Source organism: Streptomyces shenzhenensis, from assembly GCF_021462265.1.
In the GTDB taxonomy this organism is placed as follows: domain Bacteria; phylum Actinomycetota; class Actinomycetes; order Streptomycetales; family Streptomycetaceae; genus Streptomyces; species Streptomyces shenzhenensis.
The window spans coordinates 227,455-455,611 of record NZ_JAJONF010000002.1 but is presented as its reverse complement, the minus strand read 5'-3'; the positions used below and the strand labels follow the sequence as shown (position 1 = coordinate 455,611).

The 228,157-nt window shown below is 73.0% G+C and carries 198 protein-coding genes and 1 pseudogene (2 of these 199 running past the window's edge); 103 read left to right on the top strand and 96 right to left on the bottom strand.

Annotation, left to right across the window (positions count from 1 at the left end):
* Positions 1-171 carry the 3' portion of an SDR family NAD(P)-dependent oxidoreductase gene (locus LQ326_RS04525; protein ID WP_372496724.1) on the top strand. Its footprint begins 720 nt before the window's first position, so the window shows 171 of its 891 coding nt (coding positions 721-891); its start codon lies off the left edge, out of view; the stop codon is at positions 169-171.
* Positions 172-236: 65 nt separating this feature from the next.
* Positions 237-1,055 carry a polysaccharide deacetylase family protein gene (locus LQ326_RS04520; RefSeq protein ID WP_234532752.1) on the top strand — a complete coding sequence of 273 codons (819 nt, stop codon included), beginning with the start codon at positions 237-239 and terminating at the stop codon, positions 1,053-1,055.
* A 68-nt stretch (positions 1,056-1,123) separates the two neighbouring features.
* On the opposite strand, the gene LQ326_RS04515 is transcribed toward LQ326_RS04520, so the two are convergent.
* Complete coding sequence (locus LQ326_RS04515; RefSeq protein ID WP_268206673.1) at positions 1,124-2,182, bottom strand: MGDG synthase family glycosyltransferase; 1,059 nt, start codon at positions 2,180-2,182, stop codon at positions 1,124-1,126.
* Between the two features lie 330 nt (positions 2,183-2,512).
* On the opposite strand from LQ326_RS04515, the gene LQ326_RS04510 reads away from it, so the two are divergent.
* Both LQ326_RS04510 and LQ326_RS04505 read left to right on the top strand, forming a co-directional pair.
* The gene (locus tag LQ326_RS04510) at positions 2,513-3,427 is read left to right on the top strand and encodes a DMT family transporter (protein ID WP_234532749.1); all 915 of its coding nucleotides are present in this window, start codon (positions 2,513-2,515) and stop codon (positions 3,425-3,427) included.
* A gap of 1,003 nt (positions 3,428-4,430) precedes the next feature.
* Positions 4,431-5,006 carry a hypothetical protein gene (locus LQ326_RS04505; protein WP_234532863.1) on the top strand — a complete coding sequence of 192 codons (576 nt, stop codon included), beginning with the start codon at positions 4,431-4,433 and terminating at the stop codon, positions 5,004-5,006.
* A gap of 418 nt (positions 5,007-5,424) precedes the next feature.
* Here LQ326_RS04505 and LQ326_RS04500 read toward each other — a convergent pair whose 3' ends face one another.
* Complete coding sequence (locus LQ326_RS04500) at positions 5,425-5,853, bottom strand: organic hydroperoxide resistance protein (RefSeq protein WP_234532747.1); 429 nt, start codon at positions 5,851-5,853, stop codon at positions 5,425-5,427.
* Between the two features lie 514 nt (positions 5,854-6,367).
* Here LQ326_RS04500 and LQ326_RS04495 point away from each other — a divergent pair.
* Together LQ326_RS04495 and LQ326_RS04490 are read left to right on the top strand one after the other, a co-directional pair.
* Entirely contained in the window at positions 6,368-7,435 is a 1,068-nt protein-coding gene (locus tag LQ326_RS04495; protein ID WP_234532745.1) for an alpha/beta fold hydrolase, read from the top strand.
* 456 nt (positions 7,436-7,891) lie between these two features.
* Entirely contained in the window at positions 7,892-9,160 is a 1,269-nt protein-coding gene (locus LQ326_RS04490) for an MFS transporter (RefSeq protein WP_234532743.1), read from the top strand.
* A gap of 234 nt (positions 9,161-9,394) precedes the next feature.
* Here the strand turns inward: LQ326_RS04490 and LQ326_RS04485 are convergent, their stop codons facing one another.
* The 5 genes from LQ326_RS04485 to LQ326_RS04465 all read right to left on the bottom strand — a co-directional run bounded on the left by LQ326_RS04485 (position 9,395) and on the right by LQ326_RS04465 (position 15,511).
* Positions 9,395-11,155, bottom strand: coding sequence for an amylo-alpha-1,6-glucosidase (locus LQ326_RS04485; protein ID WP_234532740.1), 1,761 nt, complete (start codon positions 11,153-11,155; stop codon positions 9,395-9,397).
* A 71-nt stretch (positions 11,156-11,226) separates the two neighbouring features.
* Positions 11,227-12,051: a carbohydrate ABC transporter permease gene (locus LQ326_RS04480; protein ID WP_234532738.1), complete on the bottom strand. Its 825-nt coding sequence runs from the start codon at positions 12,049-12,051 to the stop codon at positions 11,227-11,229.
* The gene (locus LQ326_RS04475; RefSeq protein ID WP_234532736.1) at positions 12,048-12,998 is read right to left on the bottom strand and encodes a carbohydrate ABC transporter permease; all 951 of its coding nucleotides are present in this window, start codon (positions 12,996-12,998) and stop codon (positions 12,048-12,050) included. Before LQ326_RS04475 ends, LQ326_RS04480 begins: the two co-directional genes overlap by 4 nt.
* 19 nt (positions 12,999-13,017) lie before the next feature.
* Positions 13,018-14,265, bottom strand: a complete 1,248-nt coding sequence (locus LQ326_RS04470) for a sugar ABC transporter substrate-binding protein (protein ID WP_234532734.1) — start codon at positions 14,263-14,265, stop codon at positions 13,018-13,020.
* Positions 14,266-14,494: 229 nt separating this feature from the next.
* Positions 14,495-15,511 carry a LacI family DNA-binding transcriptional regulator gene (locus tag LQ326_RS04465; protein WP_234532732.1) on the bottom strand — a complete coding sequence of 339 codons (1,017 nt, stop codon included), beginning with the start codon at positions 15,509-15,511 and terminating at the stop codon, positions 14,495-14,497.
* A gap of 483 nt (positions 15,512-15,994) precedes the next feature.
* Here LQ326_RS04465 and LQ326_RS04460 point away from each other — a divergent pair.
* Positions 15,995-19,655 (top strand): annotated as a pseudogene (locus LQ326_RS04460) (LamG-like jellyroll fold domain-containing protein).
* Positions 19,656-19,730: 75 nt separating this feature from the next.
* On the opposite strand, the gene LQ326_RS04455 reads toward LQ326_RS04460, so the two are convergent.
* The 7 genes from LQ326_RS04455 to LQ326_RS04425 all read right to left on the bottom strand — a co-directional run bounded on the left by LQ326_RS04455 (position 19,731) and on the right by LQ326_RS04425 (position 26,949).
* A complete protein-coding gene (locus tag LQ326_RS04455; RefSeq protein ID WP_234532719.1) occupies positions 19,731-21,149 on the bottom strand; it encodes an NAD(P)(+) transhydrogenase (Re/Si-specific) subunit beta in 1,419 nt (472 codons plus the stop codon).
* A 5-nt stretch (positions 21,150-21,154) separates the two neighbouring features.
* The gene (locus LQ326_RS04450; RefSeq protein WP_234532717.1) at positions 21,155-21,475 is read right to left on the bottom strand and encodes an NAD(P) transhydrogenase subunit alpha part 2; all 321 of its coding nucleotides are present in this window, start codon (positions 21,473-21,475) and stop codon (positions 21,155-21,157) included.
* Positions 21,472-22,587 (bottom strand): NAD(P) transhydrogenase subunit alpha, encoded by a 1,116-nt coding sequence (locus LQ326_RS04445; protein ID WP_234532715.1) that lies wholly within the window; start codon positions 22,585-22,587, stop codon positions 21,472-21,474. Before LQ326_RS04445 ends, LQ326_RS04450 begins: the two co-directional genes overlap by 4 nt.
* A 51-nt stretch (positions 22,588-22,638) precedes the next feature.
* Complete coding sequence (locus LQ326_RS04440) at positions 22,639-23,652, bottom strand: zinc-dependent alcohol dehydrogenase (protein ID WP_234532713.1); 1,014 nt, start codon at positions 23,650-23,652, stop codon at positions 22,639-22,641.
* A gap of 10 nt (positions 23,653-23,662) precedes the next feature.
* Positions 23,663-24,040 carry a DUF779 domain-containing protein gene (locus LQ326_RS04435; RefSeq protein ID WP_234532711.1) on the bottom strand — a complete coding sequence of 126 codons (378 nt, stop codon included), beginning with the start codon at positions 24,038-24,040 and terminating at the stop codon, positions 23,663-23,665.
* A gap of 15 nt (positions 24,041-24,055) precedes the next feature.
* On the bottom strand, positions 24,056-25,576 hold the full coding sequence (locus LQ326_RS04430; RefSeq protein WP_234532708.1) for an aldehyde dehydrogenase family protein: 1,521 nt from the start codon (positions 25,574-25,576) through the stop codon (positions 24,056-24,058).
* 68 nt (positions 25,577-25,644) lie between these two features.
* Positions 25,645-26,949 carry a sigma-54-dependent transcriptional regulator family protein gene (locus tag LQ326_RS04425; protein ID WP_234532707.1) on the bottom strand — a complete coding sequence of 435 codons (1,305 nt, stop codon included), beginning with the start codon at positions 26,947-26,949 and terminating at the stop codon, positions 25,645-25,647.
* A 473-nt stretch (positions 26,950-27,422) separates the two neighbouring features.
* Here LQ326_RS04425 and LQ326_RS04420 point away from each other — a divergent pair, with 473 nt between their 5' ends.
* Complete coding sequence (locus tag LQ326_RS04420) at positions 27,423-27,710, top strand: DUF1876 domain-containing protein (protein ID WP_234532705.1); 288 nt, start codon at positions 27,423-27,425, stop codon at positions 27,708-27,710.
* 352 nt (positions 27,711-28,062) lie between these two features.
* Here the strand turns inward: LQ326_RS04420 and LQ326_RS04415 are convergent, their stop codons facing one another.
* Together LQ326_RS04415 and LQ326_RS04410 are read right to left on the bottom strand one after the other, a co-directional pair.
* Positions 28,063-29,793, bottom strand: coding sequence for a GAF domain-containing sensor histidine kinase (locus LQ326_RS04415; RefSeq protein WP_372496722.1), 1,731 nt, complete (start codon positions 29,791-29,793; stop codon positions 28,063-28,065).
* Between the two features lie 169 nt (positions 29,794-29,962).
* Positions 29,963-30,808, bottom strand: a complete 846-nt coding sequence (locus tag LQ326_RS04410; protein WP_234532701.1) for a CBS domain-containing protein — start codon at positions 30,806-30,808, stop codon at positions 29,963-29,965.
* 174 nt (positions 30,809-30,982) lie between these two features.
* Between LQ326_RS04410 and LQ326_RS04405 the strand changes: the two genes are divergently transcribed.
* The 16 genes from LQ326_RS04405 to LQ326_RS04330 all read left to right on the top strand — a co-directional run bounded on the left by LQ326_RS04405 (position 30,983) and on the right by LQ326_RS04330 (position 46,210).
* Entirely contained in the window at positions 30,983-31,492 is a 510-nt protein-coding gene (locus tag LQ326_RS04405) for a hypothetical protein (protein ID WP_234532691.1), read from the top strand.
* Entirely contained in the window at positions 31,489-32,412 is a 924-nt protein-coding gene (locus LQ326_RS04400) for a hypothetical protein (RefSeq protein ID WP_234532689.1), read from the top strand. The genes LQ326_RS04405 and LQ326_RS04400 overlap by 4 nt, the downstream gene beginning before the upstream one ends.
* The gene (locus tag LQ326_RS04395; RefSeq protein ID WP_234532688.1) at positions 32,399-33,841 is read left to right on the top strand and encodes a V-type ATPase 116kDa subunit family protein; all 1,443 of its coding nucleotides are present in this window, start codon (positions 32,399-32,401) and stop codon (positions 33,839-33,841) included. Before LQ326_RS04400 ends, LQ326_RS04395 begins: the two co-directional genes overlap by 14 nt.
* Positions 33,826-34,239, top strand: coding sequence for an ATP synthase subunit C (locus LQ326_RS04390; protein WP_234532686.1), 414 nt, complete (start codon positions 33,826-33,828; stop codon positions 34,237-34,239). Before LQ326_RS04395 ends, LQ326_RS04390 begins: the two co-directional genes overlap by 16 nt.
* A gap of 2 nt (positions 34,240-34,241) precedes the next feature.
* On the top strand, positions 34,242-34,463 hold the full coding sequence (locus tag LQ326_RS04385; RefSeq protein ID WP_234532684.1) for a hypothetical protein: 222 nt from the start codon (positions 34,242-34,244) through the stop codon (positions 34,461-34,463).
* Entirely contained in the window at positions 34,463-34,972 is a 510-nt protein-coding gene (locus LQ326_RS04380) for a V-type ATP synthase subunit E family protein (protein WP_234532681.1), read from the top strand. The genes LQ326_RS04385 and LQ326_RS04380 overlap by 1 nt, the downstream gene beginning before the upstream one ends.
* Positions 34,969-36,714 (top strand): V-type ATP synthase subunit A, encoded by a 1,746-nt coding sequence (locus tag LQ326_RS04375; RefSeq protein ID WP_234532679.1) that lies wholly within the window; start codon positions 34,969-34,971, stop codon positions 36,712-36,714. Before LQ326_RS04380 ends, LQ326_RS04375 begins: the two co-directional genes overlap by 4 nt.
* Positions 36,711-38,177, top strand: a complete 1,467-nt coding sequence (locus LQ326_RS04370) for a V-type ATP synthase subunit B (protein WP_234532677.1) — start codon at positions 36,711-36,713, stop codon at positions 38,175-38,177. The genes LQ326_RS04375 and LQ326_RS04370 overlap by 4 nt, the downstream gene beginning before the upstream one ends.
* Entirely contained in the window at positions 38,174-38,812 is a 639-nt protein-coding gene (locus LQ326_RS04365) for a V-type ATP synthase subunit D (RefSeq protein ID WP_234532675.1), read from the top strand. The genes LQ326_RS04370 and LQ326_RS04365 overlap by 4 nt, the downstream gene beginning before the upstream one ends.
* A 481-nt stretch (positions 38,813-39,293) precedes the next feature.
* Entirely contained in the window at positions 39,294-39,575 is a 282-nt protein-coding gene (locus LQ326_RS04360) for a DUF1918 domain-containing protein (RefSeq protein ID WP_234532673.1), read from the top strand.
* Complete coding sequence (locus LQ326_RS04355) at positions 39,559-40,440, top strand: universal stress protein (protein ID WP_234532671.1); 882 nt, start codon at positions 39,559-39,561, stop codon at positions 40,438-40,440. Before LQ326_RS04360 ends, LQ326_RS04355 begins: the two co-directional genes overlap by 17 nt.
* Positions 40,441-40,550: 110 nt before the next feature.
* A complete protein-coding gene (locus LQ326_RS04350; RefSeq protein WP_234532662.1) occupies positions 40,551-41,543 on the top strand; it encodes an Acg family FMN-binding oxidoreductase in 993 nt (330 codons plus the stop codon).
* A gap of 57 nt (positions 41,544-41,600) precedes the next feature.
* Complete coding sequence (locus LQ326_RS04345) at positions 41,601-42,062, top strand: CBS domain-containing protein (protein ID WP_234532660.1); 462 nt, start codon at positions 41,601-41,603, stop codon at positions 42,060-42,062.
* A complete protein-coding gene (locus tag LQ326_RS04340; protein WP_234532653.1) occupies positions 42,052-44,901 on the top strand; it encodes a cation-translocating P-type ATPase in 2,850 nt (949 codons plus the stop codon). The genes LQ326_RS04345 and LQ326_RS04340 overlap by 11 nt, the downstream gene beginning before the upstream one ends.
* On the top strand, positions 44,898-45,557 hold the full coding sequence (locus LQ326_RS04335) for a potassium channel family protein (RefSeq protein WP_234532651.1): 660 nt from the start codon (positions 44,898-44,900) through the stop codon (positions 45,555-45,557). The genes LQ326_RS04340 and LQ326_RS04335 overlap by 4 nt, the downstream gene beginning before the upstream one ends.
* Positions 45,554-46,210 carry a potassium channel family protein gene (locus LQ326_RS04330; protein WP_234532649.1) on the top strand — a complete coding sequence of 219 codons (657 nt, stop codon included), beginning with the start codon at positions 45,554-45,556 and terminating at the stop codon, positions 46,208-46,210. Before LQ326_RS04335 ends, LQ326_RS04330 begins: the two co-directional genes overlap by 4 nt.
* A 281-nt stretch (positions 46,211-46,491) precedes the next feature.
* Here LQ326_RS04330 and LQ326_RS04325 read toward each other — a convergent pair whose 3' ends face one another.
* The 3 genes from LQ326_RS04325 to LQ326_RS04315 form a co-directional block, all read right to left on the bottom strand.
* On the bottom strand, positions 46,492-46,971 hold the full coding sequence (locus tag LQ326_RS04325) for a universal stress protein (RefSeq protein ID WP_234532851.1): 480 nt from the start codon (positions 46,969-46,971) through the stop codon (positions 46,492-46,494).
* Positions 46,972-47,083: 112 nt separating this feature from the next.
* Positions 47,084-47,986, bottom strand: a complete 903-nt coding sequence (locus LQ326_RS04320) for a universal stress protein (protein ID WP_234532647.1) — start codon at positions 47,984-47,986, stop codon at positions 47,084-47,086.
* 174 nt (positions 47,987-48,160) lie between these two features.
* Positions 48,161-48,370, bottom strand: coding sequence for a hypothetical protein (locus LQ326_RS04315; RefSeq protein WP_234532645.1), 210 nt, complete (start codon positions 48,368-48,370; stop codon positions 48,161-48,163).
* Positions 48,371-48,725: 355 nt separating this feature from the next.
* On the opposite strand from LQ326_RS04315, the gene LQ326_RS04310 reads away from it, so the two are divergent.
* Positions 48,726-49,391 (top strand): CBS domain-containing protein, encoded by a 666-nt coding sequence (locus tag LQ326_RS04310; protein ID WP_234532642.1) that lies wholly within the window; start codon positions 48,726-48,728, stop codon positions 49,389-49,391.
* A 107-nt stretch (positions 49,392-49,498) separates the two neighbouring features.
* Here the strand turns inward: LQ326_RS04310 and LQ326_RS04305 are convergent, their stop codons facing one another.
* Positions 49,499-50,128, bottom strand: a complete 630-nt coding sequence (locus LQ326_RS04305) for an Rv1733c family protein (protein WP_234532640.1) — start codon at positions 50,126-50,128, stop codon at positions 49,499-49,501.
* Positions 50,125-50,283, bottom strand: a complete 159-nt coding sequence (locus LQ326_RS04300; RefSeq protein ID WP_234532638.1) for a hypothetical protein — start codon at positions 50,281-50,283, stop codon at positions 50,125-50,127. The genes LQ326_RS04305 and LQ326_RS04300 overlap by 4 nt, the downstream gene beginning before the upstream one ends.
* Before the next feature lie 415 nt (positions 50,284-50,698).
* Between LQ326_RS04300 and LQ326_RS04295 the strand changes: the two genes are divergently transcribed.
* Positions 50,699-51,154: a pyridoxamine 5'-phosphate oxidase family protein gene (locus tag LQ326_RS04295; RefSeq protein WP_234532636.1), complete on the top strand. Its 456-nt coding sequence runs from the start codon at positions 50,699-50,701 to the stop codon at positions 51,152-51,154.
* Between the two features lie 397 nt (positions 51,155-51,551).
* The gene (locus tag LQ326_RS04290) at positions 51,552-52,700 is read left to right on the top strand and encodes a site-2 protease family protein (protein WP_234532634.1); all 1,149 of its coding nucleotides are present in this window, start codon (positions 51,552-51,554) and stop codon (positions 52,698-52,700) included.
* Positions 52,701-52,913: 213 nt separating this feature from the next.
* Here the strand turns inward: LQ326_RS04290 and LQ326_RS04285 are convergent, their stop codons facing one another.
* Entirely contained in the window at positions 52,914-53,969 is a 1,056-nt protein-coding gene (locus LQ326_RS04285; RefSeq protein ID WP_234532632.1) for a lysylphosphatidylglycerol synthase transmembrane domain-containing protein, read from the bottom strand.
* 368 nt (positions 53,970-54,337) lie between these two features.
* Between LQ326_RS04285 and LQ326_RS04280 the strand changes: the two genes are divergently transcribed.
* Positions 54,338-54,805, top strand: a complete 468-nt coding sequence (locus tag LQ326_RS04280; protein WP_234532630.1) for an avidin/streptavidin family protein — start codon at positions 54,338-54,340, stop codon at positions 54,803-54,805.
* 85 nt (positions 54,806-54,890) lie between these two features.
* Here LQ326_RS04280 and LQ326_RS04275 read toward each other — a convergent pair whose 3' ends face one another.
* Complete coding sequence (locus LQ326_RS04275; protein ID WP_234532628.1) at positions 54,891-55,943, bottom strand: class I fructose-bisphosphate aldolase; 1,053 nt, start codon at positions 55,941-55,943, stop codon at positions 54,891-54,893.
* A gap of 269 nt (positions 55,944-56,212) precedes the next feature.
* On the opposite strand from LQ326_RS04275, the gene LQ326_RS04270 reads away from it, so the two are divergent.
* The gene (locus tag LQ326_RS04270; protein ID WP_234532626.1) at positions 56,213-57,088 is read left to right on the top strand and encodes a universal stress protein; all 876 of its coding nucleotides are present in this window, start codon (positions 56,213-56,215) and stop codon (positions 57,086-57,088) included.
* A 42-nt stretch (positions 57,089-57,130) separates the two neighbouring features.
* On the opposite strand, the gene LQ326_RS04265 is transcribed toward LQ326_RS04270, so the two are convergent.
* A complete protein-coding gene (locus LQ326_RS04265; protein ID WP_234532850.1) occupies positions 57,131-58,156 on the bottom strand; it encodes a 6-phosphofructokinase in 1,026 nt (341 codons plus the stop codon).
* A gap of 315 nt (positions 58,157-58,471) precedes the next feature.
* On the opposite strand from LQ326_RS04265, the gene LQ326_RS04260 reads away from it, so the two are divergent.
* The 15 genes from LQ326_RS04260 (at position 58,472) to hypE (ending at position 72,761) form a co-directional block, all read left to right on the top strand.
* Positions 58,472-59,692, top strand: coding sequence for a PAS domain S-box protein (locus LQ326_RS04260; protein WP_234532624.1), 1,221 nt, complete (start codon positions 58,472-58,474; stop codon positions 59,690-59,692).
* 20 nt (positions 59,693-59,712) lie between these two features.
* Positions 59,713-60,069: an STAS domain-containing protein gene (locus LQ326_RS04255; protein ID WP_234532848.1), complete on the top strand. Its 357-nt coding sequence runs from the start codon at positions 59,713-59,715 to the stop codon at positions 60,067-60,069.
* 2 nt (positions 60,070-60,071) lie between these two features.
* Entirely contained in the window at positions 60,072-60,500 is a 429-nt protein-coding gene (locus LQ326_RS04250) for an anti-sigma regulatory factor (RefSeq protein ID WP_234532623.1), read from the top strand.
* The gene (locus LQ326_RS04245; protein WP_234532621.1) at positions 60,488-61,501 is read left to right on the top strand and encodes a SpoIIE family protein phosphatase; all 1,014 of its coding nucleotides are present in this window, start codon (positions 60,488-60,490) and stop codon (positions 61,499-61,501) included. The genes LQ326_RS04250 and LQ326_RS04245 overlap by 13 nt, the downstream gene beginning before the upstream one ends.
* 41 nt (positions 61,502-61,542) lie before the next feature.
* A complete protein-coding gene (locus LQ326_RS04240; protein WP_234532619.1) occupies positions 61,543-62,718 on the top strand; it encodes a sensor histidine kinase in 1,176 nt (391 codons plus the stop codon).
* A gap of 123 nt (positions 62,719-62,841) precedes the next feature.
* Positions 62,842-63,363: a hydrogenase maturation protease gene (locus LQ326_RS04235; RefSeq protein WP_234532616.1), complete on the top strand. Its 522-nt coding sequence runs from the start codon at positions 62,842-62,844 to the stop codon at positions 63,361-63,363.
* A complete protein-coding gene (gene hypF / locus LQ326_RS04230) occupies positions 63,360-65,648 on the top strand; it encodes a carbamoyltransferase HypF (RefSeq protein WP_234532614.1) in 2,289 nt (762 codons plus the stop codon). The genes LQ326_RS04235 and hypF overlap by 4 nt, the downstream gene beginning before the upstream one ends.
* 6 nt (positions 65,649-65,654) lie before the next feature.
* Positions 65,655-65,921, top strand: coding sequence for a HypC/HybG/HupF family hydrogenase formation chaperone (locus LQ326_RS04225; protein ID WP_234532604.1), 267 nt, complete (start codon positions 65,655-65,657; stop codon positions 65,919-65,921).
* Between the two features lie 102 nt (positions 65,922-66,023).
* Positions 66,024-67,163, top strand: coding sequence for a 4Fe-4S dicluster domain-containing protein (locus LQ326_RS04220; RefSeq protein ID WP_234532602.1), 1,140 nt, complete (start codon positions 66,024-66,026; stop codon positions 67,161-67,163).
* A complete protein-coding gene (locus LQ326_RS04215; RefSeq protein WP_234532600.1) occupies positions 67,160-67,624 on the top strand; it encodes a Crp/Fnr family transcriptional regulator in 465 nt (154 codons plus the stop codon). The genes LQ326_RS04220 and LQ326_RS04215 overlap by 4 nt, the downstream gene beginning before the upstream one ends.
* Complete coding sequence (locus tag LQ326_RS04210; RefSeq protein ID WP_234532598.1) at positions 67,621-68,427, top strand: FAD/NAD(P)-binding protein; 807 nt, start codon at positions 67,621-67,623, stop codon at positions 68,425-68,427. Before LQ326_RS04215 ends, LQ326_RS04210 begins: the two co-directional genes overlap by 4 nt.
* Position 68,428: 1 nt before the next feature.
* Positions 68,429-69,229, top strand: coding sequence for an NADH-quinone oxidoreductase subunit B family protein (locus LQ326_RS04205; RefSeq protein WP_234532595.1), 801 nt, complete (start codon positions 68,429-68,431; stop codon positions 69,227-69,229).
* The gene (locus LQ326_RS04200; RefSeq protein ID WP_234532593.1) at positions 69,226-70,587 is read left to right on the top strand and encodes a Ni/Fe hydrogenase subunit alpha; all 1,362 of its coding nucleotides are present in this window, start codon (positions 69,226-69,228) and stop codon (positions 70,585-70,587) included. Before LQ326_RS04205 ends, LQ326_RS04200 begins: the two co-directional genes overlap by 4 nt.
* Before the next feature lie 45 nt (positions 70,588-70,632).
* Positions 70,633-71,730: a hydrogenase formation protein HypD gene (gene hypD, locus LQ326_RS04195; protein WP_234532592.1), complete on the top strand. Its 1,098-nt coding sequence runs from the start codon at positions 70,633-70,635 to the stop codon at positions 71,728-71,730.
* Positions 71,727-72,761: a hydrogenase expression/formation protein HypE gene (gene hypE, locus LQ326_RS04190; RefSeq protein ID WP_234532584.1), complete on the top strand. Its 1,035-nt coding sequence runs from the start codon at positions 71,727-71,729 to the stop codon at positions 72,759-72,761. The genes hypD and hypE overlap by 4 nt, the downstream gene beginning before the upstream one ends.
* A gap of 44 nt (positions 72,762-72,805) precedes the next feature.
* Here hypE and LQ326_RS04185 read toward each other — a convergent pair whose 3' ends face one another.
* The gene (locus LQ326_RS04185; protein WP_234532583.1) at positions 72,806-73,810 is read right to left on the bottom strand and encodes an Acg family FMN-binding oxidoreductase; all 1,005 of its coding nucleotides are present in this window, start codon (positions 73,808-73,810) and stop codon (positions 72,806-72,808) included.
* A gap of 154 nt (positions 73,811-73,964) precedes the next feature.
* Positions 73,965-74,696 carry a CBS domain-containing protein gene (locus LQ326_RS04180; protein ID WP_234532582.1) on the bottom strand — a complete coding sequence of 244 codons (732 nt, stop codon included), beginning with the start codon at positions 74,694-74,696 and terminating at the stop codon, positions 73,965-73,967.
* Positions 74,697-75,132: 436 nt separating this feature from the next.
* On the opposite strand from LQ326_RS04180, the gene LQ326_RS04175 reads away from it, so the two are divergent.
* The 3 genes from LQ326_RS04175 to LQ326_RS04165 all read left to right on the top strand — a co-directional run bounded on the left by LQ326_RS04175 (position 75,133) and on the right by LQ326_RS04165 (position 80,132).
* Positions 75,133-76,122 (top strand): Acg family FMN-binding oxidoreductase, encoded by a 990-nt coding sequence (locus tag LQ326_RS04175; RefSeq protein ID WP_234532581.1) that lies wholly within the window; start codon positions 75,133-75,135, stop codon positions 76,120-76,122.
* Between the two features lie 611 nt (positions 76,123-76,733).
* Positions 76,734-79,043: a heavy metal translocating P-type ATPase gene (locus LQ326_RS04170; protein WP_234532580.1), complete on the top strand. Its 2,310-nt coding sequence runs from the start codon at positions 76,734-76,736 to the stop codon at positions 79,041-79,043.
* A gap of 198 nt (positions 79,044-79,241) precedes the next feature.
* The gene (locus LQ326_RS04165; RefSeq protein WP_234532579.1) at positions 79,242-80,132 is read left to right on the top strand and encodes a universal stress protein; all 891 of its coding nucleotides are present in this window, start codon (positions 79,242-79,244) and stop codon (positions 80,130-80,132) included.
* Between the two features lie 318 nt (positions 80,133-80,450).
* On the opposite strand, the gene LQ326_RS04160 is transcribed toward LQ326_RS04165, so the two are convergent.
* The 4 genes from LQ326_RS04160 to LQ326_RS04145 form a co-directional block, all read right to left on the bottom strand.
* Positions 80,451-81,077, bottom strand: a complete 627-nt coding sequence (locus LQ326_RS04160; RefSeq protein ID WP_234532846.1) for a hypothetical protein — start codon at positions 81,075-81,077, stop codon at positions 80,451-80,453.
* 168 nt (positions 81,078-81,245) lie between these two features.
* On the bottom strand, positions 81,246-81,761 hold the full coding sequence (locus tag LQ326_RS04155; protein WP_234532571.1) for a DUF2231 domain-containing protein: 516 nt from the start codon (positions 81,759-81,761) through the stop codon (positions 81,246-81,248).
* A 97-nt stretch (positions 81,762-81,858) separates the two neighbouring features.
* Positions 81,859-84,237 carry a glycoside hydrolase family 65 protein gene (locus LQ326_RS04150; RefSeq protein WP_234532569.1) on the bottom strand — a complete coding sequence of 793 codons (2,379 nt, stop codon included), beginning with the start codon at positions 84,235-84,237 and terminating at the stop codon, positions 81,859-81,861.
* Between the two features lie 61 nt (positions 84,238-84,298).
* Positions 84,299-85,171 (bottom strand): universal stress protein, encoded by an 873-nt coding sequence (locus tag LQ326_RS04145; protein ID WP_234532567.1) that lies wholly within the window; start codon positions 85,169-85,171, stop codon positions 84,299-84,301.
* Between the two features lie 230 nt (positions 85,172-85,401).
* On the opposite strand from LQ326_RS04145, the gene LQ326_RS04140 reads away from it, so the two are divergent.
* Positions 85,402-86,112, top strand: coding sequence for a CBS domain-containing protein (locus tag LQ326_RS04140; protein ID WP_234532565.1), 711 nt, complete (start codon positions 85,402-85,404; stop codon positions 86,110-86,112).
* 373 nt (positions 86,113-86,485) lie between these two features.
* A complete protein-coding gene (locus LQ326_RS04135) occupies positions 86,486-87,151 on the top strand; it encodes a CBS domain-containing protein (RefSeq protein ID WP_234532554.1) in 666 nt (221 codons plus the stop codon).
* Between the two features lie 124 nt (positions 87,152-87,275).
* Here LQ326_RS04135 and LQ326_RS04130 read toward each other — a convergent pair whose 3' ends face one another.
* The 4 genes from LQ326_RS04130 to LQ326_RS04115 form a co-directional block, all read right to left on the bottom strand.
* Entirely contained in the window at positions 87,276-87,701 is a 426-nt protein-coding gene (locus LQ326_RS04130; RefSeq protein ID WP_234532552.1) for an Hsp20/alpha crystallin family protein, read from the bottom strand.
* A 244-nt stretch (positions 87,702-87,945) separates the two neighbouring features.
* On the bottom strand, positions 87,946-88,809 hold the full coding sequence (locus tag LQ326_RS04125; protein WP_234532541.1) for a universal stress protein: 864 nt from the start codon (positions 88,807-88,809) through the stop codon (positions 87,946-87,948).
* Between the two features lie 118 nt (positions 88,810-88,927).
* Positions 88,928-89,605 carry a helix-turn-helix domain-containing protein gene (locus LQ326_RS04120; protein WP_234532539.1) on the bottom strand — a complete coding sequence of 226 codons (678 nt, stop codon included), beginning with the start codon at positions 89,603-89,605 and terminating at the stop codon, positions 88,928-88,930.
* A 23-nt stretch (positions 89,606-89,628) separates the two neighbouring features.
* Positions 89,629-90,696 (bottom strand): zinc-dependent alcohol dehydrogenase family protein, encoded by a 1,068-nt coding sequence (locus LQ326_RS04115; protein WP_234532844.1) that lies wholly within the window; start codon positions 90,694-90,696, stop codon positions 89,629-89,631.
* Between the two features lie 274 nt (positions 90,697-90,970).
* Here LQ326_RS04115 and LQ326_RS04110 point away from each other — a divergent pair, with 274 nt between their 5' ends.
* From LQ326_RS04110 to LQ326_RS04100, 3 genes are all read left to right on the top strand, one after another.
* Entirely contained in the window at positions 90,971-91,363 is a 393-nt protein-coding gene (locus LQ326_RS04110; protein WP_234532536.1) for an STAS domain-containing protein, read from the top strand.
* 160 nt (positions 91,364-91,523) lie between these two features.
* Positions 91,524-92,105, top strand: a complete 582-nt coding sequence (locus tag LQ326_RS04105) for an Rv1733c family protein (RefSeq protein ID WP_234532534.1) — start codon at positions 91,524-91,526, stop codon at positions 92,103-92,105.
* A gap of 53 nt (positions 92,106-92,158) precedes the next feature.
* On the top strand, positions 92,159-92,842 hold the full coding sequence (locus tag LQ326_RS04100) for a universal stress protein (protein WP_234532532.1): 684 nt from the start codon (positions 92,159-92,161) through the stop codon (positions 92,840-92,842).
* Between the two features lie 14 nt (positions 92,843-92,856).
* On the opposite strand, the gene LQ326_RS04095 is transcribed toward LQ326_RS04100, so the two are convergent.
* The 16 genes from LQ326_RS04095 to LQ326_RS04020 all read right to left on the bottom strand — a co-directional run bounded on the left by LQ326_RS04095 (position 92,857) and on the right by LQ326_RS04020 (position 113,121).
* Complete coding sequence (locus LQ326_RS04095) at positions 92,857-93,762, bottom strand: universal stress protein (RefSeq protein WP_234532530.1); 906 nt, start codon at positions 93,760-93,762, stop codon at positions 92,857-92,859.
* Between the two features lie 242 nt (positions 93,763-94,004).
* Positions 94,005-94,499 carry a flavodoxin domain-containing protein gene (locus LQ326_RS04090; protein WP_234532527.1) on the bottom strand — a complete coding sequence of 165 codons (495 nt, stop codon included), beginning with the start codon at positions 94,497-94,499 and terminating at the stop codon, positions 94,005-94,007.
* A 15-nt stretch (positions 94,500-94,514) separates the two neighbouring features.
* A complete protein-coding gene (locus LQ326_RS04085; protein WP_234532524.1) occupies positions 94,515-95,243 on the bottom strand; it encodes a CBS domain-containing protein in 729 nt (242 codons plus the stop codon).
* A gap of 20 nt (positions 95,244-95,263) precedes the next feature.
* Positions 95,264-97,960 (bottom strand): bifunctional acetate--CoA ligase family protein/GNAT family N-acetyltransferase, encoded by a 2,697-nt coding sequence (locus LQ326_RS04080; RefSeq protein ID WP_234532522.1) that lies wholly within the window; start codon positions 97,958-97,960, stop codon positions 95,264-95,266.
* A gap of 207 nt (positions 97,961-98,167) precedes the next feature.
* On the bottom strand, positions 98,168-99,181 hold the full coding sequence (gene gap, locus LQ326_RS04075; RefSeq protein ID WP_234532521.1) for a type I glyceraldehyde-3-phosphate dehydrogenase: 1,014 nt from the start codon (positions 99,179-99,181) through the stop codon (positions 98,168-98,170).
* A gap of 31 nt (positions 99,182-99,212) precedes the next feature.
* Positions 99,213-101,597, bottom strand: a complete 2,385-nt coding sequence (locus tag LQ326_RS04070; protein WP_234532518.1) for a phosphoketolase family protein — start codon at positions 101,595-101,597, stop codon at positions 99,213-99,215.
* 75 nt (positions 101,598-101,672) lie between these two features.
* Positions 101,673-102,533, bottom strand: a complete 861-nt coding sequence (locus LQ326_RS04065; RefSeq protein ID WP_234532842.1) for a universal stress protein — start codon at positions 102,531-102,533, stop codon at positions 101,673-101,675.
* A gap of 5 nt (positions 102,534-102,538) precedes the next feature.
* Entirely contained in the window at positions 102,539-103,561 is a 1,023-nt protein-coding gene (locus LQ326_RS04060) for a zinc-dependent alcohol dehydrogenase (RefSeq protein ID WP_234532516.1), read from the bottom strand.
* A 24-nt stretch (positions 103,562-103,585) separates the two neighbouring features.
* On the bottom strand, positions 103,586-104,491 hold the full coding sequence (locus tag LQ326_RS04055) for a universal stress protein (protein WP_234532514.1): 906 nt from the start codon (positions 104,489-104,491) through the stop codon (positions 103,586-103,588).
* A gap of 136 nt (positions 104,492-104,627) precedes the next feature.
* A complete protein-coding gene (locus LQ326_RS04050; protein ID WP_234532512.1) occupies positions 104,628-105,254 on the bottom strand; it encodes a hypothetical protein in 627 nt (208 codons plus the stop codon).
* Positions 105,255-105,396: 142 nt separating this feature from the next.
* On the bottom strand, positions 105,397-106,134 hold the full coding sequence (gene pflA / locus LQ326_RS04045; RefSeq protein ID WP_372496720.1) for a pyruvate formate-lyase-activating protein: 738 nt from the start codon (positions 106,132-106,134) through the stop codon (positions 105,397-105,399).
* Complete coding sequence (pflB, locus tag LQ326_RS04040) at positions 106,131-108,389, bottom strand: formate C-acetyltransferase (protein WP_234532510.1); 2,259 nt, start codon at positions 108,387-108,389, stop codon at positions 106,131-106,133. The genes pflA and pflB overlap by 4 nt, the downstream gene beginning before the upstream one ends.
* Positions 108,390-108,539: 150 nt before the next feature.
* Entirely contained in the window at positions 108,540-109,463 is a 924-nt protein-coding gene (locus LQ326_RS04035) for a carbamate kinase (protein ID WP_234532508.1), read from the bottom strand.
* 14 nt (positions 109,464-109,477) lie between these two features.
* Positions 109,478-110,479 carry an ornithine carbamoyltransferase gene (argF, locus tag LQ326_RS04030; RefSeq protein WP_234532506.1) on the bottom strand — a complete coding sequence of 334 codons (1,002 nt, stop codon included), beginning with the start codon at positions 110,477-110,479 and terminating at the stop codon, positions 109,478-109,480.
* A 23-nt stretch (positions 110,480-110,502) separates the two neighbouring features.
* Positions 110,503-111,708, bottom strand: coding sequence for an arginine deiminase (locus LQ326_RS04025; protein ID WP_234532504.1), 1,206 nt, complete (start codon positions 111,706-111,708; stop codon positions 110,503-110,505).
* Between the two features lie 24 nt (positions 111,709-111,732).
* On the bottom strand, positions 111,733-113,121 hold the full coding sequence (locus tag LQ326_RS04020) for an APC family permease (protein ID WP_234532838.1): 1,389 nt from the start codon (positions 113,119-113,121) through the stop codon (positions 111,733-111,735).
* Positions 113,122-113,404: 283 nt separating this feature from the next.
* Between LQ326_RS04020 and LQ326_RS04015 the strand changes: the two genes are divergently transcribed.
* From LQ326_RS04015 to LQ326_RS03980, 8 genes are all read left to right on the top strand, one after another.
* Entirely contained in the window at positions 113,405-113,863 is a 459-nt protein-coding gene (locus tag LQ326_RS04015) for a Crp/Fnr family transcriptional regulator (protein ID WP_234532502.1), read from the top strand.
* Between the two features lie 39 nt (positions 113,864-113,902).
* Positions 113,903-114,589 carry a CBS domain-containing protein gene (locus LQ326_RS04010; RefSeq protein ID WP_234532500.1) on the top strand — a complete coding sequence of 229 codons (687 nt, stop codon included), beginning with the start codon at positions 113,903-113,905 and terminating at the stop codon, positions 114,587-114,589.
* Between the two features lie 86 nt (positions 114,590-114,675).
* Positions 114,676-115,377, top strand: coding sequence for a response regulator (locus LQ326_RS04005; protein WP_234532498.1), 702 nt, complete (start codon positions 114,676-114,678; stop codon positions 115,375-115,377).
* 929 nt (positions 115,378-116,306) lie between these two features.
* On the top strand, positions 116,307-117,878 hold the full coding sequence (locus LQ326_RS04000; RefSeq protein WP_234532495.1) for an oleate hydratase: 1,572 nt from the start codon (positions 116,307-116,309) through the stop codon (positions 117,876-117,878).
* Between the two features lie 411 nt (positions 117,879-118,289).
* Positions 118,290-120,974 (top strand): pyruvate, phosphate dikinase, encoded by a 2,685-nt coding sequence (ppdK, locus tag LQ326_RS03995; protein ID WP_234532493.1) that lies wholly within the window; start codon positions 118,290-118,292, stop codon positions 120,972-120,974.
* 326 nt (positions 120,975-121,300) lie between these two features.
* Entirely contained in the window at positions 121,301-123,964 is a 2,664-nt protein-coding gene (adhE, locus tag LQ326_RS03990; RefSeq protein WP_234532491.1) for a bifunctional acetaldehyde-CoA/alcohol dehydrogenase, read from the top strand.
* Between the two features lie 96 nt (positions 123,965-124,060).
* Positions 124,061-125,275: a globin domain-containing protein gene (locus LQ326_RS03985; protein WP_234532489.1), complete on the top strand. Its 1,215-nt coding sequence runs from the start codon at positions 124,061-124,063 to the stop codon at positions 125,273-125,275.
* Between the two features lie 20 nt (positions 125,276-125,295).
* Positions 125,296-125,718: a hypothetical protein gene (locus tag LQ326_RS03980; protein ID WP_234532487.1), complete on the top strand. Its 423-nt coding sequence runs from the start codon at positions 125,296-125,298 to the stop codon at positions 125,716-125,718.
* An 88-nt stretch (positions 125,719-125,806) separates the two neighbouring features.
* Here the strand turns inward: LQ326_RS03980 and LQ326_RS03975 are convergent, their stop codons facing one another.
* Complete coding sequence (locus LQ326_RS03975) at positions 125,807-126,637, bottom strand: universal stress protein (RefSeq protein ID WP_234532836.1); 831 nt, start codon at positions 126,635-126,637, stop codon at positions 125,807-125,809.
* Between the two features lie 322 nt (positions 126,638-126,959).
* Between LQ326_RS03975 and LQ326_RS03970 the strand changes: the two genes are divergently transcribed.
* From LQ326_RS03970 to LQ326_RS03960, 3 genes are all read left to right on the top strand, one after another.
* Complete coding sequence (locus LQ326_RS03970; RefSeq protein WP_234532485.1) at positions 126,960-127,541, top strand: Rv1733c family protein; 582 nt, start codon at positions 126,960-126,962, stop codon at positions 127,539-127,541.
* A 319-nt stretch (positions 127,542-127,860) separates the two neighbouring features.
* Complete coding sequence (locus LQ326_RS03965; protein ID WP_234532483.1) at positions 127,861-130,311, top strand: ATP-binding SpoIIE family protein phosphatase; 2,451 nt, start codon at positions 127,861-127,863, stop codon at positions 130,309-130,311.
* A 261-nt stretch (positions 130,312-130,572) separates the two neighbouring features.
* Positions 130,573-131,022: a pyridoxamine 5'-phosphate oxidase family protein gene (locus tag LQ326_RS03960; RefSeq protein WP_234532480.1), complete on the top strand. Its 450-nt coding sequence runs from the start codon at positions 130,573-130,575 to the stop codon at positions 131,020-131,022.
* A 56-nt stretch (positions 131,023-131,078) separates the two neighbouring features.
* Here LQ326_RS03960 and LQ326_RS03955 read toward each other — a convergent pair whose 3' ends face one another.
* The gene (locus LQ326_RS03955; protein WP_234532479.1) at positions 131,079-133,034 is read right to left on the bottom strand and encodes a PAS domain S-box protein; all 1,956 of its coding nucleotides are present in this window, start codon (positions 133,032-133,034) and stop codon (positions 131,079-131,081) included.
* Between the two features lie 268 nt (positions 133,035-133,302).
* Positions 133,303-134,319 carry a helix-turn-helix transcriptional regulator gene (locus tag LQ326_RS03950; protein ID WP_234532476.1) on the bottom strand — a complete coding sequence of 339 codons (1,017 nt, stop codon included), beginning with the start codon at positions 134,317-134,319 and terminating at the stop codon, positions 133,303-133,305.
* Between the two features lie 101 nt (positions 134,320-134,420).
* Here LQ326_RS03950 and LQ326_RS03945 point away from each other — a divergent pair, with 101 nt between their 5' ends.
* The gene (locus tag LQ326_RS03945; RefSeq protein ID WP_181809535.1) at positions 134,421-134,852 is read left to right on the top strand and encodes a VOC family protein; all 432 of its coding nucleotides are present in this window, start codon (positions 134,421-134,423) and stop codon (positions 134,850-134,852) included.
* A 245-nt stretch (positions 134,853-135,097) separates the two neighbouring features.
* Positions 135,098-135,865, top strand: a complete 768-nt coding sequence (locus tag LQ326_RS03940; protein WP_234532474.1) for a hypothetical protein — start codon at positions 135,098-135,100, stop codon at positions 135,863-135,865.
* Positions 135,866-136,337: 472 nt separating this feature from the next.
* Here the strand turns inward: LQ326_RS03940 and sbnA are convergent, their stop codons facing one another.
* From sbnA to LQ326_RS03900, 7 genes are all read right to left on the bottom strand, one after another.
* Entirely contained in the window at positions 136,338-137,426 is a 1,089-nt protein-coding gene (gene sbnA / locus LQ326_RS03930; RefSeq protein WP_234532472.1) for a 2,3-diaminopropionate biosynthesis protein SbnA, read from the bottom strand.
* A gap of 36 nt (positions 137,427-137,462) precedes the next feature.
* Positions 137,463-138,533, bottom strand: coding sequence for a 2,3-diaminopropionate biosynthesis protein SbnB (sbnB, locus tag LQ326_RS03925; protein WP_234532471.1), 1,071 nt, complete (start codon positions 138,531-138,533; stop codon positions 137,463-137,465).
* On the bottom strand, positions 138,530-139,534 hold the full coding sequence (locus tag LQ326_RS03920) for a TauD/TfdA family dioxygenase (protein ID WP_234532469.1): 1,005 nt from the start codon (positions 139,532-139,534) through the stop codon (positions 138,530-138,532). Before LQ326_RS03920 ends, sbnB begins: the two co-directional genes overlap by 4 nt.
* Before the next feature lie 37 nt (positions 139,535-139,571).
* Complete coding sequence (locus LQ326_RS03915) at positions 139,572-142,823, bottom strand: non-ribosomal peptide synthetase (protein WP_234532467.1); 3,252 nt, start codon at positions 142,821-142,823, stop codon at positions 139,572-139,574.
* 13 nt (positions 142,824-142,836) lie between these two features.
* A complete protein-coding gene (locus tag LQ326_RS03910) occupies positions 142,837-145,413 on the bottom strand; it encodes a Pls/PosA family non-ribosomal peptide synthetase (protein WP_234532465.1) in 2,577 nt (858 codons plus the stop codon).
* Positions 145,414-146,232: 819 nt separating this feature from the next.
* On the bottom strand, positions 146,233-146,511 hold the full coding sequence (locus tag LQ326_RS03905; RefSeq protein WP_234532463.1) for a hypothetical protein: 279 nt from the start codon (positions 146,509-146,511) through the stop codon (positions 146,233-146,235).
* A gap of 91 nt (positions 146,512-146,602) precedes the next feature.
* Entirely contained in the window at positions 146,603-147,043 is a 441-nt protein-coding gene (locus LQ326_RS03900) for an ATP-binding protein (RefSeq protein ID WP_234532461.1), read from the bottom strand.
* Positions 147,044-147,303: 260 nt separating this feature from the next.
* Between LQ326_RS03900 and LQ326_RS03895 the strand changes: the two genes are divergently transcribed.
* From LQ326_RS03895 to LQ326_RS03885, 3 genes are read left to right on the top strand one after another with little or no spacing between them, the layout of a single operon-like run.
* On the top strand, positions 147,304-148,179 hold the full coding sequence (locus LQ326_RS03895; RefSeq protein ID WP_234532459.1) for a Sco1979 family transcriptional regulator: 876 nt from the start codon (positions 147,304-147,306) through the stop codon (positions 148,177-148,179).
* The gene (locus LQ326_RS03890; RefSeq protein WP_234532457.1) at positions 148,176-148,463 is read left to right on the top strand and encodes a DUF397 domain-containing protein; all 288 of its coding nucleotides are present in this window, start codon (positions 148,176-148,178) and stop codon (positions 148,461-148,463) included. Before LQ326_RS03895 ends, LQ326_RS03890 begins: the two co-directional genes overlap by 4 nt.
* A 35-nt stretch (positions 148,464-148,498) precedes the next feature.
* Positions 148,499-149,305 (top strand): SAM-dependent methyltransferase, encoded by an 807-nt coding sequence (locus LQ326_RS03885; protein WP_234532455.1) that lies wholly within the window; start codon positions 148,499-148,501, stop codon positions 149,303-149,305.
* 73 nt (positions 149,306-149,378) lie between these two features.
* On the opposite strand, the gene LQ326_RS03880 is transcribed toward LQ326_RS03885, so the two are convergent.
* Complete coding sequence (locus LQ326_RS03880; RefSeq protein ID WP_234532454.1) at positions 149,379-150,242, bottom strand: chitosanase; 864 nt, start codon at positions 150,240-150,242, stop codon at positions 149,379-149,381.
* Positions 150,243-150,380: 138 nt separating this feature from the next.
* On the bottom strand, positions 150,381-150,596 hold the full coding sequence (locus LQ326_RS03875; protein WP_093508481.1) for a hypothetical protein: 216 nt from the start codon (positions 150,594-150,596) through the stop codon (positions 150,381-150,383).
* Between the two features lie 172 nt (positions 150,597-150,768).
* Between LQ326_RS03875 and LQ326_RS03870 the strand changes: the two genes are divergently transcribed.
* Positions 150,769-151,551 carry an Fpg/Nei family DNA glycosylase gene (locus LQ326_RS03870; RefSeq protein WP_234532452.1) on the top strand — a complete coding sequence of 261 codons (783 nt, stop codon included), beginning with the start codon at positions 150,769-150,771 and terminating at the stop codon, positions 151,549-151,551.
* Between the two features lie 147 nt (positions 151,552-151,698).
* Here LQ326_RS03870 and LQ326_RS03865 read toward each other — a convergent pair whose 3' ends face one another.
* Both LQ326_RS03865 and LQ326_RS03860 read right to left on the bottom strand, forming a co-directional pair.
* Positions 151,699-152,880, bottom strand: a complete 1,182-nt coding sequence (locus LQ326_RS03865; protein ID WP_234532450.1) for a cysteine desulfurase family protein — start codon at positions 152,878-152,880, stop codon at positions 151,699-151,701.
* Positions 152,877-153,554 carry an ArsR/SmtB family transcription factor gene (locus tag LQ326_RS03860; protein ID WP_234532448.1) on the bottom strand — a complete coding sequence of 226 codons (678 nt, stop codon included), beginning with the start codon at positions 153,552-153,554 and terminating at the stop codon, positions 152,877-152,879. The genes LQ326_RS03865 and LQ326_RS03860 overlap by 4 nt, the downstream gene beginning before the upstream one ends.
* An 86-nt stretch (positions 153,555-153,640) precedes the next feature.
* Between LQ326_RS03860 and LQ326_RS03855 the strand changes: the two genes are divergently transcribed.
* The 3 genes from LQ326_RS03855 (at position 153,641) to LQ326_RS03845 (ending at position 155,581) form a co-directional block, all read left to right on the top strand.
* On the top strand, positions 153,641-153,805 hold the full coding sequence (locus tag LQ326_RS03855; protein WP_234532437.1) for a hypothetical protein: 165 nt from the start codon (positions 153,641-153,643) through the stop codon (positions 153,803-153,805).
* Complete coding sequence (locus LQ326_RS03850; protein ID WP_234532435.1) at positions 153,802-155,094, top strand: MFS transporter; 1,293 nt, start codon at positions 153,802-153,804, stop codon at positions 155,092-155,094. Before LQ326_RS03855 ends, LQ326_RS03850 begins: the two co-directional genes overlap by 4 nt.
* 127 nt (positions 155,095-155,221) lie before the next feature.
* Positions 155,222-155,581 (top strand): tetratricopeptide repeat protein, encoded by a 360-nt coding sequence (locus LQ326_RS03845; protein ID WP_234532424.1) that lies wholly within the window; start codon positions 155,222-155,224, stop codon positions 155,579-155,581.
* A gap of 57 nt (positions 155,582-155,638) precedes the next feature.
* Here LQ326_RS03845 and LQ326_RS03840 read toward each other — a convergent pair whose 3' ends face one another.
* From LQ326_RS03840 to LQ326_RS03830, 3 genes are all read right to left on the bottom strand, one after another.
* Positions 155,639-156,559 carry a M56 family metallopeptidase gene (locus tag LQ326_RS03840; protein WP_234532422.1) on the bottom strand — a complete coding sequence of 307 codons (921 nt, stop codon included), beginning with the start codon at positions 156,557-156,559 and terminating at the stop codon, positions 155,639-155,641.
* Between the two features lie 6 nt (positions 156,560-156,565).
* Positions 156,566-156,982 (bottom strand): BlaI/MecI/CopY family transcriptional regulator, encoded by a 417-nt coding sequence (locus tag LQ326_RS03835; RefSeq protein ID WP_234532420.1) that lies wholly within the window; start codon positions 156,980-156,982, stop codon positions 156,566-156,568.
* Between the two features lie 106 nt (positions 156,983-157,088).
* On the bottom strand, positions 157,089-158,501 hold the full coding sequence (locus tag LQ326_RS03830; protein ID WP_234532419.1) for a PepSY-associated TM helix domain-containing protein: 1,413 nt from the start codon (positions 158,499-158,501) through the stop codon (positions 157,089-157,091).
* Positions 158,502-158,623: 122 nt separating this feature from the next.
* On the opposite strand from LQ326_RS03830, the gene LQ326_RS03825 reads away from it, so the two are divergent.
* Positions 158,624-159,268, top strand: a complete 645-nt coding sequence (locus LQ326_RS03825; RefSeq protein ID WP_234532417.1) for a peptide deformylase — start codon at positions 158,624-158,626, stop codon at positions 159,266-159,268.
* A 107-nt stretch (positions 159,269-159,375) separates the two neighbouring features.
* On the opposite strand, the gene LQ326_RS03820 is transcribed toward LQ326_RS03825, so the two are convergent.
* Positions 159,376-160,803 (bottom strand): dihydrolipoyl dehydrogenase family protein, encoded by a 1,428-nt coding sequence (locus LQ326_RS03820; RefSeq protein WP_234532415.1) that lies wholly within the window; start codon positions 160,801-160,803, stop codon positions 159,376-159,378.
* A gap of 132 nt (positions 160,804-160,935) precedes the next feature.
* Between LQ326_RS03820 and trxA the strand changes: the two genes are divergently transcribed.
* Positions 160,936-161,310: a thioredoxin gene (trxA, locus tag LQ326_RS03815; RefSeq protein WP_234532412.1), complete on the top strand. Its 375-nt coding sequence runs from the start codon at positions 160,936-160,938 to the stop codon at positions 161,308-161,310.
* Between the two features lie 34 nt (positions 161,311-161,344).
* Here the strand turns inward: trxA and LQ326_RS03810 are convergent, their stop codons facing one another.
* Both LQ326_RS03810 and LQ326_RS03805 read right to left on the bottom strand, forming a co-directional pair.
* Complete coding sequence (locus LQ326_RS03810) at positions 161,345-162,781, bottom strand: benzaldehyde dehydrogenase (RefSeq protein WP_234532410.1); 1,437 nt, start codon at positions 162,779-162,781, stop codon at positions 161,345-161,347.
* 123 nt (positions 162,782-162,904) lie between these two features.
* Positions 162,905-163,951: a LacI family DNA-binding transcriptional regulator gene (locus LQ326_RS03805; protein WP_234532408.1), complete on the bottom strand. Its 1,047-nt coding sequence runs from the start codon at positions 163,949-163,951 to the stop codon at positions 162,905-162,907.
* A gap of 159 nt (positions 163,952-164,110) precedes the next feature.
* On the opposite strand from LQ326_RS03805, the gene LQ326_RS03800 reads away from it, so the two are divergent.
* Both LQ326_RS03800 and LQ326_RS03795 read left to right on the top strand, forming a co-directional pair.
* Positions 164,111-164,782, top strand: coding sequence for a TetR/AcrR family transcriptional regulator (locus LQ326_RS03800; protein WP_234532406.1), 672 nt, complete (start codon positions 164,111-164,113; stop codon positions 164,780-164,782).
* A 9-nt stretch (positions 164,783-164,791) separates the two neighbouring features.
* Positions 164,792-165,973 (top strand): FAD-dependent oxidoreductase, encoded by a 1,182-nt coding sequence (locus LQ326_RS03795; RefSeq protein WP_234532405.1) that lies wholly within the window; start codon positions 164,792-164,794, stop codon positions 165,971-165,973.
* Here LQ326_RS03795 and LQ326_RS03790 read toward each other — a convergent pair.
* Positions 165,948-166,628: a TetR/AcrR family transcriptional regulator gene (locus LQ326_RS03790; protein ID WP_234532403.1), complete on the bottom strand. Its 681-nt coding sequence runs from the start codon at positions 166,626-166,628 to the stop codon at positions 165,948-165,950. The two genes, LQ326_RS03795 and LQ326_RS03790, sit on opposite strands and share 26 nt — an antisense overlap.
* A 101-nt stretch (positions 166,629-166,729) precedes the next feature.
* Here LQ326_RS03790 and LQ326_RS03785 point away from each other — a divergent pair, with 101 nt between their 5' ends.
* Positions 166,730-167,287 (top strand): NAD(P)H-dependent oxidoreductase, encoded by a 558-nt coding sequence (locus LQ326_RS03785; protein WP_234532401.1) that lies wholly within the window; start codon positions 166,730-166,732, stop codon positions 167,285-167,287.
* Positions 167,288-167,366: 79 nt separating this feature from the next.
* Here LQ326_RS03785 and LQ326_RS03780 read toward each other — a convergent pair whose 3' ends face one another.
* Positions 167,367-171,515: a bifunctional nitrate reductase/sulfite reductase flavoprotein subunit alpha gene (locus LQ326_RS03780; protein ID WP_268206604.1), complete on the bottom strand. Its 4,149-nt coding sequence runs from the start codon at positions 171,513-171,515 to the stop codon at positions 167,367-167,369.
* Between the two features lie 103 nt (positions 171,516-171,618).
* Here LQ326_RS03780 and LQ326_RS03775 point away from each other — a divergent pair, with 103 nt between their 5' ends.
* Both LQ326_RS03775 and LQ326_RS03770 read left to right on the top strand, forming a co-directional pair.
* Positions 171,619-172,083: a hypothetical protein gene (locus LQ326_RS03775; protein WP_234532392.1), complete on the top strand. Its 465-nt coding sequence runs from the start codon at positions 171,619-171,621 to the stop codon at positions 172,081-172,083.
* Positions 172,084-172,140: 57 nt separating this feature from the next.
* Positions 172,141-173,085, top strand: a complete 945-nt coding sequence (locus LQ326_RS03770) for a polyprenyl synthetase family protein (protein ID WP_234532389.1) — start codon at positions 172,141-172,143, stop codon at positions 173,083-173,085.
* Between the two features lie 86 nt (positions 173,086-173,171).
* On the opposite strand, the gene LQ326_RS03765 is transcribed toward LQ326_RS03770, so the two are convergent.
* The 4 genes from LQ326_RS03765 to LQ326_RS03750 all read right to left on the bottom strand — a co-directional run bounded on the left by LQ326_RS03765 (position 173,172) and on the right by LQ326_RS03750 (position 176,770).
* Positions 173,172-174,197 (bottom strand): alcohol dehydrogenase, encoded by a 1,026-nt coding sequence (locus tag LQ326_RS03765; protein WP_234532388.1) that lies wholly within the window; start codon positions 174,195-174,197, stop codon positions 173,172-173,174.
* 130 nt (positions 174,198-174,327) lie between these two features.
* Complete coding sequence (locus tag LQ326_RS03760; RefSeq protein ID WP_234532386.1) at positions 174,328-175,413, bottom strand: hypothetical protein; 1,086 nt, start codon at positions 175,411-175,413, stop codon at positions 174,328-174,330.
* A gap of 158 nt (positions 175,414-175,571) precedes the next feature.
* Complete coding sequence (locus LQ326_RS03755) at positions 175,572-175,754, bottom strand: hypothetical protein (RefSeq protein ID WP_234532384.1); 183 nt, start codon at positions 175,752-175,754, stop codon at positions 175,572-175,574.
* A gap of 272 nt (positions 175,755-176,026) precedes the next feature.
* A complete protein-coding gene (locus tag LQ326_RS03750) occupies positions 176,027-176,770 on the bottom strand; it encodes an anti-sigma factor antagonist (protein ID WP_234532383.1) in 744 nt (247 codons plus the stop codon).
* A gap of 130 nt (positions 176,771-176,900) precedes the next feature.
* Between LQ326_RS03750 and LQ326_RS03745 the strand changes: the two genes are divergently transcribed.
* Both LQ326_RS03745 and LQ326_RS03740 read left to right on the top strand, forming a co-directional pair.
* Entirely contained in the window at positions 176,901-177,248 is a 348-nt protein-coding gene (locus LQ326_RS03745) for a helix-turn-helix transcriptional regulator (RefSeq protein WP_234532381.1), read from the top strand.
* A gap of 421 nt (positions 177,249-177,669) precedes the next feature.
* On the top strand, positions 177,670-178,734 hold the full coding sequence (locus tag LQ326_RS03740; RefSeq protein ID WP_234532378.1) for a helix-turn-helix transcriptional regulator: 1,065 nt from the start codon (positions 177,670-177,672) through the stop codon (positions 178,732-178,734).
* Positions 178,735-178,838: 104 nt separating this feature from the next.
* On the opposite strand, the gene LQ326_RS03735 is transcribed toward LQ326_RS03740, so the two are convergent.
* The 9 genes from LQ326_RS03735 to LQ326_RS03695 form a co-directional block, all read right to left on the bottom strand.
* Positions 178,839-181,424 (bottom strand): carboxypeptidase regulatory-like domain-containing protein, encoded by a 2,586-nt coding sequence (locus LQ326_RS03735; protein WP_234532377.1) that lies wholly within the window; start codon positions 181,422-181,424, stop codon positions 178,839-178,841.
* A gap of 731 nt (positions 181,425-182,155) precedes the next feature.
* Positions 182,156-182,614 carry a hypothetical protein gene (locus tag LQ326_RS03730; protein WP_234532375.1) on the bottom strand — a complete coding sequence of 153 codons (459 nt, stop codon included), beginning with the start codon at positions 182,612-182,614 and terminating at the stop codon, positions 182,156-182,158.
* Position 182,615: 1 nt separating this feature from the next.
* Complete coding sequence (locus LQ326_RS03725; RefSeq protein ID WP_234532373.1) at positions 182,616-184,211, bottom strand: acyl-CoA synthetase; 1,596 nt, start codon at positions 184,209-184,211, stop codon at positions 182,616-182,618.
* A gap of 40 nt (positions 184,212-184,251) precedes the next feature.
* The gene (hcaB, locus tag LQ326_RS03720; protein ID WP_234532363.1) at positions 184,252-185,088 is read right to left on the bottom strand and encodes a 3-(cis-5,6-dihydroxycyclohexa-1,3-dien-1-yl)propanoate dehydrogenase; all 837 of its coding nucleotides are present in this window, start codon (positions 185,086-185,088) and stop codon (positions 184,252-184,254) included.
* A complete protein-coding gene (locus LQ326_RS03715) occupies positions 185,085-185,945 on the bottom strand; it encodes an alpha/beta fold hydrolase (RefSeq protein WP_234532361.1) in 861 nt (286 codons plus the stop codon). The genes hcaB and LQ326_RS03715 overlap by 4 nt, the downstream gene beginning before the upstream one ends.
* 25 nt (positions 185,946-185,970) lie before the next feature.
* Positions 185,971-186,546 (bottom strand): 3-phenylpropionate/cinnamic acid dioxygenase subunit beta, encoded by a 576-nt coding sequence (locus tag LQ326_RS03710; protein WP_234532359.1) that lies wholly within the window; start codon positions 186,544-186,546, stop codon positions 185,971-185,973.
* A 60-nt stretch (positions 186,547-186,606) separates the two neighbouring features.
* Positions 186,607-187,821 (bottom strand): NAD(P)/FAD-dependent oxidoreductase, encoded by a 1,215-nt coding sequence (locus LQ326_RS03705; RefSeq protein ID WP_234532357.1) that lies wholly within the window; start codon positions 187,819-187,821, stop codon positions 186,607-186,609.
* Entirely contained in the window at positions 187,818-188,153 is a 336-nt protein-coding gene (locus tag LQ326_RS03700; RefSeq protein ID WP_181808406.1) for a non-heme iron oxygenase ferredoxin subunit, read from the bottom strand. The genes LQ326_RS03705 and LQ326_RS03700 overlap by 4 nt, the downstream gene beginning before the upstream one ends.
* Positions 188,150-189,499 carry an aromatic ring-hydroxylating dioxygenase subunit alpha gene (locus tag LQ326_RS03695; protein ID WP_234532349.1) on the bottom strand — a complete coding sequence of 450 codons (1,350 nt, stop codon included), beginning with the start codon at positions 189,497-189,499 and terminating at the stop codon, positions 188,150-188,152. Before LQ326_RS03695 ends, LQ326_RS03700 begins: the two co-directional genes overlap by 4 nt.
* 101 nt (positions 189,500-189,600) lie before the next feature.
* Between LQ326_RS03695 and LQ326_RS03690 the strand changes: the two genes are divergently transcribed.
* The 6 genes from LQ326_RS03690 to LQ326_RS03665 all read left to right on the top strand — a co-directional run bounded on the left by LQ326_RS03690 (position 189,601) and on the right by LQ326_RS03665 (position 195,347).
* Positions 189,601-190,584: a zinc-binding dehydrogenase gene (locus tag LQ326_RS03690; protein ID WP_234532346.1), complete on the top strand. Its 984-nt coding sequence runs from the start codon at positions 189,601-189,603 to the stop codon at positions 190,582-190,584.
* Between the two features lie 11 nt (positions 190,585-190,595).
* Entirely contained in the window at positions 190,596-191,543 is a 948-nt protein-coding gene (locus tag LQ326_RS03685; RefSeq protein WP_234532336.1) for a 3-carboxyethylcatechol 2,3-dioxygenase, read from the top strand.
* The gene (locus tag LQ326_RS03680; protein WP_234532333.1) at positions 191,540-192,352 is read left to right on the top strand and encodes a 2-keto-4-pentenoate hydratase; all 813 of its coding nucleotides are present in this window, start codon (positions 191,540-191,542) and stop codon (positions 192,350-192,352) included. The genes LQ326_RS03685 and LQ326_RS03680 overlap by 4 nt, the downstream gene beginning before the upstream one ends.
* A complete protein-coding gene (locus LQ326_RS03675) occupies positions 192,349-193,293 on the top strand; it encodes an acetaldehyde dehydrogenase (acetylating) (protein ID WP_234532324.1) in 945 nt (314 codons plus the stop codon). The genes LQ326_RS03680 and LQ326_RS03675 overlap by 4 nt, the downstream gene beginning before the upstream one ends.
* Positions 193,290-194,312 carry a 4-hydroxy-2-oxovalerate aldolase gene (gene dmpG, locus LQ326_RS03670; RefSeq protein WP_234532313.1) on the top strand — a complete coding sequence of 341 codons (1,023 nt, stop codon included), beginning with the start codon at positions 193,290-193,292 and terminating at the stop codon, positions 194,310-194,312. The genes LQ326_RS03675 and dmpG overlap by 4 nt, the downstream gene beginning before the upstream one ends.
* A gap of 189 nt (positions 194,313-194,501) precedes the next feature.
* Positions 194,502-195,347 (top strand): IclR family transcriptional regulator, encoded by an 846-nt coding sequence (locus LQ326_RS03665; RefSeq protein ID WP_372496718.1) that lies wholly within the window; start codon positions 194,502-194,504, stop codon positions 195,345-195,347.
* Positions 195,348-195,360: 13 nt separating this feature from the next.
* On the opposite strand, the gene LQ326_RS03660 is transcribed toward LQ326_RS03665, so the two are convergent.
* From LQ326_RS03660 to LQ326_RS03630, 7 genes are all read right to left on the bottom strand, one after another.
* Positions 195,361-195,972: a helix-turn-helix domain-containing protein gene (locus LQ326_RS03660; protein WP_234532309.1), complete on the bottom strand. Its 612-nt coding sequence runs from the start codon at positions 195,970-195,972 to the stop codon at positions 195,361-195,363.
* Between the two features lie 172 nt (positions 195,973-196,144).
* Positions 196,145-197,647: an aldehyde dehydrogenase family protein gene (locus tag LQ326_RS03655; RefSeq protein WP_234532307.1), complete on the bottom strand. Its 1,503-nt coding sequence runs from the start codon at positions 197,645-197,647 to the stop codon at positions 196,145-196,147.
* 4 nt (positions 197,648-197,651) lie between these two features.
* Positions 197,652-198,701 (bottom strand): branched-chain amino acid ABC transporter permease, encoded by a 1,050-nt coding sequence (locus LQ326_RS03650; protein ID WP_234532305.1) that lies wholly within the window; start codon positions 198,699-198,701, stop codon positions 197,652-197,654.
* Complete coding sequence (locus LQ326_RS03645) at positions 198,698-199,576, bottom strand: branched-chain amino acid ABC transporter permease (protein WP_234532303.1); 879 nt, start codon at positions 199,574-199,576, stop codon at positions 198,698-198,700. Before LQ326_RS03645 ends, LQ326_RS03650 begins: the two co-directional genes overlap by 4 nt.
* The gene (locus LQ326_RS03640; RefSeq protein ID WP_234532301.1) at positions 199,573-200,340 is read right to left on the bottom strand and encodes an ABC transporter ATP-binding protein; all 768 of its coding nucleotides are present in this window, start codon (positions 200,338-200,340) and stop codon (positions 199,573-199,575) included. Before LQ326_RS03640 ends, LQ326_RS03645 begins: the two co-directional genes overlap by 4 nt.
* Positions 200,333-201,109 carry an ABC transporter ATP-binding protein gene (locus LQ326_RS03635; protein ID WP_234532299.1) on the bottom strand — a complete coding sequence of 259 codons (777 nt, stop codon included), beginning with the start codon at positions 201,107-201,109 and terminating at the stop codon, positions 200,333-200,335. The genes LQ326_RS03640 and LQ326_RS03635 overlap by 8 nt, the downstream gene beginning before the upstream one ends.
* The gene (locus LQ326_RS03630; protein WP_234532297.1) at positions 201,106-202,455 is read right to left on the bottom strand and encodes an ABC transporter substrate-binding protein; all 1,350 of its coding nucleotides are present in this window, start codon (positions 202,453-202,455) and stop codon (positions 201,106-201,108) included. The genes LQ326_RS03635 and LQ326_RS03630 overlap by 4 nt, the downstream gene beginning before the upstream one ends.
* Positions 202,456-202,559: 104 nt before the next feature.
* Between LQ326_RS03630 and LQ326_RS03625 the strand changes: the two genes are divergently transcribed.
* The 8 genes from LQ326_RS03625 to mgtA all read left to right on the top strand — a co-directional run bounded on the left by LQ326_RS03625 (position 202,560) and on the right by mgtA (position 216,116).
* Positions 202,560-203,453 (top strand): IclR family transcriptional regulator, encoded by an 894-nt coding sequence (locus LQ326_RS03625; RefSeq protein ID WP_234532295.1) that lies wholly within the window; start codon positions 202,560-202,562, stop codon positions 203,451-203,453.
* Between the two features lie 170 nt (positions 203,454-203,623).
* Positions 203,624-204,730 carry an NAD(P)-dependent alcohol dehydrogenase gene (locus tag LQ326_RS03620; protein WP_234532293.1) on the top strand — a complete coding sequence of 369 codons (1,107 nt, stop codon included), beginning with the start codon at positions 203,624-203,626 and terminating at the stop codon, positions 204,728-204,730.
* A 56-nt stretch (positions 204,731-204,786) separates the two neighbouring features.
* A complete protein-coding gene (locus LQ326_RS03615) occupies positions 204,787-206,247 on the top strand; it encodes an aldehyde dehydrogenase family protein (RefSeq protein WP_234532291.1) in 1,461 nt (486 codons plus the stop codon).
* A gap of 455 nt (positions 206,248-206,702) precedes the next feature.
* Positions 206,703-208,178, top strand: a complete 1,476-nt coding sequence (locus LQ326_RS03610) for a class I adenylate-forming enzyme family protein (RefSeq protein ID WP_234532289.1) — start codon at positions 206,703-206,705, stop codon at positions 208,176-208,178.
* A 76-nt stretch (positions 208,179-208,254) separates the two neighbouring features.
* Positions 208,255-210,018, top strand: a complete 1,764-nt coding sequence (locus LQ326_RS03605; RefSeq protein WP_234532287.1) for a DUF3556 domain-containing protein — start codon at positions 208,255-208,257, stop codon at positions 210,016-210,018.
* Entirely contained in the window at positions 210,015-211,433 is a 1,419-nt protein-coding gene (locus LQ326_RS03600) for a phytoene desaturase family protein (RefSeq protein WP_234532285.1), read from the top strand. Before LQ326_RS03605 ends, LQ326_RS03600 begins: the two co-directional genes overlap by 4 nt.
* A gap of 88 nt (positions 211,434-211,521) precedes the next feature.
* Positions 211,522-212,808: a PucR family transcriptional regulator gene (locus LQ326_RS03595; RefSeq protein WP_234532283.1), complete on the top strand. Its 1,287-nt coding sequence runs from the start codon at positions 211,522-211,524 to the stop codon at positions 212,806-212,808.
* A gap of 656 nt (positions 212,809-213,464) precedes the next feature.
* Positions 213,465-216,116, top strand: coding sequence for a magnesium-translocating P-type ATPase (mgtA, locus tag LQ326_RS03590; RefSeq protein WP_234532282.1), 2,652 nt, complete (start codon positions 213,465-213,467; stop codon positions 216,114-216,116).
* Positions 216,117-216,209: 93 nt separating this feature from the next.
* On the opposite strand, the gene LQ326_RS03585 is transcribed toward mgtA, so the two are convergent.
* On the bottom strand, positions 216,210-217,598 hold the full coding sequence (locus LQ326_RS03585; RefSeq protein WP_234532280.1) for a glycoside hydrolase family 43 protein: 1,389 nt from the start codon (positions 217,596-217,598) through the stop codon (positions 216,210-216,212).
* 465 nt (positions 217,599-218,063) lie between these two features.
* Between LQ326_RS03585 and LQ326_RS03580 the strand changes: the two genes are divergently transcribed.
* Positions 218,064-218,282, top strand: coding sequence for an NfeD C-terminal domain-containing protein (locus LQ326_RS03580; protein WP_206306337.1), 219 nt, complete (start codon positions 218,064-218,066; stop codon positions 218,280-218,282).
* Positions 218,283-218,416: 134 nt separating this feature from the next.
* Positions 218,417-219,910, top strand: coding sequence for a flotillin family protein (locus LQ326_RS03575; RefSeq protein ID WP_234532278.1), 1,494 nt, complete (start codon positions 218,417-218,419; stop codon positions 219,908-219,910).
* 97 nt (positions 219,911-220,007) lie between these two features.
* Here the strand turns inward: LQ326_RS03575 and LQ326_RS03570 are convergent, their stop codons facing one another.
* Positions 220,008-220,421 carry a MarR family winged helix-turn-helix transcriptional regulator gene (locus tag LQ326_RS03570; protein WP_234532276.1) on the bottom strand — a complete coding sequence of 138 codons (414 nt, stop codon included), beginning with the start codon at positions 220,419-220,421 and terminating at the stop codon, positions 220,008-220,010.
* 62 nt (positions 220,422-220,483) lie between these two features.
* On the opposite strand from LQ326_RS03570, the gene LQ326_RS03565 reads away from it, so the two are divergent.
* Together LQ326_RS03565 and LQ326_RS03560 are read left to right on the top strand one after the other, a co-directional pair.
* Positions 220,484-221,284: an alpha/beta fold hydrolase gene (locus tag LQ326_RS03565; protein WP_234532274.1), complete on the top strand. Its 801-nt coding sequence runs from the start codon at positions 220,484-220,486 to the stop codon at positions 221,282-221,284.
* A 19-nt stretch (positions 221,285-221,303) separates the two neighbouring features.
* The gene (locus LQ326_RS03560) at positions 221,304-221,753 is read left to right on the top strand and encodes a type II toxin-antitoxin system PemK/MazF family toxin (protein ID WP_234532272.1); all 450 of its coding nucleotides are present in this window, start codon (positions 221,304-221,306) and stop codon (positions 221,751-221,753) included.
* Here LQ326_RS03560 and LQ326_RS03555 read toward each other — a convergent pair.
* Complete coding sequence (locus LQ326_RS03555) at positions 221,707-222,579, bottom strand: TIGR02452 family protein (RefSeq protein ID WP_234532270.1); 873 nt, start codon at positions 222,577-222,579, stop codon at positions 221,707-221,709. The two genes, LQ326_RS03560 and LQ326_RS03555, sit on opposite strands and share 47 nt — an antisense overlap.
* 278 nt (positions 222,580-222,857) lie before the next feature.
* Between LQ326_RS03555 and egtA the strand changes: the two genes are divergently transcribed.
* From egtA to egtD, 4 genes are read left to right on the top strand one after another with little or no spacing between them, the layout of a single operon-like run.
* Positions 222,858-224,189 (top strand): ergothioneine biosynthesis glutamate--cysteine ligase EgtA, encoded by a 1,332-nt coding sequence (egtA, locus tag LQ326_RS03550; RefSeq protein ID WP_234532268.1) that lies wholly within the window; start codon positions 222,858-222,860, stop codon positions 224,187-224,189.
* A complete protein-coding gene (egtB, locus tag LQ326_RS03545) occupies positions 224,186-225,511 on the top strand; it encodes an ergothioneine biosynthesis protein EgtB (protein ID WP_234532257.1) in 1,326 nt (441 codons plus the stop codon). Before egtA ends, egtB begins: the two co-directional genes overlap by 4 nt.
* The gene (gene egtC / locus LQ326_RS03540; protein WP_234532256.1) at positions 225,511-226,362 is read left to right on the top strand and encodes an ergothioneine biosynthesis protein EgtC; all 852 of its coding nucleotides are present in this window, start codon (positions 225,511-225,513) and stop codon (positions 226,360-226,362) included. The genes egtB and egtC overlap by 1 nt, the downstream gene beginning before the upstream one ends.
* Complete coding sequence (egtD, locus tag LQ326_RS03535; protein WP_234532255.1) at positions 226,359-227,321, top strand: L-histidine N(alpha)-methyltransferase; 963 nt, start codon at positions 226,359-226,361, stop codon at positions 227,319-227,321. Before egtC ends, egtD begins: the two co-directional genes overlap by 4 nt.
* A gap of 150 nt (positions 227,322-227,471) precedes the next feature.
* Here egtD and LQ326_RS03530 read toward each other — a convergent pair whose 3' ends face one another.
* On the bottom strand, positions 227,472-228,157 hold the 3' portion of the coding sequence (locus tag LQ326_RS03530; RefSeq protein WP_234532254.1) for an extracellular solute-binding protein. It continues 577 nt past the right edge of the window; only the last 686 of its 1,263 coding nucleotides appear in the window; the start codon falls outside the window, past its right edge — the gene reads right to left on this strand; the stop codon is at positions 227,472-227,474.

Sequence of the window (228,157 nt, the reverse complement as noted above, 5' to 3'; positions counted from 1 at the left end):
TCGCGCACCCGTCCGCGGCCGATTCCGCCCGAACGGGTGGCCGCCGCGGTGGTCGAGGCCGTGGGCAGGGACCGCCCGGAGGTGTTCGTGCCCGGCTGGCTCCGCCTGCCGGCCGCGGTTCGTGCCCTCGCACCCGCGTCGTACCGTCGCCTGGCGGCCAGGTTCGGCTGAACGGTGTCCCGGTGTGGCAGGGCGAGATCGTGGGAGGAGCGGTTCCCGGATGAGAGGAGAAGGACGTGCGGGTCGGTGCCGGCCGAAGCCGGTTGTTCACCAAGGCCGTCGCCGCCGTCCCGGCACTCGTCGCCGCCGGCCACGTCGTGCCGGCCGGGACCTGGCTGGCCGGCCCGCGCCGCACCTGGCTGCCGTCCCTGGCCGGTGTCGGCGACACCGGCCATGTGGCCCTCACGTTCGACGACGGGCCCGATCCGCGATCCACCCCCGCTTTCCTGGACGCAGCCGACGAGATCGGGGTGCGTGTCACGTTCTTCGTGCTCGGAGAGCAGGTGATGTACCACCGGCGGCTGTGCCGCGACATCGTCCGACGCGGTCACGAACTCGCGGTCCACGGCTGGCGGCACAACCGCCCTTGGTGGCCGGCGCCGGCATTGGAGACGCGACAGCTGGCGCGCGCGGCGCAAGCGGTGGCCGACGTGTCCGGCACCGCCCCCACCTGGTACCGGCCCCCGTACGGCATCCTGACCGGCGACCGGCTGCTGGCCGCACGCCGCACCGGTCTGCGCCCGGTCCTCTGGACGGCCTGGGGCCGCGACTGGACCGCGCGGGCCAGCGCGGAGTCCGTGGCGGCGACGGTCCTCCGTGACCTTCGGGGCGGCGGCACGGTGGTACTGCACGACACCGACCGCCACTCCGCACCGGGCTGCTGGCGGGCCACGCTGGCCGCGCTGCCCACCGTGGTGAGCGCCTGCCGGACTGCGGGCCTGACCGTGGGCCCGCTCCGCGAGCACGATGTCGGGGGTGGGCCGGACTGCGACAGCAGCGCCGGGACGACCGGCGTCACCGGCACAGGTGCGGGCACCGGCGCCGCGCTCCGGTGATCCGGCAGCCGAAGGCAGGTCGGCAGCGATCGCTGCACATGGTGGAGATCGGTGGTCCGGCAGGGACGTCAGAGGCTTCCGGCCGCCAGCTGTTCGAGGGGACATACGACGTCGCCCTGGAAGAAGCGGCCGTCGGGGGCCACTCGACGAGCGGTTGTCTCTCCCACCGAGGTGAGACGGTCCAAAGACCGCACCAGCTCCCAGGGGTCAGCCGCGTGCTCGGCCAGGCCGAGCACGGCCATCCGCCGTACACCCTCCGCACCGTGACCGGGGATCGGACGGTACCCGACGACCGGGACGCCGACGGCGAGCGCCTGCAGGGCCATCTGCCCGGCGGCGTTGTCCACCAGTGCCCGGCCGGCCGCCAGCAGGCCCGGCATGTCGTCCACCCATCCCATGGCGAGCGTTCCCGGCACCTTCGACAGGAGGCGGCGCAGGCGCTCGTTCCGCCCGCACAGGACGACCGGCAGGTAGCCGGCCCCGTACAGCAGCCGGGCCGTCGCGCCGAGCCGGCTGCCTACCCCCCACGCGCCGGTGGACAGGACCACGACGGGGCGCCCGTGGCCCGCTGTGAGCCGCTGGCGCCAGGACGCCTCGCCGTCCGGGTGCGGGCGGAAACGGTCCGGCAACAGCGCACCGCAGGCCGTTGCGGGACGCCCCAGACGGTGCCGCACGTCCCGCGCGATCTCCGGGGTGAGGCACAGGTTCAGGTCGTTGCCCCGGTGCAGCCACTGCCGGTGGACGGCGAAGTCGGTGATCACCACCGCGCTCGGCACCGGCAGCCGTCCGTGGGCGCGCATGCGGCCGGTCAGCTGGGCCGCGAGGTGGAAGACCGAGACGACCGCATCGGCACGTTCGGCCGCCACCGCCGCCCGCAGCCGTCCCTCGGCGAGCGTGGCGAGCGGCGCGCTGCCCGGCCGCGCCCCGCCCCCGGCGCGGAAGAAGGCGGTGTAGATGCCGGCGTACACCAGGGGGGCGTGCCGGACCATCGAGCGGTAGAGACCACGCAGCGCGGTGCCCATGCGGGCCGGCAGCATCTCCAGCACATCCGCGACGACAGTCTCGTGCCCGGCCGCACTCAGTCGCCGGGCCAGTTCGCCGGCCACCGCGTCGTGGCCCGACCCCATGCTCGCGCTCAGTACCAGCAGACGGCTCACGTCAGACGCGCTCCGGCTCGACGCCACCGTATTCGAACGCGGGAACACGAGGGACAGAGCCGATGAACGGGACGCAAGCACGCATAAAGTTCATGATTGCGTTGTATCGGGCGGTGAGCAACAGGCGACCCCCACAGAGGTCGGCACCAGACACCCGCCCGTCATAGGTGGCGGATGAGAGGTTTTGTCCGTGCTCATGACGGACAAGCATGTGCGCGGCGGATCCTCACCGCCTGCCGCCGCCCGCCCGCCGGGGCTCGTCGGCTGTCGGCCGGATCCTTGTGAACGACGGGACTTCGCATGAACCTGCTCACCGTCGCCATGGCCCTGCTCTCCGCGCTGTCCAATGGGGCGGCGTCGGTCTTGCAGCGCCGGGCCGCCGTCGAGCCTGACGAGGTCTCCGGCTCTGGAGCCAGAGCGGTAGCGGCCCGGCTCGCGGGACTGCTCAGCCGTCCGTACTGGTGGGCCGGGGCGACGGCCATGATGCTGTCCGCCGTCTTCCAGGTCATCGCTCTGGACGCCGGACAGTTGTCGGTGGTGCAGCCCCTGCTCGCCAGCGAACTGCTGTTCACCCTGCTCATCGGGGCGGTCGTCTTCCGCCGCCGTCCCGACGGCCGGACGTGGTGGTCCTTCGTGATGCTCGCCGGCGGGCTGGCTGTCTTCCTGCTCAGTGCCTCCCCGTCGCCCGGGACGGTCGAGCGGGCCGGCGACTGGCGCTGGCTCGCCGTCGGAGGCGGCCTGGCCTGCGGCGTCGGCGTCCTGCTGGCGGCCGCGACTGCGGTACGCGGCCCCCGGCAGGCCGCGACGCTCGGCGCCGCGACCGCCGCCTGCTTCGCGGTCACCGCCGCACTCATCAAGGAGGTCACCGCACGTTTCCCGCAAGGCCCCGCCGCCGTCCTCACCACCTGGCACACCTACGCCGGTGCCGTCACCGGCCTGCTGAGTGTGCTGCTGCTCCAGTGGACGTTGCGGGCGGGCACCCTGGCCGCCTCTCAGCCCGCCCTGACTATCGGAGACGCCCTGATCAGCGTCGCCCTCGGCGGCCTGCTGTTCGGGGAGAGCATCGCGCTGGGCTGGCGTCTGCTGCCCGAGGCCGTCGGCGTCGGCCTGATGGCGACGGGCATCGTTGGCCTGACCCGGTCGCCCGTGGTGACCGACGGTGGTGGCTGGGACGAGGCGGAGCCGGAGCCACCAGGAGCCCGCCGTGACATGTGAGGCACGCGGGGGGGGCCAGGCAGCCGGCAGCACATCCGTGTGACAGACCGCTTCGGCCGCCCGCCCACGTCGGTGACGCGATCTGTCCGAAGGCCCCGACCACACCGCGGTCACGTCCGCTGGAGTGGTGTGTCGACGGCCACTCGGTGATGGCATCGCGCGCAACTAGTCGAATGCGTTGGACCGGGTGGGCCGCAGCGGCGGCGCCGCGCTCCATGGTGCTGCGGGCGACGCGTTCTGCGAGATGAAAGGGGGCTGTCACGAGGACGAAGTCCGAACGGCGGCCGAAAGTGAGTCGGGCATCGGCCGTCGCGGGCGCGGCATGCGCCGCCGAATCGGTCTGCCGGGAGGCACTCTGGGGCGGCTGCCTTGACCTCATGCCTCCGGGCACGGGCGTGCTCCCGCCCACCCGCCGCGCGCGCCGACCGCACATTCGCGGGTTGCATCACCTCTGTCCATACGCCTGCGGCGCAGACACACGTCACGATGCGGATCGGTCGATCACGGAACGGATCACAAGATATGTGGGTCAGGGGATCTCACGTGTTTCCTGCGTGCCTCGGAGACACATGACCCGGTGGCTGCGAAGTGCGAACATGTCACCGGCGCCGGGTGTGGTCACGCACGACCTGCCCGCAAGGTGTCCAGCAGGCGTCGCGAAGGCGGAGGCAACAGCACCTCCATGAGGCGCCGGAAGACACCGGCGAGGGGGTCCCTCCGCTCCGGCGGCCCGCACCACGTCCGCACACCACGGCCGACCGAGGTCGGCACGAGCGGTGGGACGACACACTTACCCGACAGTACGACCATCATGAATCCCGTGCGGACGGCACCGTCAGGAGCAGCCGGGAAGAGCGGGGTATCGCTCCGTGCGCAGGCATATCGGCGCTTATCGTGAAGAGCAGACATGCTCGGCGAAGCATCAGGCGTTGACACTTATCCGCACGGGCCCCTCGGCATGGGTACCATGCGCAACGTCATTCATATCGAGGGAGTAACGGTTGTGACCAGCCAGTCAGCCGACACACTCCGATCGCGGTATCTGGAACAAGCCGCGTCGGACCTGGAGGAGAATCATCGGCGCCAGCAGGAGTTGACGGAGCGGCTCTCGGCGTTGAAGCGGGAGGAAGCCCTCCTGGCGGACATCCTGAAGCTCGCCGAGCGATACGAGGGCTTGGCGGACGCCTCGCGTCTGCCCGAGCAGGTGCGGGACGAGCCTGCCGTCCCGCGCGAAAAGCGCACCCCCGCCAAAGCCACCGCGCGGCGCTCGACGTCCGCCAAGACCGCTCCGGCGAGCCAGACGGCGAAGGCCGGCACGAAGGGGAGGCCGCGCCGGCCTCTGCTCGCCGACCTCCTGGCGGATCTGCTCGGCGCACACGACGAGCCTCGTCCGGCGAAGGAACTGCGAGACGAGCTGTTGCAGAAGTATCCGGACCGCAACCCGACCCCCCAGGTGGTGCGCAACACCCTCGAGTCCCTGGTCGCCAAGGGCCGCATCCGGCGTCACAAGCAGCAGCGTTCCGTCATGTACACCGTCATCAAGTCCAGTCAACAGCAGAGCACGCCGACGGCCGACTGAACGCGACTGACGCTCGTCGTCCGCTCACGGTCACGGACGGTCAGGCCCACGGCGGCCGCCTCGAGCATGTACCGTCGGCCAGTTCACTCTTTACGATGACGGTGTTCAGGACCCCGGCCATAGAAACCGCCGGGCCGTACCCCGACAGCACCGCGCTCTCCGCCCGGTTCCATACCTGCGTACAGGTGGGGGTCACGGCTTACTGGGTTTCCCGAACCTCGGGACGGCCGTTTGGCCGTGCCGGCGGATGAACGGCGATGCCGACGGCACCTACGTGTGAGTGCGCCATGGAGGCCATGTCCCGCCCTTGTCTTCCGGTGTCTTCCGGTCGGCGCCGCGGGGGTGGAGGTGGGGGTTGGGGGGCGGGTCCCGCGCCGTGGCGTGGAAGGGGCACCGGACCCGCGGTCGAGGGGGCGGGTCAGGCCGCGGCAGCGACGTTGATGGTGACCGGGATGTTGTCGCGCGTGGCCTTGGAGTACGGGCAGATCTGGTGCGCGGCATGCGCGAGTTCCTCAGCGGTCGCCTGGTCGACACCGCCGAGAACGGGGTTGAGGACCGCGGAGAGGGAGAACTCGCCGTCGTCGCCGTGGGTGAGGGTGATCTCGGCCGTGATGGTCGTGCTGGTCAGCCGGATCCTGCGGGAGGTCGCGGCGCGCCGCAGGGCACCGAGGAAACAGGCGGCCCAGCCGGCGGCGAGAAGTTGCTCGGGGTTGGTCGCGGTGCCGGCGCCGCCGAGCTCCTTGGGCAGGGCGAGGTCGATCTCCAGCTGACCGTCGGAGGAACGGGCGTGTCCGCCGTTCCGTCCCTCTCCGTCGACGTCGACAACGGCGGTGTAGCTGACTGCCATGGCTGTGCTCCCCATCTGGGTTCGTTAGATCTTCAGAGGACTTCGATGCGCCCCGGTCGCCTGCCGACCAGGCAGCTTTACTGCGTCACTGGTTGAGGTGGTGACGAAATCACAGCATCCGTGCGCATCACCTGTCAAGACGGTGACTTGCGGCCGCCCCGCGATCCTCACCGCCGCCAATACCACGACAACTCACCAGAGTTGGCGATTCCGGGGAGTCGGACCGTCTGCCCGGGCAAGGCCGACAGCTCCTACACCGGTGCGCATGTACGTCATACGACTGCGCGACTACCGGACACCGCCAGGTGGCGGCACCCTCAGGCCGGGAGCGGCCAGGGCGCCACGCCGCACAGCGCGAGAGCCGGCGACACCTCTTCGTCACCGGCTTGACAGGTGACGAGCTGCGTGTCAGGGTCGTCTCGCCAAGTGGCACGGTGGTCTCGTACGCCCGATGCGAGGGTGGGCCTTCCCGGGCGCGGGCCGGTCACCGGAAACGCATGACGGAGGATTTCCCATGATCAACAGGCGCACTTTCAGCAAGGCCGTCGGCCTGGGCACCGGCGCGGCCGCGGTCTCGCTGGCCGGCCTGCAGGCCGGCGCGTCGGCCGCGACCGCCTCGTACAGGGCGGGCGGCGCTTCCGTCCCGACGGTGCCCGCCGTCACCCCGGGCACCCACACCGGGTTCAGCACGATCAAGCAGGTCACGGCGGGCCCGCTGGACATCGGTTACGCCGAGGCCGGCCCCGCTCACGGCCCGGTCGTCATCTGCCTGCACGGCTGGCCGTACGACATCCACAGCTTCGTCGACGTCGCCCCGCTGCTCGCCGACATGGGCTACCGCGTCCTCGTTCCCTACCTGCGCGGCCACGGCAGCACCCGCTTCCTGTCCCGGCACACCCCTCGCACCGCCGAGCAGTCTGCCGTCGCGCTCGACATCATCGCGTTCATGGACGCACTGAAGATCGAGAAGGCCGTCCTGGCCGGTTTCGACTGGGGCTCGCGCACCGCCGACATCATCTCCGCGCTGTGGCCCGAGCGCGTCAAGGCCCTTGTCTCCACCAGCGGTTACATCATCACCGAGGTCAGTGCGCAGCTCGAGCCGGCCCCGCCGGCCGTCGAGCACAACTGGTGGTACCAGTGGTACTTCGCCACCGAGCGCGGCAAGAAGACCATGGAAGACGTCGAAAAGCGCATCGCGCTGTGCCGCTACGTGTGGACGCTCGTCTCCCCCAACTGGAACTTCGACGAGGCCACCTTCCAGCGCACCGCCGAAGCGTTCAAGAACCCCGACTACGCCGCCATCGTCCTCTACAACTACCGCTGGCGCATCGGTCTCGTCGAGGGCGAACACCGCTACGACCGCTACGAGAAGCAGCTCGCCGCACAACCCCCGATCCACGTTCCCACGATCACCCTCGACCCGGCCCTCGATCCGTTCACCCCGGCCGGCAACGGCACGGGCTACCGCGACCACTTCACCGGCCCCTACGAGCACCGCACCATCGCGGACATCGGCCACAACCTGCCCCAGGAAGCACCCACCACCTTCGCCCAGGCCGTGGTCGACGCCGACCACCTCTAGGAACGACAGCCTCGCGGAGCCGGCCATCTTGCCGGCCCTGCTGACGGTCTCCCCACGAATTCTGTCCGTATTGAAGGAGCGATCACCGGTAACGGTCTGATACAAGCGCATATCAATCCCCAGGATCTTTCACGCCGGAGAAGGAAACGGCGCTTTCCGCCGGCGGACTCCTGCGCCGTGTCCGCCGCATCGCCGTGAGAGCGGTATAGTTCAGCCGTCAACTGCTGCTGCTTGCACGCCAGTTCCTTTTCCTACCTCAGAGCGGAGGCCAGGTTGCCCTTCGTGCGTCTCGTGATGAGCGCAGATGCGACTCGGGCCGCTACGGGACTGCCCTGACAACCCACACGAGAACCTGCCGCAGCCTGGTATGTCTCCGCACGTGCATTTCCCCCGCAGGTGACCGGTATCTCTCGTCCCCCTCCCCCGATACGTCTCATCGAAAGCCTCCCCTCTTTCGTGGCCATCACCGTGCACGAGGACCGGCCTGTCGGTCGGCATGCCGCCGTTCCGTCGGGCAGTCTCTTCCGGCGAATCTATGCTCCACGCGCGAGTGACGCGCTGGCGTTTTCCATGGCGACGTACGCCATGCCGCTCCTGGTCCTGACAATTACCGGTTCTTCGTCTTTGACAGGCCTGGCATTCGCGTTGGAGTGGACTCCGCGTATCGCGGCGTTCGTCCCCGCCGGCAACGCGGTGGACCGCCGGGGCGCGGCGATCGTCTGCTTCATCGCCTCTCTCTCCCGGGCCGCGGTGGTGGCGGTCTCGGCGGTCGCGCTGATCATGCTTCCATCGGGCACCGCCGAGACCGCGGTCGTACTGGTTCTGGCAGCCGTCACCGGCACTCTCTCCCAGTTCGGTTTCGTTGCCAACGAGGCCGTCGGGGCGGTCGTCACTCGGCGGGACCAGGCCCGGCCTCATGGGATACAGGCGGTCCTCGTCGGCATCGACCAGACCGCCACGGTCATCGGTCCGCTGCTCGCCGGCTTCCTTGTCCTGGCCGGACCGGAATGGATGCTCGGGTGCCTGAGCGCGGTTTCCCTGGTCGCCGCCGTGCTCGGTCTCCAGCTTCCGCCGACTCCGCTGCGCGCGGCACGTGCCGACGCCGCGGGAAACGACAGTGCGCTGCGCTTGGGCCTGCGCACTCTGCTGGCGCTTCCCGCCCTGGGCTGGCTGGTGGCCGGGCTGGCCTGTTCCAACCTCGCCCTCGGGCTGCTCCAGTCCGCCAGCCCGGTGATCGTGGTGAAGAGTCTCGGGCGCTCTTCCGCCGATGTCGGCGCCATGTGGTCCGCTGCCGCCGTGGCGACTCTGCTGGCGATAACGTGCTGTCGGCTCGCACTGACCCGCCTCGACCTGTGGGGGGTGGGCGTGGTGTCCGCGACGCTCGCTTCCGCCGCGGGACTGGCCATCACCCAGGCTCCGTCCTACGTCTCCTACACCGTCCTGATAGCGATGTTCATGGCGGGCGACGGTGGCCTCACGGTCGTGTTGCGCACGGTGCGTTCGCTGATCATCCCTCCGACAGCACTCGGTGCCACGCTCTCGCTGACCATGCTTCTCCTGCTGCTGCCCTTCCCCGCGGCGGGGATCCTGGTAGCGCTCACCCCGCCCCCGCACCTCGGCAACGTCATACTGGCCTGCGGTCTCGTCCAGGCCGCCGCTCTGGTCACCATCTTCATAAGGCTCCGCACCGAACCCACCCTGCGCATGGTCGCCGCCCGACGGTGAAGAGCGGCGCGTTCGCCCACCGGCCAGCCCCCTTCACGCGCGTCCGCGCCCCCGCCGCTCCGGAAGCCCCCTGCCGGGATCGCGCGGGAGACCGGAGACCGCCCGTTCCACCGTGGCATCCGCGGCCGCCGGGGGCGGCTCGCGGAACCGGCATCCACTGGTCGGGGACCGCGGGCTGGCTCTGCCCCGCGCGGGCCCCCGCGCCGGGCGTGTGGGCGGGTTGTCGCGGGCGGTTCAGAGGACGGTGGGGTTGTCGGTTCCGGCGTCCGCGCGCAGGTGGTGGTCACGGGCGAGGAGCAGATAGCTGCTGGCGGTCCACGTGTAGGCCCGGTCGCGCAGGCCGGTGCCGGTGAGGGCGTCGAAGTTCTCGGCGAAGCCATGGTTCTCGCACAGGGCCCGGAAACGGGCGCTGATGTCGTCCGCGAGCCGCTGGTGGCCGGCGCGGCGCAGGCCGTCCTCGATGAGGACGGTGGCGGGGGCCCAGATCGGACCGCGCCAGTAGCCGTCGGCGAGGTAATGCGGGGAGCTGGGAAGTTCGGTGGCGAGGCCGTACGGGGTCAGGTGGGCCTTGATGTGATCAGCCAGCACGCTGCCGACCTCGGCGGGCAGGTGCTCGCCCAGCACGATGGGCATCAGGTCGAGGAGGCTGGCGCTGCTCCAGGTCTCCCCGGTGCCTGCCGAGCGGGCGACGAACCTGTCTCCGGTCCAGAGCTGGTCGAGCAGTGCCGCCTGGATCTCCTCGGCCGTCCGCGTCCACCGGGTGACGGCGTCACGCTTGCCCAACTCGGCTGCCAGTCCCGCAAGTTGGCGAAGCTGGAGGACGAGGAGGGCGGCGAGGTCGGCGGTGACGACCACCCGTCGGGCGGCGAAGGTGGTGGCGTTGTCCCAGCCGCTGTCGTTGCCGTGCTGGTAGTAGGGCAGTGCGGCGCCGGGAACGCGCCGGGCGGTGAGCCAGAACCCGGTCCAGCGCGCAAGCCGTTCGTACACCTCGGTCAGTTCGGCCCGGTCGAGGGGGCTCGGAAGTCTGCGACGCAGGTGGCCGAAGGCCCAGCCGTGGACAGGCGGCTTGACGAAGTTGTAGAGGACCTCGGAATGGGTGACCGAGTCCGGCAGCGCGCCGCTCTCGTCCTGGTGGTCGAAGGGCAGGTGGTACTGGTCCCAGGCCAGCTCGGGCGAACCCTCGGCCAGGGCGAGGGCGTTGAAGCAGTGGTCCCAGCTCCAGACCTTGTCCATCCAGTGCTTGGACATCAGCACGCTCGGTCTGGTGACCTGGCCCTTCGCCGCCACGGTCGCCGACCAGAGGACGTAGGCGGCGAGTTCGGCGGCCGGGGTCGCGTCGGAACGCCAGGGCGCCACGGCGTCCACGAAGCCCGCGAAGGCATCCCGCGCGGCGGCCACGACGGCGTCGAAGGGCGCCACGGACACATAGGGCGGGCGGGCCGCGTCGAACTCCTCGATCGCGATCTCCCAGCAGGCGTCCGCCCGCGCGGTCACGGTGAGACCACGGTCACTGCCGGCCAGGGCCTGGGATCCGGCGGTGCCGGCGAGGACACCGGACAGCACGGTGACGCGGTACCGGCGGCCGGTCTCGTACGAGGTGAACACGTGCGCGTCCGCCGCCGGGTCGTGGAAGAAGTACGTGCCGCTGAACGGGGTCAGGGTCCGCGCGGCGGCGAGCACGGCGAAGTCCAGGCCGCCGCCGCGCAGGCGAACGGTGTCCGGCGACTCGTAGGCCAGCTCGACGCGCCCGTTCCCGCCGGTCCAGCCGAGCAGGCCCGGTGTCGCCTCGACGCGGGTCCCGGCCCGCTCGCCGCTCGCCGGGTCCAGGGGGACCAGACGCAGGACGCCGTGCATGCCGTTCTGGTGCGAGACGAGGTGGAGGTCCTCGGCGTATGTCTTCTCCGCCACCACGGGGGAGATGCCGAACCAGGATCCGTACGTGCTGAACGGGATGTCGTGGACGGAGAAGGCCGGACCGGATCGGGCGGCGGTCATCAGGCGTGACTCGTTTCTGGAGCAGGGGCGACGACCGGCCGGCGCCGGCTGTCGTGAGGGGCTGCGGGGACTCAGTCCTTGACGGCGCCGGTGGTCACACCGGCCGCCACGTAGCGCTGGGCGAGGACGAGGACGAGCGCGGCGGGCAGTGACGCCACGACGGCGGTGGCCATGATGGCGTTCCACTCCTGGTTGTTGTTGCCGATGTAGTGATAGATGCCGAGGGTGATCGGCTCATGGGCGCCGCCGTTGACCAGGGTGTTGGCGAAGACGAAGTCGGACCAGGACCAGAGGAAGGCGAACAGGGACACCGTGACGACGGCGTTGCGGCTCATCGGCAGGACGATCGACCAGAAGGTCCGCAGGGGGCCGGCTCCGTCCATGTGCGCGGCCTGGAGCAGTTCGCCGGGGATACCCGACATGAACGCGGTGAAGATCAGCACCGCGAAGGGGACGGCCAGCGTCGAGTCGGCGACGATCAGGCCGGGAACGGACTGGAGCAGGCCGAGTTGCAGGTAGATGGCGTAGAAGCCCATCGCCATGATGATGCCGGGGATCATCTGGGCGGCCAGCAGGACGAAGCTCAGGATGCCGCCGCCGCGTGGGCGCAGCTTGGCCAGGGCGTAGCCGGCGGGCGCGGCCAGGGCCGCGGTCAGCACGACGGTGCCGAGAGCGACCACGAGGCTGGTGCCGAGGTAGGGCAGTTGCTCGTGGAGGACGGTGCGGTAGCCGGCCAGGGTGCCGTGGGCCGGGAACAGGTCCGGCGGGCTCTTGCGCATGTCCTGGTCGCGGGTGAGGGACACGTTGACCATCCAGTAGACCGGGAAGAGCATGACCCCGGTCAGCAGCAGGCCGATGACGGTCTTCCCCCGTGCGCGAGCGGTGCCTCGGTTCATGACTGCGCCTGCTTTCGCTGAGCCCGGACGTAGACCAGGCCGAGGACCAGGGCGGCGACCACGAGCAGGTTGCCGACGGCGGCCCCGGGTCCGAAGGCGGGCAGGAGGTTGCCGAAGCCGAGCTGGTAGGACCAGGTGGCGAAGGTGGCCGACGAGTCCGCCGGGCCGCCCTTGGTCATGATCCAGATGATGTCGAAGACCTTGAGCGTGTAGACGAGGCCCAGCAGCAACGTGATCGCGGAGACCGGGCGCAGCAGCGGGAAGGTGACGCGCCAGAAACGCTGCCAGGCGTTCGCCCCGTCGAGGGCCGCCGCCTCGTACAGGCTCCTGGGGATGGACTGCAGGCCGCTGTGCAGCACCACCAGGTTGAACGGGACGCCGATCCAGATGTTCGCGATGATCACCGAGGTCAGCGACCAGGACGGTGAGGTCAGCCAGTTCACCGGTCCGATGCCGGCCGCGTGCAGTACGGCGTTGACGATGCCGGAGTCGCTGTTGAGCATCCATGACCAGGTGGAGGCCGAGACGATCAGCGGCAGCAGCCAGGGCACCAGGAACAGCGCCCGCAGGGTGACCGACAGCCGGAAGTGCTGGTTGAAGAAGACCGCGAGGGCCAGGCCGATGGCGTACTGGAAGACCAGGCACACGGCGGTGAACACCACGGTGTGCAGCAGGGCGGGCGCGAAGGCCGGGTCGTCGAAGATCTTCCGGTAGTTCTCCAGGCCCGAGAAGGGCGCGTCGCCCTGGACGAAGGAGCGGACGGTGTAGTCGCGCAGGCTGAGGTCGACATTGCGGTACAGCGGATAGGCGTAGAAGAGGCCGAGGTAGAGGCCGACCGGGGCGAGGAAGGCCCAGGCGGCCCACTGCCGGGAGGGCGGACGGCGCCGTTCTCGCGCGCCCGGCCGGGGCGCGGGCCGGCGGGGAGAGACCTGTCTCGTGTCGTTCATCTGCGGACCGCGTCCCTGACTACTTGACGGCCGACTGGGCCTTGGCCAGCGCGTCCTTCGGCGACTCGGCGCCACTGAGCGCGGACTGGACGGCCTTCCACATCTGCTCGGAGATCGTCGGGTACTTGGTGCCCAGGTCGTCGCTGGTGCGGCCCTTGGCCGCCCTGACCGCCGCGACCCACGGCTTCAGCTCTGCGTTCGCCGCCACCTGCTTGTCCTGGACCTTGCTGGTGGGAGCGACGTAGGACAGGGTGGTGTCGGTGTCGTAGAGGTTGGCGGTGCTGGTCAGGCAGGTGGCCAGCCGTTGGGAGACGGCGTAGCGGTCGGTGTCCCGCTGGACCGGTACGGTGACGAACTCGCCGCCGGTCGGGGCCGCGGCGGTGCCGCCGTTCGCGCCGGGTATGGGCAGCACCCCGTAGTCGAGGCCGGCCTTCTTGGCACCCGCGAGCTGCCAGGTGCCGTTCTCGCTGAACGCGTAGTCGCCGCTCGCGAACTCCTGCCAGCTGGTGGTCTGGGTGTTGTTGAGCACCGAGTTCGGGGCGTAGCCCTGCTTCAGCCAGTTCTTCCACAACGACAGGGCCGAGACGGCCTTCGGGCTGTCGAGTTCGGTCAGCTCGGCGCCCGAGCCCCAGAACCACGGCAGGAACTGGAAACTGCCCTCCTCCGTGCCGATCGCGGAGAACGTGATGCCCTTCTTGCCCGCCTTCTTCACCTTCGCCAGCGCCGCCGTCAGCGACGTCCAGTCCTTGACCGCGGCGATGTCGACGCCGGCCGCCTTCAGCACCTTCTTGTTGTAGTAGAGGGCGAGCGTGTTGGCGCCGATCGGTGTGCCGTAGGTCTTGCCACCCGACTGGCCGGCCGCGAGCAGGTTGGGGTCCGCCTCGGAGGTGTCGAGCTCGTTCTCCTCGGTCGTGGTGAGCACGCCCGCCTCGGCGAGGGTCGACACGACCGGGTTGTCGACGATGAGGACGTCCGGGGAGTTGCCCTGCTGAGCCGCGAGCAGCGTCTTGGTGCCCAGGTCGCTGGTGTCGTAGCCGGTCCGCTTGATCGTCACGCCCGCCTTGGTGCCGCACTGGTCCAGCAGCTTCGCCCAGGCCGAGGCCTTGTCGAACTGCGGGTACGGGTCCCAGACGGTGTACGTACCACCGCCGGCGCCCCTGGTGTCGGTGCCGCCCGGGCCGGAGGAGCAGGCGGTGGCGCTGACGGCGACGGCGAGGGCGGTCAGGGCCGCCGCGGTCAGACGGCGCTGTCTGATGGTGCTGTGCATGGCAGGTCCTTCGCTTTTCGGCAGGGGTGTGCCGTGAGAGGGGTGACGGAGAAAGAGCCGGGCATGCCCGGCGGCGCCGGCGCCGCCGCGGGATTCGGGTGCTCGGTGCGGTGCGACTCAGCCGCCCGCATGTCGTGGTCGGTGGTGTGCCCGCCGGTCGTGGCCGGGAATGCGCCCGTGGGGCGTGGTCGGGGGTGTGGCGGAGCAAGGAGGCCGGGGGGCCTCGGACTCAGGCGGTGCCGAAGACGGGCCCGGTGCTGGCCCGCAGGGAGATCGGCGGGGCGAGCAGGTGGTTCCGGGGGGGCGTGTCGGGGTTGTCCAGCCGTTCGACGAGGAGGTCGACGGCGAGACGGCCCATCTGCTCCGCCGGTACGTCGGCCGCGGTGAGCTGCGGAGTCACCGTCTCCGCCCACCGGCCGGCCACGACTCCCGTGACGGAGAAGTCGCGCGGCACATGGCGGCCCGCCTGCGCGAGCCCCCGGTAGAGACCTCCGAGCGCGGCCTCGTTGAGCGTGACCAGACCCGTGGTGGCCGGGTCGTCCCGCAGGATCCGCTCCAGGCACGCCTGCCCCGAGGCGGCGTCGTCTCCGCAGTTGTACGTCCGCACGGTCAGTCCACGCTCGGCCGCGGCCTTGGTGAAGCCGTCCAGGCCGCGGTGCGCGGACTCGTACCCGGCCCGCAGCAGCTGCTCGGGACGGTTGACGAAGGCGATCCTGCGGTGGCCGAGGTCCGCCAGGTGGTGGACGCACGCCTGCGCCAGAGCGGTGTGGTCGAGACCCACCCACCAGCCGCGCTCCGGGTGGGCGGTGCGGCCGATGGCGACGGAGGGGAAACCGAGGTCGGCCAGGTGGTCGACCCGGTCGTCCGCCAGCCGGATCTCCATGAGGATGGCGCCGTCGACCCGCCGCTCCCCCAGCAGCCGCTGGAAGGAGCGGTCGCTGTCCACGCCGCTCGGGGAGAGCAGGACGTCGTAGTCGTAGGCCGCGGCGGCCTCCACCACGCTGCCGATGAAATCCAGCTGCATCCCGGTGTAGTGGGTGCCCGCCGGCGGGAACACCAGACCGATCGTGCTGGTCCGGCCGTTGGCCAGGGCACGGGCGCTGGCGTTCGGACGGTAGCCAAGCTCGTCGATGACCTCCCGGATCTTGCGGCGGGTGGCGTCCGAGACGGGGCGCTTGCCGCTCAGCGCGTAGGACACGGTGCTCCGCGAGACACCGGCCCTGCGGGCGATCTCACCGATGTTCACCGAGAACTCCTTGCTCGAACCGGTTCGATACCCCGCGAGGCAGAGCGTCCGACCCGTAGGGATGCTGGGCGAAGAGACAGAACGGTCACCGGTCGTCGAACCGGTTCGCGTGAAGTGAACGTAGGAACAAGCGGGGCGGCTGTCAACACCCCAAACGGTTGCCGCAGGGAAATCGGGGCGTTCCATGAACGTCGCCGCGTCCGCTCGTACCAGAGGTATTGCTGCGGAATTTTCCCGGTGCTAGCTTCTGCGAACCGGTTCGACACGCCCTCCCGCGACCGATACCCCTTCCGCACAGCCCGTCGCGTGCGGTTCGCCACCACCACCTGGGTCAGCCGCCTCGCCTCCGCGGGGCCATCTGATCGAACCGATTCGGCATCGTGACACCTCGGACAGGCCTCGCGGCAACGGCATGCGGACGAGCAGCCGGGGCGGAGGCAGGCAGACCGGGACCCGTTACTCAAAGGATCGAGGACGCCATCCATGTCATCCGCTGACCGACCGGCCCGGCGCCGGGCCCCGGCCGCCGTGGCCGTGGCCCTCGGCGCGGGCGCGCTGGTAGCGCCGGCCGTCCCCGCACAGGCGGCCGAGGCCCCCCGGCCCGTCGTCCACTACACCTTCGACCAGGACGACCTCTCCTCCGGAACCATCGGCGACAGTTCCGGCAACGGTCTGACCGCGACCCTGGTGAACTCCTCCACCGCCCGGTCCGTCGCCGGCGCCGTCGGCGGCAGGGCGCTGGACCTGCCCGGCGGAGCGCCCGGCTCCGACGGCGCATACGTCCGGCTGCCCCGTGAAGTGCTGGGCGACGCGAGCGATCTGACGGTCTCGGCCCGGGTGAGATGGAGCGGCGACCAGCCGGCCTGGCAGCGGATCTTCGACCTGGGCACCGACACCGGCAAGTACCTGTTCACCACGCCCAGCAACGGCAGCGTGCTGCGCACCGCCGTGACCACCGGCGGCGGGGGCGCGGAGGCTCAGGTCTCCGGTTACGCACCGCTGCCCGCCGACGGCTGGCGGACCGTCACCGTCACCCTCGACAGCACCGCCCGCCGGGTCACCACCTATCTCGACGGCGTGGCGGTCTCCTCCGCCGCGACGATCGTCAACGCCAAGGACCTGCTGGACAGTTCGGCCACGTCGGCCGGCTGCATCGGCAGGTCCTTCTACCAGGACCCGCTGTTCAAGGGCGCGATCGACGACTTCGCGGTCTGGCACTCGGCACTCACCCCCGAGCAGGTCGCCGGCACGGTCGCGAACGCCCCGACGCCGCAGGAGCTCTCGAAGGTGTCCTTCGACGTCCGTACGACGACCGGTACCGCCCCGTCCCTGCCCGGCACGGTGCGCTCCTCCTACTCCGACGGCTACGACCGCGACACACCGATCACCTGGGACGCCGTACCGGCCGGGAAGTACGCCGGGCCGGGCACGTTCACCGTGGCGGGAACGGCGGCCGGGCGCACCGTGCGGGCGACCGTCACCGTCGTCCGCGAGGGAGAGCTCACCGTCGATCTCTCCTCGGACACCGGCGCCTTCCACGGCGGCGCCTCCGGCACGCTCTACGGCGTGTACGGGCCGGGCGTCCCCACCGACAACCTCATCGAGGGCATGGGCCTGCGTACGGTCGCGACCAAGGCGCAGGACGGCCCGCAGCACCCCGGCGCCGACGCGCTGGACGTGGTGAGGCCGCTGGCCGACTCCACCGACGGCGACGTGGTACGTCTACATGACCGACATCCACCGGGGCTTCCCGTACGAGTGGCCGGGCGACACCCCGGCCGCGAAGCTCGAGCAGTACGAGGAGAAGATCACCCAACAGGTCGACCAGGTCCTGCGACTCCCGGAGAAGTACCAGGACAACGTCGTCTTCGTGCCGTTCAACGAGCCCGAGGGCAACATGTTCGGCACCGGTGAGTGGAGTTACGACAAGGTCAGCTGGCTGGACGATCCCCGGGCCTACTTCGCCGCCTGGGACGAGGTCTACCGGCTCATCAAGGCCAGGATGCCGAACGCGCGCGTCGCGGGCCCCAACACCAGCGTCCTGTACGGCCAGGTGAAGGGCTTCCTCAGCCATGCCCTGGCCGCCGGCACGCTGCCGGACGTGATCACGTGGCATGAGCTGAGCCACCCGGAGGCGGTGCGCCAGAGCGTCACCACGTACCGGACGTGGGAGAAGGAGCTGTTCAAGGGCACCGACCGGGAGGGCACCCAGCTCCCCGTCAACATCGACGAGTACGCCTTCAACTACCACACCTCGGTGCCCGGCCAGCTGGTCCAGTGGGTGTCCGCGATCGAGGAGTCCAAGGTGGACGCCGACATCGCGTACTGGAACATCGACGGCAACCTGTCCGACTCCGCGGTGCAGGCCAACCGTGGCAACGGCCAGTGGTGGCTGCTGCACTCGTACGCCTCGATGAGCGGGCACACGGTGACGGTGACCCCGCCGTTCCCCGGCCAGAACTACACCCTGCAGGGGGTCGCCACGCTGGACGAGCACAAGAGACAGGCCCGGCTGGTCTTCGGCGGTTCCGACGGCAAGGGGCACATCACCTTCGCGGGTGTCCCGAGGCAGGTCTTCGGGGACCGTGTGCACGCCTGGGTGAAGGAGATCGAGTGGAGCGGGCAGGTCGGCGACAGCTCCGGGCCGAAGCTGCTCACGGAGACCGACCTGAAGGTCAGTGACGACGGCAAGGCCGTCGTCGACTTCGGCGACGGCGCTCTGCCGCCGCTGAAGGAGTCCTCGGCGTACGAGATCGTCCTCAGCCCGGCCGGGAAGGCGAGAGCCACACAGTCGTCACCCGTGCGCTGGCAAGGGTCGTACGAGGCGGAGGACGCCGCTCACACGGGCTCCGGCTACTCCAGGAACGGCCCGGAGGGGTCACCGGGCGACGTGTCGAAGTTCTACACCTCCGGCGGGTACGACGTGGGCGGCCTGCGTACCGGCTCCGACGTCGCCCTCGACTTCACCGTGGACGTGCCCGAGGACGGCACCTACGACCTGAGCGTCTTCGCCAACTCCCTCAACACCTACGACAAGGTCAGGGAACAGGGCCCCACCAACGTCTTCCTGCGCGTGGACGGCAAGGCCGCCGGCGAGCAGGAGCTGTACCTGCCGCTCGGCTACAAGTGGGTGGTGTGGGACCACACCGACACCAAGGTCCGCCTCACCCAGGGCAGGCACACCCTCACGCTGGCCGCGCAGAGCCTCGACGGCAAGCGCGCCACCAGGGGCGACGCCATCGTCGACCGGCTCACCCTGTCCCTGCCCGCGGCATCGGCGACCACTCGGACATACGAGGGCGAGCTGGCCTGGCTGGGCGGCGGCGCACGGCCCGTCTACGACCTGCCGAAGCACACCGCGGCCCCCGCCACCGGCGCGGGCGCGGTCCGGCTCGCGAAGAACCAGACCGCCACGTTCTGGGTGTACTCCCCCGCCGACCGCGAGGCCACCCTCGGGGTCGACGCCCTCGCCGGCGCGGACGCGCGGCTGTCCGTCAACGGGCACGAGGTCATGCACGTGACCAAGGCCAGGCACAAGGTGGCCGTCTCCCTGTCGGGCGGCATCAACAAGGTGACGCTGACGGGCGGTTCGGCCACCACCCTGGTCGACCGGCTGACGGTCACCCCGACCGACGGCACCCTCACCTCGCGTACGTACGAGGCGCGGGACGCCACGCTCACGGGCTCGGCCACGCTGACCCCGCTGTCCCTGGCGACCGACGGCACGGCCATCACCGGGATCGGCGGCGACCCCGGCAACCACAACACCGCGACGTTCACGGTCGCCGCGGACAGGACCGGTCTGTACGCGCTGCGCATCCGCTACGCCAACCCGGAGCAGTCGCAGGCCACCCACTACAACCCGGACCCGCTCGCCCGGCACGCCGACATCACCGTCAACGGCGGTGACCTCCAGCGCGTCGGCTTCCCGCACAGCTTCCACCAGAACAACTTCTGGGAACTGACCGTCCCGGTCCACCTGAGGAAGGGGGAGAACACCGTCACGTTCCGCGCCGAGGAACTGCCGGACTTCGACGGCACCACCTACGCCTCGGACACCTTCCCGGGGATCCTGCTCCGCTCCCGCTGGGCGCCGCTGATCGACCGGATCGTCGTCGCGCCGTACGCGAAGGAGGTGCGATGAGGTGAGGGGCGGCGGGCCGCCGCACACCACGGTGGGCCCCCGCCGTCCCCGGCGCGGGCCCACGGTGGTGTGCGGTCAGCCGACGAACTCGCCGACCGCCGCCTTGAGTTCGGCCAGTCCGCGCTTCGCGTCGGTGAAGAACATCCCGGTCCTGGGACCGGTGTAGAGCTCGTTGTCGATGCCCGCGTAGCCGTGGCCCATCGAGCGTTTGATGACGACGACGCTCTTCGCCTTGTCCACGTCGAGGATGGGCATCCCGGAGATCGCGTTGCCGGGCCTGCGGGCGGCGGGGTTGGTGACGTCGTTGGCGCCGATGACCAGGGCGACATCCGCCTGCGGGAACTCCGGGTTGACCTCGTCCATCTCCTTCAGCTGGGTGTAGGGCACGTTGGCCTCGGCCAGCAGCACGTTCATGTGCCCGGGCATCCGGCCGGCCACCGGGTGGACGGCGTAGCTGACGTCGACGCCGTGGTCGGTCAGCAGCTTGGCGAGGTCGCCGAGTTCGTGCTGGGCCTGGGCGGCGGCGAGACCGTAGCCGGGGACGAAGACGACCTTCCGCGCATACGCCAGCTGGATCGCCACGTCGTCCGCGGAGACCTGGCGGACCTGGGCCGGGGCTCCGCCCGGGCCGGTCGCCGTCGGCACGCCGTCACCCGTACCGAAGCCGCCGACGACGATGTTGACGACGGACCTGTTCATGGCGTTGGCCATCAGCTTGGTGAGGATGCCGCCCGAGGAGCTGACCAGCATGCCGGCGACGATCAGGGCGGTCTCGTTCAGGACGAAGCCGGCCATCGCGACCGCGGATCCGGTGAACGCGTTCAGCAGGGCGATGACCACGGGCATGTCGGCGCCGCCGATGGGCAGCACCATGGTCACGCCGAACAGCAGCGCGACGGCGGTCAGTCCGTACAGCGCGGTACGGGAGTCGGGGGCCAGCACCAGCCAGACCGTGCCGGCGACGAAGGAGGCCGGCAGCAGTACGTTGAGCAGCCGCGCTCCCGGGAACACCACCGGCGCCCCGGACACGACGCCCTGGAGCTTGCCCGCCGCGATGAGCGACCCGGAGAAGGTGACCGCGCCGATGACGATGTCCAGCGCGCCGGGAAGGGACACCCGGGCGCCGAGCGCGGCCGCGTCATCGGCCTGAAGCAGATCGTTGACCGCGATGAGCGCCGCCGCGCCGCCGCCGACGGCGTTGAAGACGCTGACCAGCTGGGGCATGGCGGTCATCCTGACCTCGCGGGCGGCGTACAGGCCCAGCGCGGCACCGATGAGGCCGCCTGAAGCGAGCACGAGCCAGCCGGTCGTGGTGATGGTGCCCTCGTGGATCACGAGCCAGACGGTGGCGGCGATCGCCACGGCCATCCCGCCCGCGGAGAGGGCGTTGCCGCGGCGGGCGGTGCGGGGATGGTTCATCAGGTGCAGGCCGAGGACGAAGCAGACGGCCGTGGCGAGGAAGACGTAGTGGACGGCGTTGGAGACGGTGTCCATGGTGGTCACACCTCGGCCTTCGGGTTCTTCGGGGTCTCGGGCGGCCTGGCCCGGAACATCTCCAGCATGCGGTCGGTGACGGCGTAGCCGCCGACCACGTTCATCCCGCCGAACACCATGGCCACGAAGGCGAGGAGGTAGCCGAGCCAGGTGTGCGACCCGGCGGCGATCAGCATGGCGCCGATGACGACGATGCCGTGCACCGAGTTGGAGCCGGACATCAGGGGCGTGTGCAGGGTGGCGGGCACCTTGCTGATCACCTCGACGCCGACGAGGACGCTCAGCACGAAGACGGTGATCGCGGTGAGGAGGTCGAGGTCGTTCATGAGGGTTCACCTCCGAGGAGGGCGCTGGTGATCTCGTCGTCCGGGTCGAGGACGAGCGCGCCGTCGCGTACGAGGTGACGCAGCAGGGCGACGAGGTTGCGGGCGTAGGCGGTGGAGGCGGCGGTGGCCATGGCGGACGGCAGATGCCCGGCGCCGACCAGGGTCACGCCGTTCGGCAGGATGTCGGTCTTGTCGGGTTCGGAGTCCTCGACGTTGCCGCCGAGTTCGCTCGCGGCCAGGTCGACGACGACCGAGCCGGGGTGCATGCGGTCCAGTACGGCGGAGGTGACCAGGAGCGGGGGTTTGCGGCCGGGCACCTGGGCGGTGGTGATGACGATGTCGGAGCGGGCGATGTGCGCGTCCAGCGCGGCACGCTGCGCCTGCTGCTCCTCGGACGTCAGTTCCCTTGCGTAGCCGCCCCGTCGAGCGTCCGGTTCCTCCTCAGCAGGGCTCTGGATGTCGAGGAACCGGGCGCCCAGTGACTCCACCTCCCCTCGTGACGCGGGGCGTACGTCGTACGCCGTGACGACGGCGCCGAGGCGGCGGGCCGTGGCGACGGCCTGCAGTCCCGCCACTCCGGCGCCGAGGACCAGGACCTGCGCTGGACGCATGGTGCCCGCCGCGGTGGTGAGCATCGGCAGGAAGCGGTCGTAGGTGTCGGCGGCCAGCAGGGCGGCCTTGTAGCCGGCGACGTTGGCCTGTGAGGTGAGCGCGTCCATGGACTGGGCGCGGCTGAGGGTGCGGGGCAGCAGATCGAGGCTCACCGTGCGCACGCCGCGCCGGTGCAGGCCGGCGACCAGGTCGGGGTGGCGCAGCGGTTCGAGCAGGCCGATCAGGGTCTGCCCGGAGCGCAGGGCCTCGGCGGTCTCCGGGTCGGGCGGTGCCACGCACAGGACGGCGTCGGCCCGGGCGTACAGCTCGTCCGGGGGTACGACGGTGGCGCCCGCGTCGGTGTAGTCGGCGTCGGTGAACCAGGCACCCGAACCCGCCCCGGTCTCGACCAGGACGTCGGCGCCGGCCCGGCGCAGAAGGGTGACGGCCTCGGGGACGAGCGCGACGCGGCGTTCGCCGGGTGCCCGCTCCCGTACGGCGCCCACGGTGACGGTGGCCATGATCTGCTGCCTCTCCCCGCGGCCCGGCGCATCCGCCGGGCCGCGGAACTCTCAGAACCGGAAGACGAGCCGGGCCTCGGCCCGTCCGCCGAGGACCTCGTCGAAGGCGTCGTTGACCTGGTCGAGGCGCCGGGGTTCGGCGATGACCTGGGTGCGTCCGACGGCGTGCAGCGCGAACACCTCGGCCAGGTCCTGGCGGGTGCCGACGATGGAGCCGATCACGGAGATGCCGCCGAGGACGGTCTCGAAGATCGGCACGGTGACCGCCGCGTTGTCGGCGGGCAGGGCGACCATCACGAGGCGTCCGCCGCGGTTGAGCGACCGGTAGGCCTGCTCGAAGGCCTTCGGCGCGGCGGCGAGCACCACGGCGACATCCGCGCCGCCGGCCTTCTTGATCTCCTCGACCGGGTCGTGGGTGCGGGCGTTGACGATCTGGTCGGCGCCGAGCCGGTGGGCCAGGCCCAGCTTGTCCGGCTCCAGGTCGACCGCGGTGACCAGTCCGCCGACCAGCCGCGCGTACTGCACGGCGAGGTGGCCGAGGCCGCCGACGCCGAAGACGGCGACCCGTTCGGCGGGCACCACCCGGGCGACCTTGATCGCCTTGTAGGTGGTGACGCCGGCGCAGGTCAGCGGGGCCGCGTCGAAGGACGTCACGCCGTCGGGGACCGGAACGGTCGCGCCCGCGTTCGCGACGGCGTACTCGGCGTAGCAACCGTCGACGGAGTAGCCGGAGTTGACCTGGGACTCGCACAGGGTCTCCCAGCCGGAGACGCAGTAGCGGCAGGTGCCGCAGGACGAGCCGAGCCACGGGACGGCGACCCGCCTGCCGAGGAGGTCCTCGGAAACGCCGGCGCCGACGGCCTCCACGGGGCCGATGCCCTCGTGGCCGGGGACGAACGGCGGGTGGGGCTTGACCGGCCAGTCGCCGTGGGCGGCGTGGATGTCGGTGTGGCACAGCCCGGAGGCCTCCATGCGGACGAGCACTTCGCCGGGGCCGGGGGTGGGGACGGGCAGGTCCTGGATTTCCAGGGGCTTGCCGAAGTCGGTGACGACCGCTGCCTTCATGATCTGCTCCTCAACTGGTGTGGCGTTCGGGCGCCTTGGTCCGGGTGACGAAGCGCAGTCCGTCCCCGGCCGCGAGGGAGAAGCCGCCCGGGGTGCCCGGTTCGACGTCCAGGACGAGGCGGGGGCGGCCGAGCGCCTCGTACTGGTCGGCGTTCATGTGGAAGGTGCAGCCGTGCACCACGCCGACGAGCATGTCGCCCTCCCCCAGCAGGAACTCGCCGTTGGGGAAGCACATGGGGTCGCTGCCGTCGCAGCAGCCGGCGGACTGGACGAACATCACCGGTCCGCCCTGGGCGGCGAGCAGGGTGTCGATCGCCCTGCGGGCCGCCCGGGTGACGGTGATGCGTCCGGCGGTGCCGTTCTCGACGATCGCCGAACTGACGGACATGTCACCGCGCTCCTTCTAGAACAGCCCCATCGGCTTGGTGCCGTAGCTGACCAGGAGGTTCTTGGTCTGGCTGTAGTGGTCGAGCATCATCTTGTGCGTCTCGCGGCCGATGCCGGAGACCTTGTAGCCACCGAACGCGGCACCCGCGGGGTACTGGTGGTAGCAGTTCGTCCAGACCCGGCCGGCCTTGATGGCGCGGCCCATCCGGTAGGCGAGCGCGCCGTCGCGGGTCCACACGCCGGCGCCGAGGCCGTAGAGCGTGTCGTTGGCGAGGGCGAGGGCCTCCGCCTCGTCCTTGAAGGTGGTGACGGCGAGGACGGGTCCGAAGATCTCCTCCTGGAAGACCCGCATCCTGTTGTGGCCCTTGAGCACGGTCGGCTCGTAGAAGTAGCCGTCCGCGAACTCCCCTCCGAGTGTGGTCCGGTGGCCGCCGGCGAGAAGTTCGGCGCCTTCCTTCACGCCGATCTCGACGTACGACGCGATCTTCTCGATCTGCTGCTTCGACACCTGGGGACCGATCATGGTCTCGGTGTCGAGCGGGTCGCCCTGCTTGATGGCGCGGATCCGCTCCAGGCAGCGGCCCATGAACTCCTCGTAGATGTCCTCCTGGATCAGGGCGCGCGAGGGGCAGGTGCAGACCTCGCCCTTGTTGAACGCGTACAGGACGAGTCCCTCGACGGCCTTGTCGAGGAAGTCGTCGTCCTTGGCGGCGACGTCGCCGAAGAAGATGTTCGGCGACTTGCCGCCCAGCTCCAGCGTGACGGGGATGATGTTCTGGGCCGCGTACTGCATGATCAGGCGGCCGGTGGTGGTCTCGCCGGTGAAGGCGACCTTGGCGATGCGCTTGTTGGCGGCGAGGGCCTTGCCGATCTCGGCGCCGGGTCCGTTGACGACGTTGAGCACGCCGGGCGGGACGATGTCGCCGACGACCTCCATGAGCTTGAGGATCGACCACGGGGTCGGCGAGGCGGGCTTGATGACGGTGGCGTTGCCGGCGGCGAGGGCCGGGGCCAGCTTCCACGCGGCCATCAGCAGCGGGAAGTTGAACGGGATGATCTGTCCGACCACGCCCAGCGGCTCGTGGAAGTGGTAGGCGATGGTGTCCTTGTCGATCTCGGTGATCTCGCTCTCCTCGGCGCGGATCGCGGCCGCGAAGTAGCGGAAGTGGTCGGCGGCCAGCGGGATGTCGGCGGCCAGGGTCTCGCGGACCGGCTTGCCGTTGTCCCAGCTCTCGGCGACGGCGAGTTCCTCGCGGTGGGCGTCGATGGCGTCGGCCATCTTGTTGAGGACCGCGGCGCGCTGGGCGGTGGAGGCCTCGCCCCACTTGTCCTTGGCCGAGTGCGCGGCGTCCAGGGCGAGTTCGATGTCCTCGGCCGCCGACTTCGGGATGTCGCAGATGGGCTTGGCGGTGGCCGGGCACAGGTTGGGCTTGTACTCGCCGGTGGTGGGTGCCTCCCACTTGCCGCCGATGAAGTTCTCGTAGCGTGGGGCGACGTCCACGACGCTGCCCGGGGTGCCCGGAGGCTGGTACTTCATGACCGTCCCCTTCTCTCTCCCTGTCTCGTCCCGTTTCGAGCACGACGAGTGGTGGTGCTCTCAGGACGCTAGGAGCGGAAACGCTGCAACACCGCTGCATCCGTGCGGAGCTGGGGGAACGCGGGCGTCGCGGGGGCCAGTGCGCGAGCGCGGGCGGCCGCGGCGGCGCGCTGCGGGGAGCCGCCGGGAAGGGTGTGGGCGAGCGCCGCCCAGGCGCCCGTGTCCTCGGCGCCCCAGGTCGCGCCGACCCAGCGGCGCAGCAGGCCGGCGTCCCCGGCGGCGAGTACGGCTGCGCGCAACTGCTGCTCCAGGCACCTGCGTTGCTCTACGACGACGGGTGCCTCGGAGCACGGCAGCAGCGGGCCGCGATAGCGGTCGAGCGCCTCGTGGACGCGGCCCGCGGCCAGCAGCCGGGACACGTCGTCGGCGTCGGTGCGTGCGGGGCGGAGCAGGGTGTACGGGCGGGACCCGAGCAGATCCGCACCCAGCACGGCACGCAGCCGGGTCATCTCGGCGCGCAGTGTGGAGGCCGGGATCTCGCGCTCCGAGAGGTCCACGGCGAGCTGCTCCCCGGTCATGCCGCGGCCGACGAGCGCGAGGGCCAGCACGATCTCGCTGTGCCGCGGGCTGAGTCGGACCACATGGTCCCCGTACTCCAGCACGGCGTGGTCCCGGCCCAGCGCCGAGAGCCGCATCTCACCCGGAGCCGCGTCAGGCCCCGGGAAGGGTACGGAGGCGGGTGAGCGGGCGAGTTGCGCCTCGGCCGCCAGCGCGGCGCCGCGTACGGCGGCCAGGGCCGGGGGTGTGGCGATGGTGGCGCCGCCAGACAGGTCGACCACGCCGACCACCCGTCCGGTGACGGGATCGCGCACCGGGGCGGCGGCGCAGGACCAGTCGTGCACGGCGGCGCTGTAGTGCTCGCCGGTGACGATCTGCACGGGGCGCCCCAGCCGCAGGGCGGTTCCGGGGGCGTTGGTGCCTGCGGTGCGTTCCGCCCAGCCGGCTCCCGCGACGAACCGCATCCGCTCGGCCCGCCTGATGGCCTGCGCGTCCCCCTCGACCCAGAGCAGGGTGCCGTCCGCGTCGCCGACCGCGAACACGTGCCCGTCGTCGGCGGCGCCGGGACCCAGGAGGTCACGGAAGAGGGGCAGTACGGCGGCGAGCGGATGCGTCAGGCGGCAGGCGTCCAGCTCGGCGGGGGGCCGGAGCAGCGGGGGCGGGTCGCCGCCGTCGGGTCGCATCCCGCCGGCCGCACAGCGCCGCCAGGAGTCGGCCACGAGGCCTCGTACCTCCGGCCCCCGGCCGGCCGAGGTCACGAACCGTTCGTGAGCGGCACGCAGCAAAGCGACCGCGCCGGCACCGGAAGCGTCCATGGCTCCACCCTCTGCACGTCCTGCTCGACGGCTCGTGTCAAGGCTGCTCCTTGCCGGGAGCCGGCCACAGAGGCCGAACGGCACCTGTACGAGGGCGATCGGCCCCTGGGCACGGTCCCGCGCCCTGTGGCTCCGCTCGGAGTGGTCTGCGCTGGGCACCCGCACTGACTCGGCCCGGGTCCCGTCAGAGAGCCGGGCACAGGGGTGCCGCTCCGGCTGCGGTCGCGGCGGCCGGTGCGGCGGGCAGGTGCCGCCCGGACCGGACGCCGGTCCCGCAGGGCCGTTCGGCCCTGTGACCGAGGGCCGCCCTGTCCGAGAGTGGAGAAGTGAGAGAAGTGAGAGGAGGGGGACCGAGGTGCGGCCTGCCGGAGGCCTGGCACCCGGCTTCGTCGGCCCGGGCCGCGTGACGTGGCAGCCAGGCGGACGAAGCTGCGGCCGGCATCCCACAGGCGCGTGGAGGCAAGGAGAGAGCGATGTCGCACACAGAGCAGTGGAAGGTCCGTCTCCACCTCTTCGAGGACGAGGACGGGACGACGAAGGCGCAGGTGGTGCTGGACACCGGTACCACCGAGCTCATCGGCCGCGGGACCGCGCACTGCAACCCCGCGGACACGAATGTGCCGGAGATCGGCGACGAACTGGCCGCGGGCCGGGCCATGGAGGATCTCGGCCACCAGTTGCTGCACATCGCCGAGAACGATGTCCAGGGCGTGGCCGGCCCCCGGACGACCACCGCGCAGAGCGCCGGCTGGCCCATGTAGTCCGCACGGGTCCGCGGACCGGCCTGGCACCCGGCGCCACGCCGGGTGCCAGGCGCGCCGTGGCCGACGTCCGGTTCCCCACGCCCGCCGAACCGGGGCACAGGTCACAGCGAGGCCCATGGCGCGCCGTGGCCGGCAACCGGTCCCCCGCGCCGGTCGAACCGGGGCACGCGTCACAGCAGGCCCGTCGGCACGCCCTGGCCGACAGCCGAGTCCCCGTACCTGCCGAACCGGGGCATGCGTCAGCCGGGCACGGGTCGCAGTGGGGCCGTGACCCCCCTTGCGCCGCCGAAGCCGTTCGCGGGCTGCCGAGCGGCCCTTCGCAGAGAGGGAACCGGCCGAGGCCTCCGGCTCAGTCTCCGGGCCCCTGCTCCGCAGGCAGCGGGACCCGCCACGTCAGTTCCGTGCCGCCGTCGTCGCGACGGGACGCACTCAGGTGGCCGCCCCGCCGTTCCGCCAGCTCGGCCATGGCGCGCAGACCGCCCGCGCCGGCTGCGTCCAGGGCGCCCGCGCCGTTGTCCGAGACCGTCAGCACCACTTCGCGGCCGTCTGTCGTGAGCACCACCTGCGCGCGGCTCGCGCGGGCGTGCCGGGCGATGCCGGTGAGGGACTCGGCGAGCACGGCCAGAATGTCGTCGGCGACCTCTCGCGGCACCTGGGTATCCAGCAGGCCCTCGATCCGCAGGACCGGGGTGAAGCCCAGCTCGGGAACGGCCTCGCCCACCGCGTCCACCACCCGGGCCCGCAGCCCGTCGGCGGTGGCGCCCTCGTGCCGGCGCAGCCCGAAGATGGCCGACCGGATGATCTTGATGGTCTCGTCGAGGTCGTCCACGGCCCGCTGGACCCGGTCGGTGGCCTCCGGATGCGCGATGAGGCGTCCCGTGCTCTGCAGTGTCATCCCGGTGGCGAACAGGCGCTGGATGGCCAGGTCGTGCAGGTCACGGGCGATCCGCTCGTGGTCCCGCAGCAGGGCGACCCGCTCGGCGTCCTGCCGGTGCTCGGCCAGTTCCAGCGCGAGGGACGCCTGCGCGGAGAACGCCTGCAGCAACTCGGTCTCCTTCCGCGTGAACACCGCCCGGCCGGCCTCGCGGGCCAGCAGGACCACGCCCCGGGTGCCGCCCTCGGGCGTACCGACAGGGACGGCGACCGCGGGGCCGAGCCCCTTGAAGCGCGGGGGCTCCGGGGAGATACGCGGGTCGTGGGCGATGTCGTCGCTGGCGACCGGGGCGGCGGCGGTGTACGCCAGCCCCATCAGACTCTCGTGCAGGGGCAGCACGAGCCCCCGGTGGTTCTCCGCGTCGAGTCCGACGGCGATCTCCACGGTGAGAGCCTTGGTCTCCGCCATCGGGACGGCGAGCGCGGCCAGTGCGGAGCCGGTGATCTCCCGGCCCCGTTCGGCGATCAGGCCGAGCGTCTCGGCGCGCGGGCTGCCGGACATCAGGCTGTGGGTGATGTCGGCGTTCGCCCGCAGCCAGCGTTCCCGCAGCCGCGAGTCCGCGTACAGCCGGGCGTGGTCGATGGCCATGCCGGCGGCCACGGCCAGGGCGGACACGATCGCCTCGTCCTCCTCGCCGAACCCGGCTCCGCCGCGCTTCTCGGTGAGGTAGAGGTTGCCGAAGACCTGGTCGCGGACGCGGATCGGGACGCCGAGGAAGCCGTTCACCGGCGGGTGGTGGGGCGGGAAGCCGTACGCGGCCTGATGGCCGCCGAGTCTCGTCAGCAGCAGCGGCCGCGGATCACGGGCCTCGCCGGGAATGCCGTGCCCCTGCGGGTAGGGGCCGATCGCGGCGATCTGCGTCTCGGTCAGACCGGCGGTGTGGAACGCCGAGAGGGTCCTGCCGTCGGGTCCGATGACGCCGAGGGCGGCGTATTCGGCGTCCACGAGTGCGGCGGCCGCGTCCACGACGGTGTGCAGCACGTGTTCCAGATCCAGCTCGCCGCCGACGGCGAGCACCGCTTCCAGCAGACCGTGCACCCGGTCACGGGTGTGGCGGGCCGCGTCGACCCGCGCCCGCAGCTCGTCCAGCAGTTCGTCGAGCCGTAGCTGCGGCAGTCGGACACGGGAACTCTCCGGACTGGTCACCACGCTCCTCCTGGACCCGTCGGTGCACCGGCGAGGAGACGTCGAATCACTACGCATCCACCGTAGACCCGCGGCGCGGGACGGTCACTCCGGCCGCGGACCCACGCGGGGGGGGCGCCCGGGCCGGAGCGCGGTGGCACGTGCCTCGCCGGTGGCCTGGGGCCCCGGATCAGTCGGCGGTGAGGAGGTTCTTCACCTCGACGACGTCCGTGATCGCCTCGATCTCGGCCACCAGCCGGTCCGCCGTCGCCGCCGGCACCCGTCCCGTCAGCTCCACGCTGCCGTCGTGCACGGTCACCGTCACGGCCTGCCGGTCGGCGGGCGGGCACAAGGAGGCGATCCGCCCCTCGACCTCCGCCCGGATGCCCGCGTCGTCCCTGATCAGCGCCTGCAGCAAGGCGTCCCGGCGGACGACGCCGACCAGGCGTCCGTCGCGGTCGGTGACCGGTATCCGCTTCAGACGGGACAGGGCGGCGAGCCAGGCGGCCTCGGCGACCGTCGCACCCGGCAGCACGGTGATCGCGGGGCTCGTCATCAGAGCGGCGGCCGTCTCGCCGTGCGCCTTGCCGTGCATCCGCCGCTCGCGCAGCCTGCCGACCGGTCCGGGCCGGTGCCCGGACGCGTCGAAGGCGACCTTCGCCAGCAGATCGGATTCCGAGACGACGCCGACCACATGGTCCTCCGCGTCCACGACCGGGACCGCGCTGGTCCCCTCGCGGACGAGGAGCCGGGCGATGTCGCGGTACGGCAGGTCGTCGTGGACGGACACGGCGGGCACGTCCATCACGTCCCGCACCAGGGGCAGCGCGGCCCCGGGAGTGGCGGACGCCGTCGGGCGTGCCTCGGCGGCGGAAGCCGGGGTCTCGGTACCGGTCTGTCTGGCCGCGGCCGTGGCGACGGCGCCCAGGTAGCGGACGAGCGTGTCCTGCCGCATCTGCTCACCGGGGCTCCACGGACGGGGGGGCACGGACCGCCGGGCGTCGCTCTCCGCGGAGAAGTTCTCGTGCGTGTTCACGATGGCCTCCGGAATCCGTCGAGTTGCCTACGGTCCCAGTCTTCCGTTGTCCGCGCGCCCGCCAAGAGCCGAACGGCCCTGGTGTGGCGGCTTGACGGCCCTACCCGGTGCGGGGCGGACCGGGAACGGTGAGACTGGAGAAGCCAGCCGAGCCGACCGTCAGGAGGCCGGACGATGGGTCTGCGGGACTTCCTGGAGCGATTCCGCCCGGTGGCCGCACCGGGTGCGTCGGCCGTCGGCGTGCCCGCCGATCGCAGGGCGGAACGCGCGGCCGAACTGGAGCCCGCCCTCGCGTCGTTGACGGATGTCCAGCGGGAGGCGGACAGCATCCGGGCCGCCGCCGCCGAGAGGGCCGACGCCGTCCGGCGTGCTGCCGCCCGGGAGGCGGCCCGGATCGTGGCGGCCGCCCGGGAGCGCGCCCCCGAAGTACGCCGACAGGCCGCGGAGCCGCTGCTGCGGACGGCCCGGCAGGAGGCGGAGGCGCTGCGGGCGGCCGGGAACCGTACGGCCGCCGCGGTCCGGGCACAGGCCGCGGTGCGGATGCCCGACCTGGTGCGGCAGGCGGTGGCCGAGGCGTTGCGGGCCGCCGAGGACGGAACGGCCCCCGCGGTCCGGGAACAGGCTTGGGCGCGGGCGCCCGGCCCGGTGGAGCGGGCCGTGGCCGGGCCGGACGGAGGGCCATGAAGGCCGGCTGGGTCGCCGGAACCGTGCGGGCCAAGGGCCTGGTCGGCCGGCACCCGGGAGCCGACGGGGCGCGGGAGATCGCCGCGGAGCCGACGCTCGACGACGGCCTGCGGCGCCTCGCCACGACGCCGTACGCGAGGTACGCGCGGCCCGCGACCGACCTGCCGGAGGCCCAGCGGGCGGTGTCCGCCACCCTGCTCTGGCACCTGCGGGTGCTGGCCGGGTGGCTGCCGCCGGGCGGTGCTCGTCTGCTCGTCCCGCTCGCGGCGGGCTTCGAGATCGCCAACGTCGTCGACGTCCTCTCCGACGGCCGCCGCACGGACGTACCCGCGCCGTACCGGCTCGGCGCGTTGGAGACCGCGTGGCGGACCCTGGCACGCGCGGACACCCCCGCACAGGTGCGGGCGGCGCTGGCCGCCTCGCCCTGGGGCGATCCCGGTGCCGACACACCGTGGGCGCTGGTCACCGGCATGCGCATGGCCGCCGCCCGCCGCACCGCCCTCACCGTGCCCCCCGCACGCCGCTGGGCACAGGGCCGGGCCGCGCTGCTGACGGCCCGTGAGCGGTTCGTCCAGGGGCGGTCGCTGCCGGATCCGGTACGGCGTGACGCGGCCCGGCTGCTCGGAACGCGGGCGCCGGCCGCCGCCACGTACGAGGAGTTCCACGGCCGCCTGCCCGCGGCGGCCCGCTGGGTCCTGTCGGGTGTCGAGGAGCCGGGCGGGCTGTGGCGGGCCGAGGCCCGCTGGTGGCGGACCGTGCTGCGGGACGGGACGGCGCTGCTCCGCGAGGGCCGGTACGGGCCGCGGGTGGTCGTGGGCGCGGTCGCCGTGCTGTCGGTGGACGCGTGGCGGGTGCGGGCCGCGCTGGAGTCGGCGGCGCGCGGCGGCCGGCCGGGCGAGGTGTTCGATGCCCTGGCCTGAGGCGATGACGCCGGTCCGGATGCGCCGTGTCGCACTGGTCGTGCCGCAGGCGGCCCTGCGCGACGCGCTGGTCCGGATCGCCCGGGAGGGCTGTGTGGAACTCGACCGCGCCGAGGAGGCCGCTCCGGGGCCCGCGGCGGTGCGCCTGCAACGGCTGCGCGGGCGGGGCGGGGCGGACGGGCCGCGGGGTGACACCACCGCCGTGCTGGCCGCCGTCGCGCCCGACCTCGACCTTCTCGAACAGCGGCGCGGTGCCGGACTGCTGGCGGGCGAGGCCCAGTTGGAGGAGCGCGCGGACGGCGCCGTACGGCGTGGGGAGGTGACCGCGCTGGCCGGGTGGTGCCCGGCCGGTGAGGTGGCGCGGGTGGCGGGCCGGCTGGCCGCCGCCGGTGGCGCGCTGCTGACGCTGCCGACGCCGCGCGGCACCGATCCGCCGACGCTGCTGCGGCCCCGCGGGCCGGTCTCCTTCACGCCGCTGGTCACGACGTACGGCACCCCGGCCTATGGGGACCTGGACCTCTCGTGGCCGGCCGGACTCGCCTACCTGGCGATGTTCGGGATCATGTTCGGCGACGTGGGGCACGGCGCGCTGCTGCTGCTCGGCGCGCTCGCCCTGCGGTTCGGGCGGCCCCGGCGGCTGGCCCGGTGGACCCGGCTGTGGCCGTTCATGGCGGGCGCCGGGCTCGCCGCCATGCTCGCGGGCGCCGCCTACGGCGAGTTCTTCGGTCCGACCGGACTGCTCCCGGTGCTGTGGCTGAGCCCGCTGGACAGCCCGGCCCGCCTGCTGGTCGCCGCCGTGCTCTTCGGGGCGGGTCTGCTGGCCCTCGCGCATGCCGCCGGGGCAGTCAACCGGGTCCGGGAGGCCGGTTGGGGCGTGGGGCTGTACGCGGCGTCCGGCTGCGCCGGGCTGCTGTTCTACGTGGGACTCGCGACGGCCGCGGCGGGCCTCCTCACGCACCGCCCGGCCGTGGCCGTGACCGGGGCCGCCCTGGCCGGCGCCGGGCTGGCCCTGGTGGCGTACGGGCTGTTCCGGGACACGGCGGGCGGCGGTGCGGGGCTCGCCGAGACGGCGGTCCGGCTGTTCGACGTGGTGGTCCGCACGGGCACCAACACGCTGTCCTTCGCCCGGCTCGCCGCCTTCGGCCTCACCCACGCGGCCCTGGCCGACGTGGTGTGGCGCGGCACCACCGGGCTGGCCGCACGCGGTGGTGCCGCCGTCGCGGGCGCCGTCCTGGTCTTCACGGTGGGTACGGCCGTCTCCTTCGGCCTGGAGGTCCTGGTGGCCGGTGTGCAGGCGCTGCGGCTGGAGTTCTACGAAGTGTTCTCCCGGCTCTTCGAGACGGAGGGCCGCCCGTTCCGTCCCTGGCACGTTCCCCCGGCGGAACCCGCCGACCGCGACACGAAGGTGGTCCCATGCTCACCTGGCTGATCGTCCTGCCGGTGCTGGCCGCGGCGCTCGGTGCCGTCCGGCTGCTGCGGCGGCGCCGCACCCGGCACGCCTTCCGCTGGCTGCTGGCCACGAACCTGGCCCTGCTGGGCGGCGCCGGTGCCGTCCTGGCCACGGCGCTCGCGGCCCCCGCACACGCGGCGGCCCAGGCCGCCGCGTCCGGCGGGAGCAACGGGACCGCGCTGATCGCGGCGGCCGTCGCGGTGGCCGGGGCGTCCATCGGGGCCGCGATCGCGGTCGCCTACACGGGGGCGGCGGCACTGGCCGCGCTGAGCGAACGGCCGGAGCTCTTCGGCCGGGCCATGGTGATCGTCGGCCTGGCGGAGGGCATCGCCGTGTACGGGCTGGTGGTCGCCGTCCTGCTCATCGGGAAGGCCTGACGATGGCGACCGTGGCCGCCATCGGCGCGCACGTCCGCGTGAGCGGTCTGGCGCTGGCCGGGGTCGACGTCCGCGTGGCGGAGGATCCGGACGCCGTCCGGCGGGCCTGGCGGACGCTTCCGGAGACGGTCGGGCTGGTGATCCTCACGGCGGAGGCGGCTCGGGCGCTGGGGAACGTGGGGGCCCCGGACCCGTCCCGGCCGCTGACGGTGGTGATGCCCTGATGGCCGCGCCCCCGGACGCGCTGGAACCGGTGCGCGCCGGACTCCTGCGGACGGCACGGGCCGAGGCGGCCGCCGTGCTGGACGGCGCGCGGGCCGAGGCGGAGGAGGTCCTGCGCGCGGCCCGCACCACGGCCGAGGAGTCCCTGGCGCGCGCCCGGGACCTCGGCACGGCCGACGGGGCCGCCGCCGCGCGCCGGGAGCGGACGCGGGCCGTACAGGACGCGTGGACGGCGGAGCTCGCGGCCCGCGCCGAGGTGTACGCCCGGCTGCGCGACCAGGTCCGCGCGGGCGTCCGCCGGGCGCTGGCCGAGGACACCGGCCGGCAGCGGCGGCTCACCCGGACCGCGCGGGCTCTGCTGGGCCCCGGGGCCCGGGTGGCGGAAGCGCCGGGTGGCGGGGTCACGGCGGAGGTGCCCGGCCGCCGCGCCGACCTGTCGGCGGACGCCCTCGCCGACCGTGCCCTGGACCGGCTGGGGGCGCGGGCCGAGACGCTGTGGGGGCCGCCGTGACCCGTGCCCCGGCGGCCGGCCCCGCGCCGGAGGCGGCCCGGGTGCTGCGGGTCGCCGGCCCTCTCGTGGAGATCTCCTGCCCGGCCCCGGTGGCCATGCACGACCTGGTGGAGCTGGGCGGGCACCGGCTGACCGGCGAGGTGGTCGCGATCCGCGGCGACACGGCCGCCGTCCAGGCGTACGAGTACACCGGCGGACTGGCCCCCGGGCACCCGGTCGAGCCACAGGGCCGGCCGCTGTCGGTACGGCTGGCCCCGGATCTGCTCGGGGGCGTGTACGACGGGCTGCTGCGTCCGCTGGCGGGCGCCGGGGACCTGCTCCTGGGCACCGCGCCGGACGCCGGACCCGGCCGCCGGACCTGGCGGTTCACACCGGCGGTGACCGAGGGGACGCGGGTCACGGCCGGTGCTGTCCTCGGCGGGATCGGGGCGGGAGTGGCCCTGCGGCTGCTGGTGCCCGCGGACGTGTCCGGCGAGGTGACCCGGCTCGCCCCGGCGGGCGAGTGGGGCGCCGACGCCGTACTCGCCGTGGTGGGCGGGCACGAGGTGCGGATGGCGCAGTACTGGCCGGTGCGCAGGCCGCGTCCGGTCGCGCGGCGGCTGCCGGCCGAGGTGCCGCTGACCACCGGACAGCGGGCCGTCGATCTGCTCTTCCCGGTGGCCCGGGGCAGCACGGTCGCCGTGCCGGGGGGCTTCGGCACCGGCAAGACCATGCTGTTGCAGCAGATCGCCAAGTGGTGCGACGCCGACGTGATCGTCTACGTGGGCTGCGGCGAGCGCGGCAACGAGATGGCGGACGTCATCGAGGAGCTGGCGGAGCTGACCGATCCGCGCACCGGCGGCCGGCTGGCGGAGCGGACCGTGACGATCGCGAACACCTCCAACATGCCGATGATGGCCCGCGAGGCGAGTGTGTACACGGCGGCGACGGTCGCCGAGTACTTCCGCGACATGGGGCTCGACGTCGTACTGATCGCCGACTCGACCTCGCGCTGGGCGGAGGCGCTGCGCGAGTTCGCCTCGCGGATGGGCGAGCTCCCCGCCGAGGAGGGCTATCCGGCGGGACTGGCCTCGCGTCTGGCCGCCTTCTACGAGCGGGCCGCCGCCGCGCGCGTCCTCGGCGGCGCGACCGGTTCCGTCACCGTGATCGGTGCCGTGTCCCCGCCGGGCGGTGACCGCACCGAGCCGGTCACCGCGCACACCGAACGGTTCGTCCGGTGCCTGTGGAGCCTGGACCGCGACCTCGCCTACGCGCGGCACTATCCGGCCGTCTCCTGGGCGGACTCGTTCTCCCGCGACGCCCCGGCGCTGGCCGCCGCGCACGCGCGTGCCGGGGACGGCGAGTGGGCCGAGCGGCGCGGCCGGGTGACGCGGCTGCTGGCCGAGGCGGACCGGCTCGCCGACCTGGTCGAACTGGTCGGCGTCACGGCCCTGCCGCCCCGGGAGCGGATCAGCGTGCTCGCCGGGCGGCTGCTGCGGGAGGCGCTGATCCAGCAGAACGCGCTGTCGCCGGCCGACGCCTACAGCGCCCCCGAGAAGACCGCGGCTCTGGTCGAGGCCGTGCTGACGGTGATCGACCGCTGTGCGGAGCTGGCCGACGCCGGTGCCCGGGTGGAGGACGTCGAGGGGGTCGACTTCACCCCGCTGCTGCGGGCCCGCGAGACGGCGGGGCCCGCGCAGACGGCTCCGGTGGCGGCGGCCCGCGACACCGTGCTGGGTCTGCTGAAGGGGGTGCCGGTATGAGCGGTCCCGCAGACGTCGAGCACGTCGAGCACGATGAGTACGTCGAGTACACGGACGTCCGGGAACTGCGCGGCCCGCTCGTCGTGGTGGCGGGCGTGCGCGGGGTGGGCTGGGACGAGTTCGCCACGGTCGCTCTCGACTCCGGGGAGCGGCGGCACGGGCTGGTCCTGGAGGTGGACCGGGATCTCGCGGTGGTGCAGGTGCTGGAGGGGACGGCGGGCATGGGCCGGGCCGGCACCCGGGTGGCCTTCTCGGGCACCGCGCTGCGGATCCCGGTGGGCCCCGGATGGCTGGGGCGGGTGTGCGACGGGCGCGGCGAGCCGGCCGACGGCGGGCCGCCGGTGCTGGGCGGGTCGTACGCGGCGGTCGGCGGCGCGCCGATCAACCCGGTGCGCCGGGAGCCGCCCGACGAACCGGTGCTGACCGGGGTGGGCGCGGTGGATGTGCTGACGACGCTGGTGCGGGGCCAGAAGCTGCCGGTGTTCTCGGCGGCCGGGCTGCCCCACCTGGAGCTGGCCGTGCAGATCGCGGCCCAGGCGACGTGCGGCGGCGAGCCGTTCGCGGTGGTGTTCGCCGGCATGGGGCTCACCCACGCCGACGCGGCGTTCGTCAGGGACGGGCTGGCGGAGCGGTCGGCGGCGCGGGACCTGGTGCTGTTCCTGAACACCGCCGACGATCCGGTGATCGAGCGGCTGCTCACTCCTCGCCTCGCCCTGACGGTGGCCGAGGACCTGGCGTTCACGCAGGGGCGTCACGTCCTCGTGGTGATGACCGACATGACCGCCTACTGCGAGGCGCTGCGCGAGGTGTCCGCGGCGCGCGGCGAGATCCCGGCCCGCCGGGCCTACCCGGGCTATCTCTACAGCGACCTCGCCTCGCTCTACGAGCGCTGCGGCCGGATCCGGGGCAGGCCGGGCTCGGTGACCGTGCTGCCGGTGCTCACCATGCCCGCGGGTGACATCACGCACCCCGTGCCGGACCTGACGGGGTACATCACGGAGGGGCAGATCGTGCTCTCCGCCGAGCTGCACGCCACCGGCACCTATCCGCCCGTGGATCCGCTGTCCTCACTGTCGCGGCTGATGCGCAAGGGCACCGGGCCGGACCGGACGCGGGCGGACCACCCGGCCGTCGCCGCCCAGCTGATCGCCGCGCTGGCCCGGTCCCGGCAGGTGCGGGAACTGGCCGATCTGGTCGGGCGGCAGGCGCTCAGCCCGACCGACCTGCCCCACCTCGACCTGGAGGACGGCTTCCGGCTCCGGTTCCTCGCCCAGGGCACGACGGAGAACCGCCCGCTGGACGAGTCGCTGGACCGGGCCTGGGAGGTGCTGCTGACCCTGCCGGACAGCCAGCTCGGCATGATCCCCGCCGAGTTGCTCGACGCCCACCGCCCGCCGCGGAACGAAGAGCGCGACGAGGAGCGGTACGAAGTGCAGGAGGAAGAGCGGGAGGAAGCCCGGTGACCGGGCACGGGCGCCGGGCGCCGACGGGCCGCGCCGGCCGGCTGCGGTTGCGGCGCAGTCTCACCGCCGCGCGGCGCGGGGCGGACCTGCTCGAACGCAAGCTCCGGCTGCTGCTGGAGCGGGAGCGTACGGCGCGGCGGGCCGCGGAGGAGGCCGGCCGGGTGTGGCGGGACCGGCTGGCCGACGGCGACGGCTGGCTGGTGCGCGGAGTGCTCCTCGGCGGCGAACGGGCGCTGGCCGAGGCGGTGCCGGCAGACCCGGCACACGTCGAGATCGGCTGGGAAGCCCTCATGGGGGTGCGTCACCCCGCCACCGCGGCCTGGACGGCCCCCGTCCGCTCCGCGGCGGAGCGGACTCCCCCCAACACCGCCCTGGCACACGCCGAGACGGCCTACCGTGCCGCCGTCCGGGCCGCCGCCGAGCACGCCGTCCACCGGACGGCCGCCGAACTGCTCACCGCCGAGGCCGCCCGTACCCGGCAGCGGGTCCGGGCCCTGCGGCGGCACTGGATCCCCCGCCTGGAGCGCGAACTCGCCGTGGTGGAACTGGCACTGGAGGAGGCCGAACAGGAGGAGGCGGTACGGCGCAGCTGGGCCGCCGCACCCGGCCCGGCCGGTCCGGCCGGGCGGTCATGAGGCGCGCGACGGGCCGAAGAGCGCGGGACGACGGGCCTCGACGAGGTGGGGCCCGGGTCCGGCGAGGGCTCGGCGGTCTCGGCGGCCCGCACCGGCCGCAGGGCGATCGGCTTCCTGGCCGCCGCGGTCCAGGACCGCTTCGTCGGCGGGGCCGGGAAGACCGACACGGCCGACGTAGGACCGGGCCGGCCGAGCGCCGAAGTCCGCGGCGCTACCGGCGCGAGAGGCGTACGACCGGCCCGGCCCAGCGGCGAAGTCCGCAGCGCTACCGGCGCGAGAGGCGGGCAGGCACCCCGTGTCCCCGCGCGAGCACGGCGAAGCCGAGGCCGGGACGGGGCACAGGTCCGGCAGGTCCCGGTGGGCCTGCGGGTGGGCCGACAGGCCCGGGAGGGGGACCAACGGCACTGGCACCCCGGCGCTGTCGGCGTTTCCATGGAAGCGGCGGCCGCAGCGCCGCGCCGCCCCGAAGGAGGCGAGGACGATGACCGCTCCCGCACCGAGCAGGAAGACGGATCCGGGGACCCGCCAGGAGGCGACCGGCGGTTCGATGCACGCCCGGGTCGGCGACGAGATCGTGGTGCGCGGCACCGCGGACGGGGTCGTGGCCCGGGACGGCGAGGTCGTCGGGGTGCACCACCCGGACGGCAGCCCGCCGTACGACGTGCGCTGGGCCGACGACGGACGGGTGACTCTCTACTTCCCGGGCTCGGACGCCTTCGTCCGGCATCTGACCGACGGAGGCCGCCATGACCCGGACAGGTGACCGCCGGCCGGTCGTGGTGGGGGTGACGCCGGAGCCCGGCCTGCGGACGGCGCTGGCCTGGGCGGCCGACGAGGCCGCCCGCCGTCGGCTGCCGTTGCGCGTGGTCCACGCCGAGGGTGTGCCCACCAGGGGCTACCGGGGGCGGGAGGTCCCGCCGTCCTGGGAGGAGTGGAACGCGGCACTGCACAAGGCGGGGCGGCGGCTGCTCGACGAGGCCGCGGCCTTCGTCACGGCCCGGCACCCGGACGTCGTGACCGACACCCTCCTCGCCGAGGGCGACCCGGTGTGGGTGCTGCGCGAGCAGAGCCGTGAGGCCGAGGCCGTCGTCCTCGGCTCGCGCCATCTGAGCCGGGCCGAGGAGGTGTTCGGCTCCGCCTCGGTCGCCGTACCGGTCGTGGCCCACGCGCGCTGTCCCGTGGTCGTCGTACCGGAACCGGAGCACGTCACCCAGGAACCGGCGTACTTCGTCGTCGGCGTCGACGGCAGCGAGCACTGCGCCGCCGCCGTCGACCTGGCCTTCGCGGAGGCGGCGCTGCACGGTGCCGAACTGCGGGCCCTGTACGTGTGGCAGCCGGGACCGCTCAGGATCTTCGACGAGCACGAACCGCAGCAGGAGGCGCGCCGCCTGCTCTCCGAGATCGTGGCCGGACGGCAGGCCCGCTATCCCGAGGTCGACCTGCGGCACGAACTGGTGGTCGGCCATCCCGTGCAGGTGCTCACCGACGCCTCGGCCCACGCGCTGGGCGTGGTGGTCGGGGCCCGTGGGCGCGGTGGTTTCGCCGGCATGCTGCTGGGGTCGGTCAGCCAGGGCGTGCTGCACCATGCCCGCTGCCCCGTCCTCGTCGTTCCGCCGGCCGCCGCCTGAGCGGCGGCTGCCGTAGGTCCGCTCGGTCCCTCGCCGGGTCCATGCGGCCCATGCCCCGCCGCGGTGGTGATCGTCCACGCTGGAACCGGGGCCCGGCGAAGGGAGTCACCGTGACCGCTCCAGACGACGTGGACGCGAACGCGCTCACCGCACTCGTGGCCGACGCCACGGCGGCGCCGTCGCAGCACAACGCGCAGCCGTGGCGGTTCCGTCATCTCGCCGCCGAGGGCGTCCTGCGCCTGTACGCCGACGAGTCGCGTGCGCTGCCGCGTACCGACCCGGACACCCGTGGCCTGCACATGGGCTGCGGTGCCGCCCTGTTCAATCTGCGCGTGGCCGCCGCCGCGGCGGGACGCGCCCCGGTCGTCCGGCTGCTGCCGGACCCGGCGGACCCGGCGCTCCTCGCCGAGGTGGCCCTGAACGGCACCGGACCGCCCGACCAGGCTCTCGCCGCCCTGCACCCGGCGATCCCCCGGCGCCACTCCAGCCGTCACCCCTACAGCGAGCGGCCGATACCGGCCGGCCTGCGGGAGGAGATGTGCGAGGCCGCGGGCGCCGAGGGTGCGCAACTGGTCTTTCCCGGCACCTGGCATGTGCAGGAACTGCTGGAGCTGGTGGAGGACGCCGAGGGTCGCGAGGAACTCGACCCAGGCCGGCGCGCCGAGACGATCCGCTGGACGCGGACCGGGCCGGCGGGCGACCAGGGGCCGTCGGACGGGATACCCGTCGAGGCGTTCGGCCCCGGCCGGTACGGCCCGGCGACCCCGGTGCGCGACTTCGCCGCCGGACGGCCGGTGCCCGGACGCGGCTGGGCGGTGTTCGAGCGGAACCCGCAGCTCGCCCTGCTCGGTACCGGGCACGACGGACCGGCGGACTGGCTGCGCGCGGGTCAGGCGCTGGAGCGGGTCCTGCTGACGGCCACGGCCGGCGGGCTGGTCACCTCGATGACGTCCCAGACCCTGGAGTGGCCGGAGCTGCGCTGGGTGACCCGCGACCCGAGTTCCGGCATGGCCCATGTGCAGATGGTCATCCGGTTCGGCTACGGCCCTGAGGGCAGCCCCAGTCCCCGGCGTCCGGTGCCCGAGGTGCTCGACGTCGTCTGAGACGCGGTGCGCCTACCGTGCCCGCGTTGTTCCCTTCCCACCATGAGGAGCTGTCGTATGAGGATCTCCGAGGCGATGACCGCGCCGCCGGTGACGGTCGCACCGGACGTGCGGCTGGTGGAGGCGGCCCGGCGGATGGCCGAGGCCGCCGTCGGATCGGTCCTCGTCGTCGACGACGCGGGGGCGCTGGTGGGCATCGTCACCGACCGCGACATCGCCCTGCGCGGTCTGGGCGGCGGCCTGGGCCAGGACGCGGAAGTACGCGCGGTCATGTCGGACCGGGTGGTCACCGTAGACGCGGGCGACGACCTCCAGGCGGCCTACCGGGCGTTCAGCCGCACCGGGGTGCGCCGGCTGCCGGTCCTGGAGCTGGGCCGGGTGACGGGCGTGCTGACGATCGACGACCTGTTCCTCGACGTCTTCCGCCGGCTGGGCGACCTGCTGGGGCCGCTCGCCCGGACCGTGCTGCAGGAACCGTCCGGGCCCGACTCGGCGGGCGGGACGCCGCATGGGCTCTGATCCGGCTCCGGGGACACCCGCGGTGCGCGAGCACCACGTCTCCCCGGCGGATCCGGGCAGGGCGGCGGTCGGGCGGCCCCGGACCGCCGGACCCGTCGCCGCCGTCCCCTGTCTGCCGGCCGCGGACGTCTTCGCCGCCCTGGCCGGCAGCCCGCGCGGGCTCACCCCGGCCGAGGCGGCGGCGCGGCAGGCCCGGTACGGCGCCAACGACCTGCCGGCCGCGGTACGCGGCGGGCTGGGGCGGCGGCTGCTCGCGCAGTTCACCGACCTCTTCGCCGTCGTCCTGCTGATCGCCTCGGCGATCACCTTCCTCGCCTACCTGCTCGGCCGGCCGCGGGACGCGGCCACGCTCGAGCTGGCCGTGGCGATCCTCGGCGTGGTGCTGCTGAACGCGGGCATCGGCTTCGCTCAGGAGTACTCCGCCGAGCGCACCGCGGAGTCCCTGCAGGCGATGGTGCCGCACACCTGCCGGGTGCTGCGGGGCGGTGAGCCCGGGGAGCTGCCCGCGCGGGATCTGGTGCCGGGTGACGTGGTGGTCCTGGAGGCGGGGGACGCGGTGCCCGCCGACTGCCGGCTGGTCCGGGCGCAGGAGGTCGCGGTCAACAACGCGGCGCTGACCGGCGAGAGCGACGCCGTCGCACGGGTCGCCGACCCGGTACCCGCGGGCGCCGTGCTGGACGCCCGCAACTGTGTGTTCATGGGCACCGACGTGGTGGCCGGGACTGCGGAGGCCGTCGTGTTCGCCACCGGGACCGCCACCGAGTTCGGGCGGATCTTCCGGCTCACCGCCGCGGCGCCCCGGCAGCAGACCCCGCTGCAGCGTCAGGTCGCCGCCATGGCCCGGCGGGTGGCCGGTGCCGCGCTGGCGACGGGGGCCGTGGTGTTCGCGCTGCGCGTCCCCAGCGGGCAGCCGTTCGTGGACACGTTCGTCTTCGCGCTCGGCGTGATGGTCGCGCTGGTGCCGGAGGGACTGCCGGCGACGCTGTCCGTCTCCCTGGCGATCGGGGTGCGCCGGATGGCCCGCCGGCACGCGCTGGTGAAGCGGTTGCTGGCGGTCGAGGCGCTGGGCTCGACCAGCGTGGTGTGCACCGACAAGACGGGCACGCTCACCCAGGCCGAGATGACCGTCGTACGGCTGTGGGCGAACGGGGTGCCGCACCCCGTGACCGGCGTCGGGTACGCGCCCCAGGGCGAGGTCGCCGACGCGGCGCCCGTACGGGAGCTGCTGCGGGCCGCGGCGCTGTGCGGCAACGCGCGGCTGGTGCCGCCGGACGGGCGGGACGCGTGGCGGGTGCTGGGCGACACCACCGAGGGCGCCCTGGTGGTGGCCGCCCGCAAGGCCGGCCTGGATCCGGCGGCGGAGGAGGCCCGTACGCCCCGGGTCGCGGAGTATCCCTTCGACTCGGTGCGCAAGCTGATGAGCACCGTGCACCGCGCCGCCGACGGGACGTACGTCGCGTACGTCAAGGGGGCGCCGCTCGAACTGCTGGCCCGCTGCACGGCCGTCGGCCGGGACGGCGCGCCGGTCGCGCTCACCGATGCCGCCCGCACCGAGGTGGCCGCCGCCGCGGACGGCATGGCCGGGCAGGGGCTGCGCGTGCTGGCGGTCGCCGCGCGGCGGGTGGCCGGGCCGCGCCCGCCGATCGGCGACGTGGAGTCGGAGCTGACGTTGCTGGGACTCGCCGGGATGTACGACCCGCCGCGGCCCGAGGTCCGGGACGCGGTGGACGCGTGCCGGCGGGCCGGGATCCGGATCGTCATGGTCACCGGGGACCATCCGCTGACCGCGGAGGCCGTCGCCCGCCGCGTCGGGATCGTCCGCGGGCCGGATCCGACCGTGGTGACCGGCGGGCGGCTGGACGCGCTGGACGACAGCGGGCTGGACGCGCTGCTGGCCGGCTCCGCCGAACTGCTGCTGTGCCGGGTCAGCCCCGAGCACAAGATGCGGGTGGTCACGGCGTTCCAGCGGCGGGGCGAGGTGGTCGCCGTCACGGGGGACGGCGCCAACGACGCGCCCGCGCTCAAGCACGCGGACATCGGGGTGGCCATGGGCGCCTCCGGCACCGACGTCGCCCGGGAGGCAGCGGTGATGGTGCTGCTGGACGACTCCTTCGCCTCCATCGCCACCGCCGTGGGGCTGGGCCGTTCGGTCTACCGGAACATCCGCAAGTTCCTGATCTACCTGTTCAGCCACAACATCGCCGAACTCGTCCCGATCCTCGCGGCCACCTTCGCCGGCTTCCCGCTGGTGCCGATCACCGCCGTCCAGGTCCTCGCCATCGACCTCGGCTCGGACGTGCTGCCCGCGCTGGCGCTCGGCGCCGAGCCGGCGGAGCCCGACGTGATGGACAGCCCGCCGCGGCCCCGCCGGGAACGGCTGTTCTCGGCGGCCGTGGTGGGCCGCATCCTCTTCCTGGGCGGCATCCAGGCCCTCGGTGTGTGCGCCGTCTTCTTCTGGCACATCCACGCGTCCGGCATCCCCTACGCGGACTTCACCAAGGACACCCCCGCCTACCGGGAGGCGATCACCCTGGTCCAGGCCGGCATCGTCGTCAGCCAGTTCTTCAACGCCCTCGCGGTGCGCACCGACCGGCAGAGCGTGTTCCGGGCCGGGCTGCTGAGCAACCCCTGGCTGCTGGCCGCGGGCGGTTTCGGCATCGCGCTGATGGCCGCCGTCAGCTACGCGCCACCGCTCCAGGCGGTCTTCAACACCGCCCCGCTGACGGCCGCCGACTGGGCGGTCCTGACCGGCTTCGGTGCCCTGCTGCTGGCCGCCGAGGAGTGCCGGAAACGGCTGCTGCGGCGCCACCCGGCGGCCGCGAAGGAAGGAAAGCGATGAGAGTCGTCATCGTGGGCTGCGGCCGCGTGGGGGCCACCCTCGCCGCGCAGCTCGCCACCGAAGGACACGACATACGGCTGGTGGACCGGCGGCCCACGGCGCACCAGCTGCTGCCGGTGGGCTTCCCCGGCGCCTTCCACGTCGGCAACGCCTTCGCCCGTCCCGTACTGGAGACGGCCGGCATCGGCGGTGCCGACGCCTTCGTCGCGGCGACCTCCGCCGACAACACCAACATCGTCAGTGCGCGGACCGCCAAGGAGACCTACCGGGTCCCGATCGTCCTCGCCCGCCTCCACGACCCCCGCCGCGCCGACATCTACCAGGATCTCGGCATCCCGGCCGTCTCCAGCGTCCGCTGGGCCGTCAGCCGCATCCACCAGATGCTGCTGCACCGCCACCTCACCCCGGAACTCGCCTTCGGCAACGGCGAGACGCTGCTGGTCCGCTCCGAGATCCCGGACTACCTCGCGGGGCGTCCGCTCACCGCGTTCGACGTCGACGGGGAGATCCGGGTCGTGGAGATCACCCGGGCCGGCCGCTCCCTGCTGCCCGCCCACGGCGTCGCGGCCGAACCCGGTGACCTGGTCACCTTCGCCGTCGCCGCGACCGCGCTCGGCAGGCTGCGCGGCTTCCTCGACAAGGAGCTGGGAACATGAAGGTCCTGATCGCCGGTGCGGGCCGGCTCGGCACCCAGATCGCGCGCGTGCTGGCCGCCGCGCACAACGAGGTCACCCTCGTCGAGCGCGACGGCGGGCGGCTCGCGGAACTCGACGGCATGCCGCAGGTGCGGCTGGTGGCCGGGGACGCCTCGGAGCCCGGCCTGCTGGCCGGGGCGGGGGCCCGCACCGTCGACGTCCTCATCGCCGTCACCGGCCGCGACGAGGACAACCTGGTCATCAGCCTGCTCGCCAAGGAGCGGTTCGGCGTGGCGCGGGTGGCGGCCCGGGTCAACGACGCGGAGAACGCCTGGCTGTTCGACCGCCGGTGGGGCGTGGACGTGCCGGTGCCCGCGGCCACCCCGCTGGTCTCGCTCATCGAGGAGGCCACCGGGGCCACGGACACCGTGGCGCTGCTGCGCCTGAGCAAGGCGGGCGTCGAGGTCATCGAGACCGCGATCACCGCGGAGTCCAGGGCGGCCGGGCACACCCTGGGCGAGATCACGCTGCCCGCCGGCACCGTCGTGGCGACCGTGGTGCGCGAGGGCCGGCCGACCGTCCCGGGCCCGGAGATACGGCTCCGGGCAGGCGACGAACTGCTGCTCGTCTCACACGAGGCCACCGAGCAGGAGATCCACGCGGCCTTCCAGTGACCGGTTACCGCGTGCCCGGTTACGGCGTGCCCGGTTGCCGCGTGCCCGCTGTCCGGGCCGTCCGGTGTCCGGGGCTGTCCGCTGTCCGGGGCCGTCCGGTGTCCGGGGTCGTCCGGTGTCCGGGCCTGTCCGCTGTCCGGGGTCGTCCGGTGTCCTGGCGCCGGGCGCCGTCAGGGCTGTCCGAGCCGTCCAGGCGCCGTCGCCGCTGTCGCCGTCGGGGCCGTCACCGGGCAGTCAGGGCCGTCAGGGCCGCCGGGACCGTCTCCGGACCGTCAGGGCCGTCAGGGATGACCGGGCTGTCCGGGCTCTCCGGGCTGTCCGGGCTGTCCGGCGCGGACGATCACGACCGGGCAGGTGGCGTGCTGGGAGACCTGCTGGCTGACCGAGCCGAGCAGGGCGCGGGCGAAGCCGCCCCGCCCTCTGCTGCCGACGACCAGCGCCTCGGCGCCCTCCGCGGCCCGCAGCAGGACGTCGGAGGCGTTGCCGTGCACCAGGCGGGAACGGACCGTGCTCACCGCGTCCGCGCCGAGTACGTCGGTCAACTCCTGCCGCATCCGGTCCCGGGCGTCCTCCGCGTCGATCTCGAAGTCCACGGCGGGCGCCGACCAGCCGTACAGGCCCGGCAGTTCCCAGGCGGCGACCGCCTCCACGACGCCGCCGACGAGGCCGGCGTACCGCAGGGCCCAGCGCAGGGCCGCGTACGAGGACGGCGACCCGTCGACGCCGACGACGACCCGTCGCTCGGAGGCATCCCTGTCCATGCGTTCGTCCATGCGTGCCACCTCTTCTCCGGCTGCCCGGCCGCCCCCTCCTCCACGCTGCGCGCCGCCCGGCGCGGGCGCCAGGCGGCGGGACGGGGGGCTTCCGGCCGCCTCACGTGTGGGGAACGACGGCCACCGGGCAGCCGACATGATGGATCACGGCATGGGTGACCGGGCCGGTGCGCGGACCGACCGGCCGCTCGGTGAGCCGGTGCCCGACGACGAGCAGGCCCGCCTCGGCCGCGGCCCGGACCAGTACCGTCGAGGCCTTGTCCTCGGCCACCGTCTCCAGCACCGCCACGTCCGGGTACTTGTCGCGCCACACCCGCAGCACGGCCCTGAGGAAGCCCAGCCACTCCTCGGCCTGCCGTGGGTCGTCCACCAGGCCGATCTCACCGGCGCCGAGACTGAGCGGACCGGGCCGGTGCCAGGCGTGCACGGCGCGCAGCCGGGCGTGCCGGAGCCGGGCCGCCTCGAAGGCGAACTCGATGGTCTCGTCGCAGGCGTCGGCCACGTCGACGGCGAGGACGACGTCCCGGTAGCCCGTGCGGGTCGAGGCGCTGCCGTCGGTTGCCGGAAGGTGTTCGTCCGCCGCGTCCTCGTCCGCCCGGATCAGGACGACGGGACGGGTGGCTTCGGCGACCACGCCCAGCGCGACCGAGCCGACCAGGAAGCCGGTGAAGCCGCTCAGCCCGCGCGAGCCCAGCACCAGCAGCTCCGCCCGCTCGGCCTCCTTGACCAGAGCCGTGACGACCGGCCCCTCCACCAGTTCGTCCTGGAGCCGGACGTCCGGACAGGCGGCCCGCACCCACTCCTCGGCCTGCCGCAACGTCCGGCGGGCCAGGTGGCGCCCCGCGGCGGCGGCGATCGCGCCGTCCTGCCGGCGCGGATGCCAGTCCCAGACGTGCACCAGCCGCAGCGGCAGGTCACGCCGTACGGCCTCACGGCCCGCCCACGCGGCGGCGGCCAGACTCTGTTCGGACCCGTCGACTCCGGCGACCAGGCACGGCACCATGACGACACCTCCTCGTAAGGGTTTCTCCTGTTGCCAGCTCATGCGGCGAGCCGTCGGCGGGGCAGGGGCCGCAAGGGCCTCAGCCGGGGCCGACCGGCCCGCCGGTGCCCCCCCCTGGCAGCGCGGGGCAGAGCGCCCGCCGGGCACCGGGCCCGCCGGGTCGGTTCATCCGGTTCAGTGGTGGACGGGGGTCGGCCGGTCGTGCGGCACGCGCGGACGCGGGATCCGTGGCGTGGCGGGGTGCGGACGCCGGCCGCGCAGCCGGGCGGTGAGCGCGTCGAACAGCGCGGTGAAGACCGCGGTGAGGATCGCCGTCATGGCCAGCGCCAGCACCAGCAGGACCGAGAAGCGCTCCCAGAACTCCGTCGTGAGGCTCGTGCCCACTGTTCTCGCCCTCCCTATGTCGGGGTCGTTCCCCTCCCTTACAGCCAACTCCGCCGGCCCCGGGGGCGCTTGAGCCGAGCGGTCCGGCCGACGGTGCGGACCGTCCTGACCCGGGGGGCCGACCGGCCCACCTCCCTCCTGCCTCCTCCCGCCTCCCGCCGGTCGTCCGCCGGGCCGGGGCCCGCGCCGCCGGCCGACGAGCCGGGCCGCGGGTCTCTCCGGCGTGCGGGGGTACCGGCGGGCCGCCATGGGGCCGAAGAGTCCCTCCGGGAGGGTCTGGGCGGCCCTTGGCCCCCGGCCCGTGCCGGGCCCACGCTGGGACGGGGAGGATCCCGAGGAGGCAGAGGAGGCAACCATGCACGGCAGTCCGCACACCGTCGGCGACGTGATGACCCGCGCCGCCGTGGCCGTCGGCCGTGACGTCCCGTTCAAGGACGTCGTCGCGCTGCTGGACCAGTGGAAGATCAGCGCCCTTCCCGTGCTGGAGGGCGAGGGCAGGGTGATCGGTGTCGTGTCCGAGGCCGATCTGCTGCCCAAGGAGGAGTTCCGGGACAGCGATCCGGACCGGTTCGTACAGCGGGAGCGGTCGGCCGATCTGGCCAAGGCCGGCGGCCTGACCGCCAAGGATCTGATGAGCGCGCCCGCCGTGACCGTGCACGCCGACGCCACCCTGGCCGAGGCCGCCCGCATCATGGCGCGGCGCCGGGTCAAGCGGCTGCCGGTCGTCGACGGCGTGGGCCTGCTCCGAGGCGTCGTCAGCCGCGCGGACCTGCTCAAGGTGTTCCTCCGCGAAGACGAGGAACTCACCGAGGAGGTCCGCCGGGAGGTCGTCGAGCGGCTGTTCCCCCTGTCGGCCGACCACATCCAGGTGGAGGTCACGGAGGGGGTGGTCACCCTCACCGGATGGGTCGACGGCATGGATCTGGTGCCGGTCGCCGAGCGTCTGGCACGCGCCGTGGAGGGCGTGGTGGACGTGCGCTGCCATCTGTGCCCCGTCCCCGTCCGCAGCGACGCCGACTGACGCGACACCGGGCTCCGGTCCCGCACACCTCGCGGGACCGGAGCCCGGTGCGTATCCGCGCGGACCGGTGTCCAGCGGGCAGCCCTCGCGCAGGGGCTGTGCGGGGGTCAGCCCTTGCCGCCGCTGAAGTTGCGCCACTGGGGGCCGACTCGCCGCCACTCGTCGTCCCATTCGGCGAGACGGCGCCCGAGCAGCCGCCGGCGGACCAGCCGGCCGCCGCCGTAGACCGCGGTCACGGTCAGCTGCCAGCCGAGCACACCGGCCGCGACCGTCTCGAAGGTGGCCGCCGCCTTGCTCGGCGGAGCGCTGACCAGCTGCTCGCGACCGTTCACCCGGACCTGGACGTGGCTGCCGGCGGCGGCCGTGGGGACGGCCTTGGCCCGGCCGGTGCGCACGGTGCCGTCCGCGGCCGTCCACCGGACCGTGACCCATGTCCTGCCGATGTCGTAACCGGCCGTGACGGGCGTGCCCTCCGCCGCGTCCTCGGTCAGTACGGCGGACACCGAGCGGGTGTCGGCCCGCCGTTCGGCGAACGTGTGATCGACGGTCTGGGCCACGGCCCAGCCGGCGAGCACTCCGCCGAGCAGGGCGACGGCCCAGATCGCGAGCACGATCCAGGCCTCCACGACGTCGCTGTGCCGCCGCAGCGGATTGCGCCGCCATCGCCACCACCACGACCGGCCCCGCCTCCGGCGGCTGCCGGCGCCTGCCTGCTTCCGGGAGCTGTCGCGGTTCATGATCGGGCGCCTCCCCGCGTGGTGACGGCCGGGGTGTTCATCAGCCACCGCCGCCTGGCCTCGGCCTCGGCCATGCACTTGAACGCCGCGTCGCGGCGCAGGGCGGCGACATCGCGGGGCGTCACGTCGCGCACCGCGGACGAGGTGCCGGTCATGGCGGCCTCCAGCAGTCAGATGCCGTACTTCGGCACCTTCAGCCTCGGCCACCCGGCCGCGCCGGGGCATGGGCCGAGCGGCCCCGGGCAGCGGTCCGGATTTCCTCAGGCCGGCGGCCGTCCACGGCGCGCGGCACCCCCGGCGGCCGTGGTCGGCCACGGCCGGGCTCCTGACAGCCGGAGCCGTGGTGGGCGTCCGCCCGCAGCAGGCGGCCCCGGCCGGTGCACCGGTGCATAAGGGCCGATCGGCCCCCGTCGCGGGACCAACGGCACCTGCGCCGGAGCACGTCCGGGAAGAGAGTTGAGCCAGGAGCGGCGCCGATCCCCCGCGGTGTCGCTCCGTTCACCCGACCTTCAGCACCTCGACGAGGCACGTCCGCCGCGCCGGGGGACGACTCACCGACGGAACCCCGCCATGGTCAACGAGGACAGCGCACCCGCCCGTGTCGCCGGTGCGCGCCGGAGTGTCGAGCTCGACAGCTCGGAGGCGCTGCGACTGCTGGGCACGGTGTCGCTGGGGCGGATCGTCTTCACACGGCAGGCCCTGCCCACCGTCCGCCCGGTCAACCATGTGCTGGTCGACGGCGACATCGTCATCCGCACCCACGAGGGCGCCGCCCTGACCTCCCGCACCCGGCAGGCCGACGGCACCGGGGTGGTGGTCGCCTACGAGGCCGATGTCATCGATCCGGACACCCACCTGGGCTGGAGCGTGGTGGTCACCGGCTTCGCGCACCTGGTGACCGACCCGCGCGAACTCGCCCGCTACGAGTCGCTGTTGCGTCCCTGGCTGGACCGGACCATGAAACACGCGGTGCGCATCCACCCGGACCTGGTGACCGGCATCGCCGTCGTCGGCGACGAGGACTGAGCGGTCACCCGTGCGCCGCGACCGCGACCGGCGCCCCGCAGCCCGGCCCGGCGCGGGGGCCGACCGGGCTCGCCCGGGGCCGCGATCGGCTTCGCCCTCGACGGCGCCCGCGGGCGGGGCGGACGGCCGCGAAGCGGTGTCCGGCCGGAAGCTGCCCCGGCTGTTCGTCGGGATCGCGTACCGGCGCCCCTTCCTGCCGCGGGGCAGGGCCGGTCGGCCCCGTGGCTGCCCGCAGTGGCCCATCGGACGGGGTCGCTCGCCTCATGGTGCGGCCGGTGGACGTCCGCGAGGCTTTGTGCGGCGGCAGGCGCCACCGAGGCCGGGGCCACCGGTGGGCCCGGGCACCGCATCCACCATGCACACAGGGCCGTGAGCCCGTGAAAGACGAGGCGAGCCGATGGAAGAGACGCTGTCACTCGGCCGGATCGCGGGGGTGCGCGTCGGCCTCCACTGGAGCGTGCTGGTCATCGTCGTCCTGGTGACCCTCGCGCTCGCACAGGGCCGCTTCCCCGCCGCCCATCCCGGCCATTCCGCCCTGCTGTACTGGGCGCTGGGGCTGTTGACCGCGGTGGTCTTCCTCGCGTCCCTGCTGGCACACGAGCTGGCACACGCGGTGGTCGCCCGCCGCAACGGCGTGCCGGTCGAGGGCGTCACTCTGTGGATGCTCGGCGGCGCCGCCCGGCTGAGCGGCGAGGCTCCCACGCCGGCCGCCGAATTCCGTATCGCCAGTGTGGGTCCGCTCACCAGCCTGCTGGCGGGTGGCCTCCTGGCCGGCGCGGCCGTGGGGCTGGACGCGCTGCACGCGTCGGCGCTGCTGGTGGAGGCGGTCGCCTGGCTCGCCGCGATCAACGTCCTACTGGCCGTCTTCAACTCGCTGCCCGCCGCCCCGCTCGACGGCGGCCGGCTGCTGCGGGCGTACCTGTGGCGGCGCACCGGTGACCGGCTGCGGGCCACGCGGGGCGCCTCGGCGGCGGGCCGGGCGCTGGGCTGGTTCATGGTGGTCACCGGGTTCGCCGCGGTTCTCCTCCGCGGTGACCTCTCCGGGCTGTGGGCCGCCCTGCTCGGCTGGTTCCTCATCGCCGCCGCCACGTCCGAGGCCCGGCAGGCGGAGATCCGGGGGGTCCTGGACGGCGTCCCGGTGAGCCGTGTCATGACCGGCGGCCCGGTCACCGTGCCGGCCAACGCGACGCTCGCCGGTTTCCTGGCCGAGGGACCCTTCGGCCACTACCGTCATTCCACGTTCCCCGTCACGGCGGCGGACGGAACGGTGATCGGGCTGCTGACGATTCGGCGCCTCGATGCCACACCGCCCCAGGAACGTGCGAGGACCACGGTCCGCGAGGCGATGCTCCCCCTCTCCGAGTGCGTCGTCGCCACTCCGGAGGAGCCGGTGCTGGACGTGCTCGCCCGCTTGGAGGCGAGCCCGGTCCGCCGCGCCCTGGTCCTCGCGGACGGCCGTCCCGCCGGCATCCTCGCCCTGTCCGACATCGCCCGCGCCCTGACCTGGCCGGCCACGTCCGGCCGGCCGGGGCCGCAGCGGCGGTGAGCGCACCGGTCCCCGCGAGCAAGGGCCGCTTCACAAAGATGCCGGAGGACGTCGTCTTCACCGTCGCGTACTCCGTGCGCGGCGCCGGGCACGCCGTCCACGGCCTGCCCGGCGTCGACCGCGAGATCCCCGGCGTCCACCACGCCCTCGCCGGCGGTTCCCGGCACCGCACCGAGGACCGGACCGGTGGGGGTCCGCGCGGGCAGGGGCCGGTCAGAGACCGTCGTGCGCCGCGTGTGCCTCTTCGAGGGCGAGGCCGACCCAGCAGGTCCAGCCGATGGGTTGCAGCGCCCAGTAGCTGATGACGCGGTAGAGGAACGTCGCGGCGATCGCCTGCGCGGCCGGCAGTCCGCAGAGGGCGAGCAGGGCCGACAGCGTCGCCTCGGCGATGCCCAGGTTCCCCGGTGTCAGGTGCAGGCTGCCGGCCAGCTGGGTGAGGGCATAGGCGAGAAGCAGTCCCCGCCAGGGCACCTCGATGCCCAGGGCCGACATCCCGGCGGTCAGGGCCGCCGCATCGAACACCCAGTTCAGGAAGGCGTACCCGAGCGGCCACAGCCAGGGCAGCGGCCGGGGCTGTGCCGCGCGGGCCTGGCGCAGTACTCCGGCGAAGTCCGACTCCGCGCGGCGTACCCGCGGGAACCGCCGGCCCGTGCCCGCCCAGAGGCGGCGCAGCAGGCGGCGGAAGCCGCCGTAGCGGGACAGGGCGAGGAGCACCAGCGCGGCGAGGAGAACGGGCAGCAGCGCGTCCACGACCGGGCGCACCAGGGCGCCGGGGCCGGTCCGGCCGGCCACCGCCACGCCGAGGGCGAAGACGAGGAAGAGGCCCGCCGCCGACGCCGCGCCCGCGGTCACCAGGACGGCGGCGGCGAGCACCCCGCCCGCACCGCGCCGGGACAGGTGGCGCAACAGCCAGGCGGCCGAGAAGGCCGCGCCGGCCGGCAGCGCACCCGACATCGCGTTGGCGGCCACGGTGGTACACGTCATCCTGGCCATGCTCCACCGCACGCCCCCCACCGCCAGCAGCCACCGCGGCACGGCCGCGAAACACAGCAGGGACATCACCTCGAGTGCGACGGCGGCGCCGAGACCGGCCGGCCGGACGCGGGCGACCAGGTGGTACGCCTGCGCGATCTCACTCCGCCGGAAGACGGCGGCCACCACCGCGGCCGCCACGACGAGCACCGAGCAGAGCCACCAGATCCGGCCCGGCCGGGTGACGTCGCCCGGCTCCGGTCCGGTGTCCCCGGCTGGGGTCCCCGGCTGCGGCATGGAACCCCTTCGAGAGTCGGCGCGAGCGGCGGAGCCGGTCGCGGCAGCGGGATCGGTACGCCGTCGCATGTGGTCACCCCGCTGCCACGGACCACGATGCCGCCCGGCGCCGGCGCGCGCAGCCGGGTGCGGCCTGCCGGGCGTCACCCGCCCGGGACATCGCAGGGGACTCCTGAGGCCGGGTGGCCGCGGAGACGGTCTGTTCGGCCCTGGTGGCCCGGGGAGTGACGCATCTGTACTGGGAGGAAGAAGGGCGGACGACGCCACCCGCCGCCGGACGCCGGGAGGCGCCTCGTGTCCGGCCGGTGACCGCGGTTCCGAACGCGGAGCCACGCGGCGCCCCGCGCGCCTTTGAGGGAGGACGAACGATGAGTATCAGCGGAGACTGGTACAACGAGATCGGCTCGCACATGCGGATCACGGTCGAACCGACCGGGGGTGTCAAGGGCACCTACTTCTCGGCGACCGGTCACGCGGTGGGCGGGTACCCGCTGGTCGGGCGCTACGAGGCGGCCGCGGTCCCGGACCGCGGGACGCCGCTCGGCTGGACGGTGGCCTGGCGCAACGAGCGGACCGACGCCGAGTCGGTGACCAGCTGGAGCGGCCAGTACCACGAGGACGGCGAGGAGCGGATCTGCGCCGCCTGGCTGCTCACGGTGTCCGCGATCGCGGCCAACACCTGGGAGGCCACGGCCGTCGGACAGGACGTCTTCACCCGCCGGCCGCCCTCCCCGGAAGACGCCGGTCGGCGTCTGCGGCACGCCGGGACCGCCTCCCGCCCCGGCCCGGCCGGCACAGATGCCGGCACCGGCATCGGCGAGGTGACGCCGGTCTGAGGCGCCCGGGACGCCCGCTGGGCGCCGGGCCCCCGGCCACCCCGCCACGTCAGGCCCGTCAGGCCCGTCAGGCCCGTCAGGCCCGTCAGGCGACGGTGACACTCTCGTCGAGGTAGACGTCCTGGACGGCGTGCAGGAGTCCGACCCCCTCCTCGGTGGGGCGCTGGAAGGCTTTGCGGCCGGTGATGAGGCCGGTGCCGCCGGCCCGCTTGTTGATCACCGCGGTCCGTACCGCCTGGGCCAGGTCCCCCTGGCCGGCCGACGCGCCGCCGCTGTTGATCAGACCGACGCGGCCCATGTAGCAGTTGGCGACCTGCCAGCGCGTGAGGTCGACCGGGTGGTCGGTGGTGAGCCGGTCGTACAGCAGCGGGTGGGTCTTGCCGAAGTCCAGCGCGCGGTAGCCGCCGTTGTTCTCGGCCTGCTTCTGTTTGACGATGTCGGCCTCGATCGTCACACCGAGGTGGTTGGCCTGGCCGGTGAGGTCGGCGGAGACCGCGTAGTCCACGCCGTCCTTCTTGAACGCGGAGTTGCGCAGGTAGCACCACAGCACCGTGAACATGCCCAGTTCATGGGCCCTGGCGAAGACCTCGCTGGCCTCCCGCAGCTGGCGGTCCGACTGCTCCGAGCCGAAGTAGACCGTGGCGCCGACGCCGACCGCGCCGAGGTCGAAGCACTGCTGGACGTCGCCGAACAGGATCTGGTCGTAGTGGTTCGGGTAGGTGAGCAGTTCGTTGTGGTTGAGCTTGACGATGAAGGGGATCCGGTGCGCGTAGCGCCGCGACACCGCGCCGAGCACACCGAGGGTGCTGGCCACCGCGTTGCAGCCGCCTTCGAGGGCGAGTTCGACGATGTTCGCGGGGTCGAGGTAGCGGGGGTTGGGGGCGAACGCCGATGCCGCGGAGTGCTCGATGCCCTGGTCGACCGGCAGGATCGACACGTATCCGGTGCCGGCCAGCCGGCCCTGGTCGAAGAGTGACTGCAGGTTGCGCAGCACCCGGGGCGAGCGGTCGGTCCCGGACACCACCCGGTCGACGAAGTCGGGGCCGGGCAGGACCAGGTCGTCCCGCGGGATTCCCTGGGCGGAGTAGGTCAGCAGGTCCTTCGCCTCATCGCCCAGCAGCTCTTGGATGTCGGTCATGGTCTCCGCCTCTCCTGTCCCGCGGAATGCCGAGGGAGACGGCCGCACACCTGCGGGCAACGGGACGTGCCACGGGCCGTGCGGCCGTGTCGCGGGTTCCCTGCCCATCATCCGCGCGGGCGGACCGTCCGGCAGAGCCGGTCGGGTCCTTCGCCGGGGCCGAACGGCCCGCGTGCGGGCGAACGTCCCGTCCGCCGGGACTTCCGAGGGCTCCGCGGTGGAACAGTGCGGGAGCGCGTGAACGGGCCCGGCGGGCGAAGGAGGACACGATGGGTCAGCCCGTACTGGCGGGTGTCGACGGATCCGGGCACAGTCTCGCCGCGGCCGAGTGGGCGGCGCGGGAGGCGGTGCTGCGGGATGTTCCCCTGTACCTCGTGCACGCCACTCCGCCACTGCCCGGCGGTGAGGTTCCCGACCAGGCCCGGGAGACGCTGCGCCGGGTGGGTGAGCGCATCGTCCAGGGCGTGATCGCCGACCTCGGTGCCCGTCACCCGGAGCTGCGGGTGCGCGGCGAGCAGAGCGCCGGCGCCCCGGCCGAGGCGCTGCTGTCCCTGGCGGCCGGTGCCGGGCTGCTGGTGGTCGGGGCACGGGGCTCGGGCGGCTTCGACGGCCTCGCGGCCGGCTCGGTGGCCCTTCGGGTGGCGGCCGCGGCCGACTGCCCGGTCGTCGTGGTGCCCGGACGGCGGCTCGGCGGTTTCGGGAACGGCACGCGTCCGGCGGGCGCCGTCCCTCCGGTGGTGGTGGGGTTCGACGCGCATCGCCCGGTCGCGGAGGTGGCGGACTTCGCGTTCGGAGCGGCCCGCGGGCGCGGCGCGGTCCTCCGGGTGGTGCAGGCCTGGGTCTTCCCCGCCGAGGCCGTCTCGCCCAGGACGCTGTTCGTGGCCGAGGAGGACCGTGCCACCTGGGAGGACCAGGAGGTTCTGCGGCTGTCCGACGCCCTGCGCGCCCCGCAGGAGAGGTATCCGGAGGTGACGGTCCGCGCGGATGTCGTGCTGCTGCATCCCGCGCAGGCGCTCCTGAACTCCTCCCGCGAAGCCGGTCTGCTGGTCGTGGGCCGGGGCGGCGGGGGCCGGCTGGGACCGGTCACGCACGCCGTACTGCACCACGCCGGCTGCCCGGTGGCGGTCGTACCGCACGGCGGCTGACGCCCGCGGACCCGGCCGGCCGGTCCAGGAGCTCCTCGGCCGTCAGCCGAAGAACACCTCGAACTCCTCGTACAGGGACGGATCGACCACCTTGGTCGGCGTCTCGGCGTCGGGGATCGGGACCCGGACGATCCGGGTGCCGTTCAGGGCGACCATCGTGCCGAAGGCGCCGTCCTTGACCGCGTCGACGGCGTGCAGCCCGAAGCGCGTGGCCAGCCACCGGTCGAAGGCGCTCGGCGTGCCGCCGCGCTGGACGTGGCCGAGCACGGTCGTACGGGCGTCCGTGCCGGTGCGTTCCGAGATCTCCCGGGCCAGCCAGTCGCCGATCCCGGACAGCCGCACATGGCCGTACTCGTCCAGCGACCGGTCCTTGAGGACCATCTGCCCCTCCTTGGGGACGGCTCCCTCGGCGGTGACGACGATCGGCGCGTAGTGGAACTCGAAGCGGCTCTTCACCCAGGCGCACACCTGGTCGATGTCGAACGGCCGTTCCGGGATGAGGATCACGTTGGCGCCGCCCGCGACACCGGCGTGCAGGGCGATCCATCCGGAGTGCCGCCCCATCACCTCCACCACCAGGGTGCGCATGTGCGACTCGGCGGTGGTGTGCAGGCGGTCGATGGCCTCGGCCGCGATGCCCACGGCCGTGTCGAAGCCGAAGGTGTAGTCGGTGCCGGGCACGTCGTTGTCGATGGTCTTGGGCACGCCGACGATCGGGATCCCCTGGCGGCTCAGCTCGGCGGCGACGCCCAGCGTGTCCTCGCCGCCGATCACGACCAGGGCGTCGATGCCGTGCGCGGTGAGGGTGTCCCGGATGCGGCGCACGCCGTCCTCGTGCTTGAACGGGTTGGTGCGGGACGACCCGAGGATGGTTCCGCCGCGCGGCAGGATCCCCCGCACCTCGGGGACGCCCAGCGGCACCACATGGCCCTGGAGCGCCCCGAGCCAGCCGTCCCGGAGGCCGGCGAACTCGAAGCCGTACTCCTGGACGCCCTTGCGGACGACGCTGCGGATCACGGCGTTGAGACCGGGGCAGTCACCGCCGCCGGTCAGTACTCCCACCTTCATGGTTTTCATGGTTCCCTCCCCCTCTGTGCCTGGGTGAGGTGCTCTGCCGATCGTGAGATCCATTCTGGGCGACGGCGCTCGCGTCGGCGACTCGCGCGACGCGCGCATCGGGGGCCGTACGGCGACGGGGACCGGCCCGAGGAGCCGTGCGGGCGCCACGACAGGCCCGGTGCGAAGGCAGGCCGGAGCATGGCGAAACAGGCCTGTCCGGCGGCTCCCGGCAGGTAGCATCAGCCGCGCCGGTGATCGGGAACACGTGTACGATCATGGGGACCGGTCTGCGGATCGCTGATAGGTGAAGGGCGGGGCCTGGGGATGACTGCATCATCGGCGGACGGACAGGATCCGCAGCCGAGGCTGCGCGATCTGGAGGCGATGCTGGACGCGCTCGCCGATCACGCCGTGATCAAACTGGGCCCGGCCGGTGAGGTGGCGCGCTGGAGCCGCGGCGCTCAGGCGCTGACCGGCTACACCGAGGCCGAGATCCTGGGACGGCCGGTGTCGGTGCTGCAGACGGCGGAGGACCGGGACGCGGGGCTGATGGCCCAGGAACTGGAAACGGTACGGCAGCACGGCCGGCGCGAGTTCGACGGCTGGCGGGTCACCAAGAGCGGTGAGCGGTTCCTGTCCCACATCACCCTGACGCCGGTCGTCGGGGACGACGGTTCGGTGACCGGGTTCGTCAAGGTCCTGCGGGACGTCACCGAGTCGGCGCGGACCGAGTCGCTGTTCCACGCGCTGCTGGAGTCGGCCCCGGACGCCATGGTGATCGTGGGGCCGGACGCGCGGATCGTCCTGGTCAACCGGCAGGCCGAGGCGCTGTTCGGCTTCGAGCGCGACGAACTGGTCGGCCAGGAGATCGAGGTGCTCGTCCCGACGCGCTTCCGCCGCGACCACTTCGGCCACCGCAGCGGGTTCCTCGCCGCCCCCCAGGTGCGGCCGATGGGCGCCGGTCTGGAGCTGTGGGGGCTGCGGCGGGACGGCACCGAGTTCCCCGTGGAGATCAGCCTGAGTCCGCTGGAGACCGCCGAGGGCCGGCTGGTCGCCGCCGCCATCCGGGACGTGACCGAGCGCCGGGAGACCGAGCAGCGGCTGCAGCGCCAGCGCGACGAGATCCTGGAGCTGTCCACGCCGGTGATCCAGGTGTGGGACAAGATCCTGGTGCTGCCGATCATCGGCACACTGGACACCCTGCGCGCCACCCGCCTGACCGAGGGACTGCTGGACAGCATCGCCCGGTCCCAGGCCGAGGTCGCCATCCTGGACATCAGCGGCGTACCCACCATCGACACCCAGGTGGCCCAGCATCTGCTGAAGACGGTGCAGGCGGCCGCGCTGATGGGCACGGTGAGCATCATGAGCGGGGTCCGCCCGGAGACCGCTCAGTCCATGGTCCACCTGGGCATCGACATGGGCCGGCTGCGCTCCCGCGGCACCCTGCAGGACGCACTGCAACTGGCACTCACCGTGCTGGCCGAACGGTCCGGGACGGCGCAGACGGCCGCGCGGACGCTGACGTCCGGGGAGCCGCGGTGAACGAGGACGTGGTGCCGGTCATGCGGATCGGCGACACGCTGCTGGTGGCACTCCAGGGCGACCTGGACGACACCACCGTGATCAGGATCGAGGAACAGCTCACCCGGGAGGTCTCCCGTACGGCCGCGACCGGCATGCTCATCGACGTCAGCCGGCTGACCATGGTCGACTCCTTCATCGCCCGGGTCCTGGCCCGCATCGTGGCCATGGTCCGGCTGCTCGGGGCGCAGGCGGCGGTGGTCGGGATCCAGCCCGCCGTCGCCATCACCCTGGTCGAACTCGGCGTCCCCATGGGCCACCTGGACACCGCGCTCAACGCCGAGCAGGGCCTGGCCCTGCTGGAGCGGCTGCGCCGCGGCGACACCGGTTTGGACTGACCATGCCGACGGAGACGGAAACGGGCCGCGGGCCGGCCGTGTTCGACATCGTCGACGAGTCCGATCTGATCCGCGTCCGCAAGGTGCTGCGCACCGAGGCGGAGGCGGCGGGGCTCAACCTCGTCGACACGACCAAGCTGATCACCGCGGGCAGCGAACTGGCCCGCAACATCCTCAACTACGCCACCGGCCGCCGCGGGCGGGTCCGCGTCGAGCAGGTGCGGCGCCAGGGCAAGCTCGGGGTACGGGCCACGTTCGCCGACGACGGCCCGGGGATCGACGACGTCGATCTGGCCATGACCGACGGCTTCAGCACCCGCGGCAGCATGGGGCTGGGGCTGCCGGGCGCGCGCCGGCTCGTGGACGAGCTGACCCTGACCTCCGCGACCGGATCAGGCACGACCGTGGTGATCGTGAAATGGCAGCGGTGAGCGAGGCCGCGCACCGGCTCTGCGTCGTCGGACCCGAGGAGGACGTGGGCGCGCTGCGCCGCACGGTGGCCCGGCTGGCGGCCGGCCAGAGCGGGCTGCGTCCCGGCACGGCCGAGCTGGTGGCCACCGAACTGGGCACCAACCTGGTCCGGCACGCCCATCCCGGCGGCTATGTGCTCGTCCGCAAGGCCGGCGACGGGATCGAGCTGATCTCCGTCGACCGTGGTCCTGGGATGCCTGCCGGAGCCCTCGCTCCCGCCGCCGCGGCCGCTCCCCCCACCCGCGGGCGCGGGCTGAACGCGGGACTGAGCGTGGTACGCCGGCAGGCCGCCGAGTTCGACTGCTACTCCTCCAGGCGCGGTACGGTCGTCTACGCCCGGCTCGGCAGCGGCGACGCGTCCCCGGCCGGCGGCTGGCGGTTCGGCGCCGTGAACGTCCCCCTCGGCGGCGACGGCGAGTCCGGGGACGCCTGGGCCGTCGCGCCGGGCCGCAGGCCGGCCGCCATGGTGGTCGACGGCCTCGGGCACGGTCCGGCCGCCGCCGCCGCGGCCCGCGCCGCGGTCACCGTGTTCGGGCGTGACCCGGCCGCCGACCCGGACACCCTGGTCAAGCGCGCCCACGAGGCGATGCGGGGCACCCGGGGTGGTGTGCTGGGCACCTGCCTGATCGATCCCGAGCGCGGCGAGCTCACCTACACGGCGGTCGGCAACATCACCGGACGTGTTCTCACCGCGGGCCGCAGCGTCCATCTGCTGGACCGCCCCGGAACCCTCGGCACCCACTTCCCGCCGCCCACCACCCGCTCCCAGCACTGCCCGTGGGAACCCGGCAGTGTCCTCGTCCTGGCCAGCGACGGGATCCGGTCCGGCTGGCACCTCGACGAGCACCCACGCCTGCTGGAGCACCACCCGGCAGTGGTCGCCGCGGTGCTGCACCGCGACCACTGCCGGTCCACCGACGACGCCACCGTGCTCGTGGTCCGCGCCGACGGCACGGCATGATGGAGCAGCCTCAACCCACCTCAGCCGAAGGACGGTCAGCCATGGGGAACCCCGACGGCCTCCGCCCGCTCGACGACTCCCACGACACGCCCCGGCAGACCGGTTCGGCACGTCAGGCGCACCTGATCGACGAGCTGCGCCAGGAGCTGGAGGACACCAACCGGGGCCTGATCGCCCTGCACACCGAGCTGGAGAACGCCCGGCGGGCCGAGGCCCGGCTGGCGGCCATCGTCGCCTCCTCCGACGACGCCATGCTCTCCCTGGACTCCGAGCTGCGCGTGGAAACGTGGAATCCGGGCGCCCGCCGCCTGCTGGGCCACACCGAGGAACAGATCGCCGGGGAGGCGGTCGGCACCCTCATGCCGGACGCGGCACGCGCCGAGTTCCGCACGGCGGTGGAGCAGATCCGCTCCGGTGGGCGTGCCGAGTCACACCAGTGCCGCTGGCACCGCGCGGACGGCACGGAAGTCGACGTGGCCGTCACCGTGTCGGCGCGGCGGGACGCCGACGGGGCGCTGGTCGGATACTGCGCCACGGCCCGGGACATCACCCACCAGCTCGCCGCCCAGGCCGAGCTGGCCTCGGCCCGGGCCGACCGGGAGGTGATGGCCGAACGCGACCGTATCGCCCGTGATCTGCACGACATGGTCATCCAGCGGGTCTTCGGCGCCGGACTCGCCCTGCAGAGCACCGCCGCCCGGCTGCACGGACCCGATGCCGACCGGATGCACACCGTCATCGACGAACTCGACGCCACCATCCGCGAGTTGCGCACCACCATCTTCGATCTCCACCAGCCCGCGCAGAAGGCGGCCAGCCTGCGCGCCCAGGTCCTCGACGAGGCCGCGGCCGCCCAGCCCCGGCTCGGCTTCGCCCCGGCCGTCGAGTTCGAGGGCCCGGTGGACGCGTCCCTCCCGGACGCGACCGCCGCCCATCTGCTGGCCGTGCTGCGCGAGGCCCTGTCCAACGCGGCCCGGCACGCCCAGGCCTCCGCCGTCACCGTCTTCGTCCGTGCCGACGCCGAACTGCTGCTGGAGATCACCGACGACGGCCGCGGGATCGACCCGGCCGTCACCCGCAGCAGCGGGCTCACCAACCTGCGCCGCCGCGCCGAGAAACTCGGCGGTACGTTCGCCGTCGGCCGCGCCCCGGCAGGCGGCACCCGCCTGCGCTGGCGCATCCCCCTGGCCGGCGCCCGCTCGGCGGCCACGACCTGACGCGCCGCGGGCGGCACCGCGGGAGCGGTCCCGGGGCCGCCGGTACCGGGAGGGCGCACCGGCCCCCCGGATGGGTCGTTCGGCCCCTGTGAGACCCTCGCGGCGCGCCGCACCGTGGGGGCCATGAGGGAACGCGCGCGCGTCACCGTGGTCGGCGTAGGGAACGAGTTCCGGCGCGACGACGGCGTGGGCTGGGCCGTGGTCGCCGGGCTGCGGGAGCGGGCCGGCGAGCGGTCGCTGCCGCCCGGCACCCGGTTCGCCACGAGCGACGGCGATCCCGGGCGGCTGATCGCGCTCTGGGAGGACGCCGGTCTCGCCGTGGTCGTGGACGCCGCCCACGCGCACCCGGGCTCACCCGGGCGGGTGCACCGGCTCGAACTCGGTTCCGGGCACGTGGTGCCGCCGTCGGCCACCAGCACCCACGGTCTGGGGCTGGGCGAGGCGGTCGAACTCGCGCGCGTCCTGGGCCGGCTGCCGGAGCGTCTGGTCGTGTACGCCGTGGAGGGCGCCGACGGTTCGTTCGGCACCGGCCTGTCGCCCGCCGTCGCCGCGGCGGTGCCCGGCCTCGTCGCAGCGGTCGAGGGCGAGATCGCCCGTCACCTGGGCGCGGTGTCCGGGAGCCCGGTATCCGGGGAGCGGTCATGACCGTGCGGCACTTCCGGGTGGACGGGATCGTCCAGGGCGTGGGCTTCCGGCCCTTCGTCTACCGCACCGCGGCCGAACTGGGGCTGGACGGCTGGGTGGCCAACGTCAACGGGCACGTCGAGGGCGAGGTCGCCGGTCCGCCGGGCGCCGTCGACGTCTTCGCCGCCCGCCTGCGCCACCGCGCGCCGACGCTCGCGCTGGTCCGCGAAGTGCGGCTGACGGAGAGCACCCGTCACGCGCCGCGCACCCCGGGCTTCCGGGTCCGGCACAGCCCGCCTGCCGCCCACGACACGGCCCCGCGGGAGATTCCGCCCGACGCGGCGATCTGCGCCGCCTGCCTGCGCGACCTGCGTGACCCCGCCGACCGCCGCTACCGGTATCCGTTCGTCAACTGCACCGACTGCGGTCCCCGGGCCACGATCATCGAGGATCTGCCCTACGACCGGATCCGTACCACCATGCGCCGCTTCCCGATGTGCGGTAGGTGCGCGGCCGAGTACGCCGACCCGGGCGACCGGCGCTTCCACGCCGAGCCCGTGGCCTGCCCCGTCTGCGGCCCGTGCCTGGCCTGGGAGGACCTGCGTGGTGAGGAGGCGCTGCGCGCGGCGGTCAAGACCGTCGCCGACGGCGGGATCGTCGCGGTCAAGGGGCTCGGCGGCTACCAGCTGGTGTGCGACGCGCGCGATCCACGCGCCGTGGCCGAGCTGCGGCGCCGCAAGCGCCGTCCGGCCAAACCCTTCGCCGTGATGGTGAAGGACGTGCGGGAGGCGGCCCGGCTGGCGCGGATCGGTGCCACGGCCCGCAAGGCGCTCACCGCCCCGGAACGCCCCGTCGTCCTGCTCGCCCGCCTCCCGTGGCACGGCACCCCGCCCCTGGCCGACGGCGTGCATCCCGGCCTGCCGCGGGCCGGTCTGTTCCTGCCCACCACGGGCCTGCACCACCTCCTCCTGGACGACCTGGACCGCCCGCTCGTGGTCACCAGCGGCAACCTCGGCGACGAGCCCATCGCCGTCGACGACGACGCCGCCCGCCGGGACCTGGCCGGTGTCGCCGACGGCTTCCTGACCCACGACCGGCCGATCCGGGCCCGCTACGACGACTCCGTGGTGCAGTTCGCGGGCCGGACCCGGATCACCGTCCGCCGCGCCCGCGGCCTGGCCCCGGCCCCGCTGCCGCTCGCCGTACGGGAACCGGTGGCCGGGGCGGGCGCACACCTGAAGCACACGTTCACGCTGGCCGCCGACGGCCGGGCCCACCTCGGCCCGCACACCGGCGACCTCTCCGGCCTGGCGGTCTTCGAGGCGTTCCGGGCGTCGTACGACCATCTGCGGCACCTCACCGGCATCAGGCCACAGGTCCTCGCGCACGACCTCCATCCCGGCTACCTGTCCACGCAGTGGGCGGCGCGGCAGCCGCTGCCCCGGATCGCGGTGCAGCACCACCACGCGCACGTGGCCGCCTGCGCGGCCGAGCACGGGGTGCGCGGGCCGTTCACCGGGGTGGCCTACGACGGGCTGGGCCTCGGCGACGACGGCACCCTGTGGGGCGGCGAGATCCTCGTCGCCACACTGAGCGGCTACCGCCGCGTGGGCAGGTTCGCGACCGCGCCCCTGCCCGGCGGCGACGCGGCCGTGCGCCGTCCTTCCCGGACGGCCCTCGGGCACCTGTTCGGCGCCGAGACGCCGTCCGGCCCGCTCCCGGACCCCCGGCTCGTCCGCGGCTTCACCGACCGCCTCGACGCGGCCGAGGTCGCCGCCGTGCGCGCCATGGTCGTGCGGAACGTCAACTGCCCGCGGGCCTCCAGCGCGGGGCGGCTCTTCGACACCGTGGCCGCGCTGCTCGGCCTCGCCGACCGGGTCTCCTACGAGGGCGAGGCGGCCGTACTCCTCGAAGCCGTGGCGGGCGAGGAACACGCGGTGCCGCTCGCCCACCGCCTGGTCCGCGCGGACGGGTTGTGGGTGTACGACAGCACGGCCACCCTCACCGATCTGCTGGAGCGGCGGCTGAGCGGGGAACCGGTGCCCCGGCTGGCCGCCGCCTTCCACCTGACCCTCGCGATCGTCACCGCCGGACTCGTCGCCCGGGCCGTGGCCGACGGCGCGCCCCGCACGGTGTGCCTGGGCGGCGGCTGCTTCGTCAACCGCCGGCTGCTGACCGAGGTCAGACGCCGGCTGCACGCGCAGGGGCTCCGGGTGCTGGTCGGCGAGCAGGTACCGGTCGGGGACGGCGGCATCAGCTACGGCCAGGCGGCGGTCGCGGCCGCGCGGCTGGCCGGGGAGAGGTGAGTCCGCATGTGCCTGGGCATCCCGGGACGCGTCCTGGAGATCCACGACGACGCCGGTCTGCGCATGGCCACCGTCGACTTCGGCGGCGTCCGGCGCGAGGTCTGTCTCAGCTGCACGCCCGACGCGGACGTCGGCTCGTACGTGATCGTGCACGTCGGCTTCGCGATCACCCGGGTGGACGAGGCCGAGGCACGCCGAACGCTGGACGTGCTGCGTGCCATGGCCGGGGCGGTGGAAGGAGAGCTGGGTGAGCCGCTCCCCCGACGGTCCTGACCGGCCCCCGCGAAGGGCCGGTCGGCCCCTGCCGCGGCCGCCGTGGCAGCCGGAAGCTGACGGTGGACGAATCCGGCACCGCCGCCGACGAGGAGGACCGCCATGACCGTCTCCGCGCCCTGCGCCGTCATCGACAAGGAGGGGCTGGACGCGCTCGTCGCGGCTCTGGTGGCCGAGGGCCGGACGGTCGTCGGACCCACGGTGCGTGACGGCGCGATCGTGCTCGCCGAACTGACGTCCGCGGACCGGCTGCCGTACGGCTGGGGAGTCGAGCTCGACGCGGGCCGCTACCGGCTCGTGCCCCGTGCGGACGGCGCGGCCTTCGCGCACAGCAGCGGACCGCAGTCCTGGAAGTCCTTCCTGCACCCGGCCCGCGAGCGGCTGTGGAGCGCCGACCGGACACCGCAGGGGGACCTGTCCTTCACGGCCGACGACGCCGAGCCGCCGTCGTACGCCTTCCTCGGCGTGCGCCCCTGTGACCTGCGGGCCATCGCGATCCAGGACCGGGTGCTGACCGGCGGGCGGTTCGAGGACTCCGGATACGGCCGGCGCAGGCGGCGGGCGCTGCTGATCGCGGCCGAGTGCACCGAGCCCGGCGCGACCTGCTTCTGCGTCTCCGCCGGCGGCGGGCCCGCGGCCGGCCCCGGGTACGACCTGGCCCTCACCGAGGTCGTGGACGGCTACGGCCACCGCTTCCTGGTGCGGGTCGGCAGCGAGGAGGGCGCCCGGCTGCTGGCCGAGGTGCCGCACCGCTCCGCCGACCAGGTCACCGAGGCCGCCGCCTGCGGCGCGGTGGACGCCGCCCGGGGTCGCATGGGCCGCGCCCTGCCCACGGTTGACCTGCGGACGCTGCTGGGCGCGAGCTTGGCGGCCGAGCGCTGGGACGATGTCGCCGCCCGCTGCCTGACCTGCGGCAACTGCACGATGGTGTGCCCGACCTGCTTCTGTACGACGACCGAGGAGGTCACCGACCTCACCGGCGACCACACCGAGCGCTGGCAGCGCTGGGACTCCTGCTTCGACCTGGACTTCTCCTCTCTGCACGAGGGCCCGGTCCGCTCCTCGGGGCGGTCCCGCTACCGGCAGTGGCTCACCCACAAACTGGGCACCTGGCACGACCAGTTCGGCAGTTCCGGATGCGTGGGCTGCGGGCGGTGCATCGCCTGGTGCCCGGCCGGCATCGACATCACCGAGGAAGTCGCCGCGCTGCACACCGAACTCGGGGCGGAGACGGAGCGATGACCCCCTCGATCACGCTGCGCGTGGAGCACGCGCTGCCGGCCGAGCATCGCGACCGGCTGCTGCGCCTGGCCCGCGAGGTCGAGCTGGGGCCGGGCACCCGGCTCTTCGAGGAGGGCAGCGACGCCGACCGCTTCTGGATCGTCCGCGACGGCACGGTCGCCCTGGACCTGCACGTTCCCGGCCGTCGCACCCCGGTGATCGAGACCCTCGGCACGGGCGACCTGGTCGGCTGGTCCTGGCTGTTCGAGCCGTACGTCTGGCAGCTGGGCGCGCAGGCGGTGACCCGGGTGCGGGCGTACGAGTTCGACGCGGTCGCCGTCCGGCTGATGTGCGACGGCGACGCCGAGTTCGGCCGTGACGTGTGCCGCTGGGTGGGCCGGGTGGTGTCCCACCGGCTGAACGCGGCCCGTGCCCGGCTCGTCGACCTGTACGGTGCCACCCCGGCGGGCGGTACGTCATGACCGCCGTTCCGGTGCCGTACCGCGTGGTCGAGCGCCGCCGGGAGACCGCGGACTCGGTCACCCTGCGGCTGGAGCCGGTCGGTGACGCGCTCGCCGAGTTCGCGCCGGGGCAGTTCGCGATGGTGCACTGCTTCGGCCGCGGCGAGATCCCCCTCTCGGTGAGCTCCGTCCAGGCCACCGGCGGTCTCGCGCACACGGTGCGGGGCGTGGGGGCCGTCTCCGACGGGCTGTGCGAGACCCGCGCCGGAGACGTCCTCGGGCTGCGCGGGCCGTACGGCACCGGCTGGGAGCTGGAGCGGGCCCGCGGCCGGGACGTGCTGGTGGTGGCCGGCGGCATCGGGTTCGCCCCGCTGCGGCCGCTGATCCTGCGCGCGCTGGCCGAACCGGAGGCCTACGGCCGGGTCAGCGTGGTCGTGGGCGCGCGCACCCCGGCCGACCTGATCTCCCGCGAGGAGCTGGAGCGGTGGCGGACGGCGTACACCGGGGTGACCGTGGACTGGCCGGACACCGCGTGGCGCGGGGACGTCGGGGTGGTCACCCAGGTGATGGGCCGGGCGCCCTTCGATCCCGGCGACGGCTGGGCGTTCGTGTGCGGACCCGAGCCGATGATCCGGGCCACCGCCCGCGATCTCGCCCATCTCGGAGTGCCCCCGGAGCGCATCCGGGTCTCGCTGGAACGCAACATGCGCTGCGCCACCGGGCACTGCGGGCACTGCCAGCTCGGCCCGGTGCTGGTGTGCCGCGACGGGCCGGTCGTCGGCTGGGACATGGCCGAACCCCTGCTGTCGGTGAGGGAGTTGTGACATGAGCGCGCAGCCCGAGCGGCCTACGCCCACACTCGCCGTCTTCAAGCTGGCCTCCTGCGACGGCTGTCAGCTCACCCTGCTGGACTGCGAGGACGAACTCCTCGCCCTGGCGGGCGCGGTGGAGATCTCGCACTTCCTGGAGGCGTCCAGTGAGATCCGTCCCGGCCCCTACGACCTGGCACTCGTCGAGGGCTCGGTCACCACGCCCCAGGACGCCGAACGCGTCCGCGCCGTCCGGGCGGCCGCGCGCCACCTGGTGACCATCGGCGCGTGCGCGACGGCCGGCGGCATCCAGGCCCTCAGGAACTTCGCCGACGTCGACGAGTACCGGCGGGTGGTCTACGCGCACCCCGAGTACATCTCCACGCTCGCCACCTCCACCCCCGTGTCGGACCACGTGGACGTCGACTTCGAGCTGCGCGGCTGCCCGATCGACCGGCGGCAGCTGCTGGAGGTGCTCACGGCGTTCCTCGCGGGCCGCAGGCCGGACGTCCCGAACCACAGTGTGTGCTTCGAGTGCAAGCGGCGCGGCACGGTCTGCGTGACCGTCGCGGAGGGCACGCCCTGCCTCGGGCCGGTCACGCACGCCGGCTGCGGGGCGCTGTGCCCGGCCTACCGGCGCGGCTGCTTCGGCTGTTTCGGCCCGTCCGGGTCGGTGAACCTGCCCGCGCTGATCCCGCTGCTGCGCCGCGACGGCCTCGACGAGGACGCCGTGGGGCGCTTCCTGCACACCTTCAACGCGGCCGCCTTCGACGCTTTCGACACCTTCGCCGCCTTCGACAAGGAGCAGAACCCGTGACGCACCGAGGATCCCGTGTCCTGCACGTCGGCTCGCTGTCCAGGGTCGAGGGCGAGGGCGCCCTCAGCCTGCGCGTCCACGACGGCACGGTCACCGAGGCCCGGCTGGAGATCTACGAACCGCCCCGGTTCTTCGAGGCGTTCCTGCGCGGCCGCTCCTACACCGAGCCGCCGGACATCACGGCCCGGGTGTGCGGAATCTGCCCGGTGGCGTACCAGATGAGCGCGTGCGCGGCGATCGAGGACGCCTGCGGGATCACCGTCGACCCGGCGGTCCGGGAGCTGCGCCGGCTGCTGTACTGCGGCGAGTGGATCGAGAGCCAGGCACTGCACATCTACCTGCTGCACGCCCCGGACTTCCTGGGGCGGGCGAGCGCGATCGAACTGGCCCGCACGGACCGGGCGGCGGTGGAGCGGGGGCTCCGGCTGAAGAAGGCCGGCAACTCGCTGATGGAGCTGCTCGGCGGGCGCGCGATCCATCCGGTGAACGTCCGGCTCGGCGGTTTCCACCGGGTACCGACGCGGGACGAACTCCGGCCGGTCGAGGCGGAGTTGCGGCGCGCCCTCGACGACGCGTGGGACACCGTGCGCTGGGTGGCCGGCTTCGACTTCCCGGACGCCCGCACCGACGCCGACCTGCTGGCGCTGGCCGCCCCGGACACGTACGCCGTCGAGAGCGGCACCCCTACGGTGCTGCGCGCCGACGGCACCACGAGCTCCTTCCCGGTCCGGGACTTCTCCGCACACGTCCGCGAGACCCACCTGCCGCACTCGACCGCGCTGCACTCACGGCTCGACGGGCGCCTGCACCTGACCGGCGCCCTGGCCCGGTTCGCGATCGGCGGGCGGCGGCTCACGCCGGTGGCCCGGCAGGCCGCGGTCGAGGCGGGGCTCGGGGATCCGCACGAGGGTGCCGTGTGCCGCAATCCGTACCGGTCCATCCTGGTGCGGGCGGTGGAGGTGGTGTACGCGGTCGACGAGGCGCTGCGGATCATCGCCGGGTACGAGCCGCCCGCGCACCCTTACACCGAGGTGCCGCCGGTCGCCGGCGTCGGCCACGGCGCCACCGAGGCACCGCGCGGTCTGCTGTACCACCGCTACGCGCTGGACGCCGAGGGCATCGTCACGGACGCCCGCCTGGTGCCGCCCACCGCGCAGAACCAGGCCGCGATCGAGGACGACCTGCGCCGCCTGGCCCAGCAGGCGATCGGCGAACGCGACCCGGGCGACGACGAGTTGACGGCACTGTGCGAGCGGGTGATCCGCAACCACGACCCGTGCGTCTCGTGCTCCACCCACTTCCTCGACCTGACGGTCGTCCGCACCTCCTCGTCCGCGCCCGGAGGCCCTGATGCCTGAACACCGGCCCCGGGCCGTCCCCGCGTCGCCGGACGTGAGACACCGATGAAGTACCTCGACGAGTACCGCGACCCCGTTCTCGCCCGGCGGCTGCTGGACGAGCTGCGGGACACCGCCACCCGCCCCTGGCGGATCATGGAGGTGTGCGGCGGCCAGACCCACACCCTGGTGCGCCAGGGCATCGACGAACTGCTGCCGGCCGGGATGCGGATGATCCACGGGCCGGGCTGCCCGGTCTGTGTGACCCCGCTTGAGACCCTGGACCGGGCCATGGCGATCGCCGCGACGCCCGGTGTGATCCTGACCAGCTTCGGCGACATGCTGCGGGTGCCGGGCACCGGCACCGACCTGCTGTCGCTGCGGGCGCGGGGCGCGGACGTGCGGGTGGTGTACGCCCCGATGGACGCCGTACGCCTGGCGGCCGCGCACCCGGACCGCCAAGTGGTGTTCCTGGCCGTGGGCTTCGAGACGACCGCCCCGGCCAACGCCACGGCCGTGCTGCACGCGGCCCGGCTCGGCCTGGCGAACTTCTCGATGCTGGTCAGCCATGTCCTGGTGCCGCCGGCGATGACCGCGCTGCTCGACGACCCCGACTGCGAGGTGCAGGCCTTCCTGGCGGCCGGGCATGTGTGCGCGGTGATGGGCTGGCGCGAGTACGAGCCGATCGCCGCCCGCTACCGGGTGCCGATCGTGGTCACCGGCTTCGAGCCGCTGGACCTGCTGGAAGGCGTGCTGATGGCGGTACGGCAGCTGGAGTCCGGGCGGTACGAGGTGGCGAACCAGTACGCGAGGGCGGTGCGGCGCGACGGGAACACCGACGCCCAGGACGCCGTCCGCACGGTCTTCCGGACCACCGACCGGGCCTGGCGCGGGATCGGCACCCTGCCCGGCAGCGGGCTCGAACTCGCCGAGCCGTACGCGGGGTTCGACGCGGCCCGCCGCTTCGACGTCGGCGGCCTCAGCCCGGTAGAGGACCCGGAGTGCATCGCGGGCGCGATCCTCACCGGGGCGTCGGTGCCCACGGACTGCGCCGCGTACGGCACCCGCTGCACCCCCCGTCATCCCCTCGGCGCCCCCATGGTGTCGTCCGAGGGCACGTGTGCCGCCTTCCACGCGGCCGGACGCGTCAGGAGTGAGTCATGACCACCGAGTGCCCCACTCCCCGGCACGAGGACGAGGTGGTGCTGCTCGGCCACGGCGCGGGCGGCCGGCTGACCTCGGAGCTGCTCGACCGGCTGATCCTGCCCGCCGTGGACACCGAACAGGGCCCCCTGGAGGACGCCGCGCTGCTGCCCGGCTACCGGGAGCTGGTGATCAGCACGGACAGCTTCGTGGTCAGCCCGCTCTTCTTCCCCGGCGGGGACATCGGGTCCCTGGCCGTGCACGGCACGGTCAACGACCTCGCCATGCGGGGCGCGCGGCCGCTCGCCCTGACGCTCTCCCTGATCGTCGAGGAGGGGCTCGCGCTGGCCGAACTCGGCGCCGTCATGGACTCCTTGGGGAAAGCGGCCCGGGACGCCGGGGTGCCCGTGGTCACCGGGGACACCAAGGTCGTGGGCCGCGGCGCCGCCGACAAGCTGTTCGTCAACACCACCGGTGTCGGGCAGCGGCACGGCGGACTGCACCCGTCCGCGGCGCTGGCCCGCCCCGGTGACGCGGTGCTGCTGTCCGGCCCGGTCGGGCTGCACGGCACGACCGTGCTCAGCACCCGCGAGGGCCTCGGCTTCGAGAGCGCCATCGCCTCCGACTCCCGGCCGCTGCACCGGCTGGTGGCCGCGCTGGCACCGCTGGGCCCCGCCGTCCACGCGCTGCGCGACCCGACCCGGGGCGGGCTGGCGGCCGCCCTCAACGAGATCGCCCGTGACTCCCGGGTCGCCGTCGAGGTCGAGGAGGCCGCCGTGCCCGTGCCGGAGGCCGTCGCGGGGGCCTGTGACCTGCTCGGTCTGGACCCCCTGGTGGTGGCCAACGAGGGCTGCATGGTCGCGTTCGTGGCCGCCGACGCCGCCGACGCGGCGCTGGCGGCACTGCGTTCCCTGCCGGAGGGCGCACAGGCGGTACGGATCGGGGAGGTGCTGCCGCAGGGGCCCGGCGGACGGGTGACGCTGCGGACCCTGGTGGGTGCCCGGCGCATCGTGGACATGCCGCTCGGGGAGCAACTGCCCCGCATCTGCTGACGTCTGCCGCCCCGCGGCCGGGCCGCCCGGCACCCCGGCCCTGGTCAACGCCCCGGTGCCGGTGCGCTCTCGCGCACGAGCAGACCGTCGAGCGGACGCCGGGGCAGCCGCGGAGTGGGTGCCCCGTGACCGAGCCGAAGCACCATCTGCGGGAACCGGCGCGGAGTGAACCACGTCCGCAACTCACCGCGCAGGGCGGGCAGTTCCAGGGGCTGGGTGTGGAAGGCGGCCTTGACGTCGCGGGCGGCGGCGTACAGCAGGACGCGCTGGAGCGCCTGCCCGGCCCGCAGCCAGTCCGCGCGGCCGTCGCGCGGGGTGGAGAGCACGAGGACGGACCCCGTCCCCACGCCGCGGCTGCGGACCGGCACGGTGTACCGGTGGGCCAGGCCGAGGTAGTCCCGGCCGGCCAGCAGTGTCAGGTCGGGGTGGCCGAGGCAGGCCTCGGCGGGCAGTCCCCACGGCCCGACGCAGCGCGCGAGTTCGGCGGCGTGCCCGGGATCCGTACGGTGCCGGTCCTCGGCGCCGCGCACGAGATCGGCCAGCAGCTCCAGCCGGTCCGTGCTGTCGACCGGCTGGAGTTCGGCGCCCTCGGCCCGGGCCTGAGCGCACAGGTCGTCGAGCAGGGTCTCGGACAACGCCCCCGACGCGAACCGGCCGCGGTGGGTGCGCCGCTGCCCGATCGCCCGAACCAGCCGCGCCTCACCGCGGGTGACCGGCGCGTGCGCGCCGAAGTCCACGCGGGCGAGGAACTCCGGCCGTCCGGACACCGGCAGCACGTCCACCACGGGCCGGAAACCGAGGTGCCGTACGGCGATCCGCACGTTGAACAGGGCGGCTCCGACGGCGATGACGGCCTGCCGGCCGTCCGGGTCGGTCAGCGGCAGCCGCCTTCCGGTGTCGGCGTGCAGCTCGAAGCCCCGGTCGTGCCCCACCTCCGCGAAGAACCACGGCTGGACGTTGTGCGGCGAGGGCGCGAGGGAGGCGGCCCGTGCCAGATGGTGAGCCGCGTGGCCGGGGTTCCGGTACGGGATCCGGTATGCCGTGGTCATGGTCGGCACCGCCTTTCGGGAAGATCTCGCCGCCGGCATCCCCGGCCCCGTTCCCACGCCGCACGGGCTGTCCGGCCCCGCGTCCGGTCCGGGTGCCGCGACCCCGTGGCCGCATCGGTCATGACAGGGCGGTACCGGAGCTGACGTGCGGCCGTCACAGCCGGCGCAGCCAGCCGTCGGTCACGCCGTGGAAAGCCTGCTCGTCGGGCTGCGTCCGGGAGTCGTCCAGCCGGTAGCCGAGCTTGTCGACGACCGCGACGACACCGTCGACCCGGCCGGTCATGGCGACGGCGATCTCCGCGTCGCTCCTGCGTTCCAGTTGCCCGGAGAGCGTCACCACGCCCTCGGTCACGGAGACGTGGACACTGCCCCTGGGCACCCACAGCCCGCGCACCAGCACCTCCTCGACGACCTCCTCGCGGATCTCCGCGTCCGGACGCAGGAAGACCTTCAGCAGGTCGCCGCGGGTGACGATGCCCACGAGCCGGTCCTCCTCGTCGACGACCGGCAGCCGCTGCACATGGTGCTCCGCCATGATCCGGGCCGCCGCCACGACGGTCTCCTCGGCGTGGACCGTGACCGGCGGCGCGCTCATCAGCCGGTTCGCGGCAAGGGCCCTGGCCTTGGCGGCCCGCCGACGTCCTCCGGGTGTCAGGCCCGCGAGCCGGTGGCGCCTCGCGGGCAGCCAGGGGTCCGGAGTCTCGGCCTGACGGAACATCAGATCCGTTTCGGACACGACCCCGACGACCCTGTCGGCCGCGTCGACGACGGGCACTCCGCTGATGCGGCCTTCGCCGAGCAGGCGGGCCACCTCCTTGAACGGGGTGCCGCGCTCGGCACGGACGACCTCCGTGGTCATCACGGAGCCGACCTTCCGGTACTTCATGATCGCGCCTCCTCCGACTCGACTCCTGCTGAATTCACCGCACTTCGAGCGTCCCGCGGACACGGGCCACGCTCCTATGGGCTGTACGGCGGTAACTCGGGCCGGTCGGCCCCGAGTACGCGGCGAGTGGCCCAAGTCCGTGGCGGGTGGTTCGAGTACGGAGCGGGCGGGCCAAGCCCGGGGCGGGTGACCCAAGTCCGGGGCGGGTGACCCAAGCCCCAGGCGGGCAGCCCAAGCCCCAGGCGGGCAGCCCAAGTCCGGGGCGGACGGGCCAAGTCCCGGGCAGGCGGGCTGGTTCGCGCGCCGCTGCGCCATCCCCCGTACGGCACGGCGCCTGGGCCCTTCGGCCCCTCCCCGACCCGCCCCCAAGAGCCCACGCTGGACAGGTCGCCCGACGGCCCGCCGACGACCCGGCGCCGGACGCAGAGGAGGCCTCATGCAGACCACGGCCCTCGATCGCACGACCCTGGAGCAGTTGCTCTCGGCGGCCGTGGCCGCGCCCTCGGTCCACAACACGCAGCCCTGGCGGTTCCGGCTCACCCCGGACCCGGTCACGCTGGAGATCCGCGCGGCCGTCGGCCGCACCCTGCGCCGCGCCGATCCGGCCGGGCGCGCGCTGCACATGTCCCTCGGCTGCGCGCTGCTCAACCTGCGGGTCGCGGTGGCGCACCGCGGGTGGGAGCCGGTCACCCGGCTGCTCCCCCGGCCCGGCGAGCCGGATCTGCTGGCCACCTTGCGCATCGGCGGCCCGGTACGGTTCCCGGTCGATCCACGGCTCTACGACGCCGTGTGGCACCGCCACAGCAGCCGCCAGCCGTTCTCCGGCCGGCCTCTTCCCGCCGCGCTGTTCGCCGAACTGGCCGAGACCGCGCACGCGGAAGGGTCCCTGCTGAGCCTTTCGGAGCCCGCCGAATGCGACCGTCTGCTCCGCCTGACCTGGGAGGCCGAGCAGCGCAACCGGGTGGATCGCGCGCGGGCGGCGGAAAGCCGCCGCTGGGTGCACGAGCCGGACGGTTCGGGCCTCGGTGTGCCGCCCGGGGCGATCGGGCCGCAGGACTACCGGGACCGCGTCCCGATGCGGGACTTCGGCGCGCACCGCCGTCCCGCGGTGCTGCCCGCCCGCTCCTTCGAGGCGCGTCCGGTCCTCGCCGTGCTCTCCACCGCGCACGACCGGCGGGCCGACTGGCTGCGGGCGGGCCAGGCGCTGGAACGTGTCCTGCTGCTCGCCACCGCGCACGGCGTCCGCGCCTCGCTGCTGCACCAGGCGCTGGAGTGGCCCGACCTGCGCGCACAGCTCATCCGGGTCCCGGACGACGGACGGGTGCACGCCCAGATGCTGGTCCGGCTGGGCTACGGCCCCGAGGGAACCGCGTCACCACGGCGCAGGGCGGGTCGGACACTGGAGGAACGCGTCCCCGAGGACTGAGACCCGGACCGCCGCGCCGCACGCCGCCGGCCAGGAGGCTTCGAGCGCTGGGCACGCGCGCCGCGCGCCGGCCTGCCGCGCTCGTCGAGGAGGAGGGCGGCGCGCGCGGGTCCCCCGAAGGGCGCGGCCGTGGGCCGGTCGCCCACGCGGGCCGTCGCGGCCCGCCCCTTGCCTTTGTCCGCGGGGCCTGTGCCCGCTGCACCGGGACCGGGACCGGGACCGGCGACAGCGTGCGGCCGGGCGGCCACCCTCCGCGCGGTCCCGGTGCCGCCGTCCGTCTGACCGGCCCCGCCCGCACAGGGCCGTACGGTCCCGGCAGCGCACCGACCGGCCCTCCCGCGGAGGCTGTGCGGGCACGGAGGCTGGGATCGGAGACCACTACGCGGCGTGCCTGCCCCGGCCGTCGCTCCGACACGGGAGGTGTGCGTCATGACCGGTTCCGCGTTCGCCGGGTCCGACGGCTGCCACGGATCGCGGCCCGTCCGCTCGGCAGAACCGAAAACGGCGGCCGCCAGCTCCTCGTACCGAACCGCCCCCGGCCCGTGCCGCGCGTCCGGTCACCGTCGTCCCACACCGCTGAAGGCGTGTGGTCACCCGAGCGAGGCCCGCCGATGAACCACGCACCGCGGAACAGGCCGTTCAGGCTCCCGGGCGCCGAACCGGCTCTCCTGGCGGTCACGACCGTCGCGCTCGCCGCCGGCGCCATCGCCTGGCTGATGGACGCCCGTGGCCTCGCCGACCTGTGCTGGGCGCTCGGCACGGTCGCCGCCGTCGTCCCCGCCGTCGCCTGGGTCGTGCAGGCCCTGCGCCGCGGACAGGCGGGTGTGGACCTGATCGCGGTGGTGGCGCTGGGCGGCACCCTGGTCGTCGGCGAGTACCTGGCCGGGGCGCTGATCGCGCTCATGCTCGCCACCGGCCGCACCCTGGAGTCGGTGGCACAGCGACGCGCCTCCCGGGACCTGCGTGCCCTGCTGGAACACGCGCCCCGTACCGCACGGCGGCGCACCGGCACCGAGGTGCGCACCGTGCCGTCGGCCGACGTGGTGCCCGGCGACCTGCTCGTGGTCGGCCCGGGTGAGGTCGTCCCGGTCGACGGCCATGTCGCCGGAGACACGGCGGTGCTGGACGAATCGGTGCTCACCGGGGAGCCGCTGACCGTGCGGCGCCCGTCCGGCGAGTCGGTGCGCAGCGGTGTCGTGAACGCCGGCGGCGCGTTCGAGATGCGCGCCACGGCGACCGAGCAGGACAGCACGTACGCCGGCATCGTACGGCTGGCCCGGCAGGCCGGTGCCGAGTCCGCGCCCGTCGTCCGGCTGGCCGACCGGTACGCGGCCTGGTTCCTGCCGCTGTCCCTGGCGGCCGCGGGGCTGGCCTGGCTGGTGTCCGGTTCCGCCGTGCGCGCGGTGGCCGTCCTGGTGGTCGCCACGCCGTGCCCGCTGCTGCTGGCGGCTCCGGTGGCCATCGTGTGCGGAATGTCGCGGACCTCGCGGCTCGGTGTGCTGGTCCGGGACGGCGGGTCGCTGGAGGCACTGGGCCGGGCCCGGACCCTGCTCCTGGACAAGACCGGCACGCTCACCGAGGGACATCCCCGGGTTCTCGACGTGGTCGCCGCGCCGGGCTGGCAGTCCAGCCAGGTGCTGCGGCTGGCCGCCTCGATCGACCAGTACTCACCGCACGTGCTGGCGCAGGCGGTGGTGGACTCGGCCCGGGAGCGGGGCCTGCGGCTGTCCGTGCCGGCGGACGTGTCGGAGGAGCCCGGCCGGGGCGCGACCGGCACGCTCGCGGGCCGGCGGATGGCGGTGGGCCGTCTCGGCGCCGTCACGGAGAAGCCGGAGTGGGTCCGCGCGGTGGACAACCGGGCCCTGCTCGACGGGGCCGCCGTTGCCTGGCTGAGCGTCGACGACCGCCCCGTCGGTGCCGTCCTGCTGCACGACCCGCTGCGCCCCGACGCGCCGCGCACCCTGCGCCGGCTGCGCGCGGCTGGCGTCGAACGGCTCGTGATGCTCACCGGCGACCGGGCCGAGCCCGCCCTGGAAGTCGGCGCCGTGCTCGGCCTCGACGAGGTGCGGGCCGGGCTCGCCCCGGCCGACAAGGTCGCCGCGGTCCGCGCGGAACGTGCCCGAGCCGTCACGGTGATGGTGGGCGACGGCGTGAACGACGCCCCCGCCCTCGCGGCGGCCGACATCGGGGTGGCGATGGGGGCCCGCGGCGCCACGGCGTCCTCGGAGGCCGCCGACGTCGTGCTGACCACCGACCGGGTGGACCGCCTGGCCGACGCGGTCGCCGTCGCCGTACGGTCCCGGCGCATCGCCGTGCAGAGCGCGCTCGGCGGGATGGCGCTCTCCCTGGCCGCGATGGCCGCGGCCGCCGTCGGTCTGCTCCCGCCCGCCGCCGGCGCTCTCCTCCAGGAAGGGATCGACGTCCTGGTGATCCTCAACGCCCTGCGGGCGCTGGGCGACGACCGGGCGGCGCGACCGGCTCTGCAGCCCGCCACGGAGGCGCTCATCCACCGCTTCGCGGCCGAGCACGACGACCTGCGGGACGTGCTGGAGGCCGTGCGCTCCGCCGCCGACCGTCTCTCCTCCGACGCCGGACCGGACTCCCTCGCGGCGGTGGCGGAGGTCCACCGGCTGCTCACCGAGCGGCTGCTGCCGCACGAGCACGCGGAGGAGCACGAGCTCTACCCGGCGCTCGCCCCCGCTCTCGGCGGCCCGGAGGCCACCGCCACGATGAGCCGCGCCCACGTCGAGATCGAACGCCTCGCCCGCCGCATCGCCACCCACCTCACGCTCGCCGGTACGGCGGGCCCGCTGGCCCCGGAGCAACTCGACGACCTGCGGGCCTGCCTGTACGGGCTGCACACCGTGCTGCGCCTGCACTTCACCCAGGAAGAGGAGAACTACTTCTCGCTGGCGCCGTGAGGCGACGGCGGTGACCGGCCGGGCGACCCGCATCGCATCGGGGAAGGCCCCGCTGGTCCGCCCGCCGGCCCTGAGGGACCTTCGGCCCGCTCCCGGGGCCGGAGAGCCCCTGCCCGGGCCGGCGCCGCGCGGATAACGCTGGTGCTACGGAGCCTGCACCACCCGGACGCGGGCGCGGATCCGAGAGAGGTGAGGGTCGTGCTTCGCCCTGTAGTCGTAGGACTGGACGGATCGCGGGAGAGCCTCACCGCCGCCGACTGGGCGGCGCGCGAGGCCTTGCGGCGCGGCTTGCCGCTGCGCCTGGTGTACGCGGCCGAGGTACCGGTTGGCGGTGAGTCGGAACTGCCGGAACTCTCGGTTCCGCGCCACTGGGCCCGCCGGATCCTGCGCGACGCCCTGGCCGAGATCAACGAGCGGTATCCGAAGCTGTACCTCAGCGCGGAGCAGATCCCCCGGCCCGCCGCCGAGTCACTCCTCGCCGCGGGTGACGCCGGGGAGATGCTGGTGCTCGGCAGCCGGGCGTTCAGCGGGTTCGGCGGGTTCCTGGCCGGTTCGGTGGCGCTGCAGACGGTGACCCGGGCGGAACGGCCCGTGGTGCTCGTCCGCGCTGACCATGCCCTCGAGGACGAACACGTCCTGGACACCGGGGGGCGCCGGTCGGCGGACACCCCGTACCGTGCCGTGGTCGTCGGAGTCGACGCGGTGCGGCCCGCCGAGCAGGTGCTCGCGTTCGCCTTCGAGAACGCGGCCCTGCGCGGCGCGCCCCTGCGGGCGGTGTACGCCTGGCGGCTGCCGCTGATGCGGGCCACCGCGGAGGCCGGGGCGCACCGGGAGGCGGAGGACGCGGCCCGGCAGGCCCTGCACTCGGTGCTCGCCCCGTGGCGGGAGAAGTTCCCCGCCGTGGAGATCGTCGAGCAGCCGGAGGAGGGGCACCCGGCGCAGCGGCTGCTGTGCGCCGCGCAGGACGCCGGTCTGCTGGCCGTCGGCCGCCGGATCCGGCCGGCCCGGCTGGGCCCGCACACCGGACCCGTCGCACACGCCGTCATGCACCACGTCCGCTGCCCGGTCGCGATCGTGCCGCACGAGTGACTTCCCCGGGGCCGGGGCCGGGGCGCAAACGCGCTCGCCTGCGGACCCCGCGCCTGCCAGGGCCGCGGCGGGGCGCTCTGCGCCCGCTGGTCCTGGACGCGGCGCTGTGCGCGGCGGACGGCAAGGGGATCGCGGTCGACACGACGGGCTGCCTGGAGTCTTCCGCACCCTGTGCGGGGCGATCGGCATGTCGCCCGAGGAGTGACGTGAGCGCGTCGCCTCAGGCCACCGGTACGACACGGCAGGCTTCGGCCACCGGTACGACAACACGGCAGGCCCCGTCGCGGGGCCTGCCGTGTCGCTGGGTGTTCCCGGAGTTCAGAGCAGCCAGCGGTTGCGGTCGACGAAGGGCAGCCGGGCCCAGACCTTGCCCAGGCCCCAGACCGTGCCGGCGCCCGCGGCCGCGAGGGCGACGAGGACGACGGCGTAGATGAGGTGGTAGTCGGCGAACGGGTTGCTGGACATGCTCGCCGAGCCGTCCGAGAGGTGCTTGGCCGGCGGCCACTCGGCGATCCACATGAACGCCATCATCAGTGTGCCGGCGAGCGCGGTGAGGCGCAGGCCGATGCCCGCGATCAGCGCGAGGCCGATGCCGAGCAGGCCGAGCATGAACAGCCAGTCGGCCCAGCCCTGTCCGGCCCAGTCGTGGAACGTCGACTCCATCGGGCCCGCGGCGACACCGCTCAGGAAGCCCTTGGTGGGCGAGCCGCCGTCGATCCAGCCCTTGCCGGACGGCGTCGCGTAGCCGAACCCGAAGGTCTTGTCCAGGAACGCCCACAGGAAGACGAACCCGGTCAGCAGGCGGAGCCCGGCGAGCGCGTACGCGCTGGTCGCCGTCGCCGCGGCGGTCGCCACCTCACCGGACGCGGGCGCCGTCCCGGTCCCGCGGAGCGACGGGAGGTGGAACCCGAGGTGCCGGCGGGGGTGGTCGTGGTGGACTGCCATGATGGTCATCCCTTCCAGGGGGTGGTGCGTGGGAATCTGACGACTCGTTGCACCTTCAATGTCCCCCTGTCGCGGCCGCCCCGCAGGGGGCCGCACCGCCCGCCGTACGGGGCCGAACGTCCCTCTTGGCGAGGGACGTTGAGTACCCGTCAGCTGGCGCAGGGAACCTCAGTCGTCCGCGTCTCCGTGGGAGGCGGTCTTGGAGAAGCCGTCGTGCCATGCCGCCTTGGCACCCGAGTCGCCGATGCGGTAGACGTCCACCACGGCGCCCGCCGCCACCACGACCGAGAGGACCATCGCCGCCACGCGCACCGGCGTGCCGGACCAGAAGCCCGCGCCCTTGGCGTCCTGCCGAGCCTCGGAGGTGGCGCGGGCACCCCACCAGACCAGGGCCGCCAGGACGAACAGGCCCAAGGCCCAGGGGAGCAGCCCGTCCCCGAGCTCGGCGTGCCGTTCCACCAGGGCGTTGTCGTCGACGTGCCGCTCCAGCCATTCGCCGGCCTGGGTCGTGAGCGGCACGCAGACCAGCGCGACCAGGGCCAGGACCGGCAGCACCACGCCCATGCGCCGGGCGACTCGCGGAGAGATCGCCGCGGCCACGAGCGCCAGCGCGGCCAGCGGGACGAGCACCACGACGATGTGCACGAACAGGACATGGGCGGGCAAGCCGTTTATCAGGGACATCAACAAATCCTCGGATGAGATGGTCACGATGGATACACGGGCGTCTCAGACTTGCACAGGAACCTCTCAGTCCCCTCTGAGACGGTTCTCTCACTCCTCAGGCACCGTCCGCAAGGACCAGCCGGCAGGTGTCCCCGGCCTCCACGCGGATCGCGCGGTCCGGGAGGCGGACGCAGATCGACGACCGGTCCGAGGCGGGCACCAGCATCTCCAGCCGTCCTCGCCGCAGGCGCAGCCGTACGCCCCAGTGCCCCTGGTAGCGAAGGGACACCGCGTACGAGGAGAGTTCCGGCAGCGGCACGGGGTCGAGCCAGAGCGCCCCTTCGCGGGTCTCCAGTCCGGTCAGTCCCCGCTGGACGAGGTCGAGGGTGCCCGCCATCGCACCGAGGTGGATGCCTTCCCCGGTGGTGCCGCCCTGGAGGTCGGCGATGTCGCCGCGCAGGGCCTCCTGGACGAAGGCCCACGCGTTCGCGCGCCGGGCGCGGGCCAGGACCCAGCCGTGGACCAGGCCGCTGAGGGTGGAGCCGTGACTGGTGCGGCGCAGGTAGTAGTCGACCGTGCGCACCCAGGTCCTGTCGTCCAGCGGGTGCCCCAGCCGCTCGAAGAGGGAGCGGAGTTCGGCAGGTGAGAAGAGATAGCCGAGCATCAGGACATCGGCCTGCTTGGACGCCTTGTAGCGGTTGACGCTGTCGCCTTCCGCCTCCAGGATCCGGTCGAGGCGGCGGATGTCGTCGTAGCGCTCGCGGTAGCCGGCCCAGTCGAGTTCGGCGAGGTCGCCGTAGCCCTCGAACTGGCTGATGACGCCGTCGTGGAAGGGGATGTGCAGGGTGTGGGACACCTCCTCCCAGCGTTCGAGTTCGCCGTCGTCCAGGCCGGTGCGGCCGGCGAGTTCACGGCGACGCGGCTCGGGCAGTGTCCGCAGCAGTTCGAGGGCGCGGCTGAGCACCCAGGCGGCGGTGACGTTGGTGTAGGCGTTGTCGTCGAGGCCGGGTTCCGGTGCGTCCGGGTAGGCGTCGTGGTATTCGTCGGGCCCGACCACACCGCGGATGCGGTGGCGGCCGAGCCGGTCGTCCCAGGTGGCCGAGTCGGCCCAGAAGCGGGCGATCTGCAGGAGCGTCTCGGCGCCCTCGGTGTCCCGGAAGCCGGTGTCGCCGGTCGCCTCGCAGTACTGCCACACGTTGTAGGCGACCGCCGAGCCGACGTGCCACTGCAGCCGTGAGTGGTCCGGGAGCCAGCGCCCCGAGCGGGGGTTGAGGTGCAGTTCCTGGGACTCCTCACGGCCGTCGCTGCCGCTCTGCCAGGGGTACAGCGCACCGCGCCGGCCCAGCGCGGCGGCGGCCGCGCGGGCCTGGCCCAGACGCCGGTACCGGTAGCGGAGCAGCGCGCGCGAGACCTCCGGGAAGTGCAGGTTGAGGAAGGGCAGGACGAACAGCTCGTCCCAGAAGACGTGGCCGCGGTACGCCTCGCCGTGCAGTCCACGGGCCGGTACCCCCACGTCCAGGTCCGCCGTGTGCGGGGACAGGGTCTGCAGTACGTGGAAGAGGTGCAGCCGCAGGATCCGGCCGGCCCGGCCGGGGACGTCCAGCTCGGCCTGCCGCCAGAGGTGTTCCCACGCCTTGCGGTGCGATTCGAGGAGAGAGCCGAAACCGGGAGCGGCGGCGACCCGGTCGACGGCGGCCCGCAGGGGATCGCCGATCGCGGGGTCGCGTGAGGTGTGCAGCGCCGCGATCTTGTCGACGACGAGGGTACGTCCGGGAGTGAGCGGGAGCAGGAGGTGCTGTACGGCGCGCAGCGGTGTCGGGGCCGCCTCAATGATCGGCGCGTCGGTCACCAGCCGGGCCGCCAGGCCGATCCGGATGTCCGAGGTACTGGTACGGCAGTGCAACCAGACGGTGTCAGGGGTGGCCACTCCGCTGCGCACGTCGGTCAGATGGCGGCCGTCGAGGTCGCGGTAGCGCGCTACCCCGGCGTTGGTGACGCTTCCGTCGAGCGCGGCCTCGACCTCCAGCTCCCCGGCGTAACCCTGGGCGGTGAACTCGGTGCGCAGGGCGGCCAGATGCGGGTCTGCCATGTGGACGACGCGCTGCTGACGGACGTAGAGCACGCCGCCGTCGCCGAGGGCGAAGCGGGTCCGGCGCTCCAGGAGGCCGGTGGCGAGGTGCAGGACCTGCCGGTGGTCGAGCACCGTGGCGGTGTCCGGGGTGAGCCAGTCACCGCCCGGCAGCCGGAACCGGAGCGGCAGCCAGTTCGGGACGTTGACCATGTCCTCGTTCTCGACCCGGTGTCCCGCGACCTCCGAGGTGAGCCGGTTGTAGCAGCCGGCCACGTAGGTGCCGGGGTAGTGCACCTCGTCGACGGCGCACTCGGGCAGGGCGCCGCGGGTGGCGAAGTAACCGTTGCCCACCGTGCACAGCGCCTCCCGCAGCCGTTCGTCGGCGGGCAGGTAACCCTCGTACTCCCATGTCCAGCCGCTCACTCAGGCTCCCGGCCCTCGAACTGCTCTTCCGGATGCGGTACGGCGATCCGCGCCGCAACGATCACACCGGCTGCGGCACGATCGCCACCGGGCACGCCGCGTGGTGGAGCAGGGTGTGGGCCACCCGGCCCAGCTGAAGGCCGACGTGTCCCTGCCGGCGCCTGGCACCCACGACGACCAGGTCGGCGGCGGCCGTACGGTGCACGAGGATCCGGTGGGCCGGTCCCTCGGCGGTCACGCTGCGGACCCTGACCTTCGGATGGTCCGCCATGGCTTCGCCGAGCAGCGTGTCGAGCAGCGCCGACGCCTTCTCCTCGTACCGGCGGGCGGCCTCCGCGTGCGACGCGCGGTCGGTGATCTCGTGGGCGGGGCAGCGCCAGGCCCGGACGACGTCCAGGACGCTCGCGCGGACCTCGGCCTCACGGAAGGCGAACCGTACGGCCTCCGCCGCGGTGGCGGGCTCCCCCGCGCCCAGCAGGATCCGCTCGTGGCCGCCGGCCAGGCCGATCCTGTCGCCGCGGACCACGATCACCGGGCAGTGCGCCTTGGCCGCCACCGCCAGGCCGACCGAGCCGAGCAGCAGCCCGGTCAGCTCACCCCGGCCGCGTTCCCCGGTGACCAGGGCGTACGCCTCGTCGCCCGCGTGCAGAAGGGCGCGCACCGGGTCGTCGGCGAGGATGTCGGTGGTGACCTTCACATCCGGGCCGCGCTGTGCGGCGCGCTCGGCCGCGGAGGCGACGATGTGTTCGGCCAGCACACGTTCCGAGGGCCGTTGCGTTCCGTCGAGCGGCACTCCGGCCTCGTACCGCTCCCACCGGGAGGCGTACACCAGCCGGAGCGGGATGTCGTGGCGGGCCGCTTCCTGAACCGCCCAGTCGACCGCGAGCAGGCTCGGGTCCGATCCGTCGACGCCTACGACCAGGGGGAGGGTCATGGTCCCCACCGCCTTTCGTCGGACTGCCACGTCGTGCAGCAGGGGGCTCCACTGTCACCGTGCCACCTTCCGGCAACGGGTTGGAGGGGCCACTCGGCCCGTTCGCGTACCCGGTCAGCCCCTGTCGGCGTGGAGCCGCGCGCCGCAGGCTGTGGCCCGGCCCGCCACAGTGGAGGGCTCCCGGTACGGCCCGTCCCGGCACGGGTCATGGCCCTGAAGGAGGCTCGGACATGAAGCCCACGAAGGTCGGCGCCGTGATGGTGACCGACGTCGTCACGGCGAGGTACGGCACGCCGTTCAAGGAGCTGGTGCGGCTCCTGGAGGAGCACCGCGTCAGCGGCGTCCCAGTGGTCGACGAGGACGGCAGGGTGACCGGCGTGGTCTCCGCGACCGACCTCATGCTGCACCAGACCCTCGACCCCGGGCACGATCACGCGCACCTCATGGGGCGCGCCCGGCGTGCGGCCGTCAAGAGCAACGCGACCACGGCGAGCGGTGTCATGTCTGCGCCGGCCGTCACCGTCCGGTCCGACGCCACGGTCACCGAGGCGGCCCGGCTGATGGCCGCACACCGTGTGGAGCGCCTGCCCGTGGTGGACGTACAGGACCGGCTGGTCGGCATCGTCACCCGGGGCGACCTGCTCCGCGTCTTCCTGCGTTCCGACAAGGAGATCGTCCGGGAGGTCCGGGAGGAGGTCCTCGGCAACACCCTCTGGCTGGCTCCGCAGGCCGTCGAGGTCACGGCGCGGGACGGCGTGGTCACCCTCAGCGGTCAGCTGGAGCGGCGCAGCGAGATCCCCGTCGCGGTCGGCATGACGCGCCGCCTGGACGGGGTCGTCGATGTCGTCGACCACCTCTCCTACCGGATCGACGACAAGCACCTGCGGCCGACCGAGCAGAAGCTGCACGGCGTGGCCGACGACTGGCTCCGCGGACTGTGACGGCGGGACCCGCGCTCCGCGCCCGGCGCGACCCCCGCGGGGTGGTGCCGGGCGCGGAGCGCGGGTCGCGGCGGGACGGGTGACGCCGGCGAGCGGCCGCCGGTTCCGGCGACTCCCGGGTGAACCGGTCCGGTTCCGCCGCCGGCTCGGCGACCGGCTCCAGGCCCCCCAAGTCCGTCTCCCGGGGCGGGAGCGGTTCGCCGTCCGGGAACCCGGTGGGGCTGAGCGGCCTTCGGGCAGCAGACACGGCTGAGGCCGTACGCCCCCTTGCCCGGCCCGCGGGACCCGTGGCGGCCGGGTCCCACCGCGCACACCCTGGGATCAGGGCCCCACGGCCTCGCCCGTCCTTCCCAGGCCTTCCCAGGAGGAGACCATGCCCGGCAAACCGCACACCGTGAGCGACGTGATGACCCGTACCGTCGCCGCCGTCGGCCTCGACGCCCTGTTCAAGGACGTCATCACCCTGATGGAGGAGCGGAAGGTCAGCGCCCTGCCCGTGCTGGAGGGTGACGGCCGGGTGATCGGCGTCGTCTCCGAGGCCGATCTGCTCCCGAAGGAGGAGTTCCGGGACAGCGACCCGGACCGGTTCACGCAGCGCCGCCGCCTCGACGACCTGGCGAAGGCCGGCGCGGTGACCGCCGGGGAGCTGATGAGCACGCCCGCCGTGACCGTGCACGCGAACGCCACGCTCTCCCAGGCGGCGCGCGTCATGGCCCGGGGCGGGGTCAAGCGGCTGCCCGTCGTCGACGACGACAACCTGCTCGAAGGCGTCGTCAGCCGCTCCGACCTGCTGAAGGTCTTCCTGCGCGGCGACGGGGAACTCGCCGAGGAGGTACGGCACGAGGTCGTCGACCGCCTCTTCCCGCTCTCCGCCGACCACATCCAGGTGGAGGTCGCCGAAGGCGTCGTCACCCTCACCGGGTGGGTCGACGACAACGGGCTGGCCCGGGTGGCCGAGCGGCTGGCCCGTACCGTCGAGGGCGTGGTCGACGTCCGCTGCCGCCTCACGCCGATGTCCGTGCGAAGCGACCCGCGCTGACGGTCCTGCCCCGCGGTCGCCCCGGTGTGTCCGGGCCCGCCGCCGGGCAGGACACGGCGGTGTGCGCGGCCGGTGGGCCACCGGCCGCGCACACCTGATGTGGGATCGGCTTCCCCCCCGAGGCTCAGCCGGTCCGCACCGGAATGGTCCTGGTTCCCGTCTTCTGCTCCGGAACCGGGACCGTGATCGTCAGCACGCCGTCCTTGTACTCCGCGGCCGCCTCCTCACCCTTCGCTCCGGCCGGCAGCCGGACGGACCGGGCGAACGTGCCGTAGCGGAACTCGGTACGGTGCTTGTCCTTCGTCTCCTCGGTGCGCTCGGCCCGCAGGGTGAGCACCCCCTCCGTGACGGTGATCTCGACATCGCCGGCGGGGTCGACGCCCGGGAGCTCGGCCCGCAGGACATAGGTGCCGTCCTTGAACTCCTCCTCCACACGGATGCCGTGCAGTCCCGGAGTCCCGTGCAGACCGGGGAAGCCGGACTCGGCCCAGCCGAAGAGGTCCTCGGGCAGCACCGGCCAGCCGCGCAGTCGCTCGATCATGCCGCTCATGCGCTTCCTCCTTTCGGATTCTCATCTCCAGCCTCGCGCAAGGGCGTTGGGACAGCAGTGGGCCGACCGGCCCTGGCCTGGCTCCGGTCGGCCCTTATCCTGACGCCATTCGGCTGACGATCCGTCACATGAGCGGCGGCGCCGGTGATTCGGGGCTACGGCTCCCCCACCGGCACCCGCCGCACCAGCGTCGTACCCTCCCGGCACCCGCGGCCGGGCCACCCGGCCGCGCGCAGCGGAAGGGTCAGTCGTGCGGTACGACCGCGACCGGCGCGGCCGCGTGCCGCAGTACGGCGTGGGCGACCGGGCCGATGTGCGAGCCGAGCGCGGCCCGGCGGATGCGGCGGCCGACCACCACCAGGGAGGCCATGTGCGAGGCGTCCGCCAGGTGTGCGCCGGCGTCGCCCACGACCGACTCCTCGGTCACCTCGACACCCGGGAACTTGGCCCGCCACGGGCCGAGAATCCGCGTGCGCACGCCGGCCTGCTCCTCCCGGGGCTCCGGACCGCTCCGGCCGTGCACCACGCGCAGCCCCGCGGCGCGCCGGGCCGCCGCGGCGAACGCGAAGCCGAGCACCGTGTCGTCGGCGTCGCTGAGGTCCAGCCCGACCACGACCTCCCGGTAGGGGGTCGCCTCGGACGGTGTCCCGGAGGCATCGGCTAGATGCTCGTCCTCGGCGGCGGCTCCCGCGGGGACGAGGACGACCGGCTGTTCGGCACGGGCGACCACCGCGGACGCCACCGAGCCGGGCAGGAAGTCCACGGGCGCGCCCGGGCCCCGCGTGCCGAGCACCAGCAGCTCCGCGTCCCGCGCGGCGCCGACCAGCGCCGGCACCGGCTGTCCCGGGAGCCGGGCGGCAGCCGCCCGCAGGCCGGGGTGGCGGTCGTGCAGCCGGGCCGCCGTCTCCCGCAGCAGCGCCGCAGGGTGGTCGGCCTCCGCCGGGGGCAGCGGCTCGCCCGTGAACGGCACCTGCTCCTGCGGCTGTTGACCACCGACGTGCACCAGTCGCAGCGGAAGGCCGGACATCAGGGACTCACGCGCGGCCCAGTCGGCTGCGGCGAGGCTTTGCGGTGAGCCGTCCAGGCCCACGGCGACGACACGCGTCATGAGGAGACCTCCTGTTTCACGGATGTGCTCCCACTCTGGTCACGTGCGGCGCGCGGCAGGAGTGCCGTAGGTCCTCGCGGTGGGTCCATCGGTCCCTGATGCCGTCGGTGACGAGGGTTCAGGAGACCCCGATACGGCGCCCGGACAGGGAACGGGGCTCGATCCGCACCCACAGGTCGCGCTCGCCGCCCGCCCACGGGGTGCTGTGGACCGCCGCGGTGAGCCGCTGCACCTCCTCCGCCTCGGTCACCCGGCTCGCCGGCCCGCGCACCAGTACGCTCCAGCCCTCGCCGAAGGCGTCGTCGATGCGGTCGACCTCGAAGGCCACCTGGTGGCCCTGGGCCAGGGACGGTGTGGTGTCGTCAGCGGTCCTGAAGACGATCCTGCCGTCGACGATGCTGTAGTTGACCGGCACGATGACGGGGCCCGAGGCGGTGTCCACGCCGAGCCGTCCCACACCATGGGAGCCGAGCAGGTCCCTGCACTCGGCCGGGCTCAGCTCCGTGAACCGGGGATGGTGTCCCGCCCGGCCGCCACCGGGCGGAGCGCCGAGGTCGCCTCCCGTGAGGTGCGACACGGTGGTGTGCAGGACGTCGGCGAGCCTGAGCAGCGCGCCCGTGCCCGGCGCGGCCTCGGAGTGTTCCTCCAGGTACCGCAGGTACCCGGCCGCGATGCCGGCCTGCTCGGCGGTCTCCTCGCGGGTGAGCCCGAGTTCCTTGCGACGGGCCGCCACGCGGCGCCCCAGGTCCCCCAGCGGCGGTCGTTCTGCCGTGTGCGGCCGTACCTGTTCGGCCATGACCGGTCACGTCCTCTCGTCGGTCAGGTCCCGCGGACGGCGACCTCGTGCTGCTCCCCGCCGAGCACCACCTTGAGCGCGCCGGTGTCGGCGGCGCGGCCGAAGACGTCGTAGGCCTCGGCCATGTGGTCCAGCGGGAAGGTGTGGGTGACCAGCTGCGCGGTGGGCAGCCGGCCGGCGGCGGCCATCCGCAGCAGGGTGGGGGTGGAGTGGGTGTCCACCAGGCCCGTGGTGATGGTCACGTTCTTGATCCACAGGTCTTCGAGGTGCAGCGTGGCCGGCTTGCCGTGCACGCCGATGTTGGCGACGCGTCCGCCGGGCCGCACCATGCGGGTGCACAGCTCGAAGGTCTCCGGTACGCCGACGGCCTCCATGACGACGTCCGCGCCGAGCCCGTCGGTGAGGTCGGCGATCAGTTGCTCCGGGGCCTCCCTGGCGTCCGCGACGGCGTCCGCGCCGAAACGCTTGGCCGCCTCCAGCCGGGCCGGGGCCAGGTCCACGGCGACGATCCGCTCGGGGGCGAACAGCCGTGCCGTCGTGATCGCCGCGAGGCCGATGGGACCCGCGCCGACGACGGCGACGGTGTCGCCGGGACGCACCCGGCCGTTGAGGACGCCCACCTCGTAGGAGGTCGGGAAGATGTCCGCGAGGAGCACGGCGTCCTTGTCGTCCACCGCGGCGGGCAGCGCGTGCACGGACAGGTCCGCGAAGGGGACGCGGACGTACTCGGCCTGGGTGCCGTCGATCAGATGGCCGAGGATCCAGCCTCCGCCGCCGCGGCACTGGCCGTACATGCCCTCCCGGCAGTAGGAGCAGCGCCCGCAGGAGCTGATGCAGGAGACCAGCACGCGGTCTCCCGGCCGTACGGTCCGTACGTCACTGCCGACCTCGACGATCTCGCCGACGGCCTCGTGCCCGAGAATCGTGCCGGGCCGCACCTCGGGGACGTCGCCCTTCAGGATGTGCAGGTCCGTCCCGCAGATCGTGACGGCGTCCACCCGCACGACGGCGTCGGTGGGCTCCTTGACCGCGGGGTCGGGGGCCTCTTCCCAGGCGGACTGCCCGGGGCCGTGGAAGACGAAGGCCTTCATGAAGTCGCTCACCGTCCTTGGTCCGCTGCGGGGCTCGGGGTGGGCGGACGCCGGCGGCGGTTGCGGCCGGACGTCGGTGCGTCGCCGGTACTGCCCCGCATATCCAGCCTGTCCTTTCCGGGCCGGGTCCGCATGGGCCGTCCGGCCCTCATGACCTGCCGGGCGGGCCTGCGCCGCGGAAAACCCGGACGCGGGTCCCTCGGCCCCCGCCACCCGGCTCCAAAGGGCCGAACGGCCCTTCCACGAGCCCGGCCGCCTGGACTTGTCTGTCCCCATGGCCGACAACCACACGAGTCCCGTGACGTACCGGACGGCCCGTACCGGACACGGCGCCGTCGTCGTCACCCTGTACGGCGAACTGGATCTTCTGGCGGTTCCGGTGCTCTCCGCCGTTCTGGACTCCCTGACGGCCGCGGTGGCACCCGATCTGGTGCTCGACCTGCGTCCGGTCTCCTTCATCGACTGTTCGGGCCTCGGGCTGCTGTGCCGGGCCCGCAATCGCGTCGGCTCACGCGTCGGCAGGCTGCGGCTGGTCACGCCGGACGACGGCTTCGCGCGGCTGCTGCGCCACACGGGCCTGGGCGAGGCCTTCGAGCTGTATCCCGGTCTCGCCGAGGCCCTCGCCGGCGACGTCTCACCGGCGCCGGTCTCCGCCGCGGTCGCCTGAACCTCTCCCCGGTGAGGGCTGAACGGCCCATGCGCCCGGCCGGGCCGGCCCCCGAGCAGCCCTGTGGCGGGCCCTGGTCGGCCCATGTCCCGGTGCCGGGGCGGCTGACACCTTCGAAGAGTGTCACCACGACACGGAGCCAAGGAGGAGGTGCGGACCGATGCGCAGGACCCGGCGCGTGAAGAAGCTGCTGTGGCGGTGGCGGAGCAACCCCCTGCGACGCCGCGACGATGTCGTCGAGGCCTGGATCGTGCTGGCCGTGTGGACACTCGCCGTGGTGGGGGGAGCCGTCGCCGGACTGGTGGCCGCCCGGGCCGCGGACGGCGTCTTCGCGCGGCAGCGGGAGGAACGGGAGCCGGTGCGGGCCGTGCTCCTCGTCAGCGTCCCGAAGAGCGTTTCCGGGTTCGGCACGGGGAGCGAGCGCATACCGTCGACCGTGGCCTGGACCGCCCCCGACGGTTCCAGGCGCACCGGCCGGACTCTCGTGGACACCGGCACCAAGGCCGGCTCCGGGGTCGTCGTCTGGCAGGACCGCCAGGGCCGGCTGGCCACCAGGCCGCCGAGCGCCGGCGCGGCGGCCGTCGAGGCGGGCGTCCTGGGGACCGCGGCCGGCTGTGCACTGGCCGGCGCGGTCTTCGCGGCCGGAGCGGTCGTACGGTGGCGGCTGGAGCAGCGCCGGCTCGACCTGTGGGACCGCGAGTGGACCGCCGTCGGGCCCCGCTGGGGTCACAAGACCGGCTGAGGGCCGGCGCTTCCTCGAACCCGCACCCCTTTTCATTCGGAAGGTGAACGTCGATGGACCCCGTGCTCCTGGCCCGCACCGGCACGTCGGCCCCCGGCCGCGCCGCGACCGCCTGGGCGGCCCGCGAGGCCGAGCTGCGGGGTGCGGTGCTGCGCGTCTTGGACCGCCCGGTGCGGGAGCCCGGCAGGGCATCGCTGATCGTCTGCGGTGTGAGCGGGGACGCCGGCGTGCCGCCTGGGTCCGGCTCCTCCTGGGACGCCCTCGTCGACGGCGCCCGCGGCCCGGTCGTCCTCGTCCCCGACCTTCTCGCCGCCTCCCACCGCCGGACGGGGGTCATCCTCGGCGTCGACGCCCGCGATCCCTCCGCCGCGGCCCTCGCCTTCGCCTTCCAGAGCGCCCGGCTCCGAGGCGTGCGGCTGCACGCCGTGCATGCCTGGGCGCTGCCCTTGGACGCCGTCTACCGGCCCTTCGGGGTGCCGGAGGTCGACCGCGCCGCCTGGGAGGACCAGGAGGTCCAGCTGCTGGGCGACGCGCTGCGCCCGTGGCGGGAGAGGTATCCGGAGGTCGAGGTGCTGGCGGACGTCCGGTTGTTGAGTCCCACGGCGGCGCTGCTGCACTGCTCCGAACGTGCCGCGCTGGCCGTGGTCCCGGGCGGCCCGGGGGCCCTTGCCTGGCAGGAGGCCGCCCGTGCCCTGCTGCGCCGCGCCACGTGCGCCGTGGCCGTCGTACCGTCCTGACCCGGGGCACCCGCTCAGCCGTGCGCCACGACCGCGACGGGCGCGCTGATGTGGTGCAGGGCGGCGTGGGTGACATGGCCGATGTGGGCGCCGAGGGGACCGGTACGGATGCGCCGGCCGACGACGGCCAGGGACGCGTCGCGGGACGCGTTGACCACGGCCTGCGCGGCGCTGCCGCAGCGGCTCGCCTCGATCACGTCGACGCCCGGGAACTTCCCCCGCCAGGGACGCAGCGCCTCGGCCAGAGCGGCGCGATGGCTCCGTTCGAGGTCGTCCTGGAGTTCCGCGTCACCGGGGAAGCGGTAGTAGGACGTGGCCGTCTCCGGCCAGGCGGACACTACGCGCAGCGGTGTCCCCCGGCGAACGGCGGCGTCGAAGGCGAACTCCAGCAGCATGTCGTCCGGGTGATCGACGTCGAGGCCGAGCACGACCGGCCTGAACGGTGTGGCGGCGGACGGCACGCCCGCCGGATCCATCCTGTGCTCGTCCGCGGCCTGCTCGCCCCCGCGCACCAGCACCACGGGCCGTTCCACGCGGGCCACGACCGCCAGGCTCACCGAGCCGACCACGAACCCGCCGATGCCGCCGAAACCCCGCGAGCCCAGCACGAGCAGGTCGGCGAGGCCCGCCGCCTCGCACAGGGCTTCGGGCACACCACCCGTCAGCTGCTCGGTGAGCACCTCGAGGCCGGGATGCCGCAGCCGAAGGCCCTCGGCGGACTCGTCCGGCAGCTGCGGGGTCCAGTGCTGACGGGTCTCGGGGCCCACCAGCGGAGCCTGCGCCACGGGGGCGGGGGCGGGCTCCGCGACATGCACGAGCTTCAGCGGCAGGCCGCGCAGCTGCGCTTCGCGTGCCGCCCACTCGGCGGCGGCCCGGGCCTCGGGCGATCCGTCGAGACCTACGGTGACGGTTCGTACCATGATCTCCACCTCCGGGGAGGAGCGTCCCCTTTCCAGCGTGCCGACACGCTGCCGGGCCGCCAGGGGCCGTACGTCCCTGCACGGGACCGACCGGCCCACGGGCGGGCGTGGGCCGGTCCCCCGGCGTCGTCACCCCCCAGGCCGGCCGGTCCGCCGCTCTCCGCCGCTCTCCGCCGCTCAACGGATGTGAGGCACGGCGCGGCGGCGCCTGCCGGGCCGCCGGGCCGGGCGGCGGAACCCGGTCAGTTCTTCAGCTCCGCGGCGATCGCCGAGGCCCACGCCGCCACGGCCTCGAAGTCCCGGAAGTCGCCGCCGCTCCCCGAGTCCAGGATCCTCCGGGCCAGCCAGCCGTCCGCGTCGTCGTCGAGGCAGCCGCCGAAGGTGGCGTGACCGCGGGCGTGCAGTTCCTGCATCGCACGGCGCACCCCGCGCACGGGCGGGATGTCCCGTTCGGAGGCGGAGGCGTCGAGCGGGCCGCTGCTGAAGAACCAGACGGGCCGCTGGGCGAGGTCGTGGCGGTGGCGGCGGACGAACGCGCGGGCGTCCTTGTGCCAGCGGCCGGCGTACAGCCCGCCGCCGACCACGACCGCGTCGTAGCGGGTGACGAAGGGGACGACCGAGGCCCGCATCGTCTCGACCGTCAGCCCGTGCTCGCGCAGGGTGCCGGCGATCGACTCGGCGATGTGCGCGGTCGATCCGTTCTTCGTGCCGTAGGTGACTAACACCGTGGGTGTCATGGGGACGGTCTCCTCTCACAGTCCGCGCAGCCAGCCGTCGGCCGCGTCGTGCGATGCCTGTTGCTCGCGGACGCGGGCGTCGTCCAGGCGGTAGGTCAGCTTGTCGACCACGTCGACCACGCCGTCGATCTGACGGGTCATGGAGACGGCGATCTCGGTCTCGGTCTTGCGTTCCATGTGGCCGGTGAGTGTCACGACGCCCTGCCTCACGGACACGTCGACGGTGCGGGGCGGCAGCCACAGGGCGCGGACGAGGACCTCCTCGGTCACCTCGTCGCGGATGTCGTCGTCGGGGCGCAGGAAGACCTGCAGCAGGTCACGGCGGGTGACGATGCCGACCAGCCGGTCCTCCTCGTCGAGGACGGGGAGCCGTTCCACGTGCCGTTCGGCCATGGTGCGGGCCGCCTCGACGATGGTGTTCTCGGCGTGCACCGTGACCGGCGGGTCCGACATCAGGTCTCCGGCGGTGCGTGCCTGTGCCTTGGCCGCCTGCCTCCTGCCACCGCGCGTCAGCTGGCCGAGCCCCACGCGGTACTTCGCCCCGTAGGGGTCGGGGGCGATGGCCTGGCGGGCCATCAGGTCCGTCTCGGAGATGACCCCGATGACCTTGTCGTCGTCGTCGATCACGGGAAGGCCGCTGATCCGGTGCTCGGCGAGGAGTCGCGCGACCTCCTTGAAGGGAGTGCTGTAGCCGGCGTGGACGACATCCGTGCTCATCACGGAGCCCACCTTGTTGTGCCTCATCTCGGTTTCCTCCTCAGTCCTCAGCGGAGCCGGCGCAGATACGGGTCCTGGGGCCCGCGCGGCAGCAGCCGTATCCGTGCGTCGAGCACGGTGACCGAGCCCGGTGCGGCCAGGACGGGGTTGAAGTCGGCCTCGGCGAGCTGCGGCAGGTCCGCCGCCATCCGGGACAGCCGCAGGAGCAGTTGCTCCAGGGCTTCGAGGTCGACGGGTCCGTTGCCGCGGGCGCCGAACAGCAGGGGCGCGCAGCGCGGCGACGTGATCAGATCGTGCACGTCGTGGTCGGTGAGCGGGGCGAGCCGGGCCGCCTGGTCGGCGAGCACCTCGGTGGCCGTACCGCCGAGCCCGAACAGGACCAGCGGTCCGAACACCTCGTCCTGGACGACGCCGGCGAACAGTTCGGTGCCGCGCCGGGCGAGCGACTGGACGACCACGCCGGTCATCAGGCCGCCGAAGCGCGTCTCCAGGTCCCGGAAGGCGGCGCGTACCTGGGGCTCGCCGCGCAGGTCGAGGTGGACCGCGCGCTCCTCGCTCTTGTGGACGAGCCCGGGCCAGTGGGCCTTCATGACGACCCGGCCGTCGGCGCCCCGCAGCCGTTCGGCGGCACGCACGGCGTCGTCCTCGGTCTCGGCCCAGGCCCACGGGATCTGCGGGATGCCGTAGCAGGCGAGCAGGTCGGCGCAGGTGCGCGGGTCGAGCCAGCCGCCGTCCGGGTGCGCGGCGAGGTGGGCGTCGGCGAGGGCGTGGGCCCGCTCGGTCTCGATGTCGTCGAGGGCCGGTACGGTGCCGGCCGGGCGGGCCAGCCAGGCCGCGCGGCCGGCCGCATGGGCCAGCGCGCGGGCGGCCGCCTGCGGTTCGGCGTAGGACGGGATGGTGCCGCCCGGGTCGGCGGCGGGCAGCAGCTTCACCGGCAGGTCCTGCTCCAGGCGGACGGCGAGGACCGGCTTGGGCCTGCGGCCGGGCGCCCCGGTGAGGGCCCGTACCAGGTCGTCGCCGGTGGCGGTGGCGAGGGCCGTGGGGACCAGGGCCACCAGGACCGCGTCGACGCCCGGGTCCGCGACGAGCGCGTCGACGCAGTCCGTGAGCTGTTCCTCGGTCACGACGGCGGTGGCGTCGACCGGGTTGCCGATGACCGCTCCGCCGGGCAGCACGGCCAGCAGCGCGTCGGTCATCGCCGGGGTGAACGGCGGCAGGACCAGCCCGGCCTCGGCGCAGGCGTCGGCGGCCAGGACCCCGGCGCCGCCCGCGTTGGTGACGACGGCGACGCGGTTGCCTTCCGGCAGCGTCTGGGAGTGCAGCAGCGCGGCCGCTTCGAGGAGTTCGCCGACCGAGCGGGTGGCGGTGATGCCGGCCTGGGTGAACAGGGCCCGGCGGGTCATGGTGGGGGTGGCGGCGGCCGCGGTGTGGGAGGCGGCGGCCCGGCGGCCGGCCGCGGACCGGCCGGCGTCCACGGTCAGTACCGGCATCCGGCGGGCGACCCGGCGGGCGGTACGGGAGAAGGCGCGCGGGTTGCCGAAGGACTCCAGGTGCAGCAGGGCGAGGTCGGTACGGCCGTCGGTCTCCCACCACTGGAGCATGTCGTTGCCGCTGACGTCGTACTTGTCGCCGAGCGAGACGAAGGACGACACACCGATGCCGAGCCGGGACAGGCCGTCGAGCAGGGCGATGCCGATACCGCCGGACTGGACGGCGACACCGGCCGCCCCGGGGCGGGGGTGCCCGGCGGCGAAGGTCGCGTCGAGGCTCAGCCGGGCCTCCGTGTTGGAGATGCCGAGGCAGTTGGGACCGACGAGGCGCATGCCGTGGGTGCGGCATGCGGCGCGCAGCGCCTGCGCCTGGTCGGGGCCTAGACCCGAGGTGACGACGAGGAGGGCGCGGACGCCGGCCGTGCCGCACTCCTCGGCGCACGCCGCGACGGCAGCCGCGGGCACCGCCACGACCACCAGGTCCGGGGTCACGGGCAGGGCGCTGACGGACGGGTAGCACGGCACGCCGAGGACCGAGGTCATGCCGGGGTTCACGGCGAGGAGCCGGCGGGTGTAGCCGCCGGTGCGGATGTGGTGGAGGATCGCCCGGCCGACGGAGCCGGGTTTGCGTCCGGCGCCGACGACGGCGACCGCCTCCGGGCACAGCAGCGGCCGCAGGCTCGCCACGTCGGCGGCGCGGCCGCGGGCCTCGACTGCGGCGAGGTAGGCGTCGTCCTGGTCGAGGCGGATGGTGCAGCGCGTCTCCGGGCCCTCGAAGCGGCGGGACGTGCGCAGGCCGAGGTCCGAGAAGAGGCGGAGCACCTCGCGGTTCTCGCTGAGCGCGTCGGCCGTGAAGGTGGTGATGCCGTCGGCACGGGCGGCCGAGACCAGGTGCTCGACGAGAAGCGTGCCGACGCCGCGGTGATGCAGCCCGTCGGCCACGGCGATGGAGATCTCCGCCGAGCCCTTGTCGTCTCCGCTCTCGTACTCGGCGAGGCCGAGGATCCGGCCCCGGGCCTCGGCGAGGAGCGCCCGGTAGCCGGGGCGGGCCGGGGCGCACGCCCGGTCGGCGGCCATGGCCGCCGAGCGCCGGCTGACCGAGAAGAACCGCAGGCGGAGGTTCTCGGACGACATGTCGTCGTAGAACCCCTTCAGCCGGTCGTGGTCGCCGGCGGTCGCGGACCGGATGCACACGGTGGTGCCGTCCGCGAGCAGCGCGTGGGCGGGGGCTCGTTCGAGCAGCGAGTCGGTCATCGCGGTTGTCCTCCAAACCGGTTGGCACTACGAGCATCCGGCGCGGCGGGCCGCCGCCCCATGGGCTGTCCGGGGTGAGCCGGGGGCCGATCGGCCCTGATCAGGAGGACTGGTCGGGACCGGGGCCGCCGAACGCGGCTGCCCTCGCCGGCGACCGGTAACCGGTCGGCCGGCGAGGGCAGGACGAGGTGGTGCCGGGGGCCGGGGTCAGTCCTCCGCCACCAGGGCCGTGAGGTCCAGGAGCCGGTTGGTGTAGCCCCACTCGTTGTCGTACCAGCCGAAGACCTTGGCCAGCGTGCCGTTGGCCTGGGTGAGGGCCGGGTCGAAGACGCAGGAGGAGGGGTCGCCGATGACGTCACGGGAGACGATCGGGGCCTTGGACACCCGCAGGATGCCGTCCAGCGCGCCCTCGGCGGCCGCCTCGAACGCGGCGTTGATCTCGTCCGGGCTCGCCTCGCGGCCGAGCACCACCGCGAGGTCGGTGAGCGAGCCGTCCTCCACCGGCACCCGGACCGCGATCCCGTCCAGCGCGCCCGCCAGCTCCGGCACCACGAGCCCCACGGCGCGGGCGGCGCCGGTGCTGGTCGGGATGATGCTGAGCGCCGCCGAGCGGGCCCGGCGCAGGTCCTTGTGCGGCCCGTCCAGCAGGGACTGGTCGTTGGTGTAGCCGTGGATGGTCGTCATCACGCCGCGTTCGATGCCGAAGGCCTCGTCGAGGACCTTCACCATCGGGGCGACGCAGTTGGTGGTGCAGGACGCGGCGGAGACGATCCGGTGCTCGTGCCGGTCGTAGGTGCGGTCGTTGACGCCCATGACGATGGTGGCGTCGACGTCCTTGCCGGGCGCGGACAGCAGAACCGTGTGGGCGCCGGCCTTCAGATGCAGGGCGGCGGAGTCGCGGTCCCGGAAGCGGCCGGTGGACTCGACGACGATCCCGGCGCCGTAGTCCAGCCAGTGCAGGGCGGCCGGGTCCCGTTCGGCGGTGACGGCGATGCGCCTGCCGTCCACGGTGATCGAGCTGTCGTCGTGCACGACCTCGCGTCCGATGCGCCCGAACGTCGAGTCGTACTCCAGCAGGTGGGCCAGGGTGGCGGGCGAGGTGATGTCGTTGATCGCGACGACCTCGACGTCCTGGGTGCCCGCTTCCGCGCGGTCGAGTGCCGCGCGCAGGTAGGTACGGCCGATCCGGCCGAAGCCGTTGATGCCGACCCGTACGGTCATGATGACGGACTCCTTTCGGGGGTGGGGGTGTTCAGCTGTTCCAGGTCCAGTCGGCGACCTCGGGCAGATCGGTGCCGTGCTCGCGGATCCAGGCCTGGTGACGGGTGCGCGCGTCGGCCATCTGCTGACGTACGCCCGCCGCGCGGACGGCGAGACCGGGCACCCGGTCGATGACGTCCATGACCAGCCGGTAGCGGTCCAGGTCGTTGCGGACGACCATGTCGAACGGCGTCGTCGTGGTCCCGGACTCCTTGTAGCCGCGCACATGCAGGTTCCCGTGCCCGGTACGCCGGTAGGCGAGCCGGTGGATGAGCCAGGGATACCCGTGGTAGGCGAAGATCACCGGCTTGTCCTTGGTGAACAGGCCGTCGTACTCGAAGTCGCTCATCCCGTGCGGGTGCTCCTCCTTGGGCACCAGCCTCGTCATGTCGACGACGTTGACCACCCGCACCACCAGCCCGGGCAGGTTCCGGCGCAGCAACTGGGCTGCGGCCAGGACCTCCTGGGTGGGCACGTCGCCGGCGCAGGCCAGCACCACGTCGGGTTCGCGGGAGCCGTCCTCGGTGCCGGCCCACTCCCAGATCCCCGCGCCGCGCGCGCAGTGCACACGCGCCTGGTCCATCGAGAGCCAGTCGAAGCAGGGCTGCTTGCCGGCCACGATGACGTTGACGTAGTCCCGGCTGCGCAGCGCGTGATCCGCGACCGACAGCAGCGTGTTGGCGTCCGGCGGGAGGTAGACCCGGACGACCTCCGGGCTCTTGTTGAGGACGTGGTCGACGAAACCGGGGTCCTGGTGCGAGAAACCGTTGTGGTCCTGCCGCCACACGTGGGACGTGAGGAGGTAGTTGAGGGAGGCGATCGGGGCGCGCCAGGGCAGCTGCCTCGAGGTCCTGAGCCACTTGATGTGCTGGTTGACCATGGAGTCGACGATGTGCACGAACGCCTCGTAGCAGGAGAACAGCCCGTGCCGGCCGGTCAGCAGATAGCCCTCCAGCCAGCCCTGGCACAGGTGCTCGGAGAGGATCTCCATCACCCGGCCGTGGTGGTCGAGGTGCTCGTCGACCGGAAGCCGCCCGGCCTGCCACGCCTTGCCGCTGGCCTCGAAGACGGCCTGGAGCCGGTTGGAGGCGGTCTCGTCCGGCCCGACCAGCCGGAAGTCCCGGCGCAGCCGGGTGTCCTTCATGACCCGGGCCAGGAAGTCGCCCAGCACCCGGGTGGGCTCGTGCAGGGTGCTGCCCGGCTTGTCGACGGGGACGGCGAACTCGTCGAGATCGGCCAGCGGCAGATCGCGCACCAGGAGGCCGCCGTTGGCGTACGGCGACGCACCCAGCCGGCGGATCCCCTCGGGGACGCAGGCCAGCACGTCGGCGACCGGCCGCCCGTCGGGCCCGAAGAGCTCCTCGGGCCGGTAGGACCGCAGCCACGCCTCCAGCTGCCGCAGATGCTCCGGGTTCTCGCGGACCTCGGCGAGCGGGACCTGGTGGGCCCGCCAGGTGCCCTCGACCGGCACGCCGTCGACCACCGCGGGCCCCGTCCAGCCCTTGGGCGTACGCAGCACGATCACCGGCCAGTGCACCCGCTCGGTGACCCCGTCCTCGCGCGCCGAACGCTGCATCACGGCGATCCGGTCCAGGGCGTCGTCCATCGCCGCCGCCATGGCCCGGTGGACCTCGCGCGGATCGTCACCCGTGACGTGGATCGGGTCGTGGCCGTAGCCGCGCAGCAGGGCGTCCAGTTCGGCCTCGGGCAGGCGGGCCAGCACGGTCGGGTTGGCGATCTTGTAGCCGTTCAGGTGCAGGATCGGCAGGACCGCACCGTCGTGCACCGGGTCGAGGAACTTGTTGGAGTGCCAGGAAGCGGCCAGCGGCCCGGTCTCCGCCTCGCCGTCCCCGATCACGCACGCGACCAGCAGATCCGGATGGTCGAGGGCGGCGCCGTAGGCGTGGGCGAGGGAGTAGCCGAGCTCACCGCCCTCGTGGATGGAGCCGGGCGTCTCGGGGGCGACGTGGCTGGGCACCCCGCCGGGGAAGGAGAACTGCCGGAACAGGCGGCCCATCCCCTGCCCGTTTCGGGGTACGTCGGGGTAGGTCTCGCTGTAGCTGCCCTCCAGCCAGGAGTTCGCCAGCACCGACGGACCGCCGTGGCCCGGTCCCCACACGCACAGCGCGTCCAGGCCCCGGGCCTTGATCACCCGGTTGAGGTGGGTGTAGACCAGGTTCAGGCCGGGCGAGGTGCCCCAGTGGCCCAGCAGCCGGGGCTTGATGTGCTCCGGGCGCAGCGGCTCGGTGAGCAGCTGGTTGGACATCAGGTAGATCTGGCCTGCCGCGAGGTAGTTGGCGGCACGCCAGTGCGCGTCCAGGGTGCGCAGTTCCTCGTCGGACAGTGCGATGGCGTCCTGGTGTTCGGCCTTGGACATGGAAAGGGCTCCGTGAGTCGGTCATCGGGCGGTGGTGGGGCCAGGCGGGTGAAGCCGCGGCGGTGCGGGCGGGCGTCACGTCCGTTCGGGGACGACGGCGACCGGGCAGGCGGCGTGGTGCAGGACCCCGTGGGCCACCCGGCCCAGCTGGAGCCCGAGGTGCCCGGTACCGCGCCGGGCGCCGACCACGAGCAGGTCGGCGTCGTGCGAGGCGGCCAGCAGCACCTGGCGGGCGGGGCCCTCGACGGTCTGCCGGTGCACGTGCACCTCCTTCGGTAGGTCGCGCAGCGCCTCCTCCAGGGTGTCCGAGGCCTGCTGCTCGTGCAGCCGGGCGGGTTCCCCGGAGAGCAGCGGGTGATCGGTGGTCTCCCGCGCGGGGCACCGCCAGGCCCGTACGGCGTCCACCTCGGCGCCCCGCAGCCCGGCCTCCCGGACCGCGAAGCCGACGGCCTCCTTGCCGCCGACGCCGAGCACGATCCGGCCGCCGGCCCCGGTGCGGACCTGGTTGTCGTGGCTGCCGCGGAGGACGATCACCGGGCAGTGGGAGTGCGCGGCGACGGCGAGGCCGACCGAACCGAGCAGCATCTCGACGAAACCGCTGCGCCCCCGGGAGCCCAGCACCAGCACGGCGGCCTCGCGGCTCTCGCGCACCAGCGCGTACTCCGGCTCCTCGGGCAGGACGTCGGTGGTGACCTTCAGGCCGGGCCGGCGCAGGCCGGCCCGCCGGGCCGCGCCGGCGACGATGTCCTCGGCCCTCAGCTGGTCGGACGGCTTGACGAGATCCTCGGCGAGCGATTCACCCTCGTACCGTTCCCACAGCGAGGCGTACACCAGCCGCAGCGGCGCCCCGCGCAGGACGGCCTCGTCGGCCGCCCAGTCGACGGCCCGCAGGCTGGACTCGGAGCCGTCGACCCCGACCACGACCGGCAGACCCATGGTGGTCACCGTCCCACCCCCATGTCGAACACGATCCGGGCCTTGACCTCGCCGCGCAGCACGTCCTCGATCGACTCGTTGACGGTCGCCAGCGGCCGGGTCTCGTAGACGACCCTGGTCCGGCCGGCCGCGTGCAGCCGGAATACCTCGGCGAGGTCCTGCCGGGTGCCCACGATGGAGCCGATCACGCTCGTGCCGTTCAGCACGGTGTCGAAGATCGGGACGCGGACGGTGCCGTGCGCGGGCAGCGCCACCATCACCAGCTTGCCGCCGCGCCGCAGGCCGGAGTTGACGGCCTCGAAGGCGGCGTCGTTCACGGCGAGCGCGATCGCCGCGTGCGCTCCGCCGTGCCGCTTGAGCACCTCACCGACGTCGTCCTTGCGGGCGTCGATGACGAGGTCGGCGCCGAGTTCGGCGGCGAGCTCCAGCTTGTCGTCGGTGACGTCGATGGCGGCCACCTGGGCACCGGCGATCTTCGCGTACTGCAGGGCGAGGTGCCCGAGTCCGCCGACGCCGGAGATCGCGACGAGCTGGGTGGGCCGTACGCCGGCGACCTTGAGCGCCTTGTACGTGGTGACGCCCGCGCAGGTCAGCGGGGCGGCGTCGAACGCGGTGACGCCCTGCGGGACCGGCTGGGCGAAGTCGGCCCAGGCCAGCATCTTCTCGGCGTACCCGCCGTCGCAGCCGTAGCCGGTGTTGACCTGCTGCTCGCACAGGGTCTCCCAGCCGGAGAGGCAGTGCTCGCACCGGCCGCACGCCTTGCCCAGCCAGGGCACGGCGACCCGCTGTCCGATCGTCAGGTGGGTGACGCCCGCGCCGAGTTCCTCGACGATGCCGACGCCCTCGTGTCCGGGCACGAACGGCGGGTTCGGCTTGACGGGCCAGTCGCCGTGCGCCGCGTGGATGTCGGTGTGGCACAGCCCGGAGGCCTCGACCCGGATCCGGACCTGGCCGGGGCCGGGCTCGGGGTCGGGGCGCTCCTCGATGACCAGGGGCTCGCCGAAGGCTCGTACGACCGCTGCCTTCATGATCTTTCCTCTCCTCGGAGGGGGTCAGCCGTGGGCTACGACGGCGACGGGGGCGGTGGAGTGGTGCATGACGGCGTGGGTGACATGGCCGATGTGGGAGCCGAGGGCACCGCGGCGGATCCGCCGGCCGACGACGACCAGCGAGGCCTCTCGGGACGCCTCGACGAGCAGTTCGGCGGCGCTGCCGTAGCGGGACTCCTCGGCGGTCTCCACGTCCGGGTACTTCTGCCGCCAGGGGCTCAGCACCTCGGTGAGGGCCCGGGACTCCTCCAGGCCCAGCGACTCGTTCAGGGCCGGGTCCAGGGGCATCCCGTACGCGTAGTACGAGGGCGGGAACCAGGTGTGCACGACCCGCAGCGAGGTGGCGCGGCGCAGGGCGGCGTCGTAGGCGAACTCGATCAGCGCCTCGTCCGGGTGGTCGGTGTCGAGGCCGAGGACGACGGGACGGAAGGGTGTCGCGGCGGAGGGAACGCCCGCCGGGTCGGCCTCGTGCTCGTCGGCGGCCTGCTCGCCGGCCCGCACCAGCACCACGGGGCTCTCGGCGTGGGCGACGGCGCTCAGGCCGACGGAGCCGACCAGGAAACCGCCGACACCGCCGAGGGCCCGGGAGCCGAGGACCAGCACGGCGGCGGTCTTCGACGCCTCGGCCAGGACCTCGCCGGCGCTGCCGGACGCCTGCTCGCTGATCACCTCGACACCGGGGTGCCGCTGCCGCAGCCCCGCCGCGGCCTCCCGCGGAATGCGCTCGGTCCAGTGCTGCTGCGTCTCGGGGCCGAGCAGCGGGGCCTGTGCCATGGGGTCGGGGACGGGTTCCCAGACGTGGACGATCTTCAGCGGCAGGCCGCGGAGCTTGGCCTCGCGGGCCGCCCATTCCGCTGCCGCCCGGCTCTCGGCCGAGCCGTCGAGACCTGCGGTGACAGTGCGGGTCATGTTCTGTACCTCCTGGCGCGAGGGATCCGCCGGCTTCCTGCGGCGGATCCGGTTCCAGCGTCGTGTTGGCGGGCTTTCGGGGGCAGGGGCCACAGGTCCCGGACAAGGGCCGTTCGACCCTCTGTCCGGGGGGCGTTCAGCGCAGCCAGCCGTGGGTGCGGACGAAGGGCAGCCGGGCCCACAGCCGCCCCAGGCCCAGGGTGTCGCCGGCGGCCATGACTGCCAGGGCGATCAGGATGACGGCGTAGACGAGGTGGTAGTCGGCGAACGGGTTGCTGGACATGCTCGGTGAGCCGTCCGAGAGGTGCCGGGCGGGCGGCCACTCGGCCGTCCACATCAGCGCCATCATCGCGATGCCCGCGACGGCGGCCGGCCTGAGCGCGACGCCCGCGGTCAGGGCCAGTCCGATGCCGAGGAGGCCGAGCATGAACAGCCAGTCGGCCCAGGGGTCGCCGGCCCAGGAGTGGAAGGTCGACTCCAGCGGGCCGGCGGCGACGGAGCTGAGGAAGCCCTTGGTCGGCGAGCCGCCGTCGATCCAGCCCTTGCCCGACGGGGTGGCGTAGCCGAAGCCGAAGGTCTTGTCGAGGAACGCCCACAGGAAGACGAATCCGGTGAGCAGCCGCAGGGAGGCGAGGGCGTACGCACCCGCGGCGCGCGTGCCGCTGACCGCCGAGACGGCGAGCTCGGCCGTGGAGCCGGTCCGGTTCCCGCGGAACGAGAGGTGGAATCCGGAGCTGCGGTGAGAGTGCTGGTGCACGGCCATGACGGTGGTCCCTTCAGGGAGAGGCGGGTTGTCCGTTCGGTGTCTGACGCCCTTAACTCTCGCCTCGTACCGCGGCCGCCGCCGGATGCCGAAGGTCTGCGCCGGCAGGGCTGAACGGCCCTGTTTCCAAGGGCCGTTGGCATCAGTAGGCGGACAGGCCGTGGGCCCGGAACTGTTCCCGGACGCGCTCGGTCAGCTCGGCGGTGGGAACGGGGTTGTCCTTCAGCCGGAAGGGCACGCCGAGGGCTTCGTACTTCGCTGCGCCGAGCTTGTGGAAGGGCAGTACGTCCACCCGGTCGACCGAGTCGAGTCCCGCGACGAACCGGGCCAGGCCGTCGATGGACTTCGCGTCGTCGGTCCAGCCGGGCACCAGGACGTACCGGATCCACATCGGGACGCCGAGCCGGTCCAGGCGCGTGGCGAAGTTCAGGGTGGGGGCCAGCTCACCGCCGGTCAGGCCACGGTAGGCACGGACGTCGAAGGACTTGATGTCCAGCAGGACCAGGTCGGTGTGGGACAGGAGTTCGTCGGTGGCGCGGGCGCCGAGGAAGCCCGAGGTGTCGAGCGCCGTGTGCAGCCCGGCCTCCTTGCAGCGGCGCAGGATCTCGCCGGTGAAGGCGGACTGCAGGAGCGGTTCGCCGCCCGTGATGGTCACTCCGCCGCCGGCCGTGGTGATGAAGGCGCGGTACTTCTCGATCTCCGCCAGCACCGCGTCGACGGTCGTCTCCCTGCCGTCGCGCATGTGCCAGGTGTCGGGGTTGGCGCAGTACAGGCAGCGCAGCGGGCAGCCGGAGACGAAGAGGACGAACCGGGTCCCGGGACCGTCCACGCCGGTGGACAGGTCCCAGGAGTGGATCCGGCCCCGCGGCCCGGTGCTCACAGCGATCCGTGGAAGGTGCGGCTGATCACGTCGAGTTGCTGCTCCCGGGTCAGCCGGACGAAGTTGACGGCGTAACCGGAGACCCGGATGGTCAGGTCCGGGTAGTTCTCGGGGTGTTCCATCGCGTCCTCCAGGGTGGCCCGGTCCAGGACGTTGACGTTCATGTGGAAGCCGCCGGCCGCCGTGTAGGCGTCGAGGATGCCGACCAGGTTGCCCGCGCGTTCGGCGGGGTTGTGGCCCAGGCCCTCGGGCGTGATGGTCGTGGTCAGGGAGATGCCGTCGCCGGCGTGCTCGTACGGCAGCTTGGCCACCGAGAGGGCCGAGGCGGCGACGCCGTGGCGGTCGCGGCCGTTCATCGGGTTGGCGCCGGGGGCGAAGGGCTGTCCGGCGCGGCGGCCGTCGGGGGTGTTGCCGGTGTGCTTGCCGTAGACGACGTTCGAGGTGATGGTGAGGACCGACTGGGTGTGCTCGGCCTCCCGGTAGGTCGGGTACTGGCGCACCTTCGCCATGAAGGACTCCACCAGGTCGACGGCGATGGCGTCGGCGCGGTCGTCGTTGTTGCCGTACGCCGGGAAGTCGCCCTCGGTTCGGAAGTCGACGGCCAGTCCGGTGGCGTCCCTGATCACCCGCACCCGCGCGTACCGGACGGCGGACAGGCTGTCGGCGGCGACCGACAGGCCGGCGATGCCGCAGGCCATGAAGCGGTGCACAGGGTAGTCGTGCAGGGCCATCTCGATGCGTTCGTAGGCGTACTTGTCGTGCATGTAGTGGATGACGTTGAGCGCGTTGACGTACGTCCGGGCCAGCCAGTCCAGGACGTGGCCGTAGGCCGCCGACAGTTCCTCGTAGTCGAGGTACTCGCCGGTCAGCGGGGGCGCGCAGGGTGCGACCTGTTCGCCGGTCACCTCGTCGCGGCCGCCGTTGATCGCGTACAGCAGGGCCTTGGCGAGGTTGACCCGGGCCCCGAAGAACTGCATCTGCCGGCCGACCTGCATCGCCGACACGCAGCAGGCGATCGCGGTGTCGTCGCCGGTGCGCGGGCGCATCAGCTCGTCGGACTCGTACTGGACGGCGCTGGTGTCGATCGAGACGCGGGCGCAGAACTCCTTGAATCCGGCGGGCAGCCGGGGCGACCAGAGCACGGTCAGGTTGGGCTCGGGGGCCGGGCCGAGGTTGTAGAGGGTCTGCAGGAAGCGGAAGGAGGTGCGGGTGACCAGCGGGCGGCCGTCCGCGCCGATACCGCCGATGGACTCGGTCACCCAGGTCGGGTCGCCGGAGAACAGGGCGTCGTACTCGGGGGTGCGCAGGAAGCGGACGATCCGCAGCTTGATGACGAAGTCGTCGATCAGTTCCTGGGCGCCCCTCTCGTCGAGGAGGCCGTCCGCCAGGTCCCGCTGGAGGTAGACGTCGAGGAAGGTGGAGGTGCGGCCGAGCGACATCGCGGCGCCGTTCTGCTCCTTCACCGCGGCGAGGTAGCCGAGGTAGAGCCACTGCACGGCCTCGTGCGCGGTGGCGGCGGGCCGGGAGACGTCACAGCCGTACGTCGCCGCCATCCGGGTCAGCTCCTGCAACGCCCGGGTCTGTTCGGCCAGTTCCTCCCGGTCACGGATGACGTTGACGCTGGACGCGCAGGCGTCGAGCATGGCTCGCTCGGCCTTCTTGGCCTCGATCAGCCGGTCCGTGCCGTAGAGCGCGACGCGCCGGTAGTCGCCGATGATCCGGCCGCGGCCGTAGGCGTCGGGCAGGCCGGTGATGACGCCGGCCTTGCGGGCGGCGCGCATCTCGGGGGTGTAGGCGTCGAAGACACCGTCGTTGTGGGTCTTGCGGTAGCTGCCGAAGACGCGGGTCACGAACGGGTCGGGCTCGTAGCCGTACGCGCGCAGCCCGTTCTCCACCATCCGCAGGCCGCCGTTCGGCATGATCGCGCGCTTGAGCGGGGCGTCGGTCTGGAGGCCGACGATCAGTTCGCGGTCGCGGTCGATGTAGCCGGGGGCGTGCGAGGTGATCGTGGACGGGGTGGCGGTGTCGACGGCGAGCACGCCCCGGCGCCGTTCCTCCGGGAACAGGGAGCTGACCTTCTCCCAGACGGTGCGGGTGCGCTCGGTGGGGCCGGTCAGGAAGGACGCGTCGCCTTCGTACGGTGTGTAGTTGGCCTGGATGAAGTCGCGTACATCGACGTGCTCGCGCCAGCCGGTGCCCGCGAAGCCTCGCCAGGCGCCGGCCGTCCGGTTGTCTGCTGTCACGGTGACGGTCATCGACGGTTCCCTCTTCTGCTCGCTTCTCGTACTGCTGATCCTGCTGCGGCGCGGTGGGTGCGGGGAGTGCCGACCGGGGCCCGCGGCCGGGGCCGTACGGCCCTTGGCCCATCGGTCTTACGACCCCGTCGGCGCGCACCGTGCCCGTCCTCAGCCGGTGATCAGATCCGGGCGGACCAGGGTGCCCGAGCGGCCGTGGACGATCTCGTAGGCCGCGTCCAGCGCCCCGATGGCGGCCAGTGCGCCGGTGCGCTCGACGAACCGGGACGCGGCCTCGGTCTTCGGTCCCATGGAGCCCTCGGGGAAGCCGCCGCGGCGCAGCTCGGCCGGGGTGGCGTCGAGGAGCGGACGCTGCCGCGGGGTGCCGAAGTCCTCGTAGACATAGGGCACATCCGTGAGGATGAGCAGGAAGTCGGCCTTCAGGTCCTCGGCGAGGAGGGCCGCGGTGAGGTCCTTGTCGATGACGGCCTCGACTCCGGTCAGCGCGCCGCTGTCCAGGTCGGCGGTGACCGGCACGCCGCCACCGCCGGCGCAGATCACCAGGGTGCCGGCGCCGAGGAGGGCGTGGATCGTGTCGGTCTCCACGATCCGTTCCGGCTTCGGCGAGGGCACCACGCGTCGCCAGCCTCCGGTGTCCTCGGCGATGTCCCAGCCCCGCTCGCGGGCGAGGGAGCGGGCCACGTCGCGGGGGTAGACCTGGCCGACGAACTTCGTGGGGTGGCCGAAGGCCGGGTCGTCGGCCCGCACCAGGGTGTGTGTGACGAGGCCGGCGACCTGCCGGCCGGGCAGCGCGTTGTGCAGGGTGCAGGCCAGCAGGGAACCGATCAGGCCCTGGGTCTGGGCGCCGAGCAGGTGCAGCGGGTACGGGGCGCTCAGGGCGGGGTCGGCCGCGCTCTCCATGGCGAGCAGGCCGATCTGGGGGCCGTTGCCGTGGGTGATGACCAGCTCGTGGTCGTGGGCGAGGGCGGCGAGGGCGGTGGCCACCCGGTCGGTGTTGGCCTGCTGGACGGTGGCGTCGGGGCGTTCGCCCCGGTGGAGCAGGGCGTTGCCGCCGAGGGCGACGACGATGCGCATGAGGTCGGTCCTCCCTACCTTGTCAGGGTGGCGACGAGTACCGCCTTGATGGTGTGCAGCCGGTTCTCCGCCTGGTCGAAGACGATCGACGCCGGCGAGGTGAAGACGTCGTCGGTGACTTCGAGGCCGTCCAGGCCGTAGGTGTCGAACAGGTCCTGGCCGAGGCGGGTGCGGCGGTCGTGCAGGGCCGGCAGGCAGTGCATGAACTTCACGCCGGGGTTGCCGGTGGCGGCCAGCGTCTTCTCGTTGACCTGGTACGGGAGCAGCAGCTCGATCCGCTTGCGCCAGGAGTCGGCCGGCTCCCCCATGGAGACCCAGACGTCGGTGTGCAGGAAGTCGGCGTCGCGTACGGCGGTTTCGACGTCCTCGGTGAGGAGGATCCGGGCACCGCTGCGCTCGCCGGTCTCGCGGCAGCGGGCGACGAGGGCGGGGGCGGGCCACAGCTCCTTCGGTGCGGCGATCCGCACGTCCATGCCGAGCAGGGCGCCCATGGACAGCAGCGAGTTGCCCATGTTGTTACGGGCGTCGCCGAGGTAGCAGTAGGCGATGTCGGACAGCGGTTTCGTGCTGTGCTCGTGCATGGTCAGGACGTCGCACAGGCTCTGGGTGGGGTGCGCGGTGTCGGTGAGGCCGTTGTAGACGGGGACGCCGGAGCGGTCGGCGAGTTCGGTGACGAGTGCCTGGTCGGAGCCGCGGTACTCGATGGCGTCGAACATCCGGCCAAGGACCCGGGCGGTGTCGGCGATGGACTCCTTGCCGCCGATGTGGGTGTCGCCGGGACCGAGGTAGGTGGTGCGGGCGCCCTGGTCGGCGGCGGCGACCTCGAAGGCGCAGCGGGTGCGGGTGGAGGTCTTCTCGAAGATCAGCGCGAGGTTGCGGCCGGTGAGCCGGGGCCGCTCGGTGCGGGTGCGCTTCTCGGCCTTGAGGTGCGCCGCGAGGGTGAGGAGGTGGTGGATCTCGGCGGCGGTGAAGTCGAGTTCGCTCAGGTAGGAGCGGCCTCGCAGGTCGACGGTCATGGCGGGTGGTTCCCCTCGCTCGGTCAGTTGGCCGGGTCGCGCTGGATCGGGCAGCTCATGCAGCGCGGTCCGCCGCGCCCGCGGCCGAGTTCGGCGCCGGCGATGGTGACGACCTCGATGCCCTGCTTGCGCAGGTAGGTGTTGGTGGTGACGTTGCGCTCGTAGCCGACGACCACGCCCGGCGCGACGGCGAGGAAGTTGCTGCCGTCGTCCCACTGCTCGCGCTCGGCACCGCGGATGTCCTGCGGCGCGGAGAGCATGCGGACCTTGTCCACGTCGAGGGCCTCGGCGAGCGCGGTCGCCAGGTCGGAGTCGGGGGTCACCTCGAAGCCGGTGTCGCGTTCGGCGCTCGGGGTGAGCGTCCACGAGCGCAGGGAGTCCGCCAGGCCCGGGTAGATGGCGAAGGCGTCCCGGTCGAGCATGGTCAGGACGGTGTCCAGGTGCATGTAGGCGCGGGCGGACGGGAGTTGGACGGCGATCAGCCGGGTCGCCCGGCCGTCGGCGAACAGCCGGGCCGCCAGGTTCTCCACGGCCTGGGCGGTGGTGCGCTCCCCCATGCCGACCAGCACGGCCCCGTTGCCGAGGACATGCACGTCACCGCCCTCCAGGGTGCCCGTCACGCCCTCCAGCAGCGGGACCCCGGCGAACAGCGGGTGGAACCGGTAGATGGCCTCGGCGTGCAGGCTCTCGCGCCGCCGGGCCGGCTTGGCCATCGGGTTGACCGACAGACGGTCGTAGATCCAGCAGGAGTTGTCGCGCGGGAAGAGGTGGTTGGGCAGCGGCGGGAGCGCGAAGTCGTCGGCGTCCAGGGCGTTCCAGACCAGGCTGTGCGGGGCGGCCAGCGGCAGGTCGCTCTTGAGGATCCCGCCGATCAGGTAACCGGCCAGGGTCTCGCCGTCGAGCTCGGCGCACAGCTCCCGTACGGGCTCGACGAGCGCCGGACCGACGGTGGCGGGGGTGACGACCCGGTCCAGCAGCCACCCGCGGGCGCCGGGGACGTCGAGGGTCTGGGCGAGCAGGTCGGCGAAGTAGTGGACGCGGGCGCCGTGGTCGCGCAGGACCTGGGCGAAGGCGTCGTGTTCCTCGCGGGCCCGCTTGGCCCACAGGATGTCGTCGAAGAGCAGTGCGTCGACGTTGCGCGGGGTGAGGCGGGACAGTTCGAGGCCGGGGCGGTGCAGGATCACCTGGCGCAGCGGGCCGACCTCGGAGTCGACGTGGAACGTGTTCATGGTGGCCTTTCCGGGGGCGCTGGGTCAGTCCTGGTGGCGCAGGGGGCGCGGCTTGCGGGCGCCGCCGACGCGGTTGGTGCTCAGTGCGCGGGGGCGCCGGGGGCTCGGGACCGCCGTCTCCGGGGCGCGCCTCGGGGTCTTGGGCCCGGCGGCCCGGCTCTGGTCGCGCTTGAGCCAGACGTAGACCGGCACGCCGAGCAGCACGACGAACAGTCCGTAGTAGACGGTCTGGTAGCCGCTGCCCTGGATGGACCAGTAGGAGAAGGCGAGCGCGAGCGCGGCGACGGTCGTGTCCCGGGCCAGCCGCTTCGGGCTGAGCGACTCCCGGCCCTTCACCAGCAGCCAGTACAGCTGGGCGGCGGCGGAGAACAGGTAGGGGATGACGGCGGTCAGCACGCTCAGCAGCACGATCTTCGTGAAGACGTCCTCGAAGCGGGTGTAGCTGAACACGGTGATCAGCGAGGCCAGCACGGTCGAGGCGATGATCCCGAAGGCGGGCACGCCGTTCGCGCCGCGCAGCCGGGCGAAGGCGGTGGGGAACAGTCCGTCGCGGGCGGCGGCGTAGGGCATCTCGGCGCACAGCATGGTCCAGCCGTTGAGGGCGCCGATGCCGGAGACGATGGCGGCGACGGCGACCACGTCACCGGCCCAGGTGCCGCCGAAGATGTTGTTGGCGGCGTCGGTGAAGGGCGCGGTGGAGGATCCGAGGCCGGCGTGCGAGACGGTTCCGAAGACCGCGAGGGTGCCCAGGATGTAGATGACGGCGCAGACGAGGGTGCCGTACACGGTGGCCCTCGGCACGTTGCGTCCCGGCTCCCGCACCCGGCCGGCCACGACCGAGGCGGCCTCCAGGCCGAGGTAGCTGAACAGGGCGATGGCACCGGCGGCGGAGATCGCGCCCAGTGCCGACTGGCCGCTGGCGTTGAAGGAGCCGAAGTTGTCCGGGTCGACGAAGAACAGCCCGACGGTGGCCATGAAGACCAGCGGGACGAACTTCAGCACGGTGGTGATCACCTGGAAGGCCCCGGTGTTCCGCACGCCGGTCAGGTTGATCGCGGCCGGGATCCACAGGCCGATGAGGGCGAGGAGCACCGAGATCCACGTCTTGTGGCCGGTGTTGACGAACACCTCGGCATAGCCGACCCAGGCCACCACGATCGCCGCGTTGCCGGCCCAGGCGGTGATCCAGTACGACCATGCGTTCAGGAACCCCGCGAACTCGCCGAAGGCCTCGCGGGCGTAGACGTACGGTCCGCCGCTGGCGGTGGTCCGCGCCGCGAGCGAGCCGAAGGTCAGCGCCAGCGCGAGCGCGCCGAGGGTGACGACACCGAAGGCGACCAGCGCGATCGGCCCGTACGGCGCCAGTGCCGAGGGCAGGGCGAAGACACCGGTGCCGATGATGCTGCCGATCACGAGGGCGGAGGCGGCGGGAAGACCGAGGGCCGCCGCCACCGGGGCGGCTCGTCTCCCGCTCGTCGGGGTCGTGGACATGGCTGTGCTCCTTGTGCGTGGCACGGTGGATGGGTCGATGCGGGACCGATCGTTCTGTGCCACGCGGGTGTGCGGGCAGCGGCCGTACGGGCTCGGGGACGTACTGAAGGTCCCGGGCGGCCGGGACCGTTCGGCCCATGCCCGGCCTGGGGCATCCGCCGCACGCTGGCAGTAGTAGGAGTACGTACTTCCCGGGAGGTAGGCCATGAGCACCGCACCGACACCCATCACGCTGCGGGCCCTTCCCGGCGAACACCGGGAACGGCTGATGCGTCTGGCCCGGGAGGTCTCCTTCCCCCAGGGCGCGCGGCTCTTCGAGGAAGGTGCCCGCGCCGACCGGTTCTGGATCATCCGCTCCGGCCGCGTCGAACTCGACATGCACGTCCCCGGCCGCCGGGCGGCGGTCATCGAGAGCCTCGGCCACGACGAACTGGTCGGCTGGTCCTGGCTGTTCGCACCGTATGTGTGGCACCTGGGCGCCGAGGCCACCACACCGGTGCGGGCCTACGAGTTCGACGCCGTCGCCGTCCGGTCCATGTGCCAGGACGACCCGGCGCTGGGCAACGCCGTCAGCCAGTGGGTGGGCCAGGTGCTCGCCCACCGTCTGCGCGCCACCCGTACCCGGCTGCTGGACCTGTACGCGCCGTACGGCGCCGGCGTCTGACGGCGCGCCCCGGTCCGTTCGGCTCTCCTGGGAGTGACCATGCACGGCACACCGCACATCGTGAGCGACGTCATGACACAGACCGTCGTCAGTGTCGGGCGGCGGGCGCCCTTCAAGGAGGTGGTGCGGCTGATGCGGGACTGGCGGGTCAGCGCCCTGCCGGTGGTCGAGGGCGAGGGCCGCGTCGTCGGTGTCGTCTCGGAGGCGGATCTCCTGCGCAAGGAGGAGTTCCGGGACGGCGACCCCGACGACCCCGACGAGCACACCCAACTGCCCGGGGACGCCGGCCTGGCCAAGGCCGGCGCGGTGACGGCGGAACAGCTCATGACCTCCCCCGCGCTCACCACCCGTGCGAACGCCACCCTCGCCGAGGCCGCCCGGATCATGGCACGGGCCAAGGTCAAGCGGCTTCCCGTCGTGGACGAGCTCGGTCTGCTCCAGGGGGTGGTCAGCCGCGCCGACCTGCTCAAGGTCTTCCTGCGCGGTGACGAGGAGATCGCCGAGGAGGTACGGCGCGAGGTCGTCTCCTACCTCTTCCCGCTTCCCTCCTCCGCGCTGCGTGTCGACGTCCACGAAGGGGTGGTGAAGCTCGCCGGCCGGATCCGGGACACCTCCCTCGTCCCGGTGGCGGCGCGGCTGATCCGCGCCATCGAAGGGGTGGTGGACGTGGAATTCGAATTGACGGCCGGTCGCCCGGAGGAGGCGCGTGGGGCCGGTCGGCCCTAGCACAACCGGCCCCGGCAAGGGATGATGTCCCGGGCAGTACGCGGTCTGCCCACCGACCGGGGGCAGCCGGGGAACTAGGGGACGTCATGCCAGAGCCACGCACCTTTTCCGAACAGGACCCGATCCGGGTGTTCCTGCTGGACGATCACGAGGTGGTCCGGCGCGGCATCACCGACCTCCTCGAAGCCGAGCCCGACATCTCGGTCGTCGGCGACGCCGACACCGTCCAGCACGCCCTCGCCCGCGGCCCCGCCCTGCGCCCGCACGTCGCCGTCCTCGACGTCCGGCTGCCCGACGGCGACGGCATCAGCGTCTGCCGTGAGCTGCGCGACCAGATGCCCGACCTGGCCTGCCTCATGCTCACCTCCTTCGACGACGAGGACGCCCTGCTCGACGCGATCATGGCCGGTGCCTCCGGCTACGTCCTCAAGCAGATCAAGGGCTCCGACCTGGTCTCGGCCGTCCGCACCGTCGCCTCCGGGCAGTCCATGCTGGACCCCGCCACCACCGCCCGCCTGATGCGCTCCCTGCGTGCCGACCCCGCCGATACCCCGACGATGCCCGCCGAGCTGGCGAGCCTGTCACCCCGCGAACGCGACATCCTCGCCCTCATCGGCGACGGCCTGACCAACCGCGAGATCGGCAAGAAGCTCTACCTCTCCGAGAAGACCGTCAAGAACCACATCTCCCGCCTCCTCGCCAAGCTGGGCGTCCAGCGCCGCGTGCAGGCCGCCGTCCTCGCCTCCCACCTGGACCAGCCGGAGTCGGGAGACCGTACGGCGAGGTGACCCCCGCCCCGCGGGAAGCGCGGCCGTCGCGGCCACGCTCCTCCACGGGTCGCCCCGGCACACACGCCCCTGGAGGGGCTGTCCGGCGGATCATGCCGCAGACGCGGGTCCGGCACACCCGCCCCCAGAGGGGGTGCTCCCCCGGCGTCGACGTGGGCCGCCGGCGTTCCCCGGCCTTCGGCCGGAAGGTGCCCGCCGCGGTGGGGGCCCCGGCGCGAGCGGGTTCGACCGTGGCGGAGGCCTGATCGGCCATGCCTCCTCCGCCTCGCGGCCGGACGCTCCGCCACGCTCGACCGAGCTCGCGCGAGAGGGACTCCCACGACCTCGCTCACCTCGGCTGACAGCCACCACCGCTTCCCCGCGGCCTGATCCGCCGGACCGCCCCTGGCCACTTCGCCGGACGGACCGTGGGCGGCGGCCGGACCGCTTCCCCGGACGGACCGTGGGCGGCGGCCGGACCGCTTCGCCGAACGGACCGTGCGTGGCGGCCGGCCGCTGCGCCGGCGGGCGCGTGAGCGCATGCGGCGGCCCTGTCCGGCCGCGCGCCGGCCAGGCGCTCGGCCAGGCGCTCGGCCACCGCGCACGGCGTACGCGCCTCGCTGCTCGGCCGGCCACCGCGACGGCCCCGGTCCGCGCGACCCGCTGATCCCACCGGCGGGCAGGCGGCCTCCCCGTCCGCGGACGGACGTGTCCGAGGTCGTGGCCCCCGGCCTGCGGCTCGGCCGGCTCCGTGCTCCGGCCGGACTGCGCCGCGCCTGCGCGGTCGCCGAACAGGCCACCGACCTGCGCGCCCCGGCCCTCGGACAGGGCCGCTGGGGCCGGCCGGGCCCGGCCGGTGACCAACGGCCCACTGACAGCGCGGCTCGCGCGGGAAAACGTGGGGAGACGCGGTTCCCGATGCACGGGCGCGAGCGACGAGGAGTGTTGTGATGGCGAAGGCATATCTGGTGGGCAGCGGGATCGCGGCGCTCGCCGCGGCGGCGTTCCTGATCCGTGACGGCGGCTTCGAGGGATCGGACATCCATCTCTTCGAGGAGCAGATGGGCGTCGGGGGCAGCCTGGACGCGAGCGGCACGGCGGAGGCCGGCTACAGCATGCGCGGCGGCCGGATGTTCGAGGCCGAGTTCCGCTGCACGTACGACCTGCTGTCCGGCATTCCCACGCTGGACGACCCCTCGGTGTCGGTGACGCAGGAGATCCTGGCCGGGCACGAGGAGTTCGCCTGGGACGACGTCGCACGACTGGTCGACGCTGACGGCAGGATCGTCGACGTCGGCTCGATGGGCTTCTCCGAGCGTGATCGGCTGGAGCTGGTCCGGTGCCTGGCCACGCCCGAGGCACACCTGGACGACAAGCGGATCACCGACTGCTTCGGCGAGCACTTCTTCACCACGAACTTCTGGTTCATGTGGTGCACCACCTTCGCCTTCCAGCCCTGGCACAGCGCGATCGAGTTCCGCCGCTACCTCCGCCGCTTCATCCACCTGTTCCCGGAGTTCGGCTCCATGTCCGGCATCCACCGGACCCGGTACAACCAGTACGACTCGATCGTGCGCCCGCTGACGGCCTGGCTGCGCCGCCACGGCGTGACCATCCACCCCGGATGCACGGTCACCGACCTCGGCTTCGCGCCCGGCGTCGGCAGCGGCACGGTGGAGACCGTCACCGTGTCCCGGGCCGGCCGCGACGAGCGGATCACCGTCGCCCCCGGCGATCTGGTCCTGGTCACCAACGGCTCCATGACCGACGCGTCCAGCCGGGGCACGCACACCTCTCCCCCGCCGCCGCCTTCCCAGCGCTCGGACGCCTGGCTGCTCTGGCACCGGCTGGCCCGCGGACGCGAGAACTTCGGGAACCCCGGCACCTTCGACAAGCATGTGAAGGAATCCCGCTGGGAGTCGTTCACCGTCACCGCCAAGGATCCCGCATTCCTGGACGCGCTGGCGGAGTTCAGCGGCCGGGAGACCGGCAAGGGCGGGCTGATGACCTTCACCGGCTCCAACTGGCTGCTCACCATCGTCGCGAACCGCCAGCCCGTCTACCGTGACCAGCCCGAGGACGTCTCGGTCTGGTGGGGCTACGGCCTCTTCCCCGGCCGGGCCGGGAACAGCACAGCCAAGCCGATGACCATGTGCTCGGGGCGGGAGATCCTCGAAGAGGTCCTGCACCACCTGCACCTCGACGACCGCACCCGCGCCCGCGTCCTCGAGACCTCCACGGTGATCCCGTGCCTGATGCCCTACATCACCAGCCAGTTCCTGAGCCGCCGCCGCGACGACCGCCCCGACGTCGTACCGGAGGGCTCGGTCAACCTCGCCTTCATCGGCCAGTTCGCCGAGGTGCCGGACGACGTCGTCTTCACGGTCGAGTACTCCGTCCGCACGGCGTGGACGGCCGTGTCGCAGCTGCTCCACCTCGACAAGCAGCCGCCGCCCGTCTACAAGGGCCACCACGACCCCCGCGTCCTGACAGCCGCGCTGGAGACCATGCACCGCCGCTGAAGCAACGCACCCCGCCGTCACGGTGCCCGGTCGTTCCGCCGCCGCGGCCCGGGGCTGCCCCGTGCGCACCGCTCCCGCGGGGGCAGGGCCCACCGGCCCCGCGAGGCCGTCCGGGACCAGCCGTCCGCCCGCCTCCCACGAGAACCACGGCGCCGAACCCGTCCCACGGACGTCCGCCCGGACGTCGCCGAACGCTACGCCCGCGGCGAGACCGACGAGGAGGAGTACCGGCACCGCCTGGACACCCTGCGCGGCTCACGGTCAGGACCGGCCGGGAACCGAGCCGGACCAGGGACCTGCCGGGGCCGACCGGCCCATCGGCGGGGACCGACAGCACCTGCCCCCTGCGACGCCGGCGGCCGGACGCTGGAGAGAGCATCCAGCCGAAGCCCGACGGAGGAGACCCAGATCATGGTCCGTTACGTGTACGACTTCGCAGAAGGCGGCCGTGACCTGGCCGGCCTGCTCGGCGGCAAGGGAGCGAACCTCGCCGAGATGACCCGGCTGGGGCTGCCGGTGCCGCCTGGCTTCACCGTGACGACCGAGGCCTGCCGGGCCTTCCTCCGCACCGGCAGCGAGCCGGACGGACTGGCCGAGGAGATCTCCGCGCGTCTGCTCGCCCTGGAGAACGCGGACGGCCGGAAGCTGGGGCAGCCCGACGACCCGCTGCTGCTGTCGGTCCGCTCCGGGGCACGCTTCTCCATGCCCGGCATGATGGAGACGATCCTCGACATCGGTCTCGGCGACGACTCCGTGCTCGGCCTGGCGAAGGTCTCGGGCAACGAGCGCTTCGCCTGGGACTCCTATCGTCGGCTCGTGCAGATGTTCGGAAGCACGGTCATGGGTGTCGACAGCGGAGTGTTCGAGAGGGCCCTGTCCGATCTCAAGCGCACCCGGGGCGCGGCCGACGACCTGGGCCTGGACGCCACGGACCTCGCCGGGCTCGTCGAGACGTACAAGGCCCTCATCCGCCGGGAGACCGGCGAGGACTTCCCGCAGTCCCCGGACGAGCAGCTGCGCCGGGCCGTTCTCGCCGTCTTCGAGTCCTGGAACGGCGAGCGGGCCCGGATCTACCGGCGCCGCGAGCACATCGCCGACGACCTCGGCACCGCGGTGAACGTGCAGACCATGGTCTTCGGGAACCTCGGCTCCGACTCGGGCAGCGGGGTGGCCTTCACCCGCGACCCCGCCACCGGGCGCCCCGGCCTGTACGGCGACTACCTGCCGAACGCACAGGGCGAGGACGTGGTGGCGGGCATCCGCAACACCGTGTCGCTGACCGACCTGGAAGAGCTCGACCCGGTCTCCTACGCCCAGCTGCGCGGTCACATGGAGACCCTGGAGAGGCACTACCGGGATCTGTGCGACATCGAGTTCACCATCGAGCGCGGCCGGCTGTGGATGCTGCAGACCCGGGTCGGCAAGCGCACCGCCGAGGCCGCGTTCGCCATCGCCTCCGAGTTGGCGGACGAGGGCCTGATCAGCCCCGCGGAGGCGCTGGGCCGGGTCGCCGGGGACGGGCTCGCCCGGCTGATGTTCCCCCGTTTCGACACCTCGGGCGTCGGCGAGGCGCTCGCGCACGGCCTTCCCGCCTCGCCGGGCGCGGCCGTGGGCGCCGCCGTGTTCGACTCCGCCGAGGCGGTCCGCCGGGCCGCCGCGGGCGAGCAGGTGGTGCTCGTCCGTCAGGAGACCACCCCCGACGACCTGCCGGGCATGATCGCCGCACAGGCGGTGCTGACCAGCCGCGGCGGCAAGACGAGCCATGCCGCCGTGGTCGCGCGCGGCATGGGCACGGTCTGCGTCTGCGGCGCGGAGGAGATCGCCGTGGACACCGCGGCCCGTCGCTTCACCGTGGGCGACACCGTCGTCGAGGAGGGCGACGTCATCTCCGTCGACGGCTCCGAGGGCGCGGTGTACCCGGGCGCGGCTCCCCTGGTCGACTCCGCGGTGATGCAGTACTTCGAGTCGGGCGAGCGGTCGGCCGGGCTGGTCGAGTCCGTGGCCCGCGCCATGGAAGAGGCCGACCGCGGCGCCCGGTTGGAGGTGCGTGCGAACGCCGACAACCCGGAGGACGCGGCCCGCGCCCGGCGGTTCGGCGCGCGGGGCATCGGGCTGTGCCGTACCGAGCACATGTTCCTGGGCGAGCGGCGCAAGCTGGTCGAGGCGATGATCCTGGCCCGCGACGAGTCCGAGCGCAAGGAGGCGCTGGGCGCGCTGCTGCCGCTCCAGCGCGCGGACTTCGCCGGCATCCTGGAGGCGATGGACGGTCTGCCGGTCACCATCCGGCTCATCGACCCGCCCCTGCACGAGTTCCTGCCCGACCGCACGGACCTGGCCGTGCGGATCGCCGCCGCCGAGGCCCGGGGCGACCGACCGGACCCGCACGACGTGGAGTTGCTGGCGGCGGTCAGCCGGATGCACGAGGAGAACCCGATGCTCGGGTTGCGGGGTGTGCGCCTGGGACTGGTGGTGCCCGGTCTGGTGGCCATGCAGGTACGGGCGATCGCCGAGGCGGTCGTGGCCCGCACCAGGGCCGGCGGCTCTCCCGAGGCGGAGATCATGGTGCCACTGGTCGGTGCCGTCGAGGAACTGCGCATCGAGCGGACCGAGGTGGAGCGGGTCCTGGCCGAGGTGTCCGAGGAGACGGGCGTGCCCGTGCACTGCCCGGTCGGCACGATGATCGAGCTGCCCCGGGCCGCCCTCACCGCGGGCCGGATCGCCGAGGAGGCGGAGTTCTTCTCCTTCGGCACGAACGACCTCACCCAGACCACCTGGGGCTTCTCCCGCGACGACGTCGAGGCCGCGTTCTTCTCCGCCTACCTCGACAAGGGCATCTTCGCCACCTCGCCGTTCGAGACCCTCGACCGCGACGGCGTCGGCCGGCTGGTCCGCCTCGCCGTCGACGAGGGCCGCGCCGCCCGCCCCGACCTGAAGATCGGCGTGTGCGGCGAGCACGGCGGCGATCCCGAGTCCGTCCACTTCTTCCACCACGCCGGGCTGGACTACGTCTCCTGCTCGCCGTTCCGCGTCCCGGTCGCCCGGCTGGAGGCCGGACGGGCCGCCCTGCCCGAGACCGGCGGCAGCGACAGCCGCTGAGCGCGCGGGGCCCGGGCTCGCGCCCCCGAGCCCGAGCCCCGCGGACAAGATCTGACTGGCCGTCAGACGGTGTGTGACGGCGAGCTGCCGGACCGTGCGCCGGGCACACCACGACGGACACGACGGTGGACTGATCGGCCCTCGCGAGCGGGGGCCGATCAGTCCCTCATGAGGACCAACGGGACCTGGGTGCACGGCAGTTGACGAGAGAAGCTGCTGGTGGGAGCGGTGCCCGGGCCCCGCGGTGCCGCTCCCTCCCGCGCCGCCACCCGTGCGGTTGCCGCTCGCGCGGTCGCCGCCCCTCTCCACGACGGAGGCCTGCCGACATGACCCGCCACGACGACCGCAGCGCGAGCACCGGACCCACCGGAGCTCCCTCCGACATCGCCATCGCGGTGGACCGCCTGGTGACGAACGGGCTCAAGGCGCTCGCCGACTACGAGGAGCTCGACCAGGAACAGGTCGACCACATCGTGAAGAAGGCCTCGGTCGCCGCCCTGGACCAGCACACCGGGCTCGCGCGGCTCGCCGTGCGGGAGACCGGACGCGGAGTGTTCGAGGACAAGGCCGCCAAGAACATGTTCGCCTGCGAGTACGTCACGCACAGCATGGGCCCGATGAAGACGGTCGGTGTCATCGCCCGCGACGACATCGACGACATGACCGAGGTGGCCGAGCCGGTCGGCGTGGTGTGCGCGGTCACCCCGGTCACCAACCCGACCTCCACCACCGTCTTCAAGGCCCTGATGGCGTTGAAGACCCGCAACCCGGTGGTGTTCGCCTTCCACCCCGCCGCCCAGCACTGCAGCGCGGAGGCGGCCCGTGTCGTGCGCGACGCGGCGGTCGCCGCGGGCGCGCCGGAGCACTGCGTCCAGTGGATCGAGACGCCGTCCGTCGAGGCGACCGGCGCGCTGATGCGCCATCCCGGCGTCGCGCTGATCCTCGCCACCGGCGGCAACGCCATGGTCAAGGCCGCGTACTCGGCCGGCAAGCCCGCGCTCGGCGTGGGGGCGGGCAATGTCCCCGCCTACGTCCACCGCAGCGCCGACATCCGCCGGGCCGTGAACGACCTGGTGCTGTCCAAGTCGTTCGACAACGGCATGATCTGCGCCTCCGAACAGGCCGTCATCCTGGACGAGGAGATCTACGACCGGGTCCTCGCCGAATTCCGCACGCTGCACGCCTACGTGGCGACCGCCGAGGAGAAGGCGAAGCTGGAGGCGTTCCTGTTCCCGGCCGGCGAGCCGGCGGGCGGGGGCTGCGAGCCCAAGGTCAACTCGGCGGCCGTCGGGCAGAGTCCGGTGTGGATCGCCGAGCAGGCCGGGTTCTCCGTACCGCGGGACACCTCGCTCATCCTGGTCGAGGCCGAGCAGGTCGGGCCGCAGGAGCCGCTCACCCGTGAGAAGCTCTGCCCGGTCCTCGCCGTCCTGCGGGCCGGCTCCGCGGAGCAGGGCTTCGACCTCGCCGCCGCCATGGTCGCCTTCCACGGGCAGGGCCACAGCGCCGTCATCCACACGGGGGACCTCGAACTGGCCGAGGCGTACGGCCGTCGTATGAAGACGGTCCGGATCATCGTCAACGCCCCTTCCTCGCAGGGCGCGATCGGCGGCATCTACAACAGCCTGCTGCCGTCGCTGACGCTCGGCTGCGGCTCCTGGGGCAGCACCTCGGTGTCCAACAACGTCTCCGCCGCCCAGTTGCTGAACGTCAAGCGGGTCTCCGCGCGCCGCAACAACCTCCAGTGGTTCAAGGTCCCGCCGAAGATCTACTTCGAGCCGCAGTCCATCCGCTACCTGACCTCGATGCCGGACGTCCACCGCGTCACCGTCGTCACCGACGCGACGATGACCCGCCTCGGCCTCGTCGACCGGGTCGAGCGCGTGCTGCGGCGGCGCCGGGATCCGGTCACCATCCAGGTCATCGACAACGTCGAACCCGAACCCAGCATCGACTCCGTCCGGCGCGGCGCCCGTCTCATGGGCGACTTCCGCCCGGACACCATCATCGCCCTGGGCGGCGGATCCCCGATGGACGCCGCCAAGGTGATGTGGCTGCTGTACGAACAGCAGGCCGAGGGCAAGGACGTCGACTTCGCCGACATGCGGCACAAGTTCTCCGACATCCGAAAGCGCGCCTTCCGTTTTCCCGTGCTGGGCAAGCTCGCCCGCCTGGTGTGCGTCCCCACCACGTCGGGCACGGGCGCCGAGGTCACCCCCTTCGCGGTGATCTCCGACCCGGCCACCGGCAAGAAGTACCCGCTGGCCGACTACGCGCTCACCCCCAGCGTGGCCATCATCGACCCGCTGCTCACCACCGGACTCCCGCGGGCGCTGGCGGCCGACAGCGGCTTCGACGCCCTCACCCACGCCATCGAGGCGTACGTGTCCGTCTACGCCAACGACTTCACCGACGGCCTCGCCCTGCACGCGATCCGGCTGATCTTCGAGAACATCGAGGCGGCGGTGAACGACCGTGCGGACCGGCCCGAGGCGCGGGAGAAGATGCACAACGCCGGCACCATCGCCGGCATGGCCTTCGGCAACGCCTTCCTCGGCATCGTCCACGCCATGTCCCACACGCTCGGCGCCACCTTCCGCATCGCGCACGGCCGCACCAACGCGGTCCTGCTGCCGCACGTCATCCGCTACAACGGCACCGTCCCCACGAAGCTCACCGGCTGGCCGAAGTACGAGCACTACCGTGCGCCCGAGCGCTTCCAGGACATCGCCCGCACCCTCGGCCTGCCGGCCGCCACCCCGGCGGAGGGAGTCGAGTCGCTGGCCGAGGCCGTGGAGCGGCTCCGGGACGCCGTGGGCATCGAGCCGTCGTTCCAGGCTCTCGCCGTCGACGAGCGGGCCTTCCTCGACGCGCTGCCCCAGCAGGCCCTGAACGCCTTCGAGGACCAGTGCGCGCCCGCCAATCCCCGGATGCCCATGCTCGACGACATGCAACAGCTCATGCGGGCCGCCTACTACGGGCGCAGCTCGTAGCCCGCCCCGGCGGTGCCCGACCGCCGGTCCGCAGGGCACCGCCCCACGGCGACGCCGTCGCCTCCTTCCCACCGTCCACCCCGTCCGGGAGACCCCATGCTGTCCGCGGATTCCGCCGCCCTGGTACGCGCCACCCTGCCCGCCGTGGCCGGAGCGCTCGACGAGATCACGACCCGTTTCTACGCCACGATGTTCCATGACCGGCCGGAGCTGCTCGACGGCATGTTCAACCGCGGCAACCAGGCGAGCGGGGAGCAGCGGCGTGCGCTGGCCGGTGCGATCGCCGCGTTCGCCGGCGCGCTGCTGGAGAACCCCGGGACCCGGCCGGACCAGCTGCTGTCCCGGATCGCGCACAAGCATGCCGCCGTCGGCGTCACCGACGACCAGTACACGATCGTGCACAAGTACCTGTTCGGCGCGATCGCCGAGGTCCTCGGGGACGCGGTCACCCCGGAGGTGGCGGCCGCCTGGGACGAGGTGTACTGGCTCATGGCCGGTGCCCTGATCAGCCGGGAGGCGCTCCTCTACCAGGACGCGGGCGTCCAGCCCGGCGGGATCTGGCGGCCCTGGACAGTCGTCGAACGCCGTACCGAGACCCCCGACGTCGTCTCCTTCCTGCTTCGGCCGGCGGACGGCGGACGCATCCCGCGCGCCCGCGCGGGCCAGTACGTCAGCGTCCGCGTGTGCCTGGCGGACGGGGTGCACCAGCTGCGCCAGTACAGCCTCTCCTCGGACCCGGGGGAGGGACTGCGGCGAATCACCGTGAAGCGGGTCGCGGGGCACGCCGGCGATCCGGACGGGGAGGTCTCCGGCCTGCTGTTCGACACCGTCCGCGAGGGCGACGAGCTGCTGCTGTCCGCGCCGTTCGGTGACGTCTTCCTCGACGACCCGGTGGACACCACCACGCCCGTCGTCCTGGTCTCGGCGGGCATCGGCTGCACCCCCATGACCGGCATCCTCGCCCACCTGGCCGGCCTCCGCTCGATCCGCCGGGTCCTGGTCCTGCACGCCGACCGCTCCCCCGCCGAGCACGCCCTGCGCGCCGAGACGCACGACCTCGTCGCCCAGCTGCCGAGCGCCCGCGCCGTCTTCTGGTACGAGCGCCCCGGACCGGAGGAACCCGACGCCCGCACCGGCCCGATGGACCTGAGCCGCACCGGACTCCCCGACAACGCGACGGTGTTCCTGTGCGGCCCGCTCCCCTTCATGCGGGACGTACGCGGGCAGCTGCTGCGCTCCGGCGTGCCCGCCCGCCGCATCCGTTACGAGGTGTTCGGCCCCGACCTGTGGCTGCCGGACACCACCGCCTGAACCGACTCAAGGAGAACCGCATGACCACCAACCACGCCCGGACGACGCCCGCCGTCGAGGTGCGCTCCGACGGCGCCGCCGACGAGGAGACCCTGGCGTACGCCCGGACGAAGATCGACGCCGTGCTGAGCAGGCCGGGCCTGCCCGCCGTCAGCGGCGAGGTGCGCATCCTGCGAGCGGTCGCCCACCACGCCGGCCACCCGTGGTCGGCCACGGCCGATCTGCACATCGGCGGCCGCCAGGTGGTCGTCACGGTGCCCGGGGAGGCGACGGCCGCGGAGGCCGTCGACCGGCTCCAGGACCGGCTGCGCCGCCAGACGGACCGGGCCGCCGAGGCCTGGAGCGACGGACGCCGGACGGCGACCCCGCCATGGCGCGGCGGACGCCCGCAGTCCCACGGCACGGACGGCGGCACCGCCGACGAGGGTTCCCGCCCGGCCTGACACCGACGTCGAACGACCGGAGCGGCACCGCGTCCCCGCGGTGCCGCTCCGGTCGTGTGCGAAAGGCCGTCAGCCGTGCGCGGGGGCGTCATCCCTCCGGTACGACGATCAGGGGACAGTGCGACCGGTGCAACAGCAGGTGGGTGACCGGACCGAGGCGTGGTCCGAACACACCGGTGCGGCGGTGGGCGCCGACGACCACCACGGCGGCTTCCGCGGACGCCGTCAGCAGGGCCGGAGCGGGCGCCGCACGGACCGTGTGGGACTCCACGGCGACCCCGGGATGCAGGTCCCGCAGGTGGCTGAGGGCGAAGTGCGTGACGGCGTCCTCGGCCAGGCTCTCCCGCACCATCCGCTCCTGGCCGGGGCTGCGCACCGCCGTGAGGGAGGGCAGCTCGGGGGTGACGTGCCGGTGACTCCAGGAATGCAGGACGCGCAGGCTCACACCGCGCCGCTCGGCCTCCTGGAAGGCGTACTCCGCCGCCCGCAGGTCCGAGTCGCCGGCGAGGCCCAGCAGCACGGGCCGGTCCTCGTCGCAGCGGTGGTCTCCGCGGACGACCAGGAGCGGTCCGCGGACCAGGGCGGCCAGCCGCAGGCTCACCGAGCCGAACGCCGAGCCCGCGACCGTGCCCAGGCCGCGTGTTCCCACCACGGTGAGGGCGGCGCCCTCGCTCTCGCGCGCCAGGGCGTGCACCACGCCCCCCTCGGCCGCGACGGTCTCGACGGGCAGCCCCGGCCACCGCTCGCTGAGGCGCGAGACGGCGTAGCCCAGGACCGGTTCGGCCTCGTCGCGGTCGGGAACCGCGTACAGCACACGCAGCGTGACGCCGTGCCGGACGGCCTCGGCCGCGGCCCGGTCCAGGGCTCGCACGGAGGTCGGGGAACCGTCGACACCGACGGCTATGTGACGCAGGGTCATGGTCATACCTCTCCTTCCCTCGGCAGGCGGTGCGGTGGCAGCGCCACTCGACACCGCGCAGCGGATTCTTCGGACGATGCTTCTCGTACGCCACGGCCCGCAGCAGATGCCGATGGAACCCGGGCAAGCGCCGAACGGCCCCAGGGAGCAAGGGCCGTTCAGACCGTACGGGGTCGCCGGTTGAGTGCCGCCGCGCACCGTCAGGCCGTGGCGCCGGTGCCAAGTGGCCCTGTGACCGCCCCTGTTCGGCTCATGCCCGGCCACCGGGCGGCCTGTCACCTTCATGGATGTCACCACGACGACCTGGAGGAGGTGCGGACCGATGCCCAGTGGCAAGTACGCGAGGAAGTGGCTGTGGCGGTGGCGGAGCAACCCGCTGCGGCGCCACGACGACATCGTGGAGTCCTGGATCGTGCTGGCCGTGTGGGCGGTCTTCGCCGCGGGCGGTACCGTCACCGGGCTGGTGACGGCCCATGCCGCGGACGAGGTGTTCGCGCAGCAGCGAGCCGAACGGCAGTCCGTCCGCGCCGTGCTCCTCGACGACGTCCCGCACACCGCCCCGGCGATCGGCACGACGACCGAGCGCCGTTCGACGACGGTGCGCTGGACCACGTCCGACGGCCGGACGCACACCGGCCGGACCCTGGTGGACGCCGGCCTCGAGGCAGGGTCCGGGGTCACGGTCTGGCACGACGGCCATGGCCGTCTGACCCCGGCGCCGCCGGGCCCCGCGGAAGCCGCGATCGAGGCGGGCTTCCTGGGCGCGGCCGCGGCGGCCGCTCTCGGCGGTGCGGTGTTCGCGGGAGGCGCGGTCGCCCGGCGGCGGCTCGACCGGCGGCGCATCGACGAGTGGGACAGGCAGTGGGAGCTCGTGGGACCCCGGTGGGGCCACCAGACCAGCTGAGGACGCGACGGATCCGGGCCACGGGGCCGGAGCCGCCTGTCCGCCACGCGGCGTGACCACTTCCGCACCCCCGTGTCGCCGCCCAGGCGTCCGTTCCGCTCCCCGGCGCCGGCCGGGCCGCGGCCCTCACCTCGCCGATCGCGGCAGCGGCGGCGATGGAAGTGACGCGCGGGAGCGAGTGGAGAACGATAGAGACGAAGACCGCAGAAGCGAGGAACAAGGTCGATGCGGTGAGACCGGCCGCCTCGGACGTCCCATGACCGTCCGGCGTTCGTCCGGGGCCACGGCGGCCGAGCCGGCAGAACGGGCGGTGACCGGCATGCGTGATGCCAACCCACTGGGCGGGAGCGAAGCCGTCGCGCCCGATCCGGCGGACCCGGCCACGGTGGTCGTCGACGACCGGGGAGTCGTGACCGGGTGGAGCGCGGGCGCCGAGCGGCTGCTGGGCTATCCCTGCCAGGAGGCCGTCGGCAGCCCTGTCACTCGTCTGATCGCGTCGGACGACAGCACCGGCGACGGCCTCGCGGCCCTGAGCGTGGCCGCGACGACGGCCCTGCTCCGGCACCGGGACGGCCGGCCCGTGGCGGTGCGGGTGCGGGCGTATCCGTCGGTCGACGGAGCGGGCCGCACCCAGCGGCTGCTGGTGGTGACGCGACCGGAGCCGTCGCCACCGGAGGAGGTGTCGGGCGACGAGCCACCGGAGGAGGTGTCGGGCGACGAGGCTTTCGTCCAGTGCCGGCTGCCCTTGATGGTGTACGACGGCGCCCTGCGGGCGGTGCGGGCGAGCGCCGGTGCCGTGCGCGAGCTGGGTCTGTGCGAGGAGCGGATGCGCGGCCAGCGGGTCACCGAGATCCTGCCCCCGCACCTGTGCCGCCGGGTGGAGGACGGCATGGGCAGGGTCCTCGCGACGGGTGTGCCCGAGGAGCTCCGCCTGCGGGGCCGGGCCCGGCCGGACGGCCCCGAGAGGGTCTGGTCCGTCACCATCTCTCCGCTGGTCACTCCGGCGGGGCAGGTGCGGCACGTGGAGGTGTCCGCGCTGGACGTCAGCGAACAGTTCCTGGCGCGGGAACGGCTCACGCTGCTCAACGACGTCAGCGCCCAGGTGGGCAGCACGCTGGACGTGATGCGCACGGCGCAGGAGATGGCGGACGTCACGGTGGACCGGCTCGCCGACTTCGTCACCGTCGATCTGCTCGACTCCCTGTTCCGCGGCGTCGAGCCGAAACAGTCCGCCACGGGCATGGTCCTGCTGCGGCGGGCGGCGCAGCAGTCCGTGCTGCCCGGGACGCCCGAGGCGGTGATCCGGCCGGGAGACGCCGACACCTACCCCGCCTCCGCGCCCCCGGTCCGCTGCCTGGCCACCGGCCGGCCCTCGCTGCACACCGCCGAGGAGGAGGCGATCCGGGTCTGGGCAGGGGCCGATCCCGACCGGGCGGAGAAGATCTACGGGTTCCGGATGCACTCGATCATGGTCGTTCCGCTGCGCGCCCGCGGCATCACCCTCGGCGTGTCGGTCATGGTCCGGCACCGGCGTGCGGAGCCGTTCACCCACGACGACCTGATGCTGGCCGAGGAGATCGCCGCGCGCACCGCCGTGGCCGTGGACAACGCCCGCCGCTACACCCACGAACGCGACACCGCGCTGGCCCTGCAGCGCAGCCTGCTGCCACGCCGGCTCGCGGCCCAGGACGCGGTCGAGGTGGCCCATCGCTACCTTCCGGCCCGTACCCGGGCCGGGCTGGGCGGTGACTGGTACGACGTGATCCCGCTCTCGGGCGCCAGGGTGGCGCTGGTGGTGGGCGACGTGGTGGGTCACGGGCTGCGCGCGTCGGCCACCATGGGGCGGCTGCGGACCGCGGTGCGCACGCTGGCCGACGTCGAACTTCCCGCCGACGAGCTGCTCACCCACCTCGACGACCTCGTCACGCACCTGGCGGCCGAGGAGGACAGCTCGGCGGGCCACGAGGACGACCTCGATCCCGGCGCCGATCTCGTCGCCACCTGCCTGTACGTGGTCTACGACCCCGTCTCGCGCCGGTGCACGGCCGCCAGCGCGGGCCATCCGCCCCCCGCCCTCGTCGGCCCGGACGGCCCGGCGGACTTCCTCGACGTACCGCCCGGCCCGCCGCTGGGCGTGGGAGGGCTGCCCTTCGAGACCGTCGAGCGGGAGCTGCCCGCGGGCAGCCTCCTGGCGCTGTACACCGACGGCCTGGTCCAGAACACCGGGCACGACCTGGGCAGCGGTCTGGCGCGGCTGCGCCGTCTGCTCGACGGGGCCGCCTGCCGACCGCTGGAGGAGCTGTGCGACGACCTGACCCGGAAGCTGCTGCCCCCGCAGCCGGAGGACGACGTGGCCCTGCTCGTCGCCCGCAGCCGGGTGCTGGACGCCGGCCGGGTCGCCACCTGGGACGTGCCCTTCGACCCGGCCAGGGTGGCCGACGCCCGCGCCCAGGCGCTGGCCCGGCTGGAGGCCTGGCACCTGCCGGAGGCGGCGTTCACCACCGAGCTGGTGGTCAGCGAACTCGTCACCAACGCGCTCCGCTACGGGCAGCCGCCCGTCCAGCTCCGGCTGATCCGGGACGCGACACTGATCTGCGAGGTCTCCGACGCCAGCGGCACCGCCCCGCACCTGCGCCGGGCCCGCACCTACGACGAGGGCGGCCGCGGCCTGCTGCTGGTCGCCCAGCTGGCCTCGCGCTGGGGCACCCGTCACCAGCCGGGCGGCAAGACCATCTGGGCCGAGATCGAACTGGCCGGGCAGGACGCGTGACGGCACGCGGGCGGCAGCGACGCCCGCTCACGTACGAGCCGCGAGCCGCACGAGCCGCACGAACCGCACGAACCGCACGAGCCGTGAGCCGCGAGCCGCACGAGCCGTGAGTGATGCGCGGCTTCTCGCCGGTGGAGCCGACACCCCCGGGCGCCGTGTGCGCACACGCCGGCCGGCGTGGTCGGGTGCGTCCCCGCGGCGGGCCCGAAATAGGGCCTGTCGGCCCTACAGCCCCGAACACTCCAGGAGGAGTATGGGCGGATGCCACCGAACGACGGCTTCCGCGCACTCGACCGCCAGGAGTGCCTTCGCCTGCTCGCCAAGGTGCCGGTCGGTCGGGTGGTCTACACCCAGCAGGCGCTGCCCGCGGTCCTTCCGGTCAACTTCGCGCTGGACACCGATGCTTCGGTGCTGCTGTGCACCGCCGCGGGGTCGGATCTGGTCCGTGCGATCGGAGGCGTGGTGGTGGCCTTCGAGGCGGACGAGTTCGACGCCGAGAACCGGTCCGGCTGGAGCGTGGTCGTCACCGGCCGGGCCGCGGTGGTGAGCGATCCCGCGGAGCGGGCACGGCTGGCGCAGGCCGCCCCCCGCTCATGGATGCCGATCAGCGACCCGGTGTTGGTCCGGATCGAGTCCGAGATGGTCACCGGGCGTGAACTGGGCCTGCCCCGCCGCCTCGTGGCCCCGCCGAAGCAACAGCCGGACGGCTGACTCCGGCCCCGGGGCCGGGTGCCGGGACCGCGGTCGGGCCTCTCGACCGGGCCGTGTCACAGCCTCAGCGTGAACCAGGTCGTCTTGCCCTCGTCGGTGGGGCGCACGCCCCAGGTGTCGGCGAGGGTGCGGACCAGGAGCAGGCCGCGGCCCGACTCCTCGTCCCCGGCCGCGATACGGGGCTGAGGCAGGTGCGGGCTGCGGTCGCTGACCTCGACGGTGAGTTCGGTGGCGGTGCGGCACAGGTGCAGACCGATGGGGCCCTCGGCGTGCTGCACGGCGTTGGTGAGGGTCTCGGACAGCAGCAGGAGTGCCTCGTCCACCGGGCCCGCGCAGTCCCAGGAGAGCAGCGCCTTGCTGAGGAACGCACGGCCCTCGGGCACCGACGAGGGGACGGCCGGGAGGTCGGTCGTGACGGCCGCCGGGGGTGCGGCCGGCAGTTGGGCGAGCAGGAGCGTCACATCGTCGTCGTGGCTGTCGGCCTCCGGCAGCAGCCGGGTCAGGACGTGGTCGGCGGCGGTCTCAAGGGTCGGCGGGGCGGTGAAGAACCCGCTCAGCACCGAGGTGAGTTCGGCGATCCGGAACTCGATGTCGCTGCCGGGGGTCTCGACCAGGCCGTCGGTGTAGAGGATGAGGGTGGCGCCGGGCGGCACGGCCGTCGACGACTGCTCGTAGAGGACGTCCCCGACCCCGAGCGGGGCGTTGACCGGCGCCGGGAGCCTGTCGACGGTGCCGCGGGGGGTGGCCACCAGGGTCGGCAGGTGACCGGCTGAGCAGACGGTCACCGTGCCCGTGTCCGGGGCTATGGTGAGGTAGCAGCAGGTCACCAGCTGGTCCGGCACGTCGAGGTCCTCGACGCAGGTGTCGAGGGCCTGCATCAGCTGCCGGGGCTGCATGCCGGTCTTGGCCAGGGCGTGCGCGGCCGAGCGCAACTGGCCCATCACCGCGGCGGCTTCGAGTCCGCGGCCCATCACGTCCCCGATGAGGACGCCGACCCGGCCCGCGCCCAGCGGTATGAGGTCGAACCAGTCACCGCCCACTCCCGCGCCCTGCGTGGCCGGCCGGTAGCGGCTCGCCGTGGCCAGGCCGGGGATCGCGGGCGGCGTGCCCATGAGGCTGCGCTGCAGAGTGAGCGCGATGTGCCGCTGCTGCTCGTACAGGGCGGTCAGTTCGGCCTCCGCGCGCTTGCGGTCGCTGATGTCCCGCACGATGGCGCACGCCCCGACGACCGTGCCGTCGGTGTCCCGGGTCGGCCAGAGGGTGACGTCCACGTCCAGCAGACCGCCGTCCTTGGTCAGCCGGAGCGTCTCGAAGTGCTCGACCTTCTCGCCGTGCAGCAGCCGTTCCAGGAGTGCGCTGATCTCGCCGCGCAGTTCGGGCGGGGAGAGCAGCGACACGTGCCGGCCTATGACCTCCTCGGCCGTGTAGCCGTACAGCCGCTGGGCCGCCGCGTTCCAGTAGGTGATGTAGCCGTCGAGGGTCTTCGCCAGGATCGCGTCCTGGGACGACTCGACGAGCGCGGCGAGTTCGTTGATGCGGGCCTCGGCCGCCTTGCGGTCGCTGACGTCCCGGACGGCGGCGGAGACCAGCAGTCCGTCCGCGGTCTCCAGCGGGCTGAGGCTGATCTCGACGGGGAACTCGGTGCCGTCCTTGCGCAGCCCGTGCAGGTCGAGCCCCACGCCCATCGGACGGACCTGGCGGTTGGCGGCGTATCCGCCGCGGTGCTCCGTGTGCTGGCCGCGGAAGCGGTGCGGCATCAGCAACTCGACCGGGCGGTCCAGGAGTTCCTCGCGCCCGTAGCCGAAGAGGGCCTCGGTCTGGGCGTTGACGAGTCGGATGGTTCCGGTGTCGTCGACGATCACCATGGCGTCGGGTGCCGCCTCCAGCAGGCCGCGGAACCTTTCCTCCGCGGCCTTCGGCCCGTCCGCGCCGGCACCCGCGCCACACCGGCAGGCCCCCCGGCCCGCTCCGGTCGCCGAACAAGCCAGACCCGACTCGGCAAACGTGTCCATGTCCGCCCCCTCCCGCCGTTGCGCCGAATCAGGTCATCTCAGCGCATCAGGACGGGAAACAGGGTGACATGTCGGTTACTGTCAGCCATCTGTTCGAACCTGTCCGTCAACGGCCCGCCGCGGCTCGGTTCGGTGAGAGGGCGCGGAACCGAGGGCCGCGCCGGAGCGCGCACCGTCAGGTGGGACCGGCGACGGCCGGTCCGCCCCGCCGCGTGGATGCGGCTGCCCGGCACACCGCGGAGCAGGCGGCGCCTCGTGCCCGGCTCGGTCAGCCGGCCGGCGGTTCGGCCCGGCGGGCGCAGGCGGCCACGCGGTCGGCGTGTGCGACGACGAGGTCGCGCAGTTCGCCGGGGCGCTCGATGACGAACGGCCGGTCGAGCGAGGCGAGGAGCGGGGGCAACCAGTCGAGCCGCTCCGCCCGCAGCTCGACGCGCAGCCAGCGCTCGGCCGCCCGGTCCCGGCCCGCCGCGGGCTCGTGCTCGTCTTCGTGCTCCTGGAGGATCGCGACGCCGGCGGGCAGGCGGGCGCGGATCTGCGCGGCGGTCCCGTGGATCCGCAGGGTCACCGCGTGCCGGTAGTCGGCCGTGGCGAACCCTGCCAGCAGACGCTGTGCCGGATCGGGGCCCGCGGGCGGTTCGAAGGAGCCGGGCAGGGTCCGCGCGTCCGCGATGCGGTCGAGCCGGAAGGTGCGGTCCTCGCCGATCCGGGCGTCCTTGCCGGTGACGTACCAGCGGCCGGCGTGGGCGACGATCCCGTACGGGTGCAGTGTGCGTTCGCTGCGCCGTGCTTCGCGGTCGGTGTAGCGGACGGCGACGGGCCGGCGGTGGCGCACCGCGTCGGCGACGGTGAGCAGGACGCCGGCGTCCGGGGTGTCGAACTCCCCGGGCCGGTCGGTGAAGGCGAGTGCCTCCAGGAGGGCGTCGAGGCGACGGGCGGTGTCCTTGGGCAGCACCCGCCGGATCTTCGCCGCCGCCGTCTCGCCTGCCGTCAGCCGCGCCGTCGTCAGCCCTGCCCGGCGGCCGGCGACGAGGCCGAGCAGCACGGCAAGCGCCTCGTCGTCGCTGAGCATCAGGGGAGGCAGCCGGTAGCCGGGGGCGAGCCGGTAGCCGCCGTAGCGGCCGCGCACCGATTCCACGGGGACGTCGAGGTCGATCAACTGGTCCACGTACCGCCGCACGGTGCGTCCTTGGACGCCGAGCCGGTCGGCGAGTTCGGCGACGGTCCGGGTGCCGCCCGACTGCAGTAGTTCCAGGAGTGTCAGCACGCGGCCGGTAGGTCGGGACATGGGCACAACCTAACGCGGAATACCGGACCGATTCTGTCCACTATCTCTCCTAGCCTGCGCAGTGCACGCCTTCAGCACAACCGCACAGCCAGGGAGATTCCATGGAGTTCGTCTCGATCCGCATCATCACCGGCGACGTGGCACGCCTCGTCGCGTTCTACGAGCGGGCCACCGGGGCGCGGGCGACGTGGTTCACCGAGGACTTCGCCGAGCTTCAGACCGCGGGCGCGGTCCTCGCGATCGCGGGCACCCGCACCGTCCCGCTGTTCGCCCCGGGCTCCGCCCGCCCGGCGGACAACCACAGCGTGATCACCGAGTTCCTCGTCGACGACGTGGACCGCGTCCACCGGGACCTGACCGGCTTCGTCACCGACTTCGTCAGCGGGCCCACCACGATGCCCTGGGGCAACCGGTCGCTGCTGCTCCGCGACCCCGACGGCAACCTCGTCAACTTCTTCACCCCCGTCACCCCGGCGGCCGTCGAGAAGTTCGCACGTCGGCGCCCCGCACAGCCGGTGACCCAGGAGCCCTGAGCCGCCGCCGGCACAGGGCTGCCGGACGCGCCGCCGTGTCGTCGGGGTGGCCGAAGGGGAGATCCGTGCCACCGGTGCGCCCTGTCCGCGACCGGTGGCGGCCGCCTGCCCCGCCGTCCGCCCGCGGCCGCCTGCTCGAAACCCCCTGCGCGCTGTTCCCCTGAGTACGGCTACTCATGCCGCCCCGCGCCGGGGCGGGGACGATGGGCCGTGTCGGCGTGCGGGCAGGAGACGGAGACCGGGGCATGGGGAGATTTCTCGCAGCGGTGGCGGCCGTCGTGGCGGCGGCCGCGGCGTTGGTTCTCGCGTACGCGGCGGGCGCACCGACCGCCGTGGTGTTCACCGTGGGGACGGGTGTGCTGAGCCTGCTGTGGCTGCTGCTCCTGCTCACCCTGCCCTGGAACCTGTACTTCCGGGCACATGCGGTGCTCGCCGAGATCGCGGTCAGCCGGGAGAAGGGCATCCAGGTCCCGGCGGCCCGGGACGCCGAGGCCGCGCGCATCGCCCGCGCCATGCTCCGGGCGGCGGTCGCGGGGCACGTCCTGACGGCGGCGGTCGTCGTCGCCGTCACCTGGGCGACGGGCGAGTTCACGGGGTACTGGTTCGCCGCCTTCTTCCTGCTGAGCACCTTCTTCCGGCCGGCCGGCGCGTACTTCGGCCAGCTCCGCAGGCGCCTGGGCACGCTCCTGAAGGACGTCACGTATCCGCGGGACGACGTCGTCGAACTGCAGGCCCGGCTGAACCACGCCGAGGCCGGGACGCGGGTCCTGGAGGAGAAGGCGGAGGAACAGTACCGGGCCCTCGCCGAACTGCGCCGCACCGTGGACGCGCTGACCATGAGCACCTACGAGCGGGCGGAGGAGGCGGACCGCAGGATCACCGCGCTGGGCAGGCAGTTCGAGTCCACGGTGAACCGCCTCACCGACAACCAGGAGATCATCGCGGGCGTCAAGGCGTTCCTGCGGCTGCTGCACTCCACCGACGCGGCCGACGGCACCCCGGCCGCCGGGTGACCGACCGGCCGAACCCGCACGCACCGTCCGGGGTTCGGACATGGACGCCAGTACAACACCCCCTGTCCCGGCCGCCGTCGACGTCGTGGAGTTGCTCACCGGCCCGTATGCCGGGTACGCCAGGCTGCGGGCGGCCGGGCCCGTGCACCGGGTCGCCGGGCACCGACGGGCTGCCGGCCTGGCCGGTGACACGGTACGAGGACGTGCGCCAGGGGCCCTGGCCGACCCGCGGCTCTCCCTCGACAAGGCCAGTACCAGGCCCGGCGGTTGCCGGGGGCTCGCGCCGCCGCCCGCGCTCGACGCACCGGGCCTGGACCGACGCCCTCGTCGTCCCGGACCCGGCCCGGCCCGAGCGGGCGAAGGAGGAGGACCCGGTCGCCCGGCCGCGGACGCGCCGCGGCCCCTCGGGTGGCGCCGTGCGGGCGTCTCCGAGGGGCTGCGCTTCGGCGTGGCGTGCCGCCGGGTGCGGCCGTCAGGTGCTGCGCCGGCGGGCCGGTGCGCGGGAGGCGGACTTGGGCTCCCGGGGCAGCGGCTTCGGCGCTGCGGTGTTCCTGGTGTCGAGCACCTCGCCGTCGTCACCGGCGCCGGGCACCCGGTCGCCCTCCTCGCCGGCCAGTATCCGGTCGCCGTAGAGGTCCTGGAGCCAGTTGGTCTGGTAGATGGTGTCGAGGTAGCGCTCGCCGAGGTCGGGCGCGATGGCGACCGCGGTGAGGTCACCTGCGTCCTGCCGGGACAGCCAGTCCGTCGCCCCGCTGACGACGGTCCCGGTGGAGCCGCCGAACAGGAAGCCGTGCCGGGCCATGCGATGGCACATCCGGATGGTGTCCGGCTCCTCCACCTGGATCACCTCGTCGACGAGTGACTCGTCGAGCAGCGGCGGGCGCATGCTCATGCCGAGGCCCGGGATCATCCGGCGGCCCGGTTCGCCGCCGAACGCCACCGAGCCCGCCGCGTCCACGGCGACGATCCGCACCGGCCGGTGCCACTCGCGGAAGTAGCGGGCGCAGCCCATCAGGGTTCCGGTGGTGCCCGCGCCGACGAACAGCACGTCCAGTTCGGGGAACCGGCGGGCGATCTCCGGGGCGGTCGTGCGGTAGTGCGCCGTCCAGTTGCCCGCGTTGGTGTACTGGCTGAGCCAGACGTACCGGTCGTCCGACGCGCACAGCGAGCGGACGTACTCGATCCGGGTGCCCAGGAACCCGCCGTTGGAGTCCTGGTCGGCCACGATGTGCACCTCGCTGCCGAGCGCCTCCATCAGGAGCCTGGTCGACAGGTTGCAACGGGAGTCCGTCACACACAGGAACCGGTAACCCTTGCTTGCGGCGATCATGCTGAGCGCGACGCCGAGGTTGCCGGAGGAGGACTCGACGAGGACGGAGTCCGCTTTCAGGATTCCGTCCCGCTCGGCGTTCTCCACCATCTCGTTCGCGGCCTTCAGCTTGATGGAACCGGCGAAGTTGAAGGCCTCGCACTTCAGGTAGAGCGGGTGTCCGCAGATCGACTCCAGGTCGACGAAGAGATCGCCCTCGTTGAAGGCGTGGGGAGCGGAGATGACAGGCACGGCGGGCCTCCTGGTGCCGGGCCGAGGACGACGGCCTCAGCCGTAGCGGCGCAGTTCGTGGAAGAAGTCATCGATGAGACAGAGGTCCCCGGCCCGGGACACCTCGTCGTAGACGTACTTGCCGACGGCGAGGTCGAGGACGCCGAGTCCGAAGGGCGAGAAGATCACCGGGCGGTCGGCCGGCGGGGCCGCCCGTCCGCACATGACGTCGCCGAGGGTTCCGTTCAGGAAGTCCCGGCTGCCGGTGAGCTGTTCGACCAGATGGGGTGAGGTGTCGGCCTGCAGGCAGTGGTCGACGTCGTCGACGAAGTTGGCCGCGCCCAGCAGGATCTCCGGGGCGAGGTCGCGCAGGGACACGTGCAGGACCAGCGGGTTGTGGGTGAGCAGGGCCGGGTCCGTGACGTGGGGCCGGCCGGCGATGGTGGCGAAGACCACGAGGTCGCTGCCGCGGACCAGGTCCTCGGCACGCTCGTGGACGGTGATCCGCGCGGCCGTGCCGGTCTGTTCCAGGTAGCCGCGGAAGCCTCCGGCGCTGTCGGCGGACAGGTCGTGCACACCGATCTCGTCGAAGTCCCAGCCGGTGCCCGCCAGGAAGGTGTGGATGTAGCGGGCGATCAGGCCGGTGCCGAAGAACCCGACCCGGGTGGGGCGGGTGCGGCCGCGGCTGAGCCAGTCGGCGGCCAGGGCGGCGGAGGCCGCGGTCCTGGTGGCACTGATGATGGAACTCTCCAGGCAGGCGAACGGGTAGCCGGTGTCGTGGTCGTTGAGGACCAGCACCGCGGAGGCCCGCGGCAGCCCGGCGGTCACGTTCTCCGGGAAGCTGGAGATCCACTTCAGGCCGTCCACCTGGACCGTCCCGCCGAGGGAGGCCGGCAGCGCGATGATCCGCGAGGCCGGCCGGTCGGCGAAGCGCAGGAAGTACGACGGCGGGTTGACCGAGTCTCCGGCGTCGTGCAGCCGGTAGACGGACTCGATCAGCTCGACGAGTTCCTTCTCGCGGCCGCTCAGGGCGCGCTTGACCCGCTCACCGGTGATCACCGCGAAGGTCGGCGCGGCCGGCCGGCCGGATGCGGCCGCCCGGGCGGCCGACGACAGCACATCGGTCATCGCTCGCTCGCCTCCAGGGCCGGGCAGTCCTCGGCCGGCCGGACGGGTTCGCCCATGCCGACGAGCACCTGCCGCTCTCCGCTGAACGCCTCTCTGCTGTGCGCGGTGCGGATGTTGTCCACGAGCAGCAGGTCACCCGCCTGCCATGGCTCGCGCCGGGTGTGTGCCTCGTAGGTGTCGTTGATCAGCTGGACGACGTCCTCGGCGATCGGGGTGCCGTCGCCGTGGCGGGTGTTGAAGGGCAGTCCGTCGGCGCCGTAGACGTCCACCAGGTACTCGCGCACCTCGGGGGCGAGGGTCCACTCGTTGAGGAAGGCGATCTGGTTGAACCAGCAGCGCCGGCCGGTGACCGGGTGCCGGACGACGGCGTTGCGGCGCTGTTCGGTGCGCAGGGTGCCGTCGGGCTGCCAGGTGAAGTCGATGGCGTTGGCCCGGCAGTAGCGCTCGATCTCGGCGCGGTCGCCGGTGCCGAAGGACTCGGTGAGGCTCGCGCCGATCTCGTCGTTGTAGCTGCGGGTCAGGATCCAGCCCTCCCGCTCGAACCGGTCGACGAGTCCGGCGGGCAGTGCCCGCAGCATCTCCTCGGCGTCGGCGACCGCCGTCGCGCCGCCCTGTCCGGGCGCGGTGAGGCAGGCGAACAGCATCAGGCCGGGCACCTGGAGCGCGTAGCTCAGCTCGTGGTGCATGCACATGGGCTGGTTGGCCGGCCAGGGCGTGGACGCGTACACACCGGGCCGGTGCGTCTCGCGGGGGGCGAAGGCCTCCCGCTCCGTCATGAGTTCCCCGGCCAGGTGCCCGAAGACGGCACCTGCCTGGCCGGGGTCGCTCAGCCGGAGACCGCGGACGACCAGTGCCCCGTCCTCGGTGACCTGCGCGCGCAGCGCGTCGCGGTGCTCGGCCGCCCACTTCGGGGGGTCGTCGGGCGGATCGACGCGCAACAGTGCCGGCTTGTCCGGCTGCCGCTCCACGTCGAGCGGTGATGCCAGGGAGGAGAACGGCATCTCGGGTTCCTTTCGGTCGACCGCCTGGTGTGACGGGTCAGCGGGAGGCGAGGGGGAGGACGGTGGTCAGGACGGCCTGCGCGGCCTCGGCCGGGCGGGTCCGCAGGAAGTGGTGGCCGCCGTCCGCGAGTTCGAGCAGTTCGACGCGGTCGGCCAGGAGCAGCCAGTCCCGGTGGTGCCGGGCGTGGCCGGCGGTGTGCGGGTCGTCGGCGGCGACGACCACCGCGAGGGGGGCGGACAGCTTGGCGGGCGGCGGGGCTTCGAGGGCCGCGCCGAAGTAGCGGTGGGCCTCGGCGCAGTCGTGCCGGTAGGCGGCGGCGATGTGCGCGGCGTGCCGCGGGTTCAGTTCGGCGAGTTCGGGGTGAGCGCCGTCCGCGGCCAGGCGCGCCGCGATCTCGGCGTCGCCCAGGTGCGTCAGTTCGGTGACGCCGGCGTGCCGTTCGGCGGCGGTGCCGAGCAGTTGGGCGCCGAGGAAGAGCCGCTCCACGTCTGTGCCGCGCCGCTGGAGCCGGCGCGCCGTCTCGACGGCCGGGGCGGCTCCCGAGGAGTGGCCCCACAGCATGACCCGGGTCAGTCCGCGTGCCGTGATCTCGGCGGCGACCCGTTCGGCCACCTCCTCGACGGGCGCGAACGGCTCGGGGGGCGCGGCCAGGTTGTGGCCGGGCGGGTCCACGGCGAGGACCGTGAGGCCGCTGCCGGCCAGGGCGCTCGCCATCGGCTGGTAGTTGACCGCGTTGCCGCCCGCGTACGGGAAGCAGACCAGGGCGCACCCGGCCGTGCCGTTCCCGTCCGCCAGGGTCACCAGCAGCTCCGGGCGCTGCCGGGACGGGCCGTCGAGGAGGGCGGCCAGGTCGGCGAGGACGGGGTGCCGGGTGATGTCCTTCAGGGACACCGCGCGGTCGAGGGCGAGGCTGAGCTTGACCGCGGTCAGGGAGGTGCCGCCGGAGTCGAAGAAGTGGTCGGTGCGGCCGATCTCTTCCTCGGGCACCCCGAGCAGGCCGGCCCAGGCGGCGGCCAGTCTCCGCTCGGTCGCGGTGAGCCGGTCCGTGGCCGTGCGGTGTGCGTCACCGTACGGCGTGCTCTCGGCCAGCCTGGTCAGGGCCTTCTTGTCGATCTTGCCGTTGGCGGTCAGCGGCAGGCTGTCCTGCCAGTGGAAGGCCGCGGGGACCATGTAGGCGGGCAGCACCGCGCCGAGTTCCTCGCGCAGGGCCTCGGGGCGCTGCCGGCTGCCGGAGTAGAAGGCGACGAGCTGCTTGCCGCCGCCGGACCGCTCGGCGACGACCACCGCGCAGTCCCGGACGCCGGCCACCCGCAGCAGGCCGTTCTCGATCTCGCCGATCTCGATCCGGAAGCCGCGGATCTTGACCTGGCTGTCCCGGCGGCCGAGGAACTCCAGCTTGCCGCCGGGGTGCCAGCGCCCCCAGTCGCCGCCCAGGTAGAGCCGCTCACCGGGCCGGTAGGGGTCCGTGCGGTAGGCCTCGCGGGTGCGCTCGGGATCGTTGACGTAGCCGCGGCCCACGCAGACGCCGGAGAAGGCGATCAGTCCGGGGGCGCCCAGCGGGACCAGCGACAGGTGCTCGTCGACGACGTACACGCGGACGTTGCCGACGGCCCGGCCGAGCAGCACCCGCTCGGGCACCTCCCGCAGCAGCTCGTGGTTGGTGTCGTCCGACGTCTCCGTCAGACCGTAGGCGTTGAGCAGCCCGACGTCCGGCTGGACCGCGAACCAGCGCTGGACCAGCTCCCGTTTGAGTGCCTCCCCGGTCACCGACACGCACCGCAGGTCCGGCAGGGTGCGCGGGTGCTGCTCCAGGCAGGAGACGACGACCTCCAGGTACGACGGCACCAGCTGGACCACGCCGACCCGGGCGCGCTCCAGGGTGTCGGTGAACCGGGCCACGTCCGTGATCACGTCCTGCTCGACGAGCAGGGTCCGTCCCCCCGCCAGGAGCGGGGCGACTAGCTGCCACAGGGAGATGTCGAAGCACTGCGGCGCGGTCTGCGCCACCACGGTCCCCTCGCCGATCGCCAGGTCGTCGATCTTGGCGTGGAGGTGGTTGAGCATGCCCGCGTGCTCGCACATCGCCCCCTTGGGCTCGCCGGTGGAGCCGGAGGTGAAGTAGATGTAGGCGAGCTGGCCGGGATCGACCCGGATCCCGGGGTCGTCGTCGGCGTGCGGTTCGGCGTACGCCGTGTCGAACGGCAGCTTCTGGACGCCCGGCAGGGCGGCCAGCGCCCGGTCCAGGGTGCCGGTGCTGCCGGGTTCGGTCAGGGCCAGCCGGCATCCGGCCCGGGACAGGGTGGCCTCGATGCGGCCGGCCGGGAAGTGCGGTTCGATCGGCAGGTACACACCGCCCGCCTTGAACACCGCCAGCACCGCCGCCAGCCAGTCGAGGGTTCGCTCGGTGACGACGGCGACCACGTCCTCCCGGCCCAGGCCTCTGGCCAGCAGGGCGCGCGCCAGCCTGTTGGCGCGCCGGTTGAGTTCGTCGTACGTCCACTCCCGCGTGCCGTGCACGGCGGCAACGGCCTGCGGATGGGCCCGTACCCGCTGCTCGAACAGTTCGTGAGCGCGGGCGTCCGGCAGCGGGCGGTGCGGCCCGGCCAGGTCTTCCAGCTGCACGCGGTGTTCCTCGGCGGACAGCAGACTCTGCCGGCCGTGGTCGGCGTCCGGGTCGGCCGTCATCAGCCGCAGCGCGGTCAGGTGGTAGCCGCCGATGCGGGCCGCCGCCTCGCTGTCCAGGACGTCCGTGCGGTACCGCAGGCGCAGGGTCAGCCGGCCGTCCCGGTCGGACCAGCGCACGTGCAGGACGCCCTCGTCGGCATGGGTCCCGTCGGCTCCGAGGGGGCCCCAGACGACCTCGAACGGCGGCTCGGTCAGGCCGAGTTCGCGCCGCAGCTCGGTCACCGGGTGGTCCCGGTGCGCCAGCACCTCCGCCTCGGCGTGCCCGGCGGCCGCCAGCAGCGCCGCCCAGCTCCCCGTGGGGACGGACACCCGGCACGGCAGCGGTTCGCCGCCCGCACCGGCGGCGTGGCCCGTGACCACCTCCGGCTCACCGCAGAGCGCGGACAGCACCTTGAGGTGGGCGGCCAGCAGCACCGCGCCGGCCGACAGACCCTGCCGCCAGGCCAGTTCGCGTACCGCCCGCGCCACGTCGTCCGGCACCGGTGTCTCGTGCCCGGCCGTTCCCGGCACCGGTACCCGGACCCACCGGGGCACGGCGGTGGCACCGCCGGCGGTCAGTGTCCGGGTCCAGAAGTCCCGGTCCGTCTCCACGCGCGTTCCCATCGAATGGCCTTCCTCAACTCGCGGTCGCCGGGGCGGCGTCGGCTGCTGCTGGGGTGATCCGGCCGACGCCGGCGTACCGGCGGTCGCCGTCCGGTATGTCCACCGCGGGGTTGCCGCCCCAGCGGGCACCGGCGGGGAGTTCCTCGCCCTTCATGAGGAAGGAGTCGGGCGCCAGCACGGAACCGTCGCCCATGGTCACGCCGTAGTGCACATGGGCACCGACGCCCAGGGTGCAGCCGCGGCCGAGCGTGGTGACGTCGGACTTGAAGGTGCCGTCCTCCTGCGAGTGGCACTGGATCTTGCTGCCGGCGTTGAGGGTGCAGTCGTCGCCGATGGTGGCGAGGGTCCGCTCGGTCAGGTAGCAGCCGTCGTCGAACACCCTGCGGCCGATGCGTACCCCCAGCAGCCGCCAGACCAGGCTCTTGAACGGGGTCCCGTTGAAGATCTCGAGGAAGTGGTCGGGCACCTTCCACAGGCGTTCGTGCCACCAGAAGTACGGGTCGTAGATGGAGCACAGCCGGGGGCGCAGCGCGCGGAACCTCGCCAGGCAGCGCTCCAGCAGGACGAAGTAGGCGGTGGAGAAGGCGAGGGTGAGCGCCAGGTAGCCGGCGATCACCACGTGCCCGGCCACTCCGTACAGGTCCACCGAGGCGAGTCCGAACAGGGTGAGCGCGAAGGTGTGCAGCCAGCGCACGCCCAGCATGAGTGCCATGGAGCGGAGGTTGTAGCGGTTCTTCGCGGCCAGCCGGCGGTGGAACGTGTCGCCCGTCCGAAGGTGGTCGAAGCGGGTGTCGCGGTCCACCGAGCGGGGGATCTCGAAGCACGGTGAGCCGAGGAGCCCGACGCCTTCGCGGATCTCGCCGTCGAGGGGAACCATCACCTTGGTGGCGAGCAGGCAGTTCTCGCCGGTCCTGCCGCCGGCCGGATAGGCGATGTTGTTGCCCAGGAAGTTGTGCGCGCCGATCGTGGCCCGGGACAGCCGGAAGGACGTGCTGGAGAAGTCGGCGTTGAGGACGGAGAGGCCGTCGGCCACCATCGTTCCGCTGCCGACGGTGACCAGCAGCGGTGTCTCGTGCTGCACCTCGCTGCCGAAGTTCGACCCGGTCTGCTCCACCTGTGACAGGTCGTAGCCGATGCCGCGGAGGTAACCGACGATGTAGGAGCTGTCGCCGAAGAGCCAGGCGAAGAACTTGACGTTCGTCATGCGGGCCGTGGTCCGGTGCAGCGCGTAGTGGAGTCCGTAGAGCGGATAGACCCTGTCGGGCCTGACCACCAGGCCCATCAGGCGCGGCAGGATGCACAGGGCCGCCAGCCCCAGGACGAGGAACCCGAAGAACAGCACGAGGGAGAGCAGCAGCGCGTCGGGCAGCAGTTGCGACCAGCCGAGCGCGGCCGTCGTGGGGTCGAGTCGCTTGCCGATCGCCGGTACCTCGGTGAACAGCAGGTAGCCGCCGCCGATGACCAGCGGGATGTACAGGAAGAACAGCTGGAGCAGCGTGCCGAGGCCGTACCAGGCGCGGCGCAGCGTGCCGCAGCTCGCCGGGGGGACCCGGAGGTATTCGGTCCGGGCGGGTTCCGCGGGTGAGCCGTGCCAGTGCTCGCCGTCCGGGACCGCCTGGCCGCGGTACAGGGCGGAGGAGTGGCCGAGCTGGGCTCGGTGGCCCAGCGAGGTGTCGATGTCCAGGACGGTCTTCTCGCCGACGAAGGCGTTCGCGCCGATGGTGACGCGGCCGGTCTGGATGTGTCCGGCGTGGGCCCGGTAGCAGAGGAAGAAGGAGTCCTTGCGGATCACCGTGCCCGCGCCGATCGTCAGCAGGTCGGGGCAGACGGGGACGGAGTGGGAGAGGATCGTGACGCCCTTGCCGATGCGCGCGCCGAGGGCCCGCAGGTACAGCACGTACAGCGGGGTCCCGGTGAGGAAGACCATCGGGTTCGCGTGCAGCAGCACCTTGACGAGCCAGAAGCGCAGGTAGGTCGGGCCCCAGACGGGGAACTCGCGGGGGCGGCAGCGTCCGACGAGCACCCACTTCGCGGCGACGGGGAACGCGCACAGCGCCAGGAACACGCCGCTTCCGAAGAGCAGCGACCGCAGATAGACGTCGGCCGGTCCCTTGCCGGTGGCGATCCACTCGTATCCCGCTGCGGTGACGTATCCGGAGACCAGGGAGGAGGCGAGGAAGACCAGCAGCTGGAAGGTCCCGCAGAGCAGATGGCCGTGCCGGTTCGCACGCGTGTTCGGCGGCGGCGCCGGCACGGGCGGCTGCGGGCTGTGCGCCGAAGCGGCGGGCGCGGTCTCTTCGAGGGCCGCCGCCAGGCTCTGGATCGTGGGGTGCCGGTAGACGTCCCGCATGGACGGCGAGGGAAGACCGGCCGTCTTGCGTATTCGTGCGCAGAACTGGGCCATGACGAGGGAGTTGGCGCCGAGGTCGGCGAAGAAGTCGGCGTCGACCGGGACACTCTCGGCATCGAGGAGGTCGGCCAGCGTCTGCGCGAGTCTCCGCTCGGTCTCCGGCCCACCGGGGCCGGTGCCGGTCAGGGCGACAGCGGGTTCATCCGGCTCCGACACGACCTCGGAGGACTGTTCCACCATGCGATCTCCTGGAGAACGTGGATGTTCCTGATCACGAACCGGCGGATTCAGTTTGTCCGGATAAGAGCACTACCTGCCACTTGTCCAGGGGTCTTGGCCGAGTGCCCGTCATGAGCCGTCAGGCCCGCATTCCCTTGGTTTCACGCCACGAAGGGGAGCACACGAAGTCACCCGAACGGCGGCCCCCCGGCCGGCACCGCGGACCCGGCACCGGAGCACCGCCCCACCGCGAGCGAACCGCCCGACTTCCGCCGACCCGTCCGACACCCACGGCCCGACGGACCTTCACGAGCCCGGCCGACACCCACGCCCGAGGGACCTTCACGAGCCGCCCGACACTCACGGCCCGTCCGACGCTCACGGTCCGACCGACCTCCGTGAGGCGACCGACATGCAGGAGCCCGACCTACCTGCGCGAGCCGACCGACGCTCACGGCCCGACGGACCTTCACGAGCCCGACCGACACTCACGGCCCGACCAGCCTCCGCGAGCCCGGCCAACAGCCACAGCCCGACCAGAACCCACGGCCCGACCGACCTCCGCGAGCCCAGCCGGCGCTCACGGCCCGACGGACCTTCGCGGCTCACGCGGACGACGCCTTCGCGGCTCGCGTGGAACACGTGGCCCGAGAAGGGCCTTCTTCGCCGGCTCACCCGGTCTTCGCGGCTCGACAGCCCCAGGGGCGAGCACGCGACGGCGTCGCGGAACGGGGCGGCGGAATCTCGTCACCGCGTGCGGCGCGGCGGCCGTGTACGGATCCGGCCCGCGCCGGCGGGGGTCCTCACCGGCGGCGCGGGGACGCGGATCCTCGGGGCGCCTCAGTCGTCGGCGCCGACCGCCGCGGCGGCGGTCTCGTACGCCGCCATGCCGACGAAGCGGCGCACCGCCTCCACGGGCATGTCGAGCCCCTCGGAGGCGGCGCGTTCGTCGCCGAACACCTGTACGGCTTCGGCGACGGCCACCGCCAGTTCGGCCTCCGCCTTGCGGACCTTGACCTCGGCCTTGTCCACCATGTCGACCACCGCCAGCTGACGGCGCTGCTTCTCCTGGAGTCGCTGCTTGCGAGAAGGTGTCTTGTCAGAGTTCTGCACAGTCACGACCAAGATCATATGCAGGGCGCCGCACCCCCGTGAAATCGGCAACCCCGCCTCCCCGGTGCCCTGTTCGCAAGCCGCCAAGGCACCGGAGTCAGGCCGAGAGCATCGCCCACACCGCGTGGCCGCTGGTGAGCCTCGACCGGTCGACGCCCCAGGAGTCGGCGAGCTGCTCGACGAGCAGCAGCCCCCGGCCGCCCTCGTCGTCGGGGCCGGGCTCACGCCGGGGCAGGTCGCGTCCGGAGTAGTCGTGGTCATGGACTTCGAGCCGCAGACATCCGTCGGCGACCAGTCCCATACCGCACAGGATCCGCACGCTCAGCGTGTGGATGACGGCGTTGGTGGCCAGCTCGGACACGAGCAGCACCGCGTCCTCGCACACCTCACGGGAGAGTCCCCACTCGGCGAGCCGGGTTCTCACGGAGCGGCGGGCGACTCTGACGCTGGAGCGGTGCGAGGGCAGCTCGAGCCAGTGCGCCCGGTCGGGCGCGACTACGTCTAACAGGTCGCGGGGGGAGGTCGCGTGGGGGGACACGATGACTGCCTTCCGTAATGCGGGCGCGGCGAAGAACCGGGCGGAGCGGCGGAGCAGAACAGGCACGGCGGAGCAACGGCCGCACGGAGAGCGTGTCATCGCCCGCGTTGGTGGCCGCGAGTTGCTCAAGTAATCATGCGCGCATGCGAGTTCAGGCTGCAACCGACTCCCTGATAATTTCAGAATGCCGGTATCGGTATGGTCGCTTCATCAACTGCCTGTCACACTCGTCCGGGTGACAGACCCTCAGGAGGTTGGGCGTGAGCGAAGGACGTTCGAACGCGGGCGGTACCAGTGCGCCCACCGTTCTCCGCATGATCCTGGGCCGCAGGCTCCAGGAGCGGCGTCAGGAAGCGGGCGTGTCCCTGGAGGACGCGGCACGGGCGCTTCGGGTCACGCCCCTGACCATTCGCCGGCTGGAGAAGGCCGAGGTGACGCTCAAGCCGCTCTACGTCGACAAGCTGCTTGAGACCTACGGCGCCGACCAGCAGGAACGTGACGAGTTCGTCACGTTCGCCGAGCGCGCCAACGAGCCCGGCTGGTGGCACACGTACCGGGATGTGCTGCCCACCTGGTTCAGCGCCTATGTGAGCCTGGAGACCGGCGCGACCACCCTGCGCACATACGAACCGCACTACGTCACGGGGCTGCTGCAGACCCCGGAGTACGCGCGCTCCGTGCTCAGCGGCGGTTTCCCGAACGACAGCGACGAGGACCTGGAGCGGCGGGTGAACCTGCGGCTGCGCCGTCAGGTCCTGCTGGAGCGCTCCGACGCGCCGACGCTGTGGGTGGTGATGGAGGAGGCCGTCCTGCACCGGGTGGTCGGCGGGCCCGAGGTGATGCGGGAGCAGATCGAACGGCTGCTGGAGCTCTCGGAGCTCGCGCACGTCAGCGTCGACGTCGTCCCGTTCACCGCCGGTGCCCATGTGGGCGCGTGCGCCCCGTTCACCTACTTCCGGTTCGCGGAGCCCGAGCTGCCGGACGTCGTCTACACCGAGATCCTCTCCGGCGCGATGTACCTGGACCAGCGCTCCGACGTGGTCGCTCACCTGGAGGCGCACAACCGCATGGCTCTGCTCACTTCCGACGCGCAGAGCAGGGGGCTCCTGAACCGCATGCGCAAGGAGTACTCATGACCACCTTCGACGAAGGAGTACTCGTGACCACCTTCGACGGCAGCGTCCACGACGTGTACAACGGCATGCCCGCATCGGACCTGGGGGAACAGGGCTGGGAATCGCCCTGGAGCGGCCCCAACGGCGGTCAGTGCGTGCAGACGAAGCAGCTCGCCGACGGCCGGATCGCGCTGCGCCAGTCGACTGATCCGGCCGGTCCCGCGTTGATCTACACCCCTGAAGAGATCACCGCGTTCGTCGCCGGGGTCAAACGGGGCCTCGCCGACCACCTCACCACTGGCTGACCCCTCCCCCACGCTCCTCCTCTGAAAGGTTCAGGATGACCAACTCCCCCATAGCCCGGGACATCGACACCAGCAGGCCGCACTCCGCCCGCATGTACGACTACTACCTGGGCGGCAAGGACCACTTCGAAGTGGACACGCACGCCGCCGAGACCGTGGCGTCCGTCTACCCGGGCATCTTCGTGTGCGCGCGGGAGAACCGCGCCTTCATGCACCGGGCCACCCGCGTTCTCGCCCGCGAGCACGGCATCAGGCAGTGGCTGGACATCGGCACCGGCATCCCCACCGAGCCGAACCTGCACCAGGTGGCCCAGTCCGTGGTCCCCGAGGCCCGGGTGGTGTACGCCGACAACGACCCGCTGGTGCTCAAGTACGCCGAGCGTCTGATGCGCAGCACGACGCAGGGCCGTACCACCTACATCGAGGCGGACGTCAACGACCCGCAGACGCTGCTGGACGCCCCCGAACTGGCGGAGGTCCTGGACCTCGGGCGGCCGGTGGCACTGTCGCTCAACGCCCTGATGCACTTCGTGACGGACGCGCAGGACCCGTACGGCATCGTCAGCCGGCTGCTCGACGTGCTGCCCTCGGGCAGCGCGCTCGCCCTGAGCCACTGCACGCCCGACTTCGACCCGGACACCTGGCAGAAGGTCACCGCCGTCTACACCGACGCCGGGACCCCGGTGCAGTTCCGCTCGCGGGCGGACGTGGTGCGCTTCTTCGACGGGCTGGAACTGCTCGACCCCGGCGTGTCCGTGGGCCACCGCTGGCGCCCGGACGAGGAGCCGACCGCCACCGACGCGGAGGTCAGCCTGTGGACCGGGGTGGGCATCAAGCCGTAACGGCCGCCGCGAGGGGGGTGGACCTCTGGGCTGTCGTACCGCGTGGGGACTCGGCGGTACGACAGCCCGGGGGTCAGCCGATGTGGTAGCTGTCGCCGTACACCTTCCAGTCCAGCGGGGTGTTCAGGCAGAGGTTGCCCTTCTTCAGGAAGACCCGCTGCTCGGTGTCGACCCTCGTGGTGTCGCTGTGGGCCTCCTCCTGCTTCATGGCCCACACACGGGCGTCGAGGAAGGCGTTGAGGTACGTCACCTCGTCGCCGCCCTGCGCCGGGGGCTTGGCCTTGCCGAGGGCGCGCTTGCGTATGTTGCGGAAGCTGGTGGCGTCGTCGCCGTCACCGTGCATGACGATGGCGTCGTAGTAGGTGAACTGTCCCAGCGTGCCCAGCCCGTCCGTCTTGCCCTGCTGGACGGCCGGGTTGAAGTACACGCGGTCGCGTTCGTCGTTCTGGGCCTGCTGGAAGGCGGTGTCCTGGGCGGCCTTGCGCCAGTCGGCGGGGAAGTTCGGGTCGAGGCCGCTGTGCGAGTCGGTGCCGTTGACCCGCCGCAGGGCGGGGAGGTACTTGGCGAGCACGTTGCCGGGCTCGCGGTCGGTGTAGAGCTGGACGAGGTCGAGCATGTCGCCGGTGCCGGAGCAGAAGCCGATGATCCCGGCGGTGTAGCCGCGGCCGTCGCCGATGTCCTCGATGTACTTGTACTGCGCCTTCCAGTCGAGCGAGGAGTTCTCCGCGCTCGACACCAGCTTCATGGCGATCTCCTTCTTCGCCGGGTCGTCGAGGCCCGCACAGCTCGCGGCGGACGCGGCGGACGCGGCGGCGGAGGCGTGTGCCGGGCGCAGCAGCACGGCTCCGGCGCCGACGGCGGACGCGCCGAGCAGGGCGAGCAGGGTGCGGCGGGAGGTCAGGACCGGGTTCGTGGTGGTGTCGTTCGGGTTCCGCACAGGGACTCCAGTGGGGGGTTGCGGTCAGTCATCGATAGGAAGGTTTCCTATCAGTAGAGGCGACTGATGTGTACCCGTCACGCAGAAAGTTCGTAGGGTCGAACAACTCCTGCCGGTCCTCCGGACCGGCCGACGCGGTCAGCCGGTGGCCGTCCAGGCCCTGGGACCGATGCCGCGCCACTCGATCAGCTCGGGGTCGTCGACCGTCGTACTGGCCTCGGGCAGGCCCGCGCGACGCAGGAACTCGACGATGTCGAGCAGGTGGTACGCGATGCCGACGTACTCCCCGCGGATGGTGACCCGCCGGCCGCCGTCGGGGCCCGGCGGCTGCACGATCACAGGCGCGCCTTCCATAGTGACCGCATGCCCCCGAGCGGCGCGGATCATGCGGCGGACCGGCCCGTTTCCGCTCTTCGCGACGATTGGACGGGGGCGAACGCGGCTACCCGGGGTGTGCGGAGCGCGCCGAGATCACCGCTGGCACCCACCAACGGGATCGCGGCCAGGAGTGCCGCCGGGAGGAGCCATGCCGGAGTTGCCGGACGTCGAGGGCTTTCGCGAGGTGCTGGACTCCTGCGGCCGGGGGCACCGCGTCCGGCGCGTCGACGTGCGGGACGCGGGTGTCCTGCGCGGCGTCGGTGTGCGGCGGCTGCGGCGCGAGGTCGAGGGCCGGCGGCTGGGTACGCCGCGCCGCCACGGCAAACTGCTGGTGGCGCCGGTCGGCGACGGCCCGGCCCTGGTGTGGCACTTCGGCATGACCGGCCGGCTGATAGCGGCCTCGGCCGACGACCCGCCGGACCGGCACGACCGGGTCGTCCTCACCCTCGACGGCGAGCGCCAGCTGCGCTATCGCGACCAGCGCAAACTCCAGGGCGTACGGCTGGCCGACGGACCCGAGGCGGTGGAGCGCATACTGGCCGGGCTGGGTCCCGACGCCCTCGACATCGGCCGTGAGGACTTCCTGGCGCTGCTCGCCGGGCGGCGGGGCGCCGTCAAGGGTCTGCTGATGGACCAGTCCGCCATCGCCGGCCTGGGGAACCTTCTCTGCGACGAGATCCTGTGGCGGGCCAGGGTGGCGCCGGGGCGTCCCGGCCGGGAACTCGACGAGGCCGAGGCACGCCGGGTGTTCACCGCGATGCGCCGGGTGCTCACCTCGTCCTGCCGCGCCGCCCGCGTACCCCCGCGCGCCACCTGGCTCACCGGTCACCGTGACGACGCCGAGCCCGCCTGCCCCCGCTGCGGCACCGGCCTGCGCGCACGCCGCATCTCCGGCCGCCGCACGGTCTGGTGCCCGGCCTGCCAGCACTGACGCGGCCGCCCGGCCGAGGCGGGGCGGCAAGACGGCGGCCGGCCGAGAAGCGCCGGCGTCACAGCCGCCACCCCTGCCGCCGCCTCGGACGGCTCATGCCTCTCCCGCTCGTCGCCGGTTCCTCCTGGGTCGGGCCGGCCGGCCCGGTCACTGCGCGGCGGCCGCCCGGACGAGGGCCGCCGCCGCCGTCTCGATGTCGCCGGCCGTGGTCCAGCGGCCCAGGGACAGCCGCAGCGTGCCGAGCGCGCGTGCCGTGTCGAGGCCCATGGCGGTCAGGACGGGCGAGGGGGTGTGGGTGCCGCTGTGGCAGGCCGATCCGGTCGAGGCCGCGATCTCGCCGACGGCGGCGAGGAGTTCGTGTCCGAGGACACCGTCGACGCTGATGTTCAGGGTGTTCGGCAGCCGCAGCCCGCCGGGACCGTTGAGGTGCACGCGACCGGGCAGGGCAGCCGTCAGCCGCTGGTGGAGGTCGTCGCGCAGGGCCGCGATGCGGTCCGGGGCGCCGGTGGCCAGTTCGCCGGCCGAGATCCGGGCGGCGGCGCCGAGAGCGACGGCCAGGGCGACGTTCTCCGTGCCCGCGCGCAGACCGCGCTCCTGCCCGCCGCCGTAGACGACCGGCTCCAGCCGTACGCCGTCACGTACGTACAGGGCCGCGGCGCCCTTCGGCGCGTACATCTTGTGCCCCACGACCGTGAGCAGGTCCACGCCCAGGCCCTGAACGCCGAGGGGGATCTTTCCCACGGCCTGGGCGGCGTCGCAGTGGAAGAGCGCCCCGTGCTCGCGGGCGAGGGCGGCGAGTTCGGCGACCGGCTGCAGGGCGCCGGTCTCGTTGTTCGCGGCCATCACCGACACCAGTACCGTGTCCTCGGTGAACGCGTCGGCCAGGGCCGCCGGCTCGACGAGCCCGTCCCGGTCGACGGGCAGGACCGTCACCGTCGCGCCGTGCAGCCGTTCCAGCGCACGGCAGGTGCCCAGCACGGCCGGGTGCTCCGTGGCCTGCGTGATCACGTGCGGACGGGGGCGGCCGGAGGCCAGGACGACGCCACGCAGCGCCAGCATGTCGGCCTCGGAGCCGGAGCCGGTGAACACGATTTCGCCGGCCCGGGCGCCGATCAGGTGCGCGACCTCGGCGCGGGCCTCGGCCAGCGCCCGGCGGGGTGTGTCGGCGTAGCGGTGGCTGCTGGAGGGGTTGCCGAAGAAGTCCGTCAGATGCGGCAGCATCGCCTCGGCGACGCGCGGGTCGACCGGGGTGGTGGCGTTGTAGTCGAGGTAGACCGGCCCGCCGGCGAGGGCCGGGTGCGCGGGAACGCTTCCGGAGACGCCGTTCACGCCGTCGCCCCGGCGTGCACGGGGAGGTCGGCCAGGCGCCACTCGAGCATGCCGTCGCTGAGCCGGACCGCCCGCCGTCCGCGGCCGGTGAGCAGGCGTACGGCGTCGTGGGCGAGCGCGCAGTACGCGCCGCGGCAGTAGACGACGACCTCGGTCTCCCCGGGCAGTTCGCCGACGCGGTCGGCCAGTTCGGCGACCGGGATGCAGACGGCCCCGGGGACGTGGCCGGCGAGGTACTCCTCCAGCGGCCGTACATCGAGCACGACCACGTCGCCGGCCTGGACCCGGGCCAACAGCTCCTGGTGGGTGACCTCTGCGGCGCCGTCCTCGCCGAGGTAGGCGTCGCGAGCGGCGGGGACGGCGGCCTGATGACGGTCGGCGACCTTGCGCAGCAGGGCGAAGAGCTGGGCGACGTCGTCTCCGGCGAGCCGGTAGTGGACGCGGACGCCTTCGCGGCGGGTGGCGACGAAACCGGCCTGTTTGAGGGTCTGCAGGTGCGCCGAGGCGGTGGTCAGGTTCAGCCCGGCGGCCTTGGCCAGAGCGTCCACGGTGCGCTCGCCCTGGGCCAGCAGATCGAGCAGCTCAAGGCGCTTTCCGCTGGCCAGCGCCTTGCCGCTGGCCGCGAACGCGTCGTAGAGGGCGGCCTTGGTGCCGCCTGGGGTGGCCTCCCGCATCGCTTCCTCCAAATATCTATGGATTACTGTATCTGATGCCCGGCGGTGACGCCCCTCCAGCCGGCGCCCCGAGGAAGGACAGCACGATGGGCTTCGCCGACGATCATCCGATACCGCCGGCCGGCAGCGGGCCGCGCAACCGCGCCTCCACCGGCGGCCCGCTGCCGACCGGGCACTCCGCCGAACAGGTCCGTGCCCTTGCCACCCACAGCCAGAAGCTCATCCAGGGCGCAGCGGACATGAACCCGTGAACACCACCACCGCTGCCACCGCAGCCACCACACCGACCGACGCACACGGCCGGCCCGTGCGCCTCGGACTGCGGGAGAACCGGCTGCAGTTCACGCTGCTGGTCATCGTCAGCAGCTGCGTCGGCGGCCTGGTCGGCCTGGAACGCACCACCGTCCCGCTCATCGGCTCGCGGACGTTCGGCCTGACCAGCGACCTGGCCGTCTTCTCGTTCATCATCGCCTTCGGCGTCACCAAGGCACTGACCAACCTCGCCGCCGGAGCCCTCACGGCCCGCTTTCGCCGCAAGCAGCTGCTGGTGGCCGGATGGCTGATCGGCATCCCTGTCCCCTTCGCCCTCGCCTGGGCACCGTCCTGGGGATGGATCGTCGCCGCCAACGTGCTGCTCGGCCTGAACCAGGGCCTGACCTGGTCGATGACCGTCAACATGAAGATCGACCTCGTGGGCCCCGCCCGTCGCGGGCTGGCCACCGGTCTGAACGAGGCCGCCGGCTACACCTCCGTCGGCGTCACCGCACTGCTCACCGGCTACCTCGCCACCAGCCACGGGCTGCGCCCGGTCCCCGAGCTCATCGGCGTCGTCTTCGTCGTCGCGGGCCTCGCGCTGGCCCTGGCCGTCCGCGACACCGCCGGCCACGTCGCGCTCGAACTCGCCCACCACACCGAGCCCCTGCCCACCAACGAGGACACCGGCCTGAAGGCGGCGTTCACACGCACCTCCTGGCATCACCGCTCCCTGCGCGGCGCCAGCCAGGCCGGGCTGGTCAACAACCTCAACGACGGCCTCACCTGGGGCGTCTTCCCCCTGCTGTTCACCGATCACGGCCTCGGTCTGGCCGCCGTCGGACTGGTCAAGGGCCTCTATCCCGTCCTGTGGGGCCTCGGGCAGATCCCCACCGGCCACCTCGCCGACCGCATCGGCCGCAGACCCCTCATCGTCTACGGAATGTTCGTCCAGGCGGGCGGCTTCGTCCTCGCCCTCGCCCTGCTCGGACGCCCGCTGCTCGCGGGGATCCTGTCCGCCGTCGCGCTCGGCCTGGGCACCGCCATGGTCTACCCGGCCCTGATCGCCTCCGTCTCCGACCACGCCCACCCCGCGTGGCGGGCCAACGCCCTGGGGACGTACCGGTTCTGGCGGGACGTCGGCTACGCCGTCGGCGCGCTCGTCGCCGGCGTCCTCGCCGACGCCCTCGGCCTGAACGCCACCGTCATCGCCGCCGCCGTCCTCACCGCCGTCTCCGGGCTCCTCGCCGCCCGCTGGATCACCGAGCACCGGCCCGGCCCCCGGTGAACGTCCGGCCCGTCCCGGCCACCGCCGGGGCAGGCTCCCGGCGCCGAGGGGCGGCGGCCAGGACGACGGCAGGTTGGTGGAATTTTCAAGTAACTCTGCCTGTTGTCAGCGCCGAAGGAGGTCACGAGTGGACACCACGTACGACACGACGTACTACGACCAGGGAACCGCCGCCGAGCGCTGGACCCGGGCCCAGCTGTTCTTCGACGCCAGGGACTACGCGGGCGCCGCGCGGGTGCTCGCCGGGCTGGTCGAGGAGGTGCCGGAGCAGACCGGACCCCGGCTGCTGCTGGCGCGCGCCTACTACCACTCGGCCCAACTGCGCCGCGCGGAGGCCGAGTTGCGCGAGATCGTCGCGCGTGACCCGGTGGAGCACTACGCCCGGCTGATGCTGGGCCGTACGCTCCAGCGGCAGGGCCGGCACGAAGAGGCGGCGCCGCATCTGCGGATCGCCTCGGCGCTGGCCGGCGACTTCCCGCAGGAGTGACGAGGAGGGGCCCCTGGCAGTGCCGGGGCCCCTTCGGCGTCGTGCGGCCGGACGACGTCACAGCGGCGCGGCCGCGCGCAGGATCAGGAACAGGGTGACCGCCGAGTTCGCCGAGGACATCGCCGATACGAGGGTGCCCGCGGCGGCACCCCAGACCGCGAGGCCGGCCGTGGTGAAGGCGGCGGGCCAGCCGCGGGCCACCGGGGCGGGACCGAGCAGCGCGGCGACCCGGCGCGGCACCGGGCCGGTGGCGGCGAGATGGGCCAGGGTGGGCGCCGGGGTGCCGCGAGACAGCAGCGCCGCCTTGCCGATGGCATGCGCGACCGTCGGCCGGTCCGCCACCGTGCCGGCCGCCTCCTCGTCCGCCCAGCGTTCGGCCGTGTAGCGGACGGCGGTGCGCAGCGGCCGCAGGAAGGGGTTGGCGCGGGCCGCCAGGTGCACGGCGAGCAGGTGCCGGTGGTGCCGGGCGGCGAGATGGGCGCGTTCGTGGGCGAACAGCGCCCGGCGTTCACCTGGGGCGAGGCCGTCGAGCAGGGCGGTGCTGACGACGATCCGGTCGGGGAGCGCGTAGGCGTAGGGGGTGCTGTCGGGCAGCACGCAGACCGCACGGCCGGGCAGTCCGGTGAGTGCCCGGCGGGCCAGCCGGATGACGCGGCGGTGCCGGTGGAGGGCGCGGCCGCACAATGCCGCGACCGCCGCGAGGGCGGGGATGGCGGCGCGGCCGGCGATCTCGTCGTGCGGGACGGCGGCCCCCACCTCCGGGTCGGACCAGCCGTCCGGGAGGGGGTTGCCGGGCAGTTGGGCGGTGCCGACCACCATCAGCAGGACCAGGCACAGCGTGCTGCACCCGGCCATGACCACGGCTATCGCGGTGAGCAGCCGGGTGGCGGCGCGCGGGTGCAGCCGCCCCTCGGCCAGCCGGGCGACGGGCCACGCGGTCAGCGGCAGGACCAACGGCAGGAAGACGAAGACCCCCATGACAGGTCAGTCTTCCGTACCGCCGTCGTCGCTGGGCGCGGCGTTCCGAGTGTTCACCCGGCCCGGTCCGGCGGCCTCCAGCAGGGCCCGCAGCACCCGCTCGTCACCGGGCGGCAGGTCGGTGACGAAGCTGGCGAGCACCGCCGCACGGTCCCGTTCGCCGTCGAGGAGCCGGCGCATCCGCAGGGCGGCGAGCCGGGCCACGTCGGCGGTGGGGGTCCACAGGAAGGAGCGCCCCCGCCGCTCGCGGGCGACGACGTCCTTGGCGAGCAGCCGGGTCAGGATGGTCACGACGGTGGTGTAGGCGAGGTCGCCGCCGAGCCGCTCCTGCACCCAGGCGGCGGTGACGGGACCGCCGGCCTCGCGCAGCGCGCCCAGCACCTGGCCCTCCAGCTCCCCCTGCGCCCGCCGGGCCCGCGCCATCGTCCCGTCTCCCCTCTCCTGGCGGTTCGCCCCCGAGGCGCCCCAGTCGGTGCCGAGCGCCCCCCGGGCTCACTCGCCGCCACGGCGAGCGGCGTGTCCGACCACGCTACTTCACGCCGGCGCCCCTCCCGTACGATCGCCGCCCACGGCGGTGCGCGATCTCGCCGAGCACGATGTCCACGGCGAAGAAGGCGGCCAGCGGGATCCCGAGCAGCGGCACGAAACAGCCGAGGACCGCGATCAGCCCCAGCGCCGGGACGAGAAGGTAAGGCGGGACCTCGGCCCAGGCGCCGCGCGGGACCGGGCGGCCGAAGGCGGAGCCGCGGCCGCGCTGCCACCACATGCGGTAGCCCCACAGGATCAGCAGGATCAGGCAGAGGGCGAGCAGGGCCAGGGCGAGCTGGTTGACCAGGCCGAAGAGGATGCCGGTGTGCAGGTCGATGCCCCAGCGGGTGAGTTTGGCGAGCACCGGATAGTCGGCGAAGCGCAGCACGTCGGTCACCTCGCCGGTGCCCGGGTGCACGGCGACGGAGTCCTGCTTCTCGGGCCAGCTGCGCTGGACCTGCCTGACCACGTAGGCGCTGTCCGCATCGGCGGGCGGGACGATCTCGACGGGGTCGCCCAGCCCCTCGGCGCGGGCGGCGGCGAGCACCTTGTCCAGTCCGACACCGTGCCCGGCGGCGCCGCCGGTTCCGGCCGCCGCACCGTGTCCCGCGTGTTCGCCGCCGCTCGCGGCCGCGGAGACCGCCGGGGTGGCCTGGCCGAGGGAGGTGCGCAGTTCGTCGATGTGGGCACCGGCGTGGGCGGACCAGGTCAGGCCGGTCGCCGAGAGGAAGACGAAACCGGCGGCGGCCCAGACGCCGACGGTGCCGTGCAGCCCCAGCGTGCGCCGCCGCCCGCTGGTGCCGCGCACCTTGCGCAGCGCCCGCCGCCGGGAGAACCACAGCACCAGGCCGCCGCCCGCGATTACCCACAGCCAGCTCGCCGCGAACTCGCTGTAGAGCCGCCCGGTGTCGCCGAGGTGGAGGTCGCGGTGGAGCTCGTCGATCCAGGTGCGCAGCGGCAGCGCGCCCGTCGCGCCGTACTGTTCGAGCGCGCCGCGCACCTTGCCCGTGTACGGGTCGACGAAGACCGCGAGGGTGTGGTCCGGGTTCACCCCTTTCACCCCCGACAGCAGCACCCTGGTGGTCGCGCCCGCCTCGGGCGACGGCCGTATCGCGGAGACCGTGCCCTCGGGGTGGGCCTCGCGGGCGGCGGCGACCTGCTCGGAGACCGGCAGCTCGGTCCCGCCCACCGGAACGGTCAGTTCATGGGCGTACACCAGCTTCTCGGCCTGGAAGGAGCAGGCGTAGAGCAGGCCGGTGGTGGCGGCGACGAGCAGGAAGGGGGCGACCAGGACGCCGGCGTAGAAGTGCAGACGGAGGACGAGGGGGCGCAGCGGGGCCCAGCGGCTCGGGGACGCGGCCGGGACGGTGGGGGGCGGGACCTCGTCCTTGGCTCGCGAGGGGGCGATGGGCATCGTGGGCTTCTCCGGGGACTGGTGCGGGGGTCGGTCGGTCCGGTAGTCGGAGCATGATCGGGCCGAGTTCCCCGCACCTGAAGTGACCTGCGTCACACGCCCTGCCGTGGCATGCTGGCCCGATGGCATTTCCCAGCGATCGCGCACCCCTTGCCGAGCGGATCGAGGAACTCCTCGCCCCCGGCGGGCCGTTGCCCGTCGTCGCGGCCGGCGACCCGGTCCTGCGACGCGGAACCGAGCGGTACGACGGCCAGCTGGCCCCGGCCCTGCTGGCCCGGTTCGTCGAGGCGCTGCGCCTCACCATGCACGCGGCCCCGGGCGTGGGCCTGGCCGCTCCCCAGGTCGGCGTCCCGCTCCGCATCGCCGTGATCGAGGACCCGGCACCGGTACCGGAGGAGGTCGCGGTGGCCAGGGGCCGGGTCCCGCAGCCGTTCAGGGTGCTGGTCAACCCGGTCTACGAGCCCGTCGGCACCGCCCGCGCGGCCTTCTTCGAGGGCTGCCTGAGCGTGCCGGGCTGGCAGGCGGTGGTGGCCCGGCACGCGAGCGTGCGGCTGACCGGCGCGGACGAGCACGGCCACCCGCTGGACGAGGTGTTCACGGGGTGGCCGGCCCGCATCGTCCAGCACGAGACCGACCACCTCGACGGCACGCTGTACCTGGACCGGGCAGAGCTGCGCTCACTGTCGTCGAACGAGGCGATGGCGGGGCGCTGGGCCCAGCCGACCCCGACGACGGCGGCACAGGCGCTGGGCTTCGACCTGCCGTAGCGCCTCAAAGGGGCGCGGGGCTGTACCGACATGCGGCTACCGCCTCGTGGGCGCGACAAGCCCCCACCGGCCCGCGGACAACCCACGCACCCCGTGCCCCCTCGGCGCTACCCCCGGTACGCCTCCAGCAGCCGCAGCCACACCTCGCTCAACGTCGGATATGACGGCACCGCGTGCCACAACCGGCTGATCGGCACCTCCCCCGCGACCGCGATCGTCGCCGAGTGGATCAGCTCACCCACCCCCGGCCCCACGAACGTGACCCCGCGCAGGATCTCCGCCTCCAGGTCGACGACCATCCGGGCGCGCCCCTTGAACCCGTCGGCGTACAGTCCCGCCCCGGCGACGGAGGAGAACTCGACGTCGACCGCCCGCACCCGGTGGCCGGCCTGCTCCGCCTCCGCGAAGGAGAGCCCGACGGCCGCCGCCTCCGGATCGGTGAAGACGACCTGCGGTACGGCGTGACGGTCGGCGGTGGCCGCGTGCGCGCCCCACGGCATGTCCAGGAGCGGCGTGTCCGCGACGCGTGCCGCGATCGCCGCGCCCGCGATCCGGGCCTGGTACTTGCCCTGGTGGGTGAGGAGCGCCCGGTGGTTGACGTCCCCGACGGCGTAGAGCCAGTCGGTGCCCTCGACCAGCAGGGTGTCGTCCACCGGCAGCCAGGAGCCCGGCTCCAGACCGACCGTGTCGAGGCCGATGTCGTCGGTGTGCGGAACGCGCCCCGTGGCGAAGAGGATCTCGTCGGCCTCGATGCGGTCGCCGCTGTCGGTCACGGCCACGACCGTGCCGTTCTCGCGGGTCACCGACCGCACGGACGTACCGGTGCGGACGTCGACGCCGGCCTCCTTGAGCGCGTCGGCGACGAGTTCGCCGGCGAACGGCTCCATGCGGTTGAGCAGCCCCTTGCCGCGGACCAGAACGGTGACCCGGGAGCCGAGGGCCTGCCAGGCGGTCGCCATCTCGGTGGCGACGACACCGCCGCCGACGACGATCAGCCTGCCGGGCGCCTCCTGGGCGCTGGTGGCCTCGCGGCTGGTCCAGGGCTTCACCTCGGCGAGGCCTGGCAGGTCGGGCAGTTGGGCACGGGTGCCGGTGGCGACGGCCACCGCGTGCCGGGCGGTGAGGGTGGTGAGGGTGCCGTCGGAGCTGGTCACGGTGACCGTGCGGGGCCCGGCGAGGCGGCCGTGGCCGCGGTAGAGGTCGGCGCTGATGCCGTCCAGCCAGGCGACCTGGCCGTCGTCCTTCCAGTTCGAGGCGAAGTAGTCGCGGCGGGCGAGCACCGCCGGGGTGTCGAGAGGACCCTGGACCGCCTGGGCGAGGCCGGGCAGGCGGCGGGCGTCCGCCTGGGCGATGACCGGCCGCAGCAGGGCTTTGCTGGGCATACAGGCCCAGTACGAGCATTCGCCGCCGACGAGTTCGCTCTCCACGACCGCGGTGGAGAGGCCGGCCGCACGGGTGCGGTCGGCGACGTTCTCCCCCACGGGCCCGGCCCCGAGCACCACGACGTCGTAAGCGATGGATTCCGTTTCCGTCATGGGGTCAGTCTTGCTGGTGGAGTGCGCCCGGGCCACACGGGTAGGGGCGGAATACCTGTCCGGCCGGGCATGTTGTGCGGACGGTTCGCCCCGCCCCGGGGCGCCCCCCACGTCAGGAAGAGGGAAGCACGCATGAGCAGCACCGTGGAGCTCACCAAGGAGAACTTCGACCAGACGGTCACGGAGAACGAGTTCGTCCTGATCGACTTCTGGGCGTCCTGGTGCGGCCCGTGCCGGATGTTCGCCCCGGTCTACGAGAAGGCCGCCCAGGACAACCCCGACCTGGTGTTCGGCAAGGTGGACACCGAGGCGCAGCCGGAGCTGGCCCAGGCCTTCGGCATCCAGTCGATCCCGACCCTGATGATCGTCCGTGACCAGGTCGCCGTCTTCGCCCAGCCCGGCGCCCTGCCGGAGGCCGCCCTGACGGACGTCATCGGCCAGGCCCGCAAGCTGGACATGGACGAGGTCCGCAAGAGCATCGCCGCACAGCAGGACGACGCGCAGTAGTCCCGTTCGGAGGCAGGGGTCCGGTCGGTCCCGGTCAGAAGGGGTACGGCGCCACGTCCCCGCGCACCGTCGTCCAGCGCACGTCCGTGAACGCCTCCAGGTTGGAGTCGCCGCCGAACCGGGCGCCGGTGCCGGAGGCGGCGACTCCGCCGAAGGGGGCCACGGCCTCGTCGTTCACGGTCTGGTCGTTGATGTGGACGATGCCGGTCGGGATGCGTTCGGCGAGGTCCAGGCCGCGCGCCGCGTCCCGGGTGACGATGCCGAGGGAGAGGCCGTAGGGGCTGTCGGCCGCGAGCGCGGCGGCCTCGTCGAGGTCGGCGAAGGACCGGACGGGCGCCACCGGTCCGAAGACCTCCTCGGCGTAGGCGGGTGTGCGGTCGTCGACGCCGGTCAGGACCGTCGGCCGGTAGAAGAGGTTCTCATGGGTGCCGCCGGCGGCGAGCCGGGCGCCCTGGGCGGTGCTCGACTCCACCAGGCCGTGGATCTTGGCGAGTTGGCCGGCGTCGATGACCGGTCCGAGGTGGACCTGTTCGCGGTACGGGTCGCCGACGGCGAGCGAGTCGGCCTTCGCGGCCAGGCGCTCGGCGTACTCGTCGGCGAGCGAGGCGTGGACCAGGTGCCGTCCGGTGGTCATGCAGATCTGGCCCTGGTGGAAGAAGGATCCCCAGGCGGCCGTGGAGATCACCGCGTCGAGGTCGGCGTCCGCCAGGACGATCAGGGCGGAGTTGCCGCCGAGTTCGAGATGGGCGCGCTTGAGACGGCGGCCCGCGGCCTCGCCGACCGCGCGGCCGGCCGCCGTGGAGCCGGTGAAGGAGATGACCGGCACCAGCGGGTCCTCGACCAGCGCCGCGCCGGTGTCCGCCCCGCCGGGCAGCACGTGCAGCAGCCCCTGGGGCAGTCCGGCCTCCGCGAACACCGCGGCGAGCGCGAGCCCACCGCATACGGCGGTACGCGGATCGGGTTTGAGGACGACGCCGTTGCCGAGGGCGAGGGCGGGCGCGACCGAGCGGATGGACAGGATCAGCGGCGCGTTGAACGGTGAGATCACCCCGACGGCACCGACCGGGATCCGGCGGGTGTACGACAGCCTGGGCGCCTCGCTGGGCAGCACCTGGCCGGCCGGGCGGGAGGCGAGGGCGGCGGCCTCGTAGCACTCCTGGGCGGCGACGTGCAGCTCGAAGTCCGCCTTGCCGGGTATGGAGCCGGACTCACGGACGATCCAGTCGCGCAGTTCGTCGGCGTGCTCCGTGAACAGGTCGCCTGCCCTGCGCAGGACCTGGGCCCTGACGAAGTGCGGGGCGCGGGCCCAGTCGCGGTGCGCGGCGCGGGCGGCCGCGGCGGCCGGGGAGACGTCCGCCGGAGCGGCCAGGGTGACCACGCCCAGCGCGTCGCCGGTGGCGGGCTCGGTGACTTCGTACTGCGCGCCGGACAGGGCGCGCGCCTGCCAGGTCTTCGGGTCGAGCAACGGCATGACGGCTCTCCGATCGATCACCGGGGTTGCGCGGCCCACGGGGCTGCCATGAGCCGTTTGTTGAGCGCGCAACATCCTAGCCAGGGCGCCCGGAAAAGCACCGCCCCCGATCAGAGTGGCCCGTCAGCTGGAGTCGCGCTGCACCACCGAGGCGCCGAGCACCCGGTGCGTCTCCGGTTCGCCGCCCGGATCGCGGACCGCACGGTCGACCAGCTCCGCGAGGTCGCGGCCGGAGGGCAGGTCGATCCGGATCGTGGAGAGCCGGGGCCGCAGCAGCCGGCCGAGCATCAGGTCGTCGGCGCCGAGCACCGCCGCGTCCTCGGGGATGCGCACGCCCGCGTCCTGGAGGGCGCGCATGAACAGCATCGCGTACTCGTCGTTGTACGCGAACACCGCGTCGAGCCCCAACTCGGTCCAGCGTGCCGCTAGTTCGGCCGCCGACTGTTCGGTGTAGCCGAGCGGCAGCCCGGTCACCTCGGCGTCGGTGCCGCGCAGCGCCTGGCGTACGCCTTCGAGGCGGGGCCGGGAGTAGGTCTCCAGGCCGGGCTCCTCGGGGACGAGCACGCCGATCCGCCGCCGGCCGCGGGCGTACAGGTGGCTGCCGGCGCACTTGCCGACGGCGTCGTGGTCCATCAGCAGGGCGTGGGCGCCCTCGACACGTTCGGGACCGAAGGTGACCACGGCCCGGGCCCCGGCCCGCTTGAGCACCGCGACGCCCTCGGGGCCGAGTTCGGCACCCGGCACCAGCACGGCGACCGGCCTCAACTCGGCCCAGGCGCGGGCGGTTTCGTGACCACGCAGGCCCACGGTGCCGTACTGGACGACCGTGTAGTCGAGGCGGCTGAGGGCCCACTGGAGTTCGTTGATGAACTGCCCGTACAGCGGGCTCACCGCGGTGGCCGGGGCGGACATCAGGACCATCCGGGTGTGTCCGGCGCGCAGGCTGCGGGCGGCGGCGTGGGGAACGTAGCCGAGCTCCCTCGCGGCCTCGTGGACCCGGCGCCGGGTGGGCTCGCTGATCCGGACGGCACTGGTCTTGTTGAGGACGTAGGAGACGGTCGCGCGGGAGACTCCGGCCAGCCGGGCCACATCGGCGCTCGTGGGGACCGAGCGCGGGACCGGCGACGCTGCCGAGGACGGTTTCGGGATGTGCACCATGACGTACGGCATCTTGGCAGAGGCCCGGGCAGGGGGGTCCGGCGGGGCAAGGTGATTGAGGGTTCGACGAGTTGGGCTCCGGCCTCCGGAGCCCACGACGTGAGGCATCCTGTCGGCGAACATGTTCGCAACGAACTTGTTCGCGACGAACATGTTCGTTATGGTGGGCGCATGCCAGCAACTCCCCGCTCCCGCCGGGAGCGTCCCGCCAAGCCCGCCCTGACCAGGGAGGGCATCGTCGCGGCCGCCGTGGAGATCCTGCGCGCCGAAGGGCTGCAGAAGGTCACCATGCGGCGCCTGGCCCAGGAGCTCGACACCGGCCCGGCCTCGCTGTACGTCTACGTCCGCAACACCGCCGAGCTGCACGCGGCGGTCCTGGACGAACTCCTGGGCACCGTGGGCCCGGCCCCGGCCGAGGGCACGTGGCGGGAGCGGCTGGAGCAGGTGCTCGTCGCCTACACCACGATGCTGCTGGAGCATCCCAGCCTGGCCCGCTCCGCGCTGACCTCCTGGCCGAGCGGCCCGCACTACCTGAACCTGATCGAGACCCTGCTGGGCCTGCTCGCCGAGGGCGGGGTGGCGCGCGAGCGGGCCGCCTGGGGCGTCGACCTGCTGCTCCAGCGCGCCACCGCGACCGCCGCCGAGCACGCGGGCGGGGCGTCCCAGGACGACTGGGACTCGCTCGGCCGGGCGCTGAACCAGGTGTCGGACCGTACCCACCCGCACATCGCCGCCGCCTCCGGGGCGCTGCTGTCGGGCGCGCCCGCGGCCCGCGTGTCGTGGGCGTTCCAGGCCCTGATCAACGGCATCGAGCACACCCCCGTACCCGGATCCCACGACTAGGAGCCCTTCATGTCCACTCCCCACCACTCCATCGCGATCGTCGGGGCCGGCCTCGGCGGGCTCACCCTCGCCCGGGTGCTGCGGGTGCACGGCGTCGAGGCGGCCGTCTTCGACCTCGACGCCTCCCCCGCGGCCCGCACCCAGGGCGGCATGCTCGACATCCACGACGACTCCGGCCAGGTGGCGCTGCGCGCGGCCGGGCTGTACGACGCGTTCCTGACGCACGTCCACCCGGGCGGCGAGGCCACCCGGGTCCTGGACAAGGACGCCCGGGTCCTGCTGGACGCGCCGGACGACGGCACCGGCGGGCGGCCGGAGATCGACCGGGGCGATCTGCGCCGGCTGCTGCTCGGCTCCCTGCCCGAGGGCGTGATCCGCTGGGGCGCGAAGGTCACCGGCGCCCGCCCGCTCGGCGCCGGCCGGCACGAGGTGACCCTTGCGGACGGCGGCTCCTTCACCACCGATCTGCTGGTCGGCGCGGACGGCGCCTGGTCCCGGGTGCGCCCGCTGGTCTCGGACGCGCGGCCCGCGTACACCGGGATCTCGTTCGTGGAGACGGACCTGCCGGAGGCGGACGTACGCCATCCGGTGAGCGCCGAAGTGGTCGGCGGCGGGATGCTGTTCGCGCTCGGCGCGGGCCGGGGCTTCCTCGGCCACCGGGAGAGCGACGGCAGTCTGCATGTGTATACGGCGGTGGAGGCGCCCGAGGAGTGGCTGGACGGGATCGACTTCACCGACACCGAGGCGGCCAAGCGGGCGGTGCTCGATCACTTCGACGGCTGGGACAAGAGCCTGCGGACGCTGGTCGCGGACGCCGAGGGCACGCTGGTGCCGCGGCGGATCCACGCCCTGCCGGTCGGCCACCGCTGGGACCGGGCACCCGGGGTCACGCTGCTCGGCGACGCAGCGCACCTGATGTCGCCGTTCGCCGGTGAGGGCGCCAACCTGGCGCTGATCGACGGCGCCGACCTGGGCCTCGCCCTCGTCGCGCACCCGGGCGACACCGAGGCGGCCGTGGCCGCCTACGAGGAGAAGATGTTCGCGCGCGCCGAGCGGTCCGCGGCGGACTCCGCGCGCAACAGCGCCATGCTGTTCCGCGCCGACGCGCCGCGTGGTCTGGTCGACATGTTCACCGGCGGCGGGCCGGACGCCGGCGGGGCGGACGTCAGCGAGCCGGCGCCGTCCGTGTGACGCGGTCGACCAGGTCGGTCCAGCCGGCCTCCAGGCGCTCCATCGGCATCCCGCACTGCCTGGTCAGATAGTGGATCTGGGCGGGGTCGAGGTAGGCGAGCAGCGTCTGGGCGAGCAGTTCGCAGTCGGCGTCCGGCTGGATCTGCCGCAGCAGCATCGTGACATGCGTGCGCAGCGCCTGCATCGGCGGATTGGCATAGCGCCGGGTGGGCTCGGGCTGGGCGGCCAGCTGGAGGTCCAGCTGCTCGGCCGCGCGGTAGAGCACCGCGACGCCGAACGCCCGGAGCCGCTCGACCGGCGGTGCGCCGGGGCCCAGCGGCGGGGGGCCGCCGAGGAAGTCGGCCTGGAGCCGCCGCGAGGAGTGGTCCAGCAGCGCCATCAGCAGGCCGGTGCGGTCGCCGAACCGGCGGAAGACCGTGCCCTTGCCCACCTCGGCCGCCGCGGCCACCGCCTCCATGGTCACGCCGGCCACCCCGTGCTCGGCGATCAGCCGGGCCGCGGCCTCCAGCAGCCGGGCACGGTTGCGGGCCGCGTCGGCACGCAGGCACTGCTCTTCCGGAGCGGGCCCGACCTCGAGCAACCGCGGGACGTCGAAGGGCTCCTGGGGCTGCGGGAGAGGCGGCAGGACGCTGGACATGAAGACAGCGTAAAGCATGGGGAACAAAACTGGACTGCGGTCCGCTTAGAGTGTTAGAAATTAAACGGACCTCGGTCCGGATTCGTTACGGCAGTGTTTCATCCCCCCTGGAGTTCCCCATGTCTGTCCGCATCCTTGCTCTCGTCGGCAGCCTCCGCGCCGGTTCGCACAACCGCCAGCTTGCCGAGGCGGCCGTCAAGCTGGCCCCCGAGGGTGCCGTGGTCGAGGTCTTCGAGGGCCTGGCCGAGATCCCGTTCTACAACGAGGACATCGACGTCGAGGGCAACGTCCCGGCCGCCGCCGCGAAGCTGCGCGAGGCCGCCCAGGCCGCCGACGCGTTCCTGCTCTTCTCCCCCGAGTACAACGGCACCATCCCGGCCGTCCTGAAGAACGGCATCGACTGGCTGTCCCGCCCGTACGGCGCCGGCGCCTTCGGCGGCAAGCCGGTCGCCGTCATCGGCACCGCCTTCGGCCAGTACGGCGGCGTGTGGGCGCAGGACGAGGCCCGCAAGGCCGTGGGCATCGCCGGCGGCAAGGTGGTCGAGGACATCAAGCTGTCGATCCCCGGGTCGGTGACCCGCTTCGCCGAGACCCACCCGGCCGACGACGCCGAGGTGGCCGCCCAGCTGACCGAGGTCGTCGCCCGCCTGCACGGCAACGTGGGCGTGGCCGCCTGAGGCACCCCGCGAAGGGGCCGGAGCTCACCAGCTCCGGCCCCTTTTCACGTCCGGCCCGGCCCCCGCCCCGGCGCCGAACTCAGTAGACGTCCCGGACGTAACGCCGGTCCGCGGCCAGCTGCTTGACGTACACGGTCGCCTCGTCCTCGGTCAGTCCGCCGTGCACGGTGGCGATGTCCTTCAGGGCCCGGTCCACGTCCTTGGCCATCCGGGATGCGTCCCCGCAGACGTAGAAGTGGGCGCCGTCCTGGAGCCAGGACCACAGCAGCGGGCCGTGTTCGCGCATCCGGTCCTGGACGTAGACCTTGGCACGCTGGTCGCGGGAGAACGCGGTGTCGAGGCGGCTCAGGGTGCCCTCGGCGAGCAGGGCGGTGAGCTCCTCCTCGTAGTAGAAGTCGGTGGCCCGGTGCTGTTCGCCGAAGAACAGCCAGTTGGGGGCTCGGTGGCCGCGGGCGCGGCGCTCCTCCAGGAAGCCCACGAACGGCGCCACGCCGGTGCCGGGGCCGACCATGACCATGGGGGTCGCCGGATCGGCGGGCGGGCGGAAGTGCGCGGAGCGCTGGACGTGCACCGGGACCTCGGTGCCGGGTTCGGCGTCGGCCAGGAACGGCGAGCAGACGCCCTGCCGGGGCCTGCCGCGCAGGTTCTCGTAGCGGACGACGGAGACGGTGAGCGAGACCTGGTGGGGGTCGGTGAGCGGGCTGGACGAGATGGAGTACAGGCGCGGCTGGAGCCGGCCGAGGACCCCCGCCCATGCGCCGGCGTCGGCGCGGATCCCGAACTCGGCGACCACGTCGATGGCCTGCCGGCCCCAGGACCACTTGGCCAGCTCGTCCTTGTTGTCGGGGCGCAGCAGTTTCCGCAGCTCGCGGGGGTCACGGGTGCGTTCGGCGGCGAAGCGGAGCAGGTCCGGGGTGACGCGGGTGATGTCCAGATGGCGGGAGAGCGCTTCACCGAGGGGGACTTCACCGGCTCCGTCGATCTCCACGCCGGTCGTGGCGTCGAGGCCGGTGACGTCCAGCCATTCCGCGACCAGGTCCCGGGAGTTGAGCGGGCGGACCGCGAGCGCGTCGCCGGCCTCGTAGACCAGCGGGGTCTCGCTGTCGTGGCTGTCGAAGGTGAAGCGGCGGACCTCCTTGCCGGCGCCGGGCAGGCTGAGCAGCCGGTTGCCGACGAGCCGGGCGGTGACGGGGGCGGGGCGCCGGGGCCTGGCGGGTGCGGGTGCCTCCGCGGGCGAAGGCGGGGCCTCTGCCTTGAGGGCGGTGAGCACCTGGTCGAGCCAGGCGTCCGCCTGGGTCTCGTAGTCCGGTTCGCAGTCGGTGCGCGGCGCGAGCCGGACCGCGCCGAGTTCGTCCATACGGCTGTCCAGGCGCCGCCCGTGTCCGCAGAAGTCGTCGTAGGCGGAGTCGCCGAAGGCCAGGACGGCGTACCGGCGGCCCGCGAGCCGGCCGCTGTCGAGGGCGGCGAGGCCGTCCCAGAAACCGGCGCCGTTGTCGGGGGCGTCGCCGTCACCGAAGGTGCTGGTGATCAGGAGCAGGTCGGCGCCGGTGGGCAGGGCGGCCGGGTCCGCCTGGTCCATGGGGACGAGGGAGGCCGCGTGGCCGCCGGCGGCGAGCCGCTCGGCGGCGGTGGCGGCGAAGTCCTCGGCATTGCCGGTCTGCGAGGCCCACAGGACCACCACCTGACGGGTCGGCGACGCCGGCGTGGTGACCGGGGCGGCGCCGGTGCGGGAGTACATGCCGGCGAGGGTGCCGTTGACCCACAGGGCGTGCTCGGGGCTGAACGGCGCGTCCGGCGGCAGCACGGGGACGCCGGGGGCACCGACCGGAATGCCGGCGAGGAAGCCGACCAGGTACTGCCGTTCACGATCGGTGAGGACCGGCGGCGGCGCCGGGTCGAGGCCGAAGACGGAGGCGGCGGAGGGCGGCACGGCGGTGGGTGTGACGGCGGCACCGGCGGGTACCGCGTCGGCGGCAGCGGGTACGACGACCGCGGCCGGGGTCTCCTCAGCCCCGGGCGCCTGCACGGTCACGGGCGTGGACACCTTGGTCAGCGACACCGCGCACACCTTCAGCTCGGGCTGGAAGGACAGGGGGTCGACCGCGTCGCTGGTCACCGCGTTGACGCTGAGGTACTCGCCGAACAGGTCGTTCCAGTGGAACGGCGCGAAGCAGGAGCCCGGCAGCACCCGGTCCGTGACGACCGCCGGCAGCACCGCCCGGCCGCGCCGCGAGGCGACCTCCACGGAGTCGCCGTCGGCGAGCCCGAGCGCGGCCGCGTCCTCGGGGTGGATCTCGACGAACGGGCCGGGATCGAGCCTGTTCAGCTTGGCGACCCTCGCGGTCTTGGTCAGGGTGTGCCACTGGTGCTGGAGACGGCCGGTGTTGAGGACGAACGGGTAGTCGGCGTCGGGCATCTCGGCGGGGTCCACGTGCGGCCGGGCGTGGAAGACGGCGCGCCCGGAGGCGGTGGCGAAGGTGAGGGAGCCGTCGGGGCCGCGGTACCGGACGGGGTTGCGGTCGGGGCCGTCGGCGGTGGCGGCCGGCCACTGGACGGGGGCGGCGCGCAGCCGGTCGTAGGTCACGCCCCGCAGGTCATAGCCGGTCTGCGGGTTGTGGAAGCGTTTGATCTCCTCGAAGATCTCCTCCGCGCTGCCGTAGGAGAACCCGTCCTCGAAGCCCATGGCGCGGGCGACGCCGGCGATCAGCCGCCAGTCGGCGGTGGCCTCGCCGGGCGGGTCGGCGGCGGGACGGGCGAGGGTGAGGTTGCGCTCGCTGTTGACGAGGACGCCCTCGGTCTCGGTCCACAGGGCGGCGGGCAGCACGACGTCGGCGTAGGCGTTGGTCTCGGTGTCGGCGAAGACGTCCTGGGTGACGACGAACTCGGCGGCCTCCAGGCCCTCGATGACGGTCCTGCGGTTGGCGACGGAGGCGACCGGGTTGGTGCAGATGATCCAGCAGGCCTTGATCCGGCCGTCGGCCATCTTCTGGAACATCTCCACCGTGCCCTTGCCGACGCCGTCGGCGCGGATCGTGCCGGGCTCGAGCCCCCAGCGCTCCTCGACGAAGGCGCGGTCGGCGTCGACGAGCACCGAGCGCTGGCCGGGCAGGCCCGGTCCCATGTACCCCATCTCCCGGCCGCCCATGGCGTTGGGCTGGCCGGTGAGGGAGAGCGGGCCGCTGCCGGGGCGACAGATCTTCCCGGTCGCGAGATGCAGGTTGACCAGGGCGTTGGTGTTCCAGGTGCCGTGCGTGGACTGGTTGAGGCCCATGGTCCAGCAGCTGGTCCACTCCCCCGCCTCGCCGATCAGCCGGGCGGCCTCGCGCAGGTCGGCCTCGGGAATACCGGTGATGTCGGCGACGGCGGCGGGCGGGTAGCCGGCCAGGAACTCCGGCATCTCCTCCCAGCCCTCGGTGTACGCGGCGACGAAGTCGGGGTCGGTGTGCCCGTTCTCGTACAGCAGGTGGAGCAGCCCGTTCAGGAGCGCGAGATCGGTGCCCGGCCTGACCTGCAGGAAGAGGTCCGCCTTGGCGGCCGTGGCGGTACGGCGCGGGTCGACGACGATCAGCTTGGCGCCTGCCTTCACCCGGTCCATGAGCCGCAGGAAGAGGATGGGGTGGCAGTCGGCCATGTTGGCGCCGATGACCAGGAAGACGTCCGCCTTGTCGAGGTCCTGGTACGAGCCGGGCGGGCCGTCGGCGCCGAGGGAGAGCTTGTAGCCGGTGCCGGCGCTGGCCATGCACAGCCGGGAGTTGGACTCGATGTTGTTGGTGCGCAGCCAGCCCTTGGCGAGTTTGTTGGCGAGGTACTGGGCCTCCAGGCTCATCTGGCCGGAGACGTAGAGGGCGACCGCGTCGGGGCCGTGCTCGTCGACGATCGCGCGCAGCCGTCGCGCGGTCTCGGCGACCGCCGCGTCCACGGCGGACGGCACCGCCTCCTCGCCCCGCTCGGGCCGCAGCAGGGCGGTGGTCAGCCGGCCGGGCGCGGCGAGCATGTCGGCGGTGGTGGCGCCCTTCGTGCACAGCCTGCCGGCGTTCGCGGGGTGCTCCTTGTCCCCGGAGGCCTTGAGGACGGTACGGCGGCCGTCCGGGCCCGTGCCGATGTCCAGGACCATGCCGCAGCCGACCCCGCAGTACGAGCAGACGGTCCGCACCTTGCCGGTGTCGGTGCTGCGCGAGTCCGGCGCGGCCACGGGTACCCCCTGTTCCTGCTGGTCAGCCTCTTTCATCCGACTCCGACCGTAGGTACGGCTGATTACGCCGGCGTCACCGCTCCCGATCAACAGGGGTTAAGGCCGCCGCACAGACCCGCTCGGGGCGATGTGAGCGGACATGCCCGGGACACCGGCCGGCCCCCGTCTCGACGCCGGTCCGCCCATGGCCCGGATGACCGGACTGCCCACCGCCGCCGGCCGCGGCCGCACCCGGCACGAGGTGCTGCCGCGCGTCCGGCGGCGCGACCAGGTCCCGCGGGACGTCGTCCGCGACGGCCGGCCGCGCGACACCTTCGCCACCCGACGCGCCCGGGCGGCCTCGCCGCCCGGTACGGGAGCGGCGGTGTCCGGACCACCGGCACGTGGACGGCACCGGCGAGGTCGTGGGCCCGGCCGCGGTGGGCCGGGAGGTGTCGCGGTGCCCCACCGGTCCGCCGGGGACAAGATCCCCGACACGGTCCTCATCCGCGTCGCCCCCGGCTCCGAGGACGACATCATGCTGCTCACGGCGCGCGTGCTCCGGGCTGAACGCCCCGTCCGTAAGCCGGGGCGCGCGCCCGCCGGGCCTCCGGTCGCCGGGTGACACCGCGATACGTGGCTCGTTCACCGGCAGGGAAACGATCAGCAGTGAGGAACGGGGATGCGGCACGAGGAGAACGGCGCGGCGGCCGCCGTGGAGCAGGCGCTGCGGGACTGGCTGTCCCGGGACGCCGAGGGTCCGCTCGCGGAGGTGCACCGCTGGGCGCTGCACCCGCCGGGGAAGCTGCTGCGGCCGGTGCTCCTGCTGGAGTCGGCGGCGGCCGTGGGCGGGTCGTACGAGCGGGTCATGCCCGCGGCGGTCGGGGTGGAGCTGGTGCATGTGGCGAGCCTGCTGCACGACGACATCCTCGACGACGACCAACTGCGCCGCGGCAAGCCGTCGGCGCACGCCAGGTTCGGGCCGGGCGCGGCGGTCCTGAGCGGTGACGCGCTGATGTTCGCGCTGTTCGAGCAGGTGGTGGAGTGCGGTCGGCGCGGGGTGCCGGAGGCCGCCGTGATCCGGGCCGTGGGCACGCTGGCGCGGGCCGGCCGGCGGATGGCGCAGGGGGTGGCCCGCGAGCTGGACCCGGTCCGGGCACCGGACGCGGTCGGCGGGTATCTGGAGATGGTCCGGCTGAAGACGTCGGCGCTGCTGAGCGCGTGCTGCGAGGCGGGCGCGGTGCTGGGCGGCGGCTCGCCGGGGCAGGCGCGGGCGCTGGCCGGGTACGGCGACGCCCTCGGGGTGGCGTTCCAGATCCGCGACGACCTGCTGCCGTACGGCCCCGAGGCCGGGCGGGAGGGCAAGCCCGCCGACAGCGATCTGCGCAACGACCGGCCCAGTCTGCCCCTGCTGCTGGCCGGGCCGGTCCCGAACGATCCGGAGCAGGTGGGGCGGCTGCTGGTGGAGACGGGCGCGCTGGAGCAGTCCACGCGGCTGGCGCGCAGGTACGCGGAGCAGGCCCGCCGGGAGCTGGACGCGCTGCCCCGGGGCCCGCACCGGTCCGCGCTGTACCGGACGGCCGAGGCCCTCACCCCCGGGCCGTGGCGCGCGGGCGGTGCCGGGTGAGGGCACGGCCGTCCGGCCGCCTGGAGACGCCGCGCCCGTGCCGGGCGGCCCGAGCGGTACGCGGAGGGCGGTGCGGTGCGTGACGCTCAGTGGTAGGTGAGGACCATCCGGAAGCGCGCGGCCCCGGTGAGCATCTTCTGGTAGGCCTCGCCCGCCTGCTCCAGGGGTACGGTCTCGATCGTCGGGCGGATCTGGTGCAGGGCGCTGAACTCCATGGTGTCCTGCACCTCCTGCGCGGTGCCGGACGGATGGCCGCGGACCACGCGCGCGGCCGAGAGCAGCTGGAGCGGGCTGACCTCGAGCGGCTCGGGGTCGATGCCGATCACCACCAGTTCGCCCCGGGGGGCCAGGCCGTCCACGGCCGCCGAGATCGCCTGGGAGTTGCCCGCGGTGGCGAGTACGGCCTTGGCGCCGCCCAGCGACTGGAGGGCCTCCGCGACCGGGGTCCGGGCCGTGGAGTCGACGTAGTGGTGGGCGCCGAGCTGTTTGGCGAAGTCGGCCTTCTCGGCCCCGCGGGCGACGGCCACGGTCTCGAAGCCCATGGCCACCGCGTATTTCACCCCGAGGTGGCCGAGCCCGCCGAGACCGACGACGGCGACCAGGTCACCGGGCTCGGCCGGGCTGCGCCGCAGCCCGTTGAAGGTGGTCACGCCCGCGCAGCCCATGGGGGCCGCGTCGGCCGCGGTCAGCCCGTCGGGGATGCGGGCCAGCGCGTCGACCGGCGCGATGACCTGCTCGCCGAAGCCGCCGTCGTAGGTCCAGCCGGGCGTCTTCATGTTCTCGCAGACGATGAAGTCGCCCTGGCGGCAGGGCTTGCAGTGGCCGCAGCTGCCGCCGAACCAGCCGACCGCCACCCGGTCGCCGGTCTGCCAGCCCCAGTTCTCGATGCCCTCGCCGAGCTCCTCGATCCGCCCGGCGATCTCGTGGCCGGGGACCACGGGGAACGTGACGCCCGGCAGTGCGGCGGTGACGAAGAAGGCGTCGCTGTGGCAGACGCCGCAGGCCTCCACGGCGATCCGCACCTGGCCGCGGCCCGGCCTCGGCACCTCCCGCTCGACGATCTCGAAGGGCCCGCCCAGGGCGGGCACCTGCGCGACTCGGTAGATACTCATGGGTCACTCCCGGAGCGGGTATGACGGGTAGGGTCCGAAGCCCCCTCACCCAGCACACCAGCTCCGGGCCGATCGCGCGCGTCGAGCGCCCGGACGCCCTTCCCGCAGGCAGGGCGGGCCCGTCGTGCGATCAGGAGGTGATGCCGTTGTACTGGTCCCAGGTGTAGGCGAGGTCGGGCGAGGAGGGCTTGCCGGGCCAGTTGAAGTAGTCCCAGACGAGTTCGGCGGGGTTGGTGGCCAGGTAGCCCCGGCCGGGCAGGTCGTCGGCGTCGTCCCAGGCCCAGGGCGGGTTGGCGGCGTCGGTGTCGCAGGCGCCGTTGGCCGGGCCGAGGACCCCGCCGGCGCCGCACCTGGCGCCGTAGGGGTTGGAGCTGTCGTCGCCGGCGAAGTTGTCGGGCGTCGCGAACAGCGAGGTGAGGGTGCGGTCGGCCCACATGCCGTTCGCGGCGAAGACATCGGTCAGCGTGTACTGCACGTCACGGTCGTTGGAGCCGGACGGCACCTCGGCGGTGGAACCGGGGTAGTAGACGATGCCGTCGCCGCTCGCGTACTGGTCGCGTTCCTTGGACAGGTAGCCCTCGGCCCACGCGGCGTGGGTGTTGGGCTGCTGGGTGGTGAAGGGGCGGCCGTGGCCGTCGTCGTGCGGGTCGCCCTGCAGCCTGAGCGTGCCGTCCACGCTCTCCTGCCCGCTGGTGAAGTCGCTGCCGGAGGGCACCCAGGAGTAGAAGTTGCTGTGCGCGACCGTGATGGCGGCCTTCAACTGCCCGTGCTGGGAGCCGTCGTTGGCCACGACGACCAGGACGCCCTCGGAGTCGTTCTCGTGCTCGGTGAGGTCCTCCTGGTAGTTGTCGAGGACGCCGTCCGACCAGTCGCGCGGGTGGAAGTACATGTACAGCAGGTACGAGAAGGCCGGGGTCTGGACGACCGAGTAGTAGACGTGCGCCGCGAGCGGGAACTGGCTGGTGTTCTCCCAGTTGTCGCGGCCGTCGAGGTCGCCGTCGTAGTCGTACGACGTGAGGTAGTCGGACCTGCCGCCGAGCGCGGTCTCGCCGGTGGAGTCGACGTCCTGGAAGTTGACCGGGGCCCACCACTGGGCGAGGGCGGCGCGGTCGGTGGCGGCGTCCGCACTGGCCGGGGTCGGCCGGGTGAGGCCCGCGCAGCAGACGGCGGCCAGGGCGGCGGTCACGGCGAGGGATCTGCGTCGGGTCGAAGGCACCCGAGAACGGTGGGGCCGGCTGGTTGCCACGGTTCCTCCGGAGGCGGCGTAAGGAACCGGCACGTCGCTGACGTCGGCGTGCCGGTAGGGAAGTTGACGCTATGAACCGGTGGTGCGTGTGGTGCCGCGGCTGCCGGGGGCCGGCCTCCGTGCGGGTCCTAGGGTGAGGTGCCCGTCGCGCCGGGCAGGTTCTTCGGCGGGGCGGTGAGCGGCGACGACGGTGGTGGGGACGCCTCCCCCGAGTCGGCCTGGACGACGAGGACGACCGCGATGACCGCCGTGGTCAGGGCAGCCATCGTGGCCAGCCACCAGATCCTGAGTGTTTTCGCATGAGCGGCCATGGCACCCCCCTTCGACGCGGAGCGTACGCCGTTGCCTGAAGAGGGGAGTCTCTTTTCACAGCACTCGGCAGCCGGCGCCGCACGCCACCGGCCTCACCGCCACATTGTGGCCGTCTTTCCCGCTTGTCGCACCGGATTACGGAATTCGCAAGGCAATTGACCGAACATCAAAGAGACCGGCCCACGATCCGCCGCTCCCGGCCGGTCGTCCGGTCACGTGGCACTCGCCGTCGGCCGGGCCGTCGCGCGCCTGGAGGGTGACGTGGCCCGGCTCAGTCGAGGGCCGTCGCCGGCACGCGTGCGGCGGCGACCTGGGTGACCGCGGCGGACAGCTGCTTCTGGGTGGGCGCGGGCAGCGGGCCGCCTCTGATGGAGTCCACCAGCTGACCGGCGGTCCGGTGGAGCTTGGTGTTGGTGTTCTGGGAGGTGGCCACCAGGACACTCCACGCTTCCTCGGGAGTGAGAACGAAGGTGGCCATCAGGATGCCGCGGGCCAGGTCGATGGTGTCCCGGGTCTGGAGCGCCCGCCGTAGTTGTACGACCTCGGCGCGCAGGTCGGTGCCGAGATCGCCGGCAGCGGGCAGCGAATCCCCGGCGTCCTTCGCCTCCCCTGCCTCCTCGGCGTCCTCCCGTCCGTCCGGCACGGTGTCCGGCGTGAACAGAGCAAGGGCACCCGTGATCTCCAGTATCCGCTCCACGGCTGGGCCGGCCTGCCGGAGCGTGATCTGCTTGCCCTCCTTGAGGGCCTGCCGCCGGGCGTTCAGAAGGACGTTGAGGCCGGAGCAGTCGCAGAACCCGACCCCGCGCAGGTCCAGTTCGACGCCGTGCGACGAGCGCAGCAGCGCCGCGCGCAGGGCACGCCGAAGCTGTGGCTCACTCGTGAGGTCGAGATCACCGCACACCGTGACGACGGTGCGCTTCCCCTCGTCGCGGCTGCGGATGGTGAGATCCGGCGGCTCGCGCACACCGGCTGGGTCGAGTGTCCGCCCGGTGCCGGGCTGTTCTGGTTCCGGCATGGCCTCGCTCCCCGTGACGCTCGTGCGATGTCCACAACCAGGTTCACCCCGGCACCGACATGCGTCAAGAAAAACACGAAACACAATTCGTGTATTCTGAAGCACGAATCATGACGCGTAGGATTGCCTCATGGCTGGAGCAGCACCGGAACCTCACACGGGGTGGACCTTCATCACGAATCACGCCCGTGTCCTGGCCGCCATCGCCGACGACGAGAGCGCCCGCGTCCGGGACATCGCCGCTCGTTGCAGGCTCACGGAGCGCGCCGTCCAGAAGATCATCTCCGATCTGGAGCAGAGCGGTTTCCTCTCCCACACCCGTGAGGGGCGCGGCAATCTCTACCGGATCGAACCGGGAACCGCCCTTCGCCATCCGGCCGAGTCCGGGCTGACCGTGGCCTCCTTGCTGGCCCTGCTCGCCCAGGTCGAGCCCCATGCCGCCGGCCGGCCGGGCGGCGAGGGCTCGTCACCCTCCTGAGACACCGGCCCCGCCCCCGGTCCCCTCGCGGCCGTCGGGCCGCGCCGCGAGGACGGCGGGGCTCCAGGGCCCGGCTGACCAGCGAGGGGGGTCTCGGTGGGCCGGGCCCGGCGACGGCTCGCGTACGCGGTGAGCGGCGGCGCCTCCTCGACGCTCCCACCCAGCTGTATCATGATCGTTCCGGCGGCCTGGCGCACCTCCTCCCGGTCCCCCGGCGAGGGGGCCGGTCCTCGTTGCGCGCCGCCGCCCCGCGGGACGGCGCGTGGCGCATCGGGCGTACCGGTGCCTCAGCCGCTCCTGACTGCCGGGACAGCAGCCACCTGCGCCGGGTCAGCCGGCGCCGACGTAGCATCGACGCCGATTCACCACCGGTCGGGCCCGGGTCCGCCCGACCTCGCAGCGCACAGGAGTGGCACAGCCCATGGACGCACCCGCGGACAGCCCGTGGTCCGGAACCGGTCTGGACCCGCTGGGCGGTCGGGTTCTGGAGCACCTGGTGACCGTGCCGGCGGCGGACGCGGCCGAGGTGGCGGCAGCGGCCGAAGTGTCCACGGCGGACGCGGAACGGGCTCTGCGCCACCTCACCGACACCTCGCTCGCCGTGCGCATCGACGGGCCCGTGCCCCGCTGGGCGGCCGGCCCTCCGCGCACCTCCCTGGGCGTCCTGCTGGCTCGCCGGCGGGCCGAACTGGCCCGCGCCGAGGGGCTCGTGGAGCACCTGCACGCGGTGTACGAGACCGTGTCCGGGGCGCGCTCCGCGCACCTGGTGGAGCTGCTGGAACGCGAGGACGAGGTGTCGGCGCGCTACGGCCAACTGCTCAAGGGATGCGAGGCGGAGGTGCTGCACCTGGCGAAACCGCCGTACGTCACCGGTTTCGGGGTGGACGCGGGGAAACCGGGCGTGGCGGACGGGGTGCGGATGCGTTCGGTGTACGAGACCGAGGGTTTCAGCGACGAGGTGTCCCTGGCCACGGCGGTGCACGGCACCGGGCGGGGCGGGGAACTGCGGCTGGCGCCGCGGCTGCCGGTGAAACTCGTGGTGTTCGACCGGACGGCGGCCCTGCTGCCGGTGCGGGCGGACCGGCCGGCCGCCGGCTCACTGGTGGTTCACTCTCCGGCGCTCGTCGAGGCGCTGGCGGCTCTGTTCGAGAGCGCGTGGGCGGGTGCCGAACCGGTCTCCCTCTCCAGCCGGACCGATGCGCCGCCACCGGCTTGCGGCCACGGCGCCTCGCCGCCCGAGGACACCGGGCCGACGGAGGCACCCGACCCGCGCACCCGGGAGATCCTGCGCCTGATGGCCACCGGGATGAAGGACGACACGATCGCCCGCGTGCTCAAGGTGAGCCGCCGCACCGTCCAGAAACATGTCAGCGACGCGGGCACCCGGCTCGGCGCCCGCACCCGCTTCCAGATCGCCCTGCTGGCGGCGGAACGGGGCTGGCTGGGGGCGAGCCAGGGCCTGGGGGAAGTCGTGGTCGGGCAGTAGTCGCCGGGAGGCCGGCGATCAGGGTCGTCGAGGCATGGAAGCGAAGGCGGGCGCCGCGTACGGTGCCGTACCCGTGGATACGGCACCGTGGCTGAGGCGCGGTGCTACGTCGTGGCCCTCAACGCGAAGTCCCTGTGGGTGACCCGGTCCCGGCGCACCACGATCCGCCGGGTGAGGGGCCGGTGTCCGTCCGCGGTGACCCGGAGGGTGGCTACGCCGGGGGCGGGCGAGAACAGGGTGTACAGGCCGTCGCCCACGGCCGGGTCCTCGGGTGTGGCCACGGTGAGTGCGGCGGTGCCCGCGGCCGAGGTGTCGGCGACCTTGGCGCCGACGATCGCCTTGCCGGTGCGGGCGTCCTCGACGGTTCCCACCGTCAGCCCGCCCGGCACCGGCTCCAGCGTCCGGCTCTGCACGCTCACGTCGTCGACCTCCCAGAAGTAGGCCCAGTTCGCGACGAAGTGGAAGCGCAGCCGCACCGACGACTGCCCGGCGTACTGCCGCAGCGGGACGCTCACCGTGAGGTGGTCGGCCTCGCCGTTCGCCTTGGGACCGGCCCACACGCTCTGCCAGGTGGCGCCGCCGTCGGTGCTGGCGTCCACGCTCATGTGCTGCTGGCTGAGGTTGGTGATGTAGTGCGTCTTGAAGGTGAGGCTGGCCGACTGCGCCGTCGACAGGTCATAGGCGGGGCTGACCAGCGAGGTGTCCTGGTGCGGCCCGAACGGCGCGTTGTCGCTCTCGACGGTCGCGAAGGAGCCGCCGCCGCCGGTGGCGTTGCCGCGCTGGGTGGGGTCGTCGAACTGCCAGCCGTTGTCGCTGTCCGCCGCGCTCGCCACCGTCCAGCCCTGTGGTGCCGCGGTGGGTGTGTCGAATCCCTCGGAGTGCTCGGTGGTGTGGAGGGCGTAGCCGACCGCGGTGGCCGTGTCCGGGTCGGCGGTCAGGGCGGTGTCGGCGCTCACGGCCTTCTTGCCCACCGTCACCTTGCGGGCGACCGCCTCGTAACCGGGCAGGGCCGCGGTGACGTCCAGGGTGTAACCGGCCTGCTCCGGAAGGGAGATGTCGTACCGGCCGGTGACCGGGTCGGTCCACACCGGCGCCTCCGGCGAACCCTCGACGGCGATCCGGGCGTACAGCGGCCAGCCGTGCCCCGAGCCGTCCCGGACCGTGCCGCGCACATGGGCGCGGGGCAGGGCCTTGAGGCCGAAGTCGCGGGTCACGGTCTGGCCGTCCGCGATCCCCAGGGAGACCGGTGCCGTGGCCGCGTAGCCGAAGGCCGTGACGGTGAGCCCGTCGACCTCACCCGCGGGCAGGTTCAGGGTGTACGTGCCGTCGGCGCTCGTGGTGGCCACGTCGAGGCCGGAGGCCACGGTGGCGCCGGCGACGGGCCCGCCGGTCCTCGTGTCCGTCACCTTGCCGGTCAGGGTCCCGCTCGGGCCGCTGCGGAAGGCCGCCAGTCCGGCCGGGGTGCCCAGGCCGGTGGGGCCGTCGTAGCCGGTGCCCGCGGTGCACAGGTAGGCGGCGGCGCAGGTGCCGTTGGATCCGGAGGTGACGTCGTTCAGTCCGGTGCCGCCGGTCGTGTACGGATACGCGTTCGGGTAGGTGCCCGGGCGCGGTGAGCCGGCCAGCGCGTACACGCCGGCGATCACCGGGGCGGCCGCGCTGGTGCCACCGTAGCGCTGCCAACCGGTGCCGAGCGAGCCGAACGTCGAATAGACGGCAACGTTGTCAGCGACCGCGGAGACGTCCGCGACACTGCGTCCCGGGCATCCGGTGTCCTGCTGGAAGGAGGGCTTGGACTGGTACGACGCGCAGCCCGAGCCGGGCCCGTAGGAGCCGCGCTTCCACACGGTCTCGTCCCAGCCGCGGGCCGTGCCCGGGTCGGCGACCAGGTTGGTGCCGCCGACCGCCGTCACCGTGGGAAGGGTGGCCGGGAACGCGACGCCGTAGCCGTTGTCCCCGCTCGCCGCGACGACCGCGACGCCGGGGTGGTCGTAGGAGGCGCCGTACGTCGGGACGTCGGAGGCGTAGTCGCCGGAGCGGCCGTAGGAGTTGGACACGTACTTCGCGCCCAGCTCGACCGCCTTGTCCACTCCGGCCGCGAGCCGGTCGAGTCCGTCGTTGTCGGTCTCCACGAGCAGGATGTGCGCCTGCGGGGCGACCGCGGAGACCATGTCGAGGTCGAGGGCGATCTCCCCGGCCCAACTGTCGTTGGACAGCGGGTAGTCGGTGCCGCCGCGCTGGTCCACCTTGCTGAAGCAGCCGTTGGCCGTGGTGCACGGCGGCAGCCCGTACTGGGCGCGGTAGACCGCCAGGTCCGCTTCGGCGTCGGGGTTGTCGTAGGCGTCCACGATGGCGATGGTCTGCCCCGCGCCGCCGTCGGCCGGGAGGCTGTAGGCGCTCTGCAGGTCCTGCGGTCCCAGCCCCGGCGGGGTCTGAGCCGCGGCCGGCCGGAGCAGCGGGGAGTCACTCGTGGAGCGCATGGCGAAGCACGACGCGTGTCCCTTGGCGGGCGCGTCGCACACAGGAGTCAGGCCGGTGCCGGTTGCGGGGTCCAAAGAGGTGTCGAGTCGGGTCGCACCGGCGGTGGCGCCGGAGGCCGGGGCCGGCGCGGCGTGCGCGGGCGCCTCGATGCCGAGGAGAACGAGGGCGGTGAGCCCCAGGGCGGCCACCACCGACCGGGGCCGCGGGGCCACTGATATTCGCTCTCTCCGGAACACGGATTGCTTCACTTCGTACCCATCGTGACGGGCCCTCGTTATTGGGCCGGGGAACTGGAACTGCGCGCAAGACGACGTCCGGACAATTAGCCGATCAGGCATGACGGTATGTCAATAGCTTGTTTGTTACGCGTTCATTTCCCGGGACGAGGCCGACGTCGACGAGGGTTCTCACTTGTGCAGAATCACGAAGTGGCAGGGTAAAGCCGGTGCGCGGCGGACGAGTTCGCGTTCACACTGCATGGGTCCGGCCGAACCCGCCGACCGATTCCGACCTGCCCCGCACCCTTTTCCCGCAGCGGCCGTCTTCGTCCGGCCGTGCTTCCGACGGTTTCGGAGAACATGGCGAGTGCCGGCTGTCTTTTCCCCCGGAACGGCAATTGGTCCGTGCCGGGTCCGGCGGGAGGATTGCTGGGCAATTGCCCATTCAGCAGCCTTCGGCGGCCGTTCCCGGTTTCGTCGCGCCCGGAGGAAGGATCGCGGAGGCCGCCCGGCTCCTCGGCATCAGCGGCCTGTCCGGGCTCGGCGGGAGGGTCGCCGTCCGCCACCAGGAGGTCCTCGCGAGCCTCGCCCTCCACAACACCGTCCAGGCCTGCGAGGACAGGCGCGGCAACGCCCTCGGCGCCGCCCGGAAGAAGAGACTCCTCGGCATCCGCACGCCCGGCTCATCGCAGCGGCCGTGCCCGTCGGGCACGGCCGCTGTCCGGTCAGGTACCGGGTACGTGATCCAGATCCGCGTCGGTCCCGGTGACCCAGTCGGGTTCGTGGACCAGCAGGCTCAGCTGCCGGTCCGCCAGATCGACGTCGACCACGTGCCTGAATCCTGCCGACGCGGCCCGCTCCGCGGCGCCCTGGTCGCCCTCCGCCACCGCGTACACCACCCGGCGGCAGCGCGGATCCGCTGCCCGGACGGCACGCACCAGAGTCCGGAGAAGGGCGGAAGCCGTCTCCGTGTCCTGATCCGTCTCCAGTACGACTTCCACGTCGTGGGCGCCGACGGGGTAGGCGTCCTTGAGACGGCCGGCCGCACACCGTTCCACCCGGACCATGATCTCGGCTCCGCCCGCGCCCATGCGCAGCCTGCCCGCACGACGGCTCCAGGACTCGACGCTCGTCCGCGCCGCACCGTCGATGCGCAGGACCGGAAGTGCGGGTACCGCGAGCATGTCAGCTCTCCTCGTCGGCGAGCCGGCGGACGACCACCCTGTCCAGCTTCCCGGAGGCGTTCCTCGGGACGACGGGGACGACGGTGAGGCGTCTCGGCAGCTTGTAGCGGGCCAGCCGCCCTGCCGCCCACGCGTGCACGGTCTCCACGGTGACCGCCGCCGGGTCGTCCACGCTCACCACCGCGGTCACCAACTCCCCCCACTGCTCGTCGGGTATGCCCACGACCGCGACGTCGGTCACCCCCGGCATGTCGGACAGAACGCGTTCGACCTCGGCGGGGTAGACGTTCTCCCCACCACTGATGATCATGTCCTTGAGGCGGTCGACTATGTACAGGCAGCCGTCCTCGTCGAGGTATCCGATGTCGCCCGAGTGGAACCAGCCGTCCTCGTCGAAGGCAGCCTGGTTCGCCTGCGGGTTGTTCCAGTAGCCGGCGGTGACGTTCGGGCCGCGGACGACGATCTCCCCGCGCTCTCCCGGCTCGACGCAGCGGCTGGTCGCCGCGTCGACGACCCGGACCTCGGTGAAGGGCATCGGTATGCCCGCGGAGCCGATCTTGTCCAGCGTGCGCTCGGCCGGCAGATGGGTGGCGAACGGAGCGGTCTCGGTCAGCCCCCAGGCCTGCTGGAGCAGCAGACCGTGCTCGGCGTAGAGCGAGATCAACGAGGGCGGCACCGGCGCTCCCGCGACCACGACCGACCGCAGTCCGCTCAGGTCCGCCTCGAAGATGCCCGGTACCCGGGCGAGGGCGGCGAACATCTGGGCCACCCCGAACATGGAGTTCACCCCGTGCTTCACGAGATCGTCCAGACACGCCTGGGGCTCGAAGCCGCGGCGGATCACCACCGTGCCGCCGCGCACCAGGGTGCGCAGCACGAAGCTGTTCAGCGCACCCACGTGGAAGAGCGGCGCGGCGGCGTACGTGACGTCACCGCGACGGGTGTCCAGGCGCAGCTCCACGTTCACGGAGTTCCACCAGATGTTGCCGTGGGTCAGGACGACACCCTTGGGCTTTCCGGTGGTGCCGGAGGTGAACATGAGGATCGCGGGGTCGTCCGCGCCCTTGGCCGCCACGCCGGCGACCGGGAGAGCGGACGCGAGCAGCGGCGACCACGCCTCCCAGCCCACGGCGTCGGTCGCCGGGGCCTCGGTGTCGTCGTCCACGAGAAGGAACCGGGCAAGGCTCGTCCGGCCGCGCATCGTGTCCGCGGTCGGTCTGTGTCCTTCCTCGCAGATCAGGGCCGTGGCACCGCTGCCGTTGAGCACGGCCTCCAGCTCGGCCTCGGCCAGCCGGAAGTTGACCGGGACGAAGACGGCACCGAGCCGGAAGGCGGCCAGCATCGTCACCAGGAACGAGCTGCTGTTGAGACCGAGATAGGCCACCCGGTCCCCGTCGACGACGCCTCCGGCCGCCAGGACACCTGCGAGGCGGGCCGCCTTGTCGTCGAGTTGGGCGTAGGTGAGGTCGCCTCCGGCGTAGCGGACGACGACGGTGTCCGCCTGGTAGCGGGCGTTGCGTTCGACCGCGGCGGCCGCATTGAGGTCGACCCGCAGGCCCGAGTTGGCCTGGTGCGGGGTCGTGGCGAACGTGGTCACGAGCGGCTCCTCGTTGAGCTACGTCTAGCGTTGTCGAGTGTCAGAGGTGGTCGCCGCCGGCGGCGGTCGCGAACCCGCGTACGCCGATGCCGCCGTCGGCATTGATCGCGTGCCCGGTGATCGGACCGCTCTGGGCACTGGAGGCGAGCAGCACATAGGACCCGGTGAAGTCACGGGGGTCCGTGCTGGAGTCGTGCAGCGGGATGGGCGGTGGCGGGGAGTCGGGTGCCTTCTTCGCGAACGACGTCGAGATCGAACGGCCGGCGAGCGCCAGTGACTCGGGGCCGCGCAGGTCGGTGTTCATGCCGCCGCAGGCCACGCCGTTGACCCGGACCTTCGGGGCCAGTTCGTAGGCGAGCTCACGCATCAGTCCCAGGCATGCGTGCTTGCTGGCGGTGTAGAGGGGGCCGCCGCCGTTGACGTAGAAGGAGGCGTTGGACAGCGTCATGACGATGCTGCCGCGGGTTTTGACCAGCTCCCGCCAGGCGGCCTCCGCGGCGAGCGCGTATCCCTTGACGTTGACGGAGAAGATCTCGTCGAAGGTGGAGTCCAGTTCCTCGGGGCTGAGCCGGGTGAGCTGGCGCTGGTAGTCCCACAGGCCCGCGTTCGTGACGAGCGTGTCGAGCTTGCCGAAGCGGTCCACCGTCTCGGCGACAGCGGCGTGCAGGGCGGCCGAGTCGCGCACGTCGGCCTCGACGGCGTGGATCCGGGAGGGGTCGGGCGCCGCCTGGACGACCTCGTCGAGCCGGGTCCTGTCGCGGCCGAGGACGGTGACCGAGGCTCCCTCGGCGAGGAAGCGCTCCGCCACGGCCCGCCCGATGCCCGAGCCGCCGCCGGTGATCAGGGTCGCGTAGCCCTCCAGCCAGCCGCCGCTCATGACGCGTCCCGCGTGAGGAAGTCGGTGACCATCCGGTCGAACTCGGGCTGCCGCTCCAGCTGCACCCAGTGACCGCACTTGCCGAACACGTGCAGCTGGACGTCCCGGATCTGCTTGAGCATCAGCTGGGCGCCGTCGAGGGTGATGGTGCGGTCGTCCCGGCCCCAGAGCAGCAGGGTCGGCGCCTTGATCCTGTGCAGGTCGCGCCAGAGGGGGTCCATGCCGCCGCGCCTGGCGAACGCGGCGTTGTACAGGTGGTAGAAGGCGACGTGGCTCTCGTCGAGGGAGGACTCGTAACGGGTCCGGACGACGTCCTCGCCGAACTGCTTGTGGTCGTAGACCATGGTGCGGATGAACGCGGCCATCTTCTTCTCGCTGGGGCCGCCGCCGTTGTAGTAGCGGAACATCTCCTTCTGTCCCTCGGTGGGTGTGGGACCGAAGGGCAGCCAGCCGCCGCCGGGTGCCATCAGGACGAGGCGGGTGACCCGGTCCGGGCGCTGCTGCGCCATCGCGATGGCGGCCGCTCCGCCCAGGCTGTTGCCGAGCAGGTGGAAGGTGCCGATGCCGAGTGAGTCGAGGGCCTGGTACAGGGCGTCCACCGTGATCTCGGTGATGGACCGCTGCCGGAGGTCCTCCTCCGTGGGACGGTAGCTGCCGCCGAAGCCGGGCTGGTCCGGCAGGATCACCCGGAAGTGCTCGGCGAGCGCGGGAAGGTTCTGCTGGTAGTTGCTGACGCCGCCGGCGCCGGGCCCGCCGCCGTGCAGCATCACCAGCACGGGCCCCTCGCCGGTTTCGGCGACGGCGATCTCACCGAGTGAGGTGGTCACGCGATGACGCTTGAGTTCGAGGTCGGTCACGGATGTTCCCATCGGAGAGGCACGTTCAGAAGAAGGTCGAGATGTTCTTGGCCTGGAGGATGTTCTGGTCGAGGAGGATGGTGCGGCGCGCGACCTGGAGGCCTCCGTCACCCGTGCGGCGCAGGATGTCGGTGCGGCCGCCGGCGAAGACGTTCTCCTCGCGCTCCAGCCGGTTGCGGTAGACCAGGAACGCGGACCGCACCCACAGGTCGTTCTCGGTGAACCCGTCGTGGTCGGCCGGGTCCACGTGCCGGACCATCACGTTCGTGACCAGATGGCGGGTCCGCGAGGGCGGGTCCTCGGACCAGGCCATCCCGGAGTCGAACCGCCGGATGCGCCAGGCGAGGCTCTCCCTGGTCTCGTCGTAGAAGGCGGCCTCGCCTCGTGCGGCCACGGACAGCGCCTGCTGGCGCCGCAGCCGGTTGGTGCGGGTGGGCATCCAGTAGTCGAGGTCGTCGGCGAGCATGTCGAGCCAGTCGGCGTAGCGGCCGTCGTCGAGGAGGGCGGCCTCTTCATAGTAGAACTGCTCGACCTCGAAGTGCGTGTCCCGGTCGGCGCGCTCTCCCGCACGCGACCGGATCTGCTCGGGGGCTGTACTCACGGTGTCATTCGATCCCTTCTCCGGGCCGGGGTGGTACGGGCTGTGCCGCTGGGCGGCACATCAGCCCCGCAGCAGGTCGCGCGGCTTCACGGACGTATCGGCCAGCCGGGCCGCGTCGACGGGGAGGCGGCGGTCGATCATGCGGCGCGCCGCGCGTACGGCCGACGGGTCGTCGACGGAGGCGGCGGCGACGACAAGCCCGTCGCGCAGGCCGAAGACCGCGCAGGACGGCCCGTCGAAGGAACCGCGCACGACCGTGTGCGTGGCGGCGTCCATGTGGCCGACCGCCTCCACATGACGTGCGTGCCGGTCCGTCCAGAACCAGGACACCGTCTCCTCGGGCGGCGCGGTGCCGAGGAGGGTGGCGGCCGCGCGGGCACCGTCGTGGCGGGCGGCCTCCCAGTGCTCGGTACGCGGCTGGAGGACACCGCCCCGGCGGACTCGGGCCGGGTCGCCGACGGCCAGCACGGCCGGATGGGAGGTGGTCCGCCGCTCGTCGACCACGATGCCGCGGTCCACCTCGAGACCGGCAGCCTGGGCGAGTTCGGTGCACGGCACCATGCCGACACCGAGGACGACGGCGTCGTACAACCGCGGTGCGGCGGATGTGGTGAGCGTCGCCTCGATGCCGGTGCGGCGCTCCTCGAAGGACTCCACGGATGCCTGGACGGTGGTGACGCCGTGCGCGGCGTGCAGCCCGTGCAGCCAGGCGCCCAGCTCGGGGCCGAGTGCGCCGGCCAGCGGAACGGCCACGGGATCGACCAGGTCGACCCGGCAGCCCAGGCGTACGGCGGTGGAGGCGACCTCGGCGCCGATCAGGCCGGCGCCGACGACGAGCAGCCGGGCGCCCGGCACGAGGGACGGGCGCAGCCGGTCGGCGTCGTCCGCCGTGCGGAGCACATGGACGCGCTCGCTGTCGATGCCCGGGACCGGCGGACGGGCCGCGCCACCGCCGGTCGCGAGGACGACGCGGTCCGCGGGCAGCAGGTGGCCGTCCGCGAGCTCGACGGCTGCCTCCCGTGGCCGCAGCGCGGTGACGGCCGTCCGGTTGATCAGCCGTATCCGCTGGTCGTCGTACCACTGGGACTGCTGCAGCGCGATCTGCTTGATGTCCTTGGCGCCGGCCAGGAAGTCCTTCGACAGGGGCGGCCGGTCGTACGGGAACTCACCGAGGTCGACGAGGGTCACCTCGCCCTCGAAGCCGCCGGAGCGCAGGGACGCGGCCGTACTGACGCCGGCGACGCCGCCGCCGACGATCACCACGCGTTCGGTCACGGCGTCTCTCCCGGGAAGAGGTAGACCTCGCCGTCACGGACCTCGACCCGGTGCGGGCAGGCGTTCCTCGTCGCGGGCAGGCCCTGGACCTCGCCGCTCTTCAGGCAGAACTTGCTGGAGTGCAGCGGACACTCCACGAAGCCGTCTTCCACCCAGCCGTCCGCGAGGGAGGCGGTCTCGTGGGTGCAGGTGTCGTCGAGCGCGTAGACGCTGTCGTCGGTGTCGCGCAGCAGGGCGATGTTGTCCGAGGTGCCGGTGATCGCCTTGTCGACGGCGATTCCCTCGCCCTGGGGGATGTCGTCCAGGGACGCGACGCGGATTCCGTTGCTCACTTCTTCTCCTCGTGCCAGGCGGCGGTGTTCATCAGTTCGCGCCAGCGCCCGTAGAAGGCGCGTCCGCCCGCGTCGCTGTACAGCTCGCTGGTCCGGCCCGGGTAACGGCCGTCCTCGCGTTCCGAGCCCAGCCCCATCTGGTAGTTCAGGGCGACACCGTTGGTGATGAAGCCGTGCGAGATGGCCTGCACCTCGCTCCAGTTCTCGCCGTCGTCCTGCTCGAAGATGCCGCTGGGGCCGAACGTCCGCAGGTTGTAGAGGCGCTGGGCCTCGCGGACGTCCTCGGGCATGGACTTGTCGACGATGGTCCAGGCCCAGACCTCCATCTTGTCCGGGCCCTTGGGGTGCCAGACCCGGATCGAGCCGTTGACCGGGAGGTAGGAGAAGTTGGGGAAGACGGTGGCGTGCCCGTTGGTCAGCGGACCCTCGACCCGGGCCTCGCCCAGCCGCTCACGCAGCGCGTCGTAGTCCATCCACTGGTGCACGGTCTGCGCGTCGAAGCGGTTCCTGGGGTGGACCGGGAAGCCCGCGCCGTTGCCGTTGGCGTCGGAGTACTGGCGGCCGGTGCGGTGCACGACCTCTTCCTTGGGCTTCTTGCCGGGCGGCGCGAGGACCATCAGTGCCGAGGCGTGGCTCATGTTCACGTGGTACCAGTCGGTGGCGAACTGCTCGGCCGCCAGCTTCCAGTTGCCCTCCAGGACCCACTTGTGGACCCCGCCGACGACGACCGTGCCCTCCTCGTCGTGGTCGAGCATGGCGTCCATGTACCAGGCCATGTCGCCCAGCGACTCCCGCAGCGGCACGGGGTCCGGGTTCCAGGTGCCGAAGACCAGACCGTGGTAGGTCTCCACGTGGGGCACCTCCACCAGGCCCCACTTCCCCTCGTCGAAGGCGTCGGGGTAGCCGTCCTTGTTGGGCACGCTGATCAGCGCCCCGTCCAGGTTGAAGGACCAGCCGTGGTAGGTGCAGGTGAAGTTGCGGGTGGTGCCGGAGTCCGCGCGGCAGACGCGGGCGCCACGGTGGCGGCAGGAGTTCAGGTAGGCACGGATCCGCCGGTCACGGTCGAGGGTGACGATGACCGGGTCCTCACCCATGTACGTGGTGAAGAAGTCGCCGGGCTTGTGGAACTGGTCGGTGTGCGCGAGGAACAGCCAGCTCGGCGCGAAGACACGGCGCAGTTCCTGCCGGTAGAGCTGCTGGTCGGTGAAGATGACGCGGTCCAGCAGTCCGCCCTCGGTGTCCACGAGCCCGGAGACGTCGATGTTCCGTCCCAGGTCCGCCGGGCGCCGCAGGGCCCCGTGCGGGGCCGCCGTGGCCGCGCCCTGGGGTTCGTTCGTCGAGGTCATGGGCAAAGGCAACAACAGGGGCGAAGAGGTGTGCCACGCGTCGTGCCGCAGAGTGGCACACCGGCTGTCGGACCTGGGCGCCCTCGGGAGAGCGTGCTCCCATGCTTGCCGCAATCGCCGTCTCCCAGAGCGCGACCGACCCGTTGTCGGGGCTCGTGACGGAAGACATCCCCAAGCCTGAGCCGCGCCCCGGATGGTCCACGGTCCGCGTGGTCGCTTCCTCCCTCAACATGCACGATCTGTGGACCCTGCGCGGGGTGGGCCATCCTCCTGAGCGGCTGCCCATCGTCCTCGGCTGCGATGCCGCCGGATACGACGAGGACGGCAACGAGGTCCTCGTCCACCCGGTGATCGCCGACCCGGACGCCGGCCTCGGCGACGAGACCCTCGACCCGCGACGGGCCCTGCTGTCCGAGCAGCACAACGGCGCGTTCGCCGAGTACCTGTCCGTGCCCACCCGCAATCTCATCCCCAAGCCGGCCTGGCTCACCTTCGCCGAGGCCGCCTGTCTCCCGGTCGCCTGGGGCACCGCCTATCGCATGCTGTTCACCCAGGCGGGCATCCGCGCCGGCGACCGGGTGCTCGTCCAGGGGGCCGGGGGTGGCGTCGCCTCCGCCGCGATCAAGCTCGCCGTGGCCGCGGGAGCCGTCGTCTACGCGACCAGCCGCAGTGCGGACAAGCGGGCGCAGGCCGAGTCCTGGGGCGCGCGCAAGGCCGTACCGACCGGCGAGCGGGTTCCCGAGCGGGTGGACGTGGTGGTCGAGACGGTCGGCGAGGCGACCTGGTCGCACTCGCTCAAGTCGCTCCGCCCGGGCGGCACGGTCGTGATCGCCGGGGCGACCAGCGGCACCAACCCTCCCGCCGACCTCGGCCGGGTCTTCTACCTCCAGCAGCGCATCCTCGGCTCGACCGGCTGCACCCGCAGTGAGCTGGTCAGCCTGCTGAAGCTGATGGATGCCACCGGGCTGCGTCCGGTCATCGACCGCACCCTGCCGCTGGACGAGATCCACCAGGGCTTCCAGCTCATGATCGACGGGCGGCTCACCGGCAAGCTCGTCATCCAACCGCCCGCCCCCGAACAGTGAGGAGCACCGCGATGACCGCCGCCGCCGTCGGCCTGTCCCACTCACCCCTCATCGGCAAGAACGACCCGGCTCCGGAGGTCCTGCGCTCCGTCGAGAACGCCGTCGACGCCGCGCGCGCCTTCGTCCGTGCCTTCGACCCCGAGCTGGTCGTCCTGTACGCGCCCGACCACTACAACGGCTTCTTCTACAAGGAGATGCCCCCGTTCTGCCTGGCGACCGACGCGAACGCGGTGGGCGACTTCGGCTCCGCCGCGGGACCGTTGTCGGTCGACACCGAAGCGGCCCGCACCCTGGCCCGCGGTGTTCTCGACCGGGGCGTCGATCTGACCGTCTCGGCCCGCATGACCGTCGACCACGGCTTCGTGCAGCCCCTGGAGGTCCTGTTCGGCGGCATCGACAGGATCCCGGTCGTCCCGGTCTTCGTCAACGGCGTCGCCACCCCGCTCGGTCCCGTCAGCCGTATCCGCGCCCTGGGCACCGCGATCGGCGAAGCGGCAGCGGACCTGGACCGCCGCGTGCTGTTCCTCGCCTCCGGCGGCCTCTCCCACGACCCGCCCGTCCCGGTCCTCGACGGTGCCCCGCCCCGGGTCGCCGACGCCCTCATCGAGGGCCACCCGCCGACGCCCGAGCAGCGGGCGCGGGGCGAGGAGCGGGTCGTCCAGGCCGGCCGGGACTACGCCGCCGGCTCGACCACGATGATCCCGATCAACCCGGCGTGGGACAACCACGTGCTCGACACCCTGGAGAGCGGCCGCCTCGGCGACGTGGACGGCTGGAGCGTGGAGTGGATGAGCGCGGAGGGCGGCGGCTCGGCCCACGAGGTGCGCGCCTGGATCGCCGCGTTCGCGTCCCTGGCCGCCGCCGGTCCCTACCGCATGACCTCCCGCTTCTACGCGCCGGTCCCCGAGTGGATCGCCGGCTTCGCGGTGGCCACGGCGGAACAGGAGCCGCCCCGATGACAGAGCGCACAGAGCGCGAAGCCGCGATCGGGACCGCCGTGGACCGGCTGGTCACGGCCGCGGACAGGCAGGAGCCCTGCGCCCCGGTCCGCGATGTGCTGGGCACGGTGGACATCGACGGCGCCTACCAGGTCCAGAGGCGTCTCACCGCGCTTCGGCTGACCGGCGGGGCCGTCGTGAGCGGTCGGAAGATCGGGCTCACCTCCCCCGCGGTGCAGCAGCAGCTCGGCGTGGACCAGCCCGACTTCGGCGTCCTGTTCGCCGACATGGACGTGACGGCGTACCCCGAGGTACCCATGTCCCGGCTGCTGCAGCCGAAGGCCGAGGCGGAGATCGCCTTCGTCCTGGCGGCGGACCTGGACGGCGACGACATCTCCCCGGCCGACGTCCGCGCCGCGGTCGCCTGTGCGGCACCCGCGCTGGAGATCGTGGACAGCCGCGTCGCCGGCTGGGACATCACCATCACCGACACGGTCGCCGACAACGCCTCCAGCGGACTGTACGTCCTCGGGGAGACCCGCCTGCCGCTCGACGCGTTCGAACCGCGCGCGGCGACCATGCGGATGTTCCTCGACGGCGTCCTCGTGTCCGAGGGATCCGGCGCCGCCTGCCTCGGCGACCCCCTCACCGCGCTGCTCTGGCTGGCCCGCACCGCTCGCGCCTACGGGGAGCCCCTGCGCGCGGGGCAGGTCGTCCTGTCGGGCGCGCTCGGTCCCATGGTCGGCGTTTCCCCCGGAGAAACCGTCGTGGCGGAGATCTCCGCGCTCGGCACGGTTTCCGCGACGTTCAGCGAGAAGGACGCGTCATGAAGAAGACCAAGGTGGCCGTGATCGGCTCCGGCAACATCGGCTCCGATCTGATGATCAAGGTCATCCGGCTCTCGGAGACGCTGGAGATGGCGGCGATGGTCGGCATCGACCCGGACTCCGACGGCCTCGCCCGCGCCCGCAGGCTCGGCGTCCCCACCACCTCCGAGGGGGTGGCGGGCCTGGTCGCGATGGACGGCTTCGAGGACATCGAGATCGTCTTCGACGCCACCTCGGCCAAGGCCCACGTCGCCAACGCCGAGCGGCTGAAGCCGTTCGGCAAGACGCTCATCGACCTGACCCCGGCCGCGGTCGGCCCGTTCGTCGTTCCACCGGTCAACCTCGACGACCACCTCGGCGCCGACGACGTCAACATGGTCACCTGCGGCGGCCAGGCCACGATCCCGGTCGTCCACGCCATCGCGCGGGTGACTCCCGTCGCGTACGGGGAGATCGTCGCCTCCATCGCCTCCAGGTCCGCGGGCCCCGGCACCCGCGCGAACATCGACGAGTTCACCGAGACCACCTCGGCCGCGATCGAGAAGGTCGGCGGCGCGGCCCGCGGCAAGGCGATCATCGTGCTCAATCCGGCCGAGCCGCCGCTGATCATGCGGGACACGGTGTTCTGCCTGATCGGCGACGCCGATCACGACGCCATCCGGTCCTCCGTCGCCGACATGGTGGCGGAGGTCGCCAAGTACGTCCCCGGCTACCGGCTCAAGCAGGACGTCCAGTTCACCCCCGTACCACCCGACGAGCCGGTGCACACCCTGCTGCCCGCCGACGCGCCCGAGGTGACCACCAGGGTCTCGGTCTTCCTGGAGGTGGAGGGCGCCGCCCACTACCTCCCGGCCTACGCCGGCAACCTCGACATCATGACCTCGGCCGCCCTTCGTACCGCCGAGCGCATCGCCGAACACGCACGACAGGGGGCCCAGGCATGACCAGCGAACTGTACGTCCAGGACGTCACGCTCCGGGACGGTATGCACGCCGTACGGCACCGCATCGAGCCCGCCGACGTCCGCCGTGTCGTCGCCGCCCTCGACGCGGCCGGCGTCGACGCCATCGAGGTGGCACACGGCGACGGGCTGGCCGGCGGCTCACTGAACTACGGTCCTGGCAGCCACACCGACTGGGAGTGGATCGAGGCCGCCGCGTCGGTCCTCGAACGCGCCACGCTCACCACGCTGTTGCTGCCCGGCATCGGCACCATCGCCGAGCTGAAGCACGCCTACTCGCTCGGTGTACGGTCCATCCGCATCGCCACGCACTGCACCGAGGCCGATGTCGCCGCCCAGCACATCGGCACCGCCCGCGAACTCGGCATGGACGTCTCCGGCTTCCTGATGCTCAGCCACATGGCCCCGCCCGGGAAGCTGGCCGAGCAGGCCAAGCTGATGGAGTCCTACGGCGCGCACTGCGTGTACGTCACCGACTCCGGCGGCCGCCTGACCATGGACGGCGTCCGCGAACGTGTCCGGGCCTACCGTGAGGTGCTGAACCCCGGGACGCAGATCGGCATCCACGCGCACCAGAACCTCTCACTGGCCGTGGCGAACTCCGTCGTCGCCGTGGAGGAGGGCGTGACCCGGGTCGACGCGTCGCTGGCCGGGCACGGTGCGGGCGCGGGCAACTGCCCGATCGAGCCGTTCGTCGCGGTGGCCGATCTCCAGGGCTGGAAGCACGGTTGCGACCTGTTCGCCCTCCAGGACGCGGCGGACGATCTCGTACGCCCGCTGCAGGACCGTCCCGTCCAGGTCGACCGCGAAACCCTCACCCTCGGGTACGCGGGTGTCTATTCCAGCTTCCTGCGGCACGCCGAGGCCGCGTCCCGGCAGTACGGCATCGACGTCCGCAGCATCCTGCTGGAGGTCGGCAGGCGGGGGCTGGTCGGCGGTCAGGAGGACATGATCGTGGACATCGCACTGGATCTGCTCCGGCCGGGATCCGCCGGCGCGTGATCGTCAGGGCGCGGTCCTGACCGTCGGGGCGGGGAGACGAGGTCGGTCGTCTCCCCGCCCGTTTTTCGGGGCTTGTGCACGCCGAGGATTTCCGTCGCGTCGGGTTTGCGTTTACATCGCCGTAGCAGTCATTTACATTGGACGTGCGTCCATCCGAATGGCCGCCTGAAATGCAACCCGGAGCCCGTTATGCCCGTGCCCTCACCTCTCCCGGATCAGGCCCGCCCCCTGCCCCAGGGCGCTCCCGCCGTCGCCTGCGACCAGCAGACCGCGGTGGACAAGGCCCTCGTGCTGCTCAAGTCGCTCGCGGAACTCGACGGCGAGGTCGGCGTCAGTGAGCTGGCACGGCGCTCCCAGCTGACCAAATCCACCGCCTTCCGGCTGCTGGGCATCCTCCACCGCAACGACCTGGTCGAACGGGTCGGCAGCAACTACCGGCTGGGCTCCCAGCTCTTCGACATCGGTACCCGCGCGTACGGCCCGACTCCCCTGCTGCTGCGGGAGGTGCTGATGCCGTACCTCGCGGACCTGTACGAGCTGACCCACGAGACCGTGCACCTCGCCGTGCTGCACGGCACCGAGATCGTGTACGTCAGCAAGATCCACGGTCATCGCGCGGCCCACTCGCCCTCCCACGTCGGCGCCCGGCTGCCCGCGTACTGCACGGGCGTGGGCAAGGCCCTGCTGGCCTTCGACCACGACGCGGCGGAGGCGGCCACCGCCCAGGGACTGCCGGCGCGCACCGAGCACACCCTCTCCGACCCCGACCGTTTCCGGGCAGCGCTGGGCCGCATCCGCCAGGACGGCATCGCCTACGACCACCAGGAGGCCGCCCCAGGCCTCACCTGCGTGGCCGTGCCGGTCATGGGCGCGGTCGGCCGTCCTGTGGCCGCCCTCTCCATCGCGGGCGCCGACGCCCGCTTCGATCCGGCCCGGTTCGCCCCGGCCCTGCGCCGGGTGGCCCACGAGGCCTCCCGGGCGGTCATCGCGGCCCGCACGCGGCAGCGGCGGCCCGCCGCCATGGCCCGTCCCTGACCTGTGCCGTCTCTCAGCGCCGGCCGTTGGCCTGGGTGCGGGTGAGGTTGGTCACCCCGGTGCCGGGCTGCACGCGCGGCACACTCACCACCACGTGCAAGAGGCATTCGCCCTCGAGGGACTCGTAGACGTGCGGACGGTCTCCCGGATAGCGCACGAAATCGCCGGCCGACAACTCGACGCACGAGTCGAGTGGCCCCACCCGCACCCGGCCGGTGATCACGTACAGGTGCTCCAGCGTTCCCACCGGATGCGGCTCGGAAGGCTTCACCACGCCCTGCGGATCACGGCTGACGCGAACCAGGTAGTTCTCGATGACTCCCGAACCGTAGACGTGATCCAGCGAACGCGACTCATATCCCCCGTGCTCGTGCCAGACGACCTCGTCTCGCCGCTGCACGGTCATGACCTGCTCCCGCTCGGCCACCAGCCTGGTGACCGGCACTCCGAGGGCGGCGGCGATGGCGAACAACGTGTCCACGGTGGGATTGCCCGTCCCCTGCTCCAGATTGGACAGGGTCTGCTTCGACAGCCCGGCCTGCCGGGCCAGTTCGGTCAGGGACAGCCCCCGCTGGTCTCTGAGAAGGCGCACATTGCGCGCCACCACGGCGTTTCCTGAGGTCACGAACCCATGGTAGGCCCCGCAGGAGTACAGAGTCACAGCTCAGGGGCGTACACCTCTCCAAGACCCGGGGCAGACGAACGGGACGGCACAGCGCCGCTCCCCCCTTGGCTCGTGGCCCGGCACAGAAGCCGAACTGCCCCGAAGACCCGGTGCGTCCGCCCGGCCGCCGTCGTCAGAAGGGGAAGTCGCGCGGTTCACCGCGCAGGGTGATCCAGCGTGTTTCCGTGAACTCCTCCACCGCGAAACCCGTGCCGAAACGGCCCCAGCCGCTGTCCTTCATCCCGCCGAAGGGCATGTGGGGCTCGTCGTTCACGGGCTGGTCGTTGACGTGGACCATGCCGGCCTCGAGCCGGCGGGCGATCTCCAGTCCGCGGTGCGCGTCGCCGGTGAGGACCCCCGCCGACAGGCCGTAGCGCGAGGCGTTGGCACGGGCGACCGCCTCGTCGGCGCTGTCGACGGTCTCCAGCATCACGACCGGCCCGAAGGTCTCGTCGAAGGCGAGTTCGGCCTCGTCGGGCACGTCGGTCAGGACGGTGGCCGGATAGCACGGGGGCTCGGCCCGTCCACCGGTCAGCAGACGTGCCCCCATCGAGACGGCCTCCTCGACCCTGCGGTCCAGGAGGGACAGCGACCACTTGTTGATCGCCGGGCCGATGACGGTGCGCGGGTCGTGCGGGTCGCCGGTCGGCAGCGTGGCGGCCTTCTGCGTGAAGAGGCGGGTGAACTCCTCGGCGACCGGCCGCTCCACGTATATCCGGCGGGCGCACATGCACACCTGCCCCTGCTGCACGAACGCGCCGTAGACCGCGGCGTCGACGGCGTAGGGCAGGTCGGCGTCGGCAAGGACGATCAGCGGGTTCTGGCCGCTGAGCTGCAGGACGACGCGCTTGAGGTGGCGGCCGGCGGTCTCCGCCAGCCGGCGGCCGGTGGGCGTGGAGCCGGTGAAGTTCACCCGTCGCACGGCGGGGTGCGAGATGAGCGCGTCGGCGACGGCCCCGGCGTCGCCAGGGGCATGGGTGATCACGTTGAGCACGCCGGGGGGAAGGCCTGCCTCGGCGAAGACCTCCGCCCACAGCGCACCACCGGTCACCGGGGACTCCTCCGACGGTTTGAGCACCACCGTGTTGCCCAGCGCGATCGGACCCACGATGCCGCGCCCGGACAGCACCAGCGAAGCGTTCCAGGGGGCGATGGCCGCGACGACCCCGACCGGCTGCCGCACCGCGAGGGCGCGGGTTCCGGGCAGGTCGGACGGCAGCACCTGCCCGACGGCCGTGTACGCGAGGCCGGCCGCCTGGCGCAGCAGGGCGGCGCTGAAGTCGACCTGGATCTCCGCGTAGTGGCGGCCGGATCCGGTCTCGTGGGCCAGCAGGCGCATGATCTCCTCGCGGCGGCGTTCCATGACGTCGCCCGCACGCAGCAGGATGCGCTGCCGCTCGCCGGGGAGCGCGTCGGCCCATGCGGTGGACGCCGCCTGGGCGGCGTCCACCGCCCGGTGGGTGTCCTCGGCGTCTCCCGCGGCGACCGTGGCCAGCACCGTCCCCGTCCACGGGTCGTGGTCGGGGTAGGTCGCTCCGCTCAGCGACTCGGTCCACTCGCCTGCGATGTAGTGGTCGACCCTGATCGGAGGGGCTGGTCGGGGAGCTTTTCCTGCCGCAGGGTCGAGAACGTTCACCGGGTCATGTCTCCCTCGGGTTCGCGCCGGTCGCGGCGGTCGGCTGCCGCCGCAGATGGTAACCGACCGGCAGCAACTGGACATGGATCCGATCATGGAGCAGGCTCCACAGACCTCGCGGGAGGAAGAGCGCGAAGGCGACCGCGGTCAGCCCGAGCCCGATGAGGTACCAGGCGCCCTGGTCGGCGAAGAAGTACTGGACGGTGAAGAAGAGGATCGCGCCGAGGATCGGACCCTCGAAGGTCCCGATTCCGCCGACCAGCACCATGAAGATCATGTACGCCGACCACTGCACCCCGAAGATCGACTGGGGCTGGATGAACAGGGTGTTGGCCAGGGTCAGCGCGCCGGCCGCGCCGCAGCCGAAGCCGGCGAGGACGAACAGCATGAACTTCAGCGGCCGCACCCGCACGCCGAGCGAGGCGGCGGCGTCCTCGTCGTCCCGGATCGCCTGCAGTGCCGCGCCGGTGCGGTGCCGCAGCAGCAGGAAGAGCGCGACGAGCAGCAGGACGGCGAAGGCGAGGGTGAGCCAGTAGGTGAACGCGCGGCGGACCTCGGGGGCGTAGCCGCTGAGCCCCTGCAGGGACACGCCGGTGCCGCCGCCGAGACTCTGGTCGAGCATGACGAACAGGGCGAGCGCCTCTGCGACCACCCAGGTGCCGACGGCGAACTGGCCGCCGCGCAGCCGCAGTACGACCAGGGACAGCGCCGCGGCCAGGACGGCGGAGGCGAGGGAGGCCAGGACGACGGCGAGGTAGGGCTGGATGCCGTGCTGGGTGAGCAGGATCGTGCCGTAGGCGCCGAAGCCGATGAACGTCTGCTGGCCGACCGACACCAGGCCCGCGTAGCCCGCCAGAGCGTTCCACATCACGGCGAGGACGAGGAAGATCAGCAGGCTGGTGAGCTGCTGCACGATGTTGGCGCTGAGGATCTGGGGGACCGCGAACAGCGCGACGGCGAGGGCGAGGAGGCTGCCCGACCCGATGCGGGAGGCGAGGCTGGACCGCTGGACGGACCAGGGGCCGGGCGGGGCGGGGGCTGTGGTGGTGGTCATGCGTGCGCTCTCCGGAGGGCGATGAACCGGCCTCGGGGGCTGGCCAGGATGACGAGGAAGACCAGGTGTCCGGCGAGGATGGAGTACTGCGGGTCGATGTGTGCGCCGATGGTCTGGGCGATGCCGAGGACGACGCCGCCGGCGAGCGTGCCCCACAGGGATCCCAGGCCGCCGATGACGACCGCCTCGAAGGCGAAGATGAGCTGGGTGGGGCCGCTGGAGGCGTCGAAGGTGGAGTGGATGGCGAGGAAGGTGCCGGCCAGGGCGGCGACCGCGACGGCGATCGCGGTGGCGCGGGCGTAGACGGATGCGGCGGGGACGCCGACGAGAGCCGCGGTGTCGGGGTCCTGGGCGGTGGCGCGCATCTCGCGGCCGAAGCCGGTGCGTCGCAGTACGAACTGCAGTCCGCCGAGCACGGTGACGGCGACGGCGAGGATCAGTACGCCGAGGTAGGGGATGGACAGCTGGTCGGCGAGGCGCCAGCTGCCGGTCGCCAGGGAGCCCACGGAGGGCCCCAGGGAGCGCACGTCGGGCGAGAAGATCTGCAGCAGGGCGTTCTGCAGGACGATGGCGAGGCCGAACGTCGTGAGCAGCGGCGTGAGTTCTCCCCCGCGCAGACTGCGGGCCAGGACGGTGCGCTGCAGGGCGTATCCGAGGGCGAGCATCACCGGGAGCACGACCAGCAGGGCGAGGAAGGGCGAGATGCCGGTCTCGGAGGAGACCCACCAGACGCCGAAGGCGCCGAGGACGGCCAGGTCGCCGTGGGCGAGGTTGATGATCCGCATGACGCCGAACATCAGGGAGAGACCGCAGGCGAAGAGGGCGTACAGGCCGCCGAGGAAGAGTCCTTGGACGACCGCGTTGATCCAGCTCATGTCCGCTCCGAAGTGGGATGGGCCTGGGGCGTGTCCACCGGGGCGGAGGTGGTGGGAACGCGGTTGAGGCCGAAGTACGCGTCGGTGACCTGGTCGCGGGTGACGTCAGCGGCGGGTGTGTCGAGGACGATGCGGCCCTCGAGCATGCACACCACGCGGTTTGCCACGGACATCGCCCGGCTCAGGTCCTGCTCGACCAGGACGAGGGTGGCGCCGCCGCGGATGAGGGCGTCGACGCATTCGTAGACCGCGTCGACGGCCACCGGGGCGAGACCGAGGGAGACCTCGTCGACCAGCAGGAGGCGGGGATTGGTCATGAGCGCCCGGCCGATCGAGGCCGCCTGCTGCTGGCCGCCGGAGAGGCTGCCGGCCCGCTTGTCGCGCAGCGGACGCAGGAGGGGGAAGGCGTCGAGGACGGTGTCCACGCTCCACTGGCCGGGCCGGGCACGCCGGCCGGCAACGAGGAGGTTCTCCTCGACGGTCATGTCGGGAAAGAGCTTGCGTCCCTCGGGGACCAGAGCGAGGCCGCGGCCCACCCGCCGGTGGGCGGCGAGGTGGGTGATGTCGTCCCCGCCGAAGACGACCGCGCCCTCGGCGGCCGCGTGCGCGCCGGCGACGGTGCGCAACAGGGTGGATTTCCCGGCCCCGTTGGCGCCGACCAGGGCGAGCGTCTCGCCCTCGGCCACCGTCAGGGACACGCCCCGGACAGCGTGCAGGAGCCCGTGGCGGGCCACGAGACCGGAGATCCGCAGCAGGTCAGTCACGGCCGCCCCTTCCCAGGTAGGCATCGACGACGTGGGCGTCGCGCAGGACGGCCCGGGGTTCGCCCTCGGCCAGCACGCGTCCGGCGTCCATGCAGACGAGGCGGTCGATGACCTGGACCAGGATGTGGACGATGTGCTCGATCCACACGATGCTGATGCCCAGCTCCCGCAGGGACTTGACGGTGGTGACGAGTTGGGCGGCCTCGGCGTCGGTGAGTCCGCCGCCGATCTCGTCGAGGAGCAGGACGCGCGGGTCGGTGGCCAGCGAGCGGGCCAGTTCCAGGCGCTTTCTGTGCAGCAGTCCGAGGGCTTCGGCGCGCCGGTTGGCCAGGTCGATCAGTCCGCACAGTTCGAGGACTTCGACGCAGCGCCGGTGGGTGGCGCGGCGCGAGAGGCGGGTGCCGAAGGACGCGCCGACGAGGACGTTCTCCAGCACGGTCATCCCGCCGAAGGGCCGGGGGATCTGGAAGGCCCGGCCGATTCCCTGACGGCACCTCAGTTCCGGGCGCAGGGCGGTCACGTCGCGCCCCTCGATGCGGATGCTGCCCTGGTCGGGGGTGACCGATCCGGCCAGTGCGTTGAGCAGCGTGGTCTTCCCGGCGCCGTTGGGGCCGACGATGCCCACGGCTTCGCCGGGCGCGACGTGGAAGTCGACGCCGTCGAGGACGCGCAGGTCCCCGTAGTTCAGGACGAGTCCGGTGCCCACCAGCAGGGGCTGCGGCCCCTCCTCGTGGGAGGGGCCGGCCGTGGGCGTGCTCAGGGCGCTCATGAGGTGTAGGGGCGCAGGCGTGCGGCGACGGGAACGTTGGGGTCGGAGGAGTTCTCGCACAGGACGAAGTCCAGCTTGTAGGGGCTGCCCTTGGCGGCCTGGACCCACTGTCCGCCGAGAATGGGGGCGGCGACGACGTTGGCGTTGGGTCCCTTGCCCCACTGCAGCCGGCCGACCGGCGTCTGGACGTCGAGCCGGCCGATGGCCTGGGCGACGGCCTTCTTGTCCCTGGGGTCGGTGGCTGCCTGAAGCGCTGCGGCGGCCACGTCGAACAGGGCGAGGCTGGGGCCGAGTTGCTGGGTCCACTGCTTGCCGGAGGACTTCTGGTACCCGTCGGCGAGGTCCTTGGAGGAGATCTTGGTGAGGGAGGAGCTGTAGGGGAAGGTGGGCGTCCAGTAGGCGCCGCCGGCGATGCCGATGCCGAGCGGGCCCAGGGCCTCCACCTGGGAGGGGAACAGGCCCGTCTTCGCGACCTGCACGATCTTGGGCTTGTAGCCCTGCTGGGCCGCCTGGCGCCAGAAGGTGGCGAAGTCCGAGGGGATGGGGAAGGTGTTGAAGATCTCGCAGTGGTCGGACTTGAACCGGGAGATCTGGGAGGAGTAGTCGTTGGTGCCGTCGGTGTAGGCACCAGGGTCGACGATCCCGTAGCCGTCCTTCTTCAGCAGCGGGCCCAGCGACTCGCGGATGGCGTTGCCGTCCGAGTCGTTGGGCCACATGACGCCGACCTTCTTGTTGGTCTTCACCTGCGGCCACAGGTGGGTGTACGCCTGATGGAACTGCTCGACGCCGAAGCAGAAGTGGAAGGTGTACTTGTAGGCCTGCTTCTGGCTGGGCTTGGCGCCGCGGCCGAAGTACCAGGCCTCCCAGGGCACGACGGTGGAGATGCACGGAACGCCCGCCGCCTCGCACGCGTCGGAGACGGGGTTGACCGTCTCGGGTGTCGACGTCGTCAGCATCAGGTCGACGCCCTCGCCGTTGATCAGGTCGCTGGCCACCTGGGAGCCGCGCTGCGGGTTGGACTGGCCGTCCTTGTCGATGATCTTGACGGCGTACTTCTTGCCGCCGATCGTCAGGCCGCCGGCGAAGGCCTTGCGGGCGAGACCGAGGACGTAGGCGTCCGGCTCACCGAAGCCGGCCGCGGCGCCGGTGCGCGGGCTGACGAAGCCGATCTTGAGTGTGTCCGTCGTGTCCTTGCCGCCGCCGCTGCCGCTGTCGCCGCTGCCGACCTTGCAGGCGGCGAGCAGCGGGCTGCCCAGGGCCATCGCGGATATGCCGAGGCCCGCCGTGCGCAGAATCTGGCGTCTGCCGGGTTCGGGGGACGGTTCGGACATAGGAGAAGTAGGCATCTTTGCCCTCCTGGTGAACCAAAGTTGGGGGGAACCTAGGAGCGGCTGTCAGAGATGTCAACGCGATGTTCCAACAACTGAAACATTCGGGCTTACCATGCGGCATGACCTCATCGAGACCTCGGTCCGCGTCCGACGAGCCCGTCCCCCTGGGCGACGCCGACGACGCCGCGGCCGGCGCGGACGACGCCTCCGCCACCCGGACGTCCGCCGCCGGTTTCTCGCAGTCGCTCGAACGCGGGCTGCTCATCCTGTCCTCGTTCAGCGAGAACCGCCCGGTGCTGGGCATCTCCGACCTGGGACGCGCCGTGGGCCTCAACCGCAGCACCGCCTACCGCTACGTGGCCACCCTCGCCAAGCTCGGGTACCTGCAGCAGGACCCGGACTCCCGGAAGTACTCCCTGGGGCCACGGGTCGTCGACCTCGGCTTCGCCGCCATCAACTCCATGGAGATCACCCGTGTCGCCGGGCCGTTCCTGCAGGCGCTGTCGGACGAGACCGGCTACACCGTGAGCATGGCCGTGCTCGACGGCACGGACATCGTCTACGTCGAGCGGCGCCGCAGCGGACGCGCCGGCACCTACGCCATGGGGCTCCAGTTGCACGTCGGCTCGCGACTGCCCGCCTACTGCACCTCGATGGGCAAGGTACTGCTGGCCCATCAGGATCCGGCCGTGCTGCGGGACCTGGTCGACCGGACCGACCTCGCCCGCCGGGGACCGAAGACCATCACCGCCCGCGAGCAGCTCATGGTCGCGCTGAGCCGGGTGCGCCGAACAGGGTTCGCCCTCAACGACGAGGAGCTCGCGGCCGGTCTGCGCTCGCTCGCGGCCCCCGTGCGGGACCGCTCCGGAAAGGTGGTGGCGGCGGTCAACATCGCCGTGCACCTCACGGTGTGGAATGCCTCCATGGACTCGGTGATGCCCCGGCTCGAGGCCCCGCTACGCCGCGCCACGACGGAGATCTCCACCCGGCTCGGCTACCGCTCCCGAACCTGACCGCCGACCGGCTGTTTGAATATTCGGAACATCGATCCCTCTCAGTAGAACATTCGCAGCGCATTCTGTTGACAGGCCGAATCCCGGGCACGCAGACTCACGCCGCCGCACTGGTGGGGCGATCTTCACCAGGCGAACAGAGCTGATCGCCCGAGTTGTGTGAGGTCGTCGTGCGCATACAGGCCGCTGTCTTCGACAAGCAGGACGGACCGTTCCGGATCGAGCCCGTGGAACTGGACGGTCCCGGCCCCGGCGAGGTCCTGGTGAAGATCGTCGCGTCGGGCGTGTGCCACACCGACGGCCTCGCCCGCCACGGCGACCTCCCCTTCCCGGCTCCCGGGGTCCTCGGGCACGAGGGTGCCGGTGTCGTCACCGCGGTCGGAGACGGCGTGACCTCGGTACGGGAGGGCGACCGCGTCGTCATCGGCTGGCCCTGGTGCGGCGAGTGCCGCAACTGCCTGGACGGCGAGCCCCGTTACTGTCTGGAGCTCGGTGAGCTGCTCGTCGGCGGCGTCCGGCCCGGCACCCGTGCCTCCGCCATGAGCCGTCCGGACGGCGGCGAGCTGCACGCCCACTTCTTCGGGCAGTCCTCGTTCGCCACCCACTCGCTGACCCGGGCCAACAGCCTGGTGAAGGTCCCCGACGACGTCCCGCTCGAACTCCTCGGCCCGCTCGCCTGCGGCCTGTCGACCGGCGCGGGCGCCGTCCTGAACACCCTGCGCCCCCGGACCGGCTCCAGCCTGGTCGTCTACGGCGTCGGATCGGTGGGCCTGGCCGCGGTCATGGCCGCGGTCAGCAGCGGCGCCACGAAGATCATCGCCGTCGACCGGCACGCCGCCCGGCTGGAGCTGGCGCGCGAGCTCGGCGCCACCCACGCCGTCGACGCCTCCGCCCAGGACGCGGTCGCAGCCGTGCACGACATCTGCGGCGGCCCCGCCGACAACGCCCTGGAGTGCACCGGCGTCATCTCCGTGGTCCGGCAGGCCGCCGACTCCGTCGGCATGCTCGGGACCTGCGCGCTGATCGGGGGCGCCCCCGCCGGTGCCGAGTTCGGCCTCGACCACCTCACCACCCTGTGGGGCAAGCGGGTCGTCGGGGTCCTGGGCGGCGGCGGCCGCAGCACCCGGCTCATCACCGCGCTGATCGACCTCTACCGCCAGGGACGCTTCCCCATGGACCGCCTCGTGTCCTGGTTCGACTTCGACCAGATCGAGCAGGCGCTGGCCGCCTCCTACGCGGGCGACGTCATCAAACCGATCGTCCGCATGCCCGAGTGAAGCCCACCCCTTCCGCGGCCGTCTCCCGGCCGCCCCGTGCCGAAAGAAGCCCTCTCATGCCTCTCACCCGCGATCTCCTGATCGGCGGCAAGGACGTCCCCGCCGCCTCCGGCCGCGTCACCGAGGACATCAGCCCCTACACCGGCGAGGTCTACGCGACCGTCGCCGCGGCCGGTGCCCAGGACGTGACCCGGGCCGTGGACGCGGCGGACGCCGCCTTCCCCGCCTGGGCCGCCCTCGCCCCGTTCGCCCGCCGTGCGATCTTCCTCAGGGCCGCCGACCTGCTGGACGCCCGCGCCGAGGACGTGGCCGACCTGATGGCCCACGAGGCGGGCGGCACCCGGCCGTGGGCGTACTTCAACGTGGCCCTGGCCGCCAACATCTTCCGCGAGGCGGCAGCCGCGGTCACCGCCCCGCGCGGGGAGGTCCTGAACGCCCAGGAGGAGGGCACCCTCGGCCTGGCCGTGCGCGAACCCCTCGGGGTCGTCGCCGCGTTCGCTCCCTGGAACGCCCCGGTCATCCTCGGCGCGCGCGCCGTGGCCGCGCCGCTGGCCGCCGGCAACACCGTGGTCGTCAAGCCGAGCGAGGACGCGCCGATCGCGTGCGGGCTGCTCATCGCCGACGTGCTGCGCGAGGCGGGACTGCCCGACGGGGTCCTCAACGTCGTCACCAACGCGCCCGAGGACGCCGCCGAGATCGCGGAGGTGCTGATCGCCGACCCGCGGGTGCGCGCGGTCAACTTCACCGGTTCCACCGGCGTCGGCCGGATCATCGGCACGCACGCCGCACGGCACCTGAAGCCCGCCGTCCTCGAACTCGGGGGCAAGAACTCGGTGATCGTCCTGGACGACGCCGACGTCGACTACGCCGTCGACGCCGTCACCTTCAGCGTGTTCATGAACTCCGGGCAGATCTGCATGTCCGGCGACCGCGTCCTGGTCCACTCCTCGCTCGCCGAGGAGTTCACCGGGAAGCTCGCCGCCAAGGTGGCCTCCCTGCGGGCCGGCGACCCGAGCCACCCGCACACCGTGGTGGGCCCGCTGGTCACCGCGGCCGCCGCGCAGCGCGTGGCGGGGCTGGTCGAGGACGCCGTCGCCAAGGGCGCCTCCGTGCTGACCGGCGGCGGCGAGCCGGAGGGCGCGGTGCACCCGGCGACCGTTCTCACCGACGTCCCCAAGGACGCGGCCCTGTACTACGCCGAGGCCTTCGGCCCCGTCTGCGTCCTTGAGACGTTCACCGACGACGCCGAGGCCGTCGCCGTCGCCAACGACACCGAGAACGGCCTGACCTGCGGCATCATCACCGAGAACGCCACCCGTGGGCTCCAGGTCGCCCGTCGGATCCGCACCGGCATCGTGCACATCAACGACCAGTCCGTGGCCGACGAGCCCCACGCCCCCTTCGGCGGGGCGAAGGCCTCCGGCTACGGTCGCTTCGGCGGACGGTGGGGCATCGAGGCCTTCTCCAACACCCGCTGGGTCACCCTCGCCACCCAGCAGGCTCACTACCCCTTCTGATCTCCGCCCCCGCAGTCGCCCGCAGCGCCCGCACCCTCCGGCCGAGAGTGCGGGCGCTGCGGGCAAGTGCGTTCTCGGCCCCGGGAGTTGCCGTTGAACGCCGGCCGCGGTGACGGCCTGCAGGGCGTCCCGGTGCTCGGCGATCCTGCCCTGTGCGTCCAGGCGGAAGGCGTCTGCCTCGACGGGAGTTGCCCTGCTCGACGCGCACACGCCTCCCGGCGGCGGCCGGCGTCTGGTGCACGATGCCGGCCGTGCGGACCAGGACGCGTGCGGGCGCTGCGGCCGACGTACCGCGTTCAGCTCGTTGGCTCCCAGGAGACCCCGGGGCGCGCTTGTCGATGGTGCACAGCTCGGCGGGGAGATTTGTGGATCCGCGACATGGGATGGGGGACGGCTCCTTCCTACTGTTCACGGACACGTGACACACCGCCGCACAGCGTCGTCGAGGAGATCTGGTGAGCGTTGGCCTTGGATATCTGCCCTGGGGGCGGCCGGACTCGGTGATGTCCCGGTCCTGTCTGCGCGACGCACGGCACGAGCTGTCGTACGCGGATGTCGCACACCGCGCCGAAGCGGTGGCGGAGCAGTTGGCCGGGCACGGGGTCGGCGAGGGCGACGTCGTCGCGGTCATGCTGCCCAACCGGGTGGAGTTGCTGCTTGTGCTGCTCGCGGCCTGGCGGCTCGGCGCGGCCGTGACGCCCGTCAACCCCGTACTGACCGCCACCGAGGCGACGTACCAGCTGCGGGACGCGGACGCGGTGCTCGTCGTCACCGCGGGGCCGGACGCGCCGACTGCCGGGCTGCCGTCCATTCCCGTCGACGTGCTGCGGGCGGAGCCCTGCGGCGGGCTGCCCGATCGCGAGGTGCGCCCGCAGGACCTGGCCCTGCTCATCTACACCAGCGGCTCCACCGGCCGGCCCAAGGGTGTGATGCTCGACCATGCCCATCTGCAGGCGATGACAGCCATGCTGGCGGGGCATCTGAAGCTGACCGAGGCCGATCACTGTCTGCTGGTCCTGCCGCTGTTCCACGTCAACGCGATCTGCGTGAGCTTCCTGTCCTCCCTGCTGGCCGGCGGGCAGCTCACCGTCCTGGAGCGCTTCGCGCCGCTGCCGTTCCTGGAGGCGGTGGAGCGGCACCGGCCGACCTATTTCGCCGCCGTACCGACCATCTATGCCCGGCTCGCGGAACTGCCCGCTGATGTGGCGCCCGACACCTCCTCGCTCCGGTTCGCGATCTGCGGAGCGGCTCCGGCGTCGAAGGAACTGCTGGAGCGGTGCGAGGAACGCTTCGGCTTCCTCATCGTCGAGGGATACGGGCTGACCGAGGGCACCTGCGCCTCGACCTGCAATCCCGTCGACGGCCGGCGCAGGCCGGGCACGGTCGGGCCGCCGCTGCCCGGCCAGGAGATCGGCGTGGTCTCGGCGCGGGGGGACCTTCTGCCGGCCGGTGCCACCGGCGAGGTCGTCGTGCGCGGCCCGAACGTCATGCGCGGTTACCTGCGCCGCCCCGACGAGACCGCCGCCGTCCTCGTCGACGGCTGGCTGCGCACCGGCGACGTGGGACATGTCGACGACGACGGCTACCTGACCCTCGTCGACCGGGTGAAGGACATGATCATCAGGGGCGGGGAGAACCTCTACCCCAAGGAGATCGAGTCCGTGCTGTACAGCCATCCGGCGGTCCTGGAGGCCGCGGTGGTCGGCGCGCCGGACCTGGTCTACGGCGAGGTCCCCGTCGCCTATGTCGTCACCTACCCCGGCACCGCCGTGTCCGCCGGCGACCTGCTCGGCCACTGCCGGCAGCACCTCACCAAGATCAAGCTGCCGGTGGAGATCCGGCTGCCGGACGCTCTGCCGAAGAACCCGGTCGGGAAGATCGACAAGCCCGCCCTCCGGAAGTCCCTCCAGCAGGGCACCGCCGCCCGCTGAGGGACCCCGTCCCCCTTCCACCGCCCCGTGACAGTCGCCGGGCGGACGGTACCCCCTGCCGCAAAGGAGCCGCACCATGGGGTTCAGAACCGGTGATTTCCCGCCCGTCGACCCGGAGTCCTTTCTCCGCAAGCCCCTCCTTGAGCGGACGAAGACACTCGCGCTCCACTGGGTCGAGTACGGCTTCGGCACGCCCAAGATGATCCACACGACGTACGTCGTGAAGCTCCTCGTCCTCTACGTCGTCGGTGGTACCGCCGCGGCCACCGCCAGCTCGGGGGCCGGACCGTTCTGGGACGTCGCGCACTGGTGGAACGTTCCGATCGTGTACGAGAAGCTGGTGCTGTGGACCGTACTCCTGGAGGCGGTCGGCCTGGCCGGGTCCTGGGGGCCGATCGCCGGGAAGTTCAAGCCGATGACCGGGGGCATCCTGTTCTGGGCGCGGCCCGGGACGATCCGGCTGCGGCCGTGGCGCCGGGTGCCGTTCACGAACGGCGACACCCGGACCGTTCTCGACGTCGTGCTGTATCTCGCCCTGCTCGGCTGCCTGGCCGTCGCGATCGCCCTGCCAGGCGATTCGTCGGACCTGGTGGACCCGGCGCTGCTGGTTGTGGTCATGGTCCTGCTGGTGCTGTGCGGGCTGCGGGACAAGACGGTCTTCCTGGCCGCCCGAGGGGAGCAGTACCTGCCCGCGCTGCTGTTCTTCGCGGTTCTGCCCCTCACCGACCTGATCGTCGCGCTGAAGCTGCTGATCGTAATCGTCTGGGTCGGCGCGGGTGTGTCGAAGCTGGGCCTGCACTTCTCCCACGTCGTCGCGCCGATGGTGTCCAACTCCCCGGCGATGCCCGCCAAGTGGTTCAAGCGCGCCCAGTACCGGGACTTCCCGCGCGACATCCGCCCCTCGACGGTGGCCGGCGCCATGGCGCACGTGGGCGGCACGTTCGTGGAGGTCGTCACCCCGCTGGTGCTGCTGTTCTCCACCAGCCGGCCGGTGACACTGGCGGCCGTGGGGCTGATGGTCCTCTTCCACCTGTTCATCATCTCCACCTTCCCGCTCGCCGTGCCGCTGGAGTGGAACCTGCTGTTCGCCTACGCCACGGTCTTCCTGTTCTGGGGCCACCCCGCCTGGAACGGCTACGCGGTGAGTGACATGTCGTCACCCTGGCTCGCGGCAGCGGTGGCAGCGGGTCTGGCCTTCTTCCCCGTCCTCGGCAACCTCCGCCCGGACCTCGTCTCCTTCCTGCCCTCCCTGCGCCAGTACGCCGGCAACTGGGCCTCGGCCCTGTGGGCCTTCGCGCCGGGCGCCGAGGCGAAGCTCAACTCCCTCCCGCACCGGCCGACATCGAACCAGGTCGACCAGTTGCAGGCGATGGGCTACCCGGCCCCGGTCGCGGAGATCACCATGCAGCAGACCATCGCCTGGCGGTCCATGCACAGCCAGGGCCGGGGTCTGTTCTCTCTCCTCGTCGACCACGTCCCGGACCTCGACCGCTGGACGGTCCGCGAAGCGGAATTCGGCTGCAACTCGCTGATCGGGTTCAACTTCGGCGACGGCCACCTGCACAACGAGGACCTGATCAACGCCGTGCAGAGCCGGATCGGCTTCGCGCCCGGCGAGTGGATCGTCGTGTGGGTCGAGTCGCAGGCCATCCACTCCGGCGTCCAGCACTACAAGGTCATCGACGCGGCCCTCGGCGTGATCGAACGCGGCACCTGGCGGGTCGCCGACGCGGTGAAGGCGCAGCCGTGGCTGCCGGACGGGCCGATCCCGTACCAGGTCACCTGGTCGGCGCGGCAGGTGGCCGACGGTACCGGCTCGGATGTGAGGACGCCGGCGTGAGTACGGCCGTGGTGGTGGGCGGCGGGCCCAACGGACTCGCCGCCGCCGTCCTCCTGGCCCGGGAGAACGTGCGTGTCACCGTCATCGAGGCCGCCGACGAGGTGGGCGGTGGCGCCCGCAGCGGCGAGGCGATCCTGCCCGGTCTCCTCCACGACCACTGCTCGGCCATCCACCCCATGGCCGTGGGCTCGTCCTTCCTGACCGGCCTGAACCTGGGCAGATACGGACTGGAGTGGCGGTGGCCCGACATCGACTGCGTCCACCCGCTCGACGACGGCACCGCCGGCGTCCTGTACCGCTCCGTCGCCGCGACCGCGGCCGGGCTGGGCGGCGCGGACGGCGCACGCTGGCGGCGGCTGCTGGAGGAACCGGTGGCGTCGTACGACGAACTGGCCGAGGACATCATGGGCCCGCTGCTGCGCCTCCCGCACCACCCGCTGCGGCTGGCCCGCTTCGGGATCCCCGCGCTGCTCCCGGCCACGGTCCTGGCCCGTGCGTTCGCCACCCGGCAGGCGCGGGCGCTGTGGGGCGGGGTGGCGGCACACGCCTTCCGGCCACTGCACCATCCGCTCAGCTCCAGCATCGGTCTGGGCATCCTGACGGCGGGGCACCGGCACGGCTGGGCGGTCGCTGCCGGGGGCTCAGGGGCGATCACCCGGGCGCTGGCCACGCTGCTCACCGATCTCGGCGGCACGGTCGAGACGGGGGTGCGGATCCGGTCGTACTCCCAGCTCCCGCCCGCGGATGTGACGTTGTACGACCTTGCGCCCGGCGCCGTGGCCGGCATCCTCGGCGACCGGCTGCCACCGTCGGTCGTCCGGGCCTACCGCCGGTTCCGGCACGGCCCCGGCGCCTTCAAGGTCGACTTCGCCGTGCAGGGCGGGGTGCCCTGGACCGCCGAGGCGGCACGGCGAGCGGGGACCGTGCACCTCGGCGGCACCTTCGCCGAGGTGGCCGCGGGAGAGCGGGAGATCAACGCGGGGCGGCTGCCCGAGCGGCCGTTCGTCCTGGTGGGACAGCAGTACCTGGCCGACCCACAGCGCTCCGTCGGCGACATCCACCCCGTGTGGACGTACGCGCACGTTCCGCACGGCTACACCGGCGACGCCACCGAGGCGATCACCGACCGGATCGAGGGGTTCGCCCCCGGCTTCCGGGACCGCATCGTGGGTCGCGCGGTACGCACCACGTCCGCCTTCGCCGCGTACAACCCCAACTATGTCGGCGGGGACATCATGACCGGCGCCAAGACCGTCCCCCAGCTGGTGTTCGGCCCCCGCCCCACCCTCGATCCGTACTACACGGGGCTGCCCGGCCACTATCTCTGCTCGGCGGCCACCCCGCCGGGGCCGGGCGCGCACGGCATGTGCGGCGTGCACGCGGCCCGGGCCGCGCTGCGCCACATGGCGCGGTGACCACGCCGGCCGGACGCCCCGGCCGGCGGACCTCCCCCGCCGGACCTGCGGAGATACGATCGGCGGGCGCACGGGAAGGACTCGGCTGATGACACCCACCACGGACGACGGCATCCTGCGCCTGGTGGCCGAGACGGCCCGGCGGCTCAACGACCGCGAGCCGGAGATCGCCCGCGCCATGAGCCGGCTGATGGCCCGCGAGATCAGTCATCTCGACGAGGACCGGCACCTCGTCGAGATGCTCCAGGCCAGCGTCGACGCGAACGTGAAGACGATCATCCACGTCCTCGCCAACCGCATCCCGATAGAACATCTGCAGCCGACCACCGCCGCCACCGAGTACGCCCTGCGCCTCGCTCAGCGCGACATCCCCGCGCACTCGCTCGTCCGCGCCTACCACATGGGCCAGAACGAATTCATCGAGGCGTGCTTCACCGAGGTCCGGCGCCTGGAGTGCTCCGCGGAGCTGCGGCTGGACGTCCTGCATCACATCTCGAACGTGCTCTACCGCTACATCGACTGGATCTCCCTCTACGTCCTCGACACGTACGAGAAGGAGAAGAGGCGCTGGATCAGCTCCCGCGGGAACCTGCGCTCCTCCCTGATCCACAAGATCGTCGCCGGGCAGCCCGTCAACATCTCCGTGTTCGAGCAGGAGACGGGCTACCGCCTCGACCAGTTCCATGTGGGGATGGTGGTCTGGAGCACCTCCGAGGCGCCCGAGCCGGAGGAGCCGCGCAGGCTCGAGCGCTTCGTCCTCGGCCTCGCCGCCCGCTGCCGCGGCACCGGCCAGCCGCTCGTCACCGCCATCGACCGCAGCATGGCCTGGGCCTGGCTGCCGTTCGGGTCCAGACAGCCCGCTCTCGACGTCGAGGAGATCCGCGAACTCACCGCCGGCCTCGCCAAGGACTGCCGGCTCGCCCTCGGCCTGCCCGCCCACGGTCTCGCGGGCTTCCGGCGCTCACGCGAACAGGCCCAGTCGGCCAGGGACGTGGCCCTCGCCTCCGTCGGCCCCGCCCACCCCGTGGTGAGCTTCGGAGACCAGGGCGTGGCCGTCGTCTCCCTCCTGGCCAAGGACATGGACTCGACCCGGCGATGGGTGCGCGAGGTGCTGGGCCCGCTGGCCGGCGACGACGACCACGCCGCCGAGCTCAGGCGCACTCTCCACGCCTTCTTCAGTACCGGCGAGAACTACGGCAAGGCCGCCGAACTGCTCAACGTGCACCGCAACACCGTCAAGTACCGCGTGAGCAAGGTGCTCGACTCCCCCGGACTCACCGCGGCGCACGACCGCATGGACATCGCCCTCGCCCTGCAGATCTGCCACTTCCTCGGCCCCGCGGCGCTGCCCGGCACAGGACTCGGTGAGCAGTGACCGCGCCTGGAGCCGGTGCGCCGGCGAGGGGCGTCCGGCCCCGTCGACGGCACCCGCGTCCGGCAGGAGATCCCGCGCCCGGCGGAGCAGCACGCGCATCACGGACAGCTCTGCTGCGGCACTCACGGTGTCGATGCCCCGCGCCTCCCCTCCGCTTCCCCCAGCCTCACATCCGGAGCCGCCGGCGCCACGGCCAGGGTGGGATCCCGGCGTCCCGCCTCGCCGTCGGGCCACCGGGATGGCGGGCTCCGATCACCGCGGTCTGCAGGGTGCAGCGGTGCACCGGGTCTCCCGGACCGGAAAGGCGAGAAGGGGTGTGGGACTCCGGTCCCCGCAGCGCACGGAGTCGAGTACCAGGTCGCCCGAAGGGGAGCATGACGTCCTCGGGCCGGCCCGGCGCCGCACGCGGGGACGCGCGCCGCACGGTGGGCAGCAGGTCCCGAAGACAGGGCCGGAAGGCCCATGGGGAGCTGAGCGGCGAAGGGTGAAGGTGGGACGGTGAGATCGCTGCCGAGTAATCCGTGTACGGAACCGTCCCCCCGTCCGCTCAGCACTGCCGGACGTCCGCCTGCCCCGGTGCCCGCGTGTTCGCCTGTGTGGGAGAGCAGACGCCCGGGCGGTGGTCGCTGATGGTGACCGCTGTCGGGGAGAGGCCGGTGACCGGGGGGCGTGCCGTCGCTGCGGCCGCCCTGCCCACCGCGCAGGTGCTCCGTGATCTCCAGGCGTCGGAAGGCGGCCTGTCGTCGCAGGAGGCGGCGGAACGGCTGAAGCGCTGGGGCCCGAACGCCGTCCACTCGCACCGGGCCCGGGCGTGGCTGGTGCTGTGGCATCAGCTGCGGTCGCCGCTCCTCGGCCTGCTGCTTGCCGCGGCCGTCGTGTCGTACTTCGTCGGGGAGCGCGGCGACGCCGTGATCATCGCGGTGATCGTGACGCTCTCGGTCGGCCTTGGTTTCGTCAACGAGTTCCGGGCGGAGAAGACCGCCCAGTCGCTGCACGCGAAGATCCGGCACCAGGCGGTCGTACTGCGCGACGGGCAACCCCAGGAGGTGGAGGTCACCGCACTGGTCCCCGGTGATGTGGTCGAACTGCGGCTCGGCGACATCGTGCCCGCGGATGTGCGGCTGCTCGCGACCTCGGGACTGGAGTGCGGCGAATCGGTGCTGACCGGTGAGTCGTTGCCGGTCGCGAAGGACACCGCTGTCGTGCCGGCCGGCACGGCTCTGGCGGACCTGTCCGGCTGCGCGCTGATGGGCACCGTGGTGCATTCCGGAAGCGGCCGCGGTGTGGTGATCGCCACCGGCGCCGAAGCCGAGTTCGGGAAGATCGCCGCCGGCCTGAGCGGACACCAGCTGGAGACCGAGTTCCAGGTGGGACTGCGCCGCTTCTCCATGCTCCTGGTCTACGTCGCCGGGGCACTGACCACGTCGATCTTCATCATCAACGTCGCACTGCACAAGCCGCTGATCGACGCCCTGCTGTTCTCCCTCGCCATCGCGGTCGGCATCACCCCGCAACTGCTGCCCGCGGTCGTCTCCACCAGCCTCGCCGCCGGCGCCCGGCGGATGAGCCGGCGCAAGGTGCTGGTCAAGCGGCTGGTGTGCATCGAGGACCTCGGCGATGTCGACGTGCTGTTCACCGACAAGACCGGGACCCTCACCCAGGGCCGCATCGACTTCATGCGGGCCCTGCCCGTCACCGGCACCTCGGCGGAGGAAGTGCTGCTCCGGGGGTTGCTGTGCACCGAGGCGAACGTGGACGGCCAAGGCCGCCCGGTGGGCGGAAACCCGCTCGACGACGCCCTGTGGGACTCACCGGCCGCCGCCGCCCAGCACCCGCTGCTCAGCGGCTGGAAGCGGACCGGCGTCCTGCCCTTCGACCATGAGCGGCGGATGGTCTCCGTCACCGTCACCGATCTCGCCGGTGACACCCTGCTCATCACGAAGGGCGCTCCGGAGGCGGTGCTGGAACGCTGCACGGAGGTGCCCGAGCCGATGCGCGAGGCGCTGGACGCGGAGTTCGCCGCCGGGAACCGAGTCGTCGCGGTGGCGACCCGGCCCGCCCACCCGGCCACCGCACCCAGTGCCTCCGACGAGCGCGGCCTGCGCCTGACCGGTCTGCTGGTCTTCCTCGACCCGCCCAAGCCCGACGCGGCCGAGGCACTGAAGCGCCTGGACGCACTCGGCATCACGACGAAGATCGTGACCGGGGACAACCCCACGGTCGCCGCCAAGGTCTGCCACGACCTGGGGCTGACCGACGCCGCCGTGCTCACCGGGACCGACCTCGACGCCATGGACGACGAACGGCTCACCCGCGCGATCCGCGACACCACCGTCTTCGCCCGGGTCAGCCCCGAGCACAAGGCCCGCATCGTGCGGATCCAGCGCAGGACCGGCGGCGATGTCGCCTTCCTCGGCGACGGCGTCAACGACGCGCTCGCGCTGCACGCCGCCGACGTGGGCATCTCCGTGGACTCGGCCACCGACGTGGCCAAGGACGCCGCCGATGTCATCCTGCTGGAAAAGGACCTCGACGTCCTGGCGGACGGGGTCGCCGAGGGACGGCGGATCTTCGCCAACACCATCAAGTACGTCCTGATGGGCACGTCCAGCAATTTCGGCAACATGTTCAGTGCGGCCGGAGCCTCACTGTTCCTGCCCTTCCTGCCGATGCTGCCCTCCCAGATCCTGCTCAACAACCTTCTCTACGACTCCAGCCAGCTCGCCATCCCCACCGACGACGTCGACGAGGAGCAGGTACGCCGCCCCGCGCACTGGGACATCGCCTTCATCCGGCGCTTCATGATCTGCTTCGGGCCGATCAGCTCCCTGTTCGACTTCGTCACCTTCGCCGTGATGCTGGGCGTCTTCCACGCCGACGCCGCCCAGTTCCACACCGGCTGGTTCGTGGAGTCCCTCGCCACCCAGACCCTGGTGATCTTCGCCATCCGCACCCGCCGCTCACCGTTCTGGCGCAGCCGCTCCAGCTTGCCTCTGACACTGACCGCGCTGGGAGTCGTCGCCGTCGGCGCCGCCCTGCCGGCCACTCCCCTGGCGCATGTCCTCGGCTTCCAGCCCCTGCCGACCGCCTTCTTCGCCGCGGTGGCCGCCATGGTCGTCGTCTACCTCCTCCTCGTCGAGATCGGCAAACGGATCTTCTACCGGACCGCACGGCCGCCCACGCGCCCCGAACCCGCTCTCGGCCACCGGCATCTGCGCCGCCGCGCGGCACGGTTCAGCACCATCACCCGCCTGCCGCACCGCCGGGCCCTGCGCCGTCCGCCGGTGAGCGGTCCGCACCCACAGTGACCGCACCACGCCTCGGCGCCGAGACCCGGCGAGTGCTCTGGTCCTCGCCGGGCCCCGCTCCGGACCATCCGCGCAGGTCAGCAGCGGTGCAGGTCAGGCCCAGGACGTCACCGGAAGGAACGAGCTGTCCTGCCGGAACAGGTCGGTGCCGTCCGAGATGTCCACGCGGAGTTGGTAGTTGTAGTGGCGCAGGTAGTGACCGGGGTAGTTGTACGACTCGAAGCGGACCGAGCCGGTGGCCGTGCCTGTGCGGGCGATGAAGGTGGCGTCCTCGGCGAAGGCCGTCGTGCCGTCGTTCGCGTCGAAGCGCCCCCGGAAGTCGTAGTGGCGCAGGTAGTTGCCGTCGGCGTCGCGGAAGGAGCAGCCGCCCGCGTCGGCCAGGCCCGCGACCACCGTGAAGGTGGCCGCCTGCTTGTCGGCGGTGGCGCTGGAGCCGGTCACCACGGGGAGGTCAAGGAGAGAGGACACCTCCTGCCAGTACCTCGTCGGGTAGTTGACCGACCGGAAGGAGCGGGTCGCGTTCTTGGTCAGGGACGCGCCGCCGGTCACCGTCTCCTTGATGACCGTGAAGTGGCGGGCCGTGCCGGAGAGGGTGGGCAGGGCCGTGGGGGCGGTCCAGGTGGCGAACGTGTCGTAGCTGTCGCTGTAGTAGTAGTTGCCGTCGCCGTAGCCGTCGAAGAAGATCCGCCAGCCGCCGTTGTCGAGCTGGATCACGCAGGGGCCCTCGCGGTAGCTGCCCCAGCCCGCCCAGTCGCCGGTCCTGGAGATCGTGTAGGGGCCCTTGAGGCTGGTGGCCGTGGCGTACTCGATGTACTTCGCCGTCTCGTTCTTCGTGAACGCGTGGTAAGTCGAGCCGGCCTTCACGATGTACGTGTCGATGTGGTTCGAGCCGATGCCGGACAGGGCGGCCGGCGCTGTCCACGCCGTGAGGGCCGAGTCGGTCGCGGTCAGGACGTACGGGGTGAAGATCCACTCGTCGTCCGTCGTCGAGCAGGACACGATCACGTTGACGCCGGCGTCGCTGTCCACGAACCACTCCGGCGCCCAGGCGCGGGAGAGGTTCGCGATCGGGACCGGGTAGTCGTACAGGAAGGTCCAGTTGACCCGGTCGGCGCTGCGGGCGAAGCCGATGGTGGGGCTCGGGTCCTGCCAGGTGTGGGTGGTGTAGGTGATGTAGTAGTAGCCGTCCGTGTGCTTGAAGACGCTCGCGTCGCGGATGCGGTTGGCGGGCGGGGTGTAGGCCGAGGACTGCAGGAGCCGGAAGTCCGTGGCGTCGTCGGACTGGTAGACGTTCACCGTGCCGTCGTCGCTGTTGAGGAACGGCACGATGGTGTAGCGGGTGGCGTAGCCGCCGGCGGGGGCGGCGGCCTCGGCCGCGCCGAGCAGGCCGGGCAGTTCGCCCAGGGCCAGGGCCGTCACGGGCAGGGCTGCCAGTGCGCGCAGCAGGGTGCGACGGGACGGGGCGGGGGGATGTGTGGTCACGGCGGCTCTCCGGGGCTCGTGCAGACGCGGACATGACGGTGCGTCCGGTATTTCGAACTGAGTTCGAGAAGTCGTGCAGAAAGTAGAAGTCGCGGCAGGTTCACGTCAATGGTTTGAGCGGGACTGGGGCCCGGCTGGACGCCGGCTGTGCGAAACCTGTCCGGTGCCGTGCCCGGCGGACGGCACGCTCCGGTGAACGCCGTGCCCCGAAGTGGGTCCCCGCACGCCGTACGACCGTTCCCGCGAGCCCTGCCGAGTCCGTACGGGCCCTGGCCGAAGGCGACATGACATCCCGTCACTGGTCGAGGCATGTCTCGCGCGGGTCGAGGCCGCCCAGGGCTCCCCCAACGCCTCCCGGATCGCGCGCCACTGCAGCCCTCACCGAAGCGGACGCCTTGGGCCGCGAGTCGGCCGCCGGGGCGCAGGCGGCTTTCCTCTCGCTTGACCTGACCGTACCCTCTGACCATGGACGATGCGTCGATGGTCGGGCTCATGGGACGGGTCACCGGAACGGTCGGGCCCGGGCTCGTCGGCGAGGTCATCGTCCGGGTCCGCGGCGGTGCCGAGCACTTCCTCGCGTACGCCGCCGACGGCACCGGGCGGTTCGAGCGGGGCACGGTCGTGATGGTGGTCGAGTACCTGCCGCCGCGGACCGTCTACGTCACTCCCGCCTACGACAGTTGAGCGGGCGAACCCCCAGGTGAGGGGGGTATGCGTCAAGATTGCAACAAGGAATCGCAGGCGTCTTCACCCGGCGCTCACGCGGGCGCACACTCCCTTCGTTCGGTGCCGAAAGGGCACCATGCAAAGGGGGGCGTATGCCGATGGTCGTCGGCGTCGTCGCGGGGGCGGCGGTTCTCGCCGTTCTCGTGTTGATCGGTGTGTTCAAGATGATGTGGCGGGTCGCCGAGCCGAACGAGGCGCTCGTCATCTCCGGTTCGAATCATCGGACCGAGGGTCTTGAGGAAGGCATGGGGTTCCGCATCGTCACGGGGCGCGGCACGCTGGTGCTGCCGGGCGTGCAGGCGGTGCGCAAGCTCTCCCTCGACCTGAACGAGACCGAGTTGTCGGTGGACTGCGTGACCCAGCAGGGCATTCCGCTGAAGGTGCGGGGGGTGGTCATCTTCAAGGTGGGCGACGACTTCGTGTCGATCGCCAACGCGGCCCGCCGCTTCCTGGACCAGCAGAAGATGATGTCCGAGCGGGTGCACAACGTGTTCGCGGGTCATCTGCGGTCCATCGTGGGCGGGTTGACGGTCGAGGACATGATCCGCGACCGGGACAAACTCACCGGGCAGACCCGGGCCGCCTGCGGCACGGAGATGGAGAAGCTGGGGCTCATCGTGGACTCCCTGCAGATCCATGAGATCGAGGACCCGACCGGGTACATCCAGAACCTGGCGATGCCGCACGCGGCCGCCGTCCAGCGCGACGCGCGGATCGCGCAGGCGGAGGCGAACCGTCTCGCCACCGAGGCGGAGCAGCAGTCGTTCGCCCGGATGGCGGAGGCCACCCGGGACAGCGAGATCCTCCAGGCCGGCTACCAGGCCGAGCGGGACAAGGCGGCGGCCCAGGCCCGTCAGGCCGGTCCGCTCGCCGACGCGGCCGCCCGGCAGGAGGTCGTGGTCCAGGAGACGCGGGTCGCCGAGTTGGAGGCGCACCGGCGCGAGCAGCAACTCCAGGCGGACGTCCGCAAGCCGGCCGACGCCAAGGCCTACGAGAAGCGGACGCTGGCCGAGGCCGAGCGTGACGCGCGTATCTCGGCGGCCCAGGCCAAGGCGAAGGAGACGGAGCTGGCGGCCGCGGCCGAGGCGACCCGGGTCAAGGCGGCCGCGGGTGCCGACGCCGAGGCGACCAAGTCCCGGGGCGCGGCCGGCGCGGCGGCGACCCGGGCCACCGGTGAGGCCGAGGCGGCCGCCGCGCAGGCCAGGGGGCTGGCGGACGCCGAGGCGGTCCGGGCCAAGGGTCTCGCGGAGGCGGAGGCGATCAAGGCGCGCGCCGCGGCCCTCGCGGAGAACCAGGAGGCGGTGGTCGCCCAGCAACTCGCCGAGAACTGGCCGGAGATCGTCAAGGCCGGCGCCTCCGCCTTCGGCAACGTCGACAACATGGTGCTGCTCAACGGCGCCGACGGCATGGCCGAGTTGTTCGCCAAGGCGCTGACGATGGGCGGCACGGGGCTCGGTCTCGCCCGCCAGCTCCTCGCGTCGATGAACCAGAACGGGCAGCCCCCGGCCGCGACTTCGCCGGTCCTCCACGGGGGCACGGCGGGCGCGAAGTCGCAGAAGGTGCCGGTGGAGCAGGACGCCGAGTAGCAGCCGAGAGCCGCCGGGGAGGGAACGACCGAGGAGACGAGCGAAGAACGAGCGAGGGACAGGGGTGCCCCCGGCCGTGCCGGGGGCATTCCCCTGGTCACCCCTGCGCGTTGAGCCGCTGCAGCAGCTCCAGCAGCGTCGCCCGTTCCGCCGCCGACAGGCCGGCGAAGCAGTCGGCCAGCACCTCGCCGGCCACACCGTGCCCGGCCGCCAGCGTCCGCTTGCCGTCGGGGGTGAGGTGGTGCCGGATCCGTCGCCCATGGCCCGGCTGCCGTTCCACCAGGCCCTGCGCGACCAGCCGGCCCACCAGCGTGCCGAAGGCCTGCTCGCTCTGGAAGGTGGCCGCGGCCAGCTCGCGCGCCGAGGCGCCCGGCGACCGGTCGATGGCGCGCAGCGCGTCCCACTGCGCGAGGGTGGTGCCGACGGCCGCGAGCGCGCTGTCCATCGCCCGGTGCTGCCGGTACTGGGCCTGTTTCACCGCTCTTCCGAGAACTTGCAGGTCATCGTGCATGGCTCCACTGTAACCGATGACTAAGCTTGTTTAAATAAACATCCTTAGTTAGGTTGGGCGGCATGACGACGAACCGCATCGCCCACGTGTATCCCGACCTTCCCCTCTCACTGACCGAGGCCGGTTCCGGCCGCCCGGTGCTCATCCTGCACGGCGGCGGCGGGCCCGCGACGGTCGCCGGACTCGCCGCCCGCCTGGCCGAGTCGGCCCACACCATCGCCCCGGTCCACCCCGGCTGGGACGGCACGCCCCGCCCCGAGTGGCTGACGAGCGTCGACGATCTCGCCGTCGCGTACCTCCACCTGCTCCAGGACAGTGAGTGGAGCGACGTCCTGGTCATCGGCTCCTCGCTCGGCGGCCAGCTCGCCGCCGAGATGGCCGTACGCGACACGGCGGGGCTGATCACCGGCCTGGTCCTGGTCAACGCGGTCGGCGCGGACATCGAGGGCGAACCGGTCACCGACTTCTTCGCGCTGGACCCGCGCGCCGCGGCCGAGCACTCCTGGCACGACCCGGACCGCTTCTACGTCGACCCGGCCACCCTGACCGCCGCCGAACTCGCCCGCCGCCAGGCCAACATGGCGACCATGCGGCTGCTCACCGACGGCGGCCGGATGACCGACCCGAAGCTGTTGCCCCGGCTCGGGCGGGTGCGGCAGCCCGCGCTGGTGATCTGGGGCGAGAGCGACCGGATCGTCACGCCCGCGTACGGCGCGGCCTACGCGAAGGCCTTCCCGCAGGGCCGGTTCGAGCCGATCCCCGGGGCCGGTCACCTTCCGCACATCGAACGCCCCGACGTCACCGCCGAGTTGATCGAGGCGGAGCTGCACCGCACCGGCACCCGGCCTGACGTCGCAGGCTGAGGCCCCTTAGGGTGCCCTCGTGACTGCGTTTATCGACGACGAGAGCATCCCCGGCCGGTACGGCCCCACCGCGACCGCCGAGGCCGACCCGCACGAGGTCGGCAAGGTGCGAACCGAGTACTCCCCCGCCCACGACGGCGACCCCGACCCCGGTGAGATCGTCTGGACCTGGGTGCCCTTCGAGGAGAACGACGGGCGGGGCAAGGACCGGCCGGTACTGGTCGTCGCCAGGGAGCCGGCCGGCACCCTGCTCGCCGTCCAGTTGTCCAGCAAGCGGCACGACAACGACCGTGAGTGGGTGGCGATAGGCGGCGGCCCCTGGGACCGCACCGGCCGCGACTCCTGGGTGAACGTGGACCGCGTCCTGCGCCTGCACGAGGACGGCATGCGCCGCGAGGCCTGCGCCCTCGACCGGGGCCGCTTCAACCTCGTACGCCACCGGCTGCAGGAGCGTTACGGCTGGAACTGACTCCCTGGACGCCCACGGTCCGGAACGTCTCGCCGAAGGCGGCCCGGACCACGGAACCCGGCGTGCGGTCGAGGACGCCGAACACCACGTGTTCGAAGGTTCGTGCGAACCGTCCGCCGGGGCCCAGGAGTTCCCGGAAGGCGCCCGCCACCTGCGCGGGGTCGTTCTGGAACACCCCGCAGCCCCAGGCGCCGAGAACCAGCCGCCGGTAGCCGTGCGCGGCGGCCACCTCCAGGACCCGTTCGGCGCGTACGGCGAGGGCGTCCGGCAGTTCACCGGCCCGCTCCGGGGCCGTACGGCGGATCACGCCCGCGTTGGGCGCGGCGGCGGTCAGGAACCCCGCCCGCCAGGGCTCGGCGAGCAGCGCGCCGCGGTCGTCGCGGAAGACCGGGACGGCCGGTGAGTGGATCACGCGGTCCGTGTAGAAGGGGTCGCGGTGGGCTCGGTGGTGGTCGTAGTACCCGGGCGCCTCGCGCAGGCACGTGTACAGGGCGGAGGCGCGGCACAGGGCCTCCTCCTGCGCCTGGGCGCCGTTCAGATAGCCGCCGCCCGGATTGCGGGCCGAGGCGAAGTTCAGGACGGCCACCGGGGCGGCGGCGAGGCGGCGGGCCGCCTCCAGGCTGCTCTCGGCGGTGACCTCGAAGACGGTGTCCAGGTCCGGGACGGACGGGACCGGAACCGGGTCCGGGCCGTGCAGCCGCGTTCCCGCCCGCGCGGCCGCGATGCCGGCCGCCAACAGGACCTCGCGGCCGTCGGGCGCGCGGTAGCGCCCGGACGCCACGATCTCTTCGGTCTGCCGGGCGATACCGCGCAGGCGCGCGCTCATGGCGCCACCCCCGTGGACGCCATGACCGCGGCCCGCGCGGCCTCCCCCGTCGTGCTCATGCACGCATCCTGGGCGATGCTGGTGGTGCCGCGCAACGGAGTTTCCTTGGCCTGAAACGGTCGGAAACGCACAAGGAAGGAGGGGTTACCGATCCAGGACGTCCGTAGAGGTGCCCTTGTGCGAACGGACGCGACGGTCTTGGGTGGAACGGACGTTGCCGTCCCCGACGCGTTCACGGCCGGGGCGGCGGCATGGTGGAATCTCAGGAGGATCCCTGCATGTCCGACTCGATATCCGGCGGCGGCCACTGTACCGACGGCTCGGTGCAGACCGATTTCTCGGACGACCGCACCGCTGTCACCGAGGCGGAGGTGGAGGCCCTGGTCAAGGGCATCTGCTTCAAGACCGGCCCGCCCCGCACCCTCGGGGTCGAAGTGGAATGGCTGGTCCACGAGCTGCGCGAGCCGCAGCTCCCGGTGACATCCGAACGACTCGAAGCGGCCTACGCCGCACTGCGCACGGTGCCCCTGGGGTCGACGCTCACCGTCGAACCCGGCGGCCAGCTGGAGCTCAGCTCGCCGCCCGCCGCCTCCCTGACGGAGTGCGCCGGCACCGTCTCCGCCGACCTGGACGCCGTCCGCAAGGTCCTCGCCGATCAGGACCTCCAGCTCGTGGGCGCCGGTCACGATCCCTGGCACGCACCCCGCCGCTTCCTGCGCGAGCCGCGCTATGACGCGATGGAGACGTGCCTGGACCGCACCGGCCCGGCCGGGCGCCACATGATGTGCGCCTCGGCGTCCGTCCAGGTCTGCCTGGACGCCGGCCACGAGGAGCCCGGCCCGCTCGGGTACACCCGGCGCTGGTGGCTGGCCCACCAGCTGGGCCCGGTGCTGGTGGCGGCGTTCGCCAACTCCCCGCTGGTCGGGCACCGGCCCACCGGCTGGGTCTCCACGCGGCAGCTGGTGTGGACGGAGATCGGCGCCGGCCGGGCGGGCGCGCCCCCGCTGGACGGCGACCCGCGCACCGCCTGGGCCCGGCACGTCCTGGACGCACCGGTGATGTGCATACGGCGGGACGGCGGCCCCTGGGAGGTTCCCGAGGGCCTGACCTTCCGGGCCTGGACCCGGTCGGCGGCGCCGCCCACCCACGCGGACCTGGCGTACCACCTGACCACGCTGTTCCCGCCGGTCCGGCCGCGCGGTCATCTGGAGCTGCGGATGATCGACGCACAGCCCGGCGACGACGGCTGGATCGTGCCGCTGGCGGTGACAGCGGCGCTGTTCGACGACCCGGAGGCCGCCGAGACCGCGTACCGGACGGTGAAACCGCTGGCCGAGCGGGCGGGCCCGCGGCCCGCCCCGAACAACCCGCTGTGGCTCGACGCGGCCCGCTCCGGGCTCGGCGACCCGGAGCTGCACGAGGCCGCCGTCGTCTGTTTCACGGCGGCGCTGGAGGCCCTGCCGAGGCTCGGCGCGACCCCCGAGGTCATGGACGCCGTGGCGACGTACCGGGAGCGGTACGTGCTGCGGGGCCGCTGCCCGGCCGACGACCTGCTGGACCGACTGCGCGGCACGGCCCCTCGCGACCATGGGAAGGACATCAGCGCATGACCGAGACCGACGTCGACATCGATATCGAGACCCTGCGGGACCGGGCACTGAAGTCCCTGACCACCGCCCGCGACCGCACCACGCTGCTGACCAGTTGCGTGGCGGAGCCCGACCTCACCGCCCAGCACTCCCCGCTGATGTCCCCGCTGGTCTGGGACCTCGCGCACATCGGCAACCAGGAGGAGCTCTGGCTGCTGCGCAACGTCGGCGGCCGGGAGGCGATGCGCCCCGAGATCGACAGCCTCTACGACGCCTTCGAGCATCCGCGCTCCGAGCGGCCCTCGCTGCCGCTGCTGCCGCCCGCCGAGGCCCGGCAGTACGCGGCCGAGGTGCGCGGCCGGGCGTTCGACCTGCTGGAGAGCACGGCGTTCAGCGGCAGCCGGCTGACCGAGGCGGGCTTCGCCTTCGGGATGATCGCGCAGCACGAACAGCAGCACGACGAGACGATGCTGATCACCCATCAGCTCCGCAAGGGCCCCCAGGCCCTGACCGCCCCGGACCCGGCCCCGGCGCCACCGTTCACCGGCCCCGCCGAAGTCCTCGTTCCCGGCGGCCCGTTCACCATGGGCACCTCCACCGAGCCCTGGGCGCTGGACAACGAACGCCCCGCGCACCGGCGGGAGGTGGCGTCCTACTGGATCGACACCACCCCGGTGACGAACGGCCGGTACCTGGAGTTCATGGCGGACGGCGGCTACGAGACCGAGCGCTGGTGGACGCCGGAGGGCTGGGCGCACATCCGGCGGCACGCCGTCCGCGCGCCGCAGTTCTGGCACCGGGAGGGCGGCCAGTGGCTGCGCCGCCGGTTCGGGGTCACCGAGGTCGTGCCGCCCGATGAGCCCGTCCTGCACGTGTGCTGGTACGAAGCGGACGCCTACGCCCGCTGGGCCGGGCGCCGGCTGCCCACCGAGGCCGAGTGGGAGAAGGCCGCCCGGCACCACCCCGGCGAGAACCGGTCCCGGCGCTACCCGTGGGGCGACGCCGACCCGGCGCCCCACCACGCCAACCTGGGCCAGCGGCATCTGCGCCCGGCCCCGGCGGGCAGCTATCCGCAGGGCGAGTCCCCGCTGGGCGTACGGCAGTTGATCGGCGACGTGTGGGAGTGGACGTCCAGCGACTTCCTGCCCTACCCCGGCTTCACCGCCTTCCCTTACAAGGAGTACTCGGAGGTGTTCTTCGGCTCCGAGTACAAGGTGCTGCGCGGCGGTTCGTTCGCCGTGGACCAGGTGGCCTGCCGGGGGACGTTCCGCAACTGGGACTACCCGATCCGGCGGCAGATCTTCTCCGGCTTCCGCACCGCCCGCTCGGCGGAGGCCGCCTGATGTGCCGTCATCTGGCCTGCCTGGGACCCGAGGAGCCGCTCGGCCGGCTCCTCATGGAGCCCGAGTACTCCCTCTACCGGCAGTCGTGGGCACCCCGGCGGCAGCGGTACGGGACGGTCAACGCGGACGGTTTCGGGGTGGGCTGGTACGCCCCGGCGGATCCGCAGCCGGCCCGGTACCGGCGGGCGGGGCCGATCTGGGCCGACCAGTCCTTCGCCGACCTGGCCCGGGTGGTGCGCACCGGGGCGCTGCTGGCCGCCGTACGGGACGCGACCCTGGCGGGCGCGGACGCGGAGGCCGCGGCGGCGCCGTTCGCGGCGGGCCGCTGGCTGTTCAGCCACAACGGGGCCGTCCCCGGCTGGCCGCGGAGCCTGGCTCCGCTGGTCCCGCTGCTGCCCCCGGCCGACCTGCTCGCGATGGAGGCACGCACCGACTCGGCGTTCGTCTGGGCGCTGGCCCTTGACCGGCTGCGGTCCGGCACGGCACCGGGCCCAGCCCTCGCCGAAACGGTTCAGCAGGTGGCCGGGGCGGCGCCCTCAGCCCGGCTGAATCTGCTTCTCACCGACGGCGAGACCATCGCCGCCACCGTCTGGGGCGACAGCCTCTTCTACCTCTCGGAACCCGGCCGGCGCGTCGTCGTCGCCTCCGAGCCGTACGACGACGACCCGCGCTGGCGGGAGGTCCCCGACCGCACGCTGCTCACCGCGAGCCGCGCGGGCGTCGCACTCGCGCCGGTGGAGAACCCGGTCGACAAGCCCGTCGCGAACCCGGTCGAGGACCCGGCACGGTCCCCCGTCCCCGGCTGTGTCCGGGCGGGGGCGCCCACATTCCCGAAGGAGCCCTGTACGTGAGTCCCTTCCGTGTCACCCGCACCCTTCCCGAGGACGCCACGGACGCCGCGCTGCGCGCCGATGTCCTGACCGGCCTCACCGCCACCCCCAAGACGCTGCCGCCGAAGTGGTTCTACGACGCCCGGGGCAGCGAGCTGTTCGAGCAGATCACCGAGCTGCCGGAGTACTACCCGACCCGGGCCGAGCGGGAGATCCTGCGCGCCCGGTCCGGCGAGATCGCGGCCGCGAGCGGCGCCCGCACCCTGGTGGAGCTGGGCTCGGGCTCCTCGGAGAAGACCCGGCTGCTCATCGACGCGCTCACCGCACTTGAGGTGTACGTCCCGGTCGACGTCAGCGAGAGCGCGCTGACACAGGCCGGCCAGGCGCTCATCGCGGAGCGGCCGGGGCTGTCCGTGCACGCCCTGATCGCCGACTTCACCGGCCGGCTCGAGCTGCCCGGAACGCCGGGGCCCCGGCTGCTGGCGTTCCTCGGCGGCACGATCGGCAACCTGCTGCCCGCCGAGCGGGCCGCGTTCCTCGCGTCGGTGCGCGGGCTGCTGACGCCCGGCGACGCGCTGCTGCTCGGCACCGACCTGGTCAAGGACGAGGGGGTCCTGGTCCGGGCGTACGACGACGCGGCCGGGGTGACGGCCGAGTTCAACAAGAACGTCCTCGCCGTCGTCGACCGGGAGCTGGGCGCCGACTTCGACCCGGGCGCCTTCGACCATGTCGCCCTGTGGGACGCGGAGAACGAGTGGATCGAGATGCGGCTGCGCTCCCGGGTGGCGCAGACCGTGAAGGTGCCCGCGCTCGATCTGGCGGTGGACTTCGCGGTGGGCGAGGAACTGCGCACCGAGGTGTCGGCGAAGTTCCGGCGGGACGGCGTGACCGCCGAACTGGCCGCCGCGCGACTTGAGCTGACCAACTGGTGGACCGACTCGCAGGGCCGCTTCGCGCTCTCCCTGAGCGTCGCCCGCTAGTCGACCCGCCGTGCGCCCCGCTGGACGTGCCGCGCCACGCCGTCGTTCGTCAGCGGCGCCGTCGTGGCCGGTCGCGCCCACGCGGCGGCAGCCGCACCCTCGCTACAGCCCCGCGCCCCTTCGGGGCGCCGCCGAACCGCATGCGCCAGGTCACCCGAAGTCCGGCGCGAGCAGTTCGGTGATCCGCCGGGAGGCGCGGCGGGCCTCGGTCGCGGGGTCCGCTCCGCCGAGCACCTTGGTCATGTAGCCCTTGACCGGGTTGTCGGCCTCCACCGCCGGCCAGTCCGGGGTGTGGGGGGTCGCGCGCCCTCGCGCGGCACCCGCCGCCATCGCGGCGACCCCCTCCTCCCCGGCCACCGCGCCGGCCAGCGTGGTCTTGTTGGGCACGTAGTTCATGGTGCGGGCCAGTTCGGTGTCCCACTTGGCGCCGGTCAGCGCGCCGACGACGGCGGTCGCGTCGTAGGGCCGGTCGGTGTTCTGCGGTACGACGAGGTCGGAACCGCCGGTGAAGACGGCGCCGGGGTGGTCCGCGGTGAGACCCGGCACCGGGAAGTACCCGATCTCGTCCTTCAGCCGGGGGTTCTCCTGCACGACGGACTGGGCGAGGCCGGGCACCGCGACGATCTGCGCCACCTGCCCGCCCGCGAACACCCGCGCCTGGGGCGGGTGTTCCTCGTCGGCGTCGACGGGCCCCCTGCCGAGGGCCTGCAGCCGCCGGTAGAAGTCCATCCCGCGCAGTGCGGCCGGGCTGCCGAGGGTGCCCTGCCAGCCGGCGTCCGTCTCCTCGGCGAGGTCGCCGCCCTCGTCCCAGATGAACCCGGAGAGCGTGTACCAGT

Excerpts from the sequence above, each read along its gene's own strand:
- LQ326_RS04515 (WP_268206673.1), bottom strand. The coding sequence starts at position 2,182 with ATGGGGTCGGGCCACGACGCGGTGGCCGGCGAACTGGCCCGGCGACTG.
- LQ326_RS04510 (WP_234532749.1), top strand. The coding sequence starts at position 2,513 with ATGAACCTGCTCACCGTCGCCATGGCCCTGCTCTCCGCGCTGTCCAAT.
- LQ326_RS04500 (WP_234532747.1), bottom strand. The coding sequence starts at position 5,853 with ATGGCAGTCAGCTACACCGCCGTTGTCGACGTCGACGGAGAGGGACGG.
- LQ326_RS04495 (WP_234532745.1), top strand. The coding sequence starts at position 6,368 with ATGATCAACAGGCGCACTTTCAGCAAGGCCGTCGGCCTGGGCACCGGC.
- LQ326_RS04485 (WP_234532740.1), bottom strand. The coding sequence starts at position 11,155 with ATGACCGCCGCCCGATCCGGTCCGGCCTTCTCCGTCCACGACATCCCG.
- LQ326_RS04480 (WP_234532738.1), bottom strand. The coding sequence starts at position 12,051 with ATGAACCGAGGCACCGCTCGCGCACGGGGGAAGACCGTCATCGGCCTG.
- LQ326_RS04475 (WP_234532736.1), bottom strand. The coding sequence starts at position 12,998 with ATGAACGACACGAGACAGGTCTCTCCCCGCCGGCCCGCGCCCCGGCCG.
- LQ326_RS04470 (WP_234532734.1), bottom strand. The coding sequence starts at position 14,265 with ATGCACAGCACCATCAGACAGCGCCGTCTGACCGCGGCGGCCCTGACC.
- LQ326_RS04455 (WP_234532719.1), bottom strand. The coding sequence starts at position 21,149 with ATGGACACCGTCTCCAACGCCGTCCACTACGTCTTCCTCGCCACGGCC.
- LQ326_RS04450 (WP_234532717.1), bottom strand. The coding sequence starts at position 21,475 with ATGAACGACCTCGACCTCCTCACCGCGATCACCGTCTTCGTGCTGAGC.
- LQ326_RS04445 (WP_234532715.1), bottom strand. The coding sequence starts at position 22,587 with ATGGCCACCGTCACCGTGGGCGCCGTACGGGAGCGGGCACCCGGCGAA.
- LQ326_RS04440 (WP_234532713.1), bottom strand. The coding sequence starts at position 23,652 with ATGAAGGCAGCGGTCGTCACCGACTTCGGCAAGCCCCTGGAAATCCAG.
- LQ326_RS04435 (WP_234532711.1), bottom strand. The coding sequence starts at position 24,040 with ATGTCCGTCAGTTCGGCGATCGTCGAGAACGGCACCGCCGGACGCATC.
- LQ326_RS04430 (WP_234532708.1), bottom strand. The coding sequence starts at position 25,576 with ATGAAGTACCAGCCTCCGGGCACCCCGGGCAGCGTCGTGGACGTCGCC.
- LQ326_RS04425 (WP_234532707.1), bottom strand. The coding sequence starts at position 26,949 with ATGGACGCTTCCGGTGCCGGCGCGGTCGCTTTGCTGCGTGCCGCTCAC.
- LQ326_RS04420 (WP_234532705.1), top strand. The coding sequence starts at position 27,423 with ATGTCGCACACAGAGCAGTGGAAGGTCCGTCTCCACCTCTTCGAGGAC.
- LQ326_RS04405 (WP_234532691.1), top strand. The coding sequence starts at position 30,983 with ATGGGTCTGCGGGACTTCCTGGAGCGATTCCGCCCGGTGGCCGCACCG.
- LQ326_RS04400 (WP_234532689.1), top strand. The coding sequence starts at position 31,489 with ATGAAGGCCGGCTGGGTCGCCGGAACCGTGCGGGCCAAGGGCCTGGTC.
- LQ326_RS04395 (WP_234532688.1), top strand. The coding sequence starts at position 32,399 with ATGCCCTGGCCTGAGGCGATGACGCCGGTCCGGATGCGCCGTGTCGCA.
- LQ326_RS04390 (WP_234532686.1), top strand. The coding sequence starts at position 33,826 with ATGCTCACCTGGCTGATCGTCCTGCCGGTGCTGGCCGCGGCGCTCGGT.
- LQ326_RS04385 (WP_234532684.1), top strand. The coding sequence starts at position 34,242 with ATGGCGACCGTGGCCGCCATCGGCGCGCACGTCCGCGTGAGCGGTCTG.
- LQ326_RS04380 (WP_234532681.1), top strand. The coding sequence starts at position 34,463 with ATGGCCGCGCCCCCGGACGCGCTGGAACCGGTGCGCGCCGGACTCCTG.
- LQ326_RS04370 (WP_234532677.1), top strand. The coding sequence starts at position 36,711 with ATGAGCGGTCCCGCAGACGTCGAGCACGTCGAGCACGATGAGTACGTC.
- LQ326_RS04360 (WP_234532673.1), top strand. The coding sequence starts at position 39,294 with ATGACCGCTCCCGCACCGAGCAGGAAGACGGATCCGGGGACCCGCCAG.
- LQ326_RS04355 (WP_234532671.1), top strand. The coding sequence starts at position 39,559 with ATGACCCGGACAGGTGACCGCCGGCCGGTCGTGGTGGGGGTGACGCCG.
- LQ326_RS04345 (WP_234532660.1), top strand. The coding sequence starts at position 41,601 with ATGAGGATCTCCGAGGCGATGACCGCGCCGCCGGTGACGGTCGCACCG.
- LQ326_RS04340 (WP_234532653.1), top strand. The coding sequence starts at position 42,052 with ATGGGCTCTGATCCGGCTCCGGGGACACCCGCGGTGCGCGAGCACCAC.
- LQ326_RS04335 (WP_234532651.1), top strand. The coding sequence starts at position 44,898 with ATGAGAGTCGTCATCGTGGGCTGCGGCCGCGTGGGGGCCACCCTCGCC.
- LQ326_RS04330 (WP_234532649.1), top strand. The coding sequence starts at position 45,554 with ATGAAGGTCCTGATCGCCGGTGCGGGCCGGCTCGGCACCCAGATCGCG.
- LQ326_RS04325 (WP_234532851.1), bottom strand. The coding sequence starts at position 46,971 with ATGGACAGGGATGCCTCCGAGCGACGGGTCGTCGTCGGCGTCGACGGG.
- LQ326_RS04320 (WP_234532647.1), bottom strand. The coding sequence starts at position 47,986 with ATGGTGCCGTGCCTGGTCGCCGGAGTCGACGGGTCCGAACAGAGTCTG.
- LQ326_RS04310 (WP_234532642.1), top strand. The coding sequence starts at position 48,726 with ATGCACGGCAGTCCGCACACCGTCGGCGACGTGATGACCCGCGCCGCC.
- LQ326_RS04305 (WP_234532640.1), bottom strand. The coding sequence starts at position 50,128 with ATGAACCGCGACAGCTCCCGGAAGCAGGCAGGCGCCGGCAGCCGCCGG.
- LQ326_RS04300 (WP_234532638.1), bottom strand. The coding sequence starts at position 50,283 with ATGACCGGCACCTCGTCCGCGGTGCGCGACGTGACGCCCCGCGATGTC.
- LQ326_RS04295 (WP_234532636.1), top strand. The coding sequence starts at position 50,699 with ATGGTCAACGAGGACAGCGCACCCGCCCGTGTCGCCGGTGCGCGCCGG.
- LQ326_RS04290 (WP_234532634.1), top strand. The coding sequence starts at position 51,552 with ATGGAAGAGACGCTGTCACTCGGCCGGATCGCGGGGGTGCGCGTCGGC.
- LQ326_RS04285 (WP_234532632.1), bottom strand. The coding sequence starts at position 53,969 with ATGCCGCAGCCGGGGACCCCAGCCGGGGACACCGGACCGGAGCCGGGC.
- LQ326_RS04280 (WP_234532630.1), top strand. The coding sequence starts at position 54,338 with ATGAGTATCAGCGGAGACTGGTACAACGAGATCGGCTCGCACATGCGG.
- LQ326_RS04275 (WP_234532628.1), bottom strand. The coding sequence starts at position 55,943 with ATGACCGACATCCAAGAGCTGCTGGGCGATGAGGCGAAGGACCTGCTG.
- LQ326_RS04270 (WP_234532626.1), top strand. The coding sequence starts at position 56,213 with ATGGGTCAGCCCGTACTGGCGGGTGTCGACGGATCCGGGCACAGTCTC.
- LQ326_RS04265 (WP_234532850.1), bottom strand. The coding sequence starts at position 58,156 with ATGAAGGTGGGAGTACTGACCGGCGGCGGTGACTGCCCCGGTCTCAAC.
- LQ326_RS04260 (WP_234532624.1), top strand. The coding sequence starts at position 58,472 with ATGACTGCATCATCGGCGGACGGACAGGATCCGCAGCCGAGGCTGCGC.
- LQ326_RS04255 (WP_234532848.1), top strand. The coding sequence starts at position 59,713 with ATGCGGATCGGCGACACGCTGCTGGTGGCACTCCAGGGCGACCTGGAC.
- LQ326_RS04250 (WP_234532623.1), top strand. The coding sequence starts at position 60,072 with ATGCCGACGGAGACGGAAACGGGCCGCGGGCCGGCCGTGTTCGACATC.
- LQ326_RS04245 (WP_234532621.1), top strand. The coding sequence starts at position 60,488 with ATGGCAGCGGTGAGCGAGGCCGCGCACCGGCTCTGCGTCGTCGGACCC.
- LQ326_RS04240 (WP_234532619.1), top strand. The coding sequence starts at position 61,543 with ATGGGGAACCCCGACGGCCTCCGCCCGCTCGACGACTCCCACGACACG.
- LQ326_RS04235 (WP_234532616.1), top strand. The coding sequence starts at position 62,842 with ATGAGGGAACGCGCGCGCGTCACCGTGGTCGGCGTAGGGAACGAGTTC.
- hypF (WP_234532614.1), top strand. The coding sequence starts at position 63,360 with ATGACCGTGCGGCACTTCCGGGTGGACGGGATCGTCCAGGGCGTGGGC.
- LQ326_RS04225 (WP_234532604.1), top strand. The coding sequence starts at position 65,655 with ATGTGCCTGGGCATCCCGGGACGCGTCCTGGAGATCCACGACGACGCC.
- LQ326_RS04220 (WP_234532602.1), top strand. The coding sequence starts at position 66,024 with ATGACCGTCTCCGCGCCCTGCGCCGTCATCGACAAGGAGGGGCTGGAC.
- LQ326_RS04215 (WP_234532600.1), top strand. The coding sequence starts at position 67,160 with ATGACCCCCTCGATCACGCTGCGCGTGGAGCACGCGCTGCCGGCCGAG.
- LQ326_RS04210 (WP_234532598.1), top strand. The coding sequence starts at position 67,621 with ATGACCGCCGTTCCGGTGCCGTACCGCGTGGTCGAGCGCCGCCGGGAG.
- LQ326_RS04205 (WP_234532595.1), top strand. The coding sequence starts at position 68,429 with ATGAGCGCGCAGCCCGAGCGGCCTACGCCCACACTCGCCGTCTTCAAG.
- hypD (WP_234532592.1), top strand. The coding sequence starts at position 70,633 with ATGAAGTACCTCGACGAGTACCGCGACCCCGTTCTCGCCCGGCGGCTG.
- hypE (WP_234532584.1), top strand. The coding sequence starts at position 71,727 with ATGACCACCGAGTGCCCCACTCCCCGGCACGAGGACGAGGTGGTGCTG.
- LQ326_RS04185 (WP_234532583.1), bottom strand. The coding sequence starts at position 73,810 with ATGACCACGGCATACCGGATCCCGTACCGGAACCCCGGCCACGCGGCT.
- LQ326_RS04180 (WP_234532582.1), bottom strand. The coding sequence starts at position 74,696 with ATGAAGTACCGGAAGGTCGGCTCCGTGATGACCACGGAGGTCGTCCGT.
- LQ326_RS04175 (WP_234532581.1), top strand. The coding sequence starts at position 75,133 with ATGCAGACCACGGCCCTCGATCGCACGACCCTGGAGCAGTTGCTCTCG.
- LQ326_RS04170 (WP_234532580.1), top strand. The coding sequence starts at position 76,734 with ATGAACCACGCACCGCGGAACAGGCCGTTCAGGCTCCCGGGCGCCGAA.
- LQ326_RS04160 (WP_234532846.1), bottom strand. The coding sequence starts at position 81,077 with ATGGCAGTCCACCACGACCACCCCCGCCGGCACCTCGGGTTCCACCTC.
- LQ326_RS04155 (WP_234532571.1), bottom strand. The coding sequence starts at position 81,761 with ATGTCCCTGATAAACGGCTTGCCCGCCCATGTCCTGTTCGTGCACATC.
- LQ326_RS04145 (WP_234532567.1), bottom strand. The coding sequence starts at position 85,171 with ATGACCCTCCCCCTGGTCGTAGGCGTCGACGGATCGGACCCGAGCCTG.
- LQ326_RS04140 (WP_234532565.1), top strand. The coding sequence starts at position 85,402 with ATGAAGCCCACGAAGGTCGGCGCCGTGATGGTGACCGACGTCGTCACG.
- LQ326_RS04135 (WP_234532554.1), top strand. The coding sequence starts at position 86,486 with ATGCCCGGCAAACCGCACACCGTGAGCGACGTGATGACCCGTACCGTC.
- LQ326_RS04130 (WP_234532552.1), bottom strand. The coding sequence starts at position 87,701 with ATGAGCGGCATGATCGAGCGACTGCGCGGCTGGCCGGTGCTGCCCGAG.
- LQ326_RS04125 (WP_234532541.1), bottom strand. The coding sequence starts at position 88,809 with ATGACGCGTGTCGTCGCCGTGGGCCTGGACGGCTCACCGCAAAGCCTC.
- LQ326_RS04120 (WP_234532539.1), bottom strand. The coding sequence starts at position 89,605 with ATGGCCGAACAGGTACGGCCGCACACGGCAGAACGACCGCCGCTGGGG.
- LQ326_RS04115 (WP_234532844.1), bottom strand. The coding sequence starts at position 90,696 with ATGAAGGCCTTCGTCTTCCACGGCCCCGGGCAGTCCGCCTGGGAAGAG.
- LQ326_RS04110 (WP_234532536.1), top strand. The coding sequence starts at position 90,971 with ATGGCCGACAACCACACGAGTCCCGTGACGTACCGGACGGCCCGTACC.
- LQ326_RS04105 (WP_234532534.1), top strand. The coding sequence starts at position 91,524 with ATGCGCAGGACCCGGCGCGTGAAGAAGCTGCTGTGGCGGTGGCGGAGC.
- LQ326_RS04100 (WP_234532532.1), top strand. The coding sequence starts at position 92,159 with ATGGACCCCGTGCTCCTGGCCCGCACCGGCACGTCGGCCCCCGGCCGC.
- LQ326_RS04095 (WP_234532530.1), bottom strand. The coding sequence starts at position 93,762 with ATGGTACGAACCGTCACCGTAGGTCTCGACGGATCGCCCGAGGCCCGG.
- LQ326_RS04090 (WP_234532527.1), bottom strand. The coding sequence starts at position 94,499 with ATGACACCCACGGTGTTAGTCACCTACGGCACGAAGAACGGATCGACC.
- LQ326_RS04085 (WP_234532524.1), bottom strand. The coding sequence starts at position 95,243 with ATGAGGCACAACAAGGTGGGCTCCGTGATGAGCACGGATGTCGTCCAC.
- LQ326_RS04080 (WP_234532522.1), bottom strand. The coding sequence starts at position 97,960 with ATGACCGACTCGCTGCTCGAACGAGCCCCCGCCCACGCGCTGCTCGCG.
- gap (WP_234532521.1), bottom strand. The coding sequence starts at position 99,181 with ATGACCGTACGGGTCGGCATCAACGGCTTCGGCCGGATCGGCCGTACC.
- LQ326_RS04070 (WP_234532518.1), bottom strand. The coding sequence starts at position 101,597 with ATGTCCAAGGCCGAACACCAGGACGCCATCGCACTGTCCGACGAGGAA.
- LQ326_RS04065 (WP_234532842.1), bottom strand. The coding sequence starts at position 102,533 with ATGGGTCTGCCGGTCGTGGTCGGGGTCGACGGCTCCGAGTCCAGCCTG.
- LQ326_RS04060 (WP_234532516.1), bottom strand. The coding sequence starts at position 103,561 with ATGAAGGCAGCGGTCGTACGAGCCTTCGGCGAGCCCCTGGTCATCGAG.
- LQ326_RS04055 (WP_234532514.1), bottom strand. The coding sequence starts at position 104,491 with ATGACCCGCACTGTCACCGCAGGTCTCGACGGCTCGGCCGAGAGCCGG.
- LQ326_RS04050 (WP_234532512.1), bottom strand. The coding sequence starts at position 105,254 with ATGGCCGTGCACCAGCACTCTCACCGCAGCTCCGGATTCCACCTCTCG.
- pflB (WP_234532510.1), bottom strand. The coding sequence starts at position 108,389 with ATGACCGTCACCGTGACAGCAGACAACCGGACGGCCGGCGCCTGGCGA.
- LQ326_RS04035 (WP_234532508.1), bottom strand. The coding sequence starts at position 109,463 with ATGCGCATCGTCGTCGCCCTCGGCGGCAACGCCCTGCTCCACCGGGGC.
- argF (WP_234532506.1), bottom strand. The coding sequence starts at position 110,479 with ATGACCGTCGACCTGCGAGGCCGCTCCTACCTGAGCGAACTCGACTTC.
- LQ326_RS04025 (WP_234532504.1), bottom strand. The coding sequence starts at position 111,708 with ATGAACACGTTCCACGTCGACTCCGAGGTCGGCCCGCTGCGCCAGGTG.
- LQ326_RS04015 (WP_234532502.1), top strand. The coding sequence starts at position 113,405 with ATGAGCACCGCACCGACACCCATCACGCTGCGGGCCCTTCCCGGCGAA.
- LQ326_RS04010 (WP_234532500.1), top strand. The coding sequence starts at position 113,903 with ATGCACGGCACACCGCACATCGTGAGCGACGTCATGACACAGACCGTC.
- LQ326_RS04005 (WP_234532498.1), top strand. The coding sequence starts at position 114,676 with ATGCCAGAGCCACGCACCTTTTCCGAACAGGACCCGATCCGGGTGTTC.
- LQ326_RS04000 (WP_234532495.1), top strand. The coding sequence starts at position 116,307 with ATGGCGAAGGCATATCTGGTGGGCAGCGGGATCGCGGCGCTCGCCGCG.
- ppdK (WP_234532493.1), top strand. The coding sequence starts at position 118,290 with ATGGTCCGTTACGTGTACGACTTCGCAGAAGGCGGCCGTGACCTGGCC.
- adhE (WP_234532491.1), top strand. The coding sequence starts at position 121,301 with ATGACCCGCCACGACGACCGCAGCGCGAGCACCGGACCCACCGGAGCT.
- LQ326_RS03985 (WP_234532489.1), top strand. The coding sequence starts at position 124,061 with ATGCTGTCCGCGGATTCCGCCGCCCTGGTACGCGCCACCCTGCCCGCC.
- LQ326_RS03980 (WP_234532487.1), top strand. The coding sequence starts at position 125,296 with ATGACCACCAACCACGCCCGGACGACGCCCGCCGTCGAGGTGCGCTCC.
- LQ326_RS03975 (WP_234532836.1), bottom strand. The coding sequence starts at position 126,637 with ATGACCCTGCGTCACATAGCCGTCGGTGTCGACGGTTCCCCGACCTCC.
- LQ326_RS03970 (WP_234532485.1), top strand. The coding sequence starts at position 126,960 with ATGCCCAGTGGCAAGTACGCGAGGAAGTGGCTGTGGCGGTGGCGGAGC.
- LQ326_RS03965 (WP_234532483.1), top strand. The coding sequence starts at position 127,861 with ATGCGTGATGCCAACCCACTGGGCGGGAGCGAAGCCGTCGCGCCCGAT.
- LQ326_RS03960 (WP_234532480.1), top strand. The coding sequence starts at position 130,573 with ATGCCACCGAACGACGGCTTCCGCGCACTCGACCGCCAGGAGTGCCTT.
- LQ326_RS03955 (WP_234532479.1), bottom strand. The coding sequence starts at position 133,034 with ATGGACACGTTTGCCGAGTCGGGTCTGGCTTGTTCGGCGACCGGAGCG.
- LQ326_RS03950 (WP_234532476.1), bottom strand. The coding sequence starts at position 134,319 with ATGTCCCGACCTACCGGCCGCGTGCTGACACTCCTGGAACTACTGCAG.
- LQ326_RS03945 (WP_181809535.1), top strand. The coding sequence starts at position 134,421 with ATGGAGTTCGTCTCGATCCGCATCATCACCGGCGACGTGGCACGCCTC.
- LQ326_RS03940 (WP_234532474.1), top strand. The coding sequence starts at position 135,098 with ATGGGGAGATTTCTCGCAGCGGTGGCGGCCGTCGTGGCGGCGGCCGCG.
- sbnB (WP_234532471.1), bottom strand. The coding sequence starts at position 138,533 with ATGACCGATGTGCTGTCGTCGGCCGCCCGGGCGGCCGCATCCGGCCGG.
- LQ326_RS03920 (WP_234532469.1), bottom strand. The coding sequence starts at position 139,534 with ATGCCGTTCTCCTCCCTGGCATCACCGCTCGACGTGGAGCGGCAGCCG.
- LQ326_RS03915 (WP_234532467.1), bottom strand. The coding sequence starts at position 142,823 with ATGGGAACGCGCGTGGAGACGGACCGGGACTTCTGGACCCGGACACTG.
- LQ326_RS03910 (WP_234532465.1), bottom strand. The coding sequence starts at position 145,413 with ATGGTGGAACAGTCCTCCGAGGTCGTGTCGGAGCCGGATGAACCCGCT.
- LQ326_RS03890 (WP_234532457.1), top strand. The coding sequence starts at position 148,176 with ATGACCACCTTCGACGAAGGAGTACTCGTGACCACCTTCGACGGCAGC.
- LQ326_RS03885 (WP_234532455.1), top strand. The coding sequence starts at position 148,499 with ATGACCAACTCCCCCATAGCCCGGGACATCGACACCAGCAGGCCGCAC.
- LQ326_RS03875 (WP_093508481.1), bottom strand. The coding sequence starts at position 150,596 with ATGGAAGGCGCGCCTGTGATCGTGCAGCCGCCGGGCCCCGACGGCGGC.
- LQ326_RS03870 (WP_234532452.1), top strand. The coding sequence starts at position 150,769 with ATGCCGGAGTTGCCGGACGTCGAGGGCTTTCGCGAGGTGCTGGACTCC.
- LQ326_RS03860 (WP_234532448.1), bottom strand. The coding sequence starts at position 153,554 with ATGCGGGAGGCCACCCCAGGCGGCACCAAGGCCGCCCTCTACGACGCG.
- LQ326_RS03855 (WP_234532437.1), top strand. The coding sequence starts at position 153,641 with ATGGGCTTCGCCGACGATCATCCGATACCGCCGGCCGGCAGCGGGCCG.
- LQ326_RS03840 (WP_234532422.1), bottom strand. The coding sequence starts at position 156,559 with ATGGGGGTCTTCGTCTTCCTGCCGTTGGTCCTGCCGCTGACCGCGTGG.
- LQ326_RS03835 (WP_234532420.1), bottom strand. The coding sequence starts at position 156,982 with ATGGCGCGGGCCCGGCGGGCGCAGGGGGAGCTGGAGGGCCAGGTGCTG.
- LQ326_RS03830 (WP_234532419.1), bottom strand. The coding sequence starts at position 158,501 with ATGCCCATCGCCCCCTCGCGAGCCAAGGACGAGGTCCCGCCCCCCACC.
- LQ326_RS03825 (WP_234532417.1), top strand. The coding sequence starts at position 158,624 with ATGGCATTTCCCAGCGATCGCGCACCCCTTGCCGAGCGGATCGAGGAA.
- LQ326_RS03820 (WP_234532415.1), bottom strand. The coding sequence starts at position 160,803 with ATGACGGAAACGGAATCCATCGCTTACGACGTCGTGGTGCTCGGGGCC.
- trxA (WP_234532412.1), top strand. The coding sequence starts at position 160,936 with ATGAGCAGCACCGTGGAGCTCACCAAGGAGAACTTCGACCAGACGGTC.
- LQ326_RS03810 (WP_234532410.1), bottom strand. The coding sequence starts at position 162,781 with ATGCCGTTGCTCGACCCGAAGACCTGGCAGGCGCGCGCCCTGTCCGGC.
- LQ326_RS03805 (WP_234532408.1), bottom strand. The coding sequence starts at position 163,951 with ATGCCGTACGTCATGGTGCACATCCCGAAACCGTCCTCGGCAGCGTCG.
- LQ326_RS03800 (WP_234532406.1), top strand. The coding sequence starts at position 164,111 with ATGCCAGCAACTCCCCGCTCCCGCCGGGAGCGTCCCGCCAAGCCCGCC.
- LQ326_RS03795 (WP_234532405.1), top strand. The coding sequence starts at position 164,792 with ATGTCCACTCCCCACCACTCCATCGCGATCGTCGGGGCCGGCCTCGGC.
- LQ326_RS03790 (WP_234532403.1), bottom strand. The coding sequence starts at position 166,628 with ATGCTTTACGCTGTCTTCATGTCCAGCGTCCTGCCGCCTCTCCCGCAG.
- LQ326_RS03785 (WP_234532401.1), top strand. The coding sequence starts at position 166,730 with ATGTCTGTCCGCATCCTTGCTCTCGTCGGCAGCCTCCGCGCCGGTTCG.
- LQ326_RS03780 (WP_268206604.1), bottom strand. The coding sequence starts at position 171,515 with ATGAAAGAGGCTGACCAGCAGGAACAGGGGGTACCCGTGGCCGCGCCG.
- LQ326_RS03775 (WP_234532392.1), top strand. The coding sequence starts at position 171,619 with ATGCCCGGGACACCGGCCGGCCCCCGTCTCGACGCCGGTCCGCCCATG.
- LQ326_RS03770 (WP_234532389.1), top strand. The coding sequence starts at position 172,141 with ATGCGGCACGAGGAGAACGGCGCGGCGGCCGCCGTGGAGCAGGCGCTG.
- LQ326_RS03765 (WP_234532388.1), bottom strand. The coding sequence starts at position 174,197 with ATGAGTATCTACCGAGTCGCGCAGGTGCCCGCCCTGGGCGGGCCCTTC.
- LQ326_RS03755 (WP_234532384.1), bottom strand. The coding sequence starts at position 175,754 with ATGGCCGCTCATGCGAAAACACTCAGGATCTGGTGGCTGGCCACGATG.
- LQ326_RS03750 (WP_234532383.1), bottom strand. The coding sequence starts at position 176,770 with ATGCCGGAACCAGAACAGCCCGGCACCGGGCGGACACTCGACCCAGCC.
- LQ326_RS03745 (WP_234532381.1), top strand. The coding sequence starts at position 176,901 with ATGGCTGGAGCAGCACCGGAACCTCACACGGGGTGGACCTTCATCACG.
- LQ326_RS03740 (WP_234532378.1), top strand. The coding sequence starts at position 177,670 with ATGGACGCACCCGCGGACAGCCCGTGGTCCGGAACCGGTCTGGACCCG.
- LQ326_RS03730 (WP_234532375.1), bottom strand. The coding sequence starts at position 182,614 with ATGCTCGCGGTACCCGCACTTCCGGTCCTGCGCATCGACGGTGCGGCG.
- hcaB (WP_234532363.1), bottom strand. The coding sequence starts at position 185,088 with ATGAGCGGCGGCTGGCTGGAGGGCTACGCGACCCTGATCACCGGCGGC.
- LQ326_RS03695 (WP_234532349.1), bottom strand. The coding sequence starts at position 189,499 with ATGACCTCGACGAACGAACCCCAGGGCGCGGCCACGGCGGCCCCGCAC.
- LQ326_RS03690 (WP_234532346.1), top strand. The coding sequence starts at position 189,601 with ATGCTTGCCGCAATCGCCGTCTCCCAGAGCGCGACCGACCCGTTGTCG.
- LQ326_RS03685 (WP_234532336.1), top strand. The coding sequence starts at position 190,596 with ATGACCGCCGCCGCCGTCGGCCTGTCCCACTCACCCCTCATCGGCAAG.
- LQ326_RS03680 (WP_234532333.1), top strand. The coding sequence starts at position 191,540 with ATGACAGAGCGCACAGAGCGCGAAGCCGCGATCGGGACCGCCGTGGAC.
- LQ326_RS03675 (WP_234532324.1), top strand. The coding sequence starts at position 192,349 with ATGAAGAAGACCAAGGTGGCCGTGATCGGCTCCGGCAACATCGGCTCC.
- dmpG (WP_234532313.1), top strand. The coding sequence starts at position 193,290 with ATGACCAGCGAACTGTACGTCCAGGACGTCACGCTCCGGGACGGTATG.
- LQ326_RS03665 (WP_372496718.1), top strand. The coding sequence starts at position 194,502 with ATGCCCGTGCCCTCACCTCTCCCGGATCAGGCCCGCCCCCTGCCCCAG.
- LQ326_RS03650 (WP_234532305.1), bottom strand. The coding sequence starts at position 198,701 with ATGACCACCACCACAGCCCCCGCCCCGCCCGGCCCCTGGTCCGTCCAG.
- LQ326_RS03645 (WP_234532303.1), bottom strand. The coding sequence starts at position 199,576 with ATGAGCTGGATCAACGCGGTCGTCCAAGGACTCTTCCTCGGCGGCCTG.
- LQ326_RS03635 (WP_234532299.1), bottom strand. The coding sequence starts at position 201,109 with ATGAGCGCCCTGAGCACGCCCACGGCCGGCCCCTCCCACGAGGAGGGG.
- LQ326_RS03630 (WP_234532297.1), bottom strand. The coding sequence starts at position 202,455 with ATGCCTACTTCTCCTATGTCCGAACCGTCCCCCGAACCCGGCAGACGC.
- LQ326_RS03625 (WP_234532295.1), top strand. The coding sequence starts at position 202,560 with ATGACCTCATCGAGACCTCGGTCCGCGTCCGACGAGCCCGTCCCCCTG.
- LQ326_RS03615 (WP_234532291.1), top strand. The coding sequence starts at position 204,787 with ATGCCTCTCACCCGCGATCTCCTGATCGGCGGCAAGGACGTCCCCGCC.
- LQ326_RS03605 (WP_234532287.1), top strand. The coding sequence starts at position 208,255 with ATGGGGTTCAGAACCGGTGATTTCCCGCCCGTCGACCCGGAGTCCTTT.
- LQ326_RS03595 (WP_234532283.1), top strand. The coding sequence starts at position 211,522 with ATGACACCCACCACGGACGACGGCATCCTGCGCCTGGTGGCCGAGACG.
- LQ326_RS03580 (WP_206306337.1), top strand. The coding sequence starts at position 218,064 with ATGGACGATGCGTCGATGGTCGGGCTCATGGGACGGGTCACCGGAACG.
- LQ326_RS03575 (WP_234532278.1), top strand. The coding sequence starts at position 218,417 with ATGCCGATGGTCGTCGGCGTCGTCGCGGGGGCGGCGGTTCTCGCCGTT.
- LQ326_RS03570 (WP_234532276.1), bottom strand. The coding sequence starts at position 220,421 with ATGCACGATGACCTGCAAGTTCTCGGAAGAGCGGTGAAACAGGCCCAG.
- LQ326_RS03565 (WP_234532274.1), top strand. The coding sequence starts at position 220,484 with ATGACGACGAACCGCATCGCCCACGTGTATCCCGACCTTCCCCTCTCA.
- LQ326_RS03555 (WP_234532270.1), bottom strand. The coding sequence starts at position 222,579 with ATGAGCGCGCGCCTGCGCGGTATCGCCCGGCAGACCGAAGAGATCGTG.
- egtA (WP_234532268.1), top strand. The coding sequence starts at position 222,858 with ATGTCCGACTCGATATCCGGCGGCGGCCACTGTACCGACGGCTCGGTG.
- egtB (WP_234532257.1), top strand. The coding sequence starts at position 224,186 with ATGACCGAGACCGACGTCGACATCGATATCGAGACCCTGCGGGACCGG.
- egtC (WP_234532256.1), top strand. The coding sequence starts at position 225,511 with ATGTGCCGTCATCTGGCCTGCCTGGGACCCGAGGAGCCGCTCGGCCGG.